This window comes from Mycolicibacterium hippocampi (assembly GCF_010723735.1).
In the GTDB taxonomy this organism is placed as follows: Bacteria; Actinomycetota; Actinomycetes; order Mycobacteriales; family Mycobacteriaceae; genus Mycobacterium; species Mycobacterium hippocampi.
In genome coordinates, this window is record NZ_BLLB01000002.1 from 2,614,496 (window position 1) to 2,843,385 (window position 228,890).

The 228,890-nt window shown below is 67.5% G+C and carries 213 protein-coding genes, 2 tRNA genes and 1 pseudogene (2 of these 216 running past the window's edge); 138 read left to right on the forward strand and 78 right to left on the reverse strand.

Going from position 1 to position 228,890, the window contains the following annotated elements; genetic code table 11:
- Positions 1-132 carry the final stretch of a hypothetical protein gene (locus tag G6N53_RS13680; protein ID WP_163889116.1) on the forward strand. Its footprint begins 513 nt before the window's first position, so 132 of the gene's 645 nt are visible here — the last part of the coding sequence; its start codon lies off the left edge, out of view; its stop codon occupies positions 130-132.
- Here the strand turns inward: G6N53_RS13680 and G6N53_RS13685 are convergent.
- The 4 genes from G6N53_RS13685 to G6N53_RS13700 all read right to left on the reverse strand — a co-directional run bounded on the left by G6N53_RS13685 (position 129) and on the right by G6N53_RS13700 (position 5,127).
- Positions 129-1,130 carry an IS481 family transposase gene (locus G6N53_RS13685; protein WP_163889118.1) on the reverse strand — a complete coding sequence of 334 codons (1,002 nt, stop codon included), beginning with the start codon at positions 1,128-1,130 and terminating at the stop codon, positions 129-131. The genes G6N53_RS13680 and G6N53_RS13685 overlap by 4 nt on opposite strands.
- A 431-nt stretch (positions 1,131-1,561) precedes the next feature.
- Positions 1,562-2,644, reverse strand: a complete 1,083-nt coding sequence (locus tag G6N53_RS13690) for an IS110 family RNA-guided transposase (protein ID WP_170311247.1) — start codon at positions 2,642-2,644, stop codon at positions 1,562-1,564.
- 116 nt (positions 2,645-2,760) lie between these two features.
- Positions 2,761-3,894, reverse strand: a complete 1,134-nt coding sequence (locus G6N53_RS13695) for an acyl-CoA dehydrogenase family protein (RefSeq protein ID WP_163889120.1) — start codon at positions 3,892-3,894, stop codon at positions 2,761-2,763.
- Complete coding sequence (locus G6N53_RS13700; protein ID WP_163889122.1) at positions 3,895-5,127, reverse strand: acyl-CoA dehydrogenase family protein; 1,233 nt, start codon at positions 5,125-5,127, stop codon at positions 3,895-3,897.
- Between the two features lie 398 nt (positions 5,128-5,525).
- Here G6N53_RS13700 and G6N53_RS13705 point away from each other — a divergent pair, with 398 nt between their 5' ends.
- A complete protein-coding gene (locus tag G6N53_RS13705) occupies positions 5,526-6,314 on the forward strand; it encodes an FAD-binding protein (RefSeq protein ID WP_237166517.1) in 789 nt (262 codons plus the stop codon).
- Here the strand turns inward: G6N53_RS13705 and G6N53_RS13710 are convergent.
- Positions 6,311-8,155, reverse strand: a complete 1,845-nt coding sequence (locus G6N53_RS13710; protein ID WP_163889126.1) for a putative bifunctional diguanylate cyclase/phosphodiesterase — start codon at positions 8,153-8,155, stop codon at positions 6,311-6,313. The genes G6N53_RS13705 and G6N53_RS13710 overlap by 4 nt on opposite strands.
- A gap of 111 nt (positions 8,156-8,266) precedes the next feature.
- Complete coding sequence (locus G6N53_RS13715) at positions 8,267-9,016, reverse strand: hypothetical protein (protein WP_163889128.1); 750 nt, start codon at positions 9,014-9,016, stop codon at positions 8,267-8,269.
- Positions 9,017-9,675: 659 nt separating this feature from the next.
- Here G6N53_RS13715 and G6N53_RS13720 point away from each other — a divergent pair.
- The 3 genes from G6N53_RS13720 (at position 9,676) to G6N53_RS13730 (ending at position 12,465) form a co-directional block, all read left to right on the forward strand.
- Positions 9,676-10,128 (forward strand): MaoC family dehydratase, encoded by a 453-nt coding sequence (locus G6N53_RS13720; RefSeq protein WP_163889130.1) that lies wholly within the window; start codon positions 9,676-9,678, stop codon positions 10,126-10,128.
- Between the two features lie 94 nt (positions 10,129-10,222).
- On the forward strand, positions 10,223-11,554 hold the full coding sequence (locus G6N53_RS13725) for a flavin-containing monooxygenase (protein ID WP_163889132.1): 1,332 nt from the start codon (positions 10,223-10,225) through the stop codon (positions 11,552-11,554).
- On the forward strand, positions 11,551-12,465 hold the full coding sequence (locus G6N53_RS13730; protein WP_163889134.1) for an alpha/beta hydrolase: 915 nt from the start codon (positions 11,551-11,553) through the stop codon (positions 12,463-12,465). The genes G6N53_RS13725 and G6N53_RS13730 overlap by 4 nt, the downstream gene beginning before the upstream one ends.
- Here the strand turns inward: G6N53_RS13730 and G6N53_RS13735 are convergent.
- Entirely contained in the window at positions 12,459-13,280 is an 822-nt protein-coding gene (locus G6N53_RS13735; protein WP_163889136.1) for a mycofactocin-coupled SDR family oxidoreductase, read from the reverse strand. The two genes, G6N53_RS13730 and G6N53_RS13735, sit on opposite strands and share 7 nt — an antisense overlap.
- On the reverse strand, positions 13,277-14,458 hold the full coding sequence (locus G6N53_RS13740; protein WP_163889139.1) for an acyl-CoA dehydrogenase family protein: 1,182 nt from the start codon (positions 14,456-14,458) through the stop codon (positions 13,277-13,279). Before G6N53_RS13740 ends, G6N53_RS13735 begins: the two co-directional genes overlap by 4 nt.
- A gap of 96 nt (positions 14,459-14,554) precedes the next feature.
- On the opposite strand from G6N53_RS13740, the gene fabG reads away from it, so the two are divergent.
- The 5 genes from fabG to G6N53_RS13765 all read left to right on the forward strand — a co-directional run bounded on the left by fabG (position 14,555) and on the right by G6N53_RS13765 (position 19,624).
- The gene (gene fabG, locus G6N53_RS13745; protein WP_237166518.1) at positions 14,555-15,295 is read left to right on the forward strand and encodes a 3-oxoacyl-ACP reductase FabG; all 741 of its coding nucleotides are present in this window, start codon (positions 14,555-14,557) and stop codon (positions 15,293-15,295) included.
- Positions 15,292-16,512 carry an acetyl-CoA C-acetyltransferase gene (locus G6N53_RS13750; protein WP_163889143.1) on the forward strand — a complete coding sequence of 407 codons (1,221 nt, stop codon included), beginning with the start codon at positions 15,292-15,294 and terminating at the stop codon, positions 16,510-16,512. The genes fabG and G6N53_RS13750 overlap by 4 nt, the downstream gene beginning before the upstream one ends.
- On the forward strand, positions 16,509-17,702 hold the full coding sequence (locus G6N53_RS13755; RefSeq protein WP_163889145.1) for an acyl-CoA dehydrogenase family protein: 1,194 nt from the start codon (positions 16,509-16,511) through the stop codon (positions 17,700-17,702). Before G6N53_RS13750 ends, G6N53_RS13755 begins: the two co-directional genes overlap by 4 nt.
- A 4-nt stretch (positions 17,703-17,706) precedes the next feature.
- On the forward strand, positions 17,707-18,375 hold the full coding sequence (locus G6N53_RS13760; RefSeq protein ID WP_163889147.1) for a GntR family transcriptional regulator: 669 nt from the start codon (positions 17,707-17,709) through the stop codon (positions 18,373-18,375).
- Between the two features lie 64 nt (positions 18,376-18,439).
- Positions 18,440-19,624 carry a CaiB/BaiF CoA transferase family protein gene (locus tag G6N53_RS13765; RefSeq protein WP_163889149.1) on the forward strand — a complete coding sequence of 395 codons (1,185 nt, stop codon included), beginning with the start codon at positions 18,440-18,442 and terminating at the stop codon, positions 19,622-19,624.
- A gap of 3 nt (positions 19,625-19,627) precedes the next feature.
- Here G6N53_RS13765 and G6N53_RS13770 read toward each other — a convergent pair whose 3' ends face one another.
- Genes G6N53_RS13770 through G6N53_RS13795 form a run of 6 tightly spaced genes read right to left on the reverse strand, consistent with a single transcriptional unit; the run spans position 19,628 to position 26,565 of the window.
- A complete protein-coding gene (locus G6N53_RS13770) occupies positions 19,628-21,139 on the reverse strand; it encodes a class I adenylate-forming enzyme family protein (RefSeq protein WP_163889151.1) in 1,512 nt (503 codons plus the stop codon).
- Positions 21,132-22,694: a class I adenylate-forming enzyme family protein gene (locus G6N53_RS13775; RefSeq protein WP_163889153.1), complete on the reverse strand. Its 1,563-nt coding sequence runs from the start codon at positions 22,692-22,694 to the stop codon at positions 21,132-21,134. The genes G6N53_RS13770 and G6N53_RS13775 overlap by 8 nt, the downstream gene beginning before the upstream one ends.
- A complete protein-coding gene (locus tag G6N53_RS13780) occupies positions 22,694-24,136 on the reverse strand; it encodes a class I adenylate-forming enzyme family protein (RefSeq protein ID WP_163889155.1) in 1,443 nt (480 codons plus the stop codon). Before G6N53_RS13780 ends, G6N53_RS13775 begins: the two co-directional genes overlap by 1 nt.
- Entirely contained in the window at positions 24,136-24,918 is a 783-nt protein-coding gene (locus G6N53_RS13785; protein WP_163889157.1) for an enoyl-CoA hydratase/isomerase family protein, read from the reverse strand. The genes G6N53_RS13780 and G6N53_RS13785 overlap by 1 nt, the downstream gene beginning before the upstream one ends.
- 8 nt (positions 24,919-24,926) lie before the next feature.
- Positions 24,927-25,745, reverse strand: coding sequence for an enoyl-CoA hydratase/isomerase family protein (locus G6N53_RS13790; protein WP_163889159.1), 819 nt, complete (start codon positions 25,743-25,745; stop codon positions 24,927-24,929).
- A gap of 13 nt (positions 25,746-25,758) precedes the next feature.
- Positions 25,759-26,565, reverse strand: a complete 807-nt coding sequence (locus tag G6N53_RS13795; RefSeq protein WP_371870825.1) for an enoyl-CoA hydratase/isomerase family protein — start codon at positions 26,563-26,565, stop codon at positions 25,759-25,761.
- A gap of 97 nt (positions 26,566-26,662) precedes the next feature.
- Here G6N53_RS13795 and G6N53_RS13800 point away from each other — a divergent pair, with 97 nt between their 5' ends.
- The 3 genes from G6N53_RS13800 to G6N53_RS13810 all read left to right on the forward strand — a co-directional run bounded on the left by G6N53_RS13800 (position 26,663) and on the right by G6N53_RS13810 (position 29,592).
- Positions 26,663-27,439, forward strand: a complete 777-nt coding sequence (locus tag G6N53_RS13800) for a FadR/GntR family transcriptional regulator (RefSeq protein WP_163889163.1) — start codon at positions 26,663-26,665, stop codon at positions 27,437-27,439.
- A gap of 23 nt (positions 27,440-27,462) precedes the next feature.
- Positions 27,463-28,338, forward strand: a complete 876-nt coding sequence (locus G6N53_RS13805) for an enoyl-CoA hydratase/isomerase family protein (protein ID WP_163889165.1) — start codon at positions 27,463-27,465, stop codon at positions 28,336-28,338.
- A 78-nt stretch (positions 28,339-28,416) separates the two neighbouring features.
- The gene (locus G6N53_RS13810; protein WP_163889167.1) at positions 28,417-29,592 is read left to right on the forward strand and encodes a thiolase family protein; all 1,176 of its coding nucleotides are present in this window, start codon (positions 28,417-28,419) and stop codon (positions 29,590-29,592) included.
- Between the two features lie 85 nt (positions 29,593-29,677).
- On the opposite strand, the gene G6N53_RS13815 is transcribed toward G6N53_RS13810, so the two are convergent.
- On the reverse strand, positions 29,678-30,424 hold the full coding sequence (locus G6N53_RS13815; RefSeq protein WP_163895863.1) for a TetR/AcrR family transcriptional regulator: 747 nt from the start codon (positions 30,422-30,424) through the stop codon (positions 29,678-29,680).
- Between the two features lie 263 nt (positions 30,425-30,687).
- On the opposite strand from G6N53_RS13815, the gene G6N53_RS13820 reads away from it, so the two are divergent.
- The 8 genes from G6N53_RS13820 (at position 30,688) to G6N53_RS13855 (ending at position 39,285) form a co-directional block, all read left to right on the forward strand.
- Positions 30,688-31,449, forward strand: a complete 762-nt coding sequence (locus G6N53_RS13820; RefSeq protein ID WP_163889169.1) for a crotonase/enoyl-CoA hydratase family protein — start codon at positions 30,688-30,690, stop codon at positions 31,447-31,449.
- 10 nt (positions 31,450-31,459) lie between these two features.
- Positions 31,460-32,257: an SDR family NAD(P)-dependent oxidoreductase gene (locus tag G6N53_RS13825; protein WP_163889171.1), complete on the forward strand. Its 798-nt coding sequence runs from the start codon at positions 31,460-31,462 to the stop codon at positions 32,255-32,257.
- A 281-nt stretch (positions 32,258-32,538) separates the two neighbouring features.
- Entirely contained in the window at positions 32,539-33,390 is an 852-nt protein-coding gene (locus G6N53_RS13830; RefSeq protein ID WP_163889173.1) for an enoyl-CoA hydratase, read from the forward strand.
- Entirely contained in the window at positions 33,387-34,604 is a 1,218-nt protein-coding gene (locus G6N53_RS13835) for an amidohydrolase family protein (protein ID WP_163889175.1), read from the forward strand. Before G6N53_RS13830 ends, G6N53_RS13835 begins: the two co-directional genes overlap by 4 nt.
- Before the next feature lie 3 nt (positions 34,605-34,607).
- Complete coding sequence (locus G6N53_RS13840; RefSeq protein ID WP_163889177.1) at positions 34,608-36,218, forward strand: acyl-CoA synthetase; 1,611 nt, start codon at positions 34,608-34,610, stop codon at positions 36,216-36,218.
- On the forward strand, positions 36,215-37,054 hold the full coding sequence (locus tag G6N53_RS13845) for an amidohydrolase family protein (protein ID WP_163889179.1): 840 nt from the start codon (positions 36,215-36,217) through the stop codon (positions 37,052-37,054). The genes G6N53_RS13840 and G6N53_RS13845 overlap by 4 nt, the downstream gene beginning before the upstream one ends.
- On the forward strand, positions 37,054-38,094 hold the full coding sequence (locus tag G6N53_RS13850) for an acyl-CoA dehydrogenase family protein (protein ID WP_163889181.1): 1,041 nt from the start codon (positions 37,054-37,056) through the stop codon (positions 38,092-38,094). Before G6N53_RS13845 ends, G6N53_RS13850 begins: the two co-directional genes overlap by 1 nt.
- 3 nt (positions 38,095-38,097) lie before the next feature.
- Positions 38,098-39,285, forward strand: a complete 1,188-nt coding sequence (locus G6N53_RS13855) for an acyl-CoA dehydrogenase family protein (protein WP_163889183.1) — start codon at positions 38,098-38,100, stop codon at positions 39,283-39,285.
- Between the two features lie 58 nt (positions 39,286-39,343).
- Here the strand turns inward: G6N53_RS13855 and G6N53_RS13860 are convergent, their stop codons facing one another.
- The 3 genes from G6N53_RS13860 to G6N53_RS13870 form a co-directional block, all read right to left on the reverse strand.
- Positions 39,344-40,489, reverse strand: a complete 1,146-nt coding sequence (locus G6N53_RS13860; RefSeq protein ID WP_163889185.1) for a thiolase family protein — start codon at positions 40,487-40,489, stop codon at positions 39,344-39,346.
- A gap of 91 nt (positions 40,490-40,580) precedes the next feature.
- Positions 40,581-41,408, reverse strand: coding sequence for a thioesterase family protein (locus tag G6N53_RS13865; protein ID WP_163889187.1), 828 nt, complete (start codon positions 41,406-41,408; stop codon positions 40,581-40,583).
- Between the two features lie 89 nt (positions 41,409-41,497).
- Complete coding sequence (locus tag G6N53_RS13870; protein WP_163889189.1) at positions 41,498-41,872, reverse strand: NYN domain-containing protein; 375 nt, start codon at positions 41,870-41,872, stop codon at positions 41,498-41,500.
- Positions 41,873-41,917: 45 nt separating this feature from the next.
- Between G6N53_RS13870 and G6N53_RS13875 the strand changes: the two genes are divergently transcribed.
- On the forward strand, positions 41,918-44,101 hold the full coding sequence (locus G6N53_RS13875; protein ID WP_163889191.1) for a molybdopterin-containing oxidoreductase family protein: 2,184 nt from the start codon (positions 41,918-41,920) through the stop codon (positions 44,099-44,101).
- A 75-nt stretch (positions 44,102-44,176) separates the two neighbouring features.
- Here the strand turns inward: G6N53_RS13875 and G6N53_RS13880 are convergent, their stop codons facing one another.
- On the reverse strand, positions 44,177-45,391 hold the full coding sequence (locus tag G6N53_RS13880; RefSeq protein ID WP_163895864.1) for a CaiB/BaiF CoA transferase family protein: 1,215 nt from the start codon (positions 45,389-45,391) through the stop codon (positions 44,177-44,179).
- A 141-nt stretch (positions 45,392-45,532) separates the two neighbouring features.
- Between G6N53_RS13880 and G6N53_RS13885 the strand changes: the two genes are divergently transcribed.
- Positions 45,533-47,059: an aldehyde dehydrogenase family protein gene (locus G6N53_RS13885; RefSeq protein ID WP_163895866.1), complete on the forward strand. Its 1,527-nt coding sequence runs from the start codon at positions 45,533-45,535 to the stop codon at positions 47,057-47,059.
- Between the two features lie 54 nt (positions 47,060-47,113).
- Here the strand turns inward: G6N53_RS13885 and G6N53_RS13890 are convergent, their stop codons facing one another.
- Together G6N53_RS13890 and G6N53_RS13895 are read right to left on the reverse strand one after the other, a co-directional pair.
- The gene (locus G6N53_RS13890) at positions 47,114-48,298 is read right to left on the reverse strand and encodes a cytochrome P450 (protein WP_163889193.1); all 1,185 of its coding nucleotides are present in this window, start codon (positions 48,296-48,298) and stop codon (positions 47,114-47,116) included.
- 108 nt (positions 48,299-48,406) lie between these two features.
- A complete protein-coding gene (locus G6N53_RS13895) occupies positions 48,407-49,180 on the reverse strand; it encodes a coniferyl-alcohol dehydrogenase (protein WP_163889195.1) in 774 nt (257 codons plus the stop codon).
- 216 nt (positions 49,181-49,396) lie between these two features.
- On the opposite strand from G6N53_RS13895, the gene G6N53_RS13900 reads away from it, so the two are divergent.
- On the forward strand, positions 49,397-50,845 hold the full coding sequence (locus tag G6N53_RS13900; protein ID WP_163889197.1) for a coniferyl aldehyde dehydrogenase: 1,449 nt from the start codon (positions 49,397-49,399) through the stop codon (positions 50,843-50,845).
- Here the strand turns inward: G6N53_RS13900 and G6N53_RS13905 are convergent.
- From G6N53_RS13905 to G6N53_RS13915, 3 genes are all read right to left on the reverse strand, one after another.
- The gene (locus G6N53_RS13905; protein ID WP_163889200.1) at positions 50,832-52,484 is read right to left on the reverse strand and encodes a medium-chain acyl-CoA ligase Mig; all 1,653 of its coding nucleotides are present in this window, start codon (positions 52,482-52,484) and stop codon (positions 50,832-50,834) included. The genes G6N53_RS13900 and G6N53_RS13905 overlap by 14 nt on opposite strands.
- Before the next feature lie 61 nt (positions 52,485-52,545).
- Entirely contained in the window at positions 52,546-53,166 is a 621-nt protein-coding gene (locus G6N53_RS13910) for a cysteine hydrolase family protein (protein WP_163889202.1), read from the reverse strand.
- Complete coding sequence (locus tag G6N53_RS13915; protein WP_163889204.1) at positions 53,163-54,179, reverse strand: aromatic ring-hydroxylating oxygenase subunit alpha; 1,017 nt, start codon at positions 54,177-54,179, stop codon at positions 53,163-53,165. Before G6N53_RS13915 ends, G6N53_RS13910 begins: the two co-directional genes overlap by 4 nt.
- 118 nt (positions 54,180-54,297) lie before the next feature.
- On the opposite strand from G6N53_RS13915, the gene G6N53_RS13920 reads away from it, so the two are divergent.
- Complete coding sequence (locus G6N53_RS13920; protein ID WP_163889206.1) at positions 54,298-55,911, forward strand: flavin-containing monooxygenase; 1,614 nt, start codon at positions 54,298-54,300, stop codon at positions 55,909-55,911.
- Positions 55,908-57,032 carry an alpha/beta hydrolase gene (locus G6N53_RS13925; protein WP_163889209.1) on the forward strand — a complete coding sequence of 375 codons (1,125 nt, stop codon included), beginning with the start codon at positions 55,908-55,910 and terminating at the stop codon, positions 57,030-57,032. The genes G6N53_RS13920 and G6N53_RS13925 overlap by 4 nt, the downstream gene beginning before the upstream one ends.
- Here the strand turns inward: G6N53_RS13925 and G6N53_RS13930 are convergent.
- Positions 57,001-57,621, reverse strand: coding sequence for a TetR/AcrR family transcriptional regulator (locus G6N53_RS13930; protein WP_163889211.1), 621 nt, complete (start codon positions 57,619-57,621; stop codon positions 57,001-57,003). The genes G6N53_RS13925 and G6N53_RS13930 overlap by 32 nt on opposite strands.
- A gap of 67 nt (positions 57,622-57,688) precedes the next feature.
- Between G6N53_RS13930 and G6N53_RS13935 the strand changes: the two genes are divergently transcribed.
- The 3 genes from G6N53_RS13935 to G6N53_RS13945 are packed head-to-tail and all read left to right on the forward strand — an operon-like array spanning position 57,689 to position 60,164.
- Complete coding sequence (locus tag G6N53_RS13935) at positions 57,689-58,750, forward strand: phosphotransferase (RefSeq protein WP_163889213.1); 1,062 nt, start codon at positions 57,689-57,691, stop codon at positions 58,748-58,750.
- On the forward strand, positions 58,747-59,121 hold the full coding sequence (locus G6N53_RS13940) for a nuclear transport factor 2 family protein (protein ID WP_163889215.1): 375 nt from the start codon (positions 58,747-58,749) through the stop codon (positions 59,119-59,121). Before G6N53_RS13935 ends, G6N53_RS13940 begins: the two co-directional genes overlap by 4 nt.
- Complete coding sequence (locus G6N53_RS13945) at positions 59,118-60,164, forward strand: TIGR03857 family LLM class F420-dependent oxidoreductase (protein WP_163889217.1); 1,047 nt, start codon at positions 59,118-59,120, stop codon at positions 60,162-60,164. Before G6N53_RS13940 ends, G6N53_RS13945 begins: the two co-directional genes overlap by 4 nt.
- Before the next feature lie 3 nt (positions 60,165-60,167).
- On the opposite strand, the gene G6N53_RS13950 is transcribed toward G6N53_RS13945, so the two are convergent.
- The gene (locus G6N53_RS13950; protein WP_163889219.1) at positions 60,168-61,664 is read right to left on the reverse strand and encodes an acyl-CoA carboxylase subunit beta; all 1,497 of its coding nucleotides are present in this window, start codon (positions 61,662-61,664) and stop codon (positions 60,168-60,170) included.
- Between the two features lie 83 nt (positions 61,665-61,747).
- Here G6N53_RS13950 and G6N53_RS13955 point away from each other — a divergent pair, with 83 nt between their 5' ends.
- Complete coding sequence (locus G6N53_RS13955) at positions 61,748-62,803, forward strand: LLM class F420-dependent oxidoreductase (RefSeq protein ID WP_205390377.1); 1,056 nt, start codon at positions 61,748-61,750, stop codon at positions 62,801-62,803.
- Complete coding sequence (locus G6N53_RS13960; protein ID WP_163889221.1) at positions 62,800-64,038, forward strand: cytochrome P450; 1,239 nt, start codon at positions 62,800-62,802, stop codon at positions 64,036-64,038. The genes G6N53_RS13955 and G6N53_RS13960 overlap by 4 nt, the downstream gene beginning before the upstream one ends.
- Here G6N53_RS13960 and G6N53_RS13965 read toward each other — a convergent pair.
- The 3 genes from G6N53_RS13965 to G6N53_RS13975 form a co-directional block, all read right to left on the reverse strand.
- Entirely contained in the window at positions 64,035-65,330 is a 1,296-nt protein-coding gene (locus tag G6N53_RS13965; protein ID WP_163889223.1) for an amidohydrolase family protein, read from the reverse strand. The two genes, G6N53_RS13960 and G6N53_RS13965, sit on opposite strands and share 4 nt — an antisense overlap.
- Positions 65,331-65,397: 67 nt before the next feature.
- Positions 65,398-66,942, reverse strand: coding sequence for an ATP-dependent DNA ligase (locus G6N53_RS13970; protein ID WP_163889225.1), 1,545 nt, complete (start codon positions 66,940-66,942; stop codon positions 65,398-65,400).
- Between the two features lie 106 nt (positions 66,943-67,048).
- Complete coding sequence (locus G6N53_RS13975; RefSeq protein WP_163889227.1) at positions 67,049-68,599, reverse strand: molybdopterin-dependent oxidoreductase; 1,551 nt, start codon at positions 68,597-68,599, stop codon at positions 67,049-67,051.
- A 108-nt stretch (positions 68,600-68,707) separates the two neighbouring features.
- Here G6N53_RS13975 and G6N53_RS13980 point away from each other — a divergent pair, with 108 nt between their 5' ends.
- The 3 genes and pseudogenes from G6N53_RS13980 (at position 68,708) to G6N53_RS13990 (ending at position 71,275) form a co-directional block, all read left to right on the forward strand.
- The gene (locus G6N53_RS13980) at positions 68,708-69,475 is read left to right on the forward strand and encodes an SDR family NAD(P)-dependent oxidoreductase (protein WP_163889228.1); all 768 of its coding nucleotides are present in this window, start codon (positions 68,708-68,710) and stop codon (positions 69,473-69,475) included.
- Between the two features lie 71 nt (positions 69,476-69,546).
- A pseudogene (locus G6N53_RS13985) lies at positions 69,547-70,598 on the forward strand (phosphotransferase family protein).
- 173 nt (positions 70,599-70,771) lie between these two features.
- Complete coding sequence (locus G6N53_RS13990) at positions 70,772-71,275, forward strand: 2-isopropylmalate synthase (RefSeq protein ID WP_163889230.1); 504 nt, start codon at positions 70,772-70,774, stop codon at positions 71,273-71,275.
- Here the strand turns inward: G6N53_RS13990 and G6N53_RS13995 are convergent.
- Together G6N53_RS13995 and G6N53_RS14000 are read right to left on the reverse strand one after the other, a co-directional pair.
- Positions 71,272-71,676: a DUF4267 domain-containing protein gene (locus tag G6N53_RS13995; protein WP_163889232.1), complete on the reverse strand. Its 405-nt coding sequence runs from the start codon at positions 71,674-71,676 to the stop codon at positions 71,272-71,274. The genes G6N53_RS13990 and G6N53_RS13995 overlap by 4 nt on opposite strands.
- Entirely contained in the window at positions 71,673-73,154 is a 1,482-nt protein-coding gene (locus tag G6N53_RS14000) for a cytochrome P450 (RefSeq protein WP_163889234.1), read from the reverse strand. Before G6N53_RS14000 ends, G6N53_RS13995 begins: the two co-directional genes overlap by 4 nt.
- A gap of 116 nt (positions 73,155-73,270) precedes the next feature.
- Between G6N53_RS14000 and G6N53_RS14005 the strand changes: the two genes are divergently transcribed.
- Complete coding sequence (locus G6N53_RS14005; protein WP_163889236.1) at positions 73,271-73,915, forward strand: TetR/AcrR family transcriptional regulator; 645 nt, start codon at positions 73,271-73,273, stop codon at positions 73,913-73,915.
- A 31-nt stretch (positions 73,916-73,946) separates the two neighbouring features.
- A complete protein-coding gene (locus G6N53_RS14010; protein WP_163889238.1) occupies positions 73,947-74,834 on the forward strand; it encodes an SDR family oxidoreductase in 888 nt (295 codons plus the stop codon).
- A 3-nt stretch (positions 74,835-74,837) separates the two neighbouring features.
- Here the strand turns inward: G6N53_RS14010 and G6N53_RS14015 are convergent, their stop codons facing one another.
- Genes G6N53_RS14015 through G6N53_RS14025 form a run of 3 tightly spaced genes read right to left on the reverse strand, consistent with a single transcriptional unit; the run spans position 74,838 to position 77,657 of the window.
- Positions 74,838-75,998, reverse strand: coding sequence for an AAA family ATPase (locus tag G6N53_RS14015; RefSeq protein ID WP_163889240.1), 1,161 nt, complete (start codon positions 75,996-75,998; stop codon positions 74,838-74,840).
- A gap of 10 nt (positions 75,999-76,008) precedes the next feature.
- A complete protein-coding gene (locus tag G6N53_RS14020) occupies positions 76,009-77,076 on the reverse strand; it encodes a DNA polymerase IV (RefSeq protein ID WP_163889242.1) in 1,068 nt (355 codons plus the stop codon).
- Positions 77,073-77,657 (reverse strand): TetR/AcrR family transcriptional regulator, encoded by a 585-nt coding sequence (locus tag G6N53_RS14025; protein ID WP_163895871.1) that lies wholly within the window; start codon positions 77,655-77,657, stop codon positions 77,073-77,075. The genes G6N53_RS14020 and G6N53_RS14025 overlap by 4 nt, the downstream gene beginning before the upstream one ends.
- 110 nt (positions 77,658-77,767) lie before the next feature.
- On the opposite strand from G6N53_RS14025, the gene G6N53_RS14030 reads away from it, so the two are divergent.
- From G6N53_RS14030 to nrdE, 4 genes are all read left to right on the forward strand, one after another.
- A complete protein-coding gene (locus tag G6N53_RS14030) occupies positions 77,768-78,322 on the forward strand; it encodes an NAD(P)H-dependent oxidoreductase (RefSeq protein WP_163889244.1) in 555 nt (184 codons plus the stop codon).
- Positions 78,323-78,895: 573 nt separating this feature from the next.
- On the forward strand, positions 78,896-79,141 hold the full coding sequence (nrdH, locus tag G6N53_RS14035) for a glutaredoxin-like protein NrdH (protein ID WP_159232696.1): 246 nt from the start codon (positions 78,896-78,898) through the stop codon (positions 79,139-79,141).
- Positions 79,142-79,177: 36 nt separating this feature from the next.
- Positions 79,178-79,642 (forward strand): class Ib ribonucleoside-diphosphate reductase assembly flavoprotein NrdI, encoded by a 465-nt coding sequence (gene nrdI, locus G6N53_RS14040; RefSeq protein WP_163889246.1) that lies wholly within the window; start codon positions 79,178-79,180, stop codon positions 79,640-79,642.
- Complete coding sequence (nrdE, locus tag G6N53_RS14045; RefSeq protein ID WP_163889248.1) at positions 79,609-81,777, forward strand: class 1b ribonucleoside-diphosphate reductase subunit alpha; 2,169 nt, start codon at positions 79,609-79,611, stop codon at positions 81,775-81,777. Before nrdI ends, nrdE begins: the two co-directional genes overlap by 34 nt.
- An 87-nt stretch (positions 81,778-81,864) precedes the next feature.
- Here the strand turns inward: nrdE and G6N53_RS14050 are convergent, their stop codons facing one another.
- Positions 81,865-82,251 carry a DUF5997 family protein gene (locus G6N53_RS14050; protein WP_163889250.1) on the reverse strand — a complete coding sequence of 129 codons (387 nt, stop codon included), beginning with the start codon at positions 82,249-82,251 and terminating at the stop codon, positions 81,865-81,867.
- Positions 82,252-82,292: 41 nt separating this feature from the next.
- On the opposite strand from G6N53_RS14050, the gene G6N53_RS14055 reads away from it, so the two are divergent.
- The gene (locus tag G6N53_RS14055) at positions 82,293-83,015 is read left to right on the forward strand and encodes a LysR family substrate-binding domain-containing protein (protein ID WP_163889252.1); all 723 of its coding nucleotides are present in this window, start codon (positions 82,293-82,295) and stop codon (positions 83,013-83,015) included.
- A 20-nt stretch (positions 83,016-83,035) separates the two neighbouring features.
- Here G6N53_RS14055 and G6N53_RS14060 read toward each other — a convergent pair whose 3' ends face one another.
- From G6N53_RS14060 to G6N53_RS14070, 3 genes are read right to left on the reverse strand one after another with little or no spacing between them, the layout of a single operon-like run.
- Positions 83,036-83,452, reverse strand: coding sequence for a VOC family protein (locus G6N53_RS14060; RefSeq protein WP_163889254.1), 417 nt, complete (start codon positions 83,450-83,452; stop codon positions 83,036-83,038).
- 40 nt (positions 83,453-83,492) lie between these two features.
- Positions 83,493-84,065 (reverse strand): hypothetical protein, encoded by a 573-nt coding sequence (locus G6N53_RS14065; RefSeq protein ID WP_163889256.1) that lies wholly within the window; start codon positions 84,063-84,065, stop codon positions 83,493-83,495.
- 15 nt (positions 84,066-84,080) lie between these two features.
- The gene (locus tag G6N53_RS14070; protein ID WP_163889258.1) at positions 84,081-85,265 is read right to left on the reverse strand and encodes an NAD(P)/FAD-dependent oxidoreductase; all 1,185 of its coding nucleotides are present in this window, start codon (positions 85,263-85,265) and stop codon (positions 84,081-84,083) included.
- A 152-nt stretch (positions 85,266-85,417) separates the two neighbouring features.
- Here G6N53_RS14070 and G6N53_RS14075 point away from each other — a divergent pair, with 152 nt between their 5' ends.
- The 3 genes from G6N53_RS14075 (at position 85,418) to nrdF (ending at position 88,814) form a co-directional block, all read left to right on the forward strand.
- Complete coding sequence (locus tag G6N53_RS14075; RefSeq protein ID WP_163889259.1) at positions 85,418-86,158, forward strand: TetR/AcrR family transcriptional regulator; 741 nt, start codon at positions 85,418-85,420, stop codon at positions 86,156-86,158.
- A 46-nt stretch (positions 86,159-86,204) separates the two neighbouring features.
- Entirely contained in the window at positions 86,205-87,779 is a 1,575-nt protein-coding gene (locus G6N53_RS14080; protein WP_163889262.1) for a flavin-containing monooxygenase, read from the forward strand.
- Positions 87,780-87,851: 72 nt separating this feature from the next.
- Positions 87,852-88,814 carry a class 1b ribonucleoside-diphosphate reductase subunit beta gene (gene nrdF, locus G6N53_RS14085; protein ID WP_163895873.1) on the forward strand — a complete coding sequence of 321 codons (963 nt, stop codon included), beginning with the start codon at positions 87,852-87,854 and terminating at the stop codon, positions 88,812-88,814.
- 7 nt (positions 88,815-88,821) lie between these two features.
- Here the strand turns inward: nrdF and G6N53_RS14090 are convergent, their stop codons facing one another.
- Positions 88,822-89,868: an NAD(P)-dependent alcohol dehydrogenase gene (locus G6N53_RS14090; protein ID WP_163889264.1), complete on the reverse strand. Its 1,047-nt coding sequence runs from the start codon at positions 89,866-89,868 to the stop codon at positions 88,822-88,824.
- A 158-nt stretch (positions 89,869-90,026) separates the two neighbouring features.
- Positions 90,027-91,166 carry an iron-siderophore ABC transporter substrate-binding protein gene (locus G6N53_RS14095; RefSeq protein ID WP_163889266.1) on the reverse strand — a complete coding sequence of 380 codons (1,140 nt, stop codon included), beginning with the start codon at positions 91,164-91,166 and terminating at the stop codon, positions 90,027-90,029.
- Between the two features lie 203 nt (positions 91,167-91,369).
- Here G6N53_RS14095 and ctaD point away from each other — a divergent pair, with 203 nt between their 5' ends.
- Entirely contained in the window at positions 91,370-93,115 is a 1,746-nt protein-coding gene (gene ctaD / locus G6N53_RS14100) for an aa3-type cytochrome oxidase subunit I (RefSeq protein ID WP_163889268.1), read from the forward strand.
- 25 nt (positions 93,116-93,140) lie between these two features.
- Entirely contained in the window at positions 93,141-94,403 is a 1,263-nt protein-coding gene (gene serB, locus G6N53_RS14105; protein ID WP_237166519.1) for a phosphoserine phosphatase SerB, read from the forward strand.
- Between the two features lie 99 nt (positions 94,404-94,502).
- Here the strand turns inward: serB and yczR are convergent, their stop codons facing one another.
- Positions 94,503-95,945 carry a MocR-like transcription factor YczR gene (gene yczR / locus G6N53_RS14110; protein ID WP_163889272.1) on the reverse strand — a complete coding sequence of 481 codons (1,443 nt, stop codon included), beginning with the start codon at positions 95,943-95,945 and terminating at the stop codon, positions 94,503-94,505.
- A gap of 62 nt (positions 95,946-96,007) precedes the next feature.
- On the opposite strand from yczR, the gene G6N53_RS14115 reads away from it, so the two are divergent.
- The 7 genes from G6N53_RS14115 to G6N53_RS14145 all read left to right on the forward strand — a co-directional run bounded on the left by G6N53_RS14115 (position 96,008) and on the right by G6N53_RS14145 (position 101,616).
- Positions 96,008-96,193: a hypothetical protein gene (locus G6N53_RS14115; protein ID WP_163886476.1), complete on the forward strand. Its 186-nt coding sequence runs from the start codon at positions 96,008-96,010 to the stop codon at positions 96,191-96,193.
- A 53-nt stretch (positions 96,194-96,246) separates the two neighbouring features.
- Entirely contained in the window at positions 96,247-97,101 is an 855-nt protein-coding gene (locus G6N53_RS14120; protein ID WP_163889274.1) for an ABC transporter ATP-binding protein, read from the forward strand.
- 92 nt (positions 97,102-97,193) lie between these two features.
- Positions 97,194-97,991, forward strand: a complete 798-nt coding sequence (locus tag G6N53_RS14125) for an NUDIX hydrolase (protein ID WP_237166743.1) — start codon at positions 97,194-97,196, stop codon at positions 97,989-97,991.
- Complete coding sequence (locus G6N53_RS14130; protein ID WP_163889276.1) at positions 97,988-98,665, forward strand: enoyl-CoA hydratase; 678 nt, start codon at positions 97,988-97,990, stop codon at positions 98,663-98,665. Before G6N53_RS14125 ends, G6N53_RS14130 begins: the two co-directional genes overlap by 4 nt.
- Positions 98,666-98,691: 26 nt before the next feature.
- On the forward strand, positions 98,692-99,690 hold the full coding sequence (locus G6N53_RS14135; RefSeq protein WP_163889278.1) for a class I SAM-dependent methyltransferase: 999 nt from the start codon (positions 98,692-98,694) through the stop codon (positions 99,688-99,690).
- On the forward strand, positions 99,648-100,862 hold the full coding sequence (locus G6N53_RS14140) for a THUMP-like domain-containing protein (protein ID WP_435405292.1): 1,215 nt from the start codon (positions 99,648-99,650) through the stop codon (positions 100,860-100,862). The genes G6N53_RS14135 and G6N53_RS14140 overlap by 43 nt, the downstream gene beginning before the upstream one ends.
- A 64-nt stretch (positions 100,863-100,926) precedes the next feature.
- Positions 100,927-101,616 carry an esterase gene (locus G6N53_RS14145; protein ID WP_163889280.1) on the forward strand — a complete coding sequence of 230 codons (690 nt, stop codon included), beginning with the start codon at positions 100,927-100,929 and terminating at the stop codon, positions 101,614-101,616.
- Between the two features lie 7 nt (positions 101,617-101,623).
- Here the strand turns inward: G6N53_RS14145 and G6N53_RS14150 are convergent, their stop codons facing one another.
- Positions 101,624-103,174 carry an alanine/glycine:cation symporter family protein gene (locus G6N53_RS14150; protein WP_163889282.1) on the reverse strand — a complete coding sequence of 517 codons (1,551 nt, stop codon included), beginning with the start codon at positions 103,172-103,174 and terminating at the stop codon, positions 101,624-101,626.
- Between the two features lie 110 nt (positions 103,175-103,284).
- Positions 103,285-104,565: a BamB-related PQQ repeat family beta-propellar protein gene (locus tag G6N53_RS14155; RefSeq protein WP_163889284.1), complete on the reverse strand. Its 1,281-nt coding sequence runs from the start codon at positions 104,563-104,565 to the stop codon at positions 103,285-103,287.
- 105 nt (positions 104,566-104,670) lie between these two features.
- Between G6N53_RS14155 and G6N53_RS14160 the strand changes: the two genes are divergently transcribed.
- Together G6N53_RS14160 and zwf are read left to right on the forward strand one after the other, a co-directional pair.
- Positions 104,671-105,408, forward strand: a complete 738-nt coding sequence (locus tag G6N53_RS14160) for an acyltransferase (protein ID WP_163889286.1) — start codon at positions 104,671-104,673, stop codon at positions 105,406-105,408.
- A 57-nt stretch (positions 105,409-105,465) separates the two neighbouring features.
- Positions 105,466-106,968: a glucose-6-phosphate dehydrogenase gene (gene zwf / locus G6N53_RS14165; protein WP_205390379.1), complete on the forward strand. Its 1,503-nt coding sequence runs from the start codon at positions 105,466-105,468 to the stop codon at positions 106,966-106,968.
- Between the two features lie 20 nt (positions 106,969-106,988).
- On the opposite strand, the gene G6N53_RS14170 is transcribed toward zwf, so the two are convergent.
- The 3 genes from G6N53_RS14170 to G6N53_RS14180 are packed head-to-tail and all read right to left on the reverse strand — an operon-like array spanning position 106,989 to position 110,634.
- Positions 106,989-108,215, reverse strand: a complete 1,227-nt coding sequence (locus G6N53_RS14170; protein WP_163895879.1) for a glycosyltransferase family 4 protein — start codon at positions 108,213-108,215, stop codon at positions 106,989-106,991.
- Positions 108,216-108,217: 2 nt separating this feature from the next.
- The gene (locus G6N53_RS14175) at positions 108,218-109,816 is read right to left on the reverse strand and encodes a 1,4-alpha-glucan branching protein domain-containing protein (protein WP_163889288.1); all 1,599 of its coding nucleotides are present in this window, start codon (positions 109,814-109,816) and stop codon (positions 108,218-108,220) included.
- The gene (locus G6N53_RS14180; RefSeq protein WP_163889290.1) at positions 109,813-110,634 is read right to left on the reverse strand and encodes a class I SAM-dependent methyltransferase; all 822 of its coding nucleotides are present in this window, start codon (positions 110,632-110,634) and stop codon (positions 109,813-109,815) included. Before G6N53_RS14180 ends, G6N53_RS14175 begins: the two co-directional genes overlap by 4 nt.
- Positions 110,635-110,842: 208 nt before the next feature.
- Here G6N53_RS14180 and G6N53_RS14185 point away from each other — a divergent pair, with 208 nt between their 5' ends.
- The 6 genes from G6N53_RS14185 (at position 110,843) to mnmA (ending at position 116,868) form a co-directional block, all read left to right on the forward strand.
- Entirely contained in the window at positions 110,843-111,634 is a 792-nt protein-coding gene (locus tag G6N53_RS14185) for an electron transfer flavoprotein subunit beta/FixA family protein (protein WP_163889292.1), read from the forward strand.
- A 55-nt stretch (positions 111,635-111,689) separates the two neighbouring features.
- Entirely contained in the window at positions 111,690-112,646 is a 957-nt protein-coding gene (locus G6N53_RS14190; protein WP_163889295.1) for an electron transfer flavoprotein subunit alpha/FixB family protein, read from the forward strand.
- A gap of 207 nt (positions 112,647-112,853) precedes the next feature.
- The gene (locus tag G6N53_RS14195) at positions 112,854-113,699 is read left to right on the forward strand and encodes a GNAT family N-acetyltransferase (RefSeq protein WP_163889297.1); all 846 of its coding nucleotides are present in this window, start codon (positions 112,854-112,856) and stop codon (positions 113,697-113,699) included.
- Positions 113,696-114,559 carry a lysophospholipid acyltransferase family protein gene (locus G6N53_RS14200; protein WP_163889299.1) on the forward strand — a complete coding sequence of 288 codons (864 nt, stop codon included), beginning with the start codon at positions 113,696-113,698 and terminating at the stop codon, positions 114,557-114,559. Before G6N53_RS14195 ends, G6N53_RS14200 begins: the two co-directional genes overlap by 4 nt.
- Before the next feature lie 45 nt (positions 114,560-114,604).
- Positions 114,605-115,798 carry a cysteine desulfurase family protein gene (locus tag G6N53_RS14205; RefSeq protein WP_163889301.1) on the forward strand — a complete coding sequence of 398 codons (1,194 nt, stop codon included), beginning with the start codon at positions 114,605-114,607 and terminating at the stop codon, positions 115,796-115,798.
- Complete coding sequence (gene mnmA, locus G6N53_RS14210) at positions 115,795-116,868, forward strand: tRNA 2-thiouridine(34) synthase MnmA (RefSeq protein WP_163889302.1); 1,074 nt, start codon at positions 115,795-115,797, stop codon at positions 116,866-116,868. Before G6N53_RS14205 ends, mnmA begins: the two co-directional genes overlap by 4 nt.
- Here mnmA and G6N53_RS14215 read toward each other — a convergent pair.
- Positions 116,865-117,503 (reverse strand): sensor domain-containing protein, encoded by a 639-nt coding sequence (locus G6N53_RS14215; RefSeq protein WP_163889304.1) that lies wholly within the window; start codon positions 117,501-117,503, stop codon positions 116,865-116,867. The genes mnmA and G6N53_RS14215 overlap by 4 nt on opposite strands.
- Before the next feature lie 36 nt (positions 117,504-117,539).
- On the opposite strand from G6N53_RS14215, the gene G6N53_RS14220 reads away from it, so the two are divergent.
- Positions 117,540-118,550: a uroporphyrinogen decarboxylase/cobalamine-independent methonine synthase family protein gene (locus G6N53_RS14220; RefSeq protein ID WP_163889306.1), complete on the forward strand. Its 1,011-nt coding sequence runs from the start codon at positions 117,540-117,542 to the stop codon at positions 118,548-118,550.
- 120 nt (positions 118,551-118,670) lie between these two features.
- Here the strand turns inward: G6N53_RS14220 and G6N53_RS14225 are convergent, their stop codons facing one another.
- From G6N53_RS14225 to G6N53_RS14235, 3 genes are all read right to left on the reverse strand, one after another.
- Positions 118,671-119,108 carry a VOC family protein gene (locus tag G6N53_RS14225; protein WP_163889308.1) on the reverse strand — a complete coding sequence of 146 codons (438 nt, stop codon included), beginning with the start codon at positions 119,106-119,108 and terminating at the stop codon, positions 118,671-118,673.
- Between the two features lie 64 nt (positions 119,109-119,172).
- The gene (locus tag G6N53_RS14230; RefSeq protein WP_163889310.1) at positions 119,173-120,780 is read right to left on the reverse strand and encodes a 4-coumarate--CoA ligase family protein; all 1,608 of its coding nucleotides are present in this window, start codon (positions 120,778-120,780) and stop codon (positions 119,173-119,175) included.
- Positions 120,781-120,814: 34 nt separating this feature from the next.
- Positions 120,815-121,216, reverse strand: a complete 402-nt coding sequence (locus tag G6N53_RS14235; protein ID WP_163889311.1) for an MmcQ/YjbR family DNA-binding protein — start codon at positions 121,214-121,216, stop codon at positions 120,815-120,817.
- Between the two features lie 66 nt (positions 121,217-121,282).
- On the opposite strand from G6N53_RS14235, the gene ligA reads away from it, so the two are divergent.
- Positions 121,283-123,406, forward strand: coding sequence for an NAD-dependent DNA ligase LigA (gene ligA / locus G6N53_RS14240; protein ID WP_163889313.1), 2,124 nt, complete (start codon positions 121,283-121,285; stop codon positions 123,404-123,406).
- A 3-nt stretch (positions 123,407-123,409) separates the two neighbouring features.
- On the opposite strand, the gene G6N53_RS14245 is transcribed toward ligA, so the two are convergent.
- Positions 123,410-124,069: an ACT domain-containing protein gene (locus G6N53_RS14245; RefSeq protein ID WP_163889315.1), complete on the reverse strand. Its 660-nt coding sequence runs from the start codon at positions 124,067-124,069 to the stop codon at positions 123,410-123,412.
- An 81-nt stretch (positions 124,070-124,150) separates the two neighbouring features.
- Between G6N53_RS14245 and gatC the strand changes: the two genes are divergently transcribed.
- Genes gatC through G6N53_RS14260 form a run of 3 tightly spaced genes read left to right on the forward strand, consistent with a single transcriptional unit; the run spans position 124,151 to position 127,008 of the window.
- A complete protein-coding gene (gene gatC, locus G6N53_RS14250) occupies positions 124,151-124,450 on the forward strand; it encodes an Asp-tRNA(Asn)/Glu-tRNA(Gln) amidotransferase subunit GatC (protein WP_163889317.1) in 300 nt (99 codons plus the stop codon).
- On the forward strand, positions 124,447-125,931 hold the full coding sequence (gatA, locus tag G6N53_RS14255; protein ID WP_163889319.1) for an Asp-tRNA(Asn)/Glu-tRNA(Gln) amidotransferase subunit GatA: 1,485 nt from the start codon (positions 124,447-124,449) through the stop codon (positions 125,929-125,931). Before gatC ends, gatA begins: the two co-directional genes overlap by 4 nt.
- 45 nt (positions 125,932-125,976) lie before the next feature.
- Positions 125,977-127,008: an ATP-dependent 6-phosphofructokinase gene (locus tag G6N53_RS14260; protein WP_163889321.1), complete on the forward strand. Its 1,032-nt coding sequence runs from the start codon at positions 125,977-125,979 to the stop codon at positions 127,006-127,008.
- Here the strand turns inward: G6N53_RS14260 and G6N53_RS14265 are convergent.
- Entirely contained in the window at positions 126,978-127,610 is a 633-nt protein-coding gene (locus G6N53_RS14265) for a TetR/AcrR family transcriptional regulator (RefSeq protein ID WP_163889323.1), read from the reverse strand. The genes G6N53_RS14260 and G6N53_RS14265 overlap by 31 nt on opposite strands.
- 94 nt (positions 127,611-127,704) lie before the next feature.
- Here G6N53_RS14265 and G6N53_RS14270 point away from each other — a divergent pair, with 94 nt between their 5' ends.
- Positions 127,705-128,445 (forward strand): SDR family oxidoreductase, encoded by a 741-nt coding sequence (locus tag G6N53_RS14270; protein WP_163889325.1) that lies wholly within the window; start codon positions 127,705-127,707, stop codon positions 128,443-128,445.
- 6 nt (positions 128,446-128,451) lie between these two features.
- Positions 128,452-128,769: a DMT family transporter gene (locus G6N53_RS14275; protein ID WP_163889327.1), complete on the forward strand. Its 318-nt coding sequence runs from the start codon at positions 128,452-128,454 to the stop codon at positions 128,767-128,769.
- Between the two features lie 11 nt (positions 128,770-128,780).
- Here the strand turns inward: G6N53_RS14275 and G6N53_RS14280 are convergent, their stop codons facing one another.
- Positions 128,781-130,211 carry a multicopper oxidase family protein gene (locus G6N53_RS14280; protein ID WP_163889329.1) on the reverse strand — a complete coding sequence of 477 codons (1,431 nt, stop codon included), beginning with the start codon at positions 130,209-130,211 and terminating at the stop codon, positions 128,781-128,783.
- A 32-nt stretch (positions 130,212-130,243) separates the two neighbouring features.
- Here G6N53_RS14280 and gatB point away from each other — a divergent pair, with 32 nt between their 5' ends.
- Positions 130,244-131,749: an Asp-tRNA(Asn)/Glu-tRNA(Gln) amidotransferase subunit GatB gene (gatB, locus tag G6N53_RS14285; RefSeq protein WP_163889331.1), complete on the forward strand. Its 1,506-nt coding sequence runs from the start codon at positions 130,244-130,246 to the stop codon at positions 131,747-131,749.
- Positions 131,750-131,788: 39 nt separating this feature from the next.
- Positions 131,789-133,156 (forward strand): sensor histidine kinase, encoded by a 1,368-nt coding sequence (locus tag G6N53_RS14290; RefSeq protein ID WP_163889333.1) that lies wholly within the window; start codon positions 131,789-131,791, stop codon positions 133,154-133,156.
- A 15-nt stretch (positions 133,157-133,171) separates the two neighbouring features.
- On the opposite strand, the gene G6N53_RS14295 is transcribed toward G6N53_RS14290, so the two are convergent.
- Entirely contained in the window at positions 133,172-134,293 is a 1,122-nt protein-coding gene (locus G6N53_RS14295) for a PQQ-dependent sugar dehydrogenase (protein WP_163889335.1), read from the reverse strand.
- A gap of 135 nt (positions 134,294-134,428) precedes the next feature.
- Between G6N53_RS14295 and G6N53_RS14300 the strand changes: the two genes are divergently transcribed.
- On the forward strand, positions 134,429-135,265 hold the full coding sequence (locus G6N53_RS14300; protein ID WP_163889337.1) for a DoxX family protein: 837 nt from the start codon (positions 134,429-134,431) through the stop codon (positions 135,263-135,265).
- Positions 135,266-135,268: 3 nt separating this feature from the next.
- On the opposite strand, the gene G6N53_RS14305 is transcribed toward G6N53_RS14300, so the two are convergent.
- Positions 135,269-135,664, reverse strand: coding sequence for a PH domain-containing protein (locus G6N53_RS14305; RefSeq protein ID WP_163889339.1), 396 nt, complete (start codon positions 135,662-135,664; stop codon positions 135,269-135,271).
- Positions 135,665-135,942: 278 nt separating this feature from the next.
- Between G6N53_RS14305 and G6N53_RS14310 the strand changes: the two genes are divergently transcribed.
- The 4 genes from G6N53_RS14310 to G6N53_RS14325 all read left to right on the forward strand — a co-directional run bounded on the left by G6N53_RS14310 (position 135,943) and on the right by G6N53_RS14325 (position 140,083).
- A complete protein-coding gene (locus tag G6N53_RS14310; RefSeq protein ID WP_163889341.1) occupies positions 135,943-137,823 on the forward strand; it encodes an acetolactate synthase large subunit in 1,881 nt (626 codons plus the stop codon).
- The gene (ilvN, locus tag G6N53_RS14315) at positions 137,823-138,332 is read left to right on the forward strand and encodes an acetolactate synthase small subunit (RefSeq protein ID WP_163889343.1); all 510 of its coding nucleotides are present in this window, start codon (positions 137,823-137,825) and stop codon (positions 138,330-138,332) included. The genes G6N53_RS14310 and ilvN overlap by 1 nt, the downstream gene beginning before the upstream one ends.
- A 39-nt stretch (positions 138,333-138,371) precedes the next feature.
- Positions 138,372-139,385, forward strand: a complete 1,014-nt coding sequence (gene ilvC, locus G6N53_RS14320) for a ketol-acid reductoisomerase (protein WP_163889345.1) — start codon at positions 138,372-138,374, stop codon at positions 139,383-139,385.
- A gap of 194 nt (positions 139,386-139,579) precedes the next feature.
- Entirely contained in the window at positions 139,580-140,083 is a 504-nt protein-coding gene (locus G6N53_RS14325; RefSeq protein ID WP_163889347.1) for a hypothetical protein, read from the forward strand.
- 80 nt (positions 140,084-140,163) lie between these two features.
- Here the strand turns inward: G6N53_RS14325 and G6N53_RS14330 are convergent, their stop codons facing one another.
- Positions 140,164-141,594: a phytoene desaturase family protein gene (locus G6N53_RS14330; RefSeq protein ID WP_205390380.1), complete on the reverse strand. Its 1,431-nt coding sequence runs from the start codon at positions 141,592-141,594 to the stop codon at positions 140,164-140,166.
- 30 nt (positions 141,595-141,624) lie between these two features.
- Between G6N53_RS14330 and serA the strand changes: the two genes are divergently transcribed.
- From serA to G6N53_RS14345, 3 genes are all read left to right on the forward strand, one after another.
- A complete protein-coding gene (serA, locus tag G6N53_RS14335) occupies positions 141,625-143,211 on the forward strand; it encodes a phosphoglycerate dehydrogenase (RefSeq protein ID WP_163889351.1) in 1,587 nt (528 codons plus the stop codon).
- Positions 143,208-144,218 carry a 3-isopropylmalate dehydrogenase gene (locus G6N53_RS14340; protein WP_163889353.1) on the forward strand — a complete coding sequence of 337 codons (1,011 nt, stop codon included), beginning with the start codon at positions 143,208-143,210 and terminating at the stop codon, positions 144,216-144,218. Before serA ends, G6N53_RS14340 begins: the two co-directional genes overlap by 4 nt.
- A 62-nt stretch (positions 144,219-144,280) precedes the next feature.
- A complete protein-coding gene (locus G6N53_RS14345; RefSeq protein WP_237166520.1) occupies positions 144,281-144,877 on the forward strand; it encodes a hypothetical protein in 597 nt (198 codons plus the stop codon).
- On the opposite strand, the gene G6N53_RS14350 is transcribed toward G6N53_RS14345, so the two are convergent.
- Complete coding sequence (locus G6N53_RS14350; protein ID WP_275999641.1) at positions 144,768-146,042, reverse strand: MFS transporter; 1,275 nt, start codon at positions 146,040-146,042, stop codon at positions 144,768-144,770. The genes G6N53_RS14345 and G6N53_RS14350 overlap by 110 nt on opposite strands.
- Before the next feature lie 88 nt (positions 146,043-146,130).
- Here G6N53_RS14350 and G6N53_RS14355 point away from each other — a divergent pair, with 88 nt between their 5' ends.
- The 4 genes from G6N53_RS14355 (at position 146,131) to G6N53_RS14370 (ending at position 148,717) form a co-directional block, all read left to right on the forward strand.
- Positions 146,131-146,910, forward strand: a complete 780-nt coding sequence (locus G6N53_RS14355) for a fumarylacetoacetate hydrolase family protein (RefSeq protein WP_163889355.1) — start codon at positions 146,131-146,133, stop codon at positions 146,908-146,910.
- Between the two features lie 5 nt (positions 146,911-146,915).
- Positions 146,916-148,388 (forward strand): glutamate--tRNA ligase, encoded by a 1,473-nt coding sequence (gltX, locus tag G6N53_RS14360; protein ID WP_163895885.1) that lies wholly within the window; start codon positions 146,916-146,918, stop codon positions 148,386-148,388.
- Positions 148,389-148,508: 120 nt separating this feature from the next.
- A tRNA-Gln gene (locus G6N53_RS14365) sits at positions 148,509-148,580 on the forward strand.
- A 64-nt stretch (positions 148,581-148,644) separates the two neighbouring features.
- Positions 148,645-148,717: transfer RNA gene (locus G6N53_RS14370), tRNA-Glu, on the forward strand.
- Positions 148,718-148,741: 24 nt separating this feature from the next.
- On the opposite strand, the gene G6N53_RS14375 is transcribed toward G6N53_RS14370, so the two are convergent.
- Positions 148,742-149,443 (reverse strand): IclR family transcriptional regulator, encoded by a 702-nt coding sequence (locus tag G6N53_RS14375; RefSeq protein WP_163889357.1) that lies wholly within the window; start codon positions 149,441-149,443, stop codon positions 148,742-148,744.
- A 38-nt stretch (positions 149,444-149,481) separates the two neighbouring features.
- On the opposite strand from G6N53_RS14375, the gene leuC reads away from it, so the two are divergent.
- The 3 genes from leuC (at position 149,482) to G6N53_RS14390 (ending at position 152,393) form a co-directional block, all read left to right on the forward strand.
- A complete protein-coding gene (leuC, locus tag G6N53_RS14380; protein WP_163889359.1) occupies positions 149,482-150,927 on the forward strand; it encodes a 3-isopropylmalate dehydratase large subunit in 1,446 nt (481 codons plus the stop codon).
- A 19-nt stretch (positions 150,928-150,946) separates the two neighbouring features.
- Entirely contained in the window at positions 150,947-151,540 is a 594-nt protein-coding gene (leuD, locus tag G6N53_RS14385) for a 3-isopropylmalate dehydratase small subunit (protein ID WP_163889361.1), read from the forward strand.
- Positions 151,541-151,742: 202 nt separating this feature from the next.
- On the forward strand, positions 151,743-152,393 hold the full coding sequence (locus tag G6N53_RS14390) for an HU family DNA-binding protein (RefSeq protein WP_163889363.1): 651 nt from the start codon (positions 151,743-151,745) through the stop codon (positions 152,391-152,393).
- 108 nt (positions 152,394-152,501) lie between these two features.
- Here G6N53_RS14390 and mutT1 read toward each other — a convergent pair whose 3' ends face one another.
- From mutT1 to cofC, 3 genes are all read right to left on the reverse strand, one after another.
- Positions 152,502-153,401, reverse strand: a complete 900-nt coding sequence (mutT1, locus tag G6N53_RS14395; protein ID WP_163895887.1) for an 8-oxo-(d)GTP phosphatase MutT1 — start codon at positions 153,399-153,401, stop codon at positions 152,502-152,504.
- Positions 153,402-153,469: 68 nt separating this feature from the next.
- Positions 153,470-155,656 (reverse strand): RNA degradosome polyphosphate kinase, encoded by a 2,187-nt coding sequence (locus G6N53_RS14400; RefSeq protein WP_163889365.1) that lies wholly within the window; start codon positions 155,654-155,656, stop codon positions 153,470-153,472.
- Positions 155,657-155,720: 64 nt separating this feature from the next.
- Positions 155,721-156,437, reverse strand: coding sequence for a 2-phospho-L-lactate guanylyltransferase (gene cofC, locus G6N53_RS14405; protein ID WP_237166521.1), 717 nt, complete (start codon positions 156,435-156,437; stop codon positions 155,721-155,723).
- A gap of 44 nt (positions 156,438-156,481) precedes the next feature.
- Between cofC and G6N53_RS14410 the strand changes: the two genes are divergently transcribed.
- The 3 genes from G6N53_RS14410 to G6N53_RS14420 are packed head-to-tail and all read left to right on the forward strand — an operon-like array spanning position 156,482 to position 159,758.
- Positions 156,482-157,477: an NAD(P)H-dependent glycerol-3-phosphate dehydrogenase gene (locus G6N53_RS14410; protein WP_237166522.1), complete on the forward strand. Its 996-nt coding sequence runs from the start codon at positions 156,482-156,484 to the stop codon at positions 157,475-157,477.
- Positions 157,478-157,482: 5 nt separating this feature from the next.
- The gene (locus tag G6N53_RS14415) at positions 157,483-158,601 is read left to right on the forward strand and encodes a cystathionine gamma-lyase (RefSeq protein WP_163889367.1); all 1,119 of its coding nucleotides are present in this window, start codon (positions 157,483-157,485) and stop codon (positions 158,599-158,601) included.
- 53 nt (positions 158,602-158,654) lie between these two features.
- Positions 158,655-159,758 carry a D-alanine--D-alanine ligase family protein gene (locus tag G6N53_RS14420; protein WP_163889369.1) on the forward strand — a complete coding sequence of 368 codons (1,104 nt, stop codon included), beginning with the start codon at positions 158,655-158,657 and terminating at the stop codon, positions 159,756-159,758.
- A gap of 3 nt (positions 159,759-159,761) precedes the next feature.
- Here G6N53_RS14420 and G6N53_RS14425 read toward each other — a convergent pair whose 3' ends face one another.
- Positions 159,762-160,310, reverse strand: coding sequence for a DUF3515 domain-containing protein (locus tag G6N53_RS14425; RefSeq protein WP_163889371.1), 549 nt, complete (start codon positions 160,308-160,310; stop codon positions 159,762-159,764).
- An 11-nt stretch (positions 160,311-160,321) separates the two neighbouring features.
- Entirely contained in the window at positions 160,322-160,564 is a 243-nt protein-coding gene (locus tag G6N53_RS14430) for an Lrp/AsnC family transcriptional regulator (protein ID WP_163889373.1), read from the reverse strand.
- Positions 160,565-160,687: 123 nt separating this feature from the next.
- On the opposite strand from G6N53_RS14430, the gene G6N53_RS14435 reads away from it, so the two are divergent.
- Together G6N53_RS14435 and G6N53_RS14440 are read left to right on the forward strand one after the other, a co-directional pair.
- Positions 160,688-161,671, forward strand: a complete 984-nt coding sequence (locus tag G6N53_RS14435; RefSeq protein ID WP_163889375.1) for a thiamine-phosphate kinase — start codon at positions 160,688-160,690, stop codon at positions 161,669-161,671.
- Positions 161,672-161,699: 28 nt separating this feature from the next.
- Positions 161,700-162,380 carry a uracil-DNA glycosylase gene (locus G6N53_RS14440; protein WP_163889377.1) on the forward strand — a complete coding sequence of 227 codons (681 nt, stop codon included), beginning with the start codon at positions 161,700-161,702 and terminating at the stop codon, positions 162,378-162,380.
- 13 nt (positions 162,381-162,393) lie between these two features.
- Here the strand turns inward: G6N53_RS14440 and G6N53_RS14445 are convergent, their stop codons facing one another.
- Together G6N53_RS14445 and rpmB are read right to left on the reverse strand one after the other, a co-directional pair.
- Positions 162,394-162,672, reverse strand: a complete 279-nt coding sequence (locus G6N53_RS14445) for a hypothetical protein (protein ID WP_163889379.1) — start codon at positions 162,670-162,672, stop codon at positions 162,394-162,396.
- Between the two features lie 154 nt (positions 162,673-162,826).
- Positions 162,827-163,021 carry a 50S ribosomal protein L28 gene (gene rpmB / locus G6N53_RS14450; RefSeq protein WP_163889381.1) on the reverse strand — a complete coding sequence of 65 codons (195 nt, stop codon included), beginning with the start codon at positions 163,019-163,021 and terminating at the stop codon, positions 162,827-162,829.
- 245 nt (positions 163,022-163,266) lie between these two features.
- Between rpmB and G6N53_RS14455 the strand changes: the two genes are divergently transcribed.
- The 3 genes from G6N53_RS14455 to G6N53_RS14465 are packed head-to-tail and all read left to right on the forward strand — an operon-like array spanning position 163,267 to position 167,833.
- Positions 163,267-164,904, forward strand: a complete 1,638-nt coding sequence (locus G6N53_RS14455; RefSeq protein ID WP_163889383.1) for a fatty acid kinase ATP-binding subunit FakA — start codon at positions 163,267-163,269, stop codon at positions 164,902-164,904.
- 2 nt (positions 164,905-164,906) lie between these two features.
- The gene (gene recG / locus G6N53_RS14460) at positions 164,907-167,129 is read left to right on the forward strand and encodes an ATP-dependent DNA helicase RecG (RefSeq protein ID WP_163889385.1); all 2,223 of its coding nucleotides are present in this window, start codon (positions 164,907-164,909) and stop codon (positions 167,127-167,129) included.
- A complete protein-coding gene (locus G6N53_RS14465) occupies positions 167,126-167,833 on the forward strand; it encodes an HNH endonuclease family protein (RefSeq protein ID WP_163889387.1) in 708 nt (235 codons plus the stop codon). The genes recG and G6N53_RS14465 overlap by 4 nt, the downstream gene beginning before the upstream one ends.
- 95 nt (positions 167,834-167,928) lie before the next feature.
- On the opposite strand, the gene G6N53_RS14470 is transcribed toward G6N53_RS14465, so the two are convergent.
- The 5 genes from G6N53_RS14470 to G6N53_RS14490 all read right to left on the reverse strand — a co-directional run bounded on the left by G6N53_RS14470 (position 167,929) and on the right by G6N53_RS14490 (position 172,902).
- Positions 167,929-169,413 (reverse strand): PepSY-associated TM helix domain-containing protein, encoded by a 1,485-nt coding sequence (locus G6N53_RS14470; protein ID WP_163889389.1) that lies wholly within the window; start codon positions 169,411-169,413, stop codon positions 167,929-167,931.
- Positions 169,414-169,527: 114 nt separating this feature from the next.
- Positions 169,528-170,754, reverse strand: a complete 1,227-nt coding sequence (locus G6N53_RS14475) for a Dyp-type peroxidase (protein ID WP_163889391.1) — start codon at positions 170,752-170,754, stop codon at positions 169,528-169,530.
- A complete protein-coding gene (locus G6N53_RS14480) occupies positions 170,741-171,271 on the reverse strand; it encodes a copper chaperone PCu(A)C (protein WP_163895894.1) in 531 nt (176 codons plus the stop codon). Before G6N53_RS14480 ends, G6N53_RS14475 begins: the two co-directional genes overlap by 14 nt.
- Positions 171,272-171,468: 197 nt before the next feature.
- Positions 171,469-172,023 (reverse strand): hypothetical protein, encoded by a 555-nt coding sequence (locus G6N53_RS14485; protein WP_163889394.1) that lies wholly within the window; start codon positions 172,021-172,023, stop codon positions 171,469-171,471.
- Positions 172,024-172,062: 39 nt separating this feature from the next.
- Positions 172,063-172,902: an aldo/keto reductase gene (locus tag G6N53_RS14490; RefSeq protein ID WP_163889396.1), complete on the reverse strand. Its 840-nt coding sequence runs from the start codon at positions 172,900-172,902 to the stop codon at positions 172,063-172,065.
- Positions 172,903-173,116: 214 nt separating this feature from the next.
- On the opposite strand from G6N53_RS14490, the gene G6N53_RS14495 reads away from it, so the two are divergent.
- The 19 genes from G6N53_RS14495 to G6N53_RS14585 all read left to right on the forward strand — a co-directional run bounded on the left by G6N53_RS14495 (position 173,117) and on the right by G6N53_RS14585 (position 196,224).
- Complete coding sequence (locus G6N53_RS14495; protein WP_163889398.1) at positions 173,117-174,244, forward strand: alpha/beta hydrolase; 1,128 nt, start codon at positions 173,117-173,119, stop codon at positions 174,242-174,244.
- Positions 174,245-174,276: 32 nt separating this feature from the next.
- Complete coding sequence (locus tag G6N53_RS14500) at positions 174,277-175,032, forward strand: DsbA family protein (RefSeq protein ID WP_163889400.1); 756 nt, start codon at positions 174,277-174,279, stop codon at positions 175,030-175,032.
- On the forward strand, positions 175,029-175,667 hold the full coding sequence (locus tag G6N53_RS14505) for a vitamin K epoxide reductase family protein (protein WP_163889402.1): 639 nt from the start codon (positions 175,029-175,031) through the stop codon (positions 175,665-175,667). The genes G6N53_RS14500 and G6N53_RS14505 overlap by 4 nt, the downstream gene beginning before the upstream one ends.
- A gap of 30 nt (positions 175,668-175,697) precedes the next feature.
- Positions 175,698-179,126: a pyruvate carboxylase gene (locus G6N53_RS14510; RefSeq protein ID WP_163889404.1), complete on the forward strand. Its 3,429-nt coding sequence runs from the start codon at positions 175,698-175,700 to the stop codon at positions 179,124-179,126.
- Complete coding sequence (gene rsmD / locus G6N53_RS14515; RefSeq protein WP_163895896.1) at positions 179,123-179,689, forward strand: 16S rRNA (guanine(966)-N(2))-methyltransferase RsmD; 567 nt, start codon at positions 179,123-179,125, stop codon at positions 179,687-179,689. Before G6N53_RS14510 ends, rsmD begins: the two co-directional genes overlap by 4 nt.
- Before the next feature lie 36 nt (positions 179,690-179,725).
- Positions 179,726-180,205 carry a pantetheine-phosphate adenylyltransferase gene (gene coaD, locus G6N53_RS14520; protein ID WP_163889406.1) on the forward strand — a complete coding sequence of 160 codons (480 nt, stop codon included), beginning with the start codon at positions 179,726-179,728 and terminating at the stop codon, positions 180,203-180,205.
- Positions 180,206-180,316: 111 nt separating this feature from the next.
- On the forward strand, positions 180,317-181,054 hold the full coding sequence (gene sepIVA / locus G6N53_RS14525; RefSeq protein ID WP_163889408.1) for a cell division protein SepIVA: 738 nt from the start codon (positions 180,317-180,319) through the stop codon (positions 181,052-181,054).
- A gap of 30 nt (positions 181,055-181,084) precedes the next feature.
- The gene (locus tag G6N53_RS14530; protein ID WP_163889410.1) at positions 181,085-181,696 is read left to right on the forward strand and encodes a YceD family protein; all 612 of its coding nucleotides are present in this window, start codon (positions 181,085-181,087) and stop codon (positions 181,694-181,696) included.
- Positions 181,693-182,385, forward strand: coding sequence for a ribonuclease III (gene rnc, locus G6N53_RS14535; RefSeq protein ID WP_163889412.1), 693 nt, complete (start codon positions 181,693-181,695; stop codon positions 182,383-182,385). The genes G6N53_RS14530 and rnc overlap by 4 nt, the downstream gene beginning before the upstream one ends.
- 5 nt (positions 182,386-182,390) lie before the next feature.
- The gene (gene mutM, locus G6N53_RS14540) at positions 182,391-183,251 is read left to right on the forward strand and encodes a bifunctional DNA-formamidopyrimidine glycosylase/DNA-(apurinic or apyrimidinic site) lyase (protein WP_163889414.1); all 861 of its coding nucleotides are present in this window, start codon (positions 182,391-182,393) and stop codon (positions 183,249-183,251) included.
- 60 nt (positions 183,252-183,311) lie between these two features.
- Positions 183,312-183,728 (forward strand): OsmC family protein, encoded by a 417-nt coding sequence (locus G6N53_RS14545; protein WP_163889416.1) that lies wholly within the window; start codon positions 183,312-183,314, stop codon positions 183,726-183,728.
- Entirely contained in the window at positions 183,712-183,996 is a 285-nt protein-coding gene (locus tag G6N53_RS14550; protein ID WP_163889418.1) for an acylphosphatase, read from the forward strand. The genes G6N53_RS14545 and G6N53_RS14550 overlap by 17 nt, the downstream gene beginning before the upstream one ends.
- Positions 183,997-184,022: 26 nt before the next feature.
- Positions 184,023-187,607 carry a chromosome segregation protein SMC gene (gene smc / locus G6N53_RS14555; RefSeq protein WP_163889420.1) on the forward strand — a complete coding sequence of 1,195 codons (3,585 nt, stop codon included), beginning with the start codon at positions 184,023-184,025 and terminating at the stop codon, positions 187,605-187,607.
- Between the two features lie 48 nt (positions 187,608-187,655).
- The gene (gene ftsY / locus G6N53_RS14560) at positions 187,656-189,035 is read left to right on the forward strand and encodes a signal recognition particle-docking protein FtsY (RefSeq protein ID WP_163889422.1); all 1,380 of its coding nucleotides are present in this window, start codon (positions 187,656-187,658) and stop codon (positions 189,033-189,035) included.
- 236 nt (positions 189,036-189,271) lie between these two features.
- Positions 189,272-190,624, forward strand: a complete 1,353-nt coding sequence (locus tag G6N53_RS14565; protein ID WP_163895898.1) for an ammonium transporter — start codon at positions 189,272-189,274, stop codon at positions 190,622-190,624.
- A 33-nt stretch (positions 190,625-190,657) separates the two neighbouring features.
- Entirely contained in the window at positions 190,658-190,996 is a 339-nt protein-coding gene (locus tag G6N53_RS14570; RefSeq protein ID WP_163889424.1) for a P-II family nitrogen regulator, read from the forward strand.
- Between the two features lie 81 nt (positions 190,997-191,077).
- Positions 191,078-193,552: a [protein-PII] uridylyltransferase gene (locus G6N53_RS14575; RefSeq protein ID WP_163889426.1), complete on the forward strand. Its 2,475-nt coding sequence runs from the start codon at positions 191,078-191,080 to the stop codon at positions 193,550-193,552.
- Positions 193,553-193,576: 24 nt separating this feature from the next.
- Positions 193,577-195,145, forward strand: a complete 1,569-nt coding sequence (gene ffh, locus G6N53_RS14580; protein WP_163889428.1) for a signal recognition particle protein — start codon at positions 193,577-193,579, stop codon at positions 195,143-195,145.
- Positions 195,145-196,224, forward strand: coding sequence for an amidohydrolase family protein (locus G6N53_RS14585; protein WP_163889430.1), 1,080 nt, complete (start codon positions 195,145-195,147; stop codon positions 196,222-196,224). The genes ffh and G6N53_RS14585 overlap by 1 nt, the downstream gene beginning before the upstream one ends.
- 77 nt (positions 196,225-196,301) lie before the next feature.
- On the opposite strand, the gene G6N53_RS14590 is transcribed toward G6N53_RS14585, so the two are convergent.
- The gene (locus tag G6N53_RS14590; protein WP_163889432.1) at positions 196,302-197,138 is read right to left on the reverse strand and encodes a D-alanyl-D-alanine carboxypeptidase family protein; all 837 of its coding nucleotides are present in this window, start codon (positions 197,136-197,138) and stop codon (positions 196,302-196,304) included.
- A 73-nt stretch (positions 197,139-197,211) separates the two neighbouring features.
- Positions 197,212-198,105 (reverse strand): D-alanyl-D-alanine carboxypeptidase family protein, encoded by an 894-nt coding sequence (locus tag G6N53_RS14595; RefSeq protein ID WP_163889435.1) that lies wholly within the window; start codon positions 198,103-198,105, stop codon positions 197,212-197,214.
- Positions 198,106-198,150: 45 nt separating this feature from the next.
- Here G6N53_RS14595 and G6N53_RS14600 point away from each other — a divergent pair, with 45 nt between their 5' ends.
- On the forward strand, positions 198,151-198,570 hold the full coding sequence (locus G6N53_RS14600; RefSeq protein WP_163889437.1) for a nuclear transport factor 2 family protein: 420 nt from the start codon (positions 198,151-198,153) through the stop codon (positions 198,568-198,570).
- A gap of 5 nt (positions 198,571-198,575) precedes the next feature.
- Here the strand turns inward: G6N53_RS14600 and G6N53_RS14605 are convergent, their stop codons facing one another.
- Positions 198,576-199,055 carry a nuclear transport factor 2 family protein gene (locus G6N53_RS14605; RefSeq protein WP_163889439.1) on the reverse strand — a complete coding sequence of 160 codons (480 nt, stop codon included), beginning with the start codon at positions 199,053-199,055 and terminating at the stop codon, positions 198,576-198,578.
- 228 nt (positions 199,056-199,283) lie between these two features.
- Here G6N53_RS14605 and rpsP point away from each other — a divergent pair, with 228 nt between their 5' ends.
- From rpsP to trmD, 4 genes are read left to right on the forward strand one after another with little or no spacing between them, the layout of a single operon-like run.
- Positions 199,284-199,811, forward strand: a complete 528-nt coding sequence (gene rpsP / locus G6N53_RS14610) for a 30S ribosomal protein S16 (RefSeq protein WP_163889441.1) — start codon at positions 199,284-199,286, stop codon at positions 199,809-199,811.
- 8 nt (positions 199,812-199,819) lie between these two features.
- Positions 199,820-200,062 (forward strand): RNA-binding protein, encoded by a 243-nt coding sequence (locus tag G6N53_RS14615; protein ID WP_005148848.1) that lies wholly within the window; start codon positions 199,820-199,822, stop codon positions 200,060-200,062.
- A gap of 9 nt (positions 200,063-200,071) precedes the next feature.
- Positions 200,072-200,602 carry a ribosome maturation factor RimM gene (gene rimM, locus G6N53_RS14620; RefSeq protein ID WP_163889443.1) on the forward strand — a complete coding sequence of 177 codons (531 nt, stop codon included), beginning with the start codon at positions 200,072-200,074 and terminating at the stop codon, positions 200,600-200,602.
- 8 nt (positions 200,603-200,610) lie between these two features.
- Complete coding sequence (gene trmD, locus G6N53_RS14625; protein ID WP_163889445.1) at positions 200,611-201,297, forward strand: tRNA (guanosine(37)-N1)-methyltransferase TrmD; 687 nt, start codon at positions 200,611-200,613, stop codon at positions 201,295-201,297.
- On the opposite strand, the gene G6N53_RS14630 is transcribed toward trmD, so the two are convergent.
- On the reverse strand, positions 201,294-202,235 hold the full coding sequence (locus G6N53_RS14630) for a serine hydrolase (RefSeq protein WP_163889448.1): 942 nt from the start codon (positions 202,233-202,235) through the stop codon (positions 201,294-201,296). The genes trmD and G6N53_RS14630 overlap by 4 nt on opposite strands.
- Before the next feature lie 306 nt (positions 202,236-202,541).
- Between G6N53_RS14630 and rplS the strand changes: the two genes are divergently transcribed.
- Genes rplS through G6N53_RS14665 form a run of 7 tightly spaced genes read left to right on the forward strand, consistent with a single transcriptional unit; the run spans position 202,542 to position 207,720 of the window.
- Positions 202,542-202,883 carry a 50S ribosomal protein L19 gene (gene rplS / locus G6N53_RS14635; RefSeq protein WP_163889450.1) on the forward strand — a complete coding sequence of 114 codons (342 nt, stop codon included), beginning with the start codon at positions 202,542-202,544 and terminating at the stop codon, positions 202,881-202,883.
- 48 nt (positions 202,884-202,931) lie between these two features.
- Positions 202,932-203,780, forward strand: coding sequence for a signal peptidase I (gene lepB, locus G6N53_RS14640; RefSeq protein ID WP_163889452.1), 849 nt, complete (start codon positions 202,932-202,934; stop codon positions 203,778-203,780).
- A gap of 23 nt (positions 203,781-203,803) precedes the next feature.
- Entirely contained in the window at positions 203,804-204,562 is a 759-nt protein-coding gene (locus G6N53_RS14645) for a ribonuclease HII (protein WP_163889454.1), read from the forward strand.
- Positions 204,559-204,864 carry a DUF2469 domain-containing protein gene (locus tag G6N53_RS14650; protein WP_137148053.1) on the forward strand — a complete coding sequence of 102 codons (306 nt, stop codon included), beginning with the start codon at positions 204,559-204,561 and terminating at the stop codon, positions 204,862-204,864. Before G6N53_RS14645 ends, G6N53_RS14650 begins: the two co-directional genes overlap by 4 nt.
- Positions 204,865-204,881: 17 nt before the next feature.
- Positions 204,882-205,655, forward strand: a complete 774-nt coding sequence (locus G6N53_RS14655; protein ID WP_163889456.1) for an HAD-IIA family hydrolase — start codon at positions 204,882-204,884, stop codon at positions 205,653-205,655.
- A gap of 32 nt (positions 205,656-205,687) precedes the next feature.
- Positions 205,688-206,902, forward strand: a complete 1,215-nt coding sequence (locus G6N53_RS14660) for a CoA transferase (protein WP_163889458.1) — start codon at positions 205,688-205,690, stop codon at positions 206,900-206,902.
- Positions 206,899-207,720, forward strand: coding sequence for an acyl-CoA thioesterase (locus tag G6N53_RS14665; protein ID WP_163889460.1), 822 nt, complete (start codon positions 206,899-206,901; stop codon positions 207,718-207,720). Before G6N53_RS14660 ends, G6N53_RS14665 begins: the two co-directional genes overlap by 4 nt.
- Here the strand turns inward: G6N53_RS14665 and G6N53_RS14670 are convergent.
- From G6N53_RS14670 to G6N53_RS14680, 3 genes are all read right to left on the reverse strand, one after another.
- Positions 207,650-210,184: a non-ribosomal peptide synthetase gene (locus tag G6N53_RS14670; RefSeq protein ID WP_163889462.1), complete on the reverse strand. Its 2,535-nt coding sequence runs from the start codon at positions 210,182-210,184 to the stop codon at positions 207,650-207,652. The genes G6N53_RS14665 and G6N53_RS14670 overlap by 71 nt on opposite strands.
- A 130-nt stretch (positions 210,185-210,314) precedes the next feature.
- Positions 210,315-211,145 carry a DUF1206 domain-containing protein gene (locus G6N53_RS14675; RefSeq protein ID WP_163889464.1) on the reverse strand — a complete coding sequence of 277 codons (831 nt, stop codon included), beginning with the start codon at positions 211,143-211,145 and terminating at the stop codon, positions 210,315-210,317.
- Between the two features lie 73 nt (positions 211,146-211,218).
- Positions 211,219-211,785 carry a TetR/AcrR family transcriptional regulator gene (locus G6N53_RS14680; RefSeq protein WP_163889466.1) on the reverse strand — a complete coding sequence of 189 codons (567 nt, stop codon included), beginning with the start codon at positions 211,783-211,785 and terminating at the stop codon, positions 211,219-211,221.
- Between the two features lie 48 nt (positions 211,786-211,833).
- Here G6N53_RS14680 and G6N53_RS14685 point away from each other — a divergent pair, with 48 nt between their 5' ends.
- The 8 genes from G6N53_RS14685 to G6N53_RS14720 all read left to right on the forward strand — a co-directional run bounded on the left by G6N53_RS14685 (position 211,834) and on the right by G6N53_RS14720 (position 219,980).
- Positions 211,834-212,703: a lysophospholipid acyltransferase family protein gene (locus G6N53_RS14685; protein WP_163889468.1), complete on the forward strand. Its 870-nt coding sequence runs from the start codon at positions 211,834-211,836 to the stop codon at positions 212,701-212,703.
- Between the two features lie 83 nt (positions 212,704-212,786).
- Entirely contained in the window at positions 212,787-213,158 is a 372-nt protein-coding gene (locus tag G6N53_RS14690) for a YraN family protein (RefSeq protein WP_163889470.1), read from the forward strand.
- The gene (locus G6N53_RS14695) at positions 213,158-214,666 is read left to right on the forward strand and encodes a YifB family Mg chelatase-like AAA ATPase (protein ID WP_163889472.1); all 1,509 of its coding nucleotides are present in this window, start codon (positions 213,158-213,160) and stop codon (positions 214,664-214,666) included. Before G6N53_RS14690 ends, G6N53_RS14695 begins: the two co-directional genes overlap by 1 nt.
- Positions 214,666-215,787, forward strand: coding sequence for a DNA-processing protein DprA (gene dprA, locus G6N53_RS14700; RefSeq protein ID WP_163889474.1), 1,122 nt, complete (start codon positions 214,666-214,668; stop codon positions 215,785-215,787). Before G6N53_RS14695 ends, dprA begins: the two co-directional genes overlap by 1 nt.
- Positions 215,788-215,868: 81 nt before the next feature.
- Positions 215,869-216,726, forward strand: a complete 858-nt coding sequence (locus G6N53_RS14705; protein ID WP_163889476.1) for a siderophore-interacting protein — start codon at positions 215,869-215,871, stop codon at positions 216,724-216,726.
- A gap of 36 nt (positions 216,727-216,762) precedes the next feature.
- A complete protein-coding gene (locus G6N53_RS14710; protein ID WP_163889479.1) occupies positions 216,763-217,923 on the forward strand; it encodes an alpha-hydroxy-acid oxidizing protein in 1,161 nt (386 codons plus the stop codon).
- Between the two features lie 32 nt (positions 217,924-217,955).
- Positions 217,956-218,858 (forward strand): tyrosine recombinase XerC, encoded by a 903-nt coding sequence (locus G6N53_RS14715; RefSeq protein WP_163889481.1) that lies wholly within the window; start codon positions 217,956-217,958, stop codon positions 218,856-218,858.
- A 21-nt stretch (positions 218,859-218,879) separates the two neighbouring features.
- Positions 218,880-219,980 (forward strand): beta-mannosidase, encoded by a 1,101-nt coding sequence (locus tag G6N53_RS14720; RefSeq protein WP_163889483.1) that lies wholly within the window; start codon positions 218,880-218,882, stop codon positions 219,978-219,980.
- Positions 219,981-220,055: 75 nt separating this feature from the next.
- Here G6N53_RS14720 and G6N53_RS14725 read toward each other — a convergent pair whose 3' ends face one another.
- Positions 220,056-220,544, reverse strand: a complete 489-nt coding sequence (locus tag G6N53_RS14725; RefSeq protein ID WP_163889485.1) for a M23 family metallopeptidase — start codon at positions 220,542-220,544, stop codon at positions 220,056-220,058.
- Between the two features lie 290 nt (positions 220,545-220,834).
- On the opposite strand from G6N53_RS14725, the gene rpsB reads away from it, so the two are divergent.
- From rpsB to G6N53_RS14755, 6 genes are all read left to right on the forward strand, one after another.
- Positions 220,835-221,683, forward strand: a complete 849-nt coding sequence (gene rpsB / locus G6N53_RS14730; protein WP_163889487.1) for a 30S ribosomal protein S2 — start codon at positions 220,835-220,837, stop codon at positions 221,681-221,683.
- A gap of 28 nt (positions 221,684-221,711) precedes the next feature.
- Positions 221,712-222,539: a translation elongation factor Ts gene (gene tsf / locus G6N53_RS14735; RefSeq protein WP_163889490.1), complete on the forward strand. Its 828-nt coding sequence runs from the start codon at positions 221,712-221,714 to the stop codon at positions 222,537-222,539.
- A gap of 329 nt (positions 222,540-222,868) precedes the next feature.
- Positions 222,869-224,356 carry a sugar transferase gene (locus G6N53_RS14740; RefSeq protein ID WP_163889492.1) on the forward strand — a complete coding sequence of 496 codons (1,488 nt, stop codon included), beginning with the start codon at positions 222,869-222,871 and terminating at the stop codon, positions 224,354-224,356.
- A 41-nt stretch (positions 224,357-224,397) separates the two neighbouring features.
- Entirely contained in the window at positions 224,398-225,804 is a 1,407-nt protein-coding gene (locus G6N53_RS14745; RefSeq protein ID WP_163889494.1) for an amidase, read from the forward strand.
- 203 nt (positions 225,805-226,007) lie between these two features.
- Positions 226,008-227,981 carry a primary-amine oxidase gene (locus G6N53_RS14750; RefSeq protein ID WP_163889496.1) on the forward strand — a complete coding sequence of 658 codons (1,974 nt, stop codon included), beginning with the start codon at positions 226,008-226,010 and terminating at the stop codon, positions 227,979-227,981.
- 89 nt (positions 227,982-228,070) lie between these two features.
- Positions 228,071-228,890, forward strand: the 5' portion of a protein-coding gene (locus tag G6N53_RS14755; protein ID WP_163895901.1) for a glycoside hydrolase family 16 protein. The gene runs 50 nt beyond the window's last position; the window shows 820 of its 870 coding nt (coding positions 1-820); the start codon lies at positions 228,071-228,073; its stop codon lies off the right edge, out of view.

Consider the following 228,890-nt stretch of genomic DNA (forward strand, 5'->3'; position numbering starts at 1 on the left):
TTGCTGGCCCGCGGCAACGGTGGCTTCGGAGGCAACCCGATCTACGACATCGCGCACTTCGTGATGGAGCGCAAGATGCTGCTCGGCATCCGCCGCCGCGCCGAGCAGCAGGCGTGGGGCGAGGCGAGCTAGCTGTATGAGGCCATGACGTTGGTGACGCCGGTGGCGAGTCGTGATGCTGGTGGCTGACCTGCGGCGGCAGAGTGTGGTCGATGGTAGTTGAAGTGGATGTTCCAGACCTTGAGTGCGTCGGCTCGTTGGGTTTCTGAGGTCCAGATTCGGGCATAGAGGAACTCTTCGGCCAGGATCCGGTTGTAGCGCTCGACCTTGCCGTTGTGGCGTGGGGTGTAGGGCGTGATGAATTGATGCCGGGCGCCGTGCAGGACGTGGTCGAAGTCCTTGGCTCGGTAGCAGGAGCCGTTGTCGGTGACGATCCGCTGGATGTGGTTGATGCCGTGAGCGGCGAACCATACGCGGGCTCGGTGTACGAATCCGATTGCCGTGACTGCTCGTTCGTCGTCGAGTGCTTCGGTGTAGGCCAGCCTGGAGTAGCCGTCGACCGCGGAGTGCAGATAGACATACCCGGCCCGGGTGCCGGCTTTGGTGGCCGAGGCGACCGCCTTAGCCTGGGCGCTGCCCTTGCCGTGCACACGCCAGCCGCCACCGTCGGGGATGCGGCCGACTTTCTTCACGTCGACGTGGACCATGTGACCCGGCCGGCGCGCCACGATGGGTCGCGGCACTCGATTCAGGTCACCATTGGGGTCGATGAACCGGCGCCGGTTCAAGCCCAAGCCCACCAGATGTCTGCTCACGGTCCGCCGACTGACCAGCACGCCCTGGCGGCCCAGCTCGAAGGCGATCCGCGACGCCGACCACTTCCGGGTGCGCCGTAGCGCCTCGATCTCGACGACAAGCTCCGCGGCGGTCGCGGTGGGCTGGTGGTGTGGAGCACAGGAACGGTCGAGCAGGCCGATCTCCCCGAACTGGCGGAACCGGTTGACCCACTTACTGGCACAGGCCCGCGAGATTCCCATCTCAGCGGCCACATGGGCGATCGGACGATCAGCACACCGAGCGACGAGTCGGCGCCGGCCTTCAACAGACAACGGGGCATTACCGTGGGTCATGGACGGGTTCCTTCGGTTCTCAGGACGAGGGGTTTGGCGATTTCTCATCCTGCCGCCGAAGAACCCGTCCCCTAGACACCTCAACCCGTGTCGGCGTCTACAACGTCATGACCCGCAACAGCTGATATGTAGGCATCGTTTGTCAATAGGCAGGTGAAAGCCGCCCCGGTTTTGATGCCGGGGCGGCTTTCGTTTGATCGGGGTCAGTCGGTGTCGCGGCGGTCGTTGATCAACGACGGTGGGTGTCAGACTGATATACGCGGGTTGGATACCGCAAGACGATGGTTCGGCGCGAACGGTGGCTGCTCTCTAGGGACGGGCGTCACATCAACATTCATCGAATGCTGTTGTTGCTCATAGCTGTAACGCAGATCCAGTTCGCCTACCTCGCCGTCGACCGACCGACTCCAATCAAGTTTGGACGGCCACGCTTAGGCCAGCGTGGCCAGCGACCAGCACCAACCGGCCAGTTGACGGGCGACCGCGACGTTGGCCACGACGTGAGGCTTCTTGCGTTCGTTGAATCGGCACCATTGTTGGTGCAGGCGTCGGTTGCCGGCATGGCCGCGGTCCTTGAGCGCGGGGTCGACCTTGGCCCAGCGGGCTCGCATCGCAGGACCGGGATTGCGGTACGCCGCCCGGTGGTGCCAGGCCGATTCGATCAACAACCGCCGGACATGGGCATTGCCGGCCTTGGTGATCGAACCCTGCACCCGAGAGGCCCCCGAGGAGTATTCGGTGGGCACCAATCCGACGTAGGCGCCGATCGAGGCACCGGTGAACCGGGTCCAATCACCGATCTCCACCGACAACGCCAGCCCGGTTAATGCGGAGATCCCACGCAAACACCCCAGCCGATCAACCGGATCAGACCATCGCGATGAGGCCGCGACCGCAACGATCTGCTCGTCGAGACGATCCCTCGCCGCAGTCGCCGACAGGACCGCGTCAAAGTGATGGTCGAAGGCCGCCCTGGTATGGGGGTCATCGAATCGTTGCCGCCGCAGCCAGGTTTCGTGGACCCCGGTCCAGGCGTTCCCGCCCGAGTACACCCGGCCCTGGCGCAACAGCAGCTTGGACAGCCGGTGCCGCACCCGCATCAGATCGGCGCGGGCGTCCTCGCGGGCCCGCACCAGATCGCGCACCGCCTCCACCTCAGCCTCGGGAACCGTGACCGCGGTTATTTCGCCCAACCGCAGAAGCCGGGTCAGGTGCGCGGCATCGCGGGCATCGGTCTTGATCCGATCCCCAGCCGGGCGGATCAACTTCGACGGTGCCGCGACCACGCAGTCGATCTGGGCATCAGTCAATGCCCGGGCCAGCCCGAACCCCGTCGGCCCGGCCTCGTAGGCCACCCGCAAGGGACCTCGCAGTCTGTGCAACCAGTCCAGGATCTCGCCGTGATCGGGACACAATCGCGCCCGCTCGACCCGACCCGTCTCTTCATCAAATGCATGCGCAACCACCGAAAGCGCATGCACGTCCAACCCGACACTCGTACCGTTGAAACTCACCGGAGGCCTCCTGATCTGCAACTGTGGCTCTACCAGTGCGAGTGTTCACTCGTCACCGGCAACCCACGTCCGATTGCAGCCCGAGGCCTTCGGCCTCGAGTCAGCCCTCATACCGTCTAGCCGGCGGTGAGTTGCGCGTAGCGGGTGAGGTGGTGGTCGGTCGAGCCGAACTCGAACTGGATCGCCGTCAGCCGCTTGAAATAGTGTCCGATGGCCAGCTCCTCGGTCATCCCCATGCCGCCGTGCAACTGAACTGCCTGCTGCCCGACGAACTGTGCGGCGCGGCCGACGGTTGCCTTCGCCGCCGAAACGGCGCGCGCCCGTGAGGCGTCGTCTGCCTCCAGGTTGATGATGGCCAGATACACCGCCGCGGCAGCCTGTTCGACCTCCATGTACATGTCCACCATGCGGTGCTGGAGTACCTGGAAGCTGCCGATGGGCTGGCCGAACTGCTGGCGCTGCTTGCAGTACTCGACCGTGTCGCCCAGCACCTTGCGCATACACCCGACCGCTTCTGCGCAGATCGCGGCGGCGCCCTCGTCGCGGGCCTGCGACAGCGACGGCCACGCGCCGCCCTCAGCACCGAGCAGCGCGTCGGCGGGGAGTCGGAGACCGTCCAGCAGGATGTCGGACGCGCGACGGTCGTCGATGGTGCGGTAGTGGTGCAGTTCGATGCCCGGTGCGGCGCCGGCCAGGTCCACCGCGAACAGTGAGATGCCGTCGCGGTCGGACCGCTGCCCGGACGTTCGGGCGGTCACCAGCACATGGGCGGCCAGGGGGGTGCCGGCCGAGACGATCTTCGTTCCGCGCAGCACCCACTGGTCGCCGTCGCGCTCTGCGACCGTCGACACGTCCTGCCAGTGCTCACCTGACGTGGGCTCGGTGGCGGCCAGGGTGACGATCGCGTCGCCGGCAACGACTCTGTCCAGCAGGGCGGTGGCGCCGGCGCGGCGCAGCAATCCTGCTGCCACGACCGCGGTGTCGACAAAGGGTTCGATCACCAGGGCGTGCCCGAGCGCTTCAGAGATCAGCATCATCTCGACCGGACCGCCGCCGATGCCGCCGTGCTCCTCGGGCAGCGTCGCGCCCAGGATCCCGAGCTCATCGGCGAATGCCCGCCAGATGTCGGGCTGGAAGCCCTTGCCCGTCTTCGCTGTCGACCTGCTCTTCTCGAGGTCGTAGCGGGTCGCGAGGAACCTGCTGAGGCCGTCGCGCAGCAGTTCCTGTTCGTCGTTGAGTTTGAAGTCCATTTACAGCCCCAATGCCGCTTTGGCCAGAATGTTGCGCTGAATCTCGTTGCTACCGGCGTAGATCGATCCCGCCCGGTCGTTGAAGTAGCGAAGCGGCGCCACCGCTTGCCACGCGTCCCCGCTGACGTAATCTCCTGCGGGCGGCTCGAACTCGGCGATGGGGCCACCGGGGCACGTGGCGTGTGGCTGATAGACCCGTCCGCGTGGCCCGGCTGCCTCCATCGCAAGCGCGGTGATCGACTGGCTGAGCTCAGTGCTGAGCACCTTGAGCATCGAGGACTTCGCGCCCGGGTTGCCACCCTCGGCGACCACGGCCAGTACCTGGTACTCCAGGATCTCGAGCACCTCGGTCCGGATCCGCACATCGGCGAGCTTGCGGGCGAAGGCGGCGTCGTCGAGCAGGCGACCACCGCCCGGCCCCGGCTGCTCGGCAGCCACGGTGGCGATCTCCTCGGCCATCACCTGGAGGGCGGGCGCCGCGGCACCACCGCCGCGCTCGAACTCCAGCAGGTACTTGGCGACCGTCCACCCGTCGTCGATCTGCCCGATGACGTTGGCCTTGGGCACCCTGACCTCGTCGAAGAACACCTGGTTCTGCACTTCTTCGCCCGACGTCATCACCAACGGGCGGATCTCGATCCCGGGCGAGGACATGTCGATCAGGACGAAGGTGATACCGCGTTGCTTCTTGTCGGAGCGGGTGGTGCGCACCAGGGCGAACATCCAGTTGGCTTCCCGGGCGTGCGTGGTCCAGATCTTGCTTCCGGTGCAGACCAATTGGTCGCCGTCGTCGCGCGCGGTCATCGACAGGGCCGCCAGATCCGATCCCGCCTCCGGTTCCGAGTAGCCCTGGCAGAAGAACACCTCGCCGGTCAGGATGCGCGGAAGGAAATAGTCCTTCTGCTCGTCGGTGCCGAACTTGATGATCGCGTGGGCGACCATCCGGATGCCCATCGGTGACAACGACGGTGCGCCCGCCAACGTCGATTCCCGGCTGAAGATGTAGTGCTGCGTCAGGCTCCAGTCGCACCCGCCGTGCGCGACCGGCCATGCCGGTGCGGCCCAGCCGTGCTCGTGCAGGATCAGCTGCCACTGCATGCTGGCGTCGTGGTCGGCGTAGACGCTGGTCATCAGACGCCCGGCGCGACGCAACTCAGGTGTCAGCTTGTCATCGAGGAACGCGCGCACCTCATCGCGAAACGCGAGGTCGGTGGGCGACCACTGCAGGTCCATCGGAGTTCCCTTCTGCTCACAACGTCAGAGAACACAGTAAACCTAGTTAGTTAGGTGGCGATAGGTCGGGGCGGGCTTACGGATTCCTCCAGTCGTCCCCGTTGCCGGCCATGCACCGCCGACAATGAATGGGTGAACGCACTCGGCACGAACGTCGCATCGTCGGCCATTCACGGGCTCGGCATTTCGGCGCGGCGGAACGGGGCCGTGCGGGGTGGATGCTATTCGAGTGGTACGTTTCTTCTGTTGCCGCCAGCTGTGATGGCAAATCGTTTTCAACCGCTAACGCGGTTCCGCCGATTGCGGATATGTCGGGTTTTATCCGCGATCGATAGGCAACAAGACCGCACCCGAAGCCGAATGACAAACCGGCCATGGCAAATTTAGGGCAAATAACCGTGACGTGGGATATGCAATGGGACGACGAAGTCGACGTCTTGTGTACCGATGCCGGTGTCGCGGGACTGGCCGGCGCCATCTCCGCGGTGGACGCGGGGGCCGAGGTGCTCGTCGCGAACGTCCAGGCGCCGCCGGTGTCCACTGCTGCGGGCTCCTCCTCGGGATGGTTCACCGTCGACAGTGGCGACAGCGAGACCATGGCGTACTTCGCCGAGTTGACCGGCGACCTCGATGCCGCGGCACTGTCGCTGCTCGACGACGGACTGCCTGTTCGCGCGGCCCCGCAACCCGCGGCACCGCCTGAACGAAAACTCCCCCCGTTCGTTGGTGCCCTGTTGCGGGACTGGACCGCCCGGTGCGTCACCTCTCCGTCGGGCTACCTGTACACCCGGGTCACGGACTGGACCACCACACCGATGCTGTCGGCCGACGGCGATGCCGTCGGGGTCGCCGAGATCGGGTCGATGACCCCGGACCCCTTCGACGTCGTCGGCTCGGTGCTCGACTGGCTCGACACAGAAGCCCGCCTCCGCAACGTGGACGTCGAAACCGTGAGCCGATTGGACCGGTTGGTTTTCGAGGACGGTCAGGTGGTCGGAGCCGTGTTCGCGACCGCAGAGGGCCCTCTGGCCATTCGGGCCCGGCATGGGGTGCTGTTCTGCGGTGCCGGACCGCCTGCCGGCCGGGCTCAGGGGCTTCCCGCCGCCGGTGTGGTGCGGGTTGCGATGGTCAGCAAACCGGCGAGCCGGTTCGGCCGGGTCGAGCTGCTGACATCGGACCCTGCCTAGAAGTGGATCGGAATCCGCCCCTTGGCCAGCAGCGACTCCATCGCGGCGGCGGCTATCGGGCGGGAGAGCAGGAAGCCCTGAGCCCGGTGACACCCGTGCCGGAGCAGCGTCAGCGCCGCCGCCTCGGTTTCCACGCCCTCGGCGACCAGCTCGAGCCCGAACGCCTCGGCCAGCGCGATGATCGCCCGTACGATCGCGAGATCGCCGGGATTGGAGCCGAGTTCACGAACGAACGACTTGTCGATCTTGAGAGTGTCGACGGGCAGCGACTTCAGATGACTCAGCGCGCTGTAGCCGGTCCCGAAGTCGTCGATGGCGACCTGCACGCCGGCTTTCTTCAACCCGGCGAGGGTAATCCTGGTGGTCTCGATGTCCTGCACGACCACGCTCTCGGTGATCTCCAGGCACACCGATCCGCGGTCGAGCTCGAACTCGGTCATGATGTCGGCCACCGATTCGACGAAGCCGTCGGTGACCAGCTGTACCGGTGACACGTTGATCCGCAGCACGATGTTCTTGCCCACGCCGCGGGCTCGCCACCCGGCGAACTCGGTGCAGGCCGAGCGCATCACCCAGCGTCCCAGCTCGCCGGCGAGATTGATCGATTCCGCGACGCCGATGAACGAATCGGGGGAGAGCAGGCCGCGGGTCGGGTGCTGCCAACGAACCAGCGCTTCGGCGGCGAGGATGTCACCGGTCCGCATGTCGATCTCGGGCAGATAGTGCAGCAGCAGTGCGCCGTTCTCGATGACGCTCTGCAGGTGGAGTTCGATGTCGTTGCGGAACTCGTTCTCCATCGACATGTCATCGGTGAAGACGGAGATCATGTTGCCCCCGGAGCTCTTGGCGGTCAACACCGCCTGATCGGCCCGACGGAGCAGATCGGAGGTGGTGTCCTGACCTGGGATCCCGAGTGCGACACCGATGCTCACGGTGCGGGTCAGCATCTCGCCGTCGATGGACACGCGTTCGCGCAGCGTCGACTGCAGCCGGTGGGCGAGTGCTTCGGCGCTGTCGGCGTCCATCGGGTTCGCGGGGACCACGACAAACTCATCACCGCCCAACCGGGCGATCAGGTTGGGGCCATCGGCGCCTCTGCGGAGCCGTTCGGCCAGCACCCGGATGAACCAGTCGCCTGCAGTGTGGCCGAGGTAGTCGTTGATGGCTTTGAGCCGGTCGAGGTCGAAGAACAACGCCGAGACCGGGCCGGGACGGCCTGCTGCCAGCCGCTCGTCGAGGTGTGCCAGCAGTGCCCGACGGTTGTACAGCCCTGTCAGATCGTCGTGTTCTGCCAGGTAACGCAGTTGCTCCTCGGCCTGGACCCGCGCCTGGACCTGTGCGAACAGCGACGCGATGGCCTCGAGGGCGTTGAGTTCCTCCTGGCTCCACTCTCTGTCGCCGAACTTGACGAATCCCAGTGCGCCCGTGGTGACCTCGCCGGAGACCAGGGGGGCCGCCGCCATCGAGGTGGCCGGCACCGCGCGGCCTTCCTCGATCCGGCGCTGATAGTCGTCGGTGGCCGGTTCGGGACGCAACACGACCGGCTTCTTGGCGTGCTCCGACACGGCGAACACCGGGTCGGCGTCGGCGAAGAACACCAACCCGAGGGGGTCTGGGTCGGGGGGGTTGGTCCGGATCGGCCATTCGGCGATCAGTCTCGACGCGCGCAGCGCGTGGTCGTTGTAGCGCAGGAAGCTGACGTCGACGCCGAGGAAGGAAACCAGGTCACCCAGCACTCGTTGGCTGACTTCGACCGACGTGACGGCAGTCGCCGCCATCAACTGGGTGGCCACCGACGTGACCATCAGGTCGAGGCTGCGGTGGGGGGCGTTCTCAGGCATCGTGCAGTCACAATACGGTCGGTGCGGCACTCAGGGGTGGGTGACCACGGCGATATCGGAAGTCGCGGGCGCAAATCACATCCGTCGCTGGGGTCCCAAAGTGCTCAGATGTCACAGCGCGGTGTCACGGCGCAACGGGTTTTCCCTCGTTCCGGCCAGCGCCTGGTCCAGTGAAAGGATCTCGTTGAAGATCTTCGACACCTGGGAAGGTTCGGCGTGCTTGATGAACGTGCGGCGGTCCCACCACATCATCTTGGTGCAATAGCGCGGGTCCGGATACGGCGTCGCGGGGATCGACGCGACCACCCCGCCCGACGACCGCCACTTGTCGAGCACGTGGGCCGCGGAGGTGGCCATGCAGAACTGCAGGTCGACAGCGGCCATGGCATGAAATGCAGAGCGAGCCAGCACCCGGGTCACGCCCTTGCTCTGATCGGCGTCGTCGGTGACGAACCCCGACTTCATCTCGAGGACGCCGAAGGGCACCCGGTCATTGATCATCTTGCGCACTGCCGGCAGCCCGGGCTGGCCGGCCCACTCCACCACGGCGTGGGAATCCTCGGCGCAGGTCAGCGGCCCCTTCGCGCGAACCCCGCCGATCACCCGCCCTGCGGTGTCCACGGCCGCCCAGAACAGCGTGGTGTCATGACCGTCGCGGATGTCGGCGATCTGCAGGGCAACCTCCACGCCATGCTTGCGGTAACTGCGCTCTGCGCCGTGCAGATATTGGAGCCAGAGTTCCGGGTCGAGGTGTGGCTGAGACATGATCAACGTGCATTCCGCGTCCTCGTCCCACCAGCTGTGGCGCCGGCCCAGACGGAAATCGAACTCGTGGTCGGATTCAAGCGATGAAACTGTCATGGTTCTTTCCCGTCGTAGGGCAGTGGGCGGAACAAAGGGGGGTGCCGCCTGTCTGCCGACTATCCGAATCCGGCCCTATCCGGCTTCGGAGTAAATAGAGCAAGATCATTATGTCGCTGTGCAGGCCATTTATTCCAGCTAGCCGACAGATATTTCCTGCTTTCCCGCATTGCGGGAGCATTCACGGGACACTTGGTTTACCCGGGAACTACTTTTGGCAAGCAGAAATTCATCGGATCCGACGGGTGTTGTATCGCGGAATTCGTTTTTGGCGAACCCGGTGGCAGGTGCATTCGTCCTTTGACGACGCTCTCTCGATTCTGCGGCGGCATTCGCCAACCTTCGCAGCGGTACCGTCGGTAACCCTGGCAGCGGGTGCTGCGGCACGCTGTGCGGGACGGTTGCTTCGCGGACCTGAAAAGTGCTTCGTCAGGCTGACAGGTTCGCTGCTCTCGGTCGGCGCAACACCGAGAGCGACGGGATTTCGGCAGCGAATGCCAGAATTATGCGCTGCTGAGACGACCCCGCAAGGGGGCATCTACATGGTCAAGGTCGGCGGGAATGCGCCCGCAGCGCTATGGCACTGTGGGCAACGCAGCATCAACTCGCCGAAATGGAGAGGTCGTTCCTATGGGCGGTCAGGGTCGAAGGAGACAACTGTGAAGAAGTTCAACGGGTTGGCCGAATTCATTGCCGCGGAGGGCACCCAACTGGGCCCCACTGAGTGGCTCGAGATCACCCAGGATCGGGTCAATCTGTTCGCTGAGGCCACCGATGACCATCAGTGGATCCATGTCGACCCGGAGCGGGCAGCGAGCGGGCCCTTCGGCGAGACGATCGCGCACGGACTGCTGACGTTGTCGCTGATCCCTCATTTCACCCACCAGCTCTACAGCGTCGACAACGTGGCGATGGCGATCAACTACGGATACAACAAGGTCCGCTTCATCACGCCGGTCAGGGTCGGCGCCATGCTTCGGGCCCGTGCGGAGATCGCCTCGGTCACCCAGCTCGACGGTGCCGTGCAGGCGGTTCTGAACACCACCGTCGAGATCGAGGGCTCCGACAAGCCGGCCGCGGTGGCCGAGTCGATCGTGCGGTTCATCGGCTGACCCCGGTCGCGGCCGAAGTGAATTCACGAGCGTCAATGACTGTTGACGTACGTCAAAAACGCTCGTAGATTCCTCTTCGGCGTGAGGAGTGGCGGTGGATCATGCAGACCCGTATGTCGCGGTGATCGGTTCCGGCATCAGTGGATTGACCGCGGGCAAGATGCTCAAGGACTACGGCGTGCGCTACACGACGTTCGAGACGTCGGACCGGATCGGCGGCAACTGGGCATTCGGCAATCCGAACGGGCACAGCAGCGCGTACCGCTCACTGCACATCGACACCTCCAAGCATCGGTTGTCGTTCAAGGACTTCCCGATGCCGGAGCACTTTCCCTCGTTTCCGCACCACTCTCAGGTCAAGGCCTATCTCGACGACTATGCGAGCGCGTTCGGGCTGCTCGGTCACATCGAGTTCGGCAACGGCGTGGTACACGCGTCGCGCCGGCCTGAGGGAGGCTGGCACATCCGCGACCAGGCCGGTGCCGAGCGGTCATTCGACCTGCTGGTGGTGGCCAACGGGCACCATTGGGACCCGCGGACGCCCGAGTTTCCGGGAGTCTTCACCGGTGAGACGATGCACTCCCATCACTACATCGACCCGACCGCCCCGCTGGAGTTGACGGGCAAGCGCATCCTCGTGGTGGGCATCGGCAACAGTGCCGCCGACATCACCGTCGAGCTGTCGTCGAAGGCGCTGCGTAACCACGTCACGTTGTCGACCCGCTCCAGCGCCTGGATCGTGCCCAAGTACATCGCGGGGCGTCCCGGTGACATGTTCTGGCGCACCTCGCCTCATCTCCCGCTGTCGTGGCAACGAAAGGCGGTGCAGCTGGTCGCGCCGATGCTGGGAACCGACCCGACGATGTACGGACTGCCGCCGGCCAACCACAAGCTGTTCGAGGCCCATCCCACCCAGTCCGTGGAGCTGCCGTTGCGGCTCGGATCGGGCGACGTGGTGCCCAAGCCCAACGTGTCTCGCCTCGACGGGCGTTGTGTCCATTTCGACGACGGCACCAGCGACGAGTTCGACGTGATCATCTACGCCACCGGGTACAACATCACTTTCCCGTTCTTCGATCCGGAGTTCGTCGACGCGCCGGACAACCACATCCGGCTCTACAAGCGGATGTTCAAGCCCGGCATCGATGACCTGGTCTTCATCGGCTTCGCGCAATCGGTGCCGACGCTGTTCCCGTTCGTGGAGTGTCAGTCTCGGCTGCTGGCGGCGTATGCCATCGGGCGTTACGCGCTTCCGTCCGTCGCGGAGATGGAGCGCACGATCGACGCCGACCAGCAGCTGCACGCCGGGCACTGCACCGACCGTCCCCGTCACACCCAGCAGGTCGACTACTTCGTCTACGAACACGATCTGCGCAAACGTGAATTGCCCGCGGGGTTCGTGCGTGCACTCGAGGCTACCCGGTGAGACCGGACGAGGTGGCTTTCACCAGTGGAGAATCCACCTGCAGCGCATGGTATTTCGCTGCGAACGGCCACCGCTCCGCCGCGGGGTCGCGTCCTGTCGTCGTGATGGCACACGGTTTCGGCGGCACCAAGGACTCCGGGTTGGAACCGTTCGCCCGACGGTTCGTCGCTGCCGGAATCGATGTGTTCGCCTTCGACTACCGCGGCTTCGGAGCTTCGCAAGGTCAACCACGCCAATCGCTTTCAGTTCGCCGACAGATCGCGGACTATCACAGTGCGGTCGCGGCGGCCAAGGCGCTGGACGGGGTGGATCCGGACCGGATCGCACTGTGGGGAGCGTCGTTCTCGGGTGGACATGTTCTGCGCGTCGCCGCCGATCGCGAGGACATCGGTGCGGTCGTCGCGCTGACACCGTTGACGAGCGGTATGGCCGTGGGCCGCGCCGCGGCGCTGTCCGGAGGTCCGCGCGCGCTCGTCTCGTCGTTGCGCTGGACGCTCACGGGGGTCAAGAGCCGGATCGCGGTGGGCCGGGGTCAGGCGCCGACACTGATGCCGCTGGTGTCGCAGCCCGGCGGAGCGGGCGCGTTGGGGCTCGACGGTGCGTACGAGAGTTATCTGTCCCTGGCCGGGCCGACCTGGCGCAACGAGATCGACTGTGCCATCGGCCTGGAAGTCGTCGGGGTGCGCTCCACTGCAGCGGCCAAGAGGTTGCGCTGCCCGCTGCAGGTCCAGATCGCCGATTTCGACCGGTACGTACCCGCCGGCGCGGTCGCCGCCACCGCGGAGCACGGCAGGGCCCAGGTGCATCGATACCCCTGCGATCACTTCGACGTCTGGCCGGGCCACGACTGGTTCGACAAGACCGTCGAGGATCAGGTGGCGTTCCTGAGCAGGACCTTGCGCGTTCAGTAGTGTGTGGAGCCCTGGTCGATCGAGATCGCGCTCGCGGTCACATATTTCGATTCGTCACTGGCCAGCCAGCACACGGCGTCGGCGATGTCCTCGGGCTCGACCGCCCACGTCGGCAGGAACGGCGTCATCATGTTGGCCAACTGCGGGTTGGTCTCCATCGCCGCCGACAGCGCCGTACCCATGTCGCCGGTGCCCATGTCGGTGATCACCGGCCCGGGGTGCACGCTGTTCACCCGGATCGAGTGCTTGCCGAGTTCGGCGGCGAACGCACGCGCCATGCCGGTGACCGCGTGCTTGCTCGCGGTGTAGTGGATCATGAAGGGCTGCATCTTGATTCCCGCGGCAGAGCTGATCAGGACGATCGACCCGCCGCGGCCGCCGTCGACGATCTCGCGCGCACCGGCCATCACGGTGTTCCAGGTGCCGGTGACGTTGATGTCCAGGACGTCGCGGAAATCCCCGGGACTGATCTGGTCCCACGCCTGGGGTGCGGCGACCCCGGCATTGGCGACGATGATGTCGAGCCGGCCGAGGGTGGACACCCCGGCCGCGACGGCGGCGTTGAGCGCCTCACTGTCGCGGGTGTCGGCCACGGTCGCGAGGATCCGACGGCCACGCTGCTCGACAAGTTTTACCGTTTCAGCGAGGTCGTCTTCGGTCGCGGAATCGTAGGGCACACAGGGTGGGAGTGGGCCGGCGATGTCGACGGCGATGATGTCGGCTCCCTCGGTGGCCATCCGTACGGCGTGGGCACGCCCCTGTCCGCGGGCGGCGCCGGTGATGAATGCGACCCTGCCGTCCAACCGCCCGCTCACCGCTTCTGCGCCGCTTTCACCAGTCCGCCACCGATGATCAGACGCTGGATCTCGCTGGTGCCCTCGTAGAGGCGCAGCAACCGGACATCGCGGTAGATCCGCTCCACCGGGACCTCACGCATATAGCCGGCGCCGCCGTGGATCTGCACCGCGAGATCGGCAACCCGGCCCACCATCTCGGTGCAGAAGAGCTTCGCGGCCGACGGCGCGATCCTGCGGTCCTCGTCGGTGATCCACTTGCGTGCGGTGTCACGCACCAGCGCGCGGCCGGCCAACACCCCGGTCTGCTGATCGGCGATCATCGCCTGCACCAACTGGAATTCGCCGATCGCGGTGCCGCCCTGGGTGGCCGTCGCCGCGTAGCTCACCGACTCGTCGAGAGCACGCTGAGCGGTCCCCACCGCCAGCGCGGCGATGTGCACCCGGCCCCGGGCCAGCGACGTCATCGCCGCCCGGTACCCGATGTCCTCGGACCCGCCGACCAGCGCGCCGGCCGGCACCCGGACGTCGCTGAAGTGGACGTCGGCCGTCCAGGCGCCCTCCTGGCCCATCTTCTTGTCCTTGGCGCCGACCTCGACGCCCGGGGTGCCGGCGGGTACCAGGAACACCGCGATGCCGGCACCTTTCGCGTCGGCGGGCCTGGTCCTGGCGAACACCACGAACAGATCGGCGGTCGGGGCATTGGTGATGTACTGCTTCTGCCCGTTGATGATCCAGTCGGGGGCATCGACGGGGGATCCGTCCCGGACCGCCTTGGTCCGCAACCCCGACGGGTTGGAGCCGGCGCCGGGTTCGGTGAGCGCGAACGAGGCGACGACGTCACCGGACGCGATGCCCTCCAGCCAGGTCGATTTCTGCTCGTCGGTGCCGTACCCGACGAGTACCTGCCCGGCGATGCCGTTGTTGGTGCCGAACATCGAGCGCAGCGCCAACGACGTATAGCCCAGCTCCATCGCCAGCTCGACATCCTGGGCGAGGTCGAGGCCGAGGCCGCCCCACTCCTGGGGGATGGCGTACCCGAACAACCCCATCTTCTTGGCCTGCTCGCGCAGGTCGTCGGGAACCCGGTCGTCGGCCAGGATCTCCTGCTCACGCGGGACGACGGCGGTACGGACGAAGTGGCGAGTCTGGGCGAGGATCTCCTGGAAATCCTCGTCGCTGACTTCGGCTGTGGTCATCGGCTGGGGCTCCCTATCGGATATGCTTTTGAAATATCTTATATGAAATATGAGAAGCGTCGGCCAGGTGCCGACCGAGTGAGGATGGGTGCACAAGTGTCATTGCTGACTGGTCAAACCGCGGTGGTCACCGGAGGTGCTCAGGGTCTGGGCTTCGCGATCGCGCAGCGCTTCGTCGCCGAGGGCGCGCGGGTGGTGCTCGGTGACGTGAACCTCGAGGCGACGCAGGCCGCCGCCGGGCAACTGGGTGGCGACGACGTCGCCCGCGCGGTGCGCTGCGACGTGACGAACGTAGAGCAGGTCGACGCGCTGGTGGCCGCCGCGGTGGACGGCTTCGGGGGTTTGGACGTGATGGTCAACAACGCCGGCATCACCCGCGACGCCACGTTGCGCAAGATGACCGAGGAGCAGTTCGACCAGGTCATCTCGGTGCACTTGAAAGGCACCTGGAACGGCCTGCGCTCCGCGGCAGCGGTGATGCGGGAGAACAAGAGTGGCGCGATCGTCAACATGTCGTCCATCTCCGGAAAGGTCGGGATGGTCGGCCAGACGAACTACTCGGCCGCCAAGGCGGGGATCGTCGGGATGACGAAGGCGGCCGCCAAAGAGCTCGCCTACCTCGGCGTGCGGGTCAACGCCATCCAGCCCGGCCTCATCCGCTCGGCGATGACCGAGGCCATGCCCCAACGCATCTGGGATTCCAAGGTGGCCGAGGTCCCCTTGGGTCGAGCCGGCGAGCCCGACGAGGTCGCCAACGTGGCGCTGTTCCTGGCGTCGAACCTGTCGTCCTACATGACCGGAACGGTCATGGAGGTCACCGGGGGGCGACATCTGTGACACGCCAGGCTGTCATCTGTGAGCCGGTCCGGACGCCGATCGGCCGCTACGGCGGGATGTTCAAGTCGCTGACCGCCGTCGACCTCGGTGTCGCCGCCCTGCGCGGATTGCTCGAGCGGAGCGGAATCGGACCTGAGTCGGTCGAGGACGTGATCGTCGGTCACTGTTATCCGAGCATGGAGGCACCGGCGATCGGACGCGTGATCGCTCTGGACGCCGGGCTGCCGGTGACGGTCCCGGGCATGCAGATCGACAGGCGCTGCGGATCCGGCCTGCAGGCGGTGATCCAGGCGGCAATGCAGGTCGTCGGCGGAGACCATGATCTTGTCGTCGCCGGGGGTGCCGAATCGATGAGCAACGTGGTGTTCCATTCGACCGACATGCGTTGGGGTGGTGCCCGGGGTGGAGTCACGGTGCACGACGCGCTGGCCCGCGGCCGAACCACCGCGGGCGGCAAGAACCATCCGGTACCCGGCGGCATGCTGGAGACCGCCGAAAATCTGCGCCGCGAGTACGGCATCTCGCGCCAGGAGCAGGACGAACTCGCCGTGCTGTCGCACAGTCGGGCGGTGACGGCGCAGAAGGACGGACTGCTCGCCGAGACGATCATTCCTGTGACCGTCACGAGCCGGTCGGGTGACCAGATGATCGACACCGACGAACACCCCCGCGCCGATACCTCGCTGGAAACCTTGGCCAAGCTCAAAGCCGTTCTTGGCAGCGCGGATCCCGATGCCACCGTGACGGCGGGCAACTCCAGCGGGCAGAACGACGCCGCGTCGATGTGTGTGGTGACCACCCCCGAGAAGGCCGCAGATCTCGGGCTCAGACCGCTGGTGCGGCTGGTGTCGTGGGGCGTGGCCGGGGTGGCACCCCACGTGATGGGCATCGGACCGGTGCCCGCCACCGACGTCGCACTCCGGAAGGCCGATCTCACGCTGTCCGATATGGACCTCATCGAGCTCAACGAGGCGTTCGCCGCCCAGGCGCTGGCGTGCATGCGCGAATGGAAGTTCACGCAGGCGGATCTGGAGCGCACCAACGTGCACGGCTCCGGCATCTCGCTCGGGCACCCTGTCGGTGCGACCGGTGGACGGATGCTGGCCACCTTGGCCCGTGAACTCGACCGGTGCGGCGGTCGGTACGGCCTGGAGACCATGTGCATCGGCGGCGGGCAGGGTCTGGCCGCGGTGTTCGAAAGGGTGGATCGCCCATGACCAGGCTTGCGCAGACGCTGGGGCTCAGCGAGTTCCAGACCGAGATCTTGGCGACGGTACGACAATTCGTCGACAAGGAGGTGATTCCGACCGCCCAGGAACTCGAGCACGCCGACACCTACCCGCAGGCGATCGTCGACGCGATGCGGGCGATGGGTCTGTTCGGGCTGATGATCCCCGAGGAGTACGGCGGGCTGGGGGAGTCACTGCTCACCTATGCGCTGTGCGTAGAGGAGCTGGCCCGCGGCTGGATGAGTGTGTCCGGGGTGATCAACACCCACTTCATCGTGGCGTACATGATCCGCCAACACGGAACCGACGCACAGAAGCGCTACTACCTACCCAAGATGGCGACCGGCGAGACCCGCGGCGCCTTCTCGATGTCGGAGCCCGAGCTCGGCTCCGATGTCGCGGCGATCCGAACCAGGGCCAAGGACAACGGGGACGGCAGCTACACCATCGACGGCCAGAAGATGTGGTTGACCAACGGCGGCAGCTCGACGCTGGTGGCGGCGTTGGTCCGCACCGACGAGGGAGCCGACAAACCGCACCGCAACCTGACCGCGTTCCTGATCGAGAAGCCCACGGGGTTCGGTGAAGTGGCACCGGGTCTGACCATCCCCGGCAAGCTCGACAAACTCGGCTACAAGGGCATCGACACCACCGAGTTGATCTTCGACGGCTACCGCGCCAAGGCCACCGACATCCTCGGTGAGGCGCCCGGGCAGGGCTTCTTCCAGATGATGGACGGTGTGGAGGTCGGGCGCGTCAATGTCTCGGCTCGGGCCTGCGGGGTCGGCGTCCGGGCCTTCGAGCTGGCCGTCCGCTACGCCCAGCAACGCAGCACATTCGGCAAACCCATCGCCGAGCACCAGGCCATCGCATTCCAATTGGCGGAGATGGCAACAAAAGTCGAAGCCGCGCACCTGATGATGGTGAACGCGGCACGGCTCAAGGACTCCGGGGAACGCAACGACGTGTCCGCCGGCATGGCCAAGTACTTCGCCAGCGAAGTCTGCGCCGAGGTCACCCAGCAGAGCTTCCGGATCCACGGTGGCTACGGATACTCCAAGGAGTACGAGATCGAGCGTCTGATGCGGGACGCGCCGTTCCTGCTTATCGGCGAGGGCACCAGCGAGATCCAGAAGAACATCATCAGCAAGCGACTGCTGGCGGACTACCGGGTCTGATGCGATGAGTGCTCCCGACTTCTCCGCCCGGCCGCAGCTCGCCGAGGATGTGGCGCGGATCGTCCGCCACCGGATCTTCGACGGAACCTACTCTGCCGGAACATATGTGCGCTTGGACCAACTGGCCGCCGGGCTCGGGGTGAGCGTCACCCCGGTCCGAGAAGCGCTGTTCGAGCTCAAGGCCGAGGGGCTGCTCGACCAGCAACCCCGGCGCGGCTTCGTGGTGCTGCCGGTGACGACGCGGGACATCACCGACGTGTCGGATGTGCAAGCTCACATCGGCGGCGAGTTGGCGGCCAGGGCGGCGGCCAACGTCACCGACACGGCGTTGGAGGAGCTGAAGAGAATTCAGACCGAGCTGGAAGCGGCCTATTCCGCCGATGACGGCGAACGCGCGGTGCGCCTCAACCACGAGTTCCACCGCGCCATCAACGTGGCCGCGGATTCACCCAAGCTGGCGCAGTTGATGTCCCAGATCACCCGTTACGCCCCGGAGTCGGTGTTCCCGACCATCGACGGCTGGCCCGACAGGTCCAACGGCCACCACCGGAGGCTGCTCGATGCGCTGGCGCACCGTGATCCGGAACTTGCGCGCACGGCGATGTCCGAACACCTCGCGGCGGGGGCGGTGCCACTGATCGAGCATCTCACCCGGCGCGGTGTGATCGGCTGACCCGACGACAGGAGCGGTTGGGATACTGTAAGCCTTACAGTCATTGTGTCTGCAAAGGTGGGTCATGGGCGTCCTGGACGGTTTGCGTGTGCTGGACTACGGGCGTTTCATCGCCGCGCCGTGGTGTTCGGCGCTTCTGGCGGACATGGGCGCGGACGTGGTGCGGGTGGAGAAGCGGGAGGGTGGCGAGGATCGTTGGGTTCAGTCGGTCACCGATGGTGGTGAGGGCGGGACGTTTCTGCAGTGCAATCGGAACAAGCGCTCGTTGACCCTGGACACGACCACCGACGAGGGCAAGGAGATCAACCGAAAGTTGGTGGCACGGGCAGACATCGTGGTGGCCAACATGCCCGCGACCGGAATGCGTGCCAACGGTCTGGACTACGACACGCTGCGGGCTGTCCGGCCGGACATCATCCTGGCGAGTGCGACCGCCTACGGTGAGGGGGGCCCGTACAGCGGCCGGATCGGTTTCGACGGCGCCGGTCAGGTGATGTCAGGTGCGACCTACCGGCAGGGGATGCCGGAGCGGCCGATCCGAACGGTGGTGCCCTACGCGGACTTCGGCACCGCACTGACCATGACCATCGGGGTGATGATGGCGCTGTACCACCGTGACCGCACCGGTGAGGGACAGCATGTCGAGGGTGCACTGCTGCCCACCGCGATGATGATGTCGAATGCCTTCCTCATCGAACGCGACCTGCTCGGCACCGACAAACCGCGGATGGGGAACCAGGGGACGTCGGTGGCGCCCTGTGATCTGTACCGGACCTGTGATGACGGCTGGGTGCTGCTGCAGGTGGCGGGGCAGCCGATGTTCAAACGGTGGTGCCGGCTGGTCGGGCGACCGGACCTGTTCGACGACCCCCGGTTCGCCGACGACGACCTTCGCTGGGAGAACGGCGACGTCCTCAACGAGATCATGGCCCAGTGGTGCGCCGACAAGACCAAGGCCGAGGTCACCGGGTTGTTGGAGGCGGCGAAGCTGCCTGCTGCGCCGATGTATTCGACCCAGGAAGTGCTCGATGATCCGCACGTCACGGCGATGGGTTATCTCCAGCGTGTCCCGTTCCCCGGCGCGGCGCATGACGTCCCGATCACTCAGACCCCGTTCCGGCTGTCGGCGACGCCGGGGGCGATCCGTCGGCGGGCCCCGCTGCTCGGTGAGCACACCGACGAAGTCCTCGACGAGATCGGCTACACCACAACAGATATTGCAGAATTCAGGGACCGCTGCGTGGTATGAGCCTCAGCCCCGGGTGAGCATCTCGCGGAGCCCGGCCACATCGACTTTGCCCGTCGCCCCTCGCGGAACAGCGTCGGCGGAGGCCAGCACCCGCCACACCGTGGGTACCTTGAAGCTGCTCAATACCGTCCTGGCCGCAGTGTGGAGTGCCTCCGCGGTGGTGCTGGTCCCGCAGACCACCGCGGCGCCTACCTGGCCGCCCCCAGGGCCGGGCACGTTCGTCACGAAGGCAGCCCTCACGCCGTCGAGGGTGCATAGAGCGTGGGCGACCTCGCTGGGATAGACGGTGGCGCCGCTGACTTTGAACATGTCATCTGAGCGGCCGTGGAAAAACAGGAACCCCGCGTCATCCAGCCGGGCGAGATCGCCTGTCGGATAGTAGTAATCGGGAGTGAACACCTCCTCCCTGCTGCGGCCGCACAGCCCGCGTAACACGTGGGGGCCCCGGATCTGGATCTCCCCGACGGTGCCGACGGGCACCGGCACCCCGGTGTCGGTGTCGACGATGCGGATCTGCATACCGGCGAAGGGCCGGCCACAGCTGCCCCACGCCGACGGCGGCATGTCGGTGTCGGCGGGGAAACCGCAATACGGACCGAACGACTCGGTCATTCCGAACAGCATTGCCCTGGCGCCTTGTGAGGCGCGCCGATGGGCCGGCAGCAGGTCTTCGAGACTTCCCGGCCGTAGTGTCGACAGATCCACGTCGACCCCGTCGAGGTGTCGCGCCAACGCGGCAGCCTGGTCGGGCCAGCCGCGGAACAGCGTCACCTGCTCGGCCTCGAGCAGGCGCAGCGTCGAAACCGGCTCGGGGGCAGGTTCGGTCACCAAGGTGGCACCGGCGACAAGAGCCGACAGCAGGCCGCCGCCGAAGCCGCCGACCCAGAAGAACGGCATCGGCAGGTAGAGCCGGGTGCCTGGATCGATGCACCGAGCCGCCAGGCCAGACCGCACTGCACCGATAGCGCTGCCGTGGGAATGGCGCACTCCCTTCGGCGGGCCACTGCTGCCGGAGGTGAACATGACCACCAGCGGATCACCGGGTCTGACACCCCGCGACAGCGCCTCGACGACCGACGCCGCAGCCGGGCGTGCGGTGAGCGCGTCGGCCTGCTCCGGGGTACTGATCGACCTGAGCGCGGGCAGCCCGGAGGTCTCGAGCGTAGCGAGGTAGCGGTGGCCACGGAACTGCTCGACTGAGATGAGGTGTTGCACCGACGCAGTGCGCAACTGCGCCGTCAACTCGCGCGGAGTCGACAGCGTGCTCAGCGGTACAAGCACCGCGCCGATCCTCAGCAGTGCGAACGCGATCCGGGCCCATTCCACACCGTTGGGCATGATCAAGCCGACACGCGATCCCTTGCCGATGCCGTTTTCGACGAACGCGGCGGCGAGCTCACGGGTGGCCGTGTCCAGCTCGCGGTAGCAGATGCGTCTCTGCGGATCGATGATCGCGGGTTTGGCGCCGTGCCGAGCGGCGTGCTCCCGCAACAGGGCGTCGATTGTGTCAGTCACCGAAGAGCCGCCGCAGGCCGGGGACGTCGATCTTGCCGCTGGACAGCACCGGCAGTTCAGGATGCCGCACAACGATGAGCCGCCGCGGAATTTTGTATGCCGACAGCTCGGAGCGCAACGCCTGCAGGATGCTTGCCGCGTCGAGCATCGCGGGGGAGTCGGTGGCCACGACCGCGGCCACCATCTGGCCCCTGTCGGCGTCCGCAAGGCCGAGGACGTGTGCGGTTGCCGCCGGGTCGGTCGCTTCGATGACAGCCGCGAGTGCCTTCTCGACTTCGGCGGGCGCAACGTTGGCGCCGGAGGTCTTGATCATCGACCCGGCTCGGCCGGCGAAGTAATAGAACCCGTCGTTGTCGCACCGGACGAGATCGCCGGTGTGGAACCAGCCGTCGGGGTCGAAACACTCCTCGCGGCTGCGCCCGTAGTACCCCTGCATCACGTGGGGACCCCTGATGAGCAGCTCCCCGAGTTCTGTGGTGGCCACGTCGCGGCCGGTGTCGGGATCGACGACGCGGGCGGCGAATCCCGGCGCCAGCGCCCCGTAGGAACCACGCCGGGTTTCGGGCTGGTCGGTGTCGTCTCCACTGAGCAGAAGTACGCTGCCGGCTTCGGTCATGCCGAGCATGTTGTGGCGCAGTTCGGTGTCGGCCGGTCGGACATCGGGGGCCATGATCGGATACAGATTGCCCCGCCGCATGGAGTGCAGGTCGCGGCCGGAGAAGCTCGGGTGTCGGGTCAAGTGTGTGATTCCGGCGACGAATCCGTTCGTGATGGTGGGCTTCTCGGCCTCGAGCAGGTCGAGCGTCTCGCCCGCGTCGGTGGCGTTGGAACAGACCAGGGTGGCCCCACTGACCATGGTGGCGAGCAGTCCGAAGGCGAACCCACCGATCCAGAAGAACGGTGAGTTGCAGAACAACCTGTCCGACGACCGCAGCCGACGTATTTCGTTGAGGTTGTGTTGATGTTCCAGCAGAGCCGCGTGGGTGTGGACGACACCTTTGGGTGTGCCGGTCGAGCCGGAGGTGTAGATGATCGCCATGACGTCGTCGCAGCCGACGTCGTCCTCCAGTCCGGTCGACACGAACGCGGTGGTAGCCGCGTGCTCGTCGCCTGTGAAGACCACATGGCGCAGTGCCGGCGCTGCCACGCAGTACAACGGTCCCGGCGTTTCCGGCGAGGTCGACAGCGCTTCGCCGAGGCGGCCGACGTAATCGTGGGAGCGGAAGCTCCGCGCGGCGAGCAGCACAGTGACGTCGCTGTCGACCAATTGCGTGCGTAGTTCCGGTGCGGTGCTGAAGGTGGAGAACGGGACCGCCACCGCACCGATCCTGGTGGCGGCCAGCATCGCGACGACGAACTGCGCCCCGTTGGGGTAGAGCAGCCCGACGTGGGTGCCCTTTCCTACTCCCAGCTCGACCAGCCGACCGGCCAGCGATGCGGAGAACCGTTCGGCATCAGCGTAACTGAGCCGCTCGGAGTCGCAGACCAGCAGCGGCTTGTCCTCCCACCGGCGTTGGCTTCGGACGAGTCCGGCGACGGTCAGCGGAATCGGCATCATGGTGCGAAGTAGCTCCGGACGGCCGTCAGGTCGGGCTTGCCCGAGGGCGTCCGGGGGATCGATGCGGTGATCACGATGTCGGTGGGAATCTCGTAGCGGGCCAACTGGCTCCGCAGAAACTCGACCAGCTCGTGATGGCTGGCGACGGCGCCGGCACGCAACTCGACCAGGGCGACCGGAGTCTCACCGAGACGAGAATCCGGCTGACCGATGACCGCCGCGCCGTGTACGGCGGGATGAGCTTCCAGCGCGGCACGCACGTCGTCGGGCAGTATCTTGAAACCGCCGCGGATGATGGCCTGATCGGCCCGCCCGAGGATCCACAGGAACCCGTCGGCGTCCAGGCGTGCGATGTCGGTGGTGCGCAACCAGTCCGCCTGCGGCCCCAGCTGCGCGGGTTTGACCTCCAGCAGGCCGGCTTCGTCAGGCCCCAGTGGTACGCCGGTCGCGTCGACCACCCGCAGCCCCGCACCGGGGTTCGCCCTGCCGACGCTGCCACGCTTGTCACGCCAGTACTTCCGGTGGTCCGCCAACGTCCAGCCGGCTACCCCGCCTCCGAATTCCGTGGCCGCATAGGACGTGAGAACCGGAATGCCGAACTTCTCGGTGAACGCATCGGCGTCGTCGGCCGACAATGGCGCGGTGCCCGACGTCACGGCCGCAACACCGTCGAGGTCTTCGCGGGTCAGACCGGAGTGCAGCACCGTGCGCAGCGCGGCAGGCACCAGCGACACCGCCCGCGGTCGGTGTCGGCGCACCGCGCGTGCCCACTGTTCCAAGTCGAAGCGCCGGAGCAGTACGAACGGCCGGGCCTCCGCGACACACAGCAGCACCCGGAAGACGCCGCCGACGTGCACCAGCGGCGAGTTGACGATCGCAACGCCACGCCTGATCTCGGCCGGCGCCGCCGATCTCGCGGGGTCATCGCCGATGACGCTGCGGGCCAGCATGTCGTAGGTGAGATCGACGCGTTTGGGTGGGCCGGTGGTGCCGCTGGTCAGCATCCACACCGCGACACCGGGGCGGCTCTGGTCCTCGGCGACTGCGCCCTCGGTGACCACGGGGGAGGCATCGAGGTCGCTGATCGCCACCGTCGTCGCGGTGGTCGACGGGGCGAGCGCGGCCAGGTCGTCCTCGAGGCCGATGAGCACCGGTAGCCGTAGCGCTTCCAGGTCGGCCCTGGTGCGCTCGTCCCCGCGTGACGGATTGATCACCACGACGGTGCCACCGCCTGCCAGCACGCCGAGCAGGGCGGCGGCATGGGCCGGTTCGTTACGCAGCATGATCCCGACAGTGCGCCCGTGGCTGATCGCCGTGATCCGCCGGGCCTGGGAGGCGATCTCACCCCAGCAGTGCCACCGGCCCTCGAACTCCAACGCCGGTGCGGTTGGCGCCAGGCCGAGGACATGCTCGATTCGTCTCGAAAGTGGATGGGTCATCAGCGGATCCGCGGCCGAGCCTTCGGGGCCACACTCTTCGCCAGCTCGGCCTTGCCGATCGGGTTGCCCAACCGGGTGTAGATGAGTCCCTGGTCCATCGCGGCCCGGTACGGCTTGTCCAGTGATTCCCAGATCGCCTTGACGGTGCCCTGGGTGGCGGTCGGTGGTTTCGCCGCGATCATTGCTGCGATCTCGTGTGCCCGACTCCAGAGATCGGTTTCGGCGACCACTTCGGTCACCAAACCGATCCGCAGCGCGGTCTGTGCCGACACTCTTTCGTCGTTGCCCATCAGGGCCATGCGCAGCGTGTCGCCGAGACCGACGCGGCGCATCAGCCCGATCGGCTCGAGGGCGGACACCAGACCTGCGCTGACGTGGGAGTCGAAGAACGTCGCAGTGTCAGAGCAGATGACCACGTCGGCCTCGTTGACGAAGTAGAGAGCCCCTGCGGTGCACATGCCCTGAACCGCGCACACCACGGGCTTCCACATCTTCTGCCACTTCGGGCTGAGCAGTTCACCGGGGTCCTCGTGGTTCCACACGATATCGGGTTGTGCGTAGCGGGATTTCACGTCGAGTCCGGCGCTGAACGCCCGGTCGCCCGCCGCCCGCAACACCACCGCGTTGATCGCCTCATCGGCCTTGACGACGTGCCAGATGTCTTTCATCTCGTGACACATCTGGCGGTTGAACGAGTTCAACGCCTGCGGCCGGTTCAGCGTGATCGTGGCGACGTGAGCGTCGTGGTCCAGGTCCAGCAGAATGGTTTCGAAGTCGCTCATCGGCAGTCCTATCTGCACTGCCAGTTGGGTGTGCGCTTCTCCACGAAGGCCAGCGGTCCCTCCTGCGCGTCCTCGGTGCGGACCACCCGTTCGCGGAACGTCTCGGCCAGGATCTCGCCTTCCAGCAGCGGCAGGTCGAGTGTCTTGTGGATCGCCAGCCGGGTTCCCCGCACCGCAAGCGGCGCATTGGAGTTGACGATGCCGGCGATCTCGTGGGCCCGCTCCAGCAGCTTGTCGTGCTCGACCACCTCGGTGACCATGCCGAGTTCGTACGCGCGTTCGGCGCTCATCCGCTCGTGCTTGCCCATCAGCGCCATCCGCAGCGCCACCGAGCGCGGCAGCGCGCGGGCCAACCGCACCATCTCGCGTGCGGCGACCAGGCCGATGCTCACGTGCGGATCGAAGAAAGTGGCCTTGTCTGAGGCGATCACGATGTCGCCGGTGGTGACCCAGTCCAGACCCGCGCCGCAGCAGATGCCGTTGATGGCGGCGAGCACCGGTTTGGCCATCCGCCGGAACGGGGGAGTGCCCTCCTGAGGCGCCTCCCACTGGTCGTACGTCGACAGATAGGGCCGCTCATAGACAACCCTGCCGTCCTCGGGGATCTCCTTGACGTCGGCTCCGGTGCAGAACGCCCGACCGGTCCCGGTGACGACCATCAGCCAGACGTTGTCGTCGCTCTCGGCTTCGTCGTACGCGGCGCGCAACTCGGTGATCATGTGCGGTGACAGTGCGTTGAGTGCTTCCGGGCGGTTCAATGTGATGGTGGCGGTGTGCCCGTCGACGTCGTAGCCGATCGTGTCGAATCGGCCTGGGTTGGTCGTCACGTACTTCCCTTCGTCATCTGCCTTTGAATTCGGGTGCTCGTCGCTCCCGGAAGGCAGCCAGCCCCTCTTTGAAGTCGGTTGTTCTGCAGGAGAGTTCGAGGCTCGACAACTCGTGTGTCATCGACTGGCCGAGCGTGGCTCCCAGCCCGTAGTTGATCGCCTGCTTGGCCAGCCCGATCGCCACCGTCGGACCCGATGCCAGCCGGGCGAGGAGGTCGTCGGTGGCCGCCTCGACGTCGTCGGGTGCGACGGCCTGATCGATCAGGCCCCATTCGGCGGCCTCGCCGCCGGAGACCTTCTCGCCCAGAAGCAGCATGCGTTTGGCCCTGGTCACCCCGGCGAGTCTGGGCAGTAGCCAGGTCGCGCCGGAGTCCGGGCTGAATCCGCGGTCGACGAAGGGCTCCCACAAGGTCGCGCCCGTGGCGGCGACGGTGAAGTCGGCGGCCAACGCGAGGTTGCAGCCCAGCCCGACGGCCCACCCGCGCACACTGCACACCACCGGCAACTGGATCGTCGTGATGAGTTCGATTAGCCGGTTCGCGGTGTGCGGGATGCGCCGCGCGAGATCTCCGGTCCTCGGCCGACTGCTGGCGTTGTTGGTGGCCACCCAGTCCGCGCCCGCACAGAAGTCGGCGCCGCCGCCGGTCAGATGCACGGCACGCAGCGAATCGTCGGTGGCGGCAGCGGTGAAGAGGGCGACCAAGTCGTCGACCATGCTGCGGCTCAGCGAGTTTCGCCGAGTCGGCCGATCCATGGTGATGGTCAGTACGGCGCCGCTCCTGGTCTGCCGGACCGCGCCTGCATCCCCGTCGTCACCCACCCGGTCATCTCCTCGGATAGCCATACAGATAGCCATACAGTTGGCACTACCATTAGTATCCTGTACAACTTAGCAAGGAAAGGTCGTCGACGGAACAGTGACAGTGCAGCGCATCAGGCCGCCACGGGTCGCAGAACTGGTGGCGTCCCGGTTGCGCGACGACATCCTGACCGGGCGGCTGAAAGAAGGCGACGTGCTGCCCTCCCAGGAGAGCCTGTTCGCCGAGTTCGGCGTGAGTCCGCCCGCAGTGCGGGAGGCGATCCACATCCTGGAGTCGGACGGGTTGATCTCGGTGCGCCGCGGCAACGTCGGCGGTGCGGTTGTGCACCTGCCGTCGGCGGAGCGGACCGCACAGATGATCAGCATGGTGCTGCAGACCAGGTCCGCCACACCCGGCGACGTGAGCGCGGCGCTGCTGCACCTCGAGCCGATCTGCGCCGGGATGTGCGCTGCGCGAGAGGACCGCGAGGTCGAGGTGGTGCCGCACCTACGGGCCGCGATCGACTCCCAGGTCGAGCATTTCGACACGCCCTCGCGCTACGTGCCCAACGCCCGCAGGTTCCACGAGGCGCTTGTCTCCCGATGCGGAAACGAGCCGATGATCCTGCTCATCGGCTCCCTGGAGGTGATCTGGTCGGCCCATGAATCATCGGTGTGGAGTGACGAACACCACCCCGGCGACCCGATGGAGCCCAAGACGATGCGGGCGGCACTTCGCGACCACAACCGGTTGCTCGACGCCATTGCCGAGGGCAACGCGGTGCGTGCGGTGCGGCTGGCCCAAGACCATCTGGCCGCAGCGCGCCGCAACACGCTGGCCGCCGGGAGTTCCAAGACCATCGAGGCCAAGCTGATCTCGGGCCACGACCGCTGACGAACCGACGACAGGATCACACCATGACCACCACTGCCGACGACCGGGTGCTGTTCGACGCGGACCGGGACAAGCGCATCGCGACCATCACGCTGAACAATCCCGCGCAGCGCAACTCCTACGACGCGGCGATGCGCGACCAGTTGGCGCGTCACCTCGATCTGGTCGCCGAGGACGACGACCTCACGGTGGTATTGCTGCGCGGGGCCGACGGAGTGTTCAGCACCGGAGCCGACATGAACAACGCCTACGGCTGGTACGGCGATTCGGAGAAACCCACATCCAACCGCCGTCCGAGCCAGCGGCGGCGGCTCACCGTGGACCGCAAGTCTTTCGGCTTCTACCACAACTTGATGGGCTTCCCGAAGGTCACGGTCGGTGAGATCGATGGCTACGCCCTCGGCGGCGGTTTCGAGATGGCGCTGATGACCGACATCTCGGTGATCGGGCGTACCACCCGGATCGGGATGCCGGCGACCCGGTTTCTGGGACCCGCCCTGGGCAGCCTGCACATGTTCTTTCACCGGTTGGGTCCTGTGCTGGCCCGGCGCATGCTGCTCACCGGCGACATCATCGAGGCCGGTGAAGTCGAACACCTCGGGATCTTCACCGACACCTGCGACGCTGCATCCGTTACGGCACGCGCCCGCTACTGGGCCGAGAAGGCCGCGAAGATGCCCGCCGACGGTGTCGTCATCGCCAAGGAAGCGTTCCGTCTCGTCGAGCAGAGCCAGGCCTACCAGGGCGAAGAGGTCGCGAGCTACCTCTTCCACGCCTACGGGACCAACCTGCAGTTCGCGCCCGGCGAGTTCAACTTCGTCAAGACCCGCGCGCAGCACGGCACCAAGGAGGCGTTCCGGCTCCGTGACGAGCACTTCCACGTGCCAGAACCCGAGTGACCCGCCTCACCTACTGTCCGCGCTACAGTATCTGCTAGTTTTGTAAAGTTCGCTCACGTCGAAACCGAGGTCGAGAACATGCCAACACCCGTCATCGTCGGTGCTGCCAGGACGGCCATCGGCCGGTCTTTCAAGGGCACGCTGGTCAACACGCCGCCCGAGACCCTGATCACCACGGTGCTGCCCGAGGTGGTCCGGCGCTCCGGTGTCGACCCAGCCGACATCGACGACATCATTTTCGCCGAAAGTCATTACGGTGGAGGTGATCTCGCCCGCTATGCGGCGACCGCAACCGGGCTTGAGCATGTTCCCGGACAGTCGGTGAATCGGCACTGCGCAGGCAGCCTCACCGCGATCGGCAATGCCTCGGCGCAGATCGGCTCCGGCATGGACCGGGTGCTGATCGCCGGCGGTGTCCAGTCGCTGTCGATGACGCCGCTGACGAACTGGCGCATCCCCGGCCCCGAGCTGAAGTTCGAGGAGCGCTGGATGCCGCCCACCCACGTCGAGACACCCGACGCCCCGGCCAAGGACATGTCCATCACCGTCGGGTGGAACACCGCGCAGTCGATGGGGATCACCCGTGAGGAGATGGACGCCTGGGCCGCCCGTTCCCACCACCGCGCGGTCGCCGCTCAGGACGCGGGCAAGTTCGCCGACGAGATCATCCCGCTCAAGGTCGAACTCCCCGACGGATCGGTGATCGACTTCAGCGTCGACGAACATCCCCGCCGCGACACCACGGTCGAGAAGCTGGCCGGGCTGAAGGTGCTGCACCCGGAGATCGAGGGTTTCTCGATCACCGCCGGAAACAGCAGCGGCACCAACGACGCCGCGGCCGGCGTGGCGGTCGTCGATCGCGACTACGCCGATGCCCACGGGCTCAACGTGATGGCCACCGTGAAGGCCTGGGCGTCCGCGGGCGTCGCGCCGCGCGACTGTGGCCTCGGCGCGCTGAAAGCGATCGGCAAGGTGCTCGATCGCGGCGGCCTGAAGGCTTCCGACGTCGCGCTGTGGGAGATCAACGAGGCGTTCGCGTCGGTGCCGATCGCGGCCTGCCGCGAGTTCGGTCTCGATGAGGAGCTGGTCAACTTCTACGGCAGCGGCTGCAGCCTGGGCCATCCGATCGCCGCATCCGGTGCCCGGATGGTGACGACGCTGGTCTATGAGCTGGCGCGCCGCGGCGGCGGGATCGGCGTGGCCGCGATGTGCGCAGGCGGCGGCCAGGGCGGCGCCGTCATAGTCAAGGTCTAGACCTCCGCCGGAACGGTATTCCGGGCGGGAAAAACCACAACCAGGCCGCCTGGAATACAGTTCCGGCGCTGGTCGGCGGCGTGGGTCAGCGTTTGCGCGCGGTGCTCTTGGCGGCCTTGCGTGTCGGCTTGCTGTTCTGCTCGATGAGCCGTCCCGCATGGTCGAGGATGCACTCGAGACCGAACTCGAAGTTGCGGTCGTCGGCCGCGCTCAGGTGATGCCCCTTCTGGGTGACCGCCGCCAGCAACGGCGCGGTCTCCGGGTCGATCGACATCGTGTCGTCGATGTCGCCGTGCGCCTCTTCGCCGGACAGATTCTTGTCGCGAAGTCGCTGCAGCACCACCGACCCGCGGACGTGCACCGACATCGCCGAGTAGGTGTCGAAGGCATCCTCGGGCGACAGACCCGCCTCGACCAGACTGCTGATCGCCTTCTCCACCTCCTGGACGCCCATCTTCGCCGCGCGTGGGCTCAGCGCCGACCGGATGAGGATCAGGTCGGCGAGGATCGGGTTGCCCAGGAAGGTCTTGCGCATCGACCGCGCGTGGTTGCGCAGCGTCTCGCGCCAGTCCTTGGCCTCGACATACGGGGTGGCGAAGACGTACTGGCGCAGCGCACGGTCGGCCATCGCGTTGAGCAGGTCGTCCTTCTTGCGGAAGTACCAGTAGATGCTCGTGACTCCAACGCCCAGGTGCTTGCCGAGGAGCGGCATGCTCAGGTTGTCGATCGACACTTGTTCGGCGAGCTCGAAAGCTCCGCTGATGATGTCGTCGGGATTGATCGATCCGCGTTCACGCCGTTGACGCTTCTCCGCGGTCGCCTGCTTCGCCACTCGGGGAACCTCCATCGTTCGATGCCACGTCGTGCCGCTCCGGGAGCCGGGGTGGTGGTCGTGAATCACCGGCAGCCGGTATTCTGAACTGCGCCTTTGCAGTCGTGTCGCGCCGCTACCGTGCACGCGACCTTACCGTCCGGCGGCTGGGGGACACGGCCACCGTGTTTCCACTCTTCTACTGTAAGGCCTATAGTAAGCTTTTCCATCATCGTCCGGCGGCAACCGGCCAATGGTGTTGAGCGGCAGGCGAAAGGGGCACTGTGTCAGACGAGGTTCTCACCGAACGCCACGGACGGACTCTGGTCATCACCATCAACCGTCCGGAGGCGCGCAACGCGTTCAATCTCGCCGTGGCACAGGGTCTGGCGGATGCGATGGACGAGCTCGACGACACCAACGAGCTGTCGGTGGCGATCGTCACGGGCGCCGGGGGCACCTTCTGCGCGGGGATGGACCTCAAGGCTTTCATGGCCGGCGAAGTGCCTGCGATTCCCGGGCGCGGCATCGGATTCACCGAACGTCCGCCCCGCAAGCCCGTCATCGCCGCCGTAGAGGGCTATGCGCTGGCCGGCGGGACCGAGATCGTGTTGGCCACCGACCTGGTGGTTGCAGCCAGGAACGCCAAATTCGGTATCCCCGAGGTCAAGCGCGGGCTGGTGGCCGCGGGCGGCGGCCTGCTTCGGCTGCCGCACCGCATCCCGTACCAGAAGGCGCTCGAGCTGGCGTTGACCGGCGACAACTTCACCGCCGAAGAAGCCTCGGGATGGGGGTTCGTCAACGTCCTCACCGAGCCCGGCGAAGCGCTGGCCGGGGCGATGGCGCTGGCCGAACGGATCACCGCCAACGGTCCACTGGCGGTGGCGGTCACCAAAGAGATCATCGCCAAGTCGGCAGGCTGGACCGAGGACGAGATGTGGAAGAAGCAGAGCGACCTGATCATGCCGGTGTTCGCGTCCAAGGATGCGATGGAAGGTGCGACGGCATTCGCCGAGAAGCGCGCGCCGAACTGGACGGGAACCTGACGGCACCCGGATGGACCTCGGGTTCGCGAATGCGACCGCCGTCGTCGTCGGCGGGGGCCGTGGCATGGGCCTGGCGACCGCCCGCTGCCTGGCCGAGGACGGTGCCCGGGTGGCGCTGCTCGGGCGGACGAAGTCCGTCCTGGATCAAGCCGCCGCAGAATTGAGCCGCCTGGGCAGCCCCGATGCCGTGGGTATCCTCGCCGACATCGCGGACGACGACCAGGTGGTGCGGGTGTTCGCCGAACTGGGCCGGCGCTGGGGCGGCGAACTCAATGTCCTGATCAACACGGTGGGGCCAAGCGCCGCCGGCTCTTTCGAGGAGCTGACCGACGACCAGTGGCGGGCTGCCATCGAAGACGGCGCGATGGGCATGGTGCGCTGCGTGCGGGCGGCGCTGCCGTTGTTGCGCAGCGCCGAGTGGGCACGGATCGTGAACTTCTCCGCGCACTCGACTCAGCGGCAGAGCACCAGGCTTGCGGCCTACACCGCAGCCAAGGCGATGGTGAACAGCGTGTCGAAGAACCTGTCCCTGCAGTTGGCTCCTGACGAGATCCTGGTCAACGTCGTGTCACCGGGAAGCATCGCGTCGGAGGCGCTCGTGGGTTGGGCCGAATCCGTGGGCGTCGACGGCACCGATCCGTACCGCCTGATGGAGGCCATCGACGAGCACTTCGGGCATCCGGCCCACCTGCCCCGCGCGGGCCTGGTCGACGAGATCGGCCCCGTCGCAGCGTTCCTGGCGTCCCGGCGCAATTCCTACATGACCGGCGCGAACGTCAACGTCGACGGTGGTAGTGACTTCACCTGATCGGTGACACCTGAGGGGAGCGGCGCATGGCAACGGCCGGATACGTCATCTCGGCGCTGAGCCAGCCCGTCGGCTCTCACCCGGAATCAATTCCCTCGCAAGGGATCTGCCCGAAGAGGCCAAGAACCAGATCCGCTCCGGTATCACCGGCTCGGATCGGTCGATGGCTGAATCCCGCAGCACTCCGCCATCTTGCAGAAGGCGCTACCGATAGGTGTACAGTATGGACGTACATCAAGTGGGAACCGCTTCTGAGGGAGCCGAACGGGCATGAGGTCGCAGTGACCGTTTCCGACACGAAGTCTGACACCGAGTCCGATCCGGACAGCCCGGTGCTCTTCGACCTGCGGGACAGCGGTGTCGCCGTGGTCACCTTGAACCGTCCCGAGCGGATGAACGCCTGGGGCGGCGGACTGGCCGGCGCGTTCTACCGGTGCATCGACCGCGCCGAAGCCGATCCCGACGTTCGCGTGATCGTGCTGACGGGCAACGGCCGCGCGTTCTGCGCCGGCGCCGACATGGGTGATCTCGACACGATCAGCGGTGCGGGTGAATCCGCCGGTGCGGACACCGACGTCGCGAAGTTGGTCGGGGAGCGTCATCCCCACTTCGTGACCGGCCTGCGTAAGCCGGTCATCGCGGCGATCAACGGGGCATGCGCGGGCATCGGGCTCACCCAGGCTCTGATGTGCGATGTCAGGTTCGCCGCTGCAGGCGCCAAGTTCACCACCGCGTTCGCCCGGCGCGGCCTGATCGCCGAATACGGCATCTCCTGGATCCTGCCGCGGGTGGTGGGATGGGGGGAATCGCTCGACCTGCTGCTGAGCGGACGCACGTTCTACGCCGAGGAGGCCAAGGAACTCGGCATCGTCAAGGAGGTCGTCGCGCCCGACGAGCTGATGCCGCGGGTCCTGGCCTACGCCGAGGACATGGCGATGCACTGCGCGCCCAGCGCGATGGCGGTCATCAAGCGGCAGATCTACGGCGATGCGTTGCGCGACATCCACCAGACCAGCACCACGGCGGAAAAGCTGATGCACGAGTCGATGCTGCGGCCCGACTTCATCGAAGGCATCACCGCCTTCTTCGAGAAGAGACAGCCCACATTCCCGCCGCTCGAGGAGGAACAGTGAACGTGGCACCCCTGGATTACCGGGCGATCGACGTCGACAATCACTACTACGAGACGACCGACTCGTGTACCCGCCACCTGCCCAAGGAGTTCAAGCGCCGTGGCGTGCAGATGCTCACCGAGGGCAAACGCACCTTCGCGGTGATGGGAGGTGTGGTGAACCACTTCATCCCGAATCCGACGTTCGACCCGATCATCGAACCCGGCTGCCTGGACCTGCTGTTCCGCGGCGAGATCCCTGAGGGCGTCGACCCGGCGTCGTTGATGAAGGTCGATCGGCTGGCTGATCATCCCGAGTACCAGAACCGTGACGCCCGGGTCAAGATCTTGGACAAGCAGAACCTCGAGACCGTGTTCATGCTGCCGACATTCGCGTGCGGGGTCGAGGAAGCACTCAAGCACGACATCGAGGCGACGATTGCCACGGTGCACGCGTTCAACCTCTGGCTGGACGAGGACTGGGGTTTCGATCGTCCCGACCACCGGTTCCTGTCGGCGCCGATCATCTCCCTGGCCGATCCGGACAAGGCGGTCGACGAGGTGGACTTCGTCCTGGGCCGCGGCGCCAAGATCGTGTGTGTGCGGCCGGCCCCGGTTCCCGGGGCGGTGAAGCCGCGATCGCTGGGTGACCCGGTGCACGACCCGGTGTGGGCACGGTTGGCCGAGGCCGGAGTCCCGGTGGTGTTCCACCTGTCCGACAGCGGGTACCTGGCGATCGCCGCGCTGTGGGGTGGCAAGGCGACGTTCGAGGGATTCGGCAAGAAGGATCCGCTCGACCAGGTGCTGCTCGACGACCGCGCGATCCACGACGCGATGGCGTCGATGATCGTGCACCAGGTGTTCACCCGGCATCCCAACCTGAAGGTTGCCAGTATCGAGAACGGCTCCTATTTCGTCTACCGGCTCATCAAACGGCTGAAGAAGTCCGCCAACACCGCGCCCTACCACTACAAGGAGGACCCGGTGGAACAGCTTCGCAACAACGTGTGGATCGCGCCGTACTACGAAGACGACGTCAAGCTGCTCGCCGAGACCATCGGAGTGGACAAGATCCTGTTCGGTTCGGACTGGCCGCATGGCGAGGGTCTGGCCGACCCGATGGCGTTCACCGCCGACATCCCGCAGTTCCCCGAATTCAGTGCAGAGGACACCCGGAAAGTGATGCGCGACAACGCGCTCACCCTGCTCGGCGCGAACGTGACGGCTTCGGCGTAGAACATGGGGGAGTGGACAATCGGCGACGTCGTCGATGCCATCGCCGACGTCATCCCGGAGCGGACGATGACATTGTGCGGCGATCGCCGGACCACCTACGCGGACATGGCCCGGCGCACCCGCCGGCTCGCGAACTTTCTGGCCGACAGAGGATTCGGGGCCCATCGCGAGCGGAATGAACTCGCCAACTGGGAATGCGGGCAGGACCGCATCGCCCTGATCATGTACAACGATTGTTACCCCGAGGCGGTGATCGGAGCGTTGAAGGCGCGTACCGTCCCGGTCAACGTCAACCACCACTACACGCCGCGCGAAGTCGCCGACCTGCTGGCCTACGTCAAGCCGCGCGCCGTGATCTACCACCGGGCGCTGGGCGCGAAGTTCGCCGATGTGCTCCCGCCGCCGGGCTGTGAACTGCTCATCGCCGTCGACGATGGCAGCGACGCGCCACTGCTTCCCGGTTCGGTGACGATGGAAGATGCAGTGGCACAGGGGGATCCGGACATCCGGATCACCACTTCGCCGGACGACCTCATCATGTACTGCACTGGCGGAACCACCGGCCGGCCGAAGGGGGTGTTGTGGCGCCAGAGCGACACCTACGTGTCGTCGATGGTGGGAGCCGACCACGCGTCGGTGACCGAGATCCACGACAAGGTGACCGGCAACGAGGGTCCGCCGTGGTTCGCGGTATCACCTCTGATGCATGCCGCGGGGTTGTGGACGGTGTTCTCCGGCGCCCTTGCTGGGCTACCGGTGGTGCTCTACGACGATCGGGCCAAGTTCGATCCGCAGCTGGTGTGGCGTACGGCTGAGCAGGAGAAGGTCGGCCTGATGACGATGGTGGGTGACGCTTACGCGGCACCGCTGATCGAGGAACTCGAGCGCGCCAGCTACGAGCTGTCGTCGATCTACGCCATCGGGACCGGCGGCGCGGCAACCAATCCCAAGCATGTGAGCGCACTGTTGGAGAAGCTGCCACAGCTGACCATCATCAACGGCTACGGCTCCTCAGAGACCGGGAACATGGGTTTTGGCCACAACCAGCGGGGGTCCCATCGTGACACCTTCGACCTGCGTGACGGCGGGACCGTGCTGTCCGAGGACATGACGAGGTTCCTGACGCCCGGCGAAACGGAGGTCGGTTGGGTGGTGCGCACCGGCCGGATTCCGTTGGGCTACTTCGACGATCCTCGAGCCACCGACACGACGTTCCCCGTCGTCGGCGGCCGGCGGGTCGTGGTCTCCGGCGACCGCGCCAGTCTGGAATCCGATGGAACGCTGCGGCTCTACGGGAGGGACTCGCTGGTGGTCAATACGGGCGGCGAGAAGGTGTTCGTCGAGGAGGTCGAAGCCGTGCTGCGTGCCCACCCCGGGGTGGCCGACGCGCTGGTGGTCGGACGCGACAGCGACAGGTGGGGCCAGGAGGTGGTCGCGCTCGTCCAGATGGACGCCGGACAGAGCGTCGCCCCCGAGACACTGCACGCCGCGTGCACCGGGGAGCTGGCACGGTTCAAGGCGCCGAAGGAGTTCATCGTCGTCGAGAAGATCCGCCGGCTCGGCAACGGGAAGGCCGACTACCGATGGGCGAAGAGCGAAGCGAGCCGCGCATGACGCCCCGCGCGAACCGGGTCATCGATTGCCTCGTCAACGTCCACTTCGGGGAAACCGCCAGGCAGCCTGAGTTCATGCTCAAGGTGCGCGACGACTACTTCAAAGGGCCACAGTCGCTCTACGACCAGGTGGAGTTGCCCGCGCTGCTCGATGAGATGGACGAGCACGGCGTCGCCAAGGCGATCCTGATGGACAACCTGGTCAAACCGTCGGTCACTGCGCGCAAGTTCGTCGAGGAGCGGCCGGACCGCTTCGCGCTGGCGATGGGCGGTGTCAACCTGCTGCGCCCCGTACCGGCGCTGCGCGAACTGGCCGCCGTCAGCCGTGACCTTCCCATCGCGTATACCGCTGTCGGACCGAGCTTCTGGGGCGACGGCATGTACCCGCCCAGCGACGCGGTGTACTACCCGCTCTATGCCAAATGTGCCGAACTCGAGCTGCCGCTGTGCATCAACACCGGGCTGCCCGGACCGCCGATCCCCGGTGAGGTGCAGAACCCGATTCACCTCGACCGGGTGTGTGTCCGGTTCCCGGAGTTGAAGCTGTGCATGATCCACGGTGCCGATCCCTGGTGGGACGTGGCGATCCGGTTGCTGCTCAAGTACGCCAACCTGCGCATCATGACCTCGGCATGGTCACCGAAGCGACTTCCGGAAAGCCTGTTGCACTACATGCGTACCCGCGGCAAGACCAAGGTCATCTTCGCCTCGGATTGGCCGGTACTGCGGCAGAGCCGCGTCGTCCCGGAGGCGCTGGCGCTGGATCTGCCCGCCGACGTGCTCGACAACTACCTCTTCGACAATGCGAACAGTTTCTTCTTCGGACAGGAGTCCTGATGGACCGATACGAACTACGTAGGCTCGACTACTCGCTGTCCGAGGACCATCAAGCCCTTCAGGCCGCCTACAAGAACGTGTTCTCAACCCACTGCACGATCGAAACCGTCCGTGCCGCCGAGGAGTCCGGCTTCGACGAGAGCCTCTGGGAACGGCTGTGCGCCATGGGCGCGACGACGATGGCGCTGCCGGAGAGCGTCGGCGGTGACGGGGCGACGCTGGTCGACCTCACTCTGGTCGCCGAGGAGATCGGCCGCTCGCTCGCCCCGGTGCCGTGGATCGACCATGTCTGCGCCACCCGTCTGCTCGCCCGCCTCGGGGTCGTCGATCCCGACGTGGTCAACGGCACGCAACTGGTGGGCCTGGACCCGCAACTGGAGAGCGGCTCCGGAGTCAGGCTGATCCCCACCGGTTCGATCGCCGACCGCATCGTGGTCCGTACCGGCGACGAGGTCGTGCAGTTGACCTTCGCCTCCCGGCCCGCTCGGGTGGACAACATCGGCAAACTGCCGATGGCGTGGGTGGATCCGGCTGCGGCGGACAGCCGTACCGTCTTGGCCGGCGGCCCCCGGGCACTCGCCGAATACCAACGGGCCCTCGATGAATGGCGGTTGCTGACCGGGGCCGCGCTGGTCGGCCTCGTCGAGGAGACGATGACCATCGCTGCGGAGTTCGCCAAGACGCGGTACACGCTCGGCGTCCCGATCTCGACCCTGCAGGGCATCTCCCACCCGCTGGCCAACATCGCGATCACCGTGCAGGCAGGTCGCAACCTCGCCCGCCGGGCGGCGTGGTTCCTCGACAACGAGCCCGCCGAGAGGCCTGAGCTGGCGCCGTCGGTGTTCGTGTTCATGGCTGAGGAGGCGGCCAGAGCTGCGACGATGGCCGTGCACGTGCAGGGCGGGCTCGGTGTGGCGGCGGAGGCGGCCGCAACCGCCTACCTGGTCCGGGCCAGGGGATGGGCGATCGCCGGAGGCGACCCCGGCGCAACCGCCAAGCACGTTGCCGAGCTCGTCGCCGAGCGTGAAGGACAGGGCTGAGCAATGGATTTCTCACGAGTGCAACTCGACGAGGACGACCGGGAGTTTCTCGACGAGACCCGGGCATTTCTGCATGGGATCGTCACCGAGGACGTCCTGGCCCGCGACCGCGAAACCGGGGACAACTTCGACGAGGGCGTGCATCTGGCCATCGGTGCGGCCGGGTACTGGGAGCGGGAATGGAAGGCCGACTCCGAGCGGGCGTTCAGCCGAGTGCAACGTCGCATCTGGGAGCTGGAGAAGCGCCGCGCCCACGTACCGTGGGTGACCGCGGGCACCACCGCGATGATCGCGCGGTCGGTCGAAAAGTTCGGAACCCAGGAGCTCAAAGACGAAGTCATGCCCGGCGTGTACAGCGGTCACGTGCGGATGTGCCTCGGCTACACCGAACCCGAGGGCGGCTCGGATGTGGCCACCTGCAAGACCCGAGCGGTCCGGGAGGCCGACGGGTCGAGCTGGATCATCAACGGGTCGAAGATGTTCACCACCGGCGCCCACAACTGTCAGTACGTCTTCCTCATCACCAACACCGACCCGGCTGCGCCGAAACACAAGAGCCTGACCATGTTCCTGGTTCCCCTCGATGCGCCCGGCATCGAGATCCAGGGCATCCGCACTGTCGACGGCGATCGCACCAACATCGTCTACTACAGCGATGTCCGGGTGGATGACCGCTATCGCCTCGGTGAGGTCAACGGCGGTTGGGCAGTGGTGCGCGAACCGCTCAACGTCGAGCACGGTGCGGTGAACGCTGCCGACGACGGTCTGCAGGACGTGTCGATCATGATGCACCAGGCCGGTTTCATGGCGGCTGCGGCGGACAAGGCCGCCGCGAAGGCCGCCCTCCCGGATCCGAACGGCCGCAGGCTGATCGACGACGGCGCGGTGGCCTACCGTTTGGGTCGCAGTGTGGCGAGGATGGAGGCGGCGCTGTCGGCACCGAGCATCTTCGGGCGGGTGGCCCTCGCACAGACGATGCGGGACATCTCGCCGGACCTGATGGACATCCTCGGGGCCGCGTCAGCGCTGCCGCTCGGCAGCGACGGAGCAGCCGACGACGGCGCGGCCGAGTACGTCTACCGGTTCGCACCGCTGGTCGGAATCTACGGCGGCACCCTCGAGGTGTTCCGGAACATGATCGCGCAGTACGCACTCGGGCTGGGTAAGCCCAACTACTCGCCGGTGAGGTGAAGCGATCTGGGCGTGACTATCGCCGCTCACCGTCGAAAATCACGCCGAAATCGCCAATTCAGGTGGTCAGGAGGGTTGCGCCTGCGGTGCCCGGCGCGCCGTAGAGCTGGGCGAAACCCACCTTCGGCTCGCCGGGGATCTGGCGGTCGCCGGCCTGCCCGCGCAGCTGCCGGACGATCTCGTGGAGCTGCCGCAATCCGGACGCGCCGATCGGCTCGCCGTTGGCCAGCAGGCCGCCGTCGGTGTTGACCGGCATGGTGCCGCCGATCTCGGTGGCACCGTCGGCAATCAGCTTCTCCTGATCGCCGTCGGCGCAGAAGCCGGCCTCGGCCATGTGGATGACCTCGGCGCCGGCATCGGTGTCCTGCAGCTGGATCACGTCGACCTCCGAGGGTGCGATGCCTGCCTTCTGGAAGGCCGCGCGGGCGGCGTACACCGTGGGTGCTACGTCCTCCTCGACCGGCGCGAAGGTCGTGTTGACCTCGTAGGCGCCGTACTTGCGGGTGCGCACCTCGACCGCTCGGACGTACACCGGCTTGCTGGTGTACCGGTGGGCTATGTCGGCGCGACACATCACCACCGCCGCCGCTCCCTCGTCCGGTGAGCAGAACATGTACTGAGTCAGTGGGTAATTGAGCATCGGAGAGTCGAGGATCGCATCCTCGGCCATCGGCTTGCGGCGGAAGGCGTTGGGATTCAACGCTCCGTTGCGGAGGTTCTTGTTGACGACCTTGGCCAGGGTCCGGTGGCTTATGCCGTGCTCGTGGCAGTAGCGGTTGGCCTTCATGCCGAAGAACTGCGTCGTCAGATACTGACCGTTCTCGGCGTACCAACTCGGCATGCCGACCAGTGCCGGGTCCTCGGTGAAAGCGCCGCGAGGATGCTTGTCCAGTCCCACCGCGATACCGATGTCGTAGTCACCCAACCGGATACCGTCGGCACACGCCTTGGTGGCACTGGCGGCCGTGGCACACGCGTTGAACACGTTGGTGAACGGAATGCCCGACAGGCCGATCATCCCGACGATCGCGTCGGGGTTGGCTACCGTCCAACTGCCGCCTACGCCGAATTGAATGTCGTTCCAGGTGATTCCGGCGTCGGCGACGGCGGCGGTGATGGCCTCGACGCCCATCTGCATCGCCGACTTGCCTTCGAACCTGCCGAACGGGTGCATTCCCACACCGATGATCGCGACGTCATGCATGTCAGGATTTCCTCTCGGTCAGACCGGCGGGTCCGTTGTGCGTTTCCGGGTCGTGCTGACCAGCCAACGGTAAATCTTACGGTAAAGCGACTCAGCCGGGAACGTCCGGTGCCGGGCGCCGTCGTACGAGCTGAGCCTGCTGGATCGCGGCCACCGCGCCGACCTCGTCGAAGAGGGTGCCGCGGGAGATGCCGACTCCGTCTGTGCCGTAATGATTCTCGGAGCGTACCCCGACCCACTGTCCTTCCGGAAGGCGATGGATGTGCACCGCGAGGTCGGTGTTGAGGAACGTCCACTCCGTCGGGTCGAGCCGGGTTCCCATACCGTTGGCGATATCGGCCACCGCGAACAGCTGTTGAGTCGGCGTCATCGACTCACCGGCGACCAGGTCGACCAACGGCCTGGCCCAGCACTGGGCCTGCACACTGTTGAGGATGTCGTTGAGCCAGCGCCAGTCCAGGCTCTGGATGTAGGTCTGATCCGAGCCCGCCTCGGCGATGCGGCGTCGCCCCTCGGCCACCGGAGGAAGTGGCTCGGCGGGCGTGAAGTGCAGCTCGTCGGTATCCGTGTGCTGGAACCGCCAGGCAGTCGCCTTCGCGACCGGTCGCGGTGTGCCGTCGGGTCCGGGCGCGGTCATCTCTGCGGCGACCAGCTCGATCCGCGTCCCCGGACGCTCGACGCGGGCGTTCACCCACAGCCGGTCGGTGACCGGGACCGGCCCGAGGAGGTCGACCACCACTCTGCTGATGCGCGAATCGTCTCGCGGGGAGCAGCGTTCCAGTGCCCTGACCAGGAGCGCCGACACCGGGGCGGCGTTCTGCATCGTCGAGCCCCACGTGCTGACCACATGTTCGGAGGCCGCGAACCGCTCCCCGCGGGGATCGGCAGAGTCGATCAGCTCGTAATAGGCGTCGGTCACGTCCCGGTCCTGTCTTTCGCGCACGGCGGTCGCCTGCCGCAGGATATGGTCGGACTTATCGAAAGTGCAACCGGAGGCCTTACAGGACGTCACCGGGGGTCGATGAGATCCCGGAGGCGTTCGGCGGGGCACACGGTCGCATTCGCCGCTCGCACCCGGCCCGCCAGCTCCCGGTCCGAGGTCGCGACCCTGAGCAGTTCGGGATGCGGATCGGAGGCGACCAGCCTGACGATCTCGTCGTCGGCGGAGTTCGGTGCAGCGGCTGACGCGTGGGCCACGGTGATGGCCGTCGACTGGATCGGCGGAGACGGCGGCCGCTCGAATACCACGGTCACGTCGAGCCCGTCGCGCACTGCCCAGCCCTCCAGGCGGTCCACCAGGGTGGCCATCGCGCGGTGCCGGTCGCGCCACCAACCGTCGGGGCGGCATCCGATCACGTTCATACCGTCGACAATCCAACGCATCCCGATCAGACTATCCCGGTAGCGAAGCTGGTAAGGGGACCCATCATGGCCGACAAGATCGAACACAAGGTCACGTTCTGCCGGATCTGTGAGCCGCTGTGCGGCATGATCGCCACCGTCGAGGACGGTCGGCTCGTCGCGTTGCGGCCCGACAAGCGTCATCCGTTGTCTGCGGGATTCGCCTGCCAGAAGGGGATCGCCTTCACCGAGGTGGTCAACGACCCCGATCGGGTCACGGTGCCGCTGCGCCGCACAGCCGACGGGTTCGAGGAGGTCAGCTGGGACGAGGCGATGGCCGATATCGCCTCGCGGCTCTCGTCGATCCTGCGGGAGCGCGGGTCGGGTGCGGTCGGCTGGTACTTCGGGAATCCGGGGGCGTTCAGCTATTCACATGTGCTCGCCGCGTTGGCCTTCGTGAAGGGCCTCGGCAGGCGCTCGCATTTCTTCACGGCGTCGTCACAGGACACCAACAGCCGCCTGATGGCCAGCCAGCTGCTCTACGGCACGCCGACATCGGTGCCGATCCCGGACCTGCACCGCACCGACCTGCTTGTCGTGATGGGCGCCAACCCCGTGGTCTCCCACGGCAGTTTCCTGACCGCCCCGCGGATCAAGGACCTGATGCACGACATCCTCAAGCGCAACGGTCGGGTCGTGGTGGTCGATCCGCGCAGATCCGAGACCGCGTCGCAGTTCGAATGGTGCGGGATCGTCCCGGACACCGATTCCCATCTGCTGCTGTCGCTGCTGCAGGTGATGTTCGCCGAGGAACTGGTCGACACGTCCAGGCTGATGTCCTACGCCGAAGGACTCGACTGGCTCCGCTGTCTCGCGGAACCGTTCACGCCCGAGGCGACACAACCCCACACCGGCATCGATCCCGGCGCGGTTCGGGGTCTGGCGCGCGACCTCGCCACGACGCCGCGCGCGGCGATCTACGGACGGTTGGGAACCTGTGCGGGCAGGTACGGGACCCTGACGTCGTATCTGATCGACGTGGTGAACCTCGTCGCCGGCAACCTCGACGTCGCAGGCGGATCGGTGTTCGGAAGCCTGGATCTGCCCGGGCAACGCTGGGTGAACATGGCGTTGGGTGCGGTACTGCGGCGCACCTACCGGCGCAGGCGTTCTCGCATCGGCGGGTTCCCGTCGCTGATCGGTTCGGAGCCGGCGGCGTTGATGGCCAAGGAGGTCTGCACCCCGGGTGAGCGCCAGATGCGAGCGCTGTTCATCAGCGCAGGCAATCCGGTTCTGTCGGTCCCCAACGGCAACGAATTGGAATCGGCACTGGGGTCGCTGGAACTGTCTGTGGCACTGGACTTCTACCTGACGGAGACGACGTCACAGTGCGACTACATCCTGCCCGTGACGACCATGTACGAACGGGACGACTTCCCGTTGACGTTTCAGGCGTTTCAGGCCACGCCGTTTCGCCAGGCGACCGAAGCCGTGGTGGCGCCGATCGGGCAGGCCCGTCCCGAGTGGGTGATCGTCGGCGAGTTGATGCGGCGGCTGTCGGGCCGGGTGACCGCGTTCAAGGTGCTGTCGGCCACGGGCAGGCTGCTCACACGGGTGGGGTTGCAGGCCTCACCCCGACTGCTGGCCGACGGCATCATCAGATCGACCGCCGGCGGGAACCTGTTCGGGCTGCGCCGCGGCGGCCTGACCTTCGCTCGCCTGACCGATCGTCACCCACACGGGAGCGTGATCGCCCCGAACCTGAGCACCGGCGTGCTGAAGAAGAGCATCAGCTACCCACGCGGCCGAATCCGCCTGGTACACGACGAGATCGCCGAACAGGTCGCGATGTTGTCGCGCAACCACCATCCCGACGGCTACCCGCTGCGGATGATCGGTATGCGGGAACCGCGATCGGAGAACTCCTGGATGCACAACTCGCCGTTGCTGATGCGCGGAGAGCGCACCCATCACGGGCTGATGCACGTCGACGACGCCGCGGAAATGAACATCGGCGACGGCGACGAGGTCCGGGTCAGCTCGCCGTTCGGACAGATCACGGTTCCGGTCGCCGTGACGAAGGACATCGTGCCGGGGGTCATCGCGGTGCCCCACGGTTGGGGCCACAAGGGAACCGGCGGCTGGCGCCTGGCCAACCGGGCCGGAGGCGCGAATGTCAACCAGCTGACCTCCAGCGACCCGGCCGACGTCGAGTCCCTGTCGGGAATGGCGTGGCTGACCGGCGTGCCGGTACGCATCGACACCTTGTGACTCCCGCCGGAACGGTATTCCAGCAGAGGCTCACTCGCATTTTGGCTGCTGGAATACCGTTCCGGCAGCGGGGCGTCAGGCGATGGCGCCGCTGTCCTTGAGCGCTTCGATGCGGTCCCAGTCCAGGCCGAGTTCCATCAGCACGATCTCGGTGTGCTCGGAAGCCTGCGGCGCGCGGGTGGTCTCCAACGGCTCGTGATTGAACTGAACCGGCCCCCGTACCACCTTGAACGGCTTGCCGCCGTCGCCGGCCTCCACCTCGACGATCATGTCGTTGGCGATGGCCTGCTCGTCGGTGCCGAGGTCGACCAGGCTCTGGAACGGCGCCCACTGGCCCTTCATGGTCTTGAGGTGCTCGCGCCAGTAGTCGAACGGCTTGCTGCGGATCGAGTCGGCGATCATCTCCGCTGCGGCCCCGGCATTCTCGATGAGGGGCAGGACGTCGGAGAAACGCGGGTCGTCGGCCAGTTCGGCTAGGCCGAGATGGGTGAACGCATCGCGGATGTACCCGGTGGGGCTGACGATGCACAGGTTGATGGTGCCGCCGTCGGAGGTCAGGTAGTTGCCCAGGAACGGATTGACCGTCGGGCCCACCGAGTCGGGCATCAGCGAGCGCATGGTCTCGCCGGACTCCATGCCCTGTGTCACGCTTGCGCCCGCTGCCCACCACGCGGTGCTCAACAGCGACACGTCGATCTCCGCGGTCTCGCCGGTACGTTCGCGGTGGAACAGTGCCGCCGCGATTCCGCCGGCGATGTTCATCCCGCCGATCGAGTCCCCGAACGCCGGGATGCCCTGCGACAGAGCGCCTCCGATCTCCTCGGGAGTCAGTGCGTGGCCCACTCCGCTGCGGGTCCAGAACGCGGTGCCGTCGAACCCGCCGACCGTGCGCTCGGGACCCTTGTCGCCGTAGGCGCTTCCGCGTGCATAGATGATGTCGGGATTCACCGCACGGATGTGCTCGACATCGAACTTGTTCTTCTGCCGGGCCTGCGGCATGTAGTTGGTGAGGAAGACGTCGGCGGTCCGGGCGATCTCGTAGAGCACCTCCTGACCGTCGGGCGTGGAGATGTCGATGCCGACGCTTCGCTTGCCGCGGTTGGGGTGCTCGATCAGCGGATGGCGGTTGGGGTCCATCTGGAAGCCGCCCATGTTGATGAACCCGCGTTGGGTGTCGCCCCGCACCGGATGCTCGACCTTGATCACATCGGCGCCCCAGTCGGCGAGGATCGCGCCGGCAGCCGGGACGAAGGTGAACTGAGCTACCTCGAGGACACGAACGCCCTCCATGACCTTGATCAAGTCGATCCCCATCCTGACGTCGCTGTCGCACGGCTTTCAGGAAGCGAGTCTAGCGGAGTCGAGATACTGTAATCTTTACCGTTGAACATCCGAGAAAGCCGCCCGGAGGTGCAGGTGAGCGACGGCGTCATGGAACGTGCTGAGACCAGCGTCGAGGTGGGCGTGCGTGCGGGGCGGCGGGCCGAGCGCAGGATGCTCATCGCGGGCGACCTCGTCGCGGCCGCCTCCGGTGCTGAGTTCGACAACGTCAGCCCGGCCACCGGGGACCTGCTGGGCTCCACAGCCGCGGCCGGCGCACCCGACATGGACCGGGCGATCGGCGCGGCACGCAAGGCGTTCGACACCGGCGATTGGTCGACCAACAGATCACTGCGCCGGCGGTGCCTCGAACAGCTACAGGGCGCACTGGAGGCCGAGAAGGAGCACCTACGGGACGAACTCGTCGCCGAGGTGGGTTGCCCGGTGATGACGACTCAGACGGCGCAGCTGGACTGGCCGCTGGCCGAGGCGCTGCGCTATCCCACGCAGCTGATCGACGAGTTCGAATGGGAACGGACCCTCGACGGCGGCGGCCTGTTCGGCGACCGCAACGTGCGCACCGTGGTCAAGGAGGCGGCGGGCGTCGTCGCCGCGGTGACCCCGTCGAACTTCCCGATCGAGGTCATCCTCAACAAGCTCGGACCTGCGCTCGCGGCCGGTAACACCGTCGTCCTCAAGCCCGACCCCAACACCCCGTGGAACGCCACCCGGCTCGGCAGGCTCGTCGCCGAGCACACCGACATCCCACCCGGGGTGCTCAACGTCGTCACCACACCGTCCAACGATGTCGCCGGCATGCTGGGCACCGATCCCCGCGTCGACCTGGTGTCTTTCACCGGTTCGACCGCGGTCGGCAGGCTGCTGATGCGCCAGGGCGCCGACACGATGAAGCGGATGTTCCTGGAGCTCGGCGGCAAGTCCGCCGCGATCGTGCTCGACGATGCCAACCCCGCGGTGATCGTCCCGACCGCGGTGGGCGTGTGCGTGCACGCCGGCCAGGCCTGCGCGGCTACCAGCCGAATGCTGATCCACCGGTCGCTGTACGACCAGGCGGTCGCCGACATCACCGCGGCGTATCAGTCTGTCCCTGTAGGTGATCCGGCCGACCCCGGGACGCTCGTCGGGCCGGTGATCAGTGCCGCGCAACAGGACCGCGTGCTGTCCGCGATCGAGGGCGCGCGGCGCGACGGCGCCCAGATCACCGTCGGTGGAGGACCCGCGGGCGGCCTACCCGCCCATCTGGCCGGCGGGCACTTCGTCGCCCCGACGGTCATCGTCGGCGTCGACAACGGTGCCGCCATCGCTCAGCAGGAGATCTTCGGGCCGGTCCTCGTCCTGTTGCCGTTCGATGACGACGACGACGCTGTGCGCATCGCCAACGACAGCATGTTCGGACTGGCAGGCGCGGTGATGTCGCGGTCGGCCGAACGCGGGATGGCGATCGCGCGGCGTGTCCGCACCGGCTCGTTCGGCGTCAACGGCGGGATGTTCTACGGCGCCGACGCACCGTTCGGGGGCTACAAGAGCAGCGGTGTCGGCCGGCAGTGCGGCATCGAGGGCTTCGCGCAGTATCTCGAGACCAAGACCATCGCCCGCCGGGTGCGTCGGCAGAGCTGACCCGCCAGCGTGAAGCCATGGCTGTGGTCGGCCCGCAAACCACAGCCAGGAATTCTATTTCGCGGCGGATGGGGTGAAGGTCACCGGCAACGCCGTCGGTGACCGGAACGGCTGACCATGGATGTGCGGGTCGCCGTCGAGGACCAGTTCGATGTCCGACAGCCGGTCCAACAGGCACTCGACGGCGACCCGGGTTTCCATCCGCGCCAGGTGCAGACCCATACACGTGTGCTCGCCCGCGGCGAAAGAGAGGTGCGGCAGCCGTTTACGGAAGATGTCGAACTCCTCGCAGCGTTCCCAGCGCTGCGCGTCGCGGTTGGCCGAACCGATGCAGACGTCGATCACCGAACCCGCCGGAATCGCCACGCCCTCGACCTCGGTGTCCTCGGTGGCGAAGCGTTGCACCGTGGTCAACGGGGTCTCGTAGCGCAGACCCTCCTCGATCGCCGAGCCGATGAGGTCACGGTCGGCCACCACCGCCTCGAACTGATCGCGGTGAGTGAGCAACAGGTACAACAGGTTTCCCGACGAGCGGTAGGTGGTCTCCAGCCCGGCGGGCAGTAGCAGCCGCAGGAAAGAGAAGATGGCCTCGTCGCTGAGTTTCTCGCCGTCGATATCGGCCGACACCAGGTCGCCGATGATGTCTTCGGTCGGCGCGGAACGGCGTTTGTCGATCTGCCCGAGGAAGTAGTCCTTCAACGCCGTGGAGGCTTCGAACGCCCGCTTGTACTTGACCGTGTAGCTGATCAATTCGACCGCACGCTTGCGGAACCAAGGCAGGTCCTCTTCGGGCAGGCCCAGCAACCTGGAGATGACGCGGGTGGGGAACTCGAAGGTGAAGTCGCGCACCAGATCGGCTTCGCCGGACTCGACGAACTCGTCGATGAGTCCGTTGACAACAGGCCGGACGATCTCGGGTTCCCAGCGCGCCAGCGATCGCGACTTGAACGCCGCCGACACCAGGTTGCGATGCTCCCAGTGCGGCTTGCCCTCCATCGCCAGGATCGTCGGGCCGATGAACAGGCCGATGGTGGAGTCGTAGATCTTCGAGTTGAACACCTTGCCGTCGCGGAACACCCGATTGACGGCATCGAACGAGACCGCGGCGTAGAGGTTCTCGGGCTTGAGCGACTCCGGCGTTTTCGACCAGTCCATGACCGAGCCGCGGAAGACGCCACCGTCGGAGCGCCGGCGCGCGAACATGGGGTAGGGGTCGCGTAGGTCGATGGGCTCGTCCATCGCGACAGCCTGTGCCGGGGTTTCCACGTCTGGCCTCCAGTCGGGGTTCTACAGCTTGCCCAGGCAGATACTGTAACGCTTACAGTATTGCGTGTACACCCTGACCCGTCACAGGGTGATCGGCTCGCCCGCGGTCATGGAGCTGACGAACCCCGAGTCGATCTGCACGTCTTGTCCGTTGATCCATTGCGCGGCATCGGAGCCCAGGAAGGCGATGGCAGGCACGATGTCGTCGACAGTGCCGTGCCTGCCGTAGGTCGACCGCAGGAAGTCCAGTACGTCCTTGCCCATCGAGCGTTCGAAGTCGGGGAGGATCGGGGTCTCGACCGGCCCAGGGCTGACGGTGTTGATCCGTACGCCGTACCTGGCCAGCGCCGGGCCGGACAGGCGCTTGGCGTAGAGGATGACTGCCTGTTTGGAGGAGGTGTAGACGGGATAGTCGGGGTCCTGGCGGTCCTGCCACCTCTGGACCGACTCCGCATCGGTGGCTTCCAGGAGTTCCGACAGTGCGTCAAGTCGTTGCTCCCAGCCGATGCCGGCGGTCGAGGCGACCGCCACCACCGCGCCGCCGCGACGCAGGCGCGGCAGCATGCTCTCGGTCATCAGTCGCATGCCGAGGTAGTTGACCGTCAGCACGTCATGGGCGGGCGCGGTGCCCGGCACCCCGGCGACGTGCGCGAGAAGGTCCCATCCGCTGCCGAGTCCTTCGGTGAGATCGTGGATGCTGCGGGCGTCGCGCAGATCGCACTGCGCGTACTCGGAAGCAGGTGTTTCAGTGGGCTTCAGGTCGACCGCCATGACGTGGTCGCCGTGCTCGTGGAAGTGTGCGGCCACCGCCGCGCCGATCCCGGATCCGGCACCGACGACGACGACCTTGCGCATACCCACCGACCTCTCGGGACACGGGCCCGCGCTGCCCGGAACGACACTGAACGACACTGAACGACACTGAACGACACTGAACGACACTGAACGACACTGAATGACACTGAATGACCGACAGTAAGGGTGACAGTAATCGATTTCCGGCGACCGGACAATGTGCAGACAGTGTTACTGTTGTCCTTACCGGATGAGCGTCTGACGGAGGAACTGCGTATGGTCATGTCGCTTGACGAGGTCCTCCACCGACAGCGCCAGGCGTTCCTGGCCGACGGACCTCCCGACGCGGCCCTACGGCGCAACCGGATCGACCGACTGCTGGCGTTGGTGCTCGACAACGCCGACGACTTCGTCGACGCGATGGCCGCCGACTTCGGCACCCGGCCCCGGGCGGGGTCGCTGTTCACCGAGATACTGGGCATGATCTCGGTCATCGAGCACACCAGAGCTCATGTGCCGCAGTGGATGCGGGCGACGAAGTTGATGCGTGCGGCGCGGGTGTTCGGCATGAAGGCCGAAGTCGAGCCCTCGCCGTTGGGGGTGGTGGGCATCATCGGTCCCTGGAACTTCCCGATCAATCTGGTGGTGCTGCCCGCCTCGGCGGCGTTCGCGGCAGGCAACCGCGTGATGATCAAGATGTCGGAGATCACGCCGCGCACCGCCGAGTTGATGGAGACGCGTGCCTGCGACTACTTCGACCCTGCCGAGCTGCATGTCGTCACCGGCGACACCACGGTCTCGGCGGCCTTTGCGGCTTTACCTTTCGACCACTTGTTCTTCACCGGCTCGCCGGCGGTGGGCGGGCTGGTCCAACGGGCCGCGGCGGCCAACCTGGTGCCGGTGACCCTCGAACTCGGTGGCAAGAATCCGGTCGTGGTGTCACCCGGTGCCGACATCACCCGGGCGGCCACCCGGATCACCCAGGGGCGCATGATCAACGGCGGCCAGGTCTGCGTGTGTCCCGACTACGTCTTCGTGCCGGCCGGTCGTACCGACGAGTTCGTCGGCGTCGTCCGTAGCACCCTGCGCTCGATGTTCCCGTCGATCGTGACCAACACCGACTACTGCTCGTCGGTCAACGACGCGAACTTCGACCGCGTCGTCGGGCTCATCGACGATGCCCGGACCAAGGGTGCCCAGGTGGAGGCGGTGGCACCGCCCGGCGAGCACCTGCCCGACCGTCACACCCGCAAGATCGCCCCGACCATCGTGCGCGGCGTCGACGACAGCATGCTCATCGCCACCGAGGAGACGTTCGGCCCGGTCCTGACCGTGCGCACCTATGACCGTCTCGCCGACGTCGTCGACTACGTCAACGCCCGCCCGGCACCGTTGGTGGCGTACTGGTTCGGACCGGACGACCACGACTTCAGAAGCTTCGTGCAACGCACCCGAAGCGGTGGTGTCGCCCGTAACGACTTTGCCGCACAGATGATTCCGTCGGCGGCGCCGTTCGGGGGCGTGGGTCGCAGCGGCATGGGTGCCTACCACGGCAAAGCGGGGTTCGACACCTTCAGCCATCACCGCACCGTGGTCGGCACCGACCTGCCGTTCACCATCACCGGGCGTGCCGCGCCGCCGTTCTCCCGGCCGATGCGTGCCACCACGTCGTTGGCCCTGACGATGGCGCGCAACCGCACCCGCCGCAGACTCAGGAGTCGCTGACGGCCTGTTCGCGGGCCCACCGGTAGTCGGCCTTGCCTGCCGGACTGCGTTCGATCGCGGGCCGGAACACCACTGCCTTGGGCAGCTTGTAGCGCGCGATCACCTCGGCGGCATGGTCGATGATCTGCTGCGCATCGGCGGTGGCACCGTCGGCCAGCGCGACGACGGCCACCACCTCCTGACCCCACCGCTCACTCGGTCGTCCGGCAACCACCACGTCGGCGACAGCAGGGTGCGACGCGATCGCGGACTCCACCTCCTCGGCGAAGATCTTCTCGCCACCGGAGTTGATCGTCACCGAGTCGCGGCCGAGCAACTCCACCGACCCGTCCGCCAGATGGCGGGCACGGTCGCCGGGGACGGAGTACCTGACCCCGCCGATGACGGGGAATGTCGCCGCGGTCTTGACCGCGTCACCCTTGTAACCGAGTGGAACGTAACCGCGTTGGGCCAGCCAACCCATGCCTTCGTGGCCGGGTTCCAGGATCGACGTGAGATCCTCGGAGGCGACGAAGGTGTCCGGTCCCGCCGTGAACTTGCCGGTCGACACCGCGCCCGACGCCGACATGTGGGTCATCTGGGCGCCGGTCTCCGAGGAGCCGACGCCGTCGACGACCATCAGGTTGGCCTTGCTGTCGATCAGGCGCTGCTTGGCCGTCGGGGTCAGCTGGGCGCCGCCGTTGGCCACCACCGCCAGCGACGACAGATCCGCCTCGGTGCGCTCGAACGCGTCGGCCAACGGACGGGCCATCGCGTCGCCGACCACCGTCACCGCCATGACCTTCTCCCGCTCGATGGTGCGCACCACGTCGTCGACGTCGAGGTGGCTGGTGACCGGCGAGAACACCACGGTCTGACCTGTGTTCATCGCCGTCAGCACGGCCCACTGGGCGGCGCCGTGCATCAGCGGCGGTAACACCATCAGCTTGGTGCCGGGCGCCTCGGCGCAACGGTTGGCGATGTCCTGGTAGCTGGTGGCCAGCTCGCCGGTGTAGAGACTGCGGCCGCCGAACGAGGTCATGAAGATGTCGTGCTGACGCCACAGCACGCCCTTGGGCATGCCCGTGGTCCCACCGGTGTAGAGCACGTAGAGGTCGTCGGGTGAGGGTTGCACCGGTGGCGGCTCGGCGGTCGCGCCGGCGATGATCGATTCGTAATCCACAGCGCCCGGCAACAGCTCGTTGCCCGAGTCGTCGGCGATCTGGATCAGCACCTCGAGCGCCGGTAGCTCGGCCAGCACCTCGGCCAGCCGCGGTGCGAATGCGGCGTGGTACAGCAGTGCGGTCGCACCGGAGTCCGACAGCAGGTACTGCAGTTCACTCTTGACGTAGCGGTAGTTCACATTGAACGGCGCGACACGGGCACGCCACGCGCCCAGCATTCCCTCGACATACTCGGGACCGTTGTGCGCGTAAATGCCCAACAGGTCCTGGCCGGCCTCGTGGCCCGGTAGCTCGGAGCGCTCGGTGTGACAACCCAGCCCGCGGGAATGCAGATAGCCGGCCAAACGGGTGGACCGATCCACGACCTGTGCGTAGCTGAAGCGGCGATCACCTTGGACGATGAACTCGCGATCGCCGATGACGGCAGCGACGGCATCGGCGGCGGCCGGGACGGTGAACTGGATCGACTCGGTCATGGGAGGCACTCTAGACGCCCGCACACGACGGGTAGACAGTTGGTCCAAAGTTGTATGGCCATCAGGTGCGCTCCCAAGCCGTGATGAGTTCGTCGGTGGTGGTGACCGTCGCCAGAAGGGACAGTGTGTTGTCGATGATCGCCTCCGCGTAGTGGGTTGGGATTCCGGCGACCGCGTCGCGCGGGAGCACGACGCGATAGGCCGCGTTGACCGCGTCCATCACCAGGTTGATGATCGCGACATTCACCGAGACCCCGACTGCGACGATGGTGGACACCCCGAGGTTGCGCAGGATGGAATCCAGGTCCGTACCACCCATCGGCCCGAGGCCGTGGCACCGCGCCAGCACGAGATCAGTTGGGCGGAAATCGAGTTCGTCAATCAGCTGGGTGCCCGGGCTACCGGGGCTGATGTCCACGCCTGCAGCGCCGAACGCGAAGATCTTGGCGTTGTGGTTCGAACCCAAGCCGTCGGGGCGGCGCTGCACCACACAGTGCACGACCGATACTCCGGCCGCACGGGCCGCGGGAAGCAGCTTGGCGATGTTCGGCAGCGCCTCACGGCGCGCTTCGTCGGCCAGCATCCTCAGTCCGGCATCCGGCCCGACGATCGCCCCCTGGCACTCCTGGGTGACGACGGCAGTGTGCTCGGGCCCCACCAACTCGGCCAGGTCGGGCGTCATGTCGTGGCGACCGGTTGTCCGGTCGGGGGCACGTCGTAGAACTGCGTCGCCCACTTCCGCATGGCCATGTACGGTTTCGCGTCGACCTTCGCCAAGGGCGGGTTCTCGACGTACTTCTGGTAGCGCCAGATGTCGCAGTCCTCCCAGACGGTCTTGAGGAACTGGCGTTCGACCTTGGCGCGCACGTGGTCCGGCGGGATGTCGGACGTCTCGCCGGGCTCCTTGGGCCACCAGATGGAATAGAACATGTCCGACACTTCGTCGTCGACGGGGGTGCACGCGAAGATCAACCGATGATTCGACGAACCCTCGAAGGCGCTCATCGCGAAGCCGAGGCCGGAGAAGTGGCTGTGGATGCGCAGCGCCATCTCACCGGGATCGTCGCTACGGGCATCGGGCCAGCCGGTCAGGAAGCGCCACTCCTCGCCGACGTGCTCCCAGTGCAAGCAGACCGGCGTCACGGTGGCGCCGTGCACATATCGGAAATGGGAACTGTCGGGGCCATTTTCGGCGACGATCTGCGGATGCACCGGGATCGCACCGGCGCGGCTGGAGAATTCGGGATAGGGGCGGTAGTAGGTATTCGCGTCGGTCTCGAACTGAGGGAACTTCAAGAAGATGTCCGGTAGCTCCCACTGGGGCCCCATACCGTCGGGTTGGTGCCACACGAAGATGCAGCCGTACTGCTCCTTGACCGGGTAGGACCGAAGGCGCAGTGCCCGGTTGGGGCGGTCCGGTTGGTACGGAATGTAACGGTTGGTCCCATCCGGTCCCCAGCGCCAGCCGTGGAACGGGCATTCGACGCAGTCGCCGACGACCGTGCCACCGTGCCCGATGTGGGCGCCGAGGTGTTTGCAGTGGGCTTCGAGCACATGCAGTTCGCCCGAGGCGTCGCGGTAGGCGGCCAGTTCCTCGCCGAAGTACTTCAGTGCCCGCACGTCACCGACCTCGAACTCCGCCGACCAGCCGATCATGAACCACCCGGTGACCTTCCAGGTGAACGGAACCTTCACGGGGCCTCCCTCGAGGTGGCAGAGATACACCGGAATCCGCACGGCTCCGGCGACAATACTGTAATAGTTACAGTAGTATCTCCAAACAGTCTGGACCACCGAATCGCGGCGAGGAAATGTGACAGGACACGCGGACGTGATCGTCATCGGTGCCGGTTTCTCCGGACTGTATGCGCTGCATCGTCTGCGTGAACTGGGCTTCCGGGCGCAGATCCTGGAGAAGGCCGACAGTGTCGGCGGCACTTGGCTGTTCAACCGCTACCCGGGAGCGCGGTGCGACATCGAGAGCATCGAGTACTCCTACAGCTTCTCCGAGGAGATCCAGCAGGAGTGGGTGTGGACCGAGACGATGCCGGCCCAACCCGAGATCGAGGCCTACCTCAACTTCGTCGCCGATCGCCTGGACCTGCGCCGCGACATCGTGTTCGGTACCGAGGTCGTGTCGATGACCTATGACGAGGACGCGGCGGTGTGGGGCGTCGAGACCGCCGCCGGCGAATCGTTCGTCGCCCCGTTCGTCGTCGCCGCCTCTGGCATCCTCTCGGTGCCGCTGGAACCCGCCATCGACGGCATGGACAGCTTCGCCGGCACGTCGCTGTTCACCAGCCGCTGGCCGGCCGAAGACGTCGACCTCACCGGCCGACGTGTCGGCGTCATCGGCACCGGATCGACCGGCGTGCAACTCATCCCCGTGGTGGCACGGGAGGCCGGGCACCTCACCGTGTTCCAGCGTTCACCGGCGTACACGCTGCCGTGGCAGGTCCGTCCGTTCGAGCCGGGTGAGCTCGACGAACTGAAGAGCAACTACGGCCAGATCCGGCAAGCGCAGCGTGCCCACCCCGTCGGAGCGGCCCGACTCAGCGCGTTCTCGGTGCTGCTCGACATGCTCGCCCGGCCGCCGCTGAAGGCGGCAACCCGTGAGGAGCAGCTGCGGGCGATCGACGAGAACGGCGTCATGGGTGCGCTCAGTTGGGGCGACATCTTCTTCGACATCGAGGCCAACCAGCGGGCCGCCGAACTCTACGGTGAGGCAGTGGCCCGCATCGTCGACGATCCCGCGACCGCCAAGGCGCTGAAGCCGACCCACCCGTTCGGCTGCAAGCGTCCGATCATCGATCAGGGCTATTACCAGACGTTCAACCGGGACAACGTGACCCTGGTCGACCTGCGCAACGACCCGATCGAGGCGGTGACGTCCGCGGGCATCCGGACCGGGCAACAACTGCACGAACTCGACGTGATCATCTACGCGACCGGTTTCGACGCGATGACCGGTGCGCTGACCCGCATCGACATCCGGGGCCGCGACGGCATGTCGTTGGCCGAATTCTGGGGGACCGAGGGACCGTACTCTTACCTCGGCATCGCGGTGTCCGGGTTCCCGAACCTGTTCATCATCCAGGCGCCGGGAAGCCCTTCGGCGGCGACCAATTTTGTTGCCGCACTGGAACAGCACGTGGAGTGGATCGGCGACTGCCTGTCCCACCTGCGCGCACACGGCCACCGCACCATCGAAGCGCTGCCGGATGCCCAGCACGACTGGATCGAACACACCACGGCGCTGGTTGCTCCGACCGTGCTGGTCCACCCCACCTGCAACTCCTGGTACAACGGCGGCAACGTCCCCGGCAAGAAACGGATGTACATGGGCTACACCGCGGGGATCCCGGAATACCGGCGACGCTGCGACGAGATCGCCGCCGCGGGCTACACCGGGTTCGAGCTCGGGTGAGAACCACAGAACGCGCTTGGCGCATCGGTCGCGACTTCGCCGGGGTGCTGCCGCGGGCGCACGCGGCGGTAGCGGGTGCGGGTGGCTGGAACCCGTTGTCGTCGAACGGCGCCCGCCAGTTCGGCGAGGTCGTGCTCGACGAACTGGCGTTGTCGGGCATGACGTTGACCGCGCCTCCGCCGAAGCTGGAGCGCACCGCGGACTCCTGTACCGCCGCGGCCGCCGAGCTCACCGGGCTGGGCCTGGTGGGGGCACACTCCGCACCCGAGCCGCTTCAGACCGCCTCGGTGCGACGCCGGCGCTTCGGTCGGCAGAGCTACGAGCAGCTGACGTTCCAGCACGACCCGCTCCTGCCGGACTCGCTAGCCGCAGAGGGCTTCGGCGGTACTGCGACCGCCGTGGTGCACCTGTGCCGACAGGGGGAGGCTCGGCGGCCTTGGCTGGTGTGGGTGCACGGAGCGGGCCAGGGCCAGCCGCTCGATCTGGTGTTCTCCCGCGCGCGCCGGATCCAGGAGGAACTCGGGTTCAACATCGCGCTGCCGGTGCAGCCAGGATGCGGGGTCCGTCGCGACAGCTGGCCCGCCTATCCCAACATGGATCCGCTGGCCAATGTCGCCGGGATGATGCGCGCGGTCTCAGAGGTGCGCGCCGTGCTGCGATGGCTCAGGCCGCAGGCGAGTGCAGTCGCGGTGTCCGGTGTGTCGATGGGCAGCCCGGTCGCGGGCCTGGTGGCCCACCTCGAGCCTGTCGACGCGGTGGCGGTGTACACGCCGATCTTCGGTTTGAACGCGATGATCGCCGCGCACCTGGGCCGCTGGGGGCCGTCGGTGACGGACACCATCAATCTGTTGCGCTCCGACATCGTGGAACGCGTGATGTCGGTCGTCGACTACCAGGCGGTGGTCCCGTCGTCGCCGCCGGAGCGCCGGCTGATCGTCGGGGCATGGCACGATCGGATGGCCGATCGCGAACCCGCGCTGGCGCTTCACCGGCGCTGGGGCGGCGAGCTGCACTGGCATCAGGGCAGTCATGTCGGTCATCTGTTCGCCGGCGGAGTCAAGCAGGCCTCGGAACGGTTTCTCCGCGACGTCAGCCTGGATGCGGGCCGTAGTCCCGGATGAGCCGCTCCCGCAGGTTTTTCAGCTCCAGTTCGAGGTCGTAACGATCGGCCAGCACCAGCCAGAGGTAGGCGATGCCGTACACCGATGAGCTGATGTCGTTGACGGCACGCCCGACGTCGATCCCGGCCTGCACCGAACCATCGGCGATGCCCTTCTCGAGACCCGCTTTGACCTTCTGCATGCCGACGTCGAGCTGGCCCAGCGAGCGGGGACGCAGCGGTGAGGTGCTCTTCACCGCCTCGAAGGCGGCGACGAACATCGCCCGCAGCAACTCGGGGTCCTCGGAGGCGAGCCGGCCGATCCGGTCCAGATGCGCGAGCGCATGTCGCAGACCGTCGGCCTCGGGGTCGAGATCGGGGCTCAGCTGCGCCATGTACTCACGCATGAAGATCGCGTCCAGCACGGCGTCTTTGCTGCCGTACCGGGCGTGCACCATGGCCCGGCTGTATCCGGCCCGGCGCCCGATCTCCGCGGCCGTCGTTGCCTCCCAGCCCTTTTCGATGATCAGCTCGGCCGCGGCGCGCGCCAGCTTGCGGCTGGAGATCTCGACCCGTTCCGGCTGTGTCAGGCCGCGACTTGGGGTGGGCACCCTTGCATATTAGACGATCGACAATTAAGTTAGTTGCATTGCGTCAAATATGTGGCGGAGGAACTCGATGGTGAGTGCGGGCACGGCGTCGGTTCCCGGCGGTGTCGACGAGGTGACCCCGCGCTGGCTGACCGACGCACTCGGCACCACCGTCACCGACGTCCGCGTCGAGCGGATCGCCCAGGACACCGGCTTTTCGTCACTGCTCTACCGGTTGCACCTGACCGCCGGCGTGGAGGTGCCTGCCACGCTGATCGCGAAGCTGCCCGCACAGTCGGAGGCGCGCGGAGCCATGGAACTCCTCGGTGGCTACCGGCGCGAGCTGGCCTACTATCGGCACGTCGCGGGTCGGGCGCCGATGGCCACCCCGAAGGTGTACGCCGCCGAGATGGCCGAGGATTCAGCCGACTTCGTGCTGCTACTCGAAGACCTGCGGCACTGGGAGAACGCCGACCATCTCGCTGGCCTGGACATGGATCGGGCACGGTTGTGTATCGAAGCGCTGGCCGGGCTTCACGGCTGGTCCTGCGACTCGGCCAACCGGTCCGTGCTGCAGCACTTTCCGAGCCTCGACACGCCGCTGGCTCGTGGCCTGCTGCTGCCCGCATTCGCGCCGGGCTGGCAGATCTACCGTGACCGCTGCACCGGCTTAGTGCCGGCCGGCCTCGCCCGGTTCGCCGAGACCTTCGCCGAACGGGCCGCCGCGGCCCTGCCCGTGCTCACCGAACGGGACATGTTGCTGCACGGCGACATCAGGGCCGACAACCTGTTCTTCGACGGTGACCGGCTGAAGGTCGTCGACTTCCAGTTCGCCGCATGCGGTGCCGGTGCGGCCGATATCGCCTACCTGGTCACACAGGGGCTACCGACCCGGACGCGGGAGGGCCACGACCAAGCCCTGGTGCGGCACTACCTCGACCATCTCGCTGGGTTCGGCGTCACCGACTACTCGTTCGACGAGGCCTGGCGGCACTACCGATTCGCCGCCGTCTACCTGATGGTGCTTCCGGTGATCACCCTCAACGGTTGGGACACGTTGCCGCAACGATCTCGTCAGCTGTGCCTGGCGCTCACCGACCGGGCGATCGCCGCCATCGACGAGATCGGCGCCCTGGAGGTGTTCGGGTGACCCGATCGGCGCGTGAGGTCGTGGAGTTGTACAACCTGGTCGTCTGGAACGAACGCAACTTCGCGCTCGCCGACGAACTGCTGGGGGACTCGGTGATCCGTCATGATGTGGGGGAGGTGACGACCTTGACCCACGACGAAGCCGTGCGGCGGGTCGTCGACCATTGGGAGATGTTCGAGACGATCCGTTTTGACCTCAACCTCGTGGTCGCCGGTGACGACGGTGAGCACGTGGCGGTCGTCTACCAGTCGCCGATGAAGCTCAAAGACGGCACCGAGACCGCCGTCGGCAGCATGGAGATCTTCCGCGTCGTAAACGGCAGGATCACCGAGGTCTGGAATTGTGGCTACAAGCAAGGAGTCTGGGCGTGACCGAACCTGTGCTCGATGAGCTCGGCTATTACCTTCTGGCGGGCGCCGGGGGTGAAGGCCCGGCCACGCTGATGGACGAGGCCCGCCACGGAGAGGAGCTGGGGTTCGGCACGGCGTTCATCTCCGAACGGTGGAACGTCAAGGAGGCGTCGTCGCTCACCGGTGCCGCACTGGCGGTGACCAGCCGCATGCAGATCGCCACCGCGGCTACCAATCACAACACCCGCCATCCACTGATCACCGGATCGTGGGCGACCACCATGCACCGGCTGTCCGGCGGCCGCTTCACGCTCGGGCTGGGTCGGGGGATCGCGGCGATGTACAACGCGTTCGGCGTGCCCGCCGTGACGACCGCGCAGATGGAGGACTTCGCACAGGTCATGCGCAAGCTCTGGCACGGTGAGCTGGTCTTCGACCACGATGGGCCGATCGGCAAGTACCCGGTGCTGTTCCTGGATCCGGACTTCGACGAGGACATCCGGTTGGCCCTCGTCGCGTTCGGCCCGCAGACCCTGGCGCTGGGGGGCCGGGAGTTCGACGACGTCATCCTGCACACCTACTTCACCCCGGAGACGTTGCAGCGCGCCGTCAAGACCGTCAAGAACGCCGCGGAGCAGGCCGGCCGTGACCCCGCCGCCGTGCGGGTGTGGTCGTGCTTCGCCACCGTGGGCGACCACCTGCCCGAGGAACTACGGCTGAAGAAGACCGTGGCGCGGCTGGCCACCTATTTGCAGGGTTACGGTGACCTGCTGGTCAAGACCAATGGCTGGGATCCCGCTGTCCTGCAACGCTTCCGGGATGACAAGGTGGTGCAGTCGATTCCCGGCGGCATCGACCACAAGGCCACCGCAGAGCAGATCGAGCACATCGCCACGCTGATTCCCGAGGAGTGGCTCGAGCCTTCTGCGACGGGATCAGCGCAGCAGTGCGTGGACCGGGTGCGTAAGGAGTTCGACTACGGCGCGGACGCGGTCATCATGCACGGGGCCACGCCCGTCGAACTCGAGCCGATCGTCGCGCAGTACCGCGCCACCGTGCACTAGGGGCTAAGGGGTGATGACGGTGCGGCTCACCGGCCCGGCCGCCGCCTGGCGGCTGTAGATCCCGCGTTCCAGTGCGTCCAGCAACGCGTCCCTGGTCTCCTCGGGGTGGATCAGGTCGTCGAAGCCGAGATGGCCTGCCGACCGGAATGACGCGTCGACCTCTGCCTGGCGCAGTCTCTCCTCGACATCTTCGGCGGCGTGGGAGGCGCGGCTGAGCGCGGCCGCGCTCATCGCTCCCATCGTGGCCCCGGGGTAGGCGAACGTCGCGCTCTGGCTGTCGAAACCCAGCAGCGACATCACCATCGAGCCGAAGCCGTAGGCCTTGCGCAGCGTCACATGGAGTTTCAACGTCGTTGCAGCGGTCTGTGCGGCGAACATCCTGGCGCCGCTGCGCAGCACGCCCTGGCGTTCGGATCGGCTGCCCGGCATCATCCCGGGGTTGTCGGCGAGGAACACGATCGGCAGATGGAACGAGTCGGCCACGGCGATGAAGTGCGCCGCCTTGTCGGCGGCGTCGGCATCGATGGACCCCGCCATGACCTTCGGCTGGTTCGCCACCACAGCCACCGGATGACCCCCCAGATGGGCCAGCGCGCAGATCATCGCGGCGCCGAACTTCGGCTGGACCTCGAACCAGTCCGGGTCGTCGAAGACGACGTCGAGCACCGCGCGCATGTCATAGACCTGACGATTGCCGCGCGGCACGATCTGGAGCAGTTCGGGGGTCGAGCGCCGTGCGGTCGACTCGTCGGCAGGACGCGAGGTCGGATACGACCAAGCGCTCGACGGGAAGTAGGACAGGTAGCGGCGGATGTCGTCGAGCGCCACCGCGTCGTCCTGACCGAGGTTGTGGATCACGCCACTGGCCAGAGCGACCCCCGGGCCGCCGAGGTCTTCTTTCGAAATCTCCTCTCCGGTGGACTCTTTGACCACCGGGGGACCGGCGGTGAAGATCGCGCCCTGGCTCGTCATGATCGTCCAGTCACACACCGGAGCGACCAGGGCGCCATGCCCGGCGGACGGACCGAACAACCCGCCGACGGTGGGAACCTTGCCGGAACACTGCGCCTGTGCCAACAGATCGGTGGGGGTGCGGCCGTAGTGTTCACCACTGGGGCGAAAACCCGCACCCTCGAGCAGCATCACCAGCGGGATCCGATCCCGCAGCGCGAGTTCGGCCAGCCGGTAGCGCTTCGCGTTCCCGCCCGGGCCGATGCTGCCGGCCAGTGTGGTGAAGTCCTCGGCGCCCACCATCACCGGCGACGCGTTGATCAGGCCCGAGCCGGCGACGATCCCGTCGGCCGCGATCTCGCCGCCGACGAGGGTGCCGAACTCCCGGAACGACCCCTTGTCCAGCAGGTGATCAAGGCGGCCACGAGCATCCAGTTTGCCCTTGCCGTGGTGCTTGGCCAGGCGTTCCCCGCCCCCCATGCCCCGGGAGTGCTCACGGCGGCGCGCGAGTTCGTCGAGGGTGTCCTTCCAGTCCTCGGCTCTGGGCATTCGCTACTCCTGTCCCGATGATGACCCGCGCGCAGGGGCGCAACGTTGACCTTACTGAATTGCTTACTGTAGCTTCGTTCAGCATGGGTGCTGAAGGCGGCCTGAAGGTGGACGCGGCCGTCGTCAGCCAACTCTCGGAAGTGCCGGCCGGTGCCAGGACGCTGGAACATCGAGGCTACGACGGCTGCTGGACCGCGGAGATCAACCACGACCCCTTCCTGCCCTTGACCCTGGCTGCCGAACACACCACCAGTATCGAGCTGGGCACCAGCATCGCGGTTGCGTTCGCCCGCAATCCGATGTCGGTGGCGCAGATCGGATGGGATCTGCAGGACTATTCGCGGGGACGGTTCATCCTCGGGTTGGGCTCTCAGATCAAGCCGCACATCGAGAAGCGGTTCAGCATGCCGTGGAGCAGGCCGGTCGCCCGGATGCACGAGTTCGTGACGGCGCTGCGGGAGATCTGGTCCTGCTGGCGGGAGGACAGGGTCCTGAGCTTCGAGGGCGAGTTCTACACCCACACGCTGATGACGCCGATGTTCGTGCCGCCCGCACACGCCCATGGCGACCCGAAGATCTTCGTCGCGGCCGTCGGTGACCGGATGACCGAGATGTGTGGGGAAGTCGGCGACGGGCTGCTGGCGCACGCCTTCTCGACCCAGCGGTACTTCCGGGAGGTGACGCTTCCGACGCTGTCCCGGGGACTGCAGCGGGCTGGTCGGCAGCGCAACGACGTCGAGGTGGCCAGTCCGCTGTTCGTCGTGACCGGTTCGGACGAGGCGGAGCTGAGGTCCGCGGCGGACCGAACCCGGAAGCAGATCGCTTTCTATGCGTCCACCCCGGCTTATCGCACGGTGTTGGAACTGCACGGCTGGGGCGAGCTTCAGACCGAACTGCACCGATTGACCCGCGAGGATCGCTGGGACGCGATGGGCACACTCATCGACGACACCATCCTCGCCGAGTTCGCCGTGGTGGCGCCGGTGGAGGAACTGGCCCACAAGATCCGGGCCCGCTGCGACGGCCTGATCGACCGAGTGCTGGTGGGCTTTCCGCCGACGGTCGACGAGGCCACGGTCATCGACGTGGTGGCGGAACTGCGCTGCGGCGCATCGAGTACGAAGAAGGAGTCGGGATGAACGTTCGAGTTGTCGACGCGGCTGCCAGGGTGTTCGCCGACCCGGCGGCCTACGCCGACGAACGCAGACTGCACGACGCTTTGACCCATCTGCGGCAGACCGCACCGGTGTCGTGGGTCGATGTGCCGGGCTACCGGCCGTTCTGGGCGATCACCAAGCACGCCGACATCATGGCGATCGAACGTGCCGACGACCTGTTCACCAACTCGCCCCGGCCGGTGCTGACCACCGCCGAGGGCGACGAACAGCAGGCAGCCATGGGGGTCAGCACGTTGATCCACATGGACGATCCGCAGCACCGCAAGGTGCGCGCGATCGGTGCGGACTGGTTCCGTCCGAAAGCCATGCGGGCATTGAAGGTTCGGGTCGATGAACTCGCGAAGTCGTTCGTGGACCAGATGGCCGACCGGGGTGGCGAATGTGATTTCGTGACAGAGGTCGCCGTGAACTTCCCGCTCTACGTCATCATGTCGCTGCTCGGCATCCCGGAATCGGACTTTCCCCGGATGCTGACCTATACCCAGGAGCTGTTCGGCAGCGACGATGCCGAGCTGCAGCGCGGGGCCACCATGGAGGAGCGCGGGCTGGCGCTGTTCGAGATGTTCAACTACTTCAACGAGATCACCGCGGCGCGGCGCGCACAGCCCACCGAAGACCTTGCATCGGCGATCGCCAACGCCCGCATCGACGGCGAGCCGCTGTCCGACATCGACACGGTGTCCTACTACCTGATCGTCGCCACCGCAGGCCACGACACCACCAGTGCCACCATCTCGGGCGGACTGCAGGCACTGGTGGAGAACCCGGACCAGATGCACAGGCTGCAGCACGACCCGAATCTGATGGGGTTGGCCACCGAAGAGATGATCCGGTGGGTCACCCCGGTCAAGGAGTTCATGCGAACCGCGCAGCAGGACACGGTGATTCGCGACGTGCCCATCACGGCGGGAGATTCGGTGCTGCTGTCCTACCCGTCGGGAAACCGGGACGAGGATGTGTTCACCGAACCGTTCCGGTTCGATGTCGGGCGGGATCCCAACAAGCACATCGCTTTCGGCTACGGAGTGCATTTCTGCCTCGGTGCGGCCCTGGCCCGCATGGAGGTGAACAGCTTCTTCTCGGCGTTGCTACCGCGGCTGAAGTCGATCGAGCTGGCCGGCACGCCGGAGCACACCGCCACGATCTTCGTCGGCGGCCTCAAGCACCTCCCGATCCGCTACGAGCTGTCCGGCTAGGAGTTTCCGCGCGCCGCTGCTTTCAGCGCGTCGAAATGTCCTGCCCCGCCGCCACGGTCACCCTCTTTGTGGTGGGAGAGGGCTTGGATGGAGACGTCGTGGCCTTCGGAGGCTTTGCGCAGTGCTCCGACGGTGGCCTGGTCTTTGGGGACATGGGTGAACGGGTCCCAGTGATACCAGCGCATCGCGTTCTCATAGGTCATCTTGTTGGTCTCGGCGTCGGTGACCTGATGGGTCTTGAGGACCGCGTCGAGTTCCTCGGGCGCGTTGGGCCACATCGAATCGCTGTGCGGGTAGTCGGCTTCCCAGCAGATGTTGTCGATCCCGATCTCGTGACGCAACGCCACCCCGACCGGATCAGAGATGAAACAGGTCAGGAAATGATCCCGGAACACCTCCGAGGGCTTTTGCTTGCCGAAATCCTGACCCGTCCACGTCGAATGCATCTCATAGGTTCGATCCGCACGCTCCAGGAAATACGGAATCCAGCCCGTCCCACCCTCGGACAACGCGATCTTCAACCCCGGATACTTCTTCACCGGCGCCGACCACAACAAATCCGCCGCCGCCTGCACGATGTTCATCGGCTGCAACGTGATCATCACATCCATCGGCGCATCCGCCGCGGTGATCGCCAACCGCCCCGACGACCCGATATGGACATTCATCACCGTGTCGGTGTCGACCAACGCCTCCCACACCGGCGTCCAGTACTCATCATGAAACGACGGATACCCCATCGCCGCCGGATTCTCGCTGAAGGTCAACGCATGCACCCCACGCTCAGCGTTACGCCGAATCTCTTTCCCGCACGCCTCGGCATCCCAGATCACCGGCAACGTCATCGGAATGAACCGCCCCGGATACGCCCCACACCACTCCTCGACATGCCAATCGTTGTAGGCCTGCAACAACGCCAAACTGAACTCCGGATCCTCAGTGGCGAACAACCGACCCGCGAACCCCGGAAACGACGGAAAACAAATCGACCCCAAAATGCCGCCGGCGTTCATGTCCTTGACCCGCTCATCCACCTTCCAACACCCCGGCCGGATCTCATCAAGACCCTGCGGCTCCAACCCGTACTCCTCCTTGGGCCGACCCGCCACCGCATTCAACGCCACATTCGGAATCACCACATCACGAAACTGCCAGGTATCCGACCCATCAGCGTTGTGCACCAACCGCGGCGCCTCATCCAAATACTTCCTGGGCAGATGATTCTTGAACATGTCCGGCGGCTCCACCACATGATCATCAACACTGATCAAAATCATCTCGTCCTTGTGCATGACGGTTCCATTCTGTGGGCGCTTACCGTATGGGTTTCAGTTTAGCGCGGCCGGCTGGTGCGGTGAGTCAGTTGCCGCGCTCGTAGTGGGCACGCACCACGTCGACGGTGTCTGCCTCGGCAGCGTTCTTGTCGTGGCGGTAGCGCACCACCCGGGCGAATCGCAACGCCATGCCGCCGGGGTAGCGCGATGACGTCTGCACACCGTCGAACGCGATCTCGACCACCTGCTCGGGCCGCACCCGGACGACATACCCGTCGGTGGGCCCGGCCGCGAGCTCGAGGAACCGCTCGGTCTGCCAGGCCAGCATCTCATCGGTCATGCCCTTGAAGGTCTTGCCCAGCATGACGAACCCGTCGGTGTGCGGGTCGCGGGCACCCAGGTGGATGTTCGAGAGCTTTCCGGTCCGTCGGCCGGAGCCCCACTCCACGGCGAGGACGACGAGGTCGAGGGTGTGGACCGGTTTGACCTTCAACCACCCCGCGCCGCGGCGGCCCGCCTCGTAGCGTGCGGCCGGCGACTTCGCCATCACCCCCTCGTGTCCCGCCGCCAGCGTGGTGTCGAGAAACCGTTGTGCGGCAGCGACATCGGAGGTGGTGAGCCGATCGACCCGCTGGTGGTCGGGCACCATCGCGTCCAGCGCCGCGAGGCGCTCGCTGTTGGGCCGATCGAGCAGGTCGTCGCCGTCGACGCGGAGCAGATCGAAGAAGAACACCGACAGCGCGTGGGCGCCCGGTCCGGCCACTCCGCCGCGGCGGCCGAACCTGGATGCGGTGACCTGGAAGCGGTGCGGGCGGCCGTCGGGTTTCAACGCGATGGCCTCCGCGTCGGCGATCAGTTCGGTGACCGGGAGCGCCAGGGCGGCGTCGACGACCTCGGGCAGCCGAGCGGTGACGTCATCGAGGCTGCGGGTGAAGATCGAGACCGCCTCACCGTCCCGGTGGATCTGCACTCGCGCGCCGTCGAGTTTCGCCTCGAACACCGCGGTGCCGCCGAGGCGCTCGAGCGCATCACCGACATCGGAGGCGGTCTGGGCGAGCATCGGACCAACCGGCCTGCCGACCTGCAACGTGAACTGCTCGAGCGCGCCCGCCCCGCCGGTCAGAGCCGCCGCCGCCACCGCCGGGAGGGCTCCGCCGAGCATCGCGGCCCGGCGCACCGCCGCCGCCGGGACGCCGGAGGCCCGGCCCACGGCGTCGGCCATCACCCCGATCAGTGCGCCTTGGCGCAGCTCCCCGGTGAGCAGACGCCGTAGGAAGAGCTGCTCGACGTCGGTGGCCGCGGCGAAGAGGTCGGCGAGGAGTTTGGCACGGCGCCCTTGGGACCCCTTTCCGGATACGGCCCCGATGTCGGTCAACGTGGCGTCGACCTCACCGACACCCAGGCTCGGCTCGGCGGCCGGCTCCGGCAGCGATCGCAGGGCCGCCCAGCCGACTCCGATCTGCCGTTGCGGCAGCTCTCCGGACAACCACGACACCACGACGGTGACCAGGTGGGCGTCCTCGTCGGCTCCGGCCAGCCGGAGCAACTCGGCGAGGCGGGCGATCTTGGCCAGCCGCGCCGACGACGCACCGACGTCGGCGGACGCACGGGCGACGTCTACCAGCAGCACGCCACCAGCCTGACACGCCACACCGACAACCCGCCGGAACGGTATTCCAGCAGCGAGAATTCGCGTGGAGACCTGCTGGAATACCGTTCCGGCGAAGGGGCGGCGCTCACCTGACGGCGAAGGTGATCGAGTGCCATCCCGTCGCGCCGTCGGGCACCGGGTCGGCGCGTTCGGAGGTCTGCGTGTAGCCGGTGTTGTCGGTGGCGCGCACGGTGATCGTGTGGAACCCGGTCTCCTCGGCTTCCCAGTCGAAGCTCCACAACCGCCAGGTGTCATTGGAGTAGCCGGCGCCCAATTCGGCGCGCTGCCACTGCCCTTCGCCGCTCGGGCTGTCGATCTGGACTTCCACGTCACGCACGCCCCGGTCCTGGGCCCAAGCCACACCGCCGAACCTCACCGGGCCCAGCGCCACGTCCTCGCCGGCCCGTGGCACGTCGATGCGTGACTCGGTCTTGATCGGTCCCCGCGCGGACCAGCCGAGCCGCGTCCAGTACGCCTCCGCGCGGTCGAAGCGGGTGAGCTCGAGGTCGATCAGCCACTTGGTGGCCGAGACGTAGCCGTACAGCCCGGGAACGACCAGCCGCGCCGGGTATCCGTGTTCGACAGGCAGCGGCTCGCCGTTCATCCCGACCGCCAGCAGCGCGTCGTCGGCGGTGAGCGCCTCGACCGGGGTGCCCGCGGTCCAGCCGTCGGTCGACATCGACAGCACCATGTCGGCGTCGGGCTGCACACCGGCTTCGGCGAGAAGGTCCCGAACTCGGTAGCCGGTCCAGGCGGCAGTCGAGATGAGCTCGCCACCAACAGGATTGGACACACACGTCAGTGTGACCACCCGCTCGACGGCCTCGAACCGCTCCAGGTCCTCGAACCGGTAGGTGACCTCGCGGTCCACCATCCCGTGGATCCGCAACTGCCAGTCCGCCCGGCTGAGCTGGGGGACGGTCAGCGCGGTGTCGATGCGGTAGAAGTCGGCGTTGTCGGTGATGAACGACGGCAGCGCGACACCTTCGGGCTGCACCGATGGCGGCACCGGCGCAGCGGCGACGTCGACACGGGGCAGGGCGAACGCCTGACGGTCGCCCGAGACCGACGACGCCAGCCGGCTGATCACGGCGCCCGCGACACCGGACGCGGCGCCGACCCCGAGGAAACCCAGGGTCACCAGGGACAGTCGCCTGCCCCGGTCGGGGGGTTCGGAGTGGTCCGAGCCCGCGGGCGCATCCCGGGTGTCCGTGAACCGCCCCGAGGTCAACAGCCGCAGGACGGCCACCCCGCAAACGGCGCCCACCACGGTGGGTATCACGTCGACGAACGTCGAACCGGCGCGGGAGAGCACCGCGGCGCAACCGAGAACGCCGGCGGCGACGATCGCGGCGCTGCCGATCGGCCTGCGGGGCCCCTCGGCGATCCCCGCAATTGCCGCGATCACCCCGATGACCACCAGCACGAGCACGCTGAGCACGAGCTTGTCGGCGGTGCCGAACGTCTGGATGGCCCATTCCTTGACCGGCCCGGGGGTCAACTCGATCACCGAGGACCCGACAGCGGTGCGAACGTCGGCTTGCGGGCCGAACACGGCTGCGACGAGTTGGGCCACACCGACCGACACCGCGGCCGCCGCGACACCGCACATCGCCTTCGCGCCCAGCGTGGTCATGCCGCCAAACTACCGGCGCAGCGAACCCGAAACCCTTACCGAAAGATGTCGTCCGCTAAGTTGCTTTACAGATCTACCTCTACTTGCAACGTTGATGAAAGGAAGTACATGGAGATCGAGGGCAAGAAGGCCGTCGTCGTCGGTGGCGCATCGGGATTCGGACGTGCCACGGCAGAGGCTCTCGCCAAGCGCGGCGCGAGCGTGGCGGTGTTGGACCGTCCGCAGTCGAACGGCAGAGAAGTGGCCGACGGGATCGGTGGCGCCTTCTACGAGGTCGACATCACCGACTTCGACGGCACCGAAGCCGTGCTGGGCAGCGCCGTCGAGGGTCTCGGCGGGCTGCACATCGCCGTCACCACGGCCGGTGGCGGGATCGCCGAGCGGACGGTGAAGAAGGACGGCCCGCACGGTCTCGACAGCTTCCGTAAGAGCATCGATCTCAACCTGATCGGGACGTTCAACATCAGCCGCCTGGCCGCTTGGCACATGACCAAGAACGACCCCGTCGACGACGAGGCAGAAGAGCGCGGCGTCATCATCAACACCGCCTCGATCGCGGCGTTCGAAGGCCAGATCGGACAGTTGGCGTACACCGCGTCCAAGGCTGCGATCGCCGGCATGTGCCTGACCATGGCGCGCGATCTGGGCAGCCTGGGCATCCGGGCGTTGGCCATCGCCCCCAGCCTGTTCGCCACCGGCCTGACCGAGGGCATCCCGGACGAGTACGCCGCGGTCCTGACCAAGGACGCGGCGTTCCCGAAGCGCCTCGGCCGTCCCGAGGAGTACGCCAAGCTCGCGGTGGCGATCGTCGAGAACCCGATGCTCAACGGCCAGTGTCTGCGATTGGACGCCGGCCAGCGCTTCGCCCCCAAGTGACGCGAGCCGGGTGAGCGCAGGAGCGTTGGATTTCCCGCGCGTGTGCAGCGTGACCTGAAAGCATGTCCGGCATGCCCGTCGACATCCCACTCAGCGAATCCGATCAGGAAGCGGTGCAGCGGTGGTTGCGTCGCACCGGGATCGGCTCGACGGTCAGCGACGTCGAGCCCCTCACCGGGGGCTCACAGAACATCGTGGTCCGCCTCGATGTCGACGGGCAGCCGATGGTGTTGCGGCGTCCGCCGGAACACCCCGCCCCACCAGTGACAACACCATGCGCCGGGAGATCGCGGTACTGCAGACGCTGGCCGGCACGACGGTCCCGCATCCGGAGTTGATCGCCGGCTGTGACGACCTCGACGTGCTCGGTGTGGTTTTTTACCTCATGGAGGCCGTTGACGGATTCAACCCGGGTACCGAGGCCGACGACGCATACGTCCGCGACCCCGGCATGCGGCACCGTGTCGGGCTGTCCTATGCGGCCGGTCTCGCGCGGCTCGGAAGGGTGCCGTGGGAGAACAGCGCGCTGGCAGCGATCAAGCGGCCGGGATCCTTTCTGGCGCGCCAGGTTCCACAATTCATGCGGCTGCTGGAGAGCTACCGGCACGAGCATTACGCGCCGGAGTCGTTTCCGTCCGTCGGAGCGCTCGCCGAATGGCTGGAGTCCCAACGCCCGCCGGACACCGAGCCGGGCGTCATGCACGGCGACGCCCATCTGAACAACGTGCTGTTGCGGCGGGACACGCCGGAGCTGGCCGCGTTCATCGACTGGGAGATGTGCACGGTCGGTGACCCGCTTCTGGACCTCGGATGGATGCTGGTGTGCTGGCCCGAAGGCCCCGATCCGATCAACGCCGGGTCCGAGCTTGCCGCGCTCGGCGGGTTGGCGACGCGGGCCGAGCTGCTGGAGGCCTACCTGGCGGCGGGTGGCCGGCGCACCACCCGGCTGGACTGGTACGTCGCGATGGCCTGCTTCAAGCTCGCCATCGTCATCGAAGGCACCTGGTCGCGTTACCTCGCCGGACAGGCGAGCTCGGAAGCCGGCGAGCGGCTGCATGCCTCGGCGCAGAACCTGATCGAGCTGGGGACCGCGGTGTCCAAGGGGGACAACCCGTTCGTGTGACGGCCGGAGGCAGTCGTATTCGTTTGCGTCGAGCGAGCGCCGAGCGCTAGCATCGCGGATGTGCCGAGACGACTCGTAGTAGCAACCCGCAGCGGGGTCTGATCCTGACCGACCCCTCGCTGTGGGTCGTCGCTACTCGTCGGTCACTTCCTTTGAAGTCAGAAAGCCGGCACATGAACTCCCGATCTGTCACCGAGTACCTGGCGTCGCCGCTGTGCTTCGCGGCGCGTGTCGACGGCCCGATCCCCCGTGCACTGCGCGAGCAGGCGGGCACGAAGTCGTTCCGCGAGTTCGTCAACGAGTACGCACCGACTGCCGGCCCGCTACGCCTCGGCCAGTGGTCCTGTGTGGATACCGAACGGCCGTCGGGACGGTTGGGCCCCCAGGCCCGCAATTACCAGGCGACGCTGGCCGTCGGAGATCGGATCGGTACGTCGCGGGCCGCGGCGTGCGGGCCGGTCGCGGCCCTGACCGCGATGCTCTACGAGCGTGGGGTGGCCTTCGAGATGACGGCGTTCCACCAGCAGTCCGCCGGGAAGCACACCGCGACGTTCGTCCGGGGTAGTGACGGCGGCGGCAGGAGCGAATGGGCGATGGGCTGGGCCGACGACCCGGTGCAGTCCGCGCTGCGCGCGGTCGTCGCGTGTGTCAACCGACTGCTGGTGTCCGGAGCCTAGTCGGCGCTGTTGCCGACGCCCGTCTTGCTCAGCGCCCACGCGCCGAAGGTGACCGCCGCCGCGGGCACGCCGACCATCGCCGCAGCGGTGGTGGGGCGCACGTCGTTTCGTCCGAGTGCGCCGGCTGCGCCGTCGGCGACATCGCAGGCCAACCCGACACCGGCCCATATCCTGCGGCGTTCCTCGGAGGCGGCGACCGTCCCGAGCCCGATGACGACGTCACGCACACCGAAAAGCCGCCACAGATAACGTGCCTGCGCGTCGGGCGTGGGTAATCCGAACAGCGCTGCGGCGGTGTCGGGCCTGGCCCAGGCCAACGCGCCGATGCCGATCCGCATCGCCGCAAGCGACAGCAGGCCCGTGTGCGCGACCCGGGCGCCTTGCCTGCGCGCGCCGGTCATCGCAGCGGGCGCAGGACGATGGGCATGCCGTCCTTGGGCACCGGCATGCCGCCGTAGTCCCATTCGGTCGTGTAGCCGGGCCGGGGGAGTTCGAGCCGGTATTTGCGCAGCAGCCGGTGCAGGATGGTCTTCACCTCGAGCTGCCCGAACGTCATACCGATGCACTTGTGCGCTCCGCCACCGAACGGGCTGAACGCGTAGCGGTGCTTCTTGTGCTCGTTGCGCGGTTCGGCGAACCGCTCGGGGTCGAACTTCATGGGCTCGGGGTAGAGCTCTTCGAGCCGGTGGTTCATCCCCGGGTAAGCGATGACGTTGGTGCCCTTGGGCAGGTAGTGGCCCAGCAGTTCGGTGTCGCGCACGGTCTGGCGCATCGCCCACTGCACGGGAGTCACCAGTCGGATGGACTCGTTCATCACCAGGTCGAGCGATTCCAGCTTCTCCAGCGATTCGATGTCCACCGGTCCGTCGCCGAGGCGGTCGGACTCATCGCGGCAGCGCTGCTGCCACTCGGGGTTGCTGGCCAGGTGATAGATCATGGTCGTGGCGGTCGAGGTCGACGTGTCGTGCGCGGCCATCATCAGGAAGATCATGTGGTTGACGATGTCGGCGTCGGAGAATTTGTTGCCGTCCTCGTCCTCGGTCTGGCACAGCACCGTCAGCAGGTCGGACCCCTCTTTGCCGCGCCGTTCCTCGACGCGCGCCTCGAAGTAGTTCTCCAGCAGCTTGCGAGCCTGCATGCCGCGCCACCACGTGAACGGCGGCACGGGGGTGCGGATCACTGCGTTACCAGCGCGGGTGGTGGTGGTGAATGCGTTGTTCACCTTGGTGACCAGTTCGTGGTCGGATCCGGGCTCGTGGCCCATGAACACCATGGACGCGATGTCGAGGGTGAGTTCCTTCATCGCCGGATACATCAGGAAGCGTGCGTCGTTGGCGACCCAGTCGTTGGCGATGACCTTCGAGACCACCTTGTCGACCTGTTCGGTGTAGCCGACGAGCCGGGTCCGGACGAACGCCTCCTGCATGATCCTGCGGTGGAACATGTGTTCCTCGAAGTCGAGCAGCATCAGACCGCGGTGGAAGAACGGCCCGATCACCGGCACCCAGCCCTGTTGGGAGAAGTCCTTGTTCCGGTTGGAGTAGATGGCCTGGGCGGCATCGGGGCCGAGCGCAGCCACCGACGGCAGTGCGGGGGAGTCGACATAGAACAGCGGCCCGTGCTTGCGGTAGACGTGCAGCGAGTAGTCCGGACCGCCACGGAACATCTCCACCATGTGGCCGAGGATCGGCAGTCCGGCGTCGCCCATGACGGGCTTGAGGTCGCTGCCCGCCGGTGGCATCGCCATGGCCTTCTGCGGGAAGTCGTGACGCAGCAGCCGGCGTTCCAACGCGCCCATCCCGGGGAAGTTGGTGATCGACGGGGTGAACCGCCGTTTGGCCTGGTCGCGCAAATACTTGGGGGTGCTGATCGTCGCCATCAAATGCTCCTGAAAGGACAAGCTGTGGTGGATGTCACCTTGCCTCTATCCTGGTGGGGCAACTTGACGCATGTCAAGTTTTGATGGGAGCGAGTCGCGATGCGAAGGTTTTCCCCATGACCGCCGAACCATCACCTCCTCCGGAGAACCGGCGCAGCCGCGGGGACCGGCAACGCGACGCGATCATCGCCGCGGTCCGCGAACTGCTCGAGGAACGTGCGTTCGCCGATCTGTCGGTCAGCACCATCAGCGAGCGCGCCGGAGTGGCCCGATCCGGCTTCTACTTCTACTTCGACTCCAAGTACGCGGTGCTCGCCGTGATCGTGGCCGAGGCCATGGCGGAGCTCGACAAACTCACCCACGACTTCGCGCCGCGCGAGCCCGACGAGTCCCCGTCGGAGTTCGCCAAGCGGATGGTGGGTTACGCCGCGATCGTGTTCTCCTCACACGACCCGATCATGGGGGCGTGCAACCTGGCCCGCAGCACCGACGCGCAGATCCGCGAGATCATGGACGACTTCCAGGACACCGTCGTCGACAAGATCGTCGGGCTGGTCAAGCAGGACTCGGGAGCACGACCGGTGTCGGACGACATCACCGCGCTGGTACGCACGTTGACCGCGGTGACCTCGATGACGCTCGCCCACGACAGTGCGTTCGTGGGCCGCGACCAGGATCCCGTTGCCGCCGTCGAGATCGTCGAGCGGCTGTGGCTGAGCGCACTGTGGGGCGGCGCCGACGCCGCCCCCCGGCGCAACTGAGCACCGGCCACGCGCCGGTACTGTCACCGTCATGGCGCAACGGATGGAGTCGGACGACGGGTTCGGTGCACGGTTTCGGGGCAAGCGGTGTTTCCTCACCGGCGCCGCCAGCGGGATCGGGCGCGCGACCGCGTTGAAGCTGGCTGCCGCCGGCGCCGAGCTCTACCTGACCGATCGTGACACCGACGGGCTCGAGGCGACCGTCGCCGACGCCCGCGCGTTGGGCGGTGTCGTCGCCGCGCACCGGGTTCTCGATGTCTCCGATCACGACGAGGTCGCCGCGTTCGCCGCCGACATCCACGCCGACCACCCGGCGATGGACGTGGTGATGAACATCGCCGGGATCTCGGCGTGGGGCACGGTGGACAAGCTCACCCACCAGGACTGGAAGTCGCTGATCGACATCAACCTGATGGGCCCGATCCACGTCATCGAGGCGTTCGTGCCGCCGATGATCGAGGCCAGGAGTGGCGGCCATCTGGTCAACGTGTCGTCGGCCGCCGGGATCGTGGCACTGCCGTGGCACGCGGCTTACAGCGCGAGCAAGTACGGGCTGCGGGGCCTGTCCGAGGTCCTGCGCTTCGATCTCGCCCGGCACCGCATCGGGGTGTCGGTCGTGGTCCCGGGCGCGGTGAAGACACCGTTGGTGAACACCGTTCACATCGCCGGCGTGGACCGCGACGATCCCAACGTCCGCAAGTGGACGAACCGGTTCGCCGGCCACGCAGTGTCACCGGAGTTCGCCGCCGAGAAGATCCTGCGGGGGGTCGCGAAGAACCGGTATCTGATCTACACCTCGCAGGACATCCGGGCGCTGTACCTGTTCAAGCGCACGATGTGGCTGCCCTACAGCATCTCGATGAAGCAGGTGAACGTCCTGTTCACCCGGGCACTGCGCCCGAGTGCCAAGCGGCGCTGAGGTTCACCGCTTTCCCCAGTCCCATGCGGGGGTGGTCAGCAGCTCCTGTCCGGCCACCTTGGTCTCGCCCCAGTCCTTGAAGAGTTCGATCTCGCAGGCGTCGTCGTCGCTGCCCAGGGGGGCGGCACCGAGGCACTGTCGCAGCGTCTGCGAATGGGTGACCACGACCACCTGGGTCCGTGTCGCAGCCTGGCCGATCAGGTCTGCCAGCGGGCGGACGAGGTCGGGGTGCAGCGAGGTCTCGGGTTCGTTGAGCACCATCAGCGACGGTGGCTGGGGGCTCAGCAGAGCCGCGGCCCACAGCAGGAAACGCAAAGTGCCGTCGGATATCTCGGCGCTGCGCAGTGGACGCAGCATGCCGCGCTGATGCAGCTGCAGGTCGAACAGCCCGTCGGCGGCGGACACCGTGACCGTTGCGCCGTCGAAGGCGGCAGCCACCGCGCGGGGCAGGTCATCTGTGCCGGTCTCGAGGATGGTCTGCACCGCTGCCGCCAGGTCGGCGCCGTCGTCGGCCAGGACCGGGGTCCTGGTCCCGACCTGAGGCCGGCGGGACGGCGCCGCGCTGTCGGCGCGGAAGCCGTCATAGAACCGCCAGTCGCGTAGCCGCTCACGCACTACGACCAGTTCGGGCACCGCGCCGGCCCAGTCGGCGAGCACGCTGCGATGTGCGGGCAGGTTGCGGCTGAGCTCGTCGAATCCGGAGTCACCGGCGACCTCGACGAAGCCGCGTACCCGGCGCACCAGCGTCGCGCTCGGACGGGCGACCGGGCCGGCGAAGACCAACTCGCGTTTCACCTCGGGGTCGCGTGTGAACGCCGTACCCCCGGCCTGCGGCAGCCCCAGATCGATCAGATACCCGAAATCATCTGCAGCGTAACCCAGTTCGATCGATACGGACCTGGTGCGGGCACCGCCCTGTGCGACACCGGTGCGGCGGGCACCGCCGAGGTTCTCCGGGCCGGCCCACAATGCCGAGCCGACACCGCCCTCTCGGGCGAACGAGGCGATGACCTCGCCGCGGCCGCAGTCAGCCAGCAGCCGAAGTGCGCGGTACAGCGACGATTTGCCGGTGCCGTTGGCCCCGGTCACGACGGTGAGACGGCGCAGCGGCACTACGAGCTCCCGCAGCGAGCGGTATCCGCGGATGGCAACGGCCTCGAGCATGCCGTCGACGTTAGCGGGCAGTACCGACAGCCGACTCGTCGGTCATCGCGAGTTCCAGCCGCACTCCCAGCAGGCGGACCGGACGGTCCAGTTCGAAGAGTCCGAGGACCTCGAGCGCGGTGGCGACGATGCTCTCGGCATCCGTCGTCGGCGACGGGAGCTTGCGGATCTTGGTGCGGGTGAAGAACGTGTTGGTGCGTACCGTCACCGCCACCCGGGTGGCCACCCGCTGTTGCTCCACGATCTCGGCCAGTGTCCGCTGTGCGAGTTCGACGACCGCCGCGTCCATCGCGGTCCGGTCGGTGAGGTCCTGGGCGAAGGTGACCACATGGCTGCGTGACCGGGGCACCCACGGCGCCGCGCTGACGGCGGTGTCGCCGCCGCCTTTGGCCAACAACAGGATCCACAGTCCGGTACTGGGGCCGAACGCGGCCGTCAGCACCGCGGGATCGGTTGCGGCCAGGTCGGCAACCGTCGTGATGCCCATCGCGGCAAGCTTTTTCGTGGTCTTGGGCCCGACGCCCCACAACGCGTCGACGTTACGGTCGCCCATCGTCGACATCCAGTTGTCGTCGGTGAGCGCGTACACACCCGCGGGTTTACCGAACCCGGTCGCGACCTTGGCCCGTTGCTTGTTGTCGCTTATCCCCACCGAGCACGACAGGCCCGTCTCGGTGGTGATGACGTCCTGGATCCGGCGGGCGAGCGCCACCGGGTCCTCGACATCGGCTCCCAGGTAGGCCTCATCCCATCCCCACACCTCGACGGGATGCCCCAGGTCGCGCAACAGGGCCATCACCTCGTCCGACGCCGCGTCGTAGGCAGCTGGATCCGAGGCGAGGAACGTGGCGTCGGGACACCGGCGCGCGGCGGCGCGCAGCGGCATTCCGGCGTGTACGCCGAACTCGCGGGCCTGATACGACGCGCAGGTGACGACCTTGCGGGGTTCGGTCGGGTCACCACTGCCGCCGACGATCACCGGAAGGCCGGTCAGTTCGGGATGGCGTCGTAGTTCCACCGAGGCCAGGAACTGGTCCAGGTCGACGTGCAGGATCCACCGGTGGTGGGCGGTGCTCATGTCCCGCAGAGCTTGCGCGCCACCGTCTCCCACGCGTCGCCGAGTTCGTGAACGGTGCGGCCCCGGTCGTTGAGTTCGTGGTGGACGTGATCCGCATCCAGCAGGGCAAGCAGTGCCGTAGCCTGGGCGTCGAGATCGCCTGTGGTGCCGGCGGATTCGAGCAGCAGCCGAACATGGCGGTGGTGCAGTGTCATCGGCGCGTTGTACCGCATCTGCGGGTCGCGGCTGACGTCGGAGAGCAGCGCGTGGTGAACGATGACGAACTTGAGCCGTTCCCGCCCGTAACTCAGCAGCCGGTCCAGTGGTGGCGCGCCGGGCCCCAGTGGCGGCGGGCCGAACAGGAAGGCCTGCTGCTGGGTCTTCTCGTCCTCGTCGAGCAGGACCACCATAAGGCCGGCGCGGCTGCCGAACCTGCGAAACAGCGTGCCTTTTCCCACGCCGGCCGCCGCGGCGATGTCCTCGGTGGTGACCGCCTCGGCGCCACGCTCGTCGACCAGTCGCCGTGCGGCATCGAGGAGCAGCGCCCGGTTGCGTGCGGCGTCCCCGCGCTCGGGCGGGCCGGATTCACTCACCGGCAGCATCGTCAGCCGGTCGGACACACTCACCTTGCAACTCTAGCTCAGGGGAAATAATTCGGACCGCAGTCCGGTTAGTGTGTTGAGGAGGGGGCACTCAAGCGATGGAGGACGGAATGTCGGACAGCAAGGTATTGGTTCTGGTGGGCAGCCTGCGGGGTGCCTCGGTCAACCGTCAGCTCGCCGAATTGGCGATCGAATCGGCCCCGGCCGGAGTCACGCTCGAGTTGTTCGACCGACTGGGCGAACTGCCCTTCTACAACGAGGACATCGACAACTCCGACGAGGACGGCGGTGTCGCGGAACCGGTGGCGGCGTTGCGTGAGGCGGCCGGCCATGCTGACGCGGCCCTGGTCGTCACCCCTGAGTACAACGGCAGCATTCCCGGTGTGTTGAAGAACGCCATCGACTGGCTGTCACGTCCCTTCGGCGACGGCGCGCTGAAAGACAAGCCGCTTGCGGTGGTCGGCGCGGCGCTGGGCCAGTACGGCGGGGTCTGGGCGCACGACGAGACGCGCAAGTCCTTCGGACTCGCCGGACCGCGGGTGATCGAAGACCTGGACCTGTCCATTCCGGTGTCCTCGCTGGACGGCAAGCATCCTTGGGAGAACACCGAGATCGCCACGCGATTGCGCGAGATCGTCGGCAAGCTCGCCGCCGAAATCGGCTGAGTGCCCCAGCGCCCTTTGCGCCGGTTCCGCCCGCGCGTCGGGCTACCCTGCGCTGCCGCAGCGTAGCGCCACTCAGTACCCTGACGGTGCTCACAGGAATGTTTGCTGGCCGATGACCGCGCCGCACCTGTGGTCTGTCGCCCGTGGGCCCACCCGCCGGTGAGCCTGCCGCAGGATGTCGGTGGCTGCTGATAGACACGACATGTGGTGCCCGCCAGTCCCCGATGTGACTTGCGACACGCCGGAGGCCACGCGACACACCGCGCTTACCAGGCAAAATTCCAAACGTGTGATTAAGACCATCTTGTGTGTGCTCTACTAACGGAGCACAACATCTAGTGTCTAGGATGGTAGTCAGCGACAGCGGCGCGTGGCGAGCTTCACCAGGGCGCGGGGGCAGTTCTCAGCCTCGACCCGGTGTTGATGGTCAGGAGCTTCTGTTGACCAGCCAGCCGTTCGTTAGTGCGGTGCAACGTCGTCACTGCGACGTCGTCCGAGTCACCGAGAAGTCATAGAGAAGTCACCGAGAACCACCGATCGTCGAACAAAAATTTCGCTGAGGGAGCCCGCCGAATGACTGTCACCGTGTACACCAAGCCCGCTTGCGTCCAGTGCAACGCCACCTACAAGGCGTTGGACAAGCAGGGGGTCGCATATGACGTCGTCGACATCTCGGTCGACAACGACGCGCGTGACTACGTCATGGCGCTCGGTTACCTGCAGGCACCCGTCGTGGTCGCCGGCAACGACCACTGGTCCGGCTTCCGGCCCGATCGGATCAAGGCGCTGGCCGGTGCCGCCGTCGCAGCCACGGCATAACCGGCAATCCAAGGGCAGGAAGGAGGGCGCCGCGAGATGTACCGCGAAATATCCAAAGGCAACCTCGTCTACTTCTCCAGCGTCTCGGAGAACACTCACCGCTTCGTCGAGAAGCTGGAGATCCCTGCCATCCGCATTCCGCTGCGCGGGCGCATCGAGGTTGATGAGCCCTACGTGCTGGTGCTGCCCACCTACGGCGGTGGTCACGCCAACGGCCCCGATCCGGACGCCGGGGGATACGTCCCCAAGCAGGTGATCGCGTTCCTCAACAACGAGCACAATCGAGGCCTGCTGCGCGGTGTCATCGCCGCGGGAAACACCAACTTCGGCGCCGAGTTCGGCTACGCGGGTGTCGTCGTCTCCCGCAAGTGCGGCGTGCCGTTTCTCTACCGTTTCGAATTGATGGGCACCACGGACGACGTCTTCGCCGTCCGCGCGGGCCTCTCTGACTTCTGGAAGGACCAGACGTGCCCCCAACCGTCACAGCTGCAGAACCTGTAGCCAACGAAGTTCACGCGCTACCGGGTGAAACGGATTACCACGCGCTGAACGCGATGCTGAATCTGTACGACGCCGACGGCCGGATTCAGTTCGACAAGGACCGGGAAGCCGCCAACCAGTACTTCCTGCAGCACGTCAACCAGAACACGGTGTTCTTCCACAACCAGGACGAGAAGCTCGACTACCTGGTGCAGAAGAACTACTACGAGCGCGAGGTCCTCGACCAGTACTCGCGCAACTTCGTCAAGACGCTGCTGGATCGCGCGTATGCGAAGAAGTTCCGGTTCCCGACGTTCCTGGGCGCGTTCAAGTACTACACCAGCTACACGCTCAAGACGTTCGACGGCAAGCGCTACCTCGAGCGCTTCGAGGACCGGGTGGTCATGGTGGCCCTCACGCTGGCAGCCGGCGACACCGTGCTCGCCGAGAAGCTGGTCGACGAGATCATCGACGGTCGGTTCCAGCCCGCGACCCCGACGTTCCTCAACTCCGGCAAGAAGCAGCGCGGCGAGCCCGTTAGCTGTTTCCTCCTTCGCATCGAGGACAACATGGAGTCGATCGGGCGCTCCATCAACTCGGCGCTGCAGCTGTCCAAGCGTGGCGGCGGAGTCGCGTTGCTGCTCACCAACATCCGTGAGCACGGCGCGCCGATCAAGAACATCGAGAACCAGAGCTCGGGCGTCATCCCGATCATGAAGCTGCTCGAGGACTCGTTCTCCTACGCCAATCAGCTCGGCGCGCGCCAAGGTGCCGGCGCGGTGTACCTGCACGCCCACCACCCCGACATCTACCGCTTCCTGGACACCAAGCGGGAGAACGCCGACGAGAAGATCCGGATCAAGACGCTCTCGCTGGGTGTGGTGATCCCCGACATCACTTTCGAGTTGGCCAAGAACAACGAGGACATGTACCTGTTCTCGCCGTATGACGTCGAGCGTGTCTACGGTGTGCCGTTCGCCGACATCTCGGTCACCGAGAAATACTACGAGATGGTCGACGACGGCCGAATCCGCAAGACCAAGATCAAGGCGCGGGAGTTCTTCCAGACGCTGGCCGAGCTGCAGTTCGAGTCCGGCTACCCGTACATCATGTACGAGGACACGGTGAATCGGGCCAACCCGATCGACGGCAAGATCACCCACTCCAACCTGTGCTCGGAGATCCTGCAGGTGTCCACCCCGTCGGAGTTCAACGACGATCTGTCCTATTCCAAGGTGGGCAAGGACATCTCGTGCAATCTCGGCTCGCTCAACATCGCCAAGGCGATGGACTCGCCGGACTTCGCCCAGACCATCGAGGTGGCCATCCGCGGGTTGACCGCGGTGAGCGATCAGACCTCGATCACGTCGGTGCCGTCGATCGAGCAGGGTAACAACGAGTCCCACGCCATCGGCCTGGGGCAGATGAACCTGCACGGGTATCTGGCCCGCGAGCGGATCCACTACGGCTCCGAAGAGGGCGTGGACTTCACCAACATGTACTTCTACACCGTGCTCTACCACGCACTGCGGGCGAGCAACCGCATCGCGATCGAGCGGGGTACAGCGTTCGGCGGGTTCGAGCGTTCGAAGTACGCCTCGGGGGAATTCTTCGACAAGTACACCGACCAGGTGTGGGAGCCGGCCACCGCGCGGGTGCGGGAGTTGTTCGCCGACGCCGGGATTCGCATTCCGACGCAGGAGGATTGGAAGCGTCTCAAGGAGTCGGTGCAAGCGCACGGCATCTACAACCAGAACCTGCAGGCAGTGCCGCCGACCGGGTCGATCAGCTACATCAACCACTCGACGAGTTCGATCCACCCGGTGGCCAGCAAGATCGAGATCCGCAAGGAAGGCAAGATCGGGCGGGCCTACTATCCGGCGCCGTATCTGACCAACGACAACCTGGAGTACTACCAGGACGCGTATGAGATCGGCTACGAGAAGATCATCGACACCTACGCCGCGGCCACCCAGCACGTGGACCAGGGGCTGAGCCTGACGCTGTTCTTCAAGGACACCGCCACCACCCGCGACGTCAACAAGGCGCAGATCTACGCGTGGCGCAAGGGCATCAAGACGCTGTACTACATCCGGCTGCGCCAGATGGCGTTGGAGGGCACCGAGGTGGAGGGTTGCGTGTCCTGCATGCTGTAGCGCTCTGACGCGAATGCTGTCGAGCGTGCGGATTCATACGCCCGGTGCGGCGAGTTGCGTACGAAAATGCACGGTCGCCGGCTGCGGTCAGCTCTCGCGGGACTTCTCCGCGCGCAGCGCCTTCAAGCGGCGCTCCTCGCGAAGCACGCCCTGGTAGTTCTCGCGTTCCGCGACGAGCCACTGCGGCTTCTCCTCGAGCAGCGCGTTGATCTCCTCGGTGGTGAGCGCGTCGTCGACGTCATTGCGCGACAGTGCGGCGATCGAGATGCCGAGCCTGGCTGCCACCAGATTCTTCGGGTGCGGCCCGTTCTTGCGGAGGTCTTTGAGCCACTGCGGCGGGTCCTCCTGCAGGGCGGCCAGTTCGCCGCGGGTGATCGCGTTCTCCTGGAACTCGGGCGGCGTCGCGGGCAAGTACACGTCCAGCTTCTTCGCCGCCGTGGCGGGTTTCATGGACTGCGCGTTCGGCCTGCTCATCACCCCAGCCTATCGATGGAGCCCAGCGGTAGCCTGAGGCGGTGGCTTCGTCCTCGCTGCCCTCGCTCACCCTCGGTTACGTCCCCGGTGGGACGCCCGCGAAGTGGGCCCGGACCTGGGCGGAGCGCCACCCCGAGGTCCCCCTGGAGTTGCGCGTGGTCGCCGCTGCGGACGCGGCGGCCGAAGTGCGCGCAGGCACCGTCGATGTGGCGGTGTTGCGTCCGCCAGCCGACACGTCTGGGCTGGCCGTGATCCCCCTCTACGAGGAGACCACGGTCGCCGTGGTGCCGGCCGATCACCTTCTCAGTGCCGCAGACGAGATCACCGCCGCGGACCTCGACGGTGAGCCGGTACTGCTGCCCCTCGACGACGTCGTCGCCTGGGAGGGGGCTCCCGGCATCCCGGTCGATCACCGGCCCGAAACCACCGAGGACGCAATAGCGCTCGTCGCTGCAGGATCGGGCGCGCTCGTCGTTCCACAGTCGCTGGCGCGGCTGTACCACCGCAGAGACCTCACGTACCGCCCGATCACCGACGCGCCCACCTGTCCGGTGGCGCTCGCCGTCCCGGAAGGGCCGCAGCCCGCCCTGGTCGAGGAGTTCATCGGGATCGTGCGGGGGCGCAGACCTGGTTCATCGCGGACTCAGTCCCAGCCGGTACCGAAACGCACCGCGCGTGAGAAGACCCTCGCGAAGCAGGCCGCCCGCGCTGCCGCGGGCAAGGTCGCGCGCAAGCCGGGCGGGGCCGGGCGCGGTCGACGCTGACGGAGGCTCGGCTAGCGCCGTCAGATCGTCAACGTCCCGTCGTCGTTGATCGTCCACTCGGGGTTGAGTGCGACCTCCCACACGTGGCCGTTCGGATCGGCGAAGTAACCCGAATACCCGCCCCAGAACACCTTTTCGGCAGGCTTGAGGATGGTCGCGCCCGCCGCCTCGGCCTGACCGAGCACCGCGTCGACATCGGCCTCGGAGCGCTGGTTGATGGCGATGGTGATGCCGCTGAACCGGCCGTCGACCGGATGCCGGCAGTCCTCGGCGAGCTCACCGCGGCCGAACAACGCCAGAGCGATGCCCGGCAGTTGGTAGAAGACGACGCCCTCGGGCGCCTGCTTGGGCACCCACCCCAGCCCGTCCTCGTAGAAGCGGCGGGCCCGGTCGAGATCGTCGACGCCGAGCGTGATGAGGCTGATCCGCTGTTCCATGGCGGCGAGGGTAATCGGAACCTACGACATGTTCGGCATCTCACTGCGTCAGGTCGGACCAGAACTCCACCGTGGGGTGCACGGTGCCGGGGCGGTGCGGGTGCGGGCCGAACTCGTTGTCGACATAGTGCACGAGATCGTCTGCGCAGCTGAGGATCTCGGTGCGGTAGATCGACAACACCGGGTGGCCGACGGAGCCGCGACCCGCGGGCAGGAAACGGTGACCGAACACCGGGACCATCCGGGGGACCCGGGCCAGCCGATAGCGCGCGGTCCGCAGCGCGTCTTTCATCCGGACCGGCCGTCGCCCCCAGGTGTGGTGCCAGAAGTCGTTCCACTCCACGTCGAACAGCACGCCGTCGACAGGAAGTTGCAGCACCGCACCCAGTGTTCTGCGCGGTCCCGACCGCCAGTCCGGCCACGATTCGCCGACAGGAAGCCCCGCCGACAGAAACGCGCGATGGTCGTCGGCGAACTCGAAGTCGAACTCGGTCTGCACCTGGATGATCTTGGCGGCGCTGAGACCGGGAGCGATGTCCACCGAGCCGAGCACGCGCAAGCGTCGTGCCGCCTCGACGCCCAGTCGGGCGCCGTCGGGTTGCGACACCGTCATCGGGTGGGTGCCGGCCTACTTCACCTTGTGTTGCGGGCCCTGTGCCTTCTTGTACAGCGCCTTGAGCATCCGGTCCCGGAATGCCGCGTTGTCGATCAGCTTGACACCGGCATTTGCCAGCTTCGGCTGCCCGATCAGCTTGTGCATGTAGCGGCCGCGCTTGTACTCCCGGCCCCACGCCGCTTCCATCCGCTGCGCGTAGTTGGTGAAGTCGTCGGGCCCGCCGTTCTGCAGCGCGGCGATCGCACACTCTCCGGCGGCCAGCCCTGACTCGAGCGCCTTCGAGATGCCGGCGCCGGAGGCCGGCTTGCCTGCGCCCAGCGAGTCACCGGTGAACAGCACACCCGGCCGCCACGGCGGCCACGCGGTGAACCCCATCGGTAGCCGCCAGGCGCGCACGCTCTTGTTCTTCTTGAGTTCCTCGATCGGCGGCAGCTCCCAGTCGCGCGGGAGGGTGCGCAGGAAATCGCCGAGGAATTGGGTGGCGTTGATCGACTGCCAGTTCTTGTAGCTGTTGACGTAGCCGAGGCCGATGTTGAAGATGCCGTCGCCCATCGGGAACACCCAGCCGTACCCGGGCAGCTGATCGCCCTCGAACACCAACTTCAGGTAGATGTCGAGCGAGTCGGAGTCCGGCCGGTTGGCGTGCATCTCCGAGCGGATCGCGATCGCCTGGTAGCCCTTGTACTCCGAGTCGATTTTCAGCGCGCGTTTGATCGGGGAGTAGGCGCCGTCGGCGGCGATCACCGCGTCGCCGTAGACCTTCTCGCCACCCTTGAGCGTCACACCGACCACCCGGCCGCCGGCGTCCAGCTCCGGTCCGGTGACCTCGGCGCCCTGGCGTACCTCGGCACCAGCCGACTCGGCGTGCTTGAGCAACACCGTGTCCAGGTGGGTGCGGCTGACGGTGTGGCCGTGGTCGGGCATGCCCGGGCGCTTCGGGAACGACAGCTCCCATTCGCTCGGGCTGAACACCGTCACCCGGTTCACCCGGTGGAAGGTGGCCACCTCGTCGGCCAGGCCCATCTTCTGCAGGTAGCTCACCGCACGGGCGGTCAGACCGTCCCCACAGGGCTTGTCGCGGGGGAACTGCGCCTTGTCCAGGACCACGACTTTCGCGCCGGTCTGCGCGGCCTGCCACGCGGCGGCCGAACCCGAAGGCCCTCCACCGGCGATGACCAGGTCGTATCGCTGCGTCATGAATCTCGTCTCGTCGATCGGCTTGTCGCAGCGATAGTACCCAAGTCGGTGTCAGCCATCTCGCCGGGAAGATTCCCTAATAGTTCGGTAATCATTCGCAGCCCGCGAGGGTCTGAGCAGGTCAGCGACGTCGATCCGGGTACAGTGGTCGCGTGCGACGAGGGTCGAGGGCGCGCTCCTCCGAAGAATCGGGTGTCAAGGTCGACGCCCGTAGTGAGCGCTGGCGTGAGCACCGCAAGAAGGTGCGGTCCGAGATCGTCGACGCCGCCTTCCGGGCGATCGACCGGCTGGGGCCGGAGGTGTCCCTGCGGGAGATCGCCGAGGAGGCCGGCACCGCCAAGCCGAAGATTTACCGGCACTTCACCGACAAGTCCGACCTGTTCCAGGCCATCGGCCAGCGGATGAGGGACATGTTGTGGGCCGCGATCTTCCCGGCCATCGACATCGCGAAAGACCCCGCCCGCGCGGTGATCCACCGCGCAGTCGAGCAGTACGTGCGGCTGGTCGACGAACACCCCAACGTGGTGCGCTTCCTGATGCTGGGTCGCTTCACCGAGCAGAGCGAGTCGACGATTCGCGCGCTGAACGAGGGTCGCGAGATCACCCTGGCGATGGCCGACATGTTCAGCAACGAGCTTAGGGAGATGGAACTCGACGGTGCGGCCTTCGAGATGGCCGGGTTCGCCACCTTCGGGGCGGCGGCATCGGCCACCGACTGGTGGCTGGGTTCGGCGGGGGACACCCCGCGGCGGCTGCCGCCGGAGAAGTTCGTCGAGTACCTGACCACCATCATGATGGGCTCCATCAACGGCACCTGTGAGGTGCTCGGCATCCGCATCGACCCGGACGTACCCTTGCACGAAGGTGTGCAGCGCCGCGAGCAGGTCGCCTGACGCATCGACTTAACCGGTACCAGCGTTCCCAGGTACAGTCGGGTCCATGAGCGTCAGTGAACACGTCGAGAACGTCTCGGTCGACCGTGCCCCGGTGCGCACCCGCGCCTTGATCATCGGCTCGGGGTTCTCCGGTCTGGGGATGGGCATCGAACTGCAGCGTCGGGGTGTGGAGTTCGCGATCCTGGAGAAGGCCGACGAGATCGGCGGCACCTGGCGTGACAACACCTATCCGGGGTGTGCCTGTGACATCCCGGCGCACATGTACTCGTTCTCGTTCGAACCGAAGGCCGACTGGACCCACATGTGGTCCTTCCAGCCCGAGATCCAGGACTACCTGCTCGGCGTCACCGACAAGTACGGGCTGCGTCGCTACATCCACTTCGGCGCCCACGTCGACCGCGCCCAGTGGGACGACGACGAACTCGTCTGGCACGTGTTCACCACCGACGGTCGTGAGTTCATCGCACAGTTCCTGATCTCAGGGGCCGGGGGCCTGCACATCCCGCTGATCCCGGAGTTCGAGGGCCTCGACGATTTCCTGGCCGCCGGCAAATCGGCCTTCCACTCCGCGCAGTGGGATCATTCGGTCGACATCGCGGGCAAGCGGGTGGCCGTCATCGGGACCGGCGCCAGCGCCATCCAGATCGTGCCCGAGATCGTCAAGGACGTTACGTCGCTGCAGCTCTACCAGCGCACGCCGGCGTGGGTGATGCCCAGGCCGAACAACCCGATCCCCGAGGGGATGCGCCGGGTGTTCGCCAACGTGCCGGGTACCCGGGCCGCGATGCGGGCGGGCATCTACTGGGTGCACGAAACGGTCGGCTTCGCGATGACCAGGCAGCCCCGGCTGCTCAAGATCGGCGAGATGCTCGGCAAGTGGAACATCCGGCGTTCGATCAAGGATCGCGAGTTGCGCCGCAAGCTCACCCCCGACTACCGGGCCGGCTGCAAACGGATCCTCAACTCCGACACCTACTACCGCGGCATCGCCGACCCGAGGGCCGAGGTGATCACCGACCGCATCGCGCGGCTGACCCCGACGGGCATCGTCACCGCCGACGGCGTGGAGCGCGCGGTCGACGTCGTGGTGTTCGCCACCGGGTTCCACGTCACCGACTCCTACACCTATGTCGACATCAAAGGCCCCGGTGGGGAGGACCTCGTCGACCGCTGGAACGCCGAAGGCATCGCGGCGCTGCGTGGCATCACCGTCGCCGACATGCCCAATTTGTTCTTCCTGCTCGGCCCGAACACCGCGCTGGGGCACAACTCGGTGGTGTTCATGATCGAGTCGCAGATCCGCTACGCCGCCCAGGCCATCGCCGCGGTGGACCGGGCAGGCGCCCGCGCGCTCGCGCCGACACGGTCGGCGCAGGATCGCTACAACGCCGAACTCCAGGACGAGTTGCGCGGTACGGTCTGGAGCACCGGCGGCTGCCAGAGCTGGTACCTCGACGAGCACGGCGTGAACCGCACCCTGTGGAGCGGCATGACGTGGCAGTACTGGCTGGCGACGCGCCGGTTCAAGGCCTCGGAGTACACATTTCTTCGGCGAAGCCGCGACACGCCAACACAAGATGTTGCGGCGTCACAGCTTTTGAGCCCCAACAAGTTGTAGTGTCGGGGTCGGCTTGTAGAACAGGTACAGCCACTGCAAATCCGGCGAAATGGGGTCCTGGTGTCCGAGGGAATGAAGCTGATCGACCGCGTCTCCGCGATCAACTGGAACCGCCTGCAGGATGACAAGGACGCCGAGGTGTGGGAGCGGCTGACCGGCAACTTCTGGTTGCCCGAGAAGGTGCCCGTCTCCAACGACATCCCGTCCTGGGGAACGCTCAACGCCCACGAGAAGCAGCTCACGATGCGGGTGTTCACCGGCTTGACGCTGCTGGACACCATCCAGGGGACCGTCGGCGCCGTCAGCCTCATCCCCGACGCGCTGACCCCGCACGAGGAAGCCGTCTACACCAACATCGCGTTCATGGAGTCGGTGCACGCCAAGAGCTACAGCAACATCTTCTCCACGCTGTGCTCCACGGTGGAGATCGACGAGGCGTTCCGCTGGTCGGAGGAGAACCCGAACCTGCAGCGCAAGGCCGAGATCGTGATGAACTTCTACAAGGGCGACGATCCGCTCAAGCGCAAGGTGGCCTCGACGCTGCTGGAGAGCTTCCTGTTCTACTCGGGTTTCTACCTGCCGATGTACTGGAGCAGCCGGGCCAAGCTGACCAACACCGCCGACATGATCCGGCTGATCATCCGCGACGAGGCCGTGCACGGCTACTACATCGGCTACAAGTTCCAGAAGGGTCTGGCGCTCGAGGACGAGGCGCGCAAGGCCGAGCTCAAGGACTACACCTACGAGCTGCTCTTCGAGCTCTACGACAACGAGGTCGAATACACCCAGGATCTCTACGACGGGGTGGGGCTGACCGAGGACGTCAAGAAGTTCCTGCGCTACAACGCCAACAAGGCGTTGATGAACCTGGGATACGAGGCGCTCTTCCCGCGCGACGAGACCGACGTGAACCCGGCGATCCTGTCGGCGCTGAGCCCCAACGCCGACGAGAATCACGACTTCTTCTCCGGCTCGGGGTCGAGCTACGTCATCGGCAAGGCCGTCAACACCGAAGACGAGGACTGGGACTTCTAGCCGCCCCCTACCGAAGTGACTGGGTGTCGATGACGAACCGGTAGCGGACGTCGCTGGCGACCACGCGCTCGTAGGCCTCGTTGATGTACTCGGGCTCGATGACCTCGATTTCCGGGGTGACGCCGTGTTCGGCGCAGAAGTCCAGCATCTCCTGGGTCTCGGCGATACCGCCGATCAACGAACCCGAGAGCCGGCGGCGGCCGAAGATCAGCGCGGGCGCCGGCACCTCCATCGGGTGCTCGGGCATTCCCAGCTCGACCAGGGTGCCGTCCAGTTTGAGCAACCCGAGGTAGGCGCCGAGGTCGAGGTTGGCCGAGACGGTGTTGAGGATCAGGTCGAAGCTGCCACGCAGCTTCTTGAACGTGTCCCGGTCGCTGGTGGCGTGGTACTCCGAGGCGCCCAACCGCAGACCGTCCTCCATCTTCTTCAGCGACTGGCTGAGCACCGTGACGTCGGCTCCGAGTGCCACCGCCAGCTTCACCGCCAGGTGCCCGAGACCGCCGAGGCCGATGACCGCGACCCGGGTGCCCGGCCCGGCGTTCCAGTGCCGCAGCGGCGAATAGGTGGTGATGCCCGCGCACAACAGCGGAGCCGCATCCGCCAATGAGATGGCGTCCGGGACCCGGAGCACGTAGTTCTCGTCGACCACGATCGCGCCGCTGTACCCGCCCTGCGTGGGCTGCCCGTCGCGGCCCACGCCGTTGTAGGTGCCGACCATCCCGGGGTTGTTGCAGTACTGCTCTTCACCGGCGCGGCAGTAATCGCACTCCCGGCACGAGTCGACGAAACATCCGACACCGACACGGTCGCCGACGGTGAACTTCGACACCTCTGATCCGACCTCGGTGACGATGCCCGCGATCTCATGGCCGGGTACCAGCGGATACTTCACCTTGCCCCACTCCGCGCGCACGGTGTGGATGTCGGAATGGCAGATCCCGGCGAAGTGGATGTCGAAGGCCACATCGTGCGGGCCGACGTCGCGGCGGGTGATGGTGGTCCTGGTCAGCGGGTCGACAGCCGAGGTGGCCGCATAGGCGGAAACAGTGCTCATCATCACGTCCTTTGTGCTTCGGGGGATTGCGCGGGTCGCGTCTGCAACACCTGCGGGCATGCTGCCGCGACGATGCGGCTTCAGGGTTTCTCAACGAGCGAGTGGGCGGTATTTAGTCCCGATCGAGCTTGTGACATCCGACCGGGGGCTGGGCCGTCTCAGTTGATCGGGGCGTTGACCCACCGCAGATCGGCGAGGACGCCGCGCGCGGCGACGATGCCCCCGCCCGTCTGCCAGACCTCATTGTTCACCGCGAACACCCGGTTGTCGCGGTGGGCGGACAACCGCCGCCACGCATCACCGTTCATCACCTCGGTGGCGCGCTCCTTCGCCTCGGCCGAGGCGAAGGAGATGTACACGATGTCTCCCTCGGCGATGGACAGGTCTGCAGAGTCCGCCAGATCGGCCTCGGAGATGCCCACCTCGACGAACGGCTTGTCGGTGAACCGTTGCGCGGCGGGGCGGTCGACGCCGACGTCGGCGAGCACACTGCCCGGGAAGTTGTCGGCGCCGTAGACGCGCATCGTGGAGTCGGTGAACTGCACCACCGAGGCCTGGAAATGAGTGGCGTCGTTGTCGGTCGCGGTCTTCTGTGCGGCGCGGTCGAAGTCCTCGATCAACGTGTCGGCCGCCCCGCCGCGGCCGGTGGCGGCGCCGACCGTGCGCAGGTTGTCCTTCCACGCCGCACCTGGGGGTCCGGTGAACACCGTCGGCGCGATCTCCGAGAGCTCCGGGAAATCCTCGGGGGTTCGGGCCACCGACCCCAGGATCAGGTCCGGTTGCGCCGCCTCGACGGCGGCGATGTCGGGCTTGCCGCGGCTCCCGACGCCGGGAAGGTCGTGGATCACGCTGCCCAGGTACGACGGTTGCTGGTCCGACCCGTCGGGGAGGGCGGCGGCGACGATGCGGGACTGCAGCCCCAACGCGCACAGCGCGTCGAGCTGATCCCCGGCGAGCACGACGATGCGCTGCGGGTCGGCGGGCACCAGCGTCGTCTCCGGCAACGGCGGCGTCACCGCATGCCCGACCGCATTACCCACCTCACGCTCCGGCGGCCCGTCGTCGAGCGCGGCCGGCTCGGGCGCGCACGACTCGTCGGGTCGTCGGTCGTTGCCGAGAACTCCCGCACCGGCGATCCGGGTCGTGCTGGTGACGATCGAGCCTTCGCCGTTACCCGGCGCCGGTGTGTCGCCTGCTCCGCAACCGCTGAGAACGAGGGTGGCGACGAGGGCGCCCAGCCCCGCGGACCGCGCCGGCCGGCAGCCTCTGCGGCCCCCCGGTACTCGCCTGAACAGCACGTCGCCGACGGTAACATTCCGGCAGTTCGGGGCTGTTCAGGCGGCGACCCGAAATCGAATACGACCGTTTGTAGGACCTCCCCGACCGCGGACGGATTCGGGGGCTAAGATTCATAACGAACACCCGTCGGCGAACCGTCGAATTGATCGTCGGGACAGCCCGGGACCCTGCCCGGTGGCTTGCGAAAACGTTGGAGGACCTGTTGGTAGCCGAAGCGCCCCCAATCGGAGAACTCGAGGCCCGGCGACCCTTCCCGGAGCGGCTCGGTCCCAAGGGCAACCTGATCTACAAGCTGATCACCACCACCGATCACAAGTTGATCGGCATCATGTACTGCGTCGCCTGCTTTGCGTTCTTCCTCATCGGCGGGCTGATGGCGCTGTTCATCCGCACCGAGCTGGCGGTGCCGGGTCTGCAGTTCCTGTCCAACGAGCAGTACAACCAGCTGTTCACCATGCACGGCACGGTGATGCTGCTGTTCTACGCGACACCGATCGTGTTCGGGTTCGCCAACCTGGTGCTGCCGCTGCAGATCGGCGCGCCCGACGTGGCGTTCCCGCGGTTGAACGCGTTCTCGTTCTGGCTGTTCCTGTTCGGTGCGCTGATCGCCACCGCAGGCTTCATCACCCCGGGCGGTGCGGCCGACTTCGGCTGGACGGCGTACTCGCCGCTGACCGACGCGATCCACTCACCCGGCGCAGGCGGTGACCTGTGGATCATGGGCCTGGCCGTCGGTGGTTTGGGCACCATCCTCGGCGGCGTGAACATGATCACCACCGTGGTGTGCATGCGTGCCCCCGGCATGACGATGTTCCGGATGCCGATCTTCACCTGGAACATCCTGGTGACGTCGATCCTGGTGCTTCTCGCGTTCCCGCTGCTGACCGCGGCGCTGTTCGGCCTGGCCGCCGACCGGCACCTGGGCGCACACGTCTACGACCCGGCCAACGGCGGTGTGCTGCTGTGGCAGCACCTGTTCTGGTTCTTCGGTCACCCCGAGGTGTACATCATCGCGCTGCCGTTCTTCGGCATCGTCAGCGAGATCTTCCCGGTGTTCAGCCGAAAACCGATCTTCGGCTACACCACGCTGATCTACGCGACGCTGGGTATCGCGGCGTTGTCGGTGGCGGTGTGGGCACACCACATGTACGCGACCGGCGCGGTGCTGCTTCCCTTCTTCAGCTTCATGACGTTCCTGATCGCGGTCCCGACGGGCATCAAGTTCTTCAACTGGATAGGGACGATGTGGAAGGGGCAGTTGACGTTCGAGACACCGATGCTGTTCAGCGTCGGGTTCATCGTGACGTTCCTGCTCGGCGGCCTGTCCGGCGTGCTGCTGGCCAGCCCGCCGCTGGACTTCCACGTCACCGACAGCTACTTCGTGATCGCGCACTTCCACTACGTGCTGTTCGGCACGATCGTGTTCGCCACCTACGCGGGGATCTACTTCTGGTTCCCGAAGATGACGGGGCGGTTGCTCGACGAACGGCTGGGCAAGCTGCACTTCTGGCTGACGTTCATCGGCTTCCACACCACGTTCCTGGTGCAGCACTGGCTCGGTGACGAAGGCATGCCCCGCCGGTACGCGGACTACCTGCCCAGCGACGGGTTCACCACGCTGAACATCATCTCGACGGTCGGCGCGTTCATCCTCGGCGCCTCGACGCTGCCGTTCCTGTGGAACATCTTCAAGAGCTGGCGCTACGGCGAGGTGGTGACCGTCGACGATCCGTGGGGTTACGGCAACTCGCTGGAGTGGGCCACCAGTTGCCCGCCGCCGCGGCACAACTTCACCGAGCTGCCGCGGATCCGCTCCGAGCGTCCGGCGTTCGAACTGCACTATCCGCACATGGTCGAGCGGATGCGCCGCGAGGCCCATGTGGGTCGTGCGCACGGACCCGACGACGGCGATGTCACCAGGCTCGATGACGAGAAGGTCCGCACCTGACGGAGCGCGTGGGCGGCACTCGGGGGTGAACGCATCAGAGGCGGCCGATTCCCTCGGCTCGGCGCGCACGCGCTCGTCGCTCCTGATCACCGTGACCGGCCGCGATCAGCCGGGTGTCACGTCAGCGCTGTTCGAGGTGCTGTCCCGGCACCGGGTAGATCTGCTCAACGTCGAACAGGTCGTCATCCGCGGCCGGTTGACGTTGGGGGTGCTCGTGGGCGGCCCTGCCGAGGTGACAGGCGGCCCTGAGCTGCCGGCCGAGGTGGAGTCGGCGATCCACGGTGTCGGCCTCGAGGTCACCATCGAGCGCAGTGACGCCATCGTGGTGATGACGGAGCCCTCCACGCACACCATCGTGGTGCTGGGGCGACCTATCAGTGCCTCGGCGTTCGGCGTGGTGGCCAGAGAGGCTGCGTCTCTGGGGGTGAACATCGATTTCATCCGCGGGGTGTCGGATTACCCCGTGACGGGCCTGGAGCTGAGGGTGTCGGTGCCATCCGGGGTGTACCGCCAACTGCAGACGGTGCTGGCCCAGGTGGCCGTCGAGGAACGCGTCGACATCGCGATCGAGGACTACAGCCTGTCGCGGCGCGCCAAGCGGTTGATCGTCTTCGATGTCGACTCCACGCTGATCCAGGGTGAGGTCATCGAGATGCTCGCCGCGCACGCCGGTGCCGAGGCCGCGGTGGCCGAGGTGACCGCGGCGGCCATGCGTGGCGACATCGATTTCGCCGAGTCGCTGCACCGCCGGGTCGCCACGCTGGAGGGCCTGCCGGCCGAGGTGCTCGACGAAGTGGCCGACCAGATCGAACTGACGCCGGGAGCCCGCACCACGCTGCGCACGCTGCGACGGCTGGGTTACCACTGCGGCATCGTGTCCGGCGGGTTCCGCCAGGTGATCGAGCCCCTCGCGCATGAGCTGATGATGGACTTCGTGGCCGCCAACGAACTGGAGATCGTCGACGGGAAGCTGACCGGCCGGGTGGTCGGCAACATCGTCGATCGGCCCGGAAAGGCCAAGGCGCTGCGCGATTTCGCTCAGCAGGCCGGCGTGCCGATGGAGCAGACGGTGGCCGTCGGTGACGGCGCCAACGACATCGACATGCTGTCGGCGGCGGGCCTGGGGGTGGCGTTCAACGCGAAGCCGGCGCTGCGCGAGGTCGCCGATGCCTCCCTGAGCCATCCGTACCTCGACACGGTGCTGTTCGTCCTGGGCGTCACCCGCGGCGAGATCGAGGCGGCCGACGCCATGGACGGCGTCGTGCGCCGGGTCGACATCCCCGACTAGGGTCACCTTCCACTCGGGTCACCTTCCGCCGGAACTGTATTCCGGCAGGCCACTTCTCGGATTTTCGCTGCTGGAATACCGTTCCGGCGACGAGCGGGCTCAGACCACCACGGTGGTGGGTTCCGGTGCGGCGGAGCCCGTCACGTTGTGCCATGCCCGGGCGAGCAGCGCCACTGCCTCGGTGAGCTGAGCCTCGGGCAATGCGTACGGGACGCGCACGAAGCGTTCCAGTGTCCCGTCGACGCCGAAGCGCGGTCCGGCAGGCAGCTCGAGGCCGATCCGCGACGCGGCGGCCGACAGGGCGGTGCTCACGGGCGCGGGAAGTCGCACCCACAGTGACATCCCCCCGGCGCCGGGGCCCGGCTGCCAGTCCGGCAGATGCTGCTGCAGCAAGGACCGCAGGTACGCCCTGCGGGTCCGCAGGATCTCCCGGCGCTCCGGCAACAGATCGTCGCGCTGCGCGAGAAGCTTTGCCGCCGCGAGTTGTTCGAGGATCGGGGTGCCCATGTCGACGGAGGGGCGCAGCGCGACCAGCGTGGCGATGGTGTTGCGCTCGGCGCGGATCCAGCCGATCCGAAGCCCACCCCAGAAGGACTTGGACATCGACCCGACCGTGAGCACCAGATCGTGTCGGCTCCTCAGTTCGGTGGCCAACGGCGGGGGAGCCGGTTCGTCGAGCCAGATGTCAGTGATGGTCTCGTCGATGATGGTCCGGGTCCGGGTCTCGGTGATGATGTGCGCCAGCCGCTTTCGATCTTCGGCGGGTAGTGTGTGCCCGGTCGGGTTCTGGTTGTCGGGGATCAGGTACGCCAGGTTGGGGGCCAGCTGATGCACAGCGGCCTCCAGCGCCTCGAGATCCCAGCCGTGTTCGGTCATCGAGACGGGCACCGGACGAGCGCCGGCGGTGGTGATCGCCGACAGCGCACCGTGATACGTGGGTTGCTCGACGAGGACACGGTCGCCGGGCTGCAGGTATGCCGTGAGGATCAACCCGATGGCGTGCAGGGCGCCCGTGGTGACCATGATCTCGTCGGGTTCGGTCGGAAGGCCACGCTCGCAATATCTTTCGGCGATGGCCTGACGGAGGGCGATGGTACCGACGAGTTCGTGGCCCATGCCCTGCAGGTAGGGCGCCACGTCATCGGCCGCTTCGGCGAAGGCCGCCATCACCGCTGACGCCGGCGCCGAGAGGGCTGCGCCGGCGAGGCTGAGGGTCGGCGCCGAGATGGGCGCGGCGATCGCGGACGTGACGGGCAGCGCGGTGGTGCTGCGCGCGCCGCGGCGCGCGTTGAGGTACCCGTCCTCGCGCAGCTGGGTGTAGGCGGCGGTCACCGTGGTCCGTGAGACGCGCAGCGCCTCGGCCAGCACCCGCTCGCTGGGCAGCCGTGCCCCCACCGGGAGTCTGCCGTCGACGATCAACAGCCGGATCGCGTCTGCCAGACCGTGATAGGCAGGTCCGCTGCGAGTGGAGGTGCGCCAGTTCCCCAGCTCGCGCACCAAGAGGTCCACATTGAGCGCTCGTGCCGCCATCACCGCAGTCATTTGAGGCCAGTATTGGCGAAGTGGATATTGTTGGCAAGCCAGTAGCCCAGAAGACTACCCGTATGACGAAGAACTGGTTATCGATCTGGGTGGCTCGGCTGGTGGAACTGAAGCGCAGGCTGGCTTTCGCCGCGATGCGCCCGTCGGGTGGTGTCGAGTCGTGGGATCGCTGGGATGTGACCGCCGATCGTCGCCGCGAGCTCAACGACCTCGACGCCATGCGGGCCCGGTTCCCGGATCACGCCTGACGCCTGGGTGAGCGGAACCGCTGACGCCGAAGCCGCCTGACTACGATGGTCGGGTGCCAGTCGACAGGTCTGACGAAGAGGAAGCCGCCGCCGACCCCGACCTGCTGATCGACTTCGCCGAGGTCACGCTGCGCCGGGGCGGACGGACCCTCGTCGGTCCGGTCACCTGGTCGGTCGAACTCGACGAGCGATGGGTGGTCATCGGGCCCAACGGTGCGGGCAAGACCTCGCTGTTGCGGATCGCCGCGGCGATGGAACATCCGTCCTCGGGCACCGCCTACGTGCTCGGGGAGCGGCTGGGCCGGGTCGACATGGCCGAACTGCGCGCGCGCGTCGGCCTGAGCAGTTCGGCACTGTCCCAGCGGGTGCCCGACGACGAGGTGGTGCGGGACCTGGTGGTCTCTGCGGGTTACGCGGTGCTCGGCCGGTGGCGCGAGCAGTACGACGACATCGACTACCACCAGGCGATCGACATGCTGGAAAGCGTCGGCGCCGAGCACCTCGCCGAGCGCAGCTACGGCACCCTGTCCGAGGGCGAGCGCAAGCGCGTCCTGATCGCGCGGTCACTGATGACCGACCCGGAACTGCTACTGCTCGACGAGCCCGCGGCCGGACTCGACCTCGGCGGCCGGGAGGAACTCGTCGCCCGGCTCGGTGACCTGGCCGTCGACGCCGACTCCCCGGCGATGGTGTTGGTCACCCATCACGTAGAGGAGATCCCGCAGGGGTTCTCCCACGGCCTGATCCTCGCTGAAGGCGGGGTGGTGGACTCGGGTCTGCTGCCCGACGTGCTGACCGCCGAGAACCTCTCCACTGCGTTCGGGCAGTCCATCGCGCTCGACGTCATCGACGGGCGCTACTTCGCGCGTCGTGCACGAAGCCGCGCGGCACACAGGAGGCGGAAATGACGGACTCATCGGCGCCACTGCCTGCGCGGCCCGCCGCGCCACTGCCTGCGCGGCCCGCCGCGCCACTGCCTGCGCGGCCCGCCGCGACGGTGATGCTCATCCGCGACCAGCCCCAGCACGAGCAGGGACTCGAAGTGTTCCTGATGCGCCGGCACTCCGCGATGGATTTTGTCGCCGGGGTGATGGTGTTCCCCGGCGGCGGTGTCGACGACCGCGACCGCAACGCCGACGTCGCCTGGCACGGGCCCGGCCGGCAGTGGTGGGCCGACCGGTTCGGGATAGACGTCGAGCTCGCCGAAGCGCTGGTGTGCGCCGCGGCGCGGGAGACGTTCGAGGAGTGCGGCGTGCTGTTCGCCGGCGCCGCCGACGACCCGGACCTGCTCGTCGACGACGCGTCGGTGTACCGCGAGCAGCGCGCGGCAATGGAGAACAAGAGTCTGTCGTTCGGTGAGTTCCTGCGTTCCGAGAAGCTGATGCTGCGGGCGGACCTGTTGCGCCCCTGGGCCAACTGGGTGACCCCGAAAGAGGAACGCACCCGCCGCTACGACACGTACTTCTTCGTCGGGGCGATCCCGCAGGGACAGCGTGCCGACGGCGACAACACTGAGACCGACAAGGCCGACTGGGTCACCCCGCAGGCCGCGCTCGACGACTTCGCCGACGGACGCAGCTTCCTGCTGCCGCCGACGTGGACCCAGCTCGACGCCCTGCACGGGCGGTCGGTGGCCGAGGTGCTCGCCGTGGAGCGTCAGATCGTGGCCGTCGAGCCCCATCTCTCTGCCGCGAAGGGCGGCAACTGGGAGATCGAGTTCTTCAACAGTGACCGCTACAACGACGCGCGCAACCGGCGCGCTCCTCAGGGTTACACCGACGGGGCGCCGCTCGCGTGACCGAGTTCGTCAGCGTGGTGCTCTCCGAGCATGACGGGCGCGCCATCGCCCGGGGCCCGCAACCGGCGCGGATCGCGACGCTGCTGCTGTCCCGCCCGCCCACCAATGCGCTGACCCGCCAGGTCTGTCGCGAGCTCGCGGAGGCGGCCGAGGAGGTCGGCCGGCTCGACGACGTGTGCGCGGTCATCGTGTTCGGCGGTCACGAGATCTTCTCGGCCGGCGCTGACATGCCCGAGCTGCAGACCTTGGACGCCGCCGAGGCCGACGAGGCGGCGCGGGTATGCCAGCAGGCGGTCGACGCGCTCGCCGCGGTACCCAAACCCACCGTCGCCGCCATCACCGGGTACGCGCTCGGCGCCGGCCTGACGCTGGCGCTGGCGGCGGACTGGCGGGTCAGCGGTGACAACGTGAAGTTCGGGGCGACGGAGATCCTGGCGGGGTTGGTGCCCGCCGGGAGCGGCGCCGGCCGGCTGGCCGGCGCGGTCGGGGACAGCAAAGCCAAGGACATGGTGTTCAGCGGACGTTTCGTGGACGCGCGCGAGGCGCTGGAGCTGGGATTGATCGACCAGATGGTGGCACCGGACGGGGTGTACGACGCTGCCGCCACGTGGGCCGGCCGGTTTCTGGACTATACGCCGGCGGCCTTGAGGGCGGCGAAGGCGTCGTTCGGGTAGCAGATCCGCACGTTAGGCTGCCCTGCATGACGGAAACGAAGGAACCCGGCGCCTACCCCGATGTCGCCGTGCCGGCTCCGACGCCGCACGCGACCGAGGAGCAGGTCGAAGCCGCCCGCCACGACACCAAGCTTGCCCAGGTGCTTTATCACGACTGGGAAGCCGAGAGCTACGACGAGAAATGGTCGATCTCCTACGACCAGCGATGCATCGACTACGCCCGCGGCCGCTTCGATGCGATCGTGCCCGACAGTGTGCAGCGCGAGTTGCCCTACGACCGGGCCCTGGAGTTGGGCTGCGGTACCGGGTTCTTCCTGCTCAACCTGGTCCAGGCCGGGGTCGCACGACGCGGATCGGTCACCGATCTGTCCCCGGGCATGGTGAAGGTGGCCACCCGCAACGGTCAGTCGCTCGGGCTGGACATCGACGGTCGGGTCGCCGATGCCGAGGGCATCCCGTACGACGACAACACCTTCGACCTGGTGGTCGGGCACGCGGTGCTGCACCACATCCCCGACGTGGAGCTGTCGTTGCGCGAGGTGGTCCGGGTCCTCAAGCCCGGTGGCCGGTTCATCTTCGCCGGCGAACCCACAACCGTCGGCAACGCCTACGCCCGCCGGCTGGCCGATCTGACGTGGAAGTCCACCGTGGCGGCGATGAAGCTGCCTGGGTTGGCCGGCTGGCGTCGTCCGCAGGCCGAACTCGACGAGAACTCGCGTGCCGCGGCCCTGGAGTGGATCGTCGACCTGCACACCTTCGACCCCGCCGAGCTGGAGTCGATGGCTCGCTCGGCCGGTGCGGTACAGGTGCAGACCGCGAGCGAGGAGTTCACCGCGGCGATGCTGGGTTGGCCGGTCCGGACATTCGAGTCGACGGTGCCGCCGGGCAAGCTGGGCTGGGGCTGGGCGAAGTTCGCGTTCGGCAGCTGGACCACACTGTCCTGGGTAGACGCCAACCTCTGGCGCCGGGTAGTTCCGAAGGGCTGGTTCTACAACGTCATGGTGACCGGGGTCAAGCCGTCGTAGCGTTCGGCCTCGACGATGTGCACTATCTCTGCAGTGATGCCGGGAAGCTGGCACTGGCCGAGGTCGCGGGGTATCGCCTCGACAGTCGGAGTCTCATCGCCGATATCGATTCGGCACGAACGCGTTTCGGTGACCGGGCGGCCGTCGTGGTGGAGACCGTGATGCTGCGGCGCAAAGCCGCCGCGAAGTTCGCCGACGCGTCGGACTGGCTGTTCACCGACGAGGCGCTCCAGCAGGCGACCGCCGGCCCGGTTGCCCGGCACCGGGCGCGTCGGCTGGCCGGTGCGACGGTGCACGACGCCACGTGTTCGATCGGCACCGAGCTTGCGGCCCTTCGGCATTCGGCACAATTTGTGGTGGGCAGCGACATCGACCCGGTGCGCCTGGCGATGGCCGACCACAATCTGGCTGCCGATGGCGCGGCCGTACCGCTGTGCCGCGCGGACGCGCTGCGGCCGGTGACCGCCGACGCCGTCGTCGTCGTCGACCCCGCACGGCGCAGTGCATCGAGGCGCCGATTCGACCCACGCGCGTATCTGCCACCGCTGGACCGGTTGCTGGAAGTGCTGAGCAGGCGTGCCTACGTCGTGAAGTGTTCTCCCGGAGTGGATTTCGCCGTCCTGCGGCAGCTCGGGTTCGACGGAGAGGTGGAGGTCACCTCGCTCGCGGGCAGTGTGCGCGAAGCGTGCCTGTGGTCTGCCGGACTCACCGAGGCGGGGGTGCGCCGCCGGGCGACCCTGCTCGACAGTGCAGAGGAGATCACCGACGCGCAGCCCGACGACTGCGCTGTGGCCCCCGCCGGCCGATGGATCGTCGATCCTGATGGCGCGGTGGTGCGCGCCGGATTGGTGCGCCACTACGCCGTGCGGCACGGGCTGTGGCAGTTGGATCCCGACATCGCCTATCTGTCCGGGGACACCCTGCCCGACGGTGTGCGCGGCTTCGAGGTCCTCGAGCAGCTGGCGTTCAATGAAAGACAGTTGCGTCGGGCGCTTTCGGTCCGCGATGTGGGGGCGGTGGAGATCCTGGTCCGCGGCGTCGACGTCGATCCCGATGCGCTGCGGTCCCGTCTGCGACTGCGTGGCTCGGCCCAGCTCTCCGTCGTGGTGATCCGGCTGGGGTCCGGGGCGGCAAGCCGGGCAACGGCATTCATATGTCGTCCGTCACGCTGATCGGCCACGTACCCTGGCAGCAACAGCGCCGTGGTCCGAGTCGGCGCCGAGATTGAGGACGACGATGCGAATTCTCGCCGCTGCCCTGCTGGCCACCGGTGTGGTGGCGGGTTGGGCCGCCGCCCCGGCGGCTGCCGCCCAGACGGCCTGCGCGGACCTGGGCGGCACGGTCGACGACGAACAGATCTGTCACGTGGTCGCGGAGAACTCCACCTACCGGCTGGACTTCACCTTCCCCGCCGACTACCCGGACCAGCAGGCCCTGACGGCCTATCTGACGCAGACCCGCGACGGATTCGTCAACGTCTCGGAGATGCCCGGGTCGTGGAACCTGCCCTATGTGCTGGACGGTAAGGGCCGCGCCTACCGGTCCGGACCCGAGGACGCCGGAACCAGCAGCGTGGTCTTCGAGGTGTACGAGAACGTCGGGGGTGCACGCCCGCAGACCTGGTACAAGTCGTTCAACTGGGACGTCGAGGCGCAGGCTCCGATCACCTTCGACACCCTGTTCAAGCCGGATGCCCAGCCGCTGGACGTGATCTTCCCGATCGTGCAGTCCGCGGTGGCTCGGCAGATCGGCGTGGACGCGCCGATATCGCCGGCCGACGGACTCGATCCCGCCAAGTACCAGGAGTTCGCGATCACCGACGACTCGGTGATCTTCTTCTTCGGCCAGGGCGAGATGATGCCCGGCGCCGGTGGCGCGCTGCAGGCGGCGGTGCCGCGCAGCGCGATCGCACCGATGCTGGCCTGAGAGGCGGTCAAGCGCTGCTGGCGGGCTCCTTGTACTTGCCGGTGGCTGGGTCGTAGTTCTCCCAGAACGTCGCGTTCTTGATGTCCAGCGCCGTCGGGTCGAACATCGGGTCCAGGCCCTGCTTCTTCTGCTTCTCGTAGTCCCACAGCGCCTTGTAGGCGGGCTGCTGCAGGATGATGATGCCGATGATGTTGAGCCACGCCATCAGGCCGACGCCGATGTCACCCAGCGTCCATGCGTCCGAGGCGGTGGACACGGCGCCGATGGTCACCGACACCAGGATCAGCGCCTGCAGCATCATCGTGGTGTTCGAACCGACGGTGCCGCGGATGTAGGGGACGTTGACGGTGTTGCTCTTGCCCAGCAGGAAACGCAGGTTCGTCTCGGCCATGTAGTAGTAGGCGATGATCGTGGTGATGCAGAAGAACGCCAGCGAGATCGCGATGAAGCTGGACCCGGCGCCGCTCCACAGCGTGTCGAAGCCGGTCTGCGCGAACGTCGGGCCGACCTCGGCGTCGGCCGGCAGGATCGAGCCGCCTTCGCGGATGACCGCGCCGTCGGCGCTCTCACCTTCGAACACCCGGTAGGCCCCGGTGGACAGGATCAGGAAACCGGTGGCCGTGCAGATGAACAGCGTGTCGATGTACACCGCGAAGGCCTGCACCAGGCCCTGCTTGGCCGGATGGGACACCTCCGCGGCCGCCGCGGCATGCGGACCGGTGCCCTGGCCGGCCTCGTTGGAGTAGATGCCGCGCTTGACGCCCCACATCACCGCCGAGCCGAGGATCGCCCCGAACGCCGAGTCGAGTCCGAAGGCGCTGGAGAAGATCAGCGAGATCACGCCGGGGATCTCTCCGGCGTTGAGCAACACGATGATCAACGCCAGGACGATGTAGACGACGGCCATGAACGGCACCACGATCGAGGCGAACGTGGCGATCCGCTTGACCCCGCCGATGATCACGAAGGCCAGCACGATCACGGTGCCCACGGCCACCCACCACTGCGACCAGCCCCAGGCGGAGTTCATCGCCGAGGCCATCGAGTTGGACTGCACGCTGGGCAGCAGCAGGCCCATCGCCAGGATGGTCACGGCCGCGAAGACGTAGCCGTAGATCTTCATCGCGGGCGCCGCCGCGGTGTGGGCGAAAGCCCTGCTCAGGTAGTAGGCAGGGCCGCCGCGGTACTCCCCGGTCAGCGGATCCTTGGTCTTGTAGATCTGGCCCAGGGTGCACTCGACGAACGACGTCGAGGCGCCGAGGAAGGCGACGGTCCACATCCAGAACAGGGCTCCCGGGCCGCCGAAGGCGATCGCCGTCGCGACACCGGCGATGTTGCCCGTGCCCACGCGGCCGGCCAGGGAGATGGTCAGCGCCTGGAAGCTCGAGACACCCGACGGTGACTTCTCGCCCTTGAACATCAGCCGGATCATCTCGGGGACCTGACGGACCTGGACGAACCTGGACCGGATCGAGAAGTACACGCCTGCGGCCAGACACAGGTAGACCAGCGCGTTACTCCATATATAGCTGTTCACGGTGCTCAGGAAATCCGACAAGATCGTGTCCCCTCTAGTGGCAACATCCGGATGATCGCAATGGATGATTGCACCGGCGAGCGCTGCGCGTGTTGCAAAATTGTGAACTGGCTGTTGCGGAGGTCGCGAGTTCAGGACGGCGCGAAACCGAAGACCCGGCCGTCGCTGGTGCCGGCCACGACCCGCCCGTCATGGCCGATCGACACGCCGACCGGCCATCCGGTGGCTCCGCGCAGCGGATAACTGTTCAGCGTGTGACCGTCGCCGAGGTCGAACACGACCAGGGCCATCCCGTTGTCGCCGTCGCGCACCACCGTGTAGCCCACCCCGGCGAGGCTGGATGTGGACAGCGGTGAGGTGTCGTCGCGGCTCCACTCCTCCTCGCCCCCGTCGTCGACATCGCGTAACGCCACCAGCCGCGCTCCCGGGCCGCCACCGGCGACGATCAGCCCGTCCGGGGTGACCGACGGTGGGGTCTGGGGCAGGTAGTTCAGCGGCACCGACCATTTCTCGGTGCCGTCGTCGCTGTTGAGCGCCCACAACCTCTCGTCGCGACCGTTGACGTACACCGTCGACCCGTCGGCGGAGACCACCGGGCTCGCCAGCGGTCCGCCGCCGACGGCGTCGCTGGTCCATTCGCGGGTCAGCAGCGGGGTCTGACCGGGCCGGTACCGCAGGCCGACCAGCACCGGCGCGTCGGCGCCCGGCTCCCACAGCGTCAGCACGATGACGCCGGTCGCCTCGGCGAACGCCGGTGCCGCGGCCACGGGGCATTCCGGGCGCGCCAGGCGGCAGTCGTCGAGGCCTCGCTGGGAGTCGGTGGGGTCGACGCCGGCGACCAGATCCAGCGAGTTGCCCGTCACGGTGCCCCGGTGGGCGTCGAACACGAGCACCTGTCCGAGGTGGGTGACCACCAGCAGATTCCCCGGCGACAGGATGCGGGTCGTCGTCGGCATCCCGATCACCGGTTTGCGCCACCGGATCCACTGGGTGGTCGGAAACGACAGCACTGTGCCGGGTTGACCGATGTAGACGTTGTCGAAGCCGTCGAACATCGGGCTGGCCAGGCCGCCGCCCTGGACCAGCCTGGTGCACCAGCGTTGCCGCGCCTGGTTGTCGGTTTCCCAGACCATCAGCGAGCAGCCCCCGGCGGTCTGGCCGTTGACGGCCAGGTATTCGCCGGAGCCCAGCGCCGCCTGCGCGGCGAGCTCACCCTTGACCGAACGTGTCCACTCCAGGCGCAGCGTGTCGGCGCCGTCGACGCGCGAGTAGCTGCTGTTCGCGGCATCGGCGTACTGCGCGGCCCAGCCCGTCGCGGCGCGGGCCTGCACCCAGGAATCGGTGTTGCCGCAGCCGGCGAGCGCACCCGAGATCAGCGCCGTTGCGGCCAACGCGAGGATTCGCCGGAGCACTGGATCCCTTCTGACGCTTCGGAGCGGCCTGCCGCCTCCGCCTGTTGTTCGAGCCCAGGAGAGGGTAACCGTTCCACCGACCGTGCTCGCGTAGGCTTTCCGGCCATGACGACGATGTGGGGTGCGCCGCTGCATAAGCGCTGGCGAGGCTCCCGCCTGCGGGATCCGCGTCAAGCTGACTTCCTCACCGCGGCATCGCTGAAATGGGTGCTGGCCAACCGCGCATACACCCCGTGGTACCTGGTCCGGTACTGGCGGCTGCTGCGGTTCAAGCTGGCCAACCCGCACATCATCACCCGGGGCATGGTGTTCATCGGCAAGGACGTCGAGATCCAGGCGGCCCCCGAGTTGTCCGAGATGGAGATCGGCCGCTGGGTGCACATCGGGGACAAGAACACCATCCGCTGCCATGAAGGGTCGCTGCGCATCGGTGACAAGGTCGTGCTCGGGCGCGACAACGTCATCAACACCTACCTCGACATCGAACTGGGCGACTCGGTGCTGATGGCCGACTGGTGCTACGTGTGCGATTTCGACCACCGGATGGACAGCATCGAGCTGCCGATCAAGGACCAGGGCATCGTCAAGAGCCCGGTGCAGATCGGGCCGGACACCTGGGTGGCAGCCAAGGTGACGGTGTTGCGGGGGACCAGCGTCGGCCGGGGGTGTGTGCTCGGCTCCCACGCGGTGGTCAAGGGCGACATTCCGGACTTCTCCATCGCGGTGGGGGCGCCCGCCAAGGTGGTCAAGAACCGCAAGCTGTCCTGGGAGACGTCGGCGGCGCAGCGGGCCGAGTTGGCTGCGGCGCTGGCCGACATCGAACGCAAGAAGTCCAGCCGCTGAGCGTAGAAACCCACCCAAGCGCTGCATGGGCGCGACGTTGGTGACAGCATTCCGGTGGTGACCAACGGGACATCGCACAACATCTCCTACCCCGCTCCAGGCGCCCACCCGTTCCGCAGGGACGAAGCGAAGTTGGCGTCGTTTGTCATCGTGCTGTTCGGCGCCACCGGCGACCTGGCGCGCCGCAAGCTGTTGCCCGGACTCGCCCACCTCGAGCAGTCGGACCTGACCCCGGACATCCGGTTGATCGGCACGTCGCTCGAGGAGTACACGGACGACGAGTTCCGGACGCTGGCACGCGAGGCCATCGACTCGTTCGGTAACCATCACTTCTCCGAGGAGCAGTGGGCCCAGTTCGCCGCCAAGGTGTCCTACATCCCGCAGTCGGCGGGCCCGCAGGCGCTCGCCGACGCAGTGGCCCGATGTGAGAGCGCATTGGGCCCTGAAGCCCAGCGTCTGCACTACCTGTCGGTCCCGCCGAAGGCCGCCGAGTCGGTGATCACCATGCTCAAGGAGGCCGACCTGGTCGACCGGTCCCGGGTGGTGATGGAGAAGCCGTTCGGTACCGACCTCGACAGCGCCGTGGCACTGAACAAGTTCGTGCACGACACGTTCGGGGAGTCGCAGATCTTCCGCATCGACCACTTCCTGGGCAAGGAGGCCGCGCAGAACATCCTGGCGTTCCGGTTCGCCAACGGTCTGTTCGAACCGATCTGGAACCGTAACTTCATCGACCACATCCAGATCGACATCCCGGAGACGCTGGGCCTCGATCAGCGGGCCGACTTCTACGAGAGCACCGGCGCCTACAAGGACATGGTGGTCACCCACCTGTTCCAGGTGATGGCCTTCGTCGTGATGGAGCCTCCGACTGCGCTGGAGCCGCGTGCCATCGGCGAGGAGAAGAACAAGGTCTTCCGGTCGATGCTGCCGGTGGAGCCCGACTGCGTGGTGCGCGGTCAGTACTCGGGCTACCGCGAGGAACAGGGGGTGGCGCGGGACTCGGACACCGAGACCTTCATCGCGCTGAAGGTCGGCATCGACAACTGGCGGTGGGCGGGGGTACCGGTGTACCTGCGCACCGGCAAGCGGATGGCGGAGGGGCAGCGGATCGTGTCGATCGCGTTCAAAGAGGCTCCGCGGACGATGTTCCCGCCCGGGTCCGGGGTCGGCTCGCAGGGGCCCGATCATCTCACCTTCGACTTGGCCGACTCGTCGAAGATCTCGCTGTCGTTCTACGGAAAGCGGCCGGGGCCCGGCATGAAGCTGGAGAAGCTCTCGATGCAGTTCTCCACCCAGGAGACCGAGTACAGCGACGATGTCCTGGAGGCCTACGAGCGCTTGATCCTGGACGCGATGCGTGGTGACCACACGCTGTTCACGACCGCCGAGGGCATCGAGTCGCTGTGGGAACGCTCGGCGCATCTGCTCGCCGACCCCCCGCCGGTCAAGATGTACCAGCAAGGAACGTGGGGTCCCAATGCGATTCACCAACTGATCGCGCCCAACGGCTGGCGTCTGCCGTTCGAGCGGGGCTGGCGGGACAAGAAGGCGCCTTGACGCTCAACGGGCCTTGACGCTCAACGGTTCGGCAGCGGCCGCTCGACGATGGGCCTGCGCCGGTGTGGTTGACGTTCACCGCGTTTGGCGGCCAGATAGACCTGCGAGGTCTCGGCGGCCACGGTCTGCCAGGCGAAGTCCGACGTGAGCCGCTCGCGTGCCGCCCTGGCCCGTTGCTGGGCGGCCGCCGGCGAGTCGAGTACCACCCGCACCGCGGCGGACAGCGCGGCCACGTCGTTGGGCGGGTGGGACAGCCCGGTCAGGCCGTCGATCACCGCCTCGCCGAGCCCACCCGCGTTGGACGTGACCAGCGGAACGCCGGCCGCGGCGGCCTCGAGAGCGACGATGCCGAACGGCTCGTAGTGTGACGGCAGCACGGCGGCATCGGCCCGGTGCAGCAACTTCAGTAGTTGCGAATGGTCCACGCGGCCGACAAAGTTGGTCGCTTTCAGGACCCGATGCTTGCGGGCCTGCTCTTTGAGGAAGTCGAGTTGGGTGCCGTCGCCGGCGATCGTGAGCGTGGTTCCGGGATGCGTGCGACGGATCCGGGGCAGCGCGGCGATCGCGTCGTGCACCCCCTTCTCGTACTCGAGACGCCCGAAGTACAGCAGTTGGGCCGGTCCCGACTGCCGACGACGCGTCGCAAACGGCCAACCGTCGGTGTCGATCCCGTTGCGGATGACCGAGATCTCGGCGAGTTCCGGTCCGAACAGCGTGCTGATCTCGTCCCGCATCGACGCCGAACATGTGATGAGAGAGTCGGATTCGCACACCAGCCAGGATTCCAGCGCATGGACCTGCCTGCTGACCGGACCCGAAACCCACCCGGAATGCCGACCCGCCTCGGTGGCGTGGATGGTGGAAACCAGTGGCACGTCGAAGAATTGAGCCAGGGTGACGGCAGGGTGGGCGACCAGCCAGTCATGGGCGTGGACCACATCCGGGCGCCAGTCGGACAGCGCCAGGCCGGCGCGCACCATCGCATGCCCCATTGCCAGGGTCCAGGCCATCATGTCCGCGCCGAACGTGAACTCGTGCGGGTCCTCCGCGGCGGCGATCACGCGCACACCTTCGGTGACGTCGTCGGTGGACGGGTGGGTGTGCGGATCGGTGCCGGTCGGTCTGCGGCTGAGCACGACGACGTCGTGGCCGGCCAGCGCCAGTTCGGTGGCCAGGTGGTGCACGTGCCGGCCCAGGCCGCCGATCACCACCGGCGGGTACTCCCAGGACAGCAGCAGGATCTTCATTCTCATGTGCCCGGGAGTCTCCGCGCGTCGAGCGCCCCGAACAGGCCGTCGGCGCGGTTCCAGCCCACGGCCAGGCGCTGCGCGTGCTCGGCGCGCCCCGCGGCGAGCGCCCCGGCGATCTCGCGGGTGGCGTGTGCGTGCAGGTGTGCCCGGTAGCGCGCATAATCGGCGGCCGAGTCCTTGCTGACCATGAACGGCCAGTCGCTGGACACCGTGAGCAGTGTTTCCCGCAGTATCTGGTCGGCGACGAACATCCTCGGTGTCGGTGAGCCCAGCGATCCCCGAGATCCGGCCTGGGCCAGCGCCTTGTCCACCGTGGTCAGCGCGGTGTCGACGACCTCGCTGTTGAGCTGGACCAGATCGGCCACCTTCTCACCCGACCACACCTGCCAGTCCTTGCCCGAGCCCCATGAACTCGGTGGCAGGTCGACGGGCGTACCGACGTAGCCACCGCAGACCGCGTCCGCCAACGTGCCGACGCGGACACCGGCGGCCGGCAGTGCGCGCAGCACCCGCTCGAGCCAGACCGGGCCCTCGTACCACCAGTGGCCGAACAGTTCGGTGTCGAATGCGGCGATGACGTGGGCGGGCCTGCCGATCCGAGCGCTCTCGGCGCTCAGTCGCCGGCGAACCGTGTCGACGAAATCGGCGACGTGCACGTCGACCGCGGCGTCCGCGCGCTCAGGGTCGTAGGGCGCCTTGGCATCCGACGGGACGTTGCGCCCGGTCACGCGGGCGGGCTTGAGCCCGGTGAGGTGGTCATAGGTGTGGAAATCTCGGTAGGCCGGGTGACCGGGATAGCCGGACTTCGGTGACCAGACGCGGTAGCTGACCGCCAGGTCCCGCCCGAACGCGACGACGTCGGAGTCGGCGACCGGGCGGCCCAGCGAGGTGTCTCCGTGCAGGGACGGACCGTCGACCATGAAGTGGCCGACGCCGGCGGCGGCGTAGTCGACCTCCATGCCAGGGGCGTACGCGCACTCCGGTGCCCAGATGCCCGTCGGGGTGTGGGCGAACCGTTGACCTGCGTCCGCAAGACCCTCTCGGAGCGCGAACTCGCGGAGTCGAGGATTGAGCAACGGCTGGAACGGATGCGCGAGCGGTCCGCCGAGGAGCTCGATCACCTCGCCGTCCAGCAGCTCGCGGAACACCGGGCTGGCGCCGTGGCGCCAGAGTGTGTCGAACTCGGTGAGCTCCCGGTCTGCCTCGGCGTACTCCCGGGACCCGAACTGGCGCAGGGCTTCCGGCGTGGACGCCGGCGCCGAGGCCGGTGACGTGCGGATGGTTGCCGCCTCGAGGGCACGCAACTGCCAGTTGGCCAGCCAGTGGTGCATGCCCTGCAGGCAGTACGGATCGTCCAGCTGTGCGGCCACCACCGGGGTGATACCGAGTGTGACCAGGTGCCTGCGGTTCTCGGCGGCAAGGGTGCGCAGCACCCGCACCAGCGGAAGGTAGGCCGCCGACCACGACTGGTAGAGCCATTCCTCGCCGACCGGCCAGCGGCCGTGATGGGCCAGCCAGGGCAGGTGCGTGTGCAGCACCAGGGTGAACAGCCCGGGTACCGGGGTGGCGTCGGGCGACCCGGGGTCGACCTCCGTCACGGGCGCACCGCGATCGCGACCAGATCGAGGCTGTCGTCGATGGCTCTGTTGTCGATGGCGCTGTCGTCGCGACTTCCCGCCTCGGCGATGTCGAAGTCGTCCGCGCTCACGGACGCGACGTCGGCGAGCAGGTCCTGCGGCCAGGGCGCGTCGGCGACCGCGCGCGCGATCTGCGCGTCGATGATGGATCCGCCGTGGCGGTTGTCGAGGTCGGCGAGGCGCTCGCCGTGGAAAACCCCGTGGAGACCTTCGATCTCGAAGCCGGCGGCCGTCACCAACTCGGTCAGCTCGGCGGCGTTGAGCTCGCGGGTGTGGAAGGGGTTGACCGGGGTGTCGCGACCGGGGGAGAAGGTGATGCGGTTGGGGGTGGAGATGAGCAGTAGCCCGCCGGGGCGCAGCACCCGGTGGCATTCGGAGACGAACTGCCCCTGGTCCCACAGGTGTTCGATCACCTGGAAGTTGACCACCACATCCACCGATTCGGCGGGCAGTGGCAGCTCGGCGAGGTTTCCCTGGCGCATGTCGACGCGGGGATAACGCGCGCGGACATGGGCCACCGCCGAGTCGTCGTAGTCCAGCCCGATCACCTGACGGGCGACGTCGGCGATCAGGTCGGCGCCGTATCCCTCGCCGCAGCCCGCCTCCAGCACGTCGCGGTCGCGACAGCGTTCGGCCAGTCGCCGATAGACGACCTCGTGGCGACGGAACCAGTAGTTCTCCTCGGCCAGGCCTGGCACTGTCCGCTCGCCGGTCAGCGGCATCGGGGCTGCCGCCGGAGCCTCGCCGGGCTCGGTCGACCCGGTAACAAATGCGCTCATTGGAAGGCAGGCTAACCCGTAACCGTCCGGAGGCGAACTGTTCGTCGAACCCGTGCTGTTCGCGGGGCCGGCAGAGCACAAACTTCGACCAGCTATGGTGTTTCTGCGATCCACAAATAAGTTACTTGCGGGTAACATGGTGGTGGTTGCTTGAAACGTGATATTGCGGGCCGGTCGCCGGTCCCTTCGAGGAGGACGAACCAGAGTCATGACGAATATCGTGGTCCTGATCAAACAGGTCCCAGACACATGGTCGGAGCGCAAGCTGTCCGAGGGTGATTGGACCCTCGACCGAGAGGCCGCCGACGCGGTGCTCGACGAGATCAACGAGCGTGCCGTCGAAGAGGCGCTCCTGATCAAGGAGCGTGAAGGCGGCGACAGCACGGTCACCGTCCTCACCGCCGGGCCCGAGCGGGCCACCGAGGCGATCCGCAAGGCCCTGTCGATGGGCGCGGACAAGGCGGTCCACCTGGTCGACGAGGGCATGCACGGCTCCGACATGGTGCAGACGGGCTGGGCGCTGGCCCGCGCGCTGGGCACGATCGAGGGCACCGAGCTCGTCATCGCCGGCAACGAGGCGACCGACGGCACCGGCGGTGCGGTCCCGGCGATCATCGCCGAGTACCTGGGCCTGCCCCAGCTGACCCACGTGCGCAAGCTGACCGTCGAGAACGGCAAGGTCACCGCCGAGCGCGAGACCGACGACGGCCTGTTCACGCTCGAGGCGAGCCTGCCTGCGGTCGTCAGCGTCAACGAGAAGATCAACGAGCCCCGCTTCCCGTCCTTCAAGGGCATCATGGCCGCCAAGAAGAAGGAAGTGACGACTCTCACGCTGGCCGAGATCGGCGTCGAGGCCGACGAGGTGGGCGTTGCCCACGCCGGCTCCAAGGTGCTCGCGTCGACCCCGAAGCCGCCCAAGACCGCGGGCGAGAAGATCACCGATGAGGGCGAAGGCGGCACCAAGGTCGCCGAGTACCTGGTCGCCCAGAAAATCATCTAGGCAGATCTTCCACCCCCATTCCATGAACCACTGAGACATAGAGGCGAACGAACGCATGGCTGAAGTACTCGTGCTCGCCGAGCACGCCGAAGGTGCGCTGAAAAAAGTCAGCGCTGAACTGATCACCGCCGCCCGTGTACTGGGCGAACCCTCCGCCGTGGTGGTGGGCAAGCCCGGTACGGCAGAGCCGCTCATCGAGGGGCTCAAGGCCGCCGGTGCCGGCAAGATCTACGTCGCCGAGTCCGACGACGCAGAGAACTACCTGATCACCCCCCAGGTGGACGTGCTGGCCTCCCTGACCGAATCCGTGAGCCCGGCGGGCGTGCTGCTGTCGGCCAACGCAGACGGCAAGGAGATCGCAGGCCGGCTGGCCGCCCGTATCGGTTCGGGTGTGCTGACCGACGTCGTCGAGGTGAAAGAGGGCGGCAAGGGCATCCACTCGATCTTCGGCGGTGCGTTCACCGTCGAGGCCGAGGTCGTCGGTGACACCCCGGTGATCACCCTGCGTGCCGGTTCGGTCGACGCCGAGCCGGCCGACGGTGCCGGAGAGGTCGTCACCGTCGAGGTGCCGGCCGCCGCCGAGAATGCGACCAAGATCACCTCGCGTGAACCTGCCGTCGCCGGTGACCGCCCCGAGCTGGCGGAGGCGACCGTCGTCGTCTCCGGTGGCCGCGGCGTCGGCAGTGCCGAGAACTTCGGCATCGTCGAGGAACTGGCCGACTCGCTCGGTGCCGCTGTCGGCGCCTCGCGTGCCGCGGTCGACTCGGGCTACTACCCGGGCCAGTTCCAGGTCGGCCAGACCGGCAAGACGGTGTCCCCGCAGCTCTACATCGCGCTGGGCATCTCCGGAGCGATCCAGCACCGCGCGGGCATGCAGACGTCGAAGACGATCATCGCGGTGAACAAGGACGAAGAGGCGCCGATCTTCGAGATCGCCGACCTCGGCATCGTCGGTGACCTGTTCAAGGTGACCCCGCAGCTGACCGAGGCGGTCAAGACCCGCAAGGGCTGACTCCAACCGATCGACCTCCAACCGATCGACCGTCTCCGACGGTCGAACCCGTTCTGAACGCGAGAACCCCGGCGCACCCCGTGGCGCCGGGGTTCTTGCGTCTTCTCGTGTCTTTGCGGGCAGACACCACACTTCGTCATCTGGCGCTCACGGACACGTCACGCGCGCGATGCCGTCCGGAGACCCGGCTGCGCGAGCGTGCACGGTATGAGCACTGCTTCTGTACTCATCCGATCCGACAGCGCTGCCTCGGCGGGTGCCGCACCGCGGTACTCGATGCTGCTGTGCACCGACGCCGACTCGATCGAGGCGGCGCAACGGCTGCGCTACGACGTGTTCACCTCCGAGCCGGGCTTCGCGCTGGCCGACGACGGCTGCTCCGGAGGTCTCGACGCCGACCGCTTCGACCAACACTGCGACCACCTTCTGGTGCGCGACGACGACACCGGCGAACTCGTCGGCTGCTACCGGATGCTGCCGCCTTCGGGTGCGATCGCCGCCGGTGGCCTGTACATCGCCACCGAATTCGACGTGACCGCGCTGGACCCGCTGCGTCCCTCGCTGGTCGAGATGGGGCGTGCCGTGGTGCGCCACGACCACCGCAACGGCGCCGTCGTGCTGCTGATGTGGGCGGGGATCCTGGCCTACCTGGACCGCAGCGGCTACGACCACGTGACCGGGTGCGTCTCGGTGCCGGTACTGGATCCGGTTGGTCGCAGTGTTGCGGGCAGTCAACTGCGCGGGGTGCGGGACTTCGTCCTGCGGCGCCACGCTGCGCCTCCCGAGTATGGCGTCCGCCCCTTCCGCCCCGTCGTGATCGACGGTGTCGCGCTCGATGACATCGAGCCACCGGCACGGCTGTCGGTGCCTCCGCTGATGCGGGGCTACCTGCGGTTGGGAGCCCAGGTGTGTGGGCAGCCTGCCCACGACCCCGACTTCGGGGTGGGAGACTTTCCGGCGCTGCTCGACAAACGCCACGCCGACACCCGGTACCTGCGCCGACTCCGTTCAGTCGGGGCGGCCACCGCGATCGGCAACGAGGTGGAGTCATGACCGCCACCACGCCTGAACACGCCTGGCTGCAGCGAGCGACCTGTGGCGCCGGATGCGTCCACGCCGGTGCAGACGTGCCCGGTCGACGGTGGGTGGTCGCGGTGCGCACCGCGTGGCGGGTGGCAGCAGCGCTGCTGCTGTTCTCGGGAGTGTGGCTGCTGGCCGTCCCGATGCCGGGACGGTCACATCTGCAGCGTGGCTACTGCCGAATGATGTTGCGGTGCCTCGGGGTGCGGATGTCGGTGTCCGGCGGACCGATCCGCAATCTTCGTGGCGTGCTCGTGGTGAGTGGGCACGTGTCATGGCTGGACACCTTCGCGATCGGGGCGGTGCTGCCGGGCTCATTCGTCGCCCGCGCCGACCTCGTGGACTGGCCGGCGCTCGGCCCGGTCGTCCGGCTGATGAAGGTCATCCCGATCGACCGGGGCCGGCTGCGCAGGCTGCCGGCCGTGGTGGCGGCCGTCGCCGACCGGTTGCGGGCCGGACACACCGTGGTCGCGTTCCCGGAAGGCACCACGTGGTGCGGACTGGGCTACGGCCGGTTCCGTCCCGCGATGTTCCAGGCCGCGGTCGACGCCGGCCGGCCCGTGCAACCGCTGCGGCTGACCTACCGGCACAAAGACGGCCGGCCGTCCACCGTGCCGGCGTTCGTGGGTGAGGACTCGCTGCTGACGTCGATCAAGCGGGTCATCACCGCACGCCGTACCGTCTGCCACGTCTCGGTCGAGTCGCTGCAACTGCCCGGTGCAGACCGTCGTGAGCTGGCCGCACGCTGCGAGGTCGCCGTGCGTGGCGCCACGGCGCGTTCAGTGCTGACCGCACGGTCCGACTGCGGTGAGGGCCACGCACTGGTGGCGTGAGCGGAATGAGGCCGGCAGGCGCGTGACGGCTATTGTGGAACGGTCATGTCTGCGTGCACGCCGGTCTATCTCGACCACGCCGCCACCACCCCGATGCGTCCCGCCGCGATCGAGGCGATGGCCGCTGTGCTGGCGACCGTCGGCAACGCCTCCTCGCTGCACGGCTCCGGCCGGCTGGCGAGGCGCCGGCTGGAGGAATCGCGGGAGACGACGGCCAAGCTGCTGGGAGCACGCCCGTCGGAGGTGATCTTCACCGCAGGCGGGACCGAGAGCGACAACCTGGCGGTCAAGGGCATCTTCTGGGCGCGCCGTGACGCGTCGCCGCAGCGCCGGCGGATCATCACCACACCCGTCGAACACCACGCGGTCCTCGACGCTGTGCAGTGGCTGGTCGAGCACGAGGGTGCCGAGGTGACGTGGCTACCGGTCGACGCGGTCGGCGCGGTCAGCCCGGCAGCACTGCGCGCCGCGATCGGTGACCCTGCCGATGTCGCCCTGATCTCCGTGATGTGGGCCAACAACGAGGTCGGCACCGTCATGCCGATCGCCGAGTTGGCCGCTGTCGCGTCCGAGTTCGACATCCCGATGCACAGCGACGCGATCCAGGCCGTCGGTCAGATCCCCGTCGACTTCGCCGCCAGCGGGTTGTCGGCGATGAGCGTGGCCGCACACAAGTTCGGCGGACCCACCGGCGTGGGCGCACTGCTGCTGCGTCGGGACACTGCCTGTGTGCCGCAGTTGCACGGCGGCGGACAGGAGCGCGACGTACGTTCCGGCACCCAGGATGTCGCCGGCGTGGTGGGGATGGCCGCTGCTGCCCGGGCAGCCGTCGAGGGCATGGAGTCGACCGCGTCGCGGCTGCGGGCACTGCGCGACCGGCTGATCGACGGGGTGCTGGGGACGATCGGCGACGTCTACGTCAACGGCGCGCCGGGCACCGCCCGGCTGCCCGGCAACGCCCACTTCACCTTCCGTGGGTGTGAAGGTGATTCTTTGTTGATGTTGTTGGACGCCAAGGGAATCGAATGTTCCACCGGTTCGGCGTGTACCGCCGGGGTGGCGCAGCCGTCCCATGTGCTGACCGCGATGGGTGCCGACCCGGCCAGCGCGCGCGGATCGCTGCGGCTGTCGCTGGGGCACACCAGCACCGACTCCGATGTCGATGCTGTGCTGGAGGTCCTGCCCGCGGCGGTGGAACGAGCCCGGCAAGCCGCGCTGGCCAGTTCGGGGCCCCGATGAGGGTGCTCGTTGCGATGAGCGGCGGTGTGGATTCCTCGGTCGCCGCAGCCCGGATGGTCGACGCCGGCCACGACGTCGTCGGTGTGCACCTGGCGCTGTCGAAGGCGCCCGGGACGTTGCGTACCGGCTCACGTGGGTGCTGTTCGAAGGAGGACGCGGGTGATGCCCGCCGCGTTGCCGACGTGCTCGACATCCCGTTCTACATCTGGGATTTCGCCGACCGGTTCAAAGAGGACGTGATCGACGACTTCGTGGAGTCCTACGCCCGGGGCGAGACGCCCAACCCATGTGTGCGTTGTAACGAGCGAATCAAGTTCTCCGCGTTGGCATCCCGGGCACTGGCCCTGGGCTTTGACGCGCTGGCCACCGGTCACTACGCGCAGTTGTCTGCCGGGCGGCTGCGCCGGGCCGTTGACCACGACAAAGATCAGTCCTATGTGTTGGCGGTGCTCAGCGCCGAACAGCTGCGTCATGCCGTGTTCCCGATCGGCGACACTCCGAAAGCGCAGATCCGCGAGGAGGCCGCCCGCCGCGGCTTGTCGGTCGCGGACAAAGCCGACAGTCACGACATCTGCTTCATCCCGTCGGGGGACACCCGAGCGTTCCTCGGCGCCCGCATCGGTGTGCGGCGCGGCCAGGTGGTCGACGGCGCGGGCACCGTGCTGGCCGAGCACGATGGAGTGCACGGTTTCACCATCGGCCAGCGGAAGGGGTTGGGCATCGCCGGCCCCGGTCCGGACGGCCGCCCCCGGTACGTCACCGGTATCGACGCCGACACCGGCACCGTGCGCGTCGGTGACCTCGCCGACCTGGAGGTGACCACCCTGGCCGGGGAGGCGCCGGTGTTCACCTCGGGCGTCACGCCCGACGGCCCGGTGGAATGCGTGGTGCAGGTGCGCGCTCACGGCGGCATCGTCGACGCGGTCGCCGAGTTACGCGGCGAGGAGTTGGTGGTCGATCTGCGGTCGCCGCTGCGAGGTGTCGCGCCCGGCCAGACCGTGGTGCTCTACCGCCCCGATCCCGATGGCGACGAGGTTCTGGGCAGCGCGACGATTCGCGACGCGCACTAGCCGGGCACGTTGGCGAGGATGTTCGACATGACGATGTCGGGGACCGAGTCCGGGAACGCGCAGAACGTGACCTCCACCAGGACGACCGACTTGACCCGGTAATCGCGTCCGCAGTTGCCTGGGCGGGTGGCGACTGAGTCCTCGGTGGTCGTCACAGCGCCGACGATGGCCGGACCCGAATCGGTCGCATCACATCCGCCGATTAGTTCGACGAGGCCGTCAAAGGCGCGTTGCGCGGCCGCGATGTCGCGGTAGCCCGCCGCCGCTTGCGAGATCAGCCCGCCCCTCGGCGGGTTCTGGAACGTCGACTTGCGGAACTCCTCGACCTCGGTTCCGAAGATCTGCGACTCGGCGAAGACCCATTGACATTGTGGCGGAACGGATTCGAACATGGCATCGATGTCCACGGGCATCTTGCTGTCCATTCCGGGGATGGCGGTGAGGTCATCGCCGGCCCCGGTGACGGCCTGCATTTGTGCACGTTTGAGTAGCACGACGTCGACATCAACCGGCGAACGCGAGTCCTCGTCGATGCCGGGTACCGACCGGACCGCGGTTCCGTCCACAGTGTGCGCGCACCCGGCGACGAGCAGCAAGACGACGCACAGGGCAGACGCGCGCAGCCGGGCCGTCATACGCACGAGAGTAGACCGTCGCATAGTGTCGTTCGAGTGAGTGTTTTTGCCAGTGCGACCGGTGTCGGATCGTGGCCGGGCTCGTCGGCCCGGCAAGCCGCCGAGATCGTCGTGGGTGAGTTGCACCGCCTACCGCACCTCGTCGAGCTGCCCGAGCGTGGCGTGGGAGCAGATCTGATCGGCCGCGCCGGTGCGCTGTTGGTGGACATCGCCATCGACACCGTGCCCCGGGGGTACCGAATCGCGACTGGTCGCAGATCGGTGACCCGCCGGGCGGTGAGCCTCCTCGATGAGGACATCGACGCGCTCGAGGAAGCGTGGGAGACCGCCGGATTGCGTGGCGGCGACCGTGTGGTCAAGGTGCAGGCTCCGGGTCCGGTCACCCTGGCCGCGCACCTGGAGCTGCCCGGCGGACACCGGGCCATCACCGACAACGGTGCGGTCCGCGATCTGACCAGATCACTGGCCGAAGGTGTGGCCGGTCTGCGGGCGCAGCTGGCGCGACGGTTGGAGGCAGCAGTGGTCGTACAGTTCGACGAGCCGTCGCTGCCGGCCGCCCTCGCGGGTCGGTTGACGGGTGTGACGAGCTTTTCGCCGGTGCATCCGGTGGACGAGTCGGTGGTGATCCAGTTGCTCGACGAATGTGTCGCAGTCGTGGGCGGGGAGGTCGCAGTGCACTGCTGCGCCGCCGGCCTGCCGTGGAAGTTGTTGCAGCGCAGCACTATCGCCGCGGTATCGGTGGACGTGCAGGCCCTGACCGCGGCGGATCTGGACGGCGTCGGCGAGTTCGTCGAATCCGGTCGTACGGTTCTGCTCGGAGCCGTGCCGACGGTGTTTTCCGGACCGGAGCTTTCTGCTCGGCAGGTCGCCACGACCGTCGCGGAGGTGACCGATCGGCTGGGGTTCGCACGGGCCGTGCTGCGCGACCGCATCGGCGTCACGCCGGCCTGCGGACTGGCCACCGCGAAGCCGGCATGGGCCCGCAGATCCATCGAGCTAGCCCAACAAGCCGCGGATGCGTTGGCGGAAGACCCGGAGGCCGTCTGACCGGCGGTGTCAGGCGGCGTCCGACATGTCGAGTTCCGAGTTTTGTCGCGAAAGTGCGACCCGACTGCTGCAGAACTCGGATCTCGGCGTCGAAGCGCCAAGGCCGTCGAGCTGCGGCCGTCAATTCCTATTCAGCTCCTCGGCGAGCATCACGATGATGCCGCTCGGACCGCGGACGTACGTGAGTTTGTAAACGTCCTCATATGTCGCTACGCCGCGAAGCGGATGGCAGCCGTGCCTGGCGGCTATCTCGAGGGCTTTGTCGATGTCGTCGACAGAGAACGCGACGCGGTGCATGCCGATCTCGTTGGGAGTGGTGGGCTCCGACTCGATGGCTTCGGGGTGGAGGTATTCGAAGAGTTCGAGGCGGCCGTGACCCTCGGGCGTCTGGAGAATCGCAATGTTGGCATGATTGCCATCGAGGCCGACGGCGGTGTCGGTCCATTCGCCCTTGACCGTGTCACGGCCGACGACCGTCAGACCGAGGTCGGTGAAAAAGTCAATCGTCGCCTCGAGGTCGCGAACGGCGATGCCGACGTTCTCGAACTTGATGGCCATGCGGGCGTGCTACCGAGCGGGCACTTCTGATCGTCGGGCTCGGCGGTCGCGGGCCGTGCGCGCCCTAGTTCATCCGCAGGTCCTTGCGAAGGATTTTGCCCGACGCCGACTTCGGGACCGCGTCGATGAACGCGACCTGGCGGACCTTCTTGTACGGGGCCACCTGGCCGGCGACGTACTCCATCACGTCGGCCTCGGTCAACTCGGCGTCTTCACGCTTGACCACAAACGCCTTGGGCACTTCCTCACCCTCGTCATCGGGCACGCCGACCACCGCAGCGTCGGCGATCTGCGGGTGCGCCAGCAGCACGGCCTCCAGTTCGGCGGGCGGCACCTGATACCCCTTGTACTTGATCAGTTCCTTGAGCCGGTCCACGATGTACACGCAGCCGTGGGCGTCCACCTGCGCGAGGTCGCCGGTGTGCAGCCAGCCGTCGTCGTCGATGGTGGATTTGGTGGCCTCGTCGTTGTTGAGGTAGCCGGCCATCACGTTCGGCCCCTTGAACCACAACTCGCCGGTTCTGCTCAAACCTTCTGCCGGGGGCCGGATCTCGTCACCGGTCTCCGGGTCGACGATCTTGGATGCGGCGTTCGACACCGTCCAGCCGACCGAGCTGAGCGGCGCCTCCGCCCGCAGGTTGTGCCGGCCACCGTCGAACGGGGTTATGTGGCTGACCGGACTCAGCTCGCTCATCCCATAGCCCTGCACCACTTTGCAGCCCAGTCGCTCGGCGACGGCCCGGCCGAGGTCGGCGTCCAGCGGTGCCGCACCGGACATCACGACGTTGAGCGACGACAGGTCATATGAGTCCACCAGCGGGTGCTTGGCCAGCGCCACCGCGACCGGAGGCGCGATGAAGGCGATGGTGCACTTGTGCTCGGCGATGTTGCCCAGGAACTCGCCGAGGTCGAAGCCCGGCATGATGACCAGTCGCGCACGGGCGTGCAGGGCTGCGTTGAGCAGGACGGTCATCCCGTAGATGTGGAAGAACGGCAGCACGGCCAGGATGACGTCGTCGGAGACCATTCCGTGCAGTGGGCGGATCTGTGCGACGTTGGCGACGAGGTTGCGGTGCGTCAGCATCACGCCCTTGGGGTTCCCGGTGGTCCCTGAGCTGTAGGGAAGCACCGCGAGGTGCGCCGAGGGCGCGAAGTTCACCTCCGGGGCGCGGTTTCCGCCGGCAAGCAGGTCCGTGGCGTTGGGATGACCGTCGGCGTCGCGGCCCGCACCGTCGAGCACCACCAGGTTCTCGTCGGGGATGCCGGCCGCCGCCGCGCCTTCCTTGGCCTGCGCCAGCATCGGGGTCACGGTGATGAGCATCTTGGCATCGGAGTCGGTCAGCTGCTTGGTGATGTCCTTGGCGGTGAACAGCGCGTTGATCGTCGTGGCCGTCGCACCGGCGCGGAGGATGGCATGGAAGGCGACGGCGAACGCCGAGCTGTTCGGGGCGAGCAGTCCGACCACGTCGCCGACGCCGAGGCCGCGTCCGGCCAGCGCACCGGCGAACGAATCGATCAGGGCGACCATCTCGCCGTAGGTGGTTTTCCTACCGGACTTCGTGTCGATCAGCGCGACACGGTCGGCATCGGCGGTGTCCAGCTGGTCGAACAGGTAGTCGTAGACGCTGGCTGTCGGGATGTCGACTTCGGGGAAGGGGCTCGCGAAGCTCATGGTCCCGATCGAACCATGCCCGGCCCCGGCCGGGTCAGCGTTCGTCGAGCTGTTTCACCGATTTCTTCGGAGCGACCAACCGAAACGACGAGTCGACCAGCTCGGTGACCTCGTCCCAGTCCACAGCGCGGACTGTGAAGTCCATCCCCAGCCAGCCGAACGGCCCCATGTACGCGGGGTAGAAGAAGCGGCTGTCCTGCTCGAGCGCCTTGCGGTCGCTGTCGTCGACCTTGACCAGGATCGAGTGTGGGTGCGCCAGGTACTCGCCCTTCTTGTCTCCTTTGACGCTTCCGCCGTACATCAGGAACATCTTGGGCGCGCAGAACACCGGCCGACCCCAGGAGATCTTCTCGAACGCCGCCGGGAACCCGAGGGCGATCTCGCGCACTTCGGCCAACCCCATGTCGTCTTCGCGGAACATGATCGGATGTGGCATGACGCCAGGGTATCCACACCGCCGCCGACGGCGCCGGGTGTCTGAGGGCTCAGATAACCTGCGGGGGTGAGTCCCAAGGCGATCCCCGATCCTGAGGCGGCGCTGGCAGAGCAGGCTGACGATGCTCCCGCCGCCGACGTGCGGCGCCGGTGGCAGGAGCTCGCCGACGAGGTGCGGGGCCACCAGTTCCGCTACTACGTACGCGACGCGCCGGTGATCTCGGACGCCGAGTTCGACACGCTGCTGCGCGAACTCCAGGCGCTCGAAGAGTCCCACCCCGAGTTGCGCACACCCGACTCGCCCACCCAGCTTGTCGGCGGAGCGGGGTTCTCCACCGATTTCACTTCGGCCGATCACCTCGAGCGGATGCTGAGCCTGGACAACGTGTTCACTCCCGACGAGCTCGCCGCGTGGGCCGAGCGGATCAAAGGGGAGATCGGTCACGGCGTGCACTATTTGTGCGAATTGAAGATCGACGGGGTCGCGCTGGCGCTCGTCTACCGCGACGGACAGCTCGTCCGCGCGGCGACCCGCGGCGACGGGCGCACCGGCGAGGACGTCACCCTCAACGCGCGCACCATCGACGACATTCCGGAAAAGCTCACCGGGACAGAAGAATTCCCGGTTCCGGCGGTGCTGGAGGTGCGTGGTGAGGTGTTCTTCCGGATCGTCGATTTCGAAGACCTGAACGCGGGTCTGGTCGCCGAGGGCAAGCCGCCTTTCGCCAACCCGCGCAACAGTGCGGCCGGTTCGCTGCGGCAGAAGAACCCCGCGGTCACCGCGCGGCGCCGGCTGCGGATGATCTGCCACGGGCTGGGCCACATCGAAGGCCCCGCGGGCTTTCCCTTCACATCGCTGCACGACGCCTACCGGGCGCTCGCTGCGTGGGGGTTACCGGTGTCCGATCACACCGCCCAGGTCCAAGGACTCGACGCGGTCACCGAACGGATCGCCTACTGGGGAGAGCACCGACACGACGTCGACCACGAAATCGACGGGGTTGTCGTGAAAGTCGACGATGTCGCGCTGCAGCGCCGCCTCGGTTCGACGTCACGCGCCCCGCGCTGGGCGGTGGCGTACAAGTACCCGCCCGAGGAAGCCACCACAAAACTCCTCGACATCCGCGTCAACGTGGGACGCACCGGACGGGTGACGCCGTTCGCGTACATGGAACCGGTGACGGTCGCAGGGTCGACGGTCGGACTGGCGACGCTGCACAACGCCTCGGAGGTCAGACGCAAGGGTGTGCTGATCGGTGACACCGTGGTGATCCGGAAGGCCGGCGACGTCATCCCCGAGGTGCTGGGGCCGGTCGTCGACCTGCGTGACGGCACCGAGCGGGAGTTCGTGATGCCCACCCACTGCCCGGAGTGCGGGACCGAATTGGCGCCCGCCAAGGAGGGTGATGCGGACATCCGCTGCCCCAATTCACGCACTTGCCCGGCGCAGTTGCGGGAGAGGGTGTTTCATGTGTCCGGTCGCGGCGCCTTCGACATCGAGGGCCTCGGTTATGAGGCCGCGACAGCGCTGCTGCAGGCCGGAGTCATCATCGACGAAGGCGATCTGTTCGACCTCACCGCCGAGGATCTGCTGCAGACCGACCTGTTCACCACCAAGGCCGGAGAGGTGTCGGCCAATGGGAAGCGGCTGCTGGCCAATCTGGGCAAGGCGAAGTCCCAACCGCTGTGGCGGGTTCTGGTCGCGCTGTCGATCCGGCACGTCGGGCCGACCGCTGCGCGGGCACTGGCGACAGAGTTCGGCAGCCTCGACGCGGTCACCGCGGCATCGGAAGAACAACTGGCAGCCACCGAGGGGGTCGGGCCGACCATCGCCGCCGCAATCATCGACTGGTTCACCGTCGACTGGCACCGCGCCATCGTCGACAAGTGGCGCGAGGCCGGCGTGCGGATGGCCGACGAGCGTGACACCAGCATCGAACGCACGCTGGAGGGGTTGTCGATAGTGGTGACCGGGTCGCTGCCCGGCTTCTCCCGTGACGACGCCAAGGAAGCCATCGTCGCCAGGGGCGGCAAGGCGGCCGGTTCGGTGTCTAAGAAGACAGCGTATGTGGTGGCAGGTGATGCGCCAGGATCCAAGTACGACAAGGCAATCGAGCTCGGGGTGCCGGTGCTCGACGAGGACGGATTCCGGCGCCTGCTCGAGGGCGGGCCGGAAGCGTTGGAGCGGTAGGGCTCAGCGCAGGATCGTCGCGATGATCCCGGCCAGGTAGCCCAGGCGCGCGACCTCGCTCGGCCGGAAGACCGGCCCGCCCGGACGGCCGAGGACAACAGCGGTGCGGGCATCGCCCAGCGGCGCGGCGGCCAGTGTGGTGTCCATGTCCCGCCACACCTGGGGCACCCAGTCGGCGGTGGCGTCGAGGGCTTCGGCCTGATCGATCGGAAGCCAGGGCGTCTCGGCGGCTTGGGTTTCGGGGGCTCCGGAACTGCCGACCAGGCGCCGCGGACCCTCATCGGTCAGCTGGGTGACCGCGCACCAACCGACACGCAGTACTTTGGGGGCTTCGTCGACGAGTACCTGGAACCTCTTGAGCCTACCGTCGGCCGCGGCGACGTGATCGATCAACTCGAGTTCGCGGTGCGCTTCCAGCAGCCCGGTGTGTGGCCGGATGCTGTCGACGTAGACACCCTTGAGCTTCTCGGCGGCGGTGATCAGCATGTCGGCCATCGCGCCGGAGGGAAGGTCGACCACCAGATCGTCGACCGCGTAACCGGCCGCCCGCTCGACCACGTCGAGGGACAGGATGTCGGCGCCTACCGAACCGAGGGCGACGGCCAGCGAGCCGAGGCTGCCGGGCCTGTCCTCTAGCTGGACCCGCAGCAGATACGAAGGCACGCGCACACTGTTTCACGGAGAGTGGCTGGCAGGCGACTCGGGCGCGATCGCTTGAAACGCGTTGAACTAGGCTTGGCGGTCGTGTCACAGATCTCGCGAGACGAAGTTGCCCACCTGGCACGCCTTGCCCGGCTCGCCCTGACCGATGACGAACTCGACAGCTTCGTCGGCCAGCTCGACGCCATCCTCGGCCACGTCAGTCAGATCCAGGCGGTCGACGTCACCGGGGTGGAGGCCACCGACAATCCCCTCAAGGACGTCAACGTCTTTCGTCCGGACGTGGTCCGGCCGTCGCTGACACAGGAACAGGTCCTGGCGGCGGCGCCGAAATCGGCCGACGAACGGTTCGCGGTCCCGCGGATTCTGGGAGAAGCCGAATGAGCACGTTGATCAGGCTCGATGCGGCGACGCTGAGCAACAAGATCGCCGCCGGGGAAGTATCTTCCACCGAGGTGACCCAGGCGTGCCTGGACCAGATCGCCGCCACCGACGGTGAATACCACGCGTTCCTGCACATCGCGGCCGATCAGGCGCTCGAGACCGCGGCCGCCGTGGACGCCGCGGTCGCCGCCGGTGAGCAGCTGCCGTCCCCGCTGGCGGGTGTCCCGCTGGCACTCAAGGACGTGTTCACCACCACCGACATGCCCACGACGTGCGGGTCGAAGATCCTCGAGGGCTGGACATCGCCGTTCGACGCCACCGTGACCACGCGGCTGCGCGCCGCGGGCATCCCGATACTCGGCAAGACCAACATGGACGAGTTCGCGATGGGATCGTCGACCGAGAACTCGGCGTACGGACCCACCCGCAACCCGTGGAACGTCGACCGGGTGCCCGGCGGGTCGGGCGGTGGCAGCGCCGCCGCGCTGGCCGCTTTCCAGGCACCGCTGGCGATCGGATCCGACACCGGCGGCTCGATCCGGCAACCGGCGGCTCTCACCGCGACGGTCGGCGTCAAGCCCACCTACGGCACGGTGTCCCGGTACGGGCTGATCGCCTGCGCCTCATCGCTGGATCAAGGTGGTCCGTGCGCACGAACGGTGCTGGACACGGCGCTGCTGCACGCGGTCATCGCGGGCCATGACCCGTGCGATTCCACGTCGGTGGACGCAGCAGTGCCCGACGTCGTCGGCGCCGCCCGGGCGGGCGCGACCGGTGACCTCACCGGCGTGCGGGTCGGGGTGATCAGACAACTGCGCAGCGGTGAGGGCTACCAGCCGGGGGTCTCTGCCTCCTTCGACGCCGCCCTCGAGCAGCTGACCGCGCTCGGCGCGCAGGTCAGCGAGGTCGACTGCCCGCACATCAACTACTCGTTGCCCTCCTACTACCTGATCCTGCCGTCGGAGGTGTCGTCGAACCTCGCGAAGTTCGACGGGATGCGTTTCGGTCTGCGCAGCGGGGACGACGGCACCCACAGCGCCGAAGAGGTGATGGCGCTGACCCGCGCCGCCGGCTTCGGTCCCGAGGTCAAGCGCCGGATCATGATCGGTGCGTACGCGTTGTCCGCCGGTTACTACGACGCGTACTACAACCAGGCCCAGAAGGTGCGCACGCTGATCGCGCGCGATCTCGACGAGGCGTACCGCAACGTGGACGTGCTGGTGTCACCCACCACGCCGACGACCGCGTTCGCACTGGGCGAGAAGGTCGACGATCCGTTGTCGATGTACCTGTTCGACCTGTGCACATTGCCGCTGAACCTCGCCGGTCACTGCGGAATGTCGGTACCGTCAGGTCTGTCGGCGGACGACAACCTGCCCGTCGGACTGCAGATCATGGCGCCGGCCCTGGCGGATGATCGGCTCTACCGGGTGGGTGCGGCCTACGAGGCGGCACGCGGTCCACTGCCAACTGCGCTGTAACGGGGGAGGATGGTGCCGACCCCGAGGAGCTGGAGGGCTTAGCGAATGCGTATCGGAGTGTTGACCGGTGGAGGCGACTGCCCCGGTTTGAACGCGGTCATCAGGGCCGTGGTTCGTACGTGCGACGTCCGTTACGGCTCTTCGGTCGTCGGGTTCCTGGACGGGTGGCGCGGCCTGCTCGAGGATCGCCGCATCCAACTGAAGAACGACGACCGCAACGACCGGCTGCTGACCAAGGGCGGGACCATCCTCGGCACCGCCCGCACCAACCCGGACAAGCTTCGCGCGGGGCTGGATCAGATCAAGCAGACGTTGGAGGACAACGGGATCGACGTGCTGATCCCGATCGGTGGGGAGGGCACCCTGACGGCCGCGCACTGGCTGTCGGAGGAGAACGTCCCCGTGGTGGGTGTGCCGAAGACGATCGACAACGACATCGACTGCACGGACGTGACATTCGGCCACGACACCGCGCTGCACGTCGCCACCGATGCCATCGACCGTCTGCACAGCACCGCCGAGTCACACCAGCGTGTGATGCTCGTCGAGGTGATGGGCCGTCACGCGGGCTGGATCGCGCTGAATTCCGGGCTGGCCTCCGGCGCGCACATGACGCTGATCCCCGAACAGCCGTTCGACGTCGAAGAGGTGTGCCGGCTGGTCAAACAGCGGTTCATCCGCGGCGATTCACATTTCATCTGTGTGGTGGCCGAGGGCGCGAAACCGGCCGAGGGCTCGATGCAGTTGCTCAAGGGCGGAACCGACGAGTTCGGCCACGAACGGTTCACCGGGGTGGCACAACAACTCGCCGTCGAAGTCGAGAAGCGGATCAACAGGGAAGTGCGCGTGACGGTGCTCGGCCACGTGCAGCGCGGCGGCATGCCGACACCCTATGACCGGGTTCTGGCCACCCGCTTCGGCGTCAACGCCGCCGACGCCGCCCATGCCGGCGAGTACGGGATGATGGTCTCGCTGCGCGGGCAGGACATCGGACGGGTTCCGCTCGCCGACGCCGTCCGTCAGCTCAAGCTGGTGCCGCAGAGCCGTTACGACGACGCGGCCGAGTTCTTCGGCTGAGCGGCTACCAGTGTCGGCCACGCCGCGATGGCCGCTTCGGCCACCGCTGACAGTTTGTCGCGGTCCGCACCGTCGCGCGCCTGAAGCGCCATGCCCTGGTTGACCGCGTTGTAGAACGCGGCCAAGGCCGCCGGGTTCGCGCCGGCCGGGACGTCCCCCTCGGCGATGCCGCGCTCGATCCTGTCGCGGAAATCGTCTTCGCCGGCGACGCGCCACCCGGCGAGGTGTTCGTGTACCTGCCGGGTGCGGTCGGTGGCCGTCGTGGCTGCGAGCACGATCATGCATCCACGCGGCCGGCCGGCTTCGGTGAATGCCTGGACCTGATGCCGCAGTACCGCGGCGATCGAGTCGTGTGCGGTGGGCCGGTCGCGTAACGCCGCGGCGACCGCGGCGCCCTCCGTCGCGTCGTAGTACGCGACAGCCTCGCGGAACAGCTGTTCCTTGCTGCCGAACGCTGCGTACAGGCTCGGCGAGTTGACCCCCATCGCCGAGGTCAGGTCGCTCATCGACGCACCCTCGTATCCGCGTTGCCAGAACACCTCCATGGCCCGGTGCAGGGCGGTGGTGCGGTCGAAGGCCCGGGGTCTGCCGCGGACGGCCATGCTGCCCCTTTCTGTATCGAGCGACACGGAATGTATTGACAATCCTAGCCGCCGGCACAATTATTTAGTGATCGATACAAAAAGGAGGACGAACATGGACGAGCTGCTCGGCAAGGTGGCGTTGGTGACGGGCGGGAGCCGGGGGATCGGGGCCGCCATCGCCCTACGCCTGGCGGCCGCGGGTGCGGACGTGGCGATCACCTTCGCCCGCAGCGACCACGAGGCCCGGGCGGTGGTGGACCAGCTCACGGCGGCGGGCCGGCGCGGGATCGCGATCCAGGCGGACAGTGCCGACGCCGACCGGATCGGCGCTGCCGTCGAGCGCACGGTCGACGAACTCGGCGGCCTCGACATCCTCGTCAACAACGCGGGGATCTACCCGTTCGGGGCGATCGAGGACATCTCGCTCGAGGAGGTGGACCGTGCGCTGGCGGTCAACGTCCGCGCGGTCTACCTCGCCAGCCGCGCTGCGGTCCGGCACCTGCCCGACGGCGGGCGGATCATCAGCATCGGCAGCAACCTCGCCGAGCGCGTGCCCTTCGCCGGGGTGACGTTGTACGCGATGAGCAAATCCGCGTTGATCGGGTTCACCAAGGGCTTGGCCCGCGACCTGGGCGCGCGGGGCATCACCGTGAACCTGGTTCAACCGGGCTCCACCGACACCGACATGAATCCCGCCGACGGCCCCACCGCCGACGATCAACGCGCGCTCAGCGCGCTGGGGCGCTACGCCGAACCCGGGGACATCGCCGCGGCCGTCGCCTTCCTGGCCGGCGACGCCGGGCGCGTCGTCACCGGCGCCGTCCTGACCGCGGACAGCGGCGTCAATGCGTGACACCTGATGGCGTGGCTGTTGCTGGTCGTCGCCGGTCTGCTCGAGGTGTTCTGGGCGACCGCTCTCAAGCAGGCCGAAGGCTTCACCCGGCTCTGGCCGACGGTATTCGGGTTGACCGGTGCGATGGTCAGCCTGCTGCTGCTGGGGGTGGCACTGCGGTCGCTGCCGGCAGGGACCGGGTACGCCGCGTGGGTGGGCATCGGCACGGTCGGCGTCGTGCTCGTCGGCGCAGCGGCTTTCGGTGAGTCACTCACAGTCGGCCGTGCGGTGTTCCTGGTCATGATCGTCGCCGGCATCGTCGGTCTGAGACTCGTCGAGGGCTGAGGACTCACCCGTCAGGGGGTGTACTGCAGGTAGGTCGCCATGCCCGCCTCGAGGTGATACTCGTTGTGGCAGTGGGTGATCCACTTGCCCGGGTTGTCGGTGTCGAAGTCTGCCACCACGGTCGCCAGCGGCGGCACCAACACCGTGTCCTTGCGGGCGTGTGGTCCGTTCGACCCCTGCACCTGGAACGTGTGCCCGTGCAGATGCATCGGGTGAAACATCATGGAGTCGTTGATGTAGCGGATCCTGGTCCGCTGGGCGGGGCGGACCGGCAGGCCGGGCGCTTCGGGGTCGTAGACCTGGTCGTTGATGACCCAGGTGTACGGGGTGATCGGGCCTCCCAACCGCAGGTCCAGCGTCTGGGTCGGCAGTGCTTCCGGCAGGGTGTCGGCCTCGGTGGCACGCAGCGTCGCGGTGTCCAGCGGCTCCTGCTGCGCCAGTTGTGCGGCGAACCGGCCGACTGCTCCCTGGTCACCGGAAATCGGGGCGCCGGCCACCCGGAGGTTCAGCTGGGCCCACCCGTCCTTGCCGTAGGGGGCCGCGACCACCGGCACCGACGAGTCGCCGAGAGTGAGGATCGCGTCCGCCCGCTCGCCCATCCCCAGCAGCACAGAATCGGTCTGTTGGGGCAGCACCGGATAGCCGTCGGTGTGGGTGACCGTCATCGGAATGCCCGGGACGCCGACCCGGAACGCGGTATCGCCGCCGGCGTTGATGATCCGGAGCCTGATCCGGCGGCGCGGCGGGTACTCGACGACCCGAGGGTCGTCGGGCACCCGGCCGTTGATCAGGTAGTACGGGTAGACGACGTCGCCGCCGTCGCGGCCCAGCGGCATCGTGGTGCTCACCCCGGGCCCGCCCGGTTCCATCGGTGCCATCCCGGTCCGGCGGAGATTGTCGAACACCGCATCGGGATCGGTGCCGGTGCCGTCGAGCCAGTCGTCGAGGACCAGGGTCAGCTCGTCGTCGTAGTCGGCGCCGTCCGCGGGATCCTCGACGATCACCGGGGCGTACAGCCCGCGGTCGAGCTGCGACCCGAAGTGCGGATGCGCCCAGTAGGTGCCGCTGTCCGGCACCACGAAGTCGTAACGGAACGTCGAACCAGGGGCGACGGGCTGCTGGGTGAGCACGGGTACGCCGTCCATGTCGTTGGGGATGGCCAGACCGTGCCAATGAATGGTTGAGGGCTCCGGCAGCTCGTTGGCCAGCGTGATCTGCAGGGTCTGGCCGCGTGCCAGGCGGATCTCATCAGCGGGCACCCGCCCGTTCCAGGCCCAGGTCGAGACGACGACGCCCGCTCCGAGGTCGATATCGGTGACAGTGGCGGTCATCGTGGCGTCCGCACCGGGTCGGGGAGGGCGGGCACAGCCGCCCAGCAGCGTGCCGCCGGCCAGGGCTCCGATCGTGCCCGCGCGAAGGAACGTGCGCCGATCCATCGGCATCGGACAATTCAAGCACGAATAGGATTCCGTACATGAGTGTTGCGGCGAGTGCAGACCTGCTGGATTACGACCAGGTCATCGCCGAGTACGAGCCCGTGCTCGGCCTGGAGGTCCATGTCGAACTCTCGACGAGGACCAAGATGTTCTGCGGCTGTGCCAACAGTTTCGGAAATCAACCCAACACCCAGGTGTGTCCGGTGTGTCTGGGCCTGCCCGGGTCGCTTCCGGTGCTCAACCAGGTGGCCGTCGAGTCGGCGATCCGCATCGGCCTGGCGCTGAACTGCGAGATCGTGCCGTGGTGCCGGTTCGCCAGGAAGAACTACTTCTACCCGGACATGCCGAAGAACTACCAGATCTCGCAGTACGACGAGCCCATCGCGATCAACGGTCATCTCGAGGTACCGCTCGACGACGGCACCACCTGGCGGGTGGAGATCGAACGGGCCCACATGGAGGAGGACACCGGCAAGCTCACGCACCTGGGCAGCGAGACCGGGCGGATCGCCGGGGCCACCACCTCGCTGATCGACTACAACCGTTCGGGTGTTCCGCTGATCGAGATCGTCACCCGCCCGATCGAGGGCGCGGGTGACCGGGCTCCCGAGATCGCGCGTGCGTACGTGACGGCCCTTCGAGACCTGCTGCGTGCCCTTGGCGTCTCCGATGTCCGGATGGACCAGGGATCGATGCGCTGCGACTCGAACGTCTCGCTCAAGCCGAGAGGCCAGGCGGAGTTCGGCACCCGCACCGAGACGAAGAACGTCAACTCGCTCAAGAGCGTGGAAGTGGCAGTCCGCTACGAGATGCGCAGGCAGGCAGCAGTTCTGAAGTCCGGCGGATCGATTGTCCAGGAAACCCGCCATTTTCACGAGGACGGCTACACCTCGCCGGGGCGCAGCAAGGAGACCGCGCAGGACTACCGGTACTTCCCCGAGCCCGACCTGGAACCGGTGGCCCCGAGTGCCGAGTACGTCGATCAACTGCGCCAGACCATCCCCGAGCTTCCGTGGTTGACCCGCAAGCGGATTCAGCAGGAATGGGGTATCTCCGACGAGGTGATGCGCGACCTGGTCAACATCGGCGCCATCGACCTGATCGCCGCGACCGTCGAACACGGCGCCTCCAGCGACGCCGCGAAGGCCTGGTGGGGAAACTTCCTGGTGCAGAAGGCCAACGAGATCGGCGTCGAGCTCGAAGCCCTGGCCATCACCCCGGCGCAGGTCGCCGCGGTGGTCAAGCTCGTCGACGACGGCAAGTTGTCCAACAAGCTGGCCCGGCAGGTGGTCGAAGGGGTGCTGGCCGGCGAGGGTGAACCCGAGCAGGTGATGGCCGACCGTGGGTTGGCCGTGGTGCGCGACGACTCACTGATCCAGGCCGCCATCGATGAAGCTCTCGAGGCTCACCCCGACATCGCCGAGAAGATCCGCGGCGGCAAGGTGCAGGCCGCCGGCGCCATCGTCGGCGCGGTGATGAAAGCCACCAAGGGACAGGCCGACGCCGCGCGGGTACGCGAGCTGGTCATGGCTGCCTGCAGCTGACATGACCATCAACGCGCTGGTGCGGGGGGCGTCGAGCCGATGAAGCGACCCCAGGATCTGGTGTTCCGGCTGCTGGCGCACCCGCTTCGGCTGCTGTCGCTGCGGTCGATCGTCATCCTCGCTCAGCTGGGCGTGATCATCCTTGTGCTCACGCTGGGAGTCTGGGTGTGGGTCGGCGTCACCAACGACCAGTACGACCAGCTGGACCGGCGACTGGACTCACTGTCGAGCTTCGGTGACGTCAACACCCTGCTGCGCAGCGCGCAGGACGGGATCGGGCCAGAGCCGACCGAGGGCGGCCTGGTGCGCACCGCCCGCATCGGCGACGCCACGGTCTCGATCCCCGCCGACGTGGTGCTGCCCGAACTTCCCAGCGGATACTCCGACACCACGATCCAAGGTGTCGAGTACCGGGTCCGCACGATCACCACCGGCACGGCCTCGATCGCGCTGGGAGCTCCGCTGGCCGAGACGCAGGCCCGCATCGACTCGCTGCACTGGCGGGTGTTCTGGATCTGCTTCGGGGTGATCGTCGCCACCCTGCTCGTCGGCTGGGTGATCGCGCTGATCATGGTCAACCCCTTCCGGCTGCTCGCTCAACAGGCCAGGGCGATCAACGCGCAGTCCAATCCGGACGAAGTGCAGGTGCGGGGTGTGTGGGAAGCGGTGGAGATCTCCGAGGCGGTGGAAGGCATGCTCGCCCGGATCGGAGACGAGCAGCAGCGCACCCGGGCGGCGCTGGAGTCGGCACGCGATTTCGCCTCCGTCGCCTCTCATGAACTGCGCACACCGCTGACAGCGATGCGCACCAACCTCGAGGTGCTGCTGACCCTCGACATGGGCGTCGAGCAGCGCAAGGAGGTGATCAGTGACGTGATGCGCACCCAGACCCGGATCGAGGCGACGCTGAGCGCGTTGGAGCGGCTCGCGCAGGGGGAGTTGACCACGGTGGACGACTTCGTTCCCGTCGACGTCGCCGAACTGCTGGACCGCGCAGCCCACGACGCGATGCACAACTATCCCGGGCTCGACGTGTCGCTGGCGTCCTCGACGACGGTGCTGATGCTCGGGATGCCGGCGGGATTACGACTGGTCATCGACAACGCCATAGCCAATGCCGTGAAGCACGGCGGCGCGACCCAGGTCCGGTTGAGTGTCGTGAGTTCGTCCGCCGGCGTGGAGATCGCCGTCGACGACAACGGATCGGGCGTGCCCTCCGAGGAGCGGGCCGAGGTCTTTCAGCGCTTCCACCGCGGAAGCACCGCCTCGCGCTCGGGTTCCGGTCTGGGGCTGGCGCTGGTCGCCCAGCAGGCCGAGATACACGGGGGCACTGCCGCGCTGGAAGTCAGCCCGATGGGCGGGACACGGCTGATCCTGCGTCTGCAGGGTTCGGGACCCCCCCACTGACCGCCGGCCGGTCGATCAGGTCTTCTCCTCGTTGGCGCGCGGGAAGCCGCCACCCTGCGGGAAGAGCGGGAACACGACGTCGTCGAGGTTCATCGCGTCGCCGGCGGTCTTGTTGACGGTGGCGCCCCAGATATTGCCGTCCGGTGACACCTGCAGCGCCCACGCGTGACCGTGTCGATCCTGGCGGACCACCTCGGGCTCGCCGGTCACCGCACCGGTGTCCGGGGCCAACTGCACGGCGACCGTCTGCTTGGTCTCGACGAGGTTGACCAGCACCGTGCCGTCCAGTGCTGCGCAGCCGGCCACGCCGGGACGGTCCGGCCAGGTCCACACCGTCGACACCGTCGAGTCCTTGGTGATGCGCTGCAACCGGTCCGCCGTCGGCGTCCGATCGGTGACGTAGAGGGACCCGTCGGCCGGGTCGGTGCACGTGCCGCCTGCCGGGCCGAGGCCGGACATCGCCGTCGTGGTCGGGGCCTGGTCCACGGTGGTGGGCTGCTCGATGCGAAGCAGTTTGCCCGCCATCGAACCCGGATCCGACGCCTGGGCCGGATCGCCGGCGTCTCCGGTCTGCACCATCAACGTCGTCGGGCTGCTGAACAGCAGCGAGCCCCTGTTGCCGGTGGCACCTTTGGGGATGCCGGTCAGGATCGGCTTGGGGACATCGCCGTCTGCGATCCGGATGACGCGGTTGTCGGTGGGGGTGCTGATGTAGGCGTACATCAGCCGGTCCTGGGAGTACGTCGGGGACAACACGATGTCCATCAGGCCGCCGTCGCCGCTGGGATCGACGGGGATCACCGTCTCGACCTCCGGTTCGGCGCGCACAGACACCTTCTTGACAGCTCCGGTGCTGCGCTCGGCCACCAGCGCGGACTGGCTGTCCGGCAGCATGATCAGGCCGCTGGTGCTCTCCAGGCAGCCCTGCATCACCCCGGGTGCGGGGCATTCCTTGGGGAAGGGTTTGGCGGGCAGCGGCGGCGGCGGGGGTGGCGTCGACGTCGGTCCCGGCGCGAGCTGCGGAGGGGTGGTGAACGGCTGGGACTGCGCCGAGTCGAATCTGGCGCAGCCGGACCCGACGAGCAACGCCGTGGACAACAGGACGACGATTGCCCCCGGCGGCCGACGCTGACTCATGCCCGCCAGGTTACGGATCGTCGGGCGGTGCGCGCCACGCGCGCCCGCCTGGCACCTGCGCGAGCCAGCACAAACAGGCCCAACGCGCCGCGCCAATTCCCGATTCGGGAGTGACTTGCACTTACCCTGGCAGGCGTGACAAGTCCACATGACCCACGCCCCTGGCAGCGGCCCGACGATTCGGGCGGGCGGCCTGCGTCGGCGAGCCTGGTGGACCCCGAAGACGACCTTCCCTCCGCGAACTACGGCGGAGACTTCGAAACCACTGCGATCCCGCGCTACGACGCCAGCAAACCGGCCGGTGACAACCCGTTCGGACTGATCAACGATCCGGAGCCGCTGCCGTATGTGCAGCCCAGCGGCGGTCTGGCGGCCGGGGCATACGGCGCCACGGCCGCACCTGCCGAAGTCGGCCCCGGTGATGCCGACCAGGACGGGGCCCGCGACCGCAGAGGTACCCAGGATCTCGGCCTGCTCTTGCTCAGGGTCGCTGTCGGCGCTCTTCTCATCGGTCACGGCCTGCAGAAGGTCTTCGGCTTGTGGGGCGGGCCCGGGCTCGACGGGTTCCGGGACTCGTTGACCGAATGGGGCTTCCAGCGCGCCGACATCCTGGCCTACGTCGCCTCAGGTGGCCAGATCGCGGCCGGCGTGCTGTTGGTCCTCGGACTGTTCACTCCCGTCGCCGCCGCCGGTGCGCTGGCCTACCTCGTCACCGCGATGCTGACCGAGGTGATGATCGCCCACGACGAGGCCCGGCTGTCCGCCTTTCTCACCGACGGGCACGAGTATCAGGTCATCCTGCTGTGTGCGGTGGCGGCGATCATCCTGATCGGTCCCGGCCGCTACGGTCTGGACGCCGGCCGCGGCTGGACCCGCAGGCCGTTTGTCGGGTCGGCAGCCGCGCTCATCCTGGGCGTGGGGGTCGGGGTGGCGATATGGGTTCTGCTCAACGGCGCAAACCCCTTGGCGTAACCGCTATTCGTACGGGTTGGGAACCCGGCCGCCGCTGGCGGCCGTCAACACCGGCAGTGTCGCGAAGGTCACCGCAGGAAGTGAGATCTCACTGCCGTCGTGGCGCCGCGCCAGTGCCCAGGACCGACGGCCGAACCGCAGTCCCTCGATGTCGTCCCAGCGGACGGTTCGGCTGCCGAACAGGCTGCGCGCGGTCACGTGATCGCGATCTGCGGTCGTGCGATACCGGACGATCACCAGCGACAACAGTGCCGGGATGAGGAGCAGCAGCACCGACAAGCCGCGCAGTGCCAGCACCACCGACAGCAGGCCGAACGTGAACAGCGCGACGGCCAGATGCGCCATCGGCGAGATCCTGATGACGACCGGTGTCGAGGCCGCCGCTGAGGGGGAACCCATGCCGCCATCATCCCATCGCCGGGCAGCGCGTCGTCCGGTGCTCGGCGGCACGGACCGAATTTGACCTTTGGCCAGTTCGGCGGCTACCGTCGACGGTTATGCACACCATGCTCGTAGTAATCGGGTTGCGCGTTGATGCCGCGCTGGCCCCGATTCGGGCATAGCAACTCAGCATCGACGCGCAACCCTCGTACAGCCGCCGGGCTGACGGGGGTTTTTTCTTGCTCCCAGCACCGACCTGAGAAGATCGCACCGACCGAAAAGGACCAGAGGACACCGTGAGCGCACCCACCACGCGACCACCCGAGCAGTCGGCGACCCCGACGCACGGGAGAGCGGCTACCGCGAAGCACAACTCCGCGATGGCCCCGGCGCAAGCCATCCGTCAACCGAACCGCATTGCCCCGCAGCAACTCACCGGCGCACAGGCGGTCATCCGGGCGCTCGAGGAACTCGACGTCGAGGTGATCTTCGGTATCCCCGGCGGTGCGGTCCTGCCGGTGTACGACCCGCTGTTCGATTCGGAGAAGCTGCGGCACGTCCTGGTCCGCCACGAGCAGGGTGCGGGCCACGCAGCCAGCGGCTACGCCCACGCCACCGGCAAGGTCGGCGTCATGATGGCGACGTCCGGCCCCGGCGCGACCAACCTGGTGACGCCGCTGGCAGACGCTCAGATGGACTCGATCCCCGTCGTGGCGATCACCGGTCAGGTCGGACGAGGTCTCATCGGCACGGACGCGTTCCAGGAAGCCGACATCTCCGGGATCACGATGCCGATCACCAAGCACAACTTCCTGGTGCGCAACGGTGACGACATCGGGCGCGCGCTGGCCGAGGCGTTTCACATCGCCTCGACCGGGCGCCCGGGCGCGGTGCTCGTCGACATCCCGAAGGACATCCTGCAGGGGGAGTGCACGTTCAGCTGGCCACCGCAGATGGATCTGCCGGGCTACAAGCCGAACACCAAGCCGCACAACCGGCAGATCCGCGAGGCGGCCAAGCTGATCGCCGCCGCCCGCAAGCCCGTGCTCTACGTCGGCGGCGGCGTCATCCGCGGTGAAGCCACCGCGGAACTGGCCGCGCTGGCCGAGCTGACCGGCATCCCGGTGGTGACCACGTTGATGGCGCGCGGTGCGTTCCCGGACAGCCACCGCCAGAACCTCGGGATGCCCGGCATGCACGGCACCGTGTCGGCGGTGGCCGCACTGCAACGCAGCGATCTGCTGATCGCCCTGGGGACCCGCTTCGATGACCGGGTGACCGGAAAGCTGGAGTCGTTCGCCCCCGAGGCCAAGGTGATCCACGCCGACATCGACCCGGCGGAGATCGGCAAGAACAGACACGCCGACGTGCCGATCGTGGGTGACGTCAAAGCGGTCATCACCGATCTGCTGGATGCGCTGCGCCGCGACGACACCGCCGCCGCCATCGAGATCGACGAGTGGTGGAAATACCTGCAGAACGTGCAGGACACCTACCCGTTGAGCTACGGGCCGCAGAGCGACGGCAGCCTGTCGCCCGAGTACGTCATCGAAAGTCTCGGCAAGATCGCCGGGCCGGACGCAATCTACGTGGCAGGTGTCGGCCAGCACCAGATGTGGGCCGCCCAGTTCATCACCTACGAGAAGCCCAAGACGTGGCTGAACTCAGGTGGACTGGGGACCATGGGCTATGCAGTGCCCGCGGCGATGGGCGCCAAGATGGGTTGCCCGGACACCGAGGTGTGGGCGATCGACGGTGACGGCTGCTTCCAGATGACCAACCAGGAGCTGGCCACCTGCGCGATCGAGGGCATCCCCATCAAGGTCGCCCTGATCAACAACGGCAACCTCGGCATGGTGCGGCAGTGGCAGACGCTGTTCTACCAGGAGCGGTACAGCCAGACGGATCTGTCCACCCACTCGCGGCGCATCCCGGACTTCGTCAAGCTCGCCGAGGCGCTGGGCTGCGTCGGATTGCGCTGCGAGCGTGAGGAAGACGTGGCGGAAGTCATCGCCCAGGCCAGGGCGATCAACGACCGGCCGGTGGTCATCGACTTCACCGTCGGCGCGGACGCCCAGGTGTGGCCGATGGTGGCCGCGGGCACCAGCAACGACGAGATCCAGGCGGCGCAGGGGATCCGGCCGTTGTTCGGCGATCCGGAAGAGGGACACGCGTGATGACCGCTGCTCCGCGCACACACACGCTGTCGGTGCTCGTCGAGGACAAGCCCGGCGTGCTCGCCCGGGTGGCGTCGCTGTTCTCCCGGCGCGGCTACAACATCCAGTCGCTGGCCGTCGGGGCCACCGAACAGAAGAACCTCTCCCGGATGACCATCGTGGTCGACGTCGAGGATTCACCGCTGGAGCAGATCACCAAGCAGCTCAACAAGTTGATCAACGTGATCAAGATCGTCGAGCAGGACGAGGAGACCACCGTCTCCCGCGAGCTCGCGCTGATCAAGGTCCGCACCGATGCCGCCACCCGTGGCCAGGTCATCGAGGCGGTCAACCTGTTCCGCGCCAAGGTCGTCGACGTCTCGAACGAGTCGCTGACCGTCGAGGCCACCGGTACGCCTGGAAAGATCGAGGCGCTGTTGCGGGTGCTCGAGCCCTACGGGGTGCGCGAGATCGTCCAGTCCGGTGTGGTGTCGTTGTCCCGCGGCCCCCGCGGTATCAGCACCAAGTAATGATTCGAAAAGCAAAGAAGAGAAAGAAGATTCACGAAGATGGCAGTTGAGATGTTCTATGACGACGACGCGGACCTGTCGATCATCCAGGGCCGCAAGGTCGGCGTCATCGGCTACGGCAGCCAGGGGCACGCGCACTCGCTGAGCCTGCGCGACTCCGGCGTCCAGGTGAAGGTCGGCCTCAAGGAGGGCTCGAAGTCCCGCGAGAAGGTCACCGAGCAGGGCCTCGAGGTCGACACCCCGGCAGAGGTGGCCAAGTGGGCCGACGTGATCATGCTGCTCGCGCCCGATACCGCACAGGCCGACATCTTCTCCAGCGACATCGAGCCGAATCTCAACGACGGTGACGCGCTGTTCTTCGGCCACGGGCTGAACATCCACTTCGATCTGATCAAGCCCCCGGCGAACGTCACCATCGGCATGGTGGCCCCGAAGGGACCGGGGCACCTGGTGCGTCGGCAGTTCGTCGACGGTAAGGGCGTGCCCTGCCTGATCGCCGTCGACCAGGACCCGAAGGGCGAGGGCCAGGCGTTGGCGCTGTCCTATGCCAAGGGCATCGGCGGCACCCGCGCCGGCGTCATCAAGACCACGTTCAAGGACGAGACCGAGACCGATCTCTTCGGTGAGCAGGCCGTGCTGTGCGGTGGCACCGAGGAACTGGTCAAGACCGGCTTCGAGGTCATGGTCGAGGCCGGTTACGCGCCCGAGCTCGCCTACTTCGAGGTGTTGCACGAGCTCAAGCTGATCGTCGACCTGATGTACGAGGGCGGCATCGCCCGGATGAACTACTCGGTTTCCGACACCGCGGAGTTCGGCGGCTATCTGTCCGGCCCACGGGTGATCGATGCCGATACCAAGCAGCGGATGAAGCAGATCCTCGGCGACATCCAGGACGGCACCTTCGTCAAGCGACTGGTCGCCAACGTCGAGGGCGGCAACAAGGAGCTCGAGCAGCTGCGCAAGGAGAACGCCGAGCATCCGATCGAGGTGACCGGCAAGAAGCTGCGCGACCTGATGAGCTGGGTGGACCGCCCGATCACCGAAACGGCTTAGGTGACCTAGAGCGGGTCGGGCGGGGTAGGCGGCGCTGGAGGTCGCCGGCCTCGCCCGTCGCGCGTGGGTGCTCTGTACAAACACCAGGTGATAGGCGGATAGTAGGCGGAACCAACCTACCGGTTGGGGTATGTGACCTCCCGTCAAATCGGACACCGGCGCCAGGCCACGAGCGTCCGATCGAGGGAGCAATCATGGCAATCCCCACACTCACTGGCCGGAGCCTCGTCCTCGCCGCCCGCCTGGCCGCTACGGGCGCCATCGCAGTAGGCGCGATGATGCTGACCGCGCCCGCCGGCAACGCGATCCCTGAATCGGAGATCGTCAGCGAGTGCGATGCTGCCAATGGCGGCACGTATACGACGACCCTCAACGACGGGAAGAGGTACTCCAAGTGCTGCTATCGAGACATCGACGGTAACAAGGAGTGCGACAACTACGTCGACGGCGTCTACACCAACACCACGGTGAACAGCACCGTGGAGCCGTCACCACCATCGCCGCCACCACCGCCGCCAGGGGGCGAAGTAGTCGGTCCGCCGGCGACCGTGGCCACCCAGACTCCGCGGCCTCCGCCGCCCGGGGCCGTCGGCCCGCCGGCGACCGTCGCCACGCAGGCGCCCGCACCGCCGGAGGGCATGATCTTGTGGCCCGGGTATGCGCAGACCTCGCCCGGCGGGGCCGTGCTCGCCCCATGAGCAAGCGTCGCCGGAACTGTATTCCAGCGGGGAAAGATCGAGAAACGCTCTGCTGGAATACAGTTCCGGCGAGCCGGGGGCTAGGGGGAGAGTTCCGGTAGCTTCTTGATGCCGAACTCTTTCCGCAATACGGTGCGGGCGGCGTAATACCCCGCCATCCCGTGTACACCGCCGCCGGGTGGCGCGGCCGACGAGCACAGGTACGCCCCCGGGATCGGGGTCGACCACGGATTCCACCGCAGTGCAGGCCCGGTCAGTGCGCTGAACATGTTGTTGCCGCCCACCCCGATGTCTCCGCCGACGAGGTTGGCGTTGTGGTCGGACAGGCGCGCGGCCGGCACACTGCGCACCCCCACGACCAGATCCCGGAAGCCGGGCGCGAAGCGCTCGAAGATGCCGGTGACGGTCTCGGCCATGTCGATCGTCGAGCCCTGCGGCACGTGAGCATAGGTCCACATCGGCCGGCGACCCTGAGCATCGATCCGGCCGGGGTCTGCCAGGTGGGGCAGCGCTGCGAGCACCATCGGCCACTCGGCGTGCCGGTCCTCGGCGATTTCCGCTTCGGCGCGCGCCATCGTGGCCCGGTCGCCCCCCAGGTGCAGCGTCGGGGCGTCCGCCAATCGCCGATCCTGCCAAGGTATTTCCCCGGACAGCACGAAATCGACCTTCGCCACGCCCGGCCCGTAGCGATAGCGCTGCAGGGTCCTGGCGTACCGGGACGGCAGCCGGTCTCGGTAGATGTTCAGCAGCGCGGTCGGCGCCGTGTCGTAGAGGACGACTCCCGACGGTGGGCTGGTGATCTCCTCGCCGAGTGTCAGTTCACCACCGTGCGAGCGAAGATCGGCGATCAGCGCGTCGGGGATGACCTGCGAGCCGCCGACGGGGATCGGCCAACCAACTGAGTGGCCGAGCGTCGCCAGCATCAGCCCCGCGCCCGCGGCCACCAACGACGGCATCCGCGAGATGGTATGCGCGGCAACGCCGGTGAACAATGCGCGGGCGTCCTCGCCGGTGAGAGTGCTCCACGCCGGGGTGCCCTGGGCGAGCAGCCGCGGAGCCACCCGCAGCGCCGCAGCGATACTGGGCGGGATCGACCGCTTGTCGCCGAGTAGCAGGCCGACCACGCCTTCGGAATCGGCCGACAGCGGACCCAGCAGCCGGCGCCAGGACGCACCGTGGTCGAGTTCGGCGCAGGTGCGGTCGATGTCGCGGTAGCCGATGGCTGCGGGCCTACCCGGCAGCGGGTTGCCGTAGGACACCTCGGGCACCGCCAGCGCCACCCCCCGCGAGGGGAGGTCGAACGCGGCGAAGAACGGTGACGCCAGGGCCAGCGGGTGCACCGCCGAGCAGATGTCGTGCGAGACGTCTGGGAATTCCGGGTCGGGAAGGGTACGTGCGCCGCCCCCTGCGGTGGGCTGGGCCTCGAGTACCTGTACCGAAAGACCCGCTCGTGCGCAGATGACAGCGGCCGCCAGACCGTTGGGCCCGCTTCCGACGATGGTGATGTCCACTGCTTCATTACAGCCCATTAGGCTGTCCGGGTGAGTTTGCCTGTTGTACTGATCGCCGACAAGCTGGCCGAATCGACCGTGGAAGCCCTCGGTGACCAGGTCGAAGTGCGTTGGGTCGACGGCCCCGACCGGGAGAAGCTGCTGGCTGCGGTCGGTGACGCCGACGCGCTGCTGGTGCGTTCGGCCACCACGGTCGACGCCGAGGTGTTCGCCGCGGCGTCGAAGCTGAAGATCGTGGCGCGCGCGGGTGTCGGCCTGGACAACGTCGACGTCGACGCGGCAACGGCGCGAGGCGTCCTGGTGGTCAACGCGCCGACATCGAACATCCACAGCGCGGCCGAACACGCGCTGGCGTTGCTGCTGTCGGCCGCACGTCAGATCCCCGCCGCCGACGCCACGCTGCGTGAGCACACCTGGAAGCGGTCGTCGTTCTCCGGCACCGAGATCTTCGGTAAGACCGTCGGGGTGGTCGGCCTCGGGCGGATCGGCCAGCTGGTGGCTGCGCGGCTCGCCGCGTTCGGCGCCCACATCACCGCGTACGACCCGTATGTCTCGCACGCTCGTGCCGCGCAGCTGGGCATCGAGTTGTTGACGCTCGACGAACTGCTCGGGCGCGCCGACTTCATCTCGGTGCACCTGCCCAAGACCAAGGAGACCGCGGGGCTGATCGGCAAAGAGGCACTGGCCAAGACCAAGCCCGGCGTCATCATCGTCAATGCCGCCCGCGGCGGCCTGATCGACGAGGCGGCCCTCGCCGATGCCGTGGCCAGCGGACACGTCCGCGGCGCGGGGCTCGATGTGTTCGCCACCGAGCCCTGCACCGACAGCCCGCTGTTCGAGCTGCCGCAGGTGGTGGTGACCCCGCATCTGGGCGCGTCCACCGCCGAGGCGCAGGACCGGGCGGGCACGGACGTCGCAGCCAGCGTGAAGCTGGCGTTGGCAGGGGAGTTCGTGCCGGACGCCGTCAATGTCGGCGGTGGGGTCGTCGGTGAAGAGGTGGCGCCCTGGCTGGACCTGGTCCGCAAGCTGGGCCTGCTGGTCGGGGTGCTCTCCGCCGAGCTGCCGGTCTCTTTGTCGGTGCAGGTCCAGGGCGAGCTGGCCAGTGAAGACGTCGAGGTGTTGAGATTGTCGGCACTGCGCGGGCTGTTCTCGGCGGTGATCGAGGATCAGGTCACGTTCGTCAACGCACCGGCGCTGGCCGCCGAGCGAGGCGTGGAGGCGTCCATCGCCACCGCCCCGGAGAGCCCGAACCACCGCAGCGTGGTCGACGTGCGCGCGGTCGGTGGGGACGGATCCACGGTCAACGTCGCGGGAACCCTGACCGGCCCGCAGCTCGTCGAGAAGATCGTCCAGATCAACGGACGCAACCTCGACCTGCGCGCCGAGGGCGTCAACCTGATCATCAACTACGACGACCAGCCGGGGGCGCTGGGCAAGATCGGCACCCTGCTCGGCAGCGCCGGCGCCAACATCCTCGCCGCGCAACTGAGCCAGGACGCCGACGGTGACGGCGCGACGATCATGCTGCGGCTGGACCGGCAGGTGCCCGCCGACGTCCTGTCGGCCATCGGTCGCGACGTCAACGCGGTGACGCTGGAAGTGGTGGATCTTTCATGAAACTCGCGGTGATCGCCGGCGACGGCATCGGTCCGGAAGTCATCGGCGAGGCGCTCAACGTGCTCGACGAAGTGCTGCCGGGTGTGCAGAAGACCGAGTACGACCTCGGTGCCCGGCAGTACCACGCCACCGGTGAGGTGCTGCCCCCGACGGTGCTCGACGAGCTGAAGGCCCACGACGCCATCCTGCTCGGGGCGATCGGAGATCCATCGGTGCCCAGCGGGCTGCTCGAACGCGGCCTGCTGCTGCGGGTCCGGTTCGAGTTGGACCATCACGTGAACCTGCGTCCCGGCCGCCTCTATCCCGGCGTGCAGAGCCCGCTGGCGGGCAACCCCGAGATCGATTTCGTCGTGGTCCGGGAAGGCACCGAGGGCCCGTACACCGGCAACGGTGGCGCGATCCGCGTCGACACGCCCCACGAAATCGCCACCGAGGTGAGCGTCAACACCGCCTACGGGGTGCGTCGGGTGGTGCAGGACGCCTTCGGGCGGGCGCAGCAGCGGCGTAAGCATCTGACCCTGGTGCACAAGAACAACGTGCTGGCCTACGCAGGGTCGCTGTGGTGGCGCACCGTGCAGGCGGTGGCACCGGAGTACCCCGACGTCGAGGTGGCCTACCTGCACGTCGATGCCGCGACGATCCACATGGTCACCGACCCGGGCCGGTTCGACGTGATCGTCACCGACAACCTGTTCGGCGACATCATCACCGACCTCGCCGCTGCGGTGTGCGGCGGGATCGGGCTCGCGGCCAGCGGCAACATCGATGCCACCAGAACCAATCCGTCGATGTTCGAACCGGTTCACGGCAGTGCGCCGGACATCGCCGGCCGGGGCATCGCGGATCCGACGGCCGCCATCATATCGGTGGCGCTGCTGCTGGCGCACCTCGGCGAACTCGGTGCGGCGGCGCGGGTCGACAAGGCCGTGGAAGAGCATCTGGCGACTCGTGGTGAGGAGAAGCTGTCGACGTCCGCGGTCGGTGCGCGGATCCTGGGGAAGCTGTAAGCACCGCCGGCGGATTCGCGACGCTGACACGACAGTGCCGGCTGTTCGCGCTCGGCTCGTCCTTGTTCGCGGTGGCCACCGTCCCGGGGTTCCCGGCGTGGGCCGGTGCGGGTGCGGCCAATGTCCTGTGCTTCGTCGGTTCGTGGTTCTTCACCACCGCCGCATGGATGCAGCTGATCTCGACGAGACAGCCGGGACCGCACAGTCGTGCATCCGACGCCGAGTCAGCTTCGGCGGCAGTCCAGTTCGCGGGAACTCTGCTGTTCAATCTCAGCACCGGCGCGGCGGTGTGGGCCCACGCCGTGAGTGCGCAACGGCGCTACGTGTGGGCACCCGACGCAACCGGGTCGATCGCGTTCCTGCTCAGCGGGGTGCTTGCGATGGCCGCCGTGGCCGCGACGGTCGGGGTGTTCGAACTCCGGTCGCGTGCCTGGTGGGCGGCTGCGGTCAACCTGATCGGCTGCGTGGCCTTCGGGGTGTCGGCAGTGGCGGCGTTCGTCCGGGTGTCCGGCCTGACCGCCGACGAACGGCTGGCCAACCTCGGCACGTTCATCGGTGCCCTGTGCTTCCTGACGGCCGCGGTGGTGTCGTTGCCCCGCAAGCCACCGGCACAGCGGGAATCGCCATCAACGGGAACAGCGCGCACACCGCGAAGGTGACCGGAAATCCCGCCGTGCCGATCAGGGCCCCGAACAACGGCGGCACCACACCGGCGGTGAACAACTGGCTGGTGTTCTGTGTGCCCAGAGCGCGCCCGCTCCAGAACGGGCCGGCGATCTCGGCAATCGCGGTGAACGCCAAGCCATTGTCGGAGACGGTGACCATCGAGGCGACCATCATCACCGCGATGCTCGCCGGCGAGTCCAGCCAATCGGTGAGGGCGAGAGACGCCATGGACACGGCCGCGGCGGCCGCGATGATCCGGATCGGTCGCATCCGCGCACCGAGTACGTCACCGGAACGCTTGAGAACCCGATCCGACCATCGCCCGGCGCCGATCCGTCCGCCTGCGCCGAGAAGCTGTGCCAGCGTGACCAACAAGCCGGCGGAGCCTGGCGACCACCCGTGTTCGGCGATCAGCCAGACCAGCGTGAACGTCCACACCAGGATCTGCGGCACCACGAGCAGCACCGATGCGAGGTGGATACGCAACAGCAGCCGCGAGTCGCGATACGGATTGGCCAGATCGGCAGCGGCTGCCAGCGAGCGGGGCGGCCGGGGCGGATCGATCACGGCCACCGCACATATCAACGCCGATGCGGTGCACACGATCGCCGGGAACAGCAGTGCCGCCGAGACGCCGTGGTGCTCCGCCACCCGTGGGATGACCAGTGCGCCGAGACCGACCCCAAGCGGTTGAGCGGTCTGCCGGATCCCCATCACCAGCCCGCGTTGCTCGGCGGCGAACCACCCGACGACCAGGCGGCCGCTGGCCGTATTGCTGCTCGCTGCCGCCATCCCGCCGAGAAAGAGGAAGACGCTCACCGCGACCAGCGACTGCACGGACGCGGCCGCGAAGGCGGCCGCAGCGGTGAGCGCCGAGCCCAGCGCCAACACCAGGCGTTCGCCCAGCCGGTCGACGACATAGCCCCACGCGATGAGGGTGACCACCATGCCGAGGCTGGGCATGGCCGACACCAGGCCGGCTTGTGCGAGGTCGAGGCCGCGCTCGGTGTGCAGGGTGGGGATCAGAAACGCCACGCCGTTGATGAACACGTTCGCGCACAGTGTCGTCGACAGTGCGATGCCCAGCATCGACCAGCGCTTGGCGGTGCTCATCGACGAGGCGGCCACCGTGCCATGGTCGCACAGGTATCTCATCATGCTGAATCGACATCTCACTCCATGAGATGACACCGGTGAGCTGCGCCGCGCCGGTCGGCCCGGAGGGGCCGGGCATTACGCTGAGGCAATGCGTCTCGGCCGAATCGCCAGTCCCGATGGAGTCGCCTTCGTCAGCATCGAAGGCGACCCGAACGAGGCAATCTGCAAGGAGATCGCCGAGCACCCGTTCGGCAACCCGACCTTCACCGGGCGGAGTTGGCCGCTGGCCGATGTCCGGCTGCTGGCCCCCATCCTGGCAAGCAAGGTGGTGTGCATGGGCAAGAACTACGCCGCCCACGCCGAGGAGATGGGCGGCACCGCCCCCGAGGACCCGGTGATATTCCTCAAGCCCAACACGTCGATCATCGGGCCGAATTCGCCGATCCAGCTGCCCGCGGATGCCCACCCGGTCCATCACGAGGGTGAGTTGGCCGCCGTGATCGGCCGGCCCTGCAAGGACGTGCCCGCATCCCGGGCCGCCGAGAACATTCTCGGCTACACGATCGCCAACGACGTGTCGGCGCGCGATCAGCAGCGCCAGGACGGCCAGTGGATGCGGGCCAAGGGCCACGACACCTTCTGTCCGGTGGGTCCGTGGATCGTCACCGACCTCGACCCGAGCGACCTGGACCTGCGCACCGAAGTCAACGGTCAGGTGCGCCAGAACTCCAACACCGCGCTGATGATCCATGATGTCGGCGCGATCATCGAGTGGGTGTCGGCGGTGATGACGTTGCTCCCCGGCGATCTGATCCTGACCGGGACACCGGAGGGTGTCGGCCCCATCGAGGATGGGGACACCGTCAGCATCACGATCTCGGGGATCGGCACGCTGTCCAATCCCGTTGTACGCAAAGGAAAGTCGTGACAAGCATACCCGTGAGGGTCAGATTCTGCCCGTCGCCGACCGGTATTCCCCACGTCGGACTGGTCCGCACCGCGCTGTTCAACTGGGCCTACGCCCGCCATACCGGTGGCACGTTCGTCTTTCGCATCGAGGACACCGACGCGCAGCGGGACAGTGCCGAGAGTTACGCCGCGATCCTGGATGCGCTGCGCTGGCTCGGCCTGGACTGGGACGAAGGCCCGGAAGTCGGGGGGCCCTACGAGCCCTACCGGCAGTCGCAGCGCTCCCGAATCTACCGAGACGTGCTCGATCAACTGCTCGCCTCGGGCGAGGCCTACGAGGCCTACTCGACCGCCGAGGAGGTGGAAGCGCGGCATCTGGCGGCCGGCCGTAATCCGAAACTCGGGTATGACAACTTCGACCGCGACCTGACCGATGAGCAGCGCGCAGCCTTCCGCGCCGAGGGGCGTAACCCGGTGCTGCGACTGCGGATGCCCGACGCCGACCTGTCCTGGAACGATCTGGTTCGCGGCGAGACGACGTTTCCGGCAGGGTCGGTGCCCGACTTCGCGTTGACGCGCGGCAGCGGAGACCCGTTGTACACCTTGGTCAACCCGGTCGACGATGCGCTGATGAAGATCACCCATGTGCTGCGGGGTGAGGACATCATGCCGTCCACTCCGCGCCAGATCGCGTTGTACCAGGCGCTGATACGGATCGGGGTTGCCGAGCAGGTTCCGCAGTTCGCCCATCTGCCAAGCGTTCTGGGGGAGGGCAACAAGAAGCTGTCCAAGCGTGACCCGCAGTCCAATCTGTTCCTACACCGCGACCGCGGCTTCATCCCCGAAGGGCTGCTGAACTACCTGGCGCTCCTCGGCTGGGGCATCGCCGACGATCACGACTTGTTCAGCCTCGAGGAGATGGTGGCCGCATTCGACGTCGCCGATGTGAACTCGAATCCGGCCCGCTTCGATCAGAAGAAGGCCGACGCGATCAACGCCGAGCACATTCGAATGCTGGACGAGGACGATTTCGCCGCCCGACTGTCGACGTTCTTCGCCGCGCACGGTCACCGCACGGGCCTGGACGACGCCCGGTTCGCCGAGGCGGCGAGGCTGGTGCAGACCCGTATCGTGGTGCTCGGCGACGCGTGGGACCTGCTGAAGTTCCTCGACGATGCCGGTTTCGTGCTCGACGAGAAGGCGGCGGCCAAGGAGCTGCGGCCCGCGGCCGTACCGGTGCTCAGCGCCGCGCTCGACGCGCTGGAGGGGCTGGGGCGGTGGACCACGGCGACCATCGAGGAGGCGCTGAAGTCGGCGCTGGTGGACGGTCTGGAGCTCAAACCGCGCAAGGCGTTCGGCCCGGTCCGGGTCGCGGTGACCGGTTCGTCGGTGAGCCCGCCGCTGTTCGAGTCGCTGGAACTGCTGGGACGGGACCGCAGCCTGGACCGGCTGCGGGCCGGCCGGGACGTCGCCGCCGCGACGACGGTGGAGGCCTGAGAAAAACACCGCCGAACATTTGGTAGTGTGCACGTCGGCCCGGCAGTAGGCCCAGCGCGGAGTTCCCGTGCTGTGCCGGGTTCACGAAATGGCCTGTGACCAGCGGTTACAGGTGGCCAATGGGGTATGGTGTAATTGGCAACACAGCGGTTTCTGGTACCGCCATTCTAGGTTCGAGTCCTGGTACCCCAGCCGATGCAACGGATTAGGTCAGCATTCTCACCTGAGCTATGCTGACCCACCGAAAACAGTTCTGGCCCCCGTCGTCTAGCGGCCTAGGACGCCGCCCTCTCACGGCGGTAGCGTGGGTTCGAATCCCATCGGGGGTACAACAAGCGAACAGCCGGCAATTCTCAAAGCCTGCGGGTCAGCGCGTCAGCAGCGGCGACGAGGTCGGTGGCCCACCGCACGCCCGGACGCCGGCCCATCCGGTCGATCGGCCCGGACACCGAAACCGCCGCGATCACCGCGCCGCGCCCGTCGCGCACCGGCGCGGACACACTGGCCACCCCCGGCTCGCGTTCGGCAACACTCTGGGCCCACCCCCGTTTGCGCACCTCGGCCAGCGTGCGGTCGTTGAACGCCGCCGACGGCAGAACCGCCTGCTGGGTGGCGGTATCCGCATAGGCGAGCAGCACTTTGGCCCCCGATCCGGCGTTCATCGGCAGCCGCGTCCCGACCGGCACGGTATCGCGCAGTCCGGCAGGCGGTTCCAAAGCGGCGATGCAGATCCGTGCGGTCCCTTCGCGCCGGTAGAGCTGCACGCTCTCCCCGGTGAGTTCGCGCAGTCGGGGCAGCACTGAGGCGCCCGCGGACAGCAGCGGATCCCTGATGTGGCCGGCCAGCTCGGTGACAGCAGGGCCCAGACGCCACTGTCCGTCACCGTCGCGGGCCAGCAGGCGGTGCACCTCCAGCCCGACGGCCAGCCGATGGGCCGTCGCCCGGGGCAGGTCGGTGCGCTCACACAGATCTGCCAGACCGCACGGGGACTGGGCGACCGCGTGGAGCACGCCGACGGCTTTGTCCAGCACGCCGATGCCGCTATCCTGTCTCACAAGGAGATACTAGCGTCCCAGATTGTGAGACAGTCAAGATGGCCATCGCGAACCAGCCCCGCACGCTCGCCGAGAAGGTGTGGAGCGAACACGTTGTTGTCACCGGCTCCGGAGAGGGTGCCGCGCGGCAGCCGGACCTGATCTACATCGACCTGCACCTGGTGCACGAGGTGACCAGCCCGCAGGCGTTCGACGGGCTTCGGCTGGCGGGGCGCCCGGTCCACCGGCCGGATCTGACCATCGCCACCGAGGACCACAACGTGCCGACGATCGACATCGACAAGCCGATCGCCGATCCGATCTCGCGAACGCAGGTGGAGACGCTGCGCCGCAACTGTGAGGAATTCGGCATCAGGCTGCACCCGATGGGCGACGCCGAGCAGGGCATCGTGCACATCATCGGGCCGCAATTGGGTTTGACCCAGCCCGGTATGACGGTGGTGTGTGGGGACAGTCACACCTCCACTCACGGCGCATTCGGGGCATTGGCAATGGGTATCGGCACCTCGGAGGTCGAGCATGTGCTGGCCACCCAGACGCTGCCGCTTTCGCCGTTCAAGACGATGGCGGTCAACGTCGACGGTGTGCTGCTACCCGGGGTCAGTGCCAAGGACATCATCCTCGCCGTCATCGCCAAGATCGGCACCGGCGGCGGCCAGGGGTACGTCATCGAGTACCGCGGCAGCGCCATCGAAGCACTGTCGATGGAAGGTCGGATGACTGTCTGCAACATGAGCATCGAAGCGGGGGCTCGCGCCGGAATGGTGGCGCCCGATGACACGACCTTCGAGTTCCTGCGTGGGCGGCCGCACGCCCCCGAGGGGCCGCAGTGGGACCAAGCCGTGGCCGCGTGGCGTCTGCTGCGCACCGACGATGGCGCCGAATTCGACACCGAGGTCTACATCGACGCGTCGACCCTGAGCCCGTTCGTGACGTGGGGGACCAATCCGGGGCAGGGTGTTCCGCTGTCCGGTTCGGTCCCGGATCCGGAGCTGATCGTCGACGAGGGGGAGCGCCAGGCCGCCGAAAAGGCGTTGACCTACATGGACCTTCGCGCGGGTACGGCCATGCGGGACATCCCGGTGGACACCGTTTTCGTCGGCTCCTGCACCAACGGCCGGATCGAGGATCTGCGGGTGGTCGCCGAGGTGCTGCGCGGGCGCAGGGTCGCTGACGACGTCCGGATGCTGGTGGTGCCCGGCTCCATGCGGGTCCGCGCCCAGGCCGAATCAGAAGGGCTGGGCGCGATCTTCACGGCCGCGGGTGCGGAATGGCGGCAGGCCGGCTGCTCGATGTGCCTCGGGATGAACCCCGACCAGCTCTCTGCCGGCGAGCGGTGCGCGTCGACCTCCAACCGCAATTTCGAGGGCAGGCAGGGAAAGGGCGGGCGTACGCACCTGGTGTCCCCGGCGGTTGCCGCGGCCACGGCGGTACGCGGCACGCTGTCCTCACCGGCGGACCTGCCGGCCGTCACGACTCACTGAAACCCGACAGGAGACTTTGATGGAAGCCTTTCGCACCCACACCGGAATCGGCGTTCCGCTGCGCCGGTCGAATGTCGATACCGACCAGATCATTCCTGCGGTCTATCTGAAGCGGGTGACCCGAACGGGATTCGAGGACGGACTCTTCGCGGCCTGGCGCAACGACCCGGCGTTCGTGCTCAATCAGGCGCCCTTCGACAAAGGCTCTGTTCTGGTCGCCGGACCTGATTTCGGCACCGGTTCGTCCCGCGAGCACGCCGTCTGGGCACTCATGGACTTCGGATTCCGGGTGGTGATCTCGTCCCGTTTCGCCGACATCTTCCGGGGGAACGCGGGCAAGGCAGGATTCCTGGCGGCCGAAGTCGCGCAAGACGACGTGGAATTGTTGTGGAAACTCATCGAGCAGCAGCCGGGTCTGGAAATCACTGTGAATCTACAAGATCGAACCATTGCCGCCGGAACGGTCATGGTGCCGTTCAACATTGACGACTACACCGCCTGGCGGCTACTGGAAGGCCTCGACGATATAGGCCTTACGCTGCGGAAACGGGATGAGATCGAACAATTCGAGGCCGCCCGTCCGGCGTGGAAACCCCGCACTCTGCCGGCCTGACGAACGGCCGTTCCGGCCGAAATCGCGCCCCTACGATCCCCTTTTCAAGGTCGCCGGCAGGACGGCAAGGGCGGCAATCGGATTGAAAAAAGTTCGCTGGGTTGCCCTGAAATTGCGCGTGGCTCTTGGAAATCAGCGGCCATTGGGTTTACCGTGTCCACTAGTCGGTTCAAAGAGGACCACTGGTATTCGGAGGTTTTGCATGAACAAAGCAGAGCTCATCGACGTACTCACGGAGAAATTGGGCTCGGATCGTCGGCAGGCAACTGCGGCGGTGGAGAACGTCGTTGACACCATCGTGCGTGCGGTTCACAAAGGTGAGAGCGTGACGATCACCGGCTTCGGCGTCTTCGAACAGCGTCGTCGTGCCGCCCGGGTGGCGCGCAACCCGCGCACCGGCGAGACGGTCAAGGTCAAGCCCACCTCCGTGCCGGCGTTTCGCCCAGGCGCTCAGTTCAAGGCTGTTGTCTCTGGCGCACAGCGTCTCCCGGCGGATGGCCCGGCGGTCAAGCGTGGCGTGACTGCGGGCAGCACTGCACGCAAGGCTGCCAAGAAGGCTCCGGCCAAGAAGGCTGCGGCGAAGAAGGCCGCTCCTGCCAAGAAGGCTCCGGCCAAGAAGGCTGCGGCGAAGAAGGCCGCTCCTGCCAAGAAGGCTCCGGCCAAGAAGGCTGCGGCGAAGAAGGCCGCTCCTGCCAAGAAGGCTCCGGCCAAGAAGGCTGCGGCGAAGAAGGCCGCTCCTGCCAAGAAGGCTCCCGCGAAGAAGGCTGCGGCGAAGAAGGCCGCTCCTGCCAAGAAGGCTCCCGCGAAGAAGGCTCCGGCCAAGAAGGCTCCGGCCAAGCGCGGTCGCAGGTAGTCAGAACCTCAGGCACGCCGCGGGTCGCAAGACCCGCGGCGTGTTTGTGTGTGTCGGTCAGCGCGGATCAGTGCCGGTGAGCCGGGAAGTATGAATTCATCTGCCGCGTCATTTCTTCGGCGGCAGCGCCGTGCCGAGGTGGTCGGCCGCGACCAGTCGGCCGTCGGCCAGTGACATCACCCACGTGCTGCCCTTGCGGTTGCGTGACTTGTCCGGCCGGACTCCGTCTCGCTCGCACCACCACTCGATGAGGTCGGGAATCACCTTGCCCTGAGTGCAGATCACCGGGTTCGCCGATGTCGCCGCGATCTCGAGGATCCGTTGGCGGGTGGCCTTGCGGTTGTCGGCGTAAGCCTCTTCGGAGAGCTCGGGCTCTTCGCGGATCGCCGCACCCAGCTCGTCGGCCAGAGGATCCAGCGTCTGCCGGCACCGCAGCCGGTCCGCGGCGAACAGGTCGCCGGCGCCGAACGCGAGGAGTTGACCGACCAGCGACTCGGCCTGAGCGCGACCGTGCTTGTCCAGGGGGCGCTTTCGATCTTCGCCCTTGTACCGGGCCCTGCTCCCTGCGGTGGCGTGGCGGACGATCATCACCGTCTGGGTGTCCGCGGGCAATTTGGCGAAGCGCCGCAACACCTTGCGATCGTGCGCATAGGTCAGCGCCTTCATCGCCTGGTCGACCGGCAGCCAGGTGAGCTCGTCGACCTCGTCGTTGACGCTGAACTGCCCGCTGACACAACGCCCCGCCCAGTAGCGCACCTTTTTGATGCCGGGATCCAACGGATAGCTCACCGTCGTGAGACGGCGGCCGAGATGGGCGTGAAAGCCCGTCTCCTCTTCGATCTCCCGCACGGCGGCCACCGGTTCGGTCTCGCCCGAATCGACTTTGCCCTTCGGCAGCGACCAGTCGTCGTAGCGGGGACGGTGGATGATCGCCACCTCCGGCGTGGCCGCGCCGTCGCGGGGCCGCCACAACACCGCGCCGGCGGCAAGGATGGGCTTTTTGGCCATGGTCGTATCCAGTGGGGTCTCCTTGGACACCTCAGCTCCTGCGGGTCAATCGGTCCGGAGATCCAGTCCTACGGGTGGCGGTGGCGTTCCATCAGCGACATCTGGTGGTCGCGCACGGTCCGCCCCTCCTGAGGAGACGCTGTCCAGTGCCCGTCCGGGCCGAGTTCCCAGCAGCGGGTCTTCGGGTCGGTCGCAGACTCGAAGATGTCGTTCAACTGTGCACTCAACCGCGGATCCTTAACCTGGGCCATCACTTCCACACGCCGATCGAGATTACGATGCATCATGTCGGCGCTGCCGATCCAGTATTCGTCGATGGCGCGGAAGTGAATGATCCGCGAATGCTCGAGGAAACGGCCGAGAATCGAGCGCACCGAGATGTTCTCGGAGTAGTCCGCGGCGCCGGGGCGCAGGGCGCAGATTCCCCGGACCACCACCTCGACCCGCACGCCCGCCTGCGAAGCCCGGTAGAGAGCGTCGATGACCTGTTCGTCGACCAAGGCGTTGGCCTTCATCCGGATCCGGCCGTCGGCGCCGTCCCTGGTGGCTGCGATCTCCCGTTCGATCCGCTCGATGATGCCCCTGCGCACACCGTATGGAGCGACCAGCAGATTGCGGTAGGACTCCTTGCGGGAGTAGCCCGTCAGCGAGTTGAACAGATCGGTGAGGTCGGCACCGATGTCGGGTGCGGCGGTCAGCAGGCCGATGTCCTCGTACAGTCGTGCGGTCTTGGGGTTGTAGTTGCCGGTGCCGACGTGGCAGTACCGGCGGATCATCGAGCCTTCACGCCGCACCACCAGACATGTCTTGCAGTGTGTCTTCAAACCGATCAGCCCGTACACCACGTGCACGCCTGCCTGCTCGAGGGCACGTGCCCATTTGATGTTGGCCTGCTCGTCGAATCTCGCCTTGATCTCCACCAGCGCGACGACCTGCTTGCCGGCCTCTGCAGCGTCGATGAGCGCGTTGACGATCGGGGAGTCACCCGAAGTGCGGTACAGCGTCTGTTTGATCGCCAGCACGTTGGGATCCGCGGCCGCCTGCTCGATGAAGCGCTGCACCGTGGTGGAGAACGAGTCGTACGGGTGGTGAACCAAGACGTCGCCGTCACGCAGGGTCGAGAAGATGCTCTTGGGCGTCTCCCGTTCGCCGAACGCCGGCGGCGTGGCCGGCACGAACGGACGATCCTTGAGCGCCGGCCGGTCGACGCCGTAGATCTGCCACAGCGACGAGAGATCCAACAAGCCCGGCACTTCGACGACATCTCCGGGAGCGACGTCGAGTTCACGCAACAACAACTCGAGCATGCCCTCGGTCATGTCGCCGGAGATCTCGAGCCTTACCGGGGACCCGAAGCGCCTGCGCGCCAGTTCCCGCTCGAGTGCCTGGAGCAGGTCTTCGTCGCGGTCTTCCTCCACCTCGAAATCCGCGTTGCGGGTGATCCGGAACGCGTGGTGCTCGACGATTTCCAGCCCGGGGAACAGCACCGGCAGGAAGGCGGCGATCAACTCTTCCATCGGCAGGAAGCGCACCACATCTGGTGTGCCTTCCCTGCTGGACAGCTCCACGAAACGGTCGACGTTGTCGGGCACCTTGATTCGGGCGAAGTGCTGGCCGCCGTCGTCGGGATGTTTGACCGTGATGGCCAGGTTCAAACTCAGACCGCTGACGAAGGGGAACGGGTGCGCGGGGTCGACCGCCAACGGCGTGAGTACCGGGAACACCTGTTCGTGGAAGTACGTCGACAACCGCCCGCGCTCGGCCTCGTCGAGTTCGGCCCACGTCACGATGATGATGCCCTGCGCCGCCAGCGCCGGACGGACCGAGTCGAGGAACACCTGGGAGTGCCTGCTGGCGATCTGCTGGGTGCGCTCGCTGATGCGGCGCAGTTGTTCGCGCGGTGACAGCCCGTCGGCGGACCGGACGGACAGCCCCATCTCGTCACGGCGCTTGAGGCCGGCCACCCGGACCATGTAGAACTCGTCGAGGTTGGACGCGAAGATCGCCAGGAACTTCGCCCGTTCGAGCAGGGCCAGCGACGGATCGGCGGCCAGCGCCAGCACGCGGGCGTTGAAGTCCAGCCAGCTCAGCTCCCGGTTGAGGTAGCGATCCTCGGGCAGCGGGTTGTCGACCGGCGGCGGCGTTGCCGCCGGTGGCGCCTCGGGTTCCGCATCAGCCGGGCCCGGGATCACCGGCAGGGGTGCCGCCGTCTCCGATGCGTCCGAGCTGTCGGGCCGGGTCTGGGCTTCGGTCATCTCTGTGATGATTCCCTATCCGGGGGTCCTGCTGCCACCGAGTCGGGTCATCGGGTGGTCACCGTCATTTCTGGTGGCTGATGGCCTGCGCCGTTGCCGACCCGATGCCCAGTCCCCGCGCCGCCACCAGGTCGTCGGGGGTGTCGATGTCGCAGCGCAGCCCGGGCCACGCGCCGGTCAGCTCGATTGCCCCCGAACGACGATGGCGCTGTGCGGAATCAGGGCCGAATCGCGGATCGAGTCCGACTCCGAAAGAGAACAACGCCGACGTGCCGGTGCCGTGCCGGTCGGCGACGAAACTGCGCGGCCGACCCCGTGCGGCCGAGATCGCTTCGGTCAACTCGTGGGTCTGCAACGCTGGTAGATCGCCCTGCAGCGCAACGACGTTCACTGTGTGCCTGCGTGCCATGGCCTCGGCCGCCAGCAGAGCGTTGTTGAGCGGGTCGGGGTGGCCGTCGGGCGTCGGATCGGTGAGCACCACCGCGCCCAACCGTTGCGCCGCGGCGGCGGCGGTCTCGTCGGGGGTGACGACGATCACGGAGTGCAGTGCCGTCACGCCCGAGGCGGCGCCGATCGTGTCGACCAGCATGGCGAGCACGATCTGCTCGCGGGTCGCCGCCGAAAACTCCGGCGCCAACCGTGTCTTGGCCGCGGTGAGCCGCTTGACCGCGATCACCAGCCCGATGTCGCGATCCTGAGCACGCGTGAGCGTGGCCGGCTGCTGTCTGTTCTCCGCGCGAGCGCTTACCGGCTCGGCCGTGCCGTTGGTCATGCTGCTCACGAGCGCCATCCTGCCAGCCGCTATTCCCCGGCTACGCTGAAGCCGTGGTCGAGGCGGCGGTGATGGGTGCCGGGGCGTGGGGAACAGCGCTGGCGAAGGTGTTGGCAGATTCCGGCAACAACGTCCGGCTGTGGGCCCGTCGGCCCGAGCTGGCCGATGAGATCAACCGCACCCACCGCAACGCCGATTACCTCGACGGTGAGCTACCCGGGTCGATCCGCGCCACCGGTGACCACGCCGAGGCCCTCGACGGCGCCTGCACGGTGCTGATGGCCGTGCCGGCTCAGACCCTGCGGGCCAACCTCATCGGCTGGAAGGACGCCATCGATCCCGACGCCACGTTGGTCAGCCTGGCCAAGGGCATCGAACTGGACACCCTGATGCGGATGAGTCAGGTCATCGTCGCGGTGACCGGGGTCGACCCGGCGCAGGTCGCCGTGGTCACCGGGCCCAACCTGGCCAGTGAGATCGCACAGGGTCAACCCGCCGCGACCGTCGTCGCGTGCAGCGACTCCGGAAGGGCGGTGACCATTCAGCGGGCGCTGGCCACCGGCTACTTCCGGCCCTACACCAACTCCGACGTGATCGGCGCGGAGGTCGGGGGCGCATGCAAGAACGTCATCGCCCTGGCATGCGGGATGGCCGCCGGTTCCGGGTTGGGCGAGAACACCGCGGCGGCGATCATCACCCGTGGTCTCGCCGAGATCATGCGTCTCGGAATCGCGTTGGGAGCCAAGCCCGCCACCCTGGCCGGGCTTGCCGGCATCGGCGACCTGGTTGCGACGTGCATGTCGCCGCACTCCCGTAATCGTTCGTTCGGCGAGCGGCTCGGCAGGGGAGGCACCATGCAGGCCGCGCTCGCCGCGACCGGCGGCCACGTCGCCGAAGGTGTCACGTCGTGTGAGTCGGTGCTGGCGCTGGCGTCCGCCTACGACGTCGAGATGCCGCTCACCGAGGCCGTACACGGGGTCTGCCACAGAGGATTGTCCGTCGACGACGCGGTGGCCTTGCTGCTCGGCCGCACCACCAAGCCGGAGTAGGGCCCATGCCCGGCACCTACGGAGATTCCACTCGCAGCATCAAAGCTGTTGGCTCAGAGGCGATTCCGGGAAGTCCCATCGCGTCGCCACCGGTTCCCGCCGCTGCGTACCACCTCCCCGCCGACGAAGACGATTCACTGGACAGCTACGGCCGTAGGTCCAATCCCACGTGGCGGCAACTGGAATCGGCACTGGCCCGGCTCGAGGGGGCCGCAGGGGCACTGACGTTCGGCTCCGGAATGGCTGCCATCACGGCGGTGCTGCGGACCGTCGCCCAGCCCGGCCGCACCGTCGTCGTTCCCGCCGACGGCTACTACCAGGTGCGCGCCTACGCCCACGAGTATCTCGAACCGCGCGGCGTGAGGGTGGTCGAGGCGAGGTGTGCCCAGATGTGCGACGCGGCCTCCGGTGCCGGCCGCGGCGACGTGGTGCTCGCCGAGACACCGTCGAACCCGGGGCTCGACGTGGTCGATCTGCACCAGCTGGCGATGATCTGCCGGGCCGGCGGTGCGATGCTCGTCGTCGACAACACCACCGCCACGCCGCTGGGGCAGCAACCGCTGTCGCTGGGCGCCGACCTCGTGGTCGCCAGCGCCACCAAGGCGCTTGCCGGGCACCACGACGTGCTGGCCGGGTACGTCGCCGGCAGCCACCTCGAGGTGATGGCGCGCCTGGAGCGGGAACGACTGCTGGCCGGCCCCATCCTGGGCGCGTTCGAGGCCTGGCTGGTGCTGCGCAGCCTCGGCAGTCTCGGGTTGCGGTTCGAACGCCAATGCCAGAACGCCGCCGCGGTCGCGCTGATGCTGCGATCACACCCCGCGGTGAAGGCGGTCCGCTATCCCGGTCTGCCCGACGACCCCTCGCATGCGGTGGCCGCCGTGCAGATGCGTCGCTTCGGTGGCGTCGTCGCCGTGGAGTTGGCAACCGCGGCGGCTGTGCACGAACTGGTCGGCAACAGCGCGCTGCTGGTCGCGTCGACCAGTTTTGGTGGGATCCACTCCTCGGTGGACCGCCGTGCCCGGTGGGGCGATGACGTCGCCGACGGATTCGCCCGGCTGTCGATGGGCATCGAGGACACCGATGACCTGGTCAGCGACATCGAACAGGCCCTCGGGCCGGCGTGACGGGCGGGCGCGGCCCCTGCGTATTCCTCCGGGGGCGGTAGCCTCTCTAGGTTGTGACTGCCCGCACCCGCGTAGCCGTCGTTTACGGCGGACGTAGCTCTGAGCACGCGATCTCGTGTGTTTCTGCCGGCAGCATCCTGCGCAACCTCGACCCGGAGCGCTTCGAGGTGGTCGCGGTGGGGATCTCGCCCGGGGGGGCCTGGGTGCTCACCGACGGTCGACCCGAGACGCTGGCCATCACCGACGGCATCCTGCCGCAGGTCGGTGAATCGTCGGGCACCGCGCTCGCGCTGACCGCCGACCCGACCCGACACGGTCAACTGCTGTCCCTGGGCGAGGGAGCCGGCGAGATGCTGGCCGCCGTCGACGTCGTCTTCCCGGTCCTACACGGGCCCTACGGCGAGGACGGCACCATCCAGGGCCTGCTGGAACTCGCCGGCGTTCCGTATGTGGGCGCGGGGGTGCTCGCCAGCGCGGCCGGCATGGACAAGGAGTTCACCAAGAAGCTCTTGGCGGCGGAGGGGCTGCCGAGCGGCGAGCACGTCGTGCTGCGCCCGCAGCAGGCCACGCTGTCGTTGGAGGATCGCGAACGGCTGGGGCTGCCCGTGTTCGTGAAGCCAGCGCGTGGTGGCTCGTCGATCGGGGTCAGCCGGGTCGCCGGTTGGGACATGCTCGACGTCGCCATCGACCAGGCCCGCCGGCACGACCCCAAGGTCATCGTCGAGGCAGCCGTGCCCGGGCGGGAACTGGAGTGCGGCGTGCTGGAGTTCCCCGACGGACGCGTCGAGGCGAGCACCGTCGGCGAGATCCGGGTGGCCGGCGTGCGCGGCCGAGAAGACGGGTTCTACGACTTCGAGACCAAGTACCTCGCCGACGCCGCGGAACTCGACGTACCGGCCAAGGTCGACGACGCCGTCGCCGAGGAGGTCAGGGGGTTGGCGATCCGGGCTTTCCGCGCCATCGACTGCCAGGGCCTGGCCCGCGTCGATTTCTTCCTCACCGACGACGGACCCGTCATCAACGAGATCAACACGATGCCCGGGTTCACCACGATCTCGATGTATCCGCGGATGTGGGCAGCGAGCGACGTCGACTACCCGACGCTGCTCGCCACGATGGTCGACACCGCGATCGCCCGCGGCACCGGCCTGCGCTGACGGTCATCCGACCGGCCCGGGACGGACCGCGGTGGCGGGCAACGCCTCGGTGATCGCCGTGGAGATGGCCTGGATCGGCGTCGGACCCGAATCGGGAGGCAGGGTCAGCGCCACATAGACCGGCCGGTCCACCGCGAACCAGGTGCTGCGTCCCTGCGCTGCCTGGTCGGTGACCCGGAACCATGAAACGGCGTCGACCATCTGCAGCGGGGCGCCCACCACAAAACCGACAGGGCGGTCGAGTCCGCACCGCAGGATCAGCGCGTCGTCCGCACCGTCGGCCTGCCAGGCCGCCGTGCCGGCCGGGGCGGGTTCCCGCACCGGCGCCCGCGTGTAATCGCCGAGTTGCTCGGGCAGTGCCTCGACGAGCGCGCGGCAGTCGGGACTGTCGGCCTGCGGCGCCGGTGCGGCGGCGATGGCGACAGGTGACGGTGCGGACGGGCGCTGCACGACGGCGGCGACGACGAGGACCGCGACAACGGCGCCGACGGCCACGACGAGCGCCGCGATCAGCAATGGCCGCGGCGGGCCGTCACCGGTTTCGCTGTTCATCACGCTGGACTCTAAGGCGCCGACCCGTCGGCGATGGGGCAGGTCAGGGTGCGGGTGATTCCGGCGACCTGTTGCACGCCGGGAACGACGGCGGTCCGAAGCTCGTCGAGGGTGTCTGCGCCGACCCGTGCCACGACGTCGTAGGGTCCGGTCACATACTCCGACGACAACACCCCGGTCAGGCCGACGAGTTGCTTGGCGATCACCTCGGCGCGACCGACCTCGGTCTGGATCAGAACAAAGGCCTCGACCACGCCGCTATCCCTCCGTCCGGCTGCATAGACTCCTCGCCGCAGGGACCAAACGTACCGCAGGTGGGCGGAGTGTTCAGGGCACGAAGACGCGGCGAAGCGGCAAGCGCGACGGAAGGACCGGACATGGCGGGCGATCACCCGGACGAGTCGCTGGCAGGGGTGGGGGAGTTCGCAGCCATCGACCGGCTGGTGGCTGGACGCCGTCAGCCGCCGTGGGTTTCGCTCGGCCCCGGCGACGACGCGGCGGTGGTCGCATCGCCCGACGGCAGGACCGTCGTCAGTACCGACATGCTGGTCGAGGACCGCCACTTCCGGCTCGACTGGTCGACACCGTACGACGTGGGCCGCAAGGCCATCGCCCAGAACGCCGCCGACATCGAGGCGATGGGGGCCCGCGCCACGGCGTTCGTCGTCGGGTTCGGTGCCCCCGGTGACACCGCGACCGCCAGTGCGGTCGAACTCGCCGACGGAATGTGGCACGAGGCGGGTCTGCTGGGGGCGGGCATCGTCGGCGGTGACATGGTGCGTGCTCCGCAGTGGGTGATCTCGGTGGCGGCGCTCGGCGACCTCGGCGGGCTCGAACCGGTTCGCCGCGGCGGAGCCCGCCTCGGTCACACGGTGGCGGTGATCGGCCATCTCGGCCGCTCGGCGGCTGGATATACGTTGTGGCGCAACGGCATCGGCGGTATCGGTGGTTTCGACGAACTGCGCCGGTACCACCTGGTGCCCGAACCGCCCTACGGCCAGGGCGCGGTGGCGGCGCGAGCCGGTGCGACCGCGATGTCGGACGTCTCCGACGGACTGCTGGCCGACCTGGACCACATCGCGTCGGCCTCAGGGGTGCGGGTCGATGTGCACACCGCCGGTCTGCGGTCCGACATCGACGCTCTGGTGGCCGCGGCCGCCGCGTCGGGCTCAGCGGCGCTGGACTGGGTGCTCGGGGGTGGGGAGGATCACGCCCTCGTCGCGACGTTCCGGGCCGCGCCCCCGCCCGGCTGGCGCGTGATCGGCACGGTCCTCGACGCCACCGACACCACAGAAGCGCCGCCGCGGGTGACCGTCGACGGCGCCCGGTGGAGCGGAGATCCGGGCTGGCAGTCGTTCTGAACTACGCCGCACACTATGTTGGCCTCTCGTGACTGCACGTCCTCTCAGCGAGTTGGTCGACGAGGCCTGGGCCCGCGCACTCGAGCCGGTCGAACCCCAGGTCGCGCAGATGGGTGAGTTCCTGCGCTCGGAACTGGCCGATGGCCAGCGCTATCTGCCTGCCGGGCCGAACGTCCTGCGCGCGTTCAGCTTCCCGTTCGAACAGGTGCGGGTGCTGATCGTCGGCCAGGATCCCTACCCGACGCCGGGGCACGCAGTCGGGCTGAGTTTCTCGGTCGCAGCGGAGGTACGCCCGCTGCCCCGCAGCCTGGCCAACATCTTCACCGAATACCGCGACGACCTCGGCCTCCCCGCCCCGGCCAACGGAGACCTGACGCCATGGGCGCAGCGCGGAGTGATGCTGCTGAACAGGGTGCTCACGGTGCGCCCGGGGATGCCGGCGTCACATCGCGGCAAGGGCTGGGAAGCGGTGACCGAATGCGCGATCCGAGCGCTGGTGGCCCGCCGGCAACCGCTGGTCGCAGTCTTGTGGGGGCGTGACGCCGCCACGCTGAAACCCATGCTCGGGAACACCGCGGTCATCGAATCGGCGCATCCGTCACCGCTGTCGGCGTCACGGGGGTTCTTCGGGTCGCGGCCGTTCAGCCGTACCAACGACCTGCTGGAGAAGATGGGAGCCGAGCCAGTCGACTGGCGGCTGCCCCAGTGACGCCGGACGCGGGTCAGGGAACCGGGCTCGGCGTGACCTCTGGCACCTCGGGCGACGGGATGTCCACGTCCGGCGCCTCGACGTCCGGCGCCTCGACGTCCGGCGAGGGAACCTCGATGGTGGGTTCAGTCGTGTCCGCTGGCTCTGTGGTCTGGGTGGTCTCCGTCGTCTCGACGGTGGTGTTCTCGGTGTCGGCGGATCCGTCGTCGCCACATGCGACCAGGAACCATCCGGCAGCCAGAGCCCCGGAGACGGTGATCAGAGCGGGACGGGCCGTTGCGGCAAAAGTCATCTGTATGGCCATTTCCTTTCCGACCGGGCCTGGTGCCCGACCTCAAGGTTTGGCGTACCCGACAGGGTCGGCACTAAACGGCCGCGCTGTCGGTGCAGATGTACGACACGGCGTTCAGCCGCGTGATACGGCGTTCAGCCGCGTGACACGGCGTTCAGCCGCGTGAGACCTTTCCGGCCTTCAGGCAGGACGTGCACACGTTGACCCGCTGCTTGTTGCCGCCGGGCCGGGTGACCGCGCGCACCGGCTGGATGTTGGGGTTCCACCGACGGCTGGTCCGGCGATGGGAGTGCGACACCGACTTGCCGAAGCCGGGGCCCTTCCCGCAGATATCGCACACCGCAGCCATATGTAGAACTCCTCGAATCAGTACTTGGGGGTCTGGGCCTCTCAGCCGCTCATCAGCGGCTTGACCCGACAACCCGATCAGAATACCGGCCGACGCAGGTATCGCCAAAAATCGGGCCCGGGGGCGGTGTCCACAGGCCCGGCCTCGTCGTCTTCGGCGCTGTCGCCGGTACTGGATAGGCTGGCGCCCACGGCGGCTGCGTATCTGGTGCAACGCCGGCACCACGGCGGGTCTTGGAGGTGGGGATGTCGGCTCGGCGGCTCGATGCGCCTTCCCTGAGACGCTGGGCACACACTGCCGTCGCGGACCTCATCAGGCACACCGACGAGATCAACCGGCTCAACGTGTTCCCGGTCGCCGATGCCGACACCGGAACCAACATGCTGTTCACCATGCGTGCCGCCTGGGCCCAGGCCGACGTGCTCGCCACTGTGGACGACGTCGCAGCGCTGGCCGCCGCGCTGGCCGACGGCGCACTGCGCGGTGCGCGGGGCAACTCCGGGGTCATCCTGTCGCAGATCCTGCGCGGCCTCGCGGAGGTGACGGGGGCGGCGGCCGCTGACCGCGACGGCCCCTTGACCGACATCGACGGCGCGCTCTTCGGCGCCTCGCTGCGGCACGCGGCCACCCTGGTCGTGACGTCGATGGGCGAACCCGTGCCCGGCACCATCCTGTCGGTCCTGCAGGGGGCGGCTGCTGCCGCTGAGCAGGCCGCCGGTGACCGGTGTGAGGTGGCCGAGGTGGTCGCCGCGAGTGCCGATGCGGCGGCCGAGGCCCTGGACCGCACACCCACTCAGCTCGCGGTGCTGGCCGAAGCGGGTGTGGTGGATGCGGGCGGCAGGGGCCTGCTGGTATTGCTCGATGCGCTGAGCGCGACGCTGTCCGGGCAGGTTTGCCAGCGCGACGCCTACCTACCGGCCCCGGCGACGGCCGCAGCAGTGCCCGCGGCCTCACGATCTCCTGAGTTCGAAGTGATGTATCTGCTCGGTGACTGCGAGACCGATGCCGTGGAGAAACTGCGGGCCCGTCTGGACGAACTCGGCGAATCAGTGGCCATCGCCGCATCGGGAGGCGCCGGGGCGGGGCACTATTCGGTGCACGTGCACGCAGACGACGCCGGGGCCGCGGTCGAAGCCGGCCTCGACGTGGGGCGCCTCAGCCGGATCCAGATCACCTCGCTCGCGGCGACCACCGACCGCCATCCCGCCGGCGGCTGGAGCCGCGAGCGGGCCGTGCTGGCCGTCGTCGACGGCGACGGCGCCGAACGACTCTTCACCGGTGAAGGCGCCCAGATCCTGCGCGCGGAGCCGGACCTGCCCGTCAGCGCCCAGCAGCTGCTGCACGCGCTGGTCAACACCGGCGCCGCGCAGGTGATGGTGTTGCCGAACGGGTACGTCGCCGCCGAGGAGTTGCTCGCCGGGTGGGCGGTCGCCTCGGACTGGGGAATCGTCATGGCGCCCGTACCCACCGGATCGATGGTGCAGGGCCTGGCGGCGTTGGCCGTCCACGATGCCGACCGTCAGCTCGTCGACGACGGCTACACGATGGCCAGAGCGGCGGCGGGCGCCCGCTACGGATCCGTCCGCGTGGCTGCCGTCGAGGCGTTGACCTGGGCGGGCGCCTGCAAGCCGGGCGACGGGCTCGGGATCGCCGGCGACGAGGTGGTGATCGTGGGCGAAGACATCGTCACCGCGGGAGCAGGACTGATCGACTTGTTGCTCGGTGCGGGGGGTGAACTGGTGACGGTGCTCACCGGCGACGGGGTGGACGACGACGTCGCCGAGGCGCTGGTCAACCACGTCCATCACCATCACCTGGGGACGGAGATCGTGACCTTCCACACCGGCCACCGCGGCGACGCGCTGCTGATCGGAGTGGAGTGACGATGGCCTCGTTGAACGATCGGCTGCCGTTCCTGGTCGGCGACAAGGCTGCCAGCCAACTCGACGAGTACTTCGGTATCCGCACGGTCTACGACCTGGTGCGGTACTTCCCGCGCAAGTACAGCGATGCCATGACCACCCGCGGCGAAGGGGAGGAGCTCGACCTCGAGGAAGGGGAGCACGTCACCTTCGTCGACGAGATCACCAGAGCAGAACCCAAATGGACCACCCGTGGGCCCAGACGTGAGTACCTGGTGATCACGCTCGGACATCGCCGGCCGAAGGTCACCGCGACCTTCTTCAACGCCAAGTACCTGAAACGGCAGCTGACCGAGAAGGCCCGGGTGATGCTGTCCGGGGAGGTCGGCTACTTCAAGGGCACCATGCAGCTGACGCACCCGGCGTTTTTGGTCCTCGACTCCGGAAAAGGCACCAAGTCGCTGGCCTCCATCGCGGCCGCCTCCGGCGCGTCCGGTGACGAACTGCTGTCGGAGTTCGAGCGGGAGTTCTTCCCGATCTATGCGGCCAACTCCAAGATGCAGACCTGGGAGATCTACGCCTGTGTGCGTCAGGTGCTCGCCGTGTTGGACCCGGTCGCCGAGACGGTTCCGGAATGGTTTGTCCGAGAACATGATCTGATGTCGGAGGACGAGGCGCTACGAGCGGCCCATCTCGCCGAGACGAGCATCGACCGTACGCGAGCCATCGAACGCCTCACCTACGACGAAGCGATCGGACTGCAGTGGGGGCTGGTGGTCCGCAGGCACAGTGAGTTGAGTGACTCGGGCCCGCCGGCGCCGCGCCGCGACGACGGTCTGGCGGCCGCGATGGCCGACCGGTTGCCGTTCGAACTGACCGACGGGCAGCGCGAGGTCCTCGGTGTCATCTCCGCCGAGCTCACCGCAACCCGTCCGATGAACCGCATGCTGCAGGGCGAGGTGGGCTCCGGCAAGACGATCGTGTCCGTGCTGGCGATGCTGCAGATGATCGACGCCGGTTACCAGTGCGCACTGCTCGCGCCGACCGAAGTGCTTGCCGCCCAACATGCTCAGTCGATCCGCGCGATGCTCGGACCACTGGCGCTCGCGGGGCAGCTGGGCGGGGCGGAGCAGGCCACGAGGGTGGGCCTGCTGACCGGATCGATGTCGGCGCAACAGAAACGCGAGGTGCGCGACGAGGTCGCCTCCGGCGAGGCCGGGATCGTCATCGGCACGCATGCGTTGCTTCAGGATGCCGTGGAGTTCCACCGGCTGGGCATGGTGGTCGTCGACGAGCAGCACAGGTTCGGGGTGGAGCAGCGGGATCGGTTGCGCGCCAAGGCTCCCGAGGGCATCACCCCCCACCTGCTGGTGATGACTGCGACCCCGATCCCCAGAACCGTGGCGCTGACGGTGTACGGCGACCTCGAGACCTCGACGCTGCGGGAACTGCCCCGCGGCCGGCGGCCCATCACCACCAACACCATCTTCATCACCCAGAAGCCCGCCTGGCTGGACCGGGCCTGGGCCCGCGTGGTGGAGGAGGTGCGCGCCGGGCGACAGGCATACATCGTCGCGTCGCGGATCGACGAGGACGATACGAAACCCGCCAAGAAGGGCCAGGATTCCAAGGAGCAGGGCCCGCCACCGGTCACCGTCGTGGAATTGTTCGCGCGGCTGCAGCGCGGGCCGCTGGCGGGTCTACGGCTCGGGCTGATGCACGGTCGCCTGCCCAGCGACGAAAAGGAAGCCGTGATGGCGGCGTTCCGCGCCGGCGAGATCGACGTCCTGGTGTGCACGACGGTCATCGAGGTCGGCGTCGACGTGCCCAACGCGACCGTCATGGTCGTGATGGACGCCGACCGGTTCGGGATCAGTCAGCTCCACCAACTTCGAGGAAGGATCGGCCGCGGCCAGCATCCCAGCCTGTGCCTGCTGGCCACCCGGCTGCCGGAGACATCCAAGGCAGGGCAACGGCTCACGGCGGTGGCCGGCACCCTCGACGGCTTCAAGCTGGCCGATCTGGACCTGGTCGAACGCAGCGAAGGGGATGTGCTCGGATTCCACCAGTCCGGCCGCGCCGTCACGTTGCGGTTCCTGTCGCTGGCCAGGCATCTGGACATCATCCTCGCGGCGAAAGAGTTGAGCGAGCGGGTGTACGAAGCGGACCCGCACGACCCCGGCATGGCAGTGCTGTCGGCACCGTTCATCGACGCCGATCGAGTGCAGTTTCTGGAGAAGTCATGAGCCGCAGGCAAGTTCTGTGGGCAATGGTGATCGCCACGCTCGCGGTGATCGTCGCCGTGCAGGTGACCTCGACATCGCAGAGTCACTCCGGGGTCATCGCGCAGGCCGAACTGCCGACCGTGGCGCCGGGTGCCGATGTGCTCGCCGGCGTGGCCGAGATACCGGAACGTGTCCGCGGATACGACTACCGGCGGGACGCGTTCGGCGAGTCGTGGACCGACGAGACCACCGCACCGGGTGGTCGCAACGGCTGCGACACCCGAAACGACATCCTCGACCGCGATCTGCGCGACAAGACCTATGTGTCGATCAGCCGCTGTCCCACCGCGGTGGCCACCGGCACGCTGCACGACCCGTACACCAGCGGGGTCGTGCCGTTCACCCGCGGCAACCAGACCGGTGCCGCGGTGCAGATCGACCACCTGGTACCGCTGGCGCTCGCGTGGGACCTCGGTGCGCGAAACTGGACCGAGGGGATGCGGACGCGCTTCGCCAACGATCCGGCCAACCTGCTGGCCGTCGACGGGCCGACCAATCAGGACAAGGGGGACAAGGAGCCGGCACTGTGGATGCCGCCGAACTCCGCGTTCCACTGCCAGTACTCGATGCAGTACATCGCGGTGCTTCGGGGCTACGGGCTGCCCGTGGATGCGCCGTCTGCGGAAGTGCTGCGTGACGCCGCGCAGAGTTGCCCGACGGGCTGATTCGAGAACGGTTCGGCCGTGGCATCGCCACCGCCTGTGGAGACAGTCGCTACGTGATGTGCTGCATCGACGCCGCCCACGGCCGAACCGTGTTTTCACTTTAACATGTGAACAGGTAGACAGGTGTTTCCCTGCCGTCTCGGCCTGTGGCGCTGCAACAGTCCGACGACCACGTCGACTGCCACGAACGCCACGAGGCTGATGCCGAGTAGGGGGATGAACCAGCCGATCGCTGCGGCGCAGACGATCACCGCGAGTGCCGCACCGCGCGGCAACATCGCCAGCGCGCCGCGACGCGGTGGTCGGCCGAACCGACGGTTCCCCTGCTTTGGTCGGCGTCTCCACCACATCACGTAGCCGCGGACGATCATCGTGACCAGTGCGATCGCCAGGACCGCCAAGGCCAATTGATTCGCCAGCCCGAACAGGGTCCCCATGTGGAGCTGAATGCCCCATGCCGACAGCTTGGCTGCCAACGGCCAGTCCGGAAACCAGGAAGTGTCGGTGATCGCCCCGGTGGCCCCGTCGACGGCGACCGCACTGTTCGACATCACCCACGGCTGACGGGTCTGCGCCACTGTGAACGCGGAATCGGCGTCGGCGGGAATGCCCAGCTCCACCGGCCCGTCGAGCCCGGCCGCACGGGCCGAGCTCAGCACCCGGTCGACCTCGTTCACATGAGAAGCCGAAAACGCCTGTGATGTGCCGAGTTCAGCGGCCTCGTGGTGGTTGTGCCCGGCGTGGGCTGCCGGATCGCCCTCGGCACCGGATCGACCGGCGGTTGGCAGGGCTTTCGAAACCGCGGGTGTGGTCCACGACATCGCTGAGCGCAACGTGTCGATGTTCGCACCTGCATAAGTTGACCACGTGAGTCCGGTCGCAGACAGGAACAGGAGGCCGCCGGCGACCCAGATTCCCACCGTTCCATGCCAATTCAAGGTCCGAGAGCGGCCCGTCGTGCTCCGATCGACCGTCAGCAACCGTGCTTTGGCCGAACCCCGCGCTTTCATCCGGCGGTATCGACTGACCCACAGGTACCCGCCACCCAGCGCGATGAGCCACAGCCACGAGGCGGCGAGTTCGCTGTAGATCCGGCCCGGATCTCCGAGAAGCAGACTGCGGTGCAGATTGCTGATCCAGGTCCGCACCGGCAGGGCTCCGCTGCTGCCGTAGACAGTCAGCTGACCCACCGGTTCGGCGGTTACCGGATCGACGAACACCGCGTGCCGCTCAGAGGGGCCGAGGTCTGAGTCGGTGAACATCACCCGCGTCGTGTCGCCCGGATTGCCCACCGGTCTGACCGCTGCCAGGATGAGGTCGGGTCGCACCTGTTGGGCGGCACGTATCTGCTCGGCGACCGGTAGCGCCGGACCCTGCGACTCGACATGCAGATAGTCCCGGTAGACCAACTTCTCAAGGGTGGGAGCTATCGCGTACAGGCCGCCGCTGAGGGCGGCCACAAGGAGGAATGGGCCGACGAAGATGCCGGCGTAAAAGTGCAGACGCATGAAGAACTGCCGGTGGCGCGCTGGTGGGCCGGCCTCGGGAGCCGGACTCTGTTCGGTTTCGGTGACGGACATCGGTCCTCGATTTCGGTGAATTCACGCTCGTGGTGGTATGGAAAGTGCAGTTGTGCAACGCAACTGATCAGGCAGTGCGCCTCGGTCGCCAACTCGTGAGTGTCTGTGCATTCGTCACGTTGCGAGCAGCTTCTGGCCCAGGTGTTCGCCTTTCACGACGCCGGGCAGGATCGCGAACGTCGCCGAGCCGATCGTCGTCACCCAGCGGTTGAGGGCATCAGCGTCGGCCAGCCGTTGTTGGACTGGGATGAACTGTCTTCGGGGGTCGCGCTGATATGAGGCGAAGATCAGTCCACTGTCACTGGTTTCGTCGTCCGACGGAGGATCGTCGTAGTTGTATGGCCGGCGCAAGAACTGTTCCTCATCGTTGCGGTGCCGTGCCAGGGCGATATGAGCGTTGGGCGGGATGACCGGGATTCCATTGCGGCTCGCGGTGAGATCGGGGACGTCGTTCTCCCGTTCGCCGGTCAGCGGGGCGCCCGTGTCGAGACGCCGCCCCATCGTCAACTCCTTGCTCGTTCGGTCGAGTTCGTCCCAGGTGTCCATTTCGGCGCGGATGCGCCGAAGAACCAGTACGGTTCCGCCGGCGAACCACTGCTGCTGGGCGCCGTCGTCCCAGACGTTCCGATCGAACGCCGCCTCGTCGTGAAGATTTGCGGTTCCGTCCACTTGCCCCATCACATTGCGCATACTGCCGCCGGGCCGACCAGGTCCGGGTGCGCCGCGGAAACCCGACTGCCGCCAGCGTTGCCGCGTCATGCTTCTGACGTTCTTCAGCAGAACTCGCAGGGCGTGCGACACGACAATGGGATCGTCGGCACAGACCTGAAGCAGGATGTCACCGCCACACCACCCTGGGTCGAGGCGGTCGGTTGCGAACGCAGGTAACTCAACTGCTGCTTCCGGCAGCAGATGAGTCAGACCGATGCGCTCGAAGGCGTTCGCCCCCAACCCGACGGTGACAGTGAGACGCGCAGGCTGGACCGCGAGTTCAGGCTCAGTGTCGGCAAGAGCCGGCCTACCCTGGGTGAGTCGTGAAGCATCGGCGGTCCACAACTTGAGGACTGCAGCGAGCGTGTCGCGTGCGTTTCTGCTTGATTGGGGAGTGAGATCGAGCGCGACGAATGTTGCGTGCCGTTGCGGGATGGTCGCTACTCCGGCCTGATGTACACCGTTGAATGGCTCTGCAGCGGAGAAGGGTTCGCTGGCCGAGCTTGCGGAACGGCCGGCACTGCCATGGGTCATGGCGGCGCCTGCGGCCAATGCGGCGGCACCTCCGGTGAGGAGGCGCCGCCGATTGACTGGCAGTCGGCGCGGGGCAGGTTCGTCAGCCGTGTTCATGGTGGGGCATTTCAGCGTGGGTATCGCTGTTCGGCTGATAATCCTCGTCTGCGCCAGGAAAATCGCGAATCTGAACAGTGACCGGCAGTGTGGAAGCGTCCTCGAACACCACATCGAGTGCGACGTCAGCGCCGGGTTGCAGCGGTTCCGTGAGGTCCATCAGCATCAGGTGGTCGCCCCCGGGTACCAGATCGTGTGTCCCGCCTGCGGGTACGACAACTCCGTCGGCTTTGGGGCGCATCGTCTTGGTGCCGGCGGAGCCGGAAACGACCTCATGCACTTCAACACGGCCTGCAAGTGGCGAGTCACCGGACACGATGCGGACATCCTGCTGTCCATCGTTGGTGATCGTGCCGAATACTGCGGCCATTTCTTCGTCGCTGGAGTTTGCCCATTGGTCCGTGATGGTGACGGAGGAGGCCATGGGTGCATCCTGTTGCTCCGATGACAACGTACATCCGGAAGCGGTGAGTGCCGCGGCGGCGAGGAAAGCGCCGACGGTAGCTCGGATTCTCATGTCAGACAAGGGATTCTTCTTTCGCAAAGTGATGCAAACGATGTGGGATCGCGCCGAGATCCGGTTTCACGACTTCGAAACCGCAAAGCACAGCGCAACAGTGGAGGAAGAGCGCGCGACCGCCGGCGCGGCAATAGCGCGCGATCAGGTAGCGGACGAAGCCCAGCTGCCGCAGTTCTGCAGCGCGGGTTCGCGAGTCAGGGAACCGCTGTTATGCGGTGGCAATCAATCGTGGGGGGAGCGCGCATACCCAGCCCGGTGGTGAAAACCGGTCGTACGGCAAGGATGTTCGTCGTCCGTCGGACGGTCCGGATCGCCGGTCGCGGCGCACGCAGCGCGAACAGGCGTAGCCAGCAGAGCACCGACGAACAGACCACGTAGAGGTACTCGGCGGCCGTGATGGCCATACCCAGGACCACGGCCGCCCCGATATGGGAGGCGGCCATCGATGGGCTCATGCCCAGCGCACTGCCGGCATGGTGGTGGCCCGTCGCCACCAGGGCCACGTGTCCCAAGAACTGCGCAGCGCACAGCGCAGCCGCGGTCGCCAGCCACCGAGCGGAGCGGCCTTCCAACCGGAGGAAGCCGATTGCCGTCCCGATCGTGGCGCAGACCAGAAGCGAGATGACCAGGGCTCCGCCGAGAGGGACGCCACCGCCGGCGGCGGCGTGTGCACCTATCGTCATCAGCGACGAGGCCACGCCGACCAGGGCGCCACGCAACCCGCGCGCCCGTGACGTCGGCGATTCCACGAGGGATACCTTACTCGTACTACTACACGGACTAGTAGGTCAGGTTCCGGAGTAGGTCTCGGGGTCCGGACGGAATCTGGTTCCGTTGTCGAGACCGTTGAGGGTGGCCATCTGGTCGTCGGTCAGCTCGAAATCGAAGACCTCGAGGTTGGACCTGATTCGCTCCGGAGACGACGAGCGTGGGATCACGACATTGCCCAACTGCAGGCTCCACCGGACCAGCACCTGAGCCGGTGTCTTGCCGTGTGCCTCGGCGACCGCGGTGACCGCGGCATTGTCGAGGAGGTTGCCCACGCCCAGCGGACCGTAGGCCTCGGTGGTGATCCCGTACCCGGCGTTGATCGTCCGCAGTTCGGCCTGGTTGAGCAGCGGGTGCAGCTCGATCTGGTTGACCGCGGGGGTGAAGAACGACAGGTTGATGATGTCGTCGAGGTGGCCCTCGTTGAAGTTGCAGACACCGATCGAGCGGGTGTCACCGACTTCCTTGGCCTTCATCAGGCCACCCCAGCTGTCGACGTACTTGCCGTGTTCGATGGCGGGCCAGTGGATGAGGTACAGGTCCACGTACTCGAGGCCGAGCCGCTCCAGGCTGGCCTTCAGGGCGTTCTGCGAGGATTGGAAACCCTGGTCCTCGGTGGCGAGTTTGGTGGTGACGAACAGCTCGTCGCGCGGGACCCCGGACTGGGAGATCGCCCGTCCGACCGCGGCTTCGTTACCGTAGGCGGCTGCAGTGTCGATCAGTCGGTAGCCGGCCTCCAACGCCGCCAGGACCGAGGCTTCGGTTTCGGAGTCCGACAACTCGCCCACACCGAGGCCGAGCACCGGCATCGTGTTGTCGTCGTTGAGTGTGACGGTGGGAATCGCTGCCGCCGAGGTCATGTCACCTGCCCTGCTGAAGTGGAATGCTCGTTCACCGGAACCCCGGTCGTCGATGTGGATCCGGGCCGGGGACACGGTTTCGCCGATGACTATATTGCGGTGTCGGTAAGTCGCCTAATCATTCGCCTGCCCGGGAGTTTTGCGCCTGGTGCGCCGTAGTGGGCCGTCTCACTCGGCGCCGGCGGTAAGGTCTGCCCCAACCGATGGAGCAGACATGACGCAGAGCGCGACGGGTCAGGCGCCCGTCACCGAATTCCCGGGTACGCGTCCGAGCCGCAAGGTCCGTGTCCGGGACGTACTGGCCAACAAGGTCGCCGGGGTGACGCTGCGGGCATTGCCGAGCATCCCGGACGGCGTCAAGCGCGTTCTGCTGGGTGGCCGGTCGATCACCCTCGACGGCAACACCCTCGACACCACGCTGCAGCTGATGCTCACCGGCCAGCAGTCGCTGGGACTTGACGGATTGGTCGGCGACGACGACTTCGTCGCCGCGCGCGCCCAGCTGGAGCTGCTCGCGGACAGCTACAGACAACGCATCCCGGTATCTGCCGTCAACGATCTGGCGGTGGCCGGTGCCGTCGGGCCGATCAAGGCGCGGCATTACCGCACCGACCAGCCCGACGCGCCGCTGCTGGTCTTCTATCACGGCGGTGGCCAGGTGATGGGGAGCATCGACACTCACGATGATCTGTGCCGCGAGATCTGCCGCGCCGGACAGGTCCACGTGCTGTCAGTCGACTATCGGTTGGCTCCCGAGCACAAGGCGCCCGCCGGAGCCGAGGACGCCTACGCCGCATACCTGTGGGCCATCGAGCACGCCGCCGAGCTCGGCGCCGATCCGGGGCGGGTCGCGGTGGGCGGAGACAGCGCCGGGGCCAACCTGGCCGCGCTGGTGTGCCTGCGTGCCCGGGACGACAAATCGCCGCCGCCCGCGTTACAGCTGCTGTTGTACCCGGTGACCGACTACACCGCGCAGACCCGCTCGCGGACCCTGTTCGCCCGGGGCTTCTTCCTCACCAGCGACGACATCGACTGGTTCAACAACCGGTTCCTCGACGGTGCGCAGGTCGAAGGATCCGATCCGCGGGTGTCCCCTCTTCTTGCCGAGGATTTGTCCGGGCTGCCGCCGGCCCTGGTCGTCACCGCCGGGTTCGACCCGCTACGCGACGAGGGCAGGAACTACGCCGAGGCCATGCGCGGGGCGGGCGTGGCCGTTGACTATCGCGAGTACGGATCGATCGTGCACGGGTTCGCCAACTTCTTCCCGCTCGGCGGAGCCAGCGCCACCGCGACCACCGACTTCATCTCTGCAATGCGTGCGCATCTGACCCGCGCGGGCTAATCCTCGCCGGGGACGCCGGTACTCTGTCTTCCGTGGCCACCAAACCCAAGAAGAACGCGCGTTACGACCTGAAGGCAGCCGACCGTAAGCGCAACCTGTTCATCCAGATCGGTCTGACCTCCGTCGTGGTGTTGTTCGCGGTCGCCCTGGTGCTCTACATCGTGATGGGCGCCGAGGACAGGCCGACCGCAGGTGAGGCCGAAGCCATCAGGGTGGAGTCGAGCAGCCTGATCACCAAGGATGGCACCGAGGAGCCCAAGGCGCTGGTGTCGCTCTACGAGGACTTCCTGTGCCCGGCGTGCCGCAGCTTCGAGGAGCAGTTCGGGCCCACCATCAGCCAGCTCATCGATTCCGGAGCGATCGCCGCCGACTACTACATGGTGAGCATTCTGGATCGGCCGCAGAACCAGAACTATTCGTCGCGAGCCGCCGGCGCCGCCTACTGCGTGGCCTCCGAGTCGAAGGAGGCGTTCCGCCGCTTCCATGCAGCCCTGTACGCCCAGCAGCCCAGCGAAACCGGGACCAACTATCCGGACAACGCCCGACTGGTCGAGATCGCCCGTCAGGCCGGCGCCGCCGGAAATGTCCCCGAGTGCATCAACAACGGCACCTTCGTCGACATGGTCAGCGGCCTGGCCGCGGCCACCGAGGTCCAGTCCACCCCGACGATCCGCATCAACGGCGAGGACTACCAGCCCAGCACGCCGGACGCGCTCGTCGCCGAGATCAGGGAGATCGTCGGAGACGTTCCCGCCCTCGACGCGGTCGCACCCGCCCCGGCGTCGTGACCGTCACGGCGTCTGGCCCGGCGGCATCGGCAGCCGATTCGTCGGACGCCGAGCCGACGGGCGTCGCGGTCGCCAGGAGCAGCGCCCTGTGGGTGCTGGTCGCCGGGGTCATCGGGTTGGCATCGGCGCTGACGTTGACGATCGAGAAGATCGAACTGCTGATCAATCCCGACTACGTCCCTTCCTGCAGCATCAACCCGGTCCTGTCCTGTGGCTCGGTGATGATCACCCCGCAGGCGTCGCTGCTCGGCTTCCCCAACCCGCTGATCGGCATCGTGTCGTTCAGCGTGGTGGTGGTCACGGGCGTGCTGGCGCTGGCCAAGGTGGCGCTGCCGCGCTGGTACTGGGCCGGTCTGGCCGGTGGCACGCTGCTGGGCACCGTGTTCGTGCACTGGCTGATCTTCCAGAGCCTGTACCGGATCGGCGCGTTGTGCCCCTACTGCATGGTGGTGTGGGCCGTGACGATCCCGCTGCTGGTGGTGGCCGTGTCGATCGCGACGCAGCCGCAGCACAGCGGCTCCGCGGTGGTCAGGACCCTCTACACGTGGCGGTGGTCGCTGGTGGCGCTGTGGTTCACCGCGGTGACCCTGCTGATTCTCGAGCGATTCTGGAACTACTGGTCGACTCTCATCTGATCGGCGCCCCCGATGAGGTTAAGGTGAACCGTGACCGGTCGGATCTCCAAAGTCCTCGTGGCCAATCGCGGCGAAATCGCAATCCGCGCGTTTCGCGCCGCGTACGAACTGGGCATCGCGACCGTCGCGGTGTATCCGTACGAGGACCGCAATTCCCTGCACCGACTGAAGGCGGACGAGTCCTACCAGATCGGTGAGATCGGGCATCCGGTTCGCGGCTACCTGTCGGTCGAGGAGATCATCCGGGTGGCCACCGCGGCTGGAGCCGACGCCGTCTACCCCGGTTACGGGTTCCTGTCGGAGAATCCGGAACTGGCCGCGCAGTGCGCCGCCGCGGGCATCACGTTCGTCGGCCCCACCTCCGGGGTGTTGGAGCTGACGGGGAACAAGGCCCGGGCGATCGCCGCGGCGCGTGCGGCCGGGCTGCCGGTGCTGGCGTCCTCGGACCCGTCGGCTTCGGTCGACGAACTGATGGCCGCCGCGACCGACATGGAGTTCCCGCTGTTCGTCAAGGCGGTGTCCGGCGGCGGCGGCCGCGGCATGCGCCGGGTCACCGACCGCGCTGCGCTGGCCGAAGCCGTGGAGGCTGCCAGCCGCGAGGCCGAGTCCGCGTTCGGGGACCCGACCGTCTACCTCGAGCAAGCGGTGCTGAACCCACGTCACATCGAGGTGCAGATCCTCGCCGACAACGACGGCAACGTGATGCATCTGTTCGAACGGGACTGCAGTGTGCAGCGCCGCCATCAGAAGGTCATCGAGCTGGCGCCCGCGCCGAACCTGCCCGAGGAGCTGCGGCAGAAGATCTGCGACGACGCCGTCGCGTTCGCCCGCCAGATCGACTACACCTGTGCGGGCACCGTGGAGTTCCTGCTCGACGAACGTGGGCACCACGTGTTCATCGAGTGCAACCCGCGGATCCAGGTGGAGCACACCGTCACCGAGGAGATCACCGACGTCGACCTGGTCGGCAGCCAGTTGCGCATCGCGTCGGGGGAGACGCTGGCGGACCTGGGACTGAGCCAGGAGTCGCTGGTCATTCGAGGTGCTGCGATGCAGTGCCGGATCACCACCGAGGACCCGACGAACGGGTTCCGGCCCGACACCGGCCGAATCACCGCATACCGCTCCCCGGGAGGCGCAGGCATCCGCCTGGACGGCGGCGCCGTGCTGGGCGGGGAGATCGGCGCGCATTTCGATTCGATGCTGGTCAAGCTCACATGCCGGGGCCGTGATTTCGGGTCGGCGGTGGCACGTGCCTACCGGGCGTTGGCGGAGTTCCGGGTGCGCGGGGTGTCGACGAACATCCCGTTCCTGCAGGCGGTCATCGACGATCCCGACTTCCGGGCCGGCCGGGTCACCACCTCGTTCATCGACGAACGCCCCTACCTGCTGACCGCACGCTCGCCCGCCGACCGCGGCACCAAGATCCTCAACTACCTGGCCGATGTCACCGTCAACCAGCCGCACGGACCCAGGCTGTCGTCGGTGTATCCGCACGACAAGCTGCCGCAGGTCGACCTCGACACGATGCCGCCGCGCGGCAGCAAGCACCTGCTCTCCGAGGTGGGGCCAGAAGGTTTCGCCCGGTGGATGCGGGAGTCGAAGTCCGTCGGCGTCACCGACACGACGTTCCGCGACGCGCACCAGTCCCTGCTGGCCACCCGGGTTCGCACCTCCGGACTGTTGATGGTGGCGCCCCACATCGCGCGGCTCACCCCGCAACTGCTGTCCATCGAGTGCTGGGGCGGTGCCACCTACGACGTGGCCCTGCGCTTCCTCAAGGAGGATCCGTGGGAACGGTTGGCCGCGCTGCGCGAAGCGGTGCCCAACATCTGCCTGCAGATGCTGCTGAGGGGTCGCAACACGGTGGGTTACACCCCCTACCCGGAGACGGTCACCCACGCCTTCGTGCAGGAGGCGACCGAGGTGGGTATCGACATCTACCGGATCTTCGACGCTCTGAACAACGTGGACTCGATGCGTCCGGCGATCGACGCGGTGCGCGAAACCGGCACCGCCGTCGCCGAAGTCGCGATGTCCTACACCGGGGACCTGTCCGACCCCGGCGAGAACCTCTACACCCTGGACTACTACCTCAAGCTCGCCGAGCAGATCGTCGACGCCGGGGCGCATGTGCTGGCGATCAAGGACATGGCGGGTCTGCTGCGGCCGCAGGCGGCGGCGATGCTGGTCAGTGCGCTGCGCAGCCGGTTCGACCTGCCGGTGCACGTCCACACCCACGACACCCCGGGCGGGCAACTGGCCACCTATCTGGCCGCCTGGCAGGCCGGCGCCAGCGCCGTCGACGGCGCCTCGGCGCCCTTGGCGGGCACCACGAGTCAGCCCGCGCTGAGCTCCATCGTCGCGGCGACGGCGCACACCGAATACGACACCGGGCTGTCGCTGTCCGCGGTGTGCGACCTGGAGCCCTACTGGGAAGCGCTCCGAAAGGTGTACGCGCCGTTCGAGTCCGGCCTCCCTGCACCCACGGGGCGGGTGTACCGCCACGAGATCCCGGGTGGACAGCTCTCCAACCTGCGTACCCAGGCGATCGCGCTGGGCCTCGGCGACCGCTTCGAGGAGATCGAGGCCGCCTACGCGGGCGCCGATCGGATCCTGGGTCGACTGGTCAAGGTCACGCCGTCGTCGAAGGTGGTGGGTGATCTCGCGCTGGCGCTCGTCGGCGCCGGCATCACGGCCGACGAATTCGCCGCCGAGCCGGACAAATTCGACATTCCGGACTCGGTCATCGGGTTCCTGCGCGGTGAGTTGGGAGACCCCCCTGGTGGCTGGCCGGAGCCGCTGCGCAGTAAGGCGCTGGCCGGGCGTGCCCCCGCCAAGCCGGTGGTCGACCTCACCGCCGAGGACTCCGAGGCGCTGGGCCAGGCGGGGACCACGCGTCAGGCCACCCTGAACAGGTTGCTGTTCCCTGGTCCGACAAAGGAATTCGAGGCCCACCGGGAACTGTACGGGGACACCTCGAGCCTGTCGGCGAACCAGTTCCTCTACGGGCTGCGCCACGGTGACGAGCACCGGGTCAAGCTGGAGCGCGGCGTCGAGCTGCTCATCGGGCTCGAGGCGATCTCCGATCCCGACGAACGCGGCATGCGCACGGTGATGTGCATCATCAACGGCCAGTTGCGGCCGGTCGTCGTCCGGGACCGCAGCGTGGCCAGCGAGGTGCCCGCCGCCGAGAAGGCCGACCGCAACAACCCCGATCACGTCGCGGCCCCGTTCGCGGGCGTGGTGACCGTCAACATCGCCGAGGGCGACGCGGTGGAGGCGGGTCAGACCATCGCCACGATCGAGGCGATGAAGATGGAGGCCGCCATCACCGCGCCCAAGGCGGGCAGCGTCACCCGCGTCGCGGTGTCGGCCACCGCGCAGGTCGAAGGGGGAGACCTGCTCGTGGTGGTGGGTTCGGCGGGCAGGAGCGATGCGACCGGGGGATCAACCTGACCCGCATCGTTGCCGGCGCCCTCGGGGGACGCCGAATATCGGTGCCGCAGCACAAGTCCGGGCAGGGTACCCGTCCGACGACCGACCGGGTCCGCGAGTCGCTGTTCAACCTGCTGGCCGCGCGGATCGATTTCGCCGGACTCGACGTGCTCGACCTGTTTGCCGGTTCGGGGGCGCTGGGCCTGGAGGCTTTGTCGCGAGGCGCCGCGTCGGCGCTGTTCGTGGAGTCCGACTCCCGGGCGGCGGCGGTGATCACGAAGAACATCACGACGTTGGGCGTCGAGGGGGCGTCGGTGCGCCGAGGCTCGGTGGCGGCGGTACTGGATGCCGGCACCACCCGGCCGGTGCATCTGGTGCTGGCCGACCCGCCGTATGGGCTGGGTGAGACCGAGGTCGGCGCGATGCTCGCCGCCCTCGCGCGTGGCGGGTGGACGATGCCGGGCACGGTGGCGGTGGTGGAGCGCTCGGCCTCGGGGCCGGAGATCACCTGGCCGGACGGGTGGACGACGTGGGGTGCCCGGCGCTACGGGGACACCCGGATCGAGCTCGCCGAACACGACTGAGCTGGCCGGGCGGTCGGGCTGCTAGCGTCGATCTCCATGAGTGGAGCGGTGTGCCCGGGATCCTTCGACCCGGTGACCCTGGGTCACATCGACGTCTTCGAGCGGGCGTCGGCGCAGTTCGACGAACTGGTGATCGCGGTGCTCGTCAACCCGAACAAGAAGGGCATGTTCAGCGTCGAGGAACGGATCGCGCTGATCGAGGAGTCGACAGCCCATCTGCCGAACGTGCGCGCGGAGTCGGGGCAGGGGCTCGTCGTCGACTTCGTCAAGGCCAGGGGGATGACGGCGATCGTCAAAGGTCTGCGCACGGGCACCGACTTCGAGTACGAGCTGCAGATGGCACAGATGAACAAGCACATCGCCGGGGTCGACACGTTCTTCGTCGCCACCAACCCGCAGTACTCCTTCGTGTCGTCCTCGCTGGCGAAAGAGGTCGCGATGCTGGGCGGCGACGTCTCGGCGCTGCTGCCGGAGCCGGTGAACGCGCGGGTGCAGGCCAAGCTCGCAGGAAATTGACATAATGCTGGGCACAAGCAATTGGTAACGACACACCGGTGCCGGTAGCGGAGTCACAGGCGTAACACCAGGCACACTGGTCACTGTCAACTACGCCTGGAGGGTGTTGCCGTGTACCGAGTTTTTGAAGCACTCGATGAATTGGGTGGAATCGTCGAAGAGGCCCGCGGCGTGCCGATGACGGCGGGTTGTGTGGTGCCTCGCGGTGACGTCCTGGAGCTGATCGACGACATCAAGGATGCGATCCCCGGCGAACTCGACGACGCGCAGGACGTGCTGGATGCCCGCGACTCGTTGCTGCGCGAGGCCAAGGACCACGCGGAGGCGACCGTGTCCACGGCCAACGCCGAGGCCGATTCGATGGTCAACCACGCCAGGGCAGAGGCTGACCGGTTGCTGGCGGACGCGAAGTCGCAGGCCGACCGCATGGTCGCCGAGGCGCGTCAGCACAGCGAGCGCATGGTGGGCGAGGCCCGCGAGGAGGCCAACCGGATCGCGGCGACCGCCAAGCGTGAGTACGAGGCCACCACCGGGCGGGCCAAGTCCGAAGCCGACCGGCTCATCGAGAGTGGCAACCTGACCTACGAGAAGGCGGTTCAGGAAGGCATCAAGGAGCAGCAGCGGCTGGTGTCGCAGACCGAGATCGTCGCAACGGCCACCGGCGAGGCCACCCGGCTGATCGACTCCGCGCACGCGGAGGCGGACCGACTGCGCGGGGAGTGCGACATCTACGTCGACAGCAAGCTCGCCGAGTTCGAGGACTTCCTCAACGGCACGTTGCGCTCCGTCGGCCGGGGCCGCCACCAACTGCGCACCGCGGCCGGAACGCACGACTACGCGGCACGCTGACCCGTGGACGGCTGAACGTACGATACGTGCATGCCGACGCATGCGAACGCGGCCGCGCGCCGAGGATCTCGATCACCTCTGGTGATCAACATCTCGCGGCTCGGCCGCAGACCCGGCTCGATGGTGACCCTGGAGACCACCGTCCCGAGTCCGTCGCGCATGGGCCTGCAGTTGCTCGCGGTCGAGAAGGATGCGCCGCTGGAGTTGGACCTGCGTCTGGAGGCGGTGTCCGAGGGCGTGCTGGTCACCGGCACCGTGTCGGCGCCGACGGCGGGCGAGTGCGCGCGCTGCCTGCAGCCGATCACCGGTGAGGTCGAGATCGATCTGACCGAGTTGTTCGCCTATCCCGACAGCGCGACCGACGAGACCACCGACGCCGACGAGGTCGCGCGTGTCGGCCGCGACGGCGGTGCCGACACGGTGGATCTCGAGCAGCCGATCATCGACGCGGTGGGTCTGGCGCTGCCGTTTTCGCCGGTCTGCGGCCCGGACTGTGAAGGGTTGTGCCAGCAGTGCGGTGTGCCGCTGGCCACCGCCGAGCCCGGCCACCGTCACGAGCAGATCGATCCGCGATGGGCGAAGCTGGCCGAGCTGCGCGAGCAGACGGCCGAGCCCGGCGAGCGGGGCGGAGACCAGTCGTGACGGTCGACCGCGCGCTGCTGCTCAAGGCGCTGGGGGTTGATCTGCCCGAGGAGTTGCTCACCATCGCGCTGACGCACCGCAGCTACTCCTACGAGAACGGCGGGCTGCCCACCAACGAACGTTTGGAGTTCCTCGGGGACTCGGTGCTCGGCCTGACGATCACCGAGGAGCTCTATCACCGGCACCCGGACCGCTCGGAAGGTGATCTGGCGAAGTTGCGCGCCAGCATCGTCAACACCCACGCCCTGGCCGACGTCGGTCGTGATCTCACCGAGGTCGGTCTGGGTTCTTACCTGCTGCTCGGCAAGGGCGAGGAGAACTCCGGCGGCGCCGACAAGTCCAGCATTCTCGCGGACGGCGTCGAATCTCTGCTCGGCGCAATCTATCTCGAGCACGGAGCGTCGGTCGTGCGGGAGGTCATCCTGCGGTTGTTCGGCAACCTCCTCGACACCGCCCCGACCCTGGGCGCGGGCCTGGATTGGAAGAGCAGCCTGCAGGAGTTGACCGCGTCCCGTGGCCTGGGGGTGCCTTCCTACCTCGTGACGTCCACCGGGCCGGATCACGACAAGGAGTTCACCGCGACGGTGGTGGTCGCCGAGCGCGAGTACGGCAGGGGGATCGGCCGCACCAAGAAAGAGGCCGAACTCAAGGCCGCCGCGGCGGCGTGGAACGCCCTCGACAGTGCCTGAATCCGATGCCTGAACTCCCCGAGGTCGAGGTCGTCCGGCGGGGGCTGGCCCAGCGCGTCACCGACCGGACCATCACCGCGGTCCGGGTGCACCACCCCCGCGCCGTGCGCAGGCACGAGGCCGGGCCCGCCGACCTGACCGCCAGGCTGCTCGGCTCCGCGATCACCGGGACCGGACGCCGGGGCAAGTACCTGTGGCTCACGCTGGGGGACACAGTCGAATCGAGCAGCGCGCTCGTCGTGCACCTTGGGATGAGCGGGCAGATGTTGCTGGGCGACGTGCCCAACGACAACCATCTGCGCATCGCCGCGCTGCTCGACGACGGCACCACGCTCAGCTTCGTCGACCAGCGCACCTTCGGGGGCTGGATGATCGCCGAGATGGTCACCGTCGACGGGACCGACGTGCCGATGCCGGTTGCGCACATCGCCCGCGACCCGCTCGATCCGCGGTTCGATCGCGACTCCGTCGTCACGGTGTTGCGCCACAAGCACTCCGAGATCAAGCGTCAGCTGTTGAACCAGGCCGTGGTGTCGGGCGTCGGCAACATCTACGCCGACGAGGCACTGTGGCGGGCCAAGGTCAACGGGGCCCGGCTGGCCTCGGGCTTGCCGCGGCGCAAGCTCGCCGAGTTGCTCGATGCCGCCGCCGCGGTGATGACAGACGCCCTGGACGAGGGCGGCACGTCGTTCGACTCGCTCTATGTGAACGTCAACGGCGAGTCCGGGTACTTCGACCGGTCGCTGGATGCCTACGGCCGTGCGGGTGAACCGTGCCGGCGCTGCGGAGCGGTGATGCGGCGGGAGAAGTTCATGAACCGGTCGTCGTTCTACTGCCCGAGGTGCCAGCCTCGTCCACGCGCCTAGTGTCGCGGCCCGCTCCCAGCGCCTGGAATACCGTTGCGGCGGACGTTGTAGAAATGAGCCATGACCGAACTATGGGTGGAACGCACCGGGGTGCGTCGCTACACCGGGCGCAGCACGCGCGGTGCCGAGGTCCTCGTCGCCTCCGAGGACGTCGAGGGCGCCTTCACGCCCGGGGAGCTCATGAAGATCGCGCTGGCCGCGTGCAGCGGGCTCTCCAGCGACCAGCCGTTGCGCCGGCGCCTCGGCGACGACTACCGGGCCACGATCAGGGTGTCCGGGCCTGCCGACCGCGAGCAGGAGCGCTACCCGCTGCTGGAAGAGTCGCTGGAGGTCGACCTGTCGGAGCTGTCCGACGACGATGTCACGCGGTTGCTGACCGTGGTGGAACGCGCGATCGACCAGGTGTGCACGGTGGGACGAACGCTGAAGTCCGGTACCAAAGTGACGTTTGGGGTCAAAGATGTCGGCAGCAGCTGAGGTCCGGCTGACCGCCTGGGTGCACGGGTCCGTCCAGGGCGTGGGCTTTCGCTGGTGGACGAGGTCTCGGGCGCTCGAGTTGGGCCTGACCGGGTATGCCTCGAACCGCCCGGACGGGCGGGTACAGGTGGTCGCCCAGGGCTCCCGGGACGCCTGCGAACGCCTCCTGGAACTGCTCCAGAGCGGCAAAACCCCCGGCCAGGTCGACAAGGTGGTCTCCGACTGGTCCGAACCCGCCGACGCGTTCCCGGGCTTCACCGAGCGCTGACCTGCTCGGCGGTAGGGTCTGACGACATGCATCTCAAGAGTCTGACGCTGAAGGGCTTCAAGTCCTTCGCCTCGCCGACGACTCTGCGCTTCGAGCCGGGCATCACCTGTGTCGTCGGGCCCAACGGCTCCGGGAAGTCCAACGTCGTCGACGCGCTGACCTGGGTGATGGGGGAGCAGGGCGCCAAGACGTTGCGCGGCGGGAAGATGGAAGACGTCATCTTCGCCGGCACGTCCTCGCGGGCGCCGCTGGGACGCGCCGAGGTGACGTTGACCATCGACAACTCCGACAACGCGCTACCCATCGAGTACTCCGAGGTGTCCATCACCCGAAGGATGTTCCGTGACGGCGCAGGCGAGTACGAGATCAACGGCAGCAGTTGTCGATTGATGGACGTCCAGGAGCTGCTCAGCGACTCCGGCATCGGCCGGGAGATGCACGTCATCGTCGGCCAGGGCAAGCTCTCCGAGATCCTCGAGTCGCGTCCGGAGGACCGACGCGCGTTCATCGAGGAGGCCGCGGGCGTCCTCAAGCACCGCAAACGCAAGGAGAAGGCGGTCCGCAAGCTCGACTCGATGTCGGCGAACCTGGCGCGGCTGACCGATCTGACCACCGAACTGCGCCGTCAGCTCAAGCCGCTGGGCCGCCAAGCAGAGATGGCGCGGCGGGCCCAGACGATCCAGGCCGACCTCCGCGACGCGCGGCTGCGGCTGGCGGCCGACGACCTTGTCGCCCGCAAGGCCGAGTTCGACGACACCAACCAGGCCGAGACGACGCTGCGCCGCGAGCACGACGAGCTGACCGCGCGGCTGGAAGTCCGCGCGGTCGAGCTCGAGGCCCACGAGTCCGCTGTCGAGGAACTCAGCGAGCGCGCCGATTCCGCGCAGCAGCGGTGGTTCCGGCTTTCGGCGCTGGCCGAGCGGGTCAGCGCGACGGTCCGCATCGCCAGTGAGCGTGCGCAGCACCTCGACGCCGAGCCCGAGATGTCGGGTGGCCCGGATCCCGACGAGCTCGAGGCCCAGGCCGAGGAGGTGGCCGAGCAGGAAAGGCAGCTCCTCGAGGAACTGGCCGAATCGCGGGAACGTCTGGAAGCGACCCGCGCCGAGCTGGCCGAGCGGGAACAGGTGGCCGCCGAAGCCGAGCGGGCCCATCTCGCCGCCGCCCGTGCCGAGGCCGACCGGCGGGAGGGGTTGGCCCGGCTCTCCGGACAGGTCGACACCATGCGCACCCGGGTCGAGTCCATCGATGAGACCGTCGCCCGGCTGACCACAAGCATCGACGAGGCCGCCGCACGCGCCCAGCAGGCCCAGGCGGAGTTCGAGACCGTGCAGACCCGGGTGAGTGAGCTCGACGCCGGCGAGGTCGGGCTCGACGACCATCACGACCGGACCGTGGCTGCGCTGCGGCTGGCCGACGAGCGGGTGGCTGAGCTGCAGGCCGGTGAGCGCGCCGCCGAACGCCAGGTGGCGTCCCTGCAGGCGCGCATCGACGCGTTGTCGGTCGGGCTGGACCGCAAGGACGGCGCAGCGTGGCTCCAAGAGAACCGTGGGGCAGAGCTTTTCGGGTCGATCGCCAACCTGGTCAAGGTGCAGTCCGGCCACGAGTCGGCGGTTGCCGCAGTGCTCGGCGCCGCGGCCGACGCCGTCGCGGCGGAGAGCTTCGGCGCTGCCCGCGACGCCGTGGCTGCGCTCAAGCACTCCGACGGAGGGCGGGCCGCCATCGTGCTGGGTGACTGGCCCGCGCAACCGGTGCCCCTGACAGGTCAGCTGCCCGAGGGCGCGGTGTGGGCGGTGGACGTCATCGATGCCGCCCCGCGGGTGCGCGCCGCAGTGGCCGCGATGCTCGCCGGGGTGGCGGTGGTCGACAATCTCGCGACCGCCATGGAACTTGTTGCCGCACAACCGCAACTGCGTGCGGCGACCGCTGAGGGCGACCTGGTCGGAGCCGGCTGGGTCAGCGGCGGTTCCGACCGCAGGCCGAGCACACTGGAGATCACCGCTCAAGTGGACAAGGCCCGGGCAGAGCTCGCCGACGCCGAGCGGCAGGTCGGTGAGCTGTCGGCTGCCCTGTCCGGTGCGCTGGCTGAGCAGTCATCCCGCCAGGATGCCGCCGAACAGGCGTTGGCAGCACTCAACGAGTCCGACGCCGCGATCTCGGCGATCTATGAGCAGCTGGGCCGGCTGGGTCAGGAAGCCCGCGCCGCCGACGACGAGTGGCAGCGCCTGATCAGCCAGCGCGACGAGCTGGAGGCGGGGCGCAGTCGCACGGTTTCCGAGCTCGCCGCGCTCGAGGATCGGCTGCACAACGCCCAACAGGAACCGATGTTCGAGGCCGAGCCCGTCAACCGCCAGGAGTGGACTGCCGCCGCGGAGGCGGCACGTTCGGCGGAGGTGGAGGCCCGGTTGACGGTGCGCACCGCCGAGGAACGCGCGAATGCCGTTCGGGGGCGCGCGGATTCATTGCGACGGGCGGCGAACGCAGAACGCGAGGCGCGGGTCCGTGCCCGCCGGGCCCGAGAGGCTCGGGTGCACGCCGCAGCGGTGGCGGCCGCTGTTGCCGAGACTGGACGACTGGTCGCCGCGCGGCTGAGTACGGCGGTGGGCGTGGCGTCGCGGATTCGCGACGAGGTGGCCGCCGAGCGTCAGGTCCGGGCTGGCGCGCTGACGAAGACGCGCGAGGAGGTCAACGAACTCACCGCCAGGATCACCACACTCACCGATTCGCTGCACCGCGACGAGGTGGCCAAAGCCCAAGCGGCACTGCGCATCGAACAACTCGAACAGCAGGTCCTCGAGCAGTTCGGAATGGCGGTCGCCGACCTCGTCGCCGAGTACGGTCCCAGCGTCGCGTTGCCTCCGACGGAACTCGAGATGGCCGAGTACGAGCAGGCGCGTGAACGCGGTGAGCAGGTCACCGCGCCGACGCCGATGCCGTTCGACCGGGCCACCCAGGAGCGGCGAGCCAAGCGAGCCGAACGTGAACTCAACGAGCTGGGCAGGGTCAACCCGCTCGCGCTGGAGGAGTTCGCGGCGCTGGAGGAGCGCTACAACTTCCTGTCCACCCAACTCGAGGATGTCAAGGCGGCCCGCAAGGATCTCCTCGACGTGATCGCCGATGTCGACAGCCGCATTCTGCAGGTCTTCGCCGAGGCGTATGCCGACGTCGAACGTGAGTTCGCCCAAGTGTTCTCGACGTTGTTCCCCGGCGGTGAGGGCAGACTGCTGCTGACCGACCCCGACAACATGCTGACCACCGGGATCGAGGTCGAGGCCCGGCCGCCCGGAAAGAAGATCAAGCGGCTCTCGCTACTGTCCGGCGGGGAGAAGTCGCTGACGGCGGTGGCGATGCTGGTGGCGATCTTCCGGGCCCGCCCGTCGCCGTTCTATGTGATGGACGAGGTCGAGGCCGCACTCGACGACGTCAACCTGCGCCGGTTGATCAGCCTGTTCGAACAGCTGCGCGAAGTATCCCAGCTCATCGTCATCACCCACCAGAAGCCGACGATGGAGATCGCCGACGCCCTCTACGGCGTGACGATGCGCAACGACGGCATCACCACGGTGATCTCGCAGCGGATGCGCGGCCAGGAGCTCGTGGCCAGTCCTTCCTGACCGCCGGGGTCCGGCAGCACCGATTACCTTCCCTGCGACAATGGCGTGGTGTCTGAGGGTCTCTGGATCGCGATCGCGGTCATCGCTGTTCTGCTGGTCGCTGCGCTTGTGGTCGGGCTGCTCCGGTACCGCCGACGTCGGATCAGCCTCAAGGCCCCGGACACCGCCACTCCCGTCGACCGTTCGGGGGGTTACAGCGCATCCTCGGGCATCACGTTCACCGCCTCGGCGCCCGCCGACGCGCCGCCGGTCCCGCGGGAGGAGCCCGGTCCTGCTGCTCCGGAGCACCCCGCCCCCATCGACACCACCGGCTCACCTGCGGTCGGCGACGACGCCACAATCCCGCGTGACGCTCCCAAGCGTCCGATCGCCGACGTCACGTTGCCCGAGCCCCCCGCGCCGCCGGCGCCACCGGCGGCCCCCGCCGAGGCGCCCGAGGTCGCTGACGAGCCCGCGCCGCCGACCGTCACCGCACCTGAGGTCACCGCACCTGACGTCGAGGACATCGCGCCCACCGAGGGGCGGCTGGATCGGCTGCGCGGCCGGCTCGCGAAGTCCCAGAACACCCTCGGCAAGAGCATGCTGGGCCTGCTGGGTGGCGGCGACCTCGACGAGGACTCCTGGGAGGAGGTCGAGGACACCCTGCTGATCGCCGACCTCGGCCCCGTCGTCACCGAGTCGGTCGTCACCGCGTTGCGGTCGAAGATGGCCAGCAACAGGGTGCGTACCGAGGCCGACGCCAGGGCGGTGCTGCGCGAGGTGCTGATCTCGGCGTTGCAACCCGACCTGGACCGCTCGATCCGGGCGCTGCCGCACGACGACAAGCCGTCGGTGCTGCTGGTCGTCGGGGTCAACGGGACAGGCAAGACCACGACCGTCGGCAAGCTGGCCCGGGTGCTAGTCGCCGACGGCCGGCGCGTCGTGCTCGCCGCGGCGGACACGTTCCGCGCGGCGGCAGCCGATCAGCTGCAGGCATGGGCCTCCCGGGTCGGTGCACAGGTGGTGCGCGGCCCCGAGGGCGCCGATCCGGCGTCGGTGGCGTTTGATGCCGTCGACATGGGGATCACCTCGGGCGCCGATGTCGTGGTGATCGACACGGCAGGCCGACTGCACACCAAGACCGGGTTGATGGACGAGCTGGGCAAGGTGAAACGGGTGGTGGGGCGCCGCGCCGTCGTCGACGAAGTCCTGCTGGTCCTGGATGCGACGATCGGGCAGAACAGCCTGCCCCAGGCGCGGGTCTTCGCCGAGGTGGTCGACATCACCGGCGTCGTACTGACCAAGCTGGACGGCACAGCGAAGGGCGGCATCGTCTTCCGCGTCCAGCAGGAGCTCGGAGTGCCGGTCAAGCTGGTAGGTCTCGGCGAGGGGCCCGACGATCTTGCGCCGTTCGAACCGGCCGCATTTGTCGACGCGCTGCTGGGGTAGTGGTTCCCGAAACGCTCGTCAGAGTGCAAACGGGTCGGTAATTGTGTCACGGCCCAAGGCTTTTTGCTGATCTTGGTCGTCGAAACACGAGCGTAACCACTTGAGTGTGTCCGTTCACGCAGCCGAAACACAACAGAATCACAGGTGAAACGCGGGCCGAACAGTCTCTTTGCGAGGCCGATCCTGTCGGCTGTCATCCCCAAGGAGGTTCACACAAAGTGGTTGGCTTGCATGATGTGGCCCTAGCCATACCGGACGAGATGTTTCTGCCGTTCGGGCCTGAGGGCCTGAGCGCCGGTGACACGGCATGGGTGCTCACATCCGCCGCGCTGGTGTTGTTCATGACACCGGGCCTGGCGTTCTTCTACGGCGGTCTGTCCCGACAGAAGTCCGTCCTCAACATGATGATGATGTCGTTCGGCTCCCTCGGGGTCGTCAGCGTCATCTACGTGTTGTGGGGCTATTCGATGTCGTTCGCGTCGGCGCACACCGGGAACAGCGACATTCTCGGGATCTTCGACAACCCGTTCTCACTCTTCGGTCTGAGCCAGTTGAGCGAGGTGCGTGAGATCGACGGTGTCGACACGTTTGTGCTCGGTGGATTCGGGACGGTACCCGCCATCGTCTGGGTGGCCTTCCAGCTCACCTTCGCGGTGATCACCGTCGCCCTGATCAGCGGGGCGGTGGCCGAACGGATGAAGTTCGGCACCTGGCTGCTGTTCGGCGGCATCTGGGTCACCCTGGTGTACTTCCCTCTGTCGCACATGGTCTGGGGCGGTGGCCTGCTGTCGGCCTCGGAGTCGGGCATCGCGGCCAAACTGTTCGGCGTGGATGACGAAGGTGCCGCCAACGTCGCACCGATCGACTTCGCCGGTGGCACAGTGGTGCACATCAACGCCGGCATGGCCGCTCTGGTGTTGGCGATCCTGCTCGGAAAGCGCGCCGGCTTCGGCAAGTCCGCCTTCCGTCCGCACAACGTTCCTTTCGTGCTGCTCGGCGCGGCCATCCTGTGGTTCGGCTGGTTCGGCTTCAACGTGGGCTCCGAAGGCGCTGCGGACATGCTCGCCGGCGTGGTGTGGGTCAACACCACTGCCGCCACCGCGGCCGCAATGCTGGCGTGGTTGCTGGTGGAACGCATCCGTGACGGCCACGCCACCAGCGTCGGCGCCGCTTCGGGTGTCGTCGCCGGTCTGGTCGCGATCACCCCCGCATGTGGTTCGCTCAGCGCGATCGGCTCGCTGATCCTCGGTGCGATCGCCGGTGTGCTCTCCGCACTCGCCATCGGGCTGAAGTACAAGTTCGGTTACGACGATTCGCTCGACGTCGTCGGCGTCCACCTGGTCGCCGGGCTGTGGGGCACCGTCGGAATCGGATTCCTGGCCCTGGATACCGGTCTGTTCTACGGTGGCGGCGTCCAGCAGCTCGTCGTGCAGGTCGTCATCGCACTGGTGGCGGTCATCTTCACCGGCATCATGACCGTGATCATCGCGTTCATCGTCAAGCCTCTGGGCTGGCGGGTGTCCCAGGAGGACGAGGACACTGGTATCGATGAAACCGAACACGCCGAAACGGCTTACGAGCTCGCCTGATCGGCGACAATTTCATCGGAAGGGATCGACTACATGAAGCTGATTACTGCGATCGTCAAGCCGTTCACGCTGGAGGATGTGAAGACCGGTCTCGAACAGACGGGCATACTCGGTATGACGGTCAGCGAGGTTCAGGGTTACGGCCGCCAGAAGGGGCACACCGAGGTGTACCGAGGAGCCGAGTACTCGGTGGACTTCGTGCCCAAGGTGCGCGTGGAGGTCGTCGTCGACGACGCCGCCGTGGACAAGGTGGTGGATGTCATCGTCCAGGCTGCGCGCACCGGAAAGATCGGTGACGGAAAGGTCTGGGTCAGCCCGGTCGACACCGTGGTTCGGGTGCGCACGGGTGAGCGGGGGGCCGACGCCCTCTGAGACACAGCGTGGAATGAGCCGTCGTTTCCCGGCATTGCACCGGAAGAGCGCTAGACCGGTCAGTGCCGGAGAGGACAACTCATGACAGGACACAAGCAAGACCCCGCCGCCGGAGCCCCTCGTTGGGTGCGCCCGGCGGCGGGTTCTTTGCGTCCCGCAACCGATCTGGTCGCCGCCGCCCAACAGCTACTGGTCGGCGGACCACGTCAACTGGACTCGGCCGCGCTGCGCACCGCGCTGCTGGATCTCTACGATTTCTGGCTGGCCTCCAAGGCCACCGAGATCGGCATCACCCCGACGAGTGGCTTCGCGATCGTCGCAACCGGGGGATTGGGTAGGGGCGAGATCCTGCCCTACTCCGATCTCGATCTGATGTTGTTGCACGACAACATGCCCACCGAGGTGGTGGGTGAGGTGGCCGAACTGTTGTGGTATCCGTTGTGGGACGCCAACATTCGCCTCGACCACAGTGTCCGCACGGTGCCGCAGGCGCTCAAGGTCGGCGGCGAGGACATCTCGGCCGGGCTGGCGATGCTCGAGGCGCGGCACATCGCCGGGGACGCCGACCTGTCGTCGCTGCTGATCAGCGGTGCGCGCAGCCAATGGCGTACCGGGATCGCGTCGCGGTTCGACGAACTGGTCGAGCACACCAGGGCGCGGTGGCAGCGCAGCGGCCAGATCGCCCACCGCGCAGAGCCGGACCTCAAGTGCGGCCGGGGCGGTCTGCGCGACGTCCAACTGCTCAACGCACTGGCCATCGCGCAACTGGCCGACGTGTACCCGAGCCGGTCGCTGGCGTCGCCGACCGAAACCCTCGGCGAGGCGCATCTGTCGCTGCTCAACGTCCGCACCGAGTTGCACCGCGTCGCCGGACGCGGCCGTGAACTGCTGCTGGCTCAGCACGCCGACGAGATCGGCGCCCTGCTTCGTATCGGCGACCGGTTCGATCTGGCGAGGATGCTGTCCGACGCCGCACGCACCGTCAGCTACTACGTCGACGCGGGGATCCGCACGGCGGGAAATTCGTTGCCCCGCCGCGGGCTTGCCGCATTGCGCCGTCCGGTACGCCGTCCCATCGATGAAGGTGTCGTCGAGTTCAACGGCGAGGTGATCCTGGCCCGCGATGCCCGCCCGGAGCGCGATCCGGGTCTGATCCTGCGGGTGGCAGCAGCGTCGGCGACCACCGGTTTGCCGATGGCGGCTTCCACCCTGAGTCGCCTGGTGGAGAACGCGCCGGAGCTGCGCACCCCCTGGCCGCGTCAGGCGCTCAAGGACCTGCTCGTGATGCTCGCCGCAGGTCCGTCCGCGGTGGCAACGATCGAAGCGCTCGACCGCACCGGGCTGTGGGGCCGGCTGTTCCCCGAATGGGGTGCCGTCCGCGACCTGCCGCCGCGCGATGTCGTCCACATCTGGACCGTGGACCGTCATCTTGTCGAAACCGTTTCCCGGGCAAGCGGTTTCACGACCAGGGTGGCCCGGCCCGACCTTCTCGTGCTCGGCGCTCTGGTACACGACATCGGCAAGGGCAGGGGTGGGGACCACAGCGTCATCGGGGCCGAGCTGGCCACCCAGATCGGCAACCGGCTGGGGCTGTGGCCCTCCGACGTCGACATCTTGTCGAAGGTGGTGCGCCATCATCTGCTGCTGCCGCAGACCGCCACCAGGCGGGATCTGCAGGACCCCAAGACCATCGCTGCCGTGGTCGATGCCCTCGGCGGCGATCCGGTGGTGCTGGAACTGCTGCATGTGCTCGCCGAGGCCGACTCGCTGGCCACCGGCCCGGGCGTCTGGGGGGACTGGAAGGCCTCGCTGCTCGGCGACCTGGTGCGGCGATGCCGGATGGTGATGGCCGGCGAGAGCCTGCCCGCACCCGATCCCGTTGACCCGCGGTTTCTTTCGTTGGCTGCCGGCGAGGGCGTGCATGTCGAGATGACGCCCGCCGACAACCCGCACATCTACAACGTGACGATGATCGTGCCGGATAGGCGAGGCCTGCTGTCGAAGGCGGCCGGCGTCTTGGCTCTCAACAAGTTGCGAGTGCACTCCGCGTCGGTGAACTCGCACCAGGGCTCGGCGATCAACACCTTCGTCGTCTCCCCGCACTTCGGCACCCCACCGGCGGCGGAGCTGCTGCGGCAGCAGTTGATCCTCGCCGTCGAGGGGGAGCTCGACGTTCTGGGGGCGCTGGAGCTGCGCGGCGGGGACAGCTCGCAAGCGGGCCGGGCGGGCGAGGCGCGGGCAGCTGTGCCGGTCAACGCACCGGCGGCGCCTCCCCGGGTGATCTGGCATGCCGGGGCCGGCCCGGGACAACTGCTCGCGGAGATCCGGGCCACCGATCGCGCCGGGCTGCTGGCGGTGCTGACCGCGGTGTTCGAACGCGCCGGGGTGGACATCGCCTGGGCCAAGGTGACGACGCTGGGATCCTCGGTGGTGGACACGTTCGCGGTGGTACTGCCGCCGGACAGCCCGGAGAACACGCTGCGTCAGGCGCTGGAGCGAGAGCTGTACGCGGTGCTGCCCGCACCGCCGACCAAGCAGGTCGAGGAAGCCAGCTAGCCGGACGCCAAGTAGTCTGGCCTCGTGTTTGAATCCCTCTCCGACCGGTTGACCGGCGCGCTCTCTGGCCTGCGCGGGAAGGGTCGGCTCACCGACGCCGATATCGATGCCACCAGCCGCGAGATCAGGCTGGCGCTGCTGGAAGCCGACGTCTCACTGCCGGTGGTGCGCGAGTTCGTCGCCCGCATCAAAGACCGCGCCAAGGGTGCGGAGGTCTCGGCGGCGCTGAACCCGGCCCAGCAGGTCGTCAAGATCGTCAACGAGGAACTCGTCGGGATCCTCGGCGGCCAGACCCGGCAGCTGTCGTTCGCCAAGACCCCTCCGACGGTGATCATGCTGGCGGGCCTGCAAGGCTCGGGTAAGACCACGCTGGCCGGAAAGCTCGCGAAATGGCTTAAGGGCCAAGGGCATACACCCCTGCTGGTCGCCTGCGACCTGCAACGTCCCGGAGCGGTCAACCAGCTCCAGATCGTCGGCGAACGGGCGGGTGTGCACGTCTTCGCGCCGCATCCCGGTGTGTCGCCCGACGGCGCCACGATCGAGCAGATGAAAACCGGTGACCCGGTGGCCGTGGCGTCGGGGGGTCTGGCCGAGGCGCGGGCCAAGCACTACGACGTCGTCATCGTCGACACCGCGGGCCGCCTCGGTATCGACGAGGAACTGATGGGTCAGGCCGCGGCCATCCGCGATGCCGTCACGCCCGACGAAACCCTCTTCGTCCTCGACGCGATGATCGGCCAGGACGCTGTGACCACGGCCGATGCGTTCCGCGAGGGTGTCGGGTTCACCGGCGTCGTGCTGACCAAGCTGGACGGCGACGCGCGCGGCGGCGCCGCGCTGTCGGTGCGCGAGGTCACCGGCGTGCCGATCCTGTTCGCGTCGAGCGGTGAGAAGCTCGAAGACTTCGACGTCTTCCATCCCGACCGGATGGCAGGGCGCATTCTGGGCATGGGCGACGTGCTGTCGCTCATCGAGCAGGCAGAACAGCACTTCGACGCCGAGCAGGCAGAGGCGACGGCCGCCAAGATCGGCAGCGGCGAGCTCACGCTCGAGGATTTCCTCGAGCAGATGCTGGCGATCCGCAAGATGGGGCCCATCGGCAACCTGCTGGGCATGCTGCCGGGCGCCGGCCAGATGAAGGACGCGCTGGCTGCCGTCGACGACAACCAACTCGACCGGGTGCAGGCCATCATCCGCGGGATGACCCCGGCCGAGCGTGCCGACCCGAAGATCATCAACGCCTCGCGCCGGCTGCGTATCGCCAACGGCTCCGGGGTGACGGTCTCGGAGGTCAATCAGCTCGTCGACCGCTTCTTCGAGGCGCGCAAGATGATGTCCCAGATGGCCGGCCAGATGGGGATGCCGTTCGGCCGCAAGAACACTCGCAAGGCTGCCAAGGGCAAGAACAAGCAGAAGGGCAAGAAGGGGCGCAAATCGGGCGCAGGCCCGACGCCGCCGAAGACGCGCAATCCGCTCGGCGCAGGCATGCCCGCCGGCTTCCCCGACCTGTCGAGCATGCCCAAGGGGCTCGACGAGCTCCCACCGGGCCTGGCCGACATCGATCTGTCGAAACTGAAGTTCCCCAAGAACTGATGCCCCTGCACGTCCGGGGGCGCGGGTTGCCCGACGGTGAACCCGTGGAGTGGTGGATCGTCGATGGCCGGCTCAGCGCCGAACCGGTGACCGGCGCGGAGACGGTGTTCGGAGCTGACGGGGATGGCGGGTGGATCCTCCCCGGCCTGGTCGACGCGCACTGCCACGTCGGGCTCGGCCAACACGGACCGATCGAGATGGACGAGGCCGTCGCGCAGGCCGAAACCGAGCGCGGCGCCGGGGCGCTGCTGCTGCGCGACGCCGGGTCGCCCACCGACACCCGAAGCTTCGACGACCGAGCCGATTTGCCGCGCCTCATCCGCGCCGGTCGCCATCTCGCGCGGCCCAAGCGCTACCAGCGCGGGTTCGCGATCGAGTTGGAGGACCAGTGGCAGTTGCCCGACGTGGTGGCAGCGCAGGCCCGGTGGGGTGACGGCTGGGTCAAGCTGGTGGGGGACTGGATCGACCGCGACATCGGCGACCTGGCGCCGCTGTGGCCCGACGACGTGCTCAAGGCCGCGATCGAGGCTGCCCACGCCAATGGCGCGCGGGTGACGGCCCACGTGTTCAGCGAGGACGCGCTGCCGGGGCTGATCAAGGCAGGGATCGACTGCATCGAGCACGGCACCGGGCTCACCGACGACACCGTCGACCTGATGGTCGAGCACGGCACCGCGCTGGTGCCCACGCTGATCAACATCGAGAACTTCCCCGACATCGCGTCGGCAGCCAGCAAGTACCCCCGCTACGAACGCCACATGCGCGCGCTGCACCAGAGTTGTGCAGCCAGGATCGGCGCGGCGCGGGAGGCCGGTGTGCCCATCTACGCAGGCACCGACGCCGGCAGCGCTGTCGCCCACGGCCGCATCGGCGACGAGGTCGACGCGCTCAAGGGCATCGGGATGACCCCGACCGAAGCACTGGGTGCCGCTTGTTGGGACGCCCGGCAGTGGTTGGGCCGGCCGGGGCTGGCCCACGGGGCGTCGGCCGATCTGGTCTGCTACGCCGACGACCCGCGCAGTGGTGCGGCAGTGTTGGGCGCCCCGACGCTGGTGATCCTGCGCGGCGCCGTCTACTGATCGCCGAGTGTGAAGCCAGGGTCGTGATCGGGGCCGCGATCACGACCCGGAGTACTATTCCGCGGCGGGTGAGCGCGCTAGGGCTGGGCGAATCCCCAGTCGAGCAGCCTGGTCGCCTGCCCGTAGAGGTCGCCGTCGCCGTACATCTGCACCACCACCAGGCGCCGGTTGCCGCGTTGGGCGGCGCCGACGTAGGTCTTGCGGGCCAGGTTGGTGTAACCGGTCTTGCCGCCGAGGTCGCCCGGGTATCGGGTGAGCAGCTGGTTCTGGTTGGTGATCGTCTTGCCGGGGAACTGCGCCGACGGCTGCCGCATGATCTGGGCGATCAACGGATACTGCAGGGCCGCGCGCATGATGACCGCGAGATCGTGTGGCGTGGTCACCGACTCCCAGCCGGGGCCGTCCAGCCCCGACGGCGACGACGCCTTGGTGCTGCGCGCCCCGACGAGGGCGGCTTTGCGGTTCATCGCGGCCAACGCCACCTGCTTCCCGCCGAGCATGTCGGCAAGCATGTTGGCCGCATCGTTGCCCGACACCATCAGGATCGCCTCGAGGAGCTGGCGGGTGGTGTAGGCCTGGCCGGGTTTCAGCCCGACGCAGGAACACACCACGTCGGTGTGGGAGGTGTTGGCCCGGGCGAAGTTGTCGGGCCGAAGGTGATCGAGCACCACCGTGGCCAGCAGCACCTTGATCGTGCTGGCCGGGGCGTAGGTGCCGTAGGGGTCCCGGCTGGCCAGCACCCGGCCGGTGTCGAGGTCGGCGACCAGCCATGCCTTGGCGGGGCCGTCCGGAAGCGCTTGCGCAGCGGCCGGCGCTGTATCGGGCTGGGCCGTCGCGGGGGGTGCGCCGACCGTCATCGCGGCAGGCAGAACCACGCTGAGGGCGAGCGCCAGCCCGGCGAAACTTCGTCGCACAGCAGGCGACGGTAGTGGCGCCAGGACTCGCTGAGCGCGCGATCAGGTCTCCATCGGGTCTCTTCTCGCCCGGTCAGAGCCGGCTGACACCGGCGTTCGGTTCGAGCGCGAATCCCCAGTCGAGCAGGCTGGCGGCCTGATCCCAGTAGCTGGGCGCGCCCTCCTTGTCGAGGCCGAACATCAGCGCCACCACGAGTCGCTTGCCGTTGCGCTGGGCGCCTCCGACGAAGGTCTTGCGGGCGAGGTCGGTGTAGCCGGTCTTGCCGCCGAAGGTGCCCGGATAGCGCTGCAGCAACTGGTCCTGATTCACCAGTACCTTGTCGCCGGTCTTGGTGGGGAACACGGCGGTGGGCATCGCGGTGATCTGGGCGAAGACGGGGTTGGCCATCGCGGCCCGGAAGATCACCGCCAGATCGTGCGGCGAGGACCACATGTCGATGCCGGGCCCGTCGATTCCCGACGGTGACCCGGCGTTGGTTCCGTAGGCGCCCACCAGCGCGGCCTTGCCGTTCATCTTCATCACCGCGACGTCGTGACCGCCCAGCATCGTGGCCAGCGTGTTGGCGGCGTCGTTGCCCGACACCAGCAGCAGCGCCTCCAGCAGCTGCCGGGTGGTGTACGTCTTCCCCGGGGCCACGCCCGCGCAGTTGCATTCGACCCGGGTGTCGGCCTCGTTGGCCACGATCGTCGCGTCGAGTGGTAGCTCGTCGAGCACCGTCAACGCGAGCAACACCTTGATGGTGCTCGCCGGGGCGTACTGGCCGTGTTCGTCGCGGGCAGCGAGCACCGCGCCGGTGTCCATGTCAGCCACCAACCACGCCTGGGCCGGCCCGTCGGGGATCGGCATCGAGCCCGCCGGCTGGATGACCCCGGTCGCGGGCACGGCCGCAGCGGTCGGCGCGAAGGGACCGAACGTTCCCGCGACCAAGCCCACGGTGACCGCCAGGGACGCGAGAAGCCTTGTCATGTCGGGTGAGCCTAATCCCGGTCGTTGATCGTGTTCAATCAATCCATGTTGAGCCTCGAGGAGATCTCGGACCGTTTGGAAATCCAGCAGCTGCTGATCGACTACTCGACGGCGATCGACCAGCGACGCTTCGACGACCTCGACGCGGTGTTCACCTCCGACGCCTACATCGACTACCGGGCCGCCGGGGGCATCGACGGACAGTTCCCCGAGATCAAGGCGTGGCTCTCCGAGGTGCTGCCGAACTTCCCGGCGTATTACCACATGCTGGGCAACGTCGACGTGCGCGTCACCGGCGACACCGCGACCTCGCGGGCGATCTGCTTCAACCCGATGGTGATGGGCGGGGACCAGCAGCAGATCTATTTTGTCGGCATCTGGTACCTCGACGAGTTCGTCCGGACCGCGCAGGGCTGGCGGATGAGCAGGCGCGTCGAGGAGAAGTGCTTCGACAAGATCCTCTGACCCGCTCAGCGGGCCAGCCGGCGCGCCACCTTCTTGATCCGGTCCGAGATGTACAGGGAGAAGACGACGTTGAAAATGTCCTCCCGAAGCCTGGTCAGCGTCGAGCTCGTGAGGAACCACCGCCCGTCGATCTTCTGGTACGTCTCGTCGTAGTGGCCGTACCCGCGCAGGTTCACGCCCGGCGCCAGCCGGACGACATCTTCCAAGGCCCACACGGCGTGCGCGGTCGTCGCCGAGGTCAGCTCGATCTCCGGTGCATGCACCTGATGCACGGTGGCCCGGTCGCCGAGGCTGCGGCGGGTGAACGCGACGAACGGATCGGCGCCGACGATCACCTTGCCGCCTGCGCCGACCGTGTCGCTGCGAAAGTCGTCGGTGAAGAGGGTCCGCCAGGAGGCCCAGTCCTTGGTGTCCAGGTACCGGCAGTAGCGGGCCTTCAGCTGTTTGATCGACTCGATCTCCAGCAGAGCGGCGGCGTCATCCATGGGGCGAGGGTGACACTGGCTGCATAGTTTGTAAAGGTTCGCCAAGGCACTGAGGCGGCGGCTGCACCGGGATTTCGTCCTGCGATGCTGGTTCTGGCACAATGAGCGGCTGTCTGCCCTGGGACTGAGACCCCAGGCGGTCACACACGTAAGGCAAAACCGGACCGGGCAGCCCGCCCGCGTCGCTTGAATTGCCAACGTGGCAATCACAGGAGAATTCGCACCACCATGGCTGTCAAGATCAAGCTCGCCCGTTTCGGCAAGATCCGCAATCCCCAGTACCGCATCTCCGTCGCCGACGCACGCAATCGTCGCGACGGTCGCGCCATCGAGGTCATCGGCCGGTACCACCCGAAGGAAAACCCCAGCCTCATCGAGATCGACTCGGAACGCGCCCAGTACTGGCTCGGCGTGGGCGCCCAGCCCACCGAGCCCGTCCTGCAGCTGCTCAAGATCACCGGTGACTGGCAGAAGTTCAAGGGCCTGCCGGGCGCCGAGGGCACGCTGAAGGTCAAGGAGCCCAAGGCCAGCAAGCTCGACCTGTTCAATGCAGCGCTCGCCGAGGCCGATGGCGCTCCGACCGGCGAGGCCACCCAGCCCAAGAAGAAGAAGGCGCCGGCCAAGAAGGCCGAGCCTGCCGGCGAGAAAGCAGACGAGAAAGCGGACGCGAAAGCGGACGACAAGCCTGCCGCCGAGAAGGCCGAGACCGAGACCGCCGACGCGGCCGAGAGCGCCGACGCTCCCAGCGAGAGCTGAGCACGCCGGTGAGTTCAGTCGTCGTCGACGCTGTCGAGCATCTGGTCCGCGGGATCGTCGACAATCCCGATGACGTCCGGGTCGACATGGTGACCAACCGTCGCGGCCGCACGGTCGAGGTGCACGTCCATCCCGAAGACCTCGGCAAGGTCATCGGGCGTGGGGGGCGCACTGCTACCGCGTTGCGCACCCTGGTGGCCGGTATCGGTGGCCGGGGTATCCGCGTCGACGTGGTGGACACCGACCAGTAGGAATCGCCCATGGAGCTGGTCGTCGGGCGCGTGGCGAAGGCGCACGGCGTCACCGGTGAGATCGTCGTCGATGTCCGCACCGACGACCCCGACGGCCGGTTCGCGCCCGGTGAGACGTTGCGGGGGCGCGCTCCCCGCGGTGGTTCCGAACGCGACTACACCGTCGAATCGGTTCGCGAACACTCCGGGCGGCTGCTCGTGCGGCTGGACGGAGTCCGCAGCCGCGATGCCGCCGAGGCGATGCGCGGCACGCTGTTCCTCGTCGACTCCGACGATCTGCCGCCGATCACCGAAGCCGACGAGTTCTACGACCATCAGCTCGAGGGGCTGCGGGTACGGACCGTGACCGGGGAGGATGTCGGCACGGTCGCCGAGGTGTTGCACACCGCCGCCGGTGAACTGCTCAGCGTCAGATCCGCCGAGGGCCGGGAGATCCTGATCCCCTTCGTGAGCGCGATCGTGCCCACGGTGTCGCTTGCCGACAGCGTGGTCGAGATCGATCCACCTGACGGATTGCTCGATCTTGCCGACCTCGAGTGAGGTGCGCGGTGCGCATTGATGTGGTGAGCATCTTTCCCGCGTACCTCGAACCGCTGCGGCAGTCGTTGCCGGGCCGGGCCATCGAGGCCGGGGTGGTGCAACTTGCCGTGCACGACCTGCGGGATTGGACCCACGACGTCCATCGGTCCGTCGACGACTCGCCCTACGGTGGGGGCCCGGGAATGGTGATGAAAGCCCCGGTGTGGGGTGCGGCTCTCGATGAGATCTGTTCGGAGAACACACTTCTGGTGATTCCGACGCCGGCGGGCCGACTGTTCACCCAGGCCGACGCCGCGCGCTGGAGTGGTGAGGAACATCTGGTGTTCGCCTGCGGTCGCTACGAAGGGATCGACCAGCGTGTCGCACAGGACGCTGCGCGCCGGATGCGGGTCGAGGAGGTCTCCATCGGCGATTACGTCCTGCCCGGTGGTGAATCGGCGGCACTGGTGATGATCGAGGCGACGGTGCGCCTGCTGCCCGACGTGCTCGGCAATCCCGAGTCCCACCGCGACGATTCACATTCTGACCTGGTCGGCGGCCTGTTGGAAGGCCCCAGCTACACCAGGCCGGCGAGTTGGCGCGGACTCGATGTCCCGGACGTGTTGCTCTCCGGCGACCACGCGCGGATCGCCGCCTGGCGCCACGAGCAGGGGCTCGAGCGCACCCGTGAACGCCGGCCGGATCTGCTGGACTAGATGCGGCCGTCGGGGAACATCGTCTTCACGGCCTGGGTGATGGTCTGCCGTGCGGTGTCGTCATCGGCCGCCTGCATCGCCCCGATGACCATCACGTAGCGGCGCTCGGAGCCGACGACACCGGTGGACAGGTGCATCCAGTCGGCGCCGATGCAGCACATCCAACCCTGCTTCACGGCCACCGGTTCGGCGAACAGCCCCTCGGGGATGCCGAACCGCTGCGGGTAGATGCCGCCGGGGACCATCCCGTCGGGCGCCGTGGGCGTCGACGCCGCCAGGTCGGACAGGATGATGTCGGCCTGCTCGGGCGGCAGTCCGCCGGTGCCCGCCAGCAGCATGTCGTAGTAGCGCACCAGATCGGTGGTGGTGCTGATGGTGTTGAACCACCGGCCGTTGCCGGGCGGACGGGTCGCTCCCAGCCCGTACCGGGCGACCACGCGGTTGATGATCGCGCTGCCGCCGCTGCGGTTCCAGAAGACCTCCGCAGCGCTGTCGTCGGAGGACCGCAACATCACGTCGAGCGACTGCCGATCCTCGGGGGACAGCGTGGTCTCACCGCGAGAGACCTGCAACAGCAGGTCGTCTGCGATGAACAGCTTGACCACCGAGGCGATGGCGATCGTCATGCCGTTGCCGTTGGTCACCAACTGGCCGGTATTGCGGTCCAGCACCGCCGCGGTGATCTCGGCGCCGGCTCCCGCCGCCTCGTCGGTGGCCAGCCGCTGGCGGTCCGCCAACCCGGCGAAGCCGGCGCTGGGCGCATCCGGTGGGGCTTCGGGCAGCGGGGCCATGGTGCCCAGCGGTGCGACCACCGTCCGCTGCGGGCCCGACGGCGCAGGGGGCGACCCGTGCACCTGGGCCTCGCACCCGGCGATGACAACGGCCGCCGTCACCACGGCCGTCAACTCGGTGACCAGCCTCGATGGCCGCCTGCGCATCTGTGTCCTCCGTGAATTCTCGGCTGAAACTGCCGAGCCGATCCTGCGTGGTCGAGGCCGTATACCCGTTCTCCCAGGGTAGCCTCACAAGACCGGCCCCGCCTGGGCGCCGATGTAAGCCACCACACCCCACGGGGCGGACACTCCGATTTCGGGGAATCGGAGTTCGTCTGGCACAATTGGGCAGTTGTCTGTGCACGGCCGGAACCGCCGCACGACTGCCCCAGACGTCCGAATCACCCATCGGCTCTGCGCGCGTCCCCCGCGACGTCCGCCAGCAGCCCGAACAGCAAGGAAGTGTCTCCGATGAACACCCTGGATTTCGTCGACCAGTCGTCGTTGCGCGACGACGTCCCGGATTTCGGCCCCGGTGACACCATCAACGTCCACGTGAAGGTCATCGAGGGCTCCAAGGAGCGCATCCAGGTCTTCAAGGGCGTCGTGCTGCGCCGCCAGGGCGGTGGCGTCCGCGAGACCTTCACCGTGCGCAAGGAAAGCTACGGCGTCGGCGTCGAGCGGACCTTCCCGGTGCATTCGCCCAACATCGACCACATCGACATCGTCACCCGCGGTGACGTGCGTCGCGCCAAGCTCTACTACCTGCGTGAGCTGCGGGGCAAGAAGGCGAAGATCAAGGAAAAGCGCTGACCTGCCGGCTCGCGCCGAAACCTTCGGCGCGCTGGCTACGCTGATCTCGTGACCGGACCCTCAGACGGCCGACCCGAACCCGACGACCTGTCGTCCGAGCGCACGCTCGGTACCGCAGATCCGGCCGCAGCAGCCGCCGACGACGAGCCGGAACCGGCGAAGAAGAAGCGCGGCGCGGTCCGCGAGGCGGCCCTGCTGATCACCATCGCGGTGGTTCTGTACTACGTGATGCTGACGTTCATCGCCCGGCCGTACCTCATCCCGTCGGAGTCGATGGAACCCACGCTGCACGGGTGTCCCGGTTGTGTCGGCGACCGCATCATGGTCGACAAGATGACCTATCGGTTCACCGAACCCGAGCCCGGGGACGTCGTCGTGTTCAAGGGGCCGCCCAACTGGAGCATCGGCTACCAGTCGATCCGGTCGGACAACACCGCGATCCGTTGGCTACAGAATGCGCTCGCAGTGGTCGGGTTCGTCCCACCCGACGAGAACAACCTGGTGAAGCGAATCATCGCGGTCGGCGGACAGACGGTTGCATGCCGCGCCGACACCGGTCTCACCGTCGACGGGGAACCGCTCGACGAGCCCTACCTCAGTCCGGACACCATGATGGCCGACCCCGCGGTGTACCCGTGCCTTGGCAACGAGTTCGGACCGGTGACGGTGCCCGAGGACCGGGTGTGGGTGATGGGCGACAACCGCACCCACTCGGCGGACTCCCGCACACATTGCAGTAACCGACCCGAGGACGCGCAACGTGGTCTGCTGTGCACCGGTGACCCCGTTGCCGGGACGATCCCGGTGGACAACATCGTCGGCAAGGCGCGGTTCATCGCCTGGCCGCCGTCACGGTGGGGCGGTGTGGGCTCGGTGAACCCCCAAGAATCCAGCTGAGCGCTGACAGGAGGCCCTCACACTTGCGCGCTGCCTGGCCACCGAGAGTGGTGATCCGCAAATCGTCTGGCCTTCGCACCCTGGAATCCGCGCTGTACCGTGCCGGTCTGGGTCCGGTGGCCGGGGTCGACGAGGTCGGCCGGGGTGCGTGTGCCGGGCCGCTGGTGGTGGCGGCGTGTGTGCTCGGCCCCAACCGGTTGGAGAGTCTGGCGGCGCTCGACGATTCCAAGAGACTCAACGAGACCGAGCGGGAACGGTTGTTCCCGCTGATCCGCCGGTATGCCCTGGCCTATCACGTGGTGTTCATCCCGTCGGTCGAGGTGGACCGCCGGGGTGTGCACGTCGCCAACATCGAAGGGATGCGACGGGCGGTGGCGGGGCTGCCGGTGCGGCCGGGTTATGTGCTCTCCGACGGATTCCGGGTACCCGGCCTGCCGACGCCGTCGCTGCCGGTGGTGGGCGGTGACGCCGCCGCGGCGTGCATCGCGGCGGCGAGCGTGCTGGCCAAGGTCAGTCGCGACCGACTCATGGTGGCCATGGAACGCGACCATCCCGGCTACGGCTTCGCCGAGCACAAGGGTTACAGCACCCGCGCCCACTCCGCGGCGCTGGCCAGCCTCGGCCCGTCCAGACAGCATCGGTACTCGTTCATCAACGTGCGGCGCCTGGTGACAGTCGGCGCTGACGGGGAACCCGGGGAGCATGCAGAACTCACGTGCGGGAAGATTGGGCCAGTGGGTCCTGTGGACTCCGACCTACATGAAGGACAGTTGAGCAGATGAGTGCCGAGGATCTCGAAAAGTACGAAACCGAGATGGAGCTCTCGCTCTACCGCGAGTACAAGGACATCGTCGGACAGTTCAGCTACGTCGTGGAGACCGAGCGGCGGTTCTACCTGGCCAACAGCGTCGAGATGGTGCCGCACAACGCCGACGGCGAGGTCTATTTCGAACTGCGGCTGGCCGACGCCTGGGTGTGGGACATGTACCGGCCCGCGCGGTTCGTCAAACAGGTCCGGGTGATCACGTTCAAAGACGTCAACATCGAAGAGGTCGAGAAGCCGGAGTTGCGGCTTCCCGAATAGCTCAGGGAAAGCAGATCATGGCTTCGACACCGCAGTGCTGGCTCACCGACATGGACGGCGTACTCGTCCGCGAGGAACACGCGCTCCCCGGGGCCGCGGAGTTCCTGCAGCGCCTCGTCGACCGCGAGCGACCCTTTCTGGTGCTGACCAACAACTCCATCTTCACCCCCCGTGACCTTGCGGCGCGGCTGATGCGCGCCGGGCTGTCCGTTCCGGAGGAATCGATCTGGACCTCGGCATTGGCGACCGCGACGTTCCTGGGCGACCAACTGCCAGGCGGCTCCGCCTACGTCATCGGTGAGGCCGGTCTCACCACGGCGCTGCACGAGGCCGGCTACACCCTGACCGACGTCGCGCCCGACTTCGTGGTGCTCGGTGAGACCCGCACCTACTCGTTCGAGGCGATCACCAAAGCTGTCCGGCTGATCCTCGGCGGCGCGCGTTTCATCGCGACGAATCCCGACGTCACCGGACCGTCGGCCGAGGGTCCGCTGCCGGCCACCGGCTCGGTCGCGGCGATGATTACGAAGGCCACCGGACGCGAGCCCTACTTTGTCGGCAAACCGAACCCGATGATGTTCCGCAGCGCGATGAACCGGATAGAGGCGCACTCGGAGAACACCGTGATGGTGGGCGACCGAATGGATACCGACATCGTCGCCGGCATCGAGGCGGGCCTGGAAACCATCCTGGTGCTCACCGGATCCACCACGGTCGACGATGTGGCGCGCTATCCGTTCCGGCCGGGACGCGTGCTGGACTCCATCGCCGACGCGGTCGAGCTGATCTGAGCGTGCTGTCCGGGGCTTGATAGCTTGACCCGATGACCGCTGCACCTGACCCGGCCCGCCCGCTCGCCGGGGTGCGGATCGTCGAGATCTCCAGCTTCGTCGCGGTGCCCCTTGCCGGGATGACACTGACCCAGCTCGGTGCCGAGGTGATCCGCGTGGACCCGATCGGCGGTGCGGCCGACTACCGCCGCTGGCCCCTCACCGAGGGCGGCGAGAGCATCTATTGGGCCGGGCTGAACAAGGGCAAGCGCTCGCTGGCGGTCGACATGCGCTCCGAAAAGGGGCAGCAGCTGGTCGCCGAACTGATCGCCGACAGCGGCGTTTTCATCACCAATGTTGCTGGCCGGCAATGGCATTCCTACGAAACCCTGACAGATCTGCGGCCGGATCTGATCCACGTCGAGGTGTCGGGACGCGCCGACGGTGGCACCGGCGTCGATTACACCGTCAACGCCGCTATCGGTTTCCCGTTGGTCACCGGGCCGGCCGACCTGGCCACACCCGTCAACCACGTGCTGCCGGCGTGGGATGTCAGCTGCGGGCTCTACGTGGCACTGTCGGTGGTCACCGCGCTGCGTCACCGCGATGCGACCGGTCACGGCCAGCGCATCAGCATCCCGCTGGAGAACGTGGCGTTGGCGACGGCAGGCAACCTCAGCCTGTTCACCGAGGTGATGGTCAACGGCACGTCGCGGCAACGCATCGGCAACGCGGTGTACGGAACCTACGGGCAGGACTTCATCAGCAGCGACGGGGTGGCGTTCATGGTCGTCGTGTTGACGGGTCGGCACTTCCGCGACCTGACGGCGCTGACCGAAACCACCGAAGCCGTTGCGGCGCTGGCCGAGTCGCTGGGCGCGGATTTCTCCGACGAGGGTGAGAGATACCGGCACCGCAGTGCGCTGAGTGCGCTGTTCGCCGAATGGTTCGCCGCCCGGTCCGCAGAGGACATCAGCGCCGCGCTCGCGACGACGTCGGTGTTGTGGGAGCGCTACCGAACCTTCGCCGAGACCGCCGCAGACGAAAGGGTCACCGCCAACCCGATGTTCACCGAAGTCGACCAGCCACGGGTGGGTCGCTATCTGGCTCCGGGCCTGCCGGTGTCGATCGACGGGGCCTACCCGGCGGCGGTGCCCGCGCCCGCGCTCGGCGACGACACCGCCGCGGTCCTCGGCGATCATCTGGCACTGTCCGCCGAGAAGATCGAGGAGCTGGTCCGATCCGGCACCGTGGCCGGTCCGCGATGAGCACCCTGTTGGATCTGCTGGATGTGACCGCCGGATCCGGGGACACCTGGCAGGGTCGGGGCAGTGGCCCCGCCGGAAAGCGGGCCTACGGCGGCCAGTTGGTGGCTCAGGCCCTGGCCGCGGCGTCTCGGACGGTCAACGCGGAAAAATCGCCGACGAATCTGCACCTGCAGTTCCTGCGCGGGGGAGACGCGGGAGCGCCCGTCGACTATCGGGTGGAGCGGGTTTTCGACGGCCGCACCGCGGCCTGCAGGCGGGTCGACGCGCTGCAGGACGGGCGGCTACTGGCCACGGCGACGATGTCGTTCGCCGCCGCGATGCCCGGGCCCGAACACGGCCTGCGCGGGTCCATGCCGGAGGACCCGCAGACGTTGCCCCGCACCGGCCCCCCGGGTCCCGCACCGTCGATGCCGCTGGACGAACTGGACATCAGGGTCGTCGACGGCACGTCCGACGGGCAGTTCGTGCGCCGGTTGTGGTGGCGGGCGACGGTGCCGCTGCCCGCCGAGCCTCTGGTGCACACCCTGATCGCGGTGTATGTCACTGATGTCTACCTGATCGATCCGGCGCTGCAGGTGCACGGGCACTCGATGCGGTCGAGAAGCCACCGCAGCGGAACCACCGATTCCTCCGCCTGGTTTCACCGCGGGATCATCGCAGATCAGTGGAATCTGCTGGAATGCCGCTCACCCGCGGCCGGGCGCGGCCGCGGGGTCGTCACGGCGAGCCTGATCGGCAGCGACGGCGTCATCGCGGCGACCCTGGTTCAGGAAGGCTTGATCGCAGCGCGGGAGCCTGTGCCGGATCCTGCGCGCTGACCCTGCGTTCGGCGAGCCGTCTGCGCAGCCGGGTCACCGCCGCGGTGATCGCGACGCCGACGGCGATCGATGCGACGACGCCGAGGACCCGATAGCTGCCGAACAACGGATAGACCTGGTAGTGGGTCAGGTAGGTGTACAGCGACGCCTCCGCGACCACGCCCGCGACGGCCGCCAGCACCGACGGGCAACGCATCACGGGCACCCAGATCAGCAGGGCGAGGCCGGCGAGCACCAGGGTCTCGCGCAGGGTGTTGCCGAAGTAACCATGCACGCCTACCGCCAACACGACCGACACCAGGACGCGCTGTGGGATCGTCGTCGCCTTCGCCGCCGCCCAGCCCGCCGCGAAGAACCAGAAGGCCAGCACGGTGAACCATGCGTCACGGGCGATGCCCAGGCCCAGCACGTCGAACCGCAGCAGGACGACGCCGCCCACCAGGAATGCGGTGGCCAGCGTGAACGAATGCCGACGTTCGAGTCGGTCCACCGCCGGCAACCAGAACAGCACCGTGAGCGCGACCAGTGTCCACACCAGTACTTCGACGAACCACAGCCGTCCCGCGGTCATGCTGTCGGAAGGGCCGAGGAACTTGTTGGCCAGCAACAGATTCGTCGGATGGTAGTCATCGGTGATCACCAGCGCGACCGCGATCCACAGCACCGACGGCACCGCGACCCACGCGATCGTGTTGCCGAGATGGCGGATCCGGTCCGTCCTGGGCAGCGGCGTCAGGCAGAACCGGCCGAAGTTGTAGCCGGCGACGCCCAGCAGGATGTGGGCGCCGCCCCACAGTTCGAAGACTTCGGCGTGTGAGCCGACGATGAGCAGGATCGCGGCCGCGCGCAGCGCGACGCTGGTCTCCAAGGTGCTGCCCCATGATCGCCACCACCGGTGTGGCGGCGCGGGCTGTGCTTCGAGTTCACGCAGCGACAGCCGCTGCCACTGCGCCGGAAGTCGGCCGAGTGCACGTTCGAGCCGCACCGACATGGCCACGTAAGACAGCGAGTTGCCGCCGAGGTCGACGAAACTGGCGTCGGGGTCGATCTCGGCGGGGTCGAGGTGGAGCACTTCGGCGAAGAGCGCCCGTAGGTCGGCGTTCGGTGGCGGGGCCGCGGCGGCGGTGCCGGAGACCAGGGCACGCGCCGCCGGGTAGTCGGGCTTGCCCGACGCCAGCATCGGTAACTCCCGCACGGACGCGGCGGCCACGGCGCCCGCGGGAATACCCGCCGCGGCGGCGGCCAGCTGCTGCAGCTCTCTCGGGCGGTGATCACCGGCGGCCACCACCGCCAGCTGCTCGCCGTTGTCGGTGCACAGCGCACGCAGGCCGTTGTCGCGCAACGTTGTCTCGACCTGTGCGAGGTCGATGCGCAGGCCGTACATCTTCACGAAACGGCTTCTGCGGCCGATGACTTCGTACAATCCGTCACCGCCACGGCGGGCGATGTCGCCTGTGTGCAGCGCGTCCATGCTGGACCCGAGTGACAGATCCTCGGGGCCGTGCGAGTAGCCCATCATGACGTTGGGGCCTCGGTACACCAACTCGCCGGCGCCGTCCTCGGGCCAACCGTCGACAGGCTCGAGGGAAAACGATCCCCCCGGGATCGGCAGGCCGATCGCCGAGGCGCGGCTCAGCGCGAGATCCGGTGGCAGATAAGCCATTCGTGCGGTCGCTTCGGTGGCCCCATACATCACGAAGAGCTGCCAGCCCTGCCTGTCGGCCAGCGTGGCGAACCGGCGGACCCGATCGGCGGGCATCCGGCCACCGGCCTGGGTCAGGTAGCGCAGGTGGGGCAGATGCATCGAGGCGAAGTCGACCCTCTCGAGCAGTTCGAAGGTGTACGGAACCCCGGCGAACGTGGTGCCCCGGTGGCGTCGGAACAGATCCCAGAACGCGTCATCGGCCACCGAGTGTTCGGTCAGGATGAGCGCGGCGCCGACCAGCAGATGGCTGTGGACGACCGACAGCCCGTAGCAGTAGGACATCGGCAGCGTGGTTGCCGCCCTGTCGGTGCTGTCGATCTGCAGATATTCGGCGATGGCCGACGCGTTGGCGAGCAGGTTGGCGCGGGAGAGTCGAACAAGTTTCGGGGAACCGGTACTCCCGGAGGTGGACATCAGCAAGGCGAGATCATCGTGCAAGTCGTGGCCGGCCCCCGGGCGCAGGTGGATGCCCGTCGCGTCGATGACCACATCGGGCCGGTAGGTGGTGATGAGCGCGCTGTGGTCGCGTCCGGGCGGCACAGGGATCACCACGTGATCACCGGCCAGCGCGGCCAGGTAGCGGACCAGTGTGTCGACGTCGTTTCTTGTCTCGAGCAGGATCAGGCGACGTCGGTCGCCCAGGTCACGGGCGGCGGCGGCGACCAGGTCGGCGAGCTCGTCGTAGCAGAGTCGCCGCGAGTCGGTCAGCACCGCGACGTTCTGGCCATGGCGGCGCAGGTGAGCGACCAGCGGGCTCATCGCAGGGCCCGAGGCACCCGTTGGGGCGCTCGTCGCATCCGGGCAGTCCTTTCGGCGACAGGTACCGAGCACCTGAGCTGAGGCTTACCGAAGTGAGGATACCGTCACCTCACCATCTGCCCAAAGGCGATCACATGCGGCCGAAGCGGCTCCGGATGAAGCTGTACACGCCGAACGCGGCGATCCCCAGCGCCGCAGCGATCAGCAGGAACTTCCCGAACGGCGCCTGACCGAGGGTCTTGATCGCGGCGTCGAGACCGCTGGCCTTGGCCGGGTCGGCCTGCAGGGTGGCGATGATGACGAGCAATCCGGCGCCGGCGAGCACCAGGCCCTTAGCGACGAACCCGGTGATCCCGGTGGCGACGATCGCGGTGCCGCCGGAGACGCGCAGATCGTCGAGGAACTTCTGCGTCACGCCCTTGTAGACGTGATACCCGCCGACGGCCACCACGGCCAGGCCCACGACGATCAGCACCGCCTTGCCCCATCCCGACTGCATCAGCTGGGCGGACATGCCCGCGTTCTGCTGGCCGCTGGACTGGCCGCTGCCCATCGCGAACCGCGCGGCGGACAGCGCGATGGCGAAGTTCGCGACGGCCACGCCCAGAGATCGGGCACGTTTCCAGGCCGGGTTGTCGTCATCGGAGCCGGAACGTTCCCCGGGCCGGGGACCGACGACGGCCTCGGCGATGCGCCACAGGCCCAGAGCCACCAGGCCGACCGCCGCGGCCCACAGCATGACCTTGCCTCCGGTCTGGCTGCCGAGCGTGGCCAGCGCCCCCGACTGGTCGGCGTTTCCGCCGCCGCCGGTGAGGGCGAGCTGCAGGATGATGTAGCCGATCAGCAGGTGCAGCACGCCGCTGGCGGCGAAGCCGGCCCGAGCGATGTACTCGAAGGCGTCGCTGTCGGTGGCCCGGTCGGCGACGCCGTGCACGGACTGGGGTGAGGATCTGTTGGCCATGACGCCTCCTGGTCGCGGATGGCGCTGTATACCCTGGTTTTGACGCCGGCGAAACTGTGGGCGTCGCGACGGCTCAGTGTGGGGCGCTGATGATCCGGGCGGCCGCCTCCACGGCGCTGCGACGGTGGTGCGGTGCAGCGCGGTCGTCCGCCGCCGGCCGCGGCCCCGGCCAGTGCGCCCACGCCATCGCGATCCCGAAGAGCAGTACCAGCAGCTCTTCCGGATCCCATGCGGGGTCGACGTGGCCGCTGTCCTGGGCGATCCTGATGGCCGCGATCGTCTGGCCGGGCAGGGCCGCGTCCGCACCGGGCGGGTGGTCGAAACCCATGCCCTCCAGCCGTGCCCAGGTGAGCATGCGTAGATGTTCGGGGTGCCGCTGCGCCAGGTCGTGAAGGTCGCCCACGAAGTCGGGCACCGCGTCGGGGCGAAGTGTCACCGCCCGGAACAGTTCGGCGCCGTCGGCGGCAGCGACCTCGCGGAAGAGGGCCTCTTTGTCACCGAAGTGGGCGTAGAGGCGTTCCTTGCTGGCGTCGGCGGCACGCGCGATGCGGTCCACCCGGGCGCCCGCGAGGCCGTAGGCGGCGAATTCGGCACGTGCGGCGCTCAGGATTTGCCGGCGCAACTCGTCGCTGGTTCTCACAGCAGAAGCATAACCAAACGAACTGGTTCGTTCGGTAGTGTGGATGTCATGAACGCGATGCCGGTGATCGACGCCATCATGAACCCCCCGCAGCGGGTCCGCGCGGTGCGCCGGGCGGTCGACACCGTCCTGGAGCGGATCGGCCCGCTGGTCGATCTGTCCCGCCCGTATGTGGACGGGTTGGAGAACCTGCCGCGCGATGGTCGGTTCCTGTTGGTGGGCAACCACACTCAAGGAGGCGCCGAGGTACTGCTGATTCCCTACTTCGTCCGGCGGGAAATCGGCACCAGGGTGCGCCCGCTGGCCGAGCGCCGGATGGGTGATCTTCCCGCCCCCATGGCGGACCTGATCGCCGCGTACGGGGCAGTCATCGGTTCGCCGGACACGGCGCGCGAACTGATGCGCCACGACGAGACCATCCTGGTCTTTCCCGGCGGCGGCCGGGAGATCGCCAAGTTCAAGGGTGAGGAGAACACGCTGCGCTGGCACGGCCGCGCCGGGTTCGCCCGGGTCTCGGTGGAGAACAACTACCCGATCGTCCCGGTCGCGCTGATCGGCGGTGATGACGTGTACCGCAGCCTGATCACCCGGACAAGCCGACTGGGGCAACTGAGCCTGGCTGCAGCCCAGAGGTTCTCGGGCACGACCGATATGGCACCCCCGCTGATGCGGGGAATCGGACCCACGCTCATCCCTCGGCCGCAGCGGATGTATCTGCAATTCGCGGCGCACATCGACACCACGAAACCGGCGCGGATCGCCCGCGACGAGTGGGTGAGCACCGTCAAGGACAGGACCCAGCAGTCGTTGGAGGCAGCGATGGCCGGCCTACTGGACGTGCGCAGTGGCGATCCCTACCGCGAACTGAACCCGCTGGCCTGGCGGCATGCGACCCGTCCACCGGACGTGCGCGGATGATCGGCTTGGGGATGAGTTCGCGGTTGGGGACAGCCGGCGGCTGAGCCCGGATTCTGTCGGCCGGGCGGCGCAGAGTGCACAGTATGACTACAACAGACCGCCGCGCCGAGATCGGGGCGATGGGTGAGCAGCTGGCCGTCGACCACCTGGAGCGACTCGGTTTGCGGGTGCTGGTGCGTAACTGGCGCTGCCGCTACGGAGAACTGGATGTCGTCGCCGCCGACGACGCCGCACGCACGGTGGTGTTCGTGGAGGTGAAGACCCGGACGAGCGAACAGTTCGGCGGTGTGGAACAGGCGGTGACGCCGGCCAAGGTGCGTCGGTTGCGGCGGCTGGCCGGACTGTGGCTCGCCCAGCAGCACGGCCACTGGGCGTCGGTGCGCATCGACGTGATCACGATCCGGATCGGTCGTCGCCGCACGCCGGAGGTCACCCACATCCAGGCGGTCGGGTGATGGCGCTGGGCAGGGCATTCTCGGTGGCGGTTCGCGGTGTGGCAGGCGAGATCGTGGAGATCGAGGCGGACATCACCGCGGGGCTGCCCGGAGTTCACCTGGTCGGGCTGGCCGATGCCGCGTTGCGGGAGTCGCAGGCCCGGGTGCGGGCGGCCATCACCAACTGCGGGTTCGACTGGCCGATGGCTCGGCTGACCCTCGCGTTGTCCCCGGCGACGCTGCCGAAGATGGGTTCGGTCTATGACATCGCGCTGGCCGCTGCCGTGCTGTCGGCACACGGCAAGAAAGCCTGGCCGCGTCTGGAGAAGACGGTTCTGCTCGGTGAGTTGGCGCTCGACGGCCGGGTCCGTCCGATCAAGGGGGTGTTGCCGGCGGTGCTGGCGGCGCAGAAACAGGGCTGGCCCGCGGTGGTGGTGCCGATCGACAACCTGGCCGAGGCCAGTCTGGTCGGTGGGATCGAGGTCTGGGGTGCCAGGACGCTGGGTCAGCTGCGGATGTGGCTGGCAGGTAAGGGGGACCTCGATCCGCGGATCGACGGGCCGCTCGAAACCCCGGAGACCGCTGCCGACCTCGCCGACGTGCTCGGGCAACCACACGCCCGCTACGCGGTCGAGGTGGCGGCAGCCGGCGCCCACAACCTGATGATGACCGGACCGCCCGGTGTCGGGAAAACGATGCTCGCACAACGACTCCCGGGGCTATTGCCGAAACTCACTCACGAGGAGGCGCTGGAGGTCACCGCGATTCACTCCGTCGCAGGGTTGTTGACCGGTGGTGCACCGCTGATCACCCGGCCGCCGTTCGTCGCTCCGCATCACACATCCAGCGTGGCTGCCCTGGTCGGCGGCGGTTCGGGGATGGCGCGACCGGGCGCGGTCAGTCACGCCCACCGGGGAGTGTTGTTCCTCGACGAGTTCGCCGAGATCAACAGCGGAGCACTCGAAGCCCTACGAACCCCCCTGGAAGACGGTGAGATCCGGCTCGCCAGGCGGGAAGGTGTGGCGAGGTATCCGTCCCGGTTCCAGTTGGTGCTCGCAGCCAACCTGTGCCCATGCGCACCCCCTGACCCGCGTGACTGCATCTGCGGATCCGCGGAGAAGCGGCGTTACCGCACCAAGCTGTCGGGACCGCTTCTCGACCGCGTCGATCTGCGCGTCGAGATGCACGCCTCCCGCGGGGGTGCGTTCGCCGCGGAGCAGGGGGAGAACACATCGGCAGTGCGGCAACGGGTTTGGGCAGCGCGCAAGGCTGCCGAGGGCCGCTGGCGACCGTATGGGATCACGACCAATGCCGAAGTGGGCGGGGCGTTGTTGCGCACCAAGTTCTGGCCCCCGGCCGAGGCGATGGCCCCACTGCGGACCGCCCTGGACCGCGGGCAACTGACGATCCGAGGGGTCGATCGGACGCTGCGGGTCGCGTGGACACTGTGCGACCTCGCAGGGCGTCCCCGCCCCGGGAAGACCGACGTCATGACGGCGCTGTCGTTCCGGCAGGGAGGAGCGCTGTGATGGACGACAAGAGCCGCCGCGCGTGGGCGTACCTGTCCCGGGTCGCTGAACCGCCGAATCCGCTGCTGGCCGAACTCGTCACTTCGGTGGGGGCTGTCGAGGCTGCCGACCTCATCAGGCGACGCGGCCACCAGGGTCTGCTGCGGGCGACCGCCGCGCGCTACGACATCGACTCCGCCGAAGCGGATCTCGAGGTGCTCGACCGGTTGGGCGGACGTCTGATCACTGCAGAGGACGAGGAATGGCCGCACCTGGCGTTCACCGGCTTCCGCACGCTGGACCATACAAAGCGGCCGCAGGGGCACCCGCCGCTGGTGCTGTGGGTTGTCGGGCCGTTGGCACTGGCCGATGTCGCCGAGCGGTCGGCGTCGATCGTCGGCACCAGGGCCGCCACCGCGTACGGCGAGTATGTGACCGCCGATCTGGCCGCCGGCCTGGCCGAGCGGGATGTGACGGTGGTGTCCGGCGGTGCCTACGGCGTCGACGGCGCCGCGCACCGCGCCGCATTGGCTGCAGACGGGCAGACCGTCGCGGTTCTCGCTGCCGGCATCGACGTGCCCTATCCGGCAGGGCATTCGGCGTTGCTGCACCGGATCGGCCGACACGGACTGGTGGTCACGGAGTACCCGCCGGGAACGCGACCGACGCGCCGGCAGTTCCTGACGCGCAACCGGTTGGTGGCGGCACTGGGGCGGGCTACGGTGGTCGTCGAGGCCGGTGTCCGCAGCGGTGCGGCCAATACGGCGTCGTGGGCCCGTGCGTTGGGTCGTCCGGTGGGCGCGGTTCCCGGCCCGATCACGTCCTCGGCGTCGGTCGGCTGTCATGATTTGCTCGCCGATGGAGCGAAGGTCATCACCAGGGCTGCCGACGTGGTGGAACTGGTCGGTCATGTGGGGGAGCTCGCCCCGGACGTGGCGCGCCCGGCCACTTCTCTGGACGGCCTGACCGACGAGGAGCTCACGGTGTACGAAGCCCTGCCGGGGCGTGGGAAACGCGCGGTGGAGGAGATCGCGGTGGCCGCCGGACTGCCGGTCACCGAGGTGCTCGGCCCGCTGACAATGCTCGAGGTGCGGGGGCTGGTCACGCAGGTCGAAGGCAGTTGGAAGCTGGCCGGACGGTAGTCGCGCGGAACCGCGGACAACCCTGAGGTGGCTGGCGCGCTCGTATAGTCGGACAGGACAGCGAGCAGAGGATGGTTTGAAGTGGCAGGACGTCCCGTGCACACCTTCGAGGTGGTGCGCACCGAGCAGTTGACGCGACACATGGTCCGGGTCGTGCTCGGTGGTTCGGGACGTGGCTCAGGACAAGGAACGGGCTTCGACACCTTCACGCCCATCGACAGCACCGACGCATACGTGAAGCTGGTGTTCGTCGACGACGCCGTCGACGTCGGCAGCCTCGACCAGCCGCTAACGCAGGACAGCTTCAAAGCACTGGACCACACGGTGCGCACCTACACCGTTCGCCGTGCCGACACGCAACGGCGCGAGATCACCATCGACTTCGTCGTGCACGGCGAGCATGGCGTCGCCGGGCCGTGGGCGGCCTCCGCCACCGTCGGACAGCGGATCTTCGTGATGGGTCCCAGCGGTGCGTACGCACCGGATCCGGCCGCGGACTGGCATCTCCTCGCCGGTGACGAGGCCGCATTACCCGCGATCAGCGCCGCGCTGGAAGCGCTGCCCGACGACGCGATCGGCAAGGCGTTCATCGAGGTGGCCGGCCCCGAGGACCAGATCGAGCTGACCGCGCCGGCCGGTGTGGACGTCGCATGGATCTACCGGGGTGGGCGCGCCGACCTGATCGGTGACGAGAGCGCCGGTGACCACGCACCGTTGATCACCGCCGTCAAGGAAGCCGCCTGGCTGCCGGGCCAGGTCCAAGTGTTCATCCACGGCGAGGCACAGGCCGTCATGCACAATCTGCGGCCCTACATCCGCAAGGAACGCGGCGTCGACGCCAAGTGGGCCGGGTCGATCTCCGGGTACTGGCGACGGGGCCGCACCGAGGAGACCTTCCGGCAGTGGAAGCGGGAACTGGCCGAGGCCGAGGCCAAATAGCCCTGCCGAGCCAGCTACCAGTGGCACCCTTACGCCATGACCTTCGGTAACTACCAGCTCGAGATCTACCTGCAGGGCCTGTCCGGCGTACTGCCTTCCCTCCCCATGGATTACGCCGGCTGGGAGGCCAAGGCCGAGGTCGCGATGCCACCGTCGATCTGGTCGTATGTCGCAGGCGGTGCCGGTGACGAACGCACCCAGCGCGTCAACAGGACGGCCTTCGACCGCTGGGGACTGATGCCGCGGATGCTGGTCGGCGCCACCGAGCGCGACCTCACCGTCGATCTCTTCGGCATGACGCTGCCGTCGCCGCTGTTCATGGCGCCGGTCGGGGTGATCGGAATCTGTGCGCAGGGCGGGCACGGTGACCTGGCGACTGCCCGCGCGGCCGCGCGCACCGGTGTTCCGATGGCGGTGTCCACGCTGACCGAGGATCCGATCGAGGACGTCGCCGCCGAGTTCGGGGCCACCCCAGGCTTTTTCCAGCTCTACACACCGACCAACCGCGACCTGGCCGCCAGCCTGGTCAGTCGCGCGGAGGCCGCGGGCTACAAGGCCATCATCGTCACCCTCGACACCTGGATCCCGGGATGGCGACCGCGTGACCTGGCGAGCTCGAACTTCCCGCAGCTACGCGGGCACTGTCTGGCGAACTACACCAGCGACCCGGTCTTCCTCAGCTTGCTGTCCCAACCACCCGAAGAGAACATGCAGGCCGCGATCATGCAGTGGGTGCAGCTGTTCGGCAATCCGCTGACCTGGGAGGACCTGCCCTGGCTGCGGTCGCTAACCGATCTCCCGCTGGTACTCAAAGGCATCTGCCATCCCGACGACGTCCGCCGCGCGAAGGACGGCGGCGTCGACGGCATCTACTGCTCCACCCACGGCGGCCGGCAGGCCAACGGCGGGCTACCGGCGATCGACTGCCTTCCCGACGTGGTGGAGGCCGCCGACGGAACGCCGGTGCTGTTCGACTCCGGAATTCGCAGTGGCGCCGACATCGTCAAGGCGCTGGCTCTGGGGGCGACTGCGATCGGCGTCGGTAGGCCCTACACCTACGGCCTGGCCATCGGCGGCGAGGACGGCATCGTGCACGTGTTGCGGTCGCTGCTGGCCGAAACCGACCTCATCATGGCCGTCGACGGCTACCCGACGCTGGCCGATCTCACCCCGGACACGCTGCGGCGCGTCACCTGAGTCGCGGTACCGGCGTCTGCCACGGTGGTGCAATGGAGGCCATCCTCGAGGAGTTCGACCAGTATCTCGCGCTGGAGCGTGGCCGCTCCGAGCACACCCGTCGCGCCTACCTCGGCGACCTGCGCTCGCTGTTCGATTTCCTTGCCCAGCGCGCCCCCGAGCCCGGGCTTCGCACCCTGACCCTGCCGGTGCTGCGCTCCTGGCTTGCCGCCCAGGCCGCCGGCGGAACCGCGCGCTCGACGCTGGCCCGCCGCACCTCGGCGGTCAAGACGTTCACCGCCTGGGCGGTGCGGCGTGGTCTGATGACCGACGACCCGGCGACCCGGCTTCAGGTGCCCAAGGCGCGCCGCACCCTGCCCTCGGTGCTGCGTCAGGACCAGGCGAGCGACGCCATGGACGCCGCGAAATCCGGTGCCGAACAAGGTGATCCGCTCGCCCTTCGGGACCGCCTGATCGTGGAGCTGCTGTACGCCACCGGTATCCGGGTCAGCGAGCTGTGCGGCCTGGACGTCGACGACGTCGACACCCCGCGGCGGCTGCTTCGGGTGCTGGGCAAGGGCAACAAGCAGCGGACGGTTCCCTACGGCGAACCCGCCCACGTCGCGCTGACGCAGTGGCTGACCGACGGGCGCCCGGCGCTGGTGACCGCCGGTTCGGGTGCTGCGCTGCTGCTCGGTGCCCGCGGTGGTCGGCTGGATCCGCGACAGGCGCGCACCGTCGTGCACCAGACGATGACCGCCGTCGCCGGTGCGCCCGACATCGGCCCGCACGGCCTGCGGCACAGTGCCGCCACCCACCTGCTTGAGGGGGGCGCTGATCTGCGGGTGGTCCAGGAATTGCTCGGTCACTCGTCGCTGGCCACCACGCAGCTCTACACCCATGTCACCGTCGCGCGGCTGCGCGCCGTGCACGACCAGGCCCACCCCCGCGCATAGCCGCACGCGAGGGTGGAGCAGATGCCGGGACGTCGATGGTGCCGAGATGTCGTCGCCGCAGCGGCGCTGATGCTGGTGGCCGCGGCGTGCGGAGACGGCGGCGGGACCGACGACGCCGGCACCAACCGGATGGGCACCTCGGGGATGTCGCTGACCCTGGACGGCGACCCATGGTGGCCGGTGGGTGTCAACGCCTACCAACTGGGCACGGATTGGCAGATCAACGCCGGATGCGGTGCCGAGGTCGACCTGGAGCAGTACTTCGGCGCGCTGCCCCCGAACACGCTGACACGGGTCAACGCCTACTCCAGCTTCGTGGTGGACAAGCGCACCGGACAGCTCGATTTCGGTCGCCTCGATGCCGTCTTCGAGACCGCTGCCCGGCACCATCAGCTGCTCAACGCGGTGCTCACCAGCAGTGAAGGTGCCTGCGAGAACGGTGACTTCAAGGGCGCTGCCTGGTTCGCCGGAGGCTGGCGGACAGACGTGCTCACCGGGGATCCGATGTCTTTCGCGGCGTGGATCGACACCGCGGTCCGCCGCTGGGGCGACTCGCCGGCTGCCGCCGCGTGGACCGCGGTCGGCGAACCCGAACCGTCGAACTGCGGTTCCGTCGACTGCCACTGGGCCGCCCGCGAATGCCCGGCGGACGCGGCGGTGGTCCTGCGCGGGTTCGTCGACGACGTCGGCGCGCGGATCCGCGGCCTCCAGCCCGACGCGGTGCTCTGGGGTGGGCGCGCGGGGGGCGGGCAGTGCGGGTCGGCTGGCGACGACTACGCGCTGGTGGGCGCATCACCCGGAGTGGACGTGCTCGAATACCACGACTACGAGGTGGGCCACGAACTGCCGGGGGATCCGAACAGTGGCCTGGCCCGCCGGCTGCAGCAGGCTCGTGAACTCGACAAACCCCTCGTCGTCGCCGAACTCGGCGTCAACGCCGGATCGTGCATGCCCCTTCGACAGCGCTACGACCTGGTTTCCCGGGTGGTCCCCGAACTGCGACGCGCGGGCGCCGCCGGGGTCCAGTTCTGGGCGTTCGTTCCCGACCCGCGAGCAGGTGAGTGCACCTACGACATCGGCGCGGACGACCCGCTGATGACGATGGTCGGTGCGGGAAGCTGACCACCGCCGGAACTGCGTTCCAGCACGGCTGAACTCGAACTTTTCCTGCTGGAATACCATTCCGGCGAAAGGGGGTCAGCGGACCGGCTTGAGGCGGATCGGCGTGCTCGCCAGCAGCCCGAGCGGGTCGACGTAGTCGGCTCGCGCGGCGGGACCCCACATCGCGCCCCAGTGCAGGCACGCCGACGCCGTGCAGCCAGCGTGGCCTGCGCTCAGCTCGCCGATGACCGTCCGGCCATTCACCGCCTGGCCGCGGCGGACGGCGGGGCGCACCGGCTCGTAGCTGGTGCGCAGGCCACCGGGGTGGGCGATCGACACCAGCGGGCGGCCGGCCAGCTCCCCGGCGAACACCACGGTTCCCGGCCCGGCCGCGTAGACCGGCTGCCCGGCCGTCGCCGCCAGGTCGACGCCACGGTGGCCGCGCTGCCAGTCGGGGGACGGCGCGTCGAATGCCCGCACCACCTGCGGGGTTGGCCGGATCGGCCAGTCGAGCCGCCCGGCGTCGGCCGCCACGGGGGCTACGCCGAGCACCAACAGCACCAGGACCACCGCGAGTATCCGCATACCGGCAGTGCAGCGGATCGGAGCCGGGGCACGCCAGCCCCAGAACAGCCCGCTGTGGATGGCTGCCGCGATGGTAAAACCACCCCTGTCCAGCGTGTAAACTGCCTTCAGCAGCTCGCAACTGTGAGCTGACTTCGCGTGTCTGCACATGGCCACCCACTGGCGGTCATACCCGGATGCCGGCGGTCCCTTCCCGAGTCCCTCGGAACGGGTCCGGCACCCAGCAGGCACCAGGGCACAGTGTCACCCGACGCTGCGCGCACAACCGACACAGTGAGGAATGGCCGATCATGGCTGTTGTAACAATGAAGCAGCTGCTCGACAGCGGCGCCCACTTCGGGCATCAGACCCGTCGTTGGAATCCCAAGATGAAGCGGTTCATCTTCACCGACCGCAACGGCATCTACATCATCGATCTGCAGCAGACGCTGACCTACATCGACTCCGCCTACGAGTTCGTCAAGGAAACCGTCGCCCACGGTGGGTCCATCATGTTCGTCGGCACCAAGAAGCAGGCGCAGGAGTCCATCGCCCAGGAGGCGACCCGCGTCGGAATGCCGTATGTGAACCAGCGCTGGCTGGGCGGCATGCTCACCAACTTCCAGACCGTGCACAAGCGCCTTCAGCGGATGAAGGAGCTCGAGGCCATGGAGCAGACCGGTGGCTTCGAGGGTCGCACCAAGAAGGAAATCCTGATGCTGACCCGCGAGAAGAACAAGCTCGAGCGGTCCCTGGGCGGTATCAGGGACATGCAGAAGGTGCCCTCGGCCATCTGGGTGGTCGACACCAACAAGGAGCACCTCGCGGTCGCCGAGGCGCGCAAGCTGAACATCCCGATCATCGCGATCCTGGACACCAACTGCGACCCGGACCTCGTCGACTACCCGATCCCGGGCAACGACGACGCCATCCGCTCGGCCGCGCTGCTGACCAGGGTGGTGGCCTCGGCCGTCGCCGAGGGCCTGCAGGCCCGTTCCGGTGCCGGTGCCGACAAGCCCGAGGCCGGCCAAGAGGGGCAGGCCGCCGAGCCGCTTCCCGAGTGGGAGCAGGAGCTTCTGGCGGGTGCCACCGCCACCGCCACCGCCGCCGCACCCGAAGCTGCCCCGGCCGAGGCTGCTGCGGCAGAACCCACCTCCTGAACCGCTTCGTCTCTAAGGAAAGGCCCATATGGCTAACTACACCGCTGCCGACGTCAAGCGCCTGCGGGAGCTGACCGGCGCCGGAATGATGGACTCGAAGAACGCGCTCGTCGATTCGGACGGCGACTTCGACAAGGCCGTCGAACTGCTTCGTATCAAGGGCGCCAAGGACGTCGGCAAGCGCGCTGAGCGTGCCACCGCCGAGGGCTTGGTGGCCGCCAAGGACGGAGCGCTCATCGAGCTGAACTCCGAGACCGACTTCGTCGCCAAGAACGCCGAGTTCCAGTCGGTCGCCGACCAGATCGTCGCTGCCGCGGCAGCCTCGAAGGCCACCGATGTCGACGCGCTCAAGGCCGCCAAAGTAGGAGACACCACAGTCGAGCAGACGATCGCGGACCTCAGCGCCAAGATCGGTGAGAAGCTCGAACTGCGCCGGGCCACCTACTTCGACGGCACGGTCGAGGCCTACCTGCACAAGCGGGCGGCCGACCTGCCGCCTGCGGTGGGCGTGCTGGTGGAGTACACCGGCGCCGACGCGGAGAAGGCCAAGCAGGCCGCGCACGCGGTCGCCCTGCAGATCGCCGCCCTCAAGGCCAAATACCTCAGCCGTGAGGACGTGCCCGAGGACGTCGTCGCCAACGAGCGTCGTATCGCCGAGGAGACCGCCAAAGAAGAGGGCAAGCCCGAGCAGGCCCTGCCCAAGATCGTCGAGGGCCGCGTGACCGGCTTCTACAAGGATGTCGTGCTGCTGGATCAGCCGTCGGTGTCCGACAACAAGAAGTCGGTCAAAGCACTGCTCGACGAGGCCGGCGTGACCGTGACGCGGTTCGCCCGCTTCGAGGTCGGACAGGCATAGTCGCTTCTGCACCGAAACCCCCGAGACCCAGGTCTCGGGGGTTTCGTGCTTTCCGGGGAACGCAGCCGGGGCGAGATGTTGTTTGCCAGCACCGGGTACAGGTGTATCGGTCTGGCGTAGGACGCCGTGGGCCACCTCCGTTGCCGCCGAGGCGGCGCTCCGGTCGGCGGTCCCGATCTTTGCCCGATCTGCCGTGAACGGTATTCGGCAAACATCTGAGATCCGGCGCGGCTTTATGTCGCAACAGGTGACAAGCTACTTCCGGATGTTTTGCTCGTGGACGAGCTAACCTCGTGTCATGGGGGAACGTCCGAACTGGCTTGGTCACGATGACCAACACGATTGATTCCTCCCACGTCGCCACACTGATGTCGGCGCAAGGGATTGCGGCCGAGATTCGGCACGAGGCAGGCCAGCGAAAGAGATCGACGCGATGGGTGCCGTATGCCAGCGCGATGGTCGACCTCACGACCGCGTCGCTGGCGGTGGCCGTCGGAATGACGTGGGCCAACAAGACCAATCAGCTGTTACCGCCGAGCTGGATGGTGTGCTTCTTCGCCCCCACTGTCGTCGCAGTGTCGGCGCTCGGTGGCCGGTACAGGCGCAAAGTGAACCGCTCTTTCCTCGAAGAGCTGCCGACGATCGAGGCCGTCACCGCCCTGGCGGCGATGCTGCTGCTCAGCGGCCTTGTCCTCAACACCGGAATCACCGGGTCACGCAGCGGTGCGGTGGCTCGTGTCTGGATGTGCGGGGCGATCCTCATTCCGGTCGGCCGGCTGCTGTGGATCGAATGGAAGCGCTACTGTTTCCGCCGCGACCGTCTGACCGCTCCCACTCTGATCGTCGGCAACGGCCAGATCGCCGAGAAGGTGCTCGAGCGAATCACCGGATCGACCGCATACGGCCTGCGCGCGGTCGGGATCATCGACGACGAGGTCCCCTCGATGGGCCCGGACCGGAAATCACCGGCTGCCGTCCCGTACCTGGGCAAGCTGGCCGACATCGAGCAGGCGATCACCCGCACCGGCGCCGAATGCATCATCGTGGCGTTCTCGCGAACCCGCGATGAGGCGTTGGCCGATGTGGTCCGCATCGCCTACAAGCACAGCATGAACGTGTGGATAGTGCCACGGATCTTCGATGCGATCGGCGTGCACTCCCGCATCGATCATGTGGGCGGTCTGCCCCTGATCTCGGTTCCCCGCACCGACCCGCGCGGCTGGGAGTTTCGCGCCAAGCACATTTCCGACCGGGTGTTCGCCACGGCCGGGCTCGTGCTGATCTCCCCGCTGTTCCTCACGTTGATGCTGCTGGTCCGGCTCAGCTCCCCGGGGCCGATCTTCTACGGCCAGGATCGGATCGGGCGTGACGGCCGGGTGTTCTGCTGCCGGAAGTTCCGTTCGATGCGCCCGCTGCGTGAATCCGATGCCCGGTTCACGCTCAGCGACGGCACCGCGCCGGGGGGTGTCGAAGGGGAGGACCGCCGCACGCCGATCGGAAAGTTCATGCGGGCCACGTCGCTCGACGAACTCCCGCAATTGCTCAACGTCATCAGGGGCGAGATGAGCCTGGTGGGTCCGCGTCCCGAGCGCCCGGAGTACGTCGACCTGTTCAACGCCCAGATCGTGCGGTACGGCGACCGGCACCGCGTGAAGGCCGGGATCACTGGTTGGGCCCAGGTACACGGCCTGCGTGGACAGACGTCGATCGCCGACCGCGCCGAATGGGACAACTTCTATATCGAGAACTGGTCGATCTGGCTCGATTGGCGGATCTTGGCGATGACGGTGCTGGCGGTGCTCCGTCGCGCCGAATGAACCAGTGACGACGCCCCGGTACGCTTTGGTACCGTCGTTCGATGGACCGGATAACCGCCTTCTCCGATGATGCCCTGGGCGACCTCGACGCCGTTGGTCTGGTCGACGCGATGCGCGCCGGAACAGTGTCTGCTGCAGAGATCGTCGAGGCGGCGATCGCCCGCGCCGAGGCGGTGAACCCGGCGCTCAACGGTCTGGCCTACGAGACCTTCGAGCAGGCACGGGCGCGGGCCCGACTGCGCCGGCCCTACGGCGGTTTCTTCGACGGGGTGCCGTCGTTCATCAAGGACAACGTCGCCGTCGCCGGCATGCCGACGATGAACGGCACCGACGCCTGGGATCCGCGACCCGCCGACGCCGACGGGGATTTCGCCCGCGCGTACCTGGCGACCGGACTGATACCGCTGGGCAAGACACAGCTCTCGGAGTTCGGTTTCAGCGCGTCTGCGGAACACGCCCGGCTCGGCTCGGTACGTAATCCGTGGAACACCGACCACACCGCCGGAGCCTCGTCGTCGGGTTCGGGGGCGTTCGTCGCCGCAGGTGTGGTGCCGATCGCCCACGCCAACGACGGCGGGGGCTCGATCCGGATTCCTGCGTCCTGCAACGGGCTGGTGGGTCTCAAGCCGTCGCGAGGCCGGCTCCCGCTGGACAAGGACATGCGGCAGATGCCGGTGCGCATCGTCCACAACGGCGTGCTCAGCCGCTCCGTCCGCGACACCGCCGCGTTCTACCGCGAGATGGAACGCGTGCATGCCAACCCGAAGCTGCCCCCAGTGGGCGACATCGCCGGACCTGCCGAGAAGCGACTGCGAATCGCCGTGTGCGTCAAGTCGATCACCCGCGAGGCCGGTCCCGAGGTCACCGAGTTGACGTACCGGACCGCGGCGCTGCTCGAGGAGCTCGGTCACCGGGTGACGCCGATCGACAACCCGGTGCCGGCCCGGTTCATGGACGACTTCCTGTTGTACTGGTCGTTTCTGGCGTTCGCCTTGGTCAGGGGTGGCCGCCGCACCTTCGGCGACAGTTTCGACCGCGACCGTCTCGACAACCTCACGCTGGGGCTGGAGAGCCACGCCGCCCGCAACCTGCACCGGTTGCCGCTGGCCATCGCCCGGCTGGCCCGTATCCGGCGGGTCACGTCGCGGCTGTCGTCGACCTACGACGTGCTGCTGACACCGACGATGGCCGATGTCACGCCGCGCATCGGCCACCTCGACCCGACTGCCGACTACCAGCAGATCATCGACCGGCTCGTCGAGTGGGTGGCCTTCACGCCACTGCAGAACGCGACCGGCGAGCCGGCGATCTCGTTGCCGCTGGCCGAATCCGCGTCCGGACTCCCGGTCGGGATGATGTTCTCTGCCGCTCTCGGTCAGGACGCCCGGTTGCTCGAGCTGGCCTACGAGCTCGAGGAAGCCCGGCCCTGGGCGCGAATCCAGGCCTGACAACGACCCTCGTCGGCAATGAGCGCGCGCAAAATGCCATGAATTTCGGCGCGCCGACGTACAGACATGCGCGCTCGCGCAAAGGAGGCGACGAAATCCGTTGCGGTGAGGACACATCGCTGTAACGCGACCGGCGACGTGTTAACAACACCGACATTGCAAGTGGCCGTCGGCGAAACTTTGCGCTCGCACCATCGCTTCTCGTGGAGACCAGCCCCATCGTGAGCACGCCGGGCACCGGTGATCCGGTCCGCTATCCACTGGACCCGTTGTCGGGCGCCGAGATCGAAGCGGCAGCCCGGATCCTGTCGGAATCCGACTATGGAACTCCCACAATGAAATTCGTGATGATTCAGCTCTGTGAACCCGCCAAGACCCCGGAGCTGACATTCGATCCCACTGTCCACGTCCCCCGGCAGGCGTTCGCCACCATGTACGACGCGGCCGCCAAGATGATCTACGAAGCGGTTGTCGACGTGCTGGCGGGCACCGTCGACGAGTGGAAGGAGATCCCGGGCCGGTTCCCCTCCTACCTCGTGGAGCACATGACCGGGGTGGAGGAGAAGGTGCGGGAGGACCCGCGCTGGCAGGCCGCTATGCGCAAACGCGGAGTGACCGACTTCAGCCTGGCGATGATCGACCCGTGGCCCGCGGGCTACTACGGCGCGCAGGATCATCACGACAACTCCGCACTCATCTGCCGCCCGCTGACGTTCATGCGGGCCGCTCCCTCCGAGCACGGCTACGCGCGCCCCGTCGAAGGCCTGATCGTCACGTTCGATCTCGATGCGATGGAGGTCATCGACATCGAGGATCACGGTGTCGTGCCGTTGCCGCCGACCGCGGGCAACTATGCCGAGAAGTTCATGTTCGATCCGGACAACCGCCCGGCGTTCACCGAGTTCCGGCAGGACGTCAAACCGATCGAGATCACCCAGCCCGATGGCCCGAGCTTCACCGTCGACGGCTGGCAGGTCAGCTGGCAGAAGTGGTCGATGCGGATCGGTTTCAACCCCCGTGAAGGCATCACGCTGCACGAGGTCACCTACACCGATCGGGGCGAGGCCAGGCCGATCCTGTACCGCGGTTCGCTCTCGGAGATGGTGGTGCCCTACGGTGACAGCTCGCCGACCCACTGGAACAAGAACGTCTTCGACATGGGCGAGGTCGGGATGGGCTTCTCGGCCAATCCGTTGACGCTCGGGTGCGATTGTCTGGGCGAGATCCACTACTTCGACGGCACGGTCAACGATTCCAGCGGGAACGCTGTGACGATCCCCAACGCCATCTGCATGCACGAGGAGGACTACGGAATCTCCTGGAAGCACACCGATTTCCGCACCGGGGAAGTCGAGGTTCGACGGTCGCGGCGGCTGGTGGTCTCGATGATCTGCACCGTCGGCAACTACGAGTACGGGTTCTTCTGGTACTTCTACAACGATGCCTCCATCGAGGTGGAAGTGAAGCTGTCCGGGGTGCTCACCACCGGTGCCATCTCAGACGGTGAGCAGCCCCGCTGGGGCAAGATGGTCGCCCCGGGCCTCTACGGTCCCAACCATCAGCACTTCTTCAACTTCCGGCTCGACATGAGCGTCGACGGGCCCGGAAACAGTGTGTACGAAGTCGATTCGATCTGCGAGCCGGACCCGGCGCTCAACCCGCACCGCAACGCGTGGATCACCCGGGACACCCTGGTGGCCTCGGAGTCCGACGGCGCCCGGGACTGGAACTGGTCCACCGGCCGGTACTGGAAGGTGTCCAACCCGTCGAAGATCAACGAGCTGGGTCAGCCGGTGGCCTACAAGCTCACCCCCAAGGACGTGGTGCCGGTGATGGTGCAGGAGGGTTCGCACATCTACGACCGCGCCCGGTTCGTCCAGCACAACCTGTGGGTGACGAAATACGACCCGGCCGAGAAGTTCGCGGCGGGCGACTACATGTACCAGTGCGCGGATGCTCAGGGGCTGCCCCAGTTCATCGGCGGTGATGCGCCGCTGGAGGACACCGACGTCGTGCTCTGGTACACGGTGGGGGCACACCACGTGGTGCGGCCCGAGGACTGGCCGGTGATGCCGTGCGCCTACACCGGTTTCCATCTCAAACCGGTCGGCTTCTTCGACGGCAACCCGGCCCTGGACATTCCGCCGTCGCCGCCGATGGCCTGCCACCAGCACTGACAGCCGACGGCGGTGACGCCTGGTGAATCGGATGGCCATATCAGCGGCTGTCACGGCCCGGCGTCGATTATATTCTGGGCGTGCCAGAGATGGATCGCCGCAACCTGATGTTCATGATGGGTCTGGGTGCGGCGGCCGCCGCATTGCCGGTAGCCACGGCTCGCGCCCAGCCCGTCCCCGGTGACATTCCGCCCGTCCCGGGCCCACCCGGCGCGCCGGCGCCCGCTTCCGAGACCGGTACGGGTCTGCTGTTCCAGGACGAGTTCAACGGGCCGGCCGGATCGCCGCCCGACCCGGCGTCGTGGTTCATCGTTCCGGAACGCGAGACCATCAGGAATCCCCACGAGTGGGACAAACCCTTCAACATGGGGCGCTACGTGACCGACCAGGAGCACGTGTTCCAGGACGGCAACGGCAACCTGGTCATCCGGGCCACCCGCGGCCCCGGCACCACCATCCAGGAGAAGTACGCCAGCGCCAAGATCGTCGGCAACTGGCGTGGCGGGATGGGCACCACCTGGGAAGCCCGGGTCAAGCTGGACTGTCTGACCGACGGCGCGTGGCCCGCCTTCTGGCTGATCAACGACAACCCGGTGCGGGGAGGCGAAATCGACCTGGTCGAGTGGTACGGGAACAACGACTGGCCGTCCGGGACCACCGTGCACGCCCGGCTGGACGGTACGTCGTTCGCCACCCACCGCCATCCCGTCGACAACGCATGGCACACCTGGCGGATGACGTGGCTTCCCAGCGGGCTGTACTTCTGGAAGGACTTCCAGCCGGGCATGGAGCCGTTCTTCACCGTGCCCGCGCACTCCGTCGCGGACTGGCCGTTCAACGACCCCGGTTTCACGATGGCGCCGGTGTTCAACATCGCCGTCGGCGGCTCCGGCGGCCGCGAGCCCGCGG

Bases quoted from the DNA above. Each gene is read 5' to 3' on its own strand.
- G6N53_RS13685 (WP_163889118.1), bottom strand. From the start codon at position 1,130: ATGACCCACGGTAATGCCCCGTTGTCTGTTGAAGGCCGGCGCCGACTC.
- G6N53_RS13695 (WP_163889120.1), bottom strand. From the start codon at position 3,894: ATGGACTTCAAACTCAACGACGAACAGGAACTGCTGCGCGACGGCCTC.
- G6N53_RS13700 (WP_163889122.1), bottom strand. From the start codon at position 5,127: ATGGACCTGCAGTGGTCGCCCACCGACCTCGCGTTTCGCGATGAGGTG.
- G6N53_RS13710 (WP_163889126.1), bottom strand. From the start codon at position 8,155: ATGCCTGAGAACGCCCCCCACCGCAGCCTCGACCTGATGGTCACGTCG.
- G6N53_RS13715 (WP_163889128.1), bottom strand. From the start codon at position 9,016: ATGACAGTTTCATCGCTTGAATCCGACCACGAGTTCGATTTCCGTCTG.
- G6N53_RS13740 (WP_163889139.1), bottom strand. From the start codon at position 14,458: ATGACCACAGCCGAAGTCAGCGACGAGGATTTCCAGGAGATCCTCGCC.
- G6N53_RS13755 (WP_163889145.1), top strand. From the start codon at position 16,509: ATGACCAGGCTTGCGCAGACGCTGGGGCTCAGCGAGTTCCAGACCGAG.
- G6N53_RS13760 (WP_163889147.1), top strand. From the start codon at position 17,707: ATGAGTGCTCCCGACTTCTCCGCCCGGCCGCAGCTCGCCGAGGATGTG.
- G6N53_RS13765 (WP_163889149.1), top strand. From the start codon at position 18,440: ATGGGCGTCCTGGACGGTTTGCGTGTGCTGGACTACGGGCGTTTCATC.
- G6N53_RS13775 (WP_163889153.1), bottom strand. From the start codon at position 22,694: ATGCCGATTCCGCTGACCGTCGCCGGACTCGTCCGAAGCCAACGCCGG.
- G6N53_RS13780 (WP_163889155.1), bottom strand. From the start codon at position 24,136: ATGACCCATCCACTTTCGAGACGAATCGAGCATGTCCTCGGCCTGGCG.
- G6N53_RS13785 (WP_163889157.1), bottom strand. From the start codon at position 24,918: ATGAGCGACTTCGAAACCATTCTGCTGGACCTGGACCACGACGCTCAC.
- G6N53_RS13805 (WP_163889165.1), top strand. From the start codon at position 27,463: ATGACCACCACTGCCGACGACCGGGTGCTGTTCGACGCGGACCGGGAC.
- G6N53_RS13810 (WP_163889167.1), top strand. From the start codon at position 28,417: ATGCCAACACCCGTCATCGTCGGTGCTGCCAGGACGGCCATCGGCCGG.
- G6N53_RS13825 (WP_163889171.1), top strand. From the start codon at position 31,460: ATGGACCTCGGGTTCGCGAATGCGACCGCCGTCGTCGTCGGCGGGGGC.
- G6N53_RS13840 (WP_163889177.1), top strand. From the start codon at position 34,608: ATGGGGGAGTGGACAATCGGCGACGTCGTCGATGCCATCGCCGACGTC.
- G6N53_RS13845 (WP_163889179.1), top strand. From the start codon at position 36,215: ATGACGCCCCGCGCGAACCGGGTCATCGATTGCCTCGTCAACGTCCAC.
- G6N53_RS13850 (WP_163889181.1), top strand. From the start codon at position 37,054: ATGGACCGATACGAACTACGTAGGCTCGACTACTCGCTGTCCGAGGAC.
- G6N53_RS13855 (WP_163889183.1), top strand. From the start codon at position 38,098: ATGGATTTCTCACGAGTGCAACTCGACGAGGACGACCGGGAGTTTCTC.
- G6N53_RS13860 (WP_163889185.1), bottom strand. From the start codon at position 40,489: ATGCATGACGTCGCGATCATCGGTGTGGGAATGCACCCGTTCGGCAGG.
- G6N53_RS13870 (WP_163889189.1), bottom strand. From the start codon at position 41,872: ATGCGTTGGATTGTCGACGGTATGAACGTGATCGGATGCCGCCCCGAC.
- G6N53_RS13875 (WP_163889191.1), top strand. From the start codon at position 41,918: ATGGCCGACAAGATCGAACACAAGGTCACGTTCTGCCGGATCTGTGAG.
- G6N53_RS13880 (WP_163895864.1), bottom strand. From the start codon at position 45,391: ATGGAGGGCGTTCGTGTCCTCGAGGTAGCTCAGTTCACCTTCGTCCCG.
- G6N53_RS13885 (WP_163895866.1), top strand. From the start codon at position 45,533: ATGGAACGTGCTGAGACCAGCGTCGAGGTGGGCGTGCGTGCGGGGCGG.
- G6N53_RS13890 (WP_163889193.1), bottom strand. From the start codon at position 48,298: ATGGACGAGCCCATCGACCTACGCGACCCCTACCCCATGTTCGCGCGC.
- G6N53_RS13895 (WP_163889195.1), bottom strand. From the start codon at position 49,180: ATGCGCAAGGTCGTCGTCGTCGGTGCCGGATCCGGGATCGGCGCGGCG.
- G6N53_RS13900 (WP_163889197.1), top strand. From the start codon at position 49,397: ATGGTCATGTCGCTTGACGAGGTCCTCCACCGACAGCGCCAGGCGTTC.
- G6N53_RS13905 (WP_163889200.1), bottom strand. From the start codon at position 52,484: ATGACCGAGTCGATCCAGTTCACCGTCCCGGCCGCCGCCGATGCCGTC.
- G6N53_RS13910 (WP_163889202.1), bottom strand. From the start codon at position 53,166: ATGACGCCCGACCTGGCCGAGTTGGTGGGGCCCGAGCACACTGCCGTC.
- G6N53_RS13935 (WP_163889213.1), top strand. From the start codon at position 57,689: ATGGTGAGTGCGGGCACGGCGTCGGTTCCCGGCGGTGTCGACGAGGTG.
- G6N53_RS13950 (WP_163889219.1), bottom strand. From the start codon at position 61,664: ATGCCCAGAGCCGAGGACTGGAAGGACACCCTCGACGAACTCGCGCGC.
- G6N53_RS13955 (WP_205390377.1), top strand. From the start codon at position 61,748: ATGGGTGCTGAAGGCGGCCTGAAGGTGGACGCGGCCGTCGTCAGCCAA.
- G6N53_RS13960 (WP_163889221.1), top strand. From the start codon at position 62,800: ATGAACGTTCGAGTTGTCGACGCGGCTGCCAGGGTGTTCGCCGACCCG.
- G6N53_RS13965 (WP_163889223.1), bottom strand. From the start codon at position 65,330: ATGCACAAGGACGAGATGATTTTGATCAGTGTTGATGATCATGTGGTG.
- G6N53_RS13975 (WP_163889227.1), bottom strand. From the start codon at position 68,599: ATGACCACGCTGGGCGCGAAGGCGATGTGCGGTGTCGCGGCGGCCGCG.
- G6N53_RS13980 (WP_163889228.1), top strand. From the start codon at position 68,708: ATGGAGATCGAGGGCAAGAAGGCCGTCGTCGTCGGTGGCGCATCGGGA.
- G6N53_RS13990 (WP_163889230.1), top strand. From the start codon at position 70,772: ATGAACTCCCGATCTGTCACCGAGTACCTGGCGTCGCCGCTGTGCTTC.
- G6N53_RS13995 (WP_163889232.1), bottom strand. From the start codon at position 71,676: ATGACCGGCGCGCGCAGGCAAGGCGCCCGGGTCGCGCACACGGGCCTG.
- G6N53_RS14000 (WP_163889234.1), bottom strand. From the start codon at position 73,154: ATGGCGACGATCAGCACCCCCAAGTATTTGCGCGACCAGGCCAAACGG.
- G6N53_RS14005 (WP_163889236.1), top strand. From the start codon at position 73,271: ATGACCGCCGAACCATCACCTCCTCCGGAGAACCGGCGCAGCCGCGGG.
- G6N53_RS14010 (WP_163889238.1), top strand. From the start codon at position 73,947: ATGGCGCAACGGATGGAGTCGGACGACGGGTTCGGTGCACGGTTTCGG.
- G6N53_RS14015 (WP_163889240.1), bottom strand. From the start codon at position 75,998: ATGCTCGAGGCCGTTGCCATCCGCGGATACCGCTCGCTGCGGGAGCTC.
- G6N53_RS14020 (WP_163889242.1), bottom strand. From the start codon at position 77,076: ATGAGCACCGCCCACCACCGGTGGATCCTGCACGTCGACCTGGACCAG.
- G6N53_RS14025 (WP_163895871.1), bottom strand. From the start codon at position 77,657: ATGCTGCCGGTGAGTGAATCCGGCCCGCCCGAGCGCGGGGACGCCGCA.
- G6N53_RS14030 (WP_163889244.1), top strand. From the start codon at position 77,768: ATGTCGGACAGCAAGGTATTGGTTCTGGTGGGCAGCCTGCGGGGTGCC.
- nrdH (WP_159232696.1), top strand. From the start codon at position 78,896: ATGACTGTCACCGTGTACACCAAGCCCGCTTGCGTCCAGTGCAACGCC.
- nrdI (WP_163889246.1), top strand. From the start codon at position 79,178: ATGTACCGCGAAATATCCAAAGGCAACCTCGTCTACTTCTCCAGCGTC.
- G6N53_RS14050 (WP_163889250.1), bottom strand. From the start codon at position 82,251: ATGAGCAGGCCGAACGCGCAGTCCATGAAACCCGCCACGGCGGCGAAG.
- G6N53_RS14060 (WP_163889254.1), bottom strand. From the start codon at position 83,452: ATGGAACAGCGGATCAGCCTCATCACGCTCGGCGTCGACGATCTCGAC.
- G6N53_RS14065 (WP_163889256.1), bottom strand. From the start codon at position 84,065: ATGACGGTGTCGCAACCCGACGGCGCCCGACTGGGCGTCGAGGCGGCA.
- G6N53_RS14070 (WP_163889258.1), bottom strand. From the start codon at position 85,265: ATGACGCAGCGATACGACCTGGTCATCGCCGGTGGAGGGCCTTCGGGT.
- G6N53_RS14080 (WP_163889262.1), top strand. From the start codon at position 86,205: ATGAGCGTCAGTGAACACGTCGAGAACGTCTCGGTCGACCGTGCCCCG.
- nrdF (WP_163895873.1), top strand. From the start codon at position 87,852: ATGAAGCTGATCGACCGCGTCTCCGCGATCAACTGGAACCGCCTGCAG.
- G6N53_RS14090 (WP_163889264.1), bottom strand. From the start codon at position 89,868: ATGAGCACTGTTTCCGCCTATGCGGCCACCTCGGCTGTCGACCCGCTG.
- yczR (WP_163889272.1), bottom strand. From the start codon at position 95,945: ATGACTGCGGTGATGGCGGCACGAGCGCTCAATGTGGACCTCTTGGTG.
- G6N53_RS14115 (WP_163886476.1), top strand. From the start codon at position 96,008: ATGACGAAGAACTGGTTATCGATCTGGGTGGCTCGGCTGGTGGAACTG.
- G6N53_RS14125 (WP_237166743.1), top strand. From the start codon at position 97,194: ATGCTCATCCGCGACCAGCCCCAGCACGAGCAGGGACTCGAAGTGTTC.
- G6N53_RS14135 (WP_163889278.1), top strand. From the start codon at position 98,692: ATGACGGAAACGAAGGAACCCGGCGCCTACCCCGATGTCGCCGTGCCG.
- G6N53_RS14145 (WP_163889280.1), top strand. From the start codon at position 100,927: ATGCGAATTCTCGCCGCTGCCCTGCTGGCCACCGGTGTGGTGGCGGGT.
- G6N53_RS14160 (WP_163889286.1), top strand. From the start codon at position 104,671: ATGACGACGATGTGGGGTGCGCCGCTGCATAAGCGCTGGCGAGGCTCC.
- G6N53_RS14170 (WP_163895879.1), bottom strand. From the start codon at position 108,215: ATGAAGATCCTGCTGCTGTCCTGGGAGTACCCGCCGGTGGTGATCGGC.
- G6N53_RS14180 (WP_163889290.1), bottom strand. From the start codon at position 110,634: ATGAGCGCATTTGTTACCGGGTCGACCGAGCCCGGCGAGGCTCCGGCG.
- G6N53_RS14185 (WP_163889292.1), top strand. From the start codon at position 110,843: ATGACGAATATCGTGGTCCTGATCAAACAGGTCCCAGACACATGGTCG.
- G6N53_RS14190 (WP_163889295.1), top strand. From the start codon at position 111,690: ATGGCTGAAGTACTCGTGCTCGCCGAGCACGCCGAAGGTGCGCTGAAA.
- G6N53_RS14195 (WP_163889297.1), top strand. From the start codon at position 112,854: ATGAGCACTGCTTCTGTACTCATCCGATCCGACAGCGCTGCCTCGGCG.
- G6N53_RS14200 (WP_163889299.1), top strand. From the start codon at position 113,696: ATGACCGCCACCACGCCTGAACACGCCTGGCTGCAGCGAGCGACCTGT.
- G6N53_RS14205 (WP_163889301.1), top strand. From the start codon at position 114,605: ATGTCTGCGTGCACGCCGGTCTATCTCGACCACGCCGCCACCACCCCG.
- mnmA (WP_163889302.1), top strand. From the start codon at position 115,795: ATGAGGGTGCTCGTTGCGATGAGCGGCGGTGTGGATTCCTCGGTCGCC.
- G6N53_RS14215 (WP_163889304.1), bottom strand. From the start codon at position 117,503: ATGACGGCCCGGCTGCGCGCGTCTGCCCTGTGCGTCGTCTTGCTGCTC.
- G6N53_RS14225 (WP_163889308.1), bottom strand. From the start codon at position 119,108: ATGGCCATCAAGTTCGAGAACGTCGGCATCGCCGTTCGCGACCTCGAG.
- G6N53_RS14230 (WP_163889310.1), bottom strand. From the start codon at position 120,780: ATGAGCTTCGCGAGCCCCTTCCCCGAAGTCGACATCCCGACAGCCAGC.
- G6N53_RS14235 (WP_163889311.1), bottom strand. From the start codon at position 121,216: ATGCCACATCCGATCATGTTCCGCGAAGACGACATGGGGTTGGCCGAA.
- gatA (WP_163889319.1), top strand. From the start codon at position 124,447: ATGAGCACGTTGATCAGGCTCGATGCGGCGACGCTGAGCAACAAGATC.
- G6N53_RS14260 (WP_163889321.1), top strand. From the start codon at position 125,977: ATGCGTATCGGAGTGTTGACCGGTGGAGGCGACTGCCCCGGTTTGAAC.
- G6N53_RS14265 (WP_163889323.1), bottom strand. From the start codon at position 127,610: ATGGCCGTCCGCGGCAGACCCCGGGCCTTCGACCGCACCACCGCCCTG.
- G6N53_RS14270 (WP_163889325.1), top strand. From the start codon at position 127,705: ATGGACGAGCTGCTCGGCAAGGTGGCGTTGGTGACGGGCGGGAGCCGG.
- G6N53_RS14275 (WP_163889327.1), top strand. From the start codon at position 128,452: ATGGCGTGGCTGTTGCTGGTCGTCGCCGGTCTGCTCGAGGTGTTCTGG.
- G6N53_RS14280 (WP_163889329.1), bottom strand. From the start codon at position 130,211: ATGCCGATGGATCGGCGCACGTTCCTTCGCGCGGGCACGATCGGAGCC.
- gatB (WP_163889331.1), top strand. From the start codon at position 130,244: ATGAGTGTTGCGGCGAGTGCAGACCTGCTGGATTACGACCAGGTCATC.
- G6N53_RS14290 (WP_163889333.1), top strand. From the start codon at position 131,789: ATGAAGCGACCCCAGGATCTGGTGTTCCGGCTGCTGGCGCACCCGCTT.
- G6N53_RS14295 (WP_163889335.1), bottom strand. From the start codon at position 134,293: ATGAGTCAGCGTCGGCCGCCGGGGGCAATCGTCGTCCTGTTGTCCACG.
- G6N53_RS14305 (WP_163889339.1), bottom strand. From the start codon at position 135,664: ATGGGTTCCCCCTCAGCGGCGGCCTCGACACCGGTCGTCATCAGGATC.
- ilvN (WP_163889343.1), top strand. From the start codon at position 137,823: ATGACCGCTGCTCCGCGCACACACACGCTGTCGGTGCTCGTCGAGGAC.
- ilvC (WP_163889345.1), top strand. From the start codon at position 138,372: ATGGCAGTTGAGATGTTCTATGACGACGACGCGGACCTGTCGATCATC.
- G6N53_RS14325 (WP_163889347.1), top strand. From the start codon at position 139,580: ATGGCAATCCCCACACTCACTGGCCGGAGCCTCGTCCTCGCCGCCCGC.
- G6N53_RS14340 (WP_163889353.1), top strand. From the start codon at position 143,208: ATGAAACTCGCGGTGATCGCCGGCGACGGCATCGGTCCGGAAGTCATC.
- G6N53_RS14350 (WP_275999641.1), bottom strand. From the start codon at position 146,042: ATGATGAGATACCTGTGCGACCATGGCACGGTGGCCGCCTCGTCGATG.
- G6N53_RS14355 (WP_163889355.1), top strand. From the start codon at position 146,131: ATGCGTCTCGGCCGAATCGCCAGTCCCGATGGAGTCGCCTTCGTCAGC.
- leuC (WP_163889359.1), top strand. From the start codon at position 149,482: ATGGCCATCGCGAACCAGCCCCGCACGCTCGCCGAGAAGGTGTGGAGC.
- leuD (WP_163889361.1), top strand. From the start codon at position 150,947: ATGGAAGCCTTTCGCACCCACACCGGAATCGGCGTTCCGCTGCGCCGG.
- G6N53_RS14390 (WP_163889363.1), top strand. From the start codon at position 151,743: ATGAACAAAGCAGAGCTCATCGACGTACTCACGGAGAAATTGGGCTCG.
- mutT1 (WP_163895887.1), bottom strand. From the start codon at position 153,401: ATGGCCAAAAAGCCCATCCTTGCCGCCGGCGCGGTGTTGTGGCGGCCC.
- G6N53_RS14400 (WP_163889365.1), bottom strand. From the start codon at position 155,656: ATGACCGAAGCCCAGACCCGGCCCGACAGCTCGGACGCATCGGAGACG.
- G6N53_RS14415 (WP_163889367.1), top strand. From the start codon at position 157,483: ATGCCCGGCACCTACGGAGATTCCACTCGCAGCATCAAAGCTGTTGGC.
- G6N53_RS14425 (WP_163889371.1), bottom strand. From the start codon at position 160,310: ATGAACAGCGAAACCGGTGACGGCCCGCCGCGGCCATTGCTGATCGCG.
- G6N53_RS14435 (WP_163889375.1), top strand. From the start codon at position 160,688: ATGGCGGGCGATCACCCGGACGAGTCGCTGGCAGGGGTGGGGGAGTTC.
- G6N53_RS14445 (WP_163889379.1), bottom strand. From the start codon at position 162,672: ATGACTTTTGCCGCAACGGCCCGTCCCGCTCTGATCACCGTCTCCGGG.
- rpmB (WP_163889381.1), bottom strand. From the start codon at position 163,021: ATGGCTGCGGTGTGCGATATCTGCGGGAAGGGCCCCGGCTTCGGCAAG.
- G6N53_RS14455 (WP_163889383.1), top strand. From the start codon at position 163,267: ATGTCGGCTCGGCGGCTCGATGCGCCTTCCCTGAGACGCTGGGCACAC.
- recG (WP_163889385.1), top strand. From the start codon at position 164,907: ATGGCCTCGTTGAACGATCGGCTGCCGTTCCTGGTCGGCGACAAGGCT.
- G6N53_RS14465 (WP_163889387.1), top strand. From the start codon at position 167,126: ATGAGCCGCAGGCAAGTTCTGTGGGCAATGGTGATCGCCACGCTCGCG.
- G6N53_RS14470 (WP_163889389.1), bottom strand. From the start codon at position 169,413: ATGTCCGTCACCGAAACCGAACAGAGTCCGGCTCCCGAGGCCGGCCCA.
- G6N53_RS14475 (WP_163889391.1), bottom strand. From the start codon at position 170,754: ATGAACACGGCTGACGAACCTGCCCCGCGCCGACTGCCAGTCAATCGG.
- G6N53_RS14480 (WP_163895894.1), bottom strand. From the start codon at position 171,271: ATGAGAATCCGAGCTACCGTCGGCGCTTTCCTCGCCGCCGCGGCACTC.
- G6N53_RS14490 (WP_163889396.1), bottom strand. From the start codon at position 172,902: ATGACCTCGGCGGCAGCGATTCCCACCGTCACACTCAACGACGACAAC.
- G6N53_RS14495 (WP_163889398.1), top strand. From the start codon at position 173,117: ATGACGCAGAGCGCGACGGGTCAGGCGCCCGTCACCGAATTCCCGGGT.
- coaD (WP_163889406.1), top strand. From the start codon at position 179,726: ATGAGTGGAGCGGTGTGCCCGGGATCCTTCGACCCGGTGACCCTGGGT.
- G6N53_RS14530 (WP_163889410.1), top strand. From the start codon at position 181,085: ATGCCGACGCATGCGAACGCGGCCGCGCGCCGAGGATCTCGATCACCT.
- mutM (WP_163889414.1), top strand. From the start codon at position 182,391: ATGCCTGAACTCCCCGAGGTCGAGGTCGTCCGGCGGGGGCTGGCCCAG.
- G6N53_RS14545 (WP_163889416.1), top strand. From the start codon at position 183,312: ATGACCGAACTATGGGTGGAACGCACCGGGGTGCGTCGCTACACCGGG.
- G6N53_RS14550 (WP_163889418.1), top strand. From the start codon at position 183,712: ATGTCGGCAGCAGCTGAGGTCCGGCTGACCGCCTGGGTGCACGGGTCC.
- smc (WP_163889420.1), top strand. From the start codon at position 184,023: ATGCATCTCAAGAGTCTGACGCTGAAGGGCTTCAAGTCCTTCGCCTCG.
- G6N53_RS14570 (WP_163889424.1), top strand. From the start codon at position 190,658: ATGAAGCTGATTACTGCGATCGTCAAGCCGTTCACGCTGGAGGATGTG.
- G6N53_RS14575 (WP_163889426.1), top strand. From the start codon at position 191,078: ATGACAGGACACAAGCAAGACCCCGCCGCCGGAGCCCCTCGTTGGGTG.
- G6N53_RS14585 (WP_163889430.1), top strand. From the start codon at position 195,145: ATGCCCCTGCACGTCCGGGGGCGCGGGTTGCCCGACGGTGAACCCGTG.
- G6N53_RS14595 (WP_163889435.1), bottom strand. From the start codon at position 198,105: ATGACAAGGCTTCTCGCGTCCCTGGCGGTCACCGTGGGCTTGGTCGCG.
- G6N53_RS14600 (WP_163889437.1), top strand. From the start codon at position 198,151: ATGTTGAGCCTCGAGGAGATCTCGGACCGTTTGGAAATCCAGCAGCTG.
- G6N53_RS14605 (WP_163889439.1), bottom strand. From the start codon at position 199,055: ATGGATGACGCCGCCGCTCTGCTGGAGATCGAGTCGATCAAACAGCTG.
- rpsP (WP_163889441.1), top strand. From the start codon at position 199,284: ATGGCTGTCAAGATCAAGCTCGCCCGTTTCGGCAAGATCCGCAATCCC.
- rimM (WP_163889443.1), top strand. From the start codon at position 200,072: ATGGAGCTGGTCGTCGGGCGCGTGGCGAAGGCGCACGGCGTCACCGGT.
- G6N53_RS14630 (WP_163889448.1), bottom strand. From the start codon at position 202,235: ATGCGCAGGCGGCCATCGAGGCTGGTCACCGAGTTGACGGCCGTGGTG.
- rplS (WP_163889450.1), top strand. From the start codon at position 202,542: ATGAACACCCTGGATTTCGTCGACCAGTCGTCGTTGCGCGACGACGTC.
- G6N53_RS14650 (WP_137148053.1), top strand. From the start codon at position 204,559: ATGAGTGCCGAGGATCTCGAAAAGTACGAAACCGAGATGGAGCTCTCG.
- G6N53_RS14655 (WP_163889456.1), top strand. From the start codon at position 204,882: ATGGCTTCGACACCGCAGTGCTGGCTCACCGACATGGACGGCGTACTC.
- G6N53_RS14660 (WP_163889458.1), top strand. From the start codon at position 205,688: ATGACCGCTGCACCTGACCCGGCCCGCCCGCTCGCCGGGGTGCGGATC.
- G6N53_RS14665 (WP_163889460.1), top strand. From the start codon at position 206,899: ATGAGCACCCTGTTGGATCTGCTGGATGTGACCGCCGGATCCGGGGAC.
- G6N53_RS14670 (WP_163889462.1), bottom strand. From the start codon at position 210,184: ATGAGCCCGCTGGTCGCTCACCTGCGCCGCCATGGCCAGAACGTCGCG.
- G6N53_RS14675 (WP_163889464.1), bottom strand. From the start codon at position 211,145: ATGGCCAACAGATCCTCACCCCAGTCCGTGCACGGCGTCGCCGACCGG.
- G6N53_RS14685 (WP_163889468.1), top strand. From the start codon at position 211,834: ATGAACGCGATGCCGGTGATCGACGCCATCATGAACCCCCCGCAGCGG.
- G6N53_RS14690 (WP_163889470.1), top strand. From the start codon at position 212,787: ATGACTACAACAGACCGCCGCGCCGAGATCGGGGCGATGGGTGAGCAG.
- G6N53_RS14695 (WP_163889472.1), top strand. From the start codon at position 213,158: ATGGCGCTGGGCAGGGCATTCTCGGTGGCGGTTCGCGGTGTGGCAGGC.
- dprA (WP_163889474.1), top strand. From the start codon at position 214,666: ATGGACGACAAGAGCCGCCGCGCGTGGGCGTACCTGTCCCGGGTCGCT.
- G6N53_RS14710 (WP_163889479.1), top strand. From the start codon at position 216,763: ATGACCTTCGGTAACTACCAGCTCGAGATCTACCTGCAGGGCCTGTCC.
- G6N53_RS14715 (WP_163889481.1), top strand. From the start codon at position 217,956: ATGGAGGCCATCCTCGAGGAGTTCGACCAGTATCTCGCGCTGGAGCGT.
- G6N53_RS14720 (WP_163889483.1), top strand. From the start codon at position 218,880: ATGCCGGGACGTCGATGGTGCCGAGATGTCGTCGCCGCAGCGGCGCTG.
- G6N53_RS14725 (WP_163889485.1), bottom strand. From the start codon at position 220,544: ATGCGGATACTCGCGGTGGTCCTGGTGCTGTTGGTGCTCGGCGTAGCC.
- rpsB (WP_163889487.1), top strand. From the start codon at position 220,835: ATGGCTGTTGTAACAATGAAGCAGCTGCTCGACAGCGGCGCCCACTTC.
- tsf (WP_163889490.1), top strand. From the start codon at position 221,712: ATGGCTAACTACACCGCTGCCGACGTCAAGCGCCTGCGGGAGCTGACC.
- G6N53_RS14740 (WP_163889492.1), top strand. From the start codon at position 222,869: ATGACCAACACGATTGATTCCTCCCACGTCGCCACACTGATGTCGGCG.
- G6N53_RS14745 (WP_163889494.1), top strand. From the start codon at position 224,398: ATGGACCGGATAACCGCCTTCTCCGATGATGCCCTGGGCGACCTCGAC.